General features: G+C 57.9%; 168 protein-coding genes and 2 riboswitches (2 of these 170 running past the window's edge). Of the genes, 79 read left to right on the plus strand and 89 right to left on the minus strand.

Going from position 1 to position 230,686, the window contains the following annotated elements:
• Both V8J88_RS11505 and dacB read right to left on the minus strand, forming a co-directional pair.
• Positions 1-1,853, minus strand: partial view of a tetratricopeptide repeat protein gene (locus V8J88_RS11505; protein ID WP_338849674.1) — the 5' portion only. The gene continues 763 nt to the left of window position 1, outside the view; 1,853 of the gene's 2,616 nt are visible here — the first part of the coding sequence; it begins with the start codon at positions 1,851-1,853; the stop codon falls past the left edge of the window.
• A gap of 241 nt (positions 1,854-2,094) precedes the next feature.
• The gene (dacB, locus tag V8J88_RS11510; protein ID WP_338849675.1) at positions 2,095-3,705 is read right to left on the minus strand and encodes a D-alanyl-D-alanine carboxypeptidase/D-alanyl-D-alanine-endopeptidase; all 1,611 of its coding nucleotides are present in this window, start codon (positions 3,703-3,705) and stop codon (positions 2,095-2,097) included.
• A gap of 74 nt (positions 3,706-3,779) precedes the next feature.
• Here dacB and V8J88_RS11515 point away from each other — a divergent pair, with 74 nt between their 5' ends.
• Positions 3,780-4,547 carry an SDR family oxidoreductase gene (locus V8J88_RS11515; protein ID WP_338849676.1) on the plus strand — a complete coding sequence of 256 codons (768 nt, stop codon included), beginning with the start codon at positions 3,780-3,782 and terminating at the stop codon, positions 4,545-4,547.
• Position 4,548: 1 nt separating this feature from the next.
• Positions 4,549-5,037 carry a MarR family transcriptional regulator gene (locus tag V8J88_RS11520; protein ID WP_338849677.1) on the plus strand — a complete coding sequence of 163 codons (489 nt, stop codon included), beginning with the start codon at positions 4,549-4,551 and terminating at the stop codon, positions 5,035-5,037.
• A 97-nt stretch (positions 5,038-5,134) separates the two neighbouring features.
• On the opposite strand, the gene cobU is transcribed toward V8J88_RS11520, so the two are convergent.
• From cobU to V8J88_RS11560, 8 genes are all read right to left on the minus strand, one after another.
• The gene (cobU, locus tag V8J88_RS11525; RefSeq protein WP_338849678.1) at positions 5,135-5,722 is read right to left on the minus strand and encodes a bifunctional adenosylcobinamide kinase/adenosylcobinamide-phosphate guanylyltransferase; all 588 of its coding nucleotides are present in this window, start codon (positions 5,720-5,722) and stop codon (positions 5,135-5,137) included.
• Positions 5,715-7,007 (minus strand): cobyrinate a,c-diamide synthase, encoded by a 1,293-nt coding sequence (locus V8J88_RS11530; protein WP_338849679.1) that lies wholly within the window; start codon positions 7,005-7,007, stop codon positions 5,715-5,717. The genes cobU and V8J88_RS11530 overlap by 8 nt, the downstream gene beginning before the upstream one ends.
• A complete protein-coding gene (gene cobO, locus V8J88_RS11535; RefSeq protein WP_338849680.1) occupies positions 7,004-7,654 on the minus strand; it encodes a cob(I)yrinic acid a,c-diamide adenosyltransferase in 651 nt (216 codons plus the stop codon). The genes V8J88_RS11530 and cobO overlap by 4 nt, the downstream gene beginning before the upstream one ends.
• Before the next feature lie 21 nt (positions 7,655-7,675).
• Positions 7,676-8,446: an ABC transporter ATP-binding protein gene (locus tag V8J88_RS11540; protein WP_338849681.1), complete on the minus strand. Its 771-nt coding sequence runs from the start codon at positions 8,444-8,446 to the stop codon at positions 7,676-7,678.
• Positions 8,443-9,567, minus strand: coding sequence for an iron ABC transporter permease (locus V8J88_RS11545; RefSeq protein ID WP_338849682.1), 1,125 nt, complete (start codon positions 9,565-9,567; stop codon positions 8,443-8,445). The genes V8J88_RS11540 and V8J88_RS11545 overlap by 4 nt, the downstream gene beginning before the upstream one ends.
• 26 nt (positions 9,568-9,593) lie before the next feature.
• Positions 9,594-11,471, minus strand: coding sequence for a TonB-dependent receptor (locus V8J88_RS11550; RefSeq protein ID WP_338849683.1), 1,878 nt, complete (start codon positions 11,469-11,471; stop codon positions 9,594-9,596).
• 62 nt (positions 11,472-11,533) lie between these two features.
• A riboswitch (cobalamin riboswitch) is annotated at positions 11,534-11,768 on the minus strand.
• 52 nt (positions 11,769-11,820) lie between these two features.
• The gene (locus V8J88_RS11555) at positions 11,821-13,335 is read right to left on the minus strand and encodes a radical SAM protein (protein ID WP_338849684.1); all 1,515 of its coding nucleotides are present in this window, start codon (positions 13,333-13,335) and stop codon (positions 11,821-11,823) included.
• 2 nt (positions 13,336-13,337) lie between these two features.
• Positions 13,338-14,111 carry a prolipoprotein diacylglyceryl transferase family protein gene (locus tag V8J88_RS11560; protein ID WP_338849685.1) on the minus strand — a complete coding sequence of 258 codons (774 nt, stop codon included), beginning with the start codon at positions 14,109-14,111 and terminating at the stop codon, positions 13,338-13,340.
• 56 nt (positions 14,112-14,167) lie between these two features.
• Here V8J88_RS11560 and V8J88_RS11565 point away from each other — a divergent pair, with 56 nt between their 5' ends.
• Positions 14,168-14,431, plus strand: coding sequence for a hypothetical protein (locus V8J88_RS11565; RefSeq protein WP_338849686.1), 264 nt, complete (start codon positions 14,168-14,170; stop codon positions 14,429-14,431).
• Positions 14,432-14,522: 91 nt separating this feature from the next.
• Here the strand turns inward: V8J88_RS11565 and V8J88_RS11570 are convergent, their stop codons facing one another.
• The 3 genes from V8J88_RS11570 to V8J88_RS11580 form a co-directional block, all read right to left on the minus strand.
• On the minus strand, positions 14,523-16,433 hold the full coding sequence (locus tag V8J88_RS11570) for an MFS transporter (protein ID WP_338849687.1): 1,911 nt from the start codon (positions 16,431-16,433) through the stop codon (positions 14,523-14,525).
• 162 nt (positions 16,434-16,595) lie between these two features.
• Entirely contained in the window at positions 16,596-17,609 is a 1,014-nt protein-coding gene (locus tag V8J88_RS11575) for an FAD-dependent oxidoreductase (RefSeq protein WP_338849688.1), read from the minus strand.
• A gap of 80 nt (positions 17,610-17,689) precedes the next feature.
• Positions 17,690-18,142 carry a CBS domain-containing protein gene (locus tag V8J88_RS11580; RefSeq protein WP_338849689.1) on the minus strand — a complete coding sequence of 151 codons (453 nt, stop codon included), beginning with the start codon at positions 18,140-18,142 and terminating at the stop codon, positions 17,690-17,692.
• A gap of 231 nt (positions 18,143-18,373) precedes the next feature.
• On the opposite strand from V8J88_RS11580, the gene V8J88_RS11585 reads away from it, so the two are divergent.
• Positions 18,374-19,666, plus strand: coding sequence for an O-acetylhomoserine aminocarboxypropyltransferase (locus V8J88_RS11585; RefSeq protein ID WP_338849690.1), 1,293 nt, complete (start codon positions 18,374-18,376; stop codon positions 19,664-19,666).
• A gap of 8 nt (positions 19,667-19,674) precedes the next feature.
• On the plus strand, positions 19,675-20,505 hold the full coding sequence (locus V8J88_RS11590; RefSeq protein WP_338849691.1) for an alpha/beta hydrolase: 831 nt from the start codon (positions 19,675-19,677) through the stop codon (positions 20,503-20,505).
• 24 nt (positions 20,506-20,529) lie between these two features.
• Here V8J88_RS11590 and V8J88_RS11595 read toward each other — a convergent pair whose 3' ends face one another.
• The 5 genes from V8J88_RS11595 to V8J88_RS11615 form a co-directional block, all read right to left on the minus strand.
• Entirely contained in the window at positions 20,530-21,510 is a 981-nt protein-coding gene (locus V8J88_RS11595; RefSeq protein WP_338849692.1) for a magnesium and cobalt transport protein CorA, read from the minus strand.
• A 133-nt stretch (positions 21,511-21,643) separates the two neighbouring features.
• Positions 21,644-23,944, minus strand: a complete 2,301-nt coding sequence (locus V8J88_RS11600; RefSeq protein WP_338849693.1) for an isoamylase — start codon at positions 23,942-23,944, stop codon at positions 21,644-21,646.
• Between the two features lie 197 nt (positions 23,945-24,141).
• A complete protein-coding gene (gene rtcA, locus V8J88_RS11605) occupies positions 24,142-25,161 on the minus strand; it encodes an RNA 3'-terminal phosphate cyclase (protein ID WP_338849694.1) in 1,020 nt (339 codons plus the stop codon).
• A gap of 9 nt (positions 25,162-25,170) precedes the next feature.
• Positions 25,171-26,397 (minus strand): RtcB family protein, encoded by a 1,227-nt coding sequence (locus V8J88_RS11610; RefSeq protein ID WP_338849695.1) that lies wholly within the window; start codon positions 26,395-26,397, stop codon positions 25,171-25,173.
• A 1,655-nt stretch (positions 26,398-28,052) separates the two neighbouring features.
• The gene (locus V8J88_RS11615) at positions 28,053-29,603 is read right to left on the minus strand and encodes an RNA-binding protein (protein WP_338849696.1); all 1,551 of its coding nucleotides are present in this window, start codon (positions 29,601-29,603) and stop codon (positions 28,053-28,055) included.
• A 199-nt stretch (positions 29,604-29,802) separates the two neighbouring features.
• Between V8J88_RS11615 and rtcR the strand changes: the two genes are divergently transcribed.
• The 3 genes from rtcR to V8J88_RS11630 all read left to right on the plus strand — a co-directional run bounded on the left by rtcR (position 29,803) and on the right by V8J88_RS11630 (position 32,516).
• Positions 29,803-31,410, plus strand: coding sequence for an RNA repair transcriptional activator RtcR (gene rtcR / locus V8J88_RS11620; protein ID WP_338849697.1), 1,608 nt, complete (start codon positions 29,803-29,805; stop codon positions 31,408-31,410).
• A gap of 348 nt (positions 31,411-31,758) precedes the next feature.
• Positions 31,759-32,232: a hypothetical protein gene (locus V8J88_RS11625; RefSeq protein WP_338849698.1), complete on the plus strand. Its 474-nt coding sequence runs from the start codon at positions 31,759-31,761 to the stop codon at positions 32,230-32,232.
• On the plus strand, positions 32,229-32,516 hold the full coding sequence (locus V8J88_RS11630) for a type II toxin-antitoxin system RelE/ParE family toxin (protein ID WP_338849699.1): 288 nt from the start codon (positions 32,229-32,231) through the stop codon (positions 32,514-32,516). Before V8J88_RS11625 ends, V8J88_RS11630 begins: the two co-directional genes overlap by 4 nt.
• A gap of 40 nt (positions 32,517-32,556) precedes the next feature.
• On the opposite strand, the gene V8J88_RS11635 is transcribed toward V8J88_RS11630, so the two are convergent.
• From V8J88_RS11635 to V8J88_RS11645, 3 genes are read right to left on the minus strand one after another with little or no spacing between them, the layout of a single operon-like run.
• Positions 32,557-33,021 carry a hypothetical protein gene (locus V8J88_RS11635; protein ID WP_338849700.1) on the minus strand — a complete coding sequence of 155 codons (465 nt, stop codon included), beginning with the start codon at positions 33,019-33,021 and terminating at the stop codon, positions 32,557-32,559.
• A 39-nt stretch (positions 33,022-33,060) separates the two neighbouring features.
• Positions 33,061-33,999 carry an AraC family transcriptional regulator gene (locus tag V8J88_RS11640; RefSeq protein WP_338849701.1) on the minus strand — a complete coding sequence of 313 codons (939 nt, stop codon included), beginning with the start codon at positions 33,997-33,999 and terminating at the stop codon, positions 33,061-33,063.
• Positions 33,996-35,030 carry an alpha/beta hydrolase-fold protein gene (locus V8J88_RS11645; protein WP_338849702.1) on the minus strand — a complete coding sequence of 345 codons (1,035 nt, stop codon included), beginning with the start codon at positions 35,028-35,030 and terminating at the stop codon, positions 33,996-33,998. The genes V8J88_RS11640 and V8J88_RS11645 overlap by 4 nt, the downstream gene beginning before the upstream one ends.
• Before the next feature lie 451 nt (positions 35,031-35,481).
• Between V8J88_RS11645 and V8J88_RS11650 the strand changes: the two genes are divergently transcribed.
• The 6 genes from V8J88_RS11650 to V8J88_RS11675 all read left to right on the plus strand — a co-directional run bounded on the left by V8J88_RS11650 (position 35,482) and on the right by V8J88_RS11675 (position 43,926).
• Entirely contained in the window at positions 35,482-37,362 is a 1,881-nt protein-coding gene (locus tag V8J88_RS11650) for a carbohydrate-binding module family 20 domain-containing protein (RefSeq protein WP_338849703.1), read from the plus strand.
• Between the two features lie 119 nt (positions 37,363-37,481).
• Entirely contained in the window at positions 37,482-37,934 is a 453-nt protein-coding gene (locus tag V8J88_RS11655) for a pullulanase-associated domain-containing protein (protein WP_338849704.1), read from the plus strand.
• 100 nt (positions 37,935-38,034) lie between these two features.
• A complete protein-coding gene (gene pulA, locus V8J88_RS11660) occupies positions 38,035-41,100 on the plus strand; it encodes a pullulanase-type alpha-1,6-glucosidase (RefSeq protein ID WP_338849705.1) in 3,066 nt (1,021 codons plus the stop codon).
• A gap of 217 nt (positions 41,101-41,317) precedes the next feature.
• On the plus strand, positions 41,318-42,070 hold the full coding sequence (locus V8J88_RS11665; RefSeq protein WP_338849706.1) for a fibro-slime domain-containing protein: 753 nt from the start codon (positions 41,318-41,320) through the stop codon (positions 42,068-42,070).
• A 403-nt stretch (positions 42,071-42,473) separates the two neighbouring features.
• Positions 42,474-43,475 carry a M35 family metallo-endopeptidase gene (locus tag V8J88_RS11670; protein WP_338849707.1) on the plus strand — a complete coding sequence of 334 codons (1,002 nt, stop codon included), beginning with the start codon at positions 42,474-42,476 and terminating at the stop codon, positions 43,473-43,475.
• Between the two features lie 4 nt (positions 43,476-43,479).
• Positions 43,480-43,926: a hypothetical protein gene (locus V8J88_RS11675; RefSeq protein WP_338849708.1), complete on the plus strand. Its 447-nt coding sequence runs from the start codon at positions 43,480-43,482 to the stop codon at positions 43,924-43,926.
• A gap of 273 nt (positions 43,927-44,199) precedes the next feature.
• Here V8J88_RS11675 and V8J88_RS11680 read toward each other — a convergent pair whose 3' ends face one another.
• From V8J88_RS11680 to V8J88_RS11710, 7 genes are all read right to left on the minus strand, one after another.
• Positions 44,200-44,877 (minus strand): hypothetical protein, encoded by a 678-nt coding sequence (locus V8J88_RS11680; protein ID WP_338849709.1) that lies wholly within the window; start codon positions 44,875-44,877, stop codon positions 44,200-44,202.
• Positions 44,874-45,296 carry a hypothetical protein gene (locus V8J88_RS11685; RefSeq protein WP_338849710.1) on the minus strand — a complete coding sequence of 141 codons (423 nt, stop codon included), beginning with the start codon at positions 45,294-45,296 and terminating at the stop codon, positions 44,874-44,876. Before V8J88_RS11685 ends, V8J88_RS11680 begins: the two co-directional genes overlap by 4 nt.
• Positions 45,297-46,364: a hypothetical protein gene (locus V8J88_RS11690; protein WP_338849711.1), complete on the minus strand. Its 1,068-nt coding sequence runs from the start codon at positions 46,362-46,364 to the stop codon at positions 45,297-45,299. It abuts the gene before it with no gap.
• A gap of 103 nt (positions 46,365-46,467) precedes the next feature.
• A complete protein-coding gene (locus V8J88_RS11695; protein WP_338849712.1) occupies positions 46,468-46,806 on the minus strand; it encodes a P-II family nitrogen regulator in 339 nt (112 codons plus the stop codon).
• A 48-nt stretch (positions 46,807-46,854) separates the two neighbouring features.
• Positions 46,855-48,522: an NAD+ synthase gene (locus V8J88_RS11700; protein ID WP_338849713.1), complete on the minus strand. Its 1,668-nt coding sequence runs from the start codon at positions 48,520-48,522 to the stop codon at positions 46,855-46,857.
• Complete coding sequence (locus V8J88_RS11705) at positions 48,522-49,844, minus strand: homoserine dehydrogenase (RefSeq protein ID WP_338849714.1); 1,323 nt, start codon at positions 49,842-49,844, stop codon at positions 48,522-48,524. Before V8J88_RS11705 ends, V8J88_RS11700 begins: the two co-directional genes overlap by 1 nt.
• Before the next feature lie 206 nt (positions 49,845-50,050).
• A complete protein-coding gene (locus tag V8J88_RS11710; protein ID WP_338849715.1) occupies positions 50,051-51,280 on the minus strand; it encodes a pyridoxal phosphate-dependent aminotransferase in 1,230 nt (409 codons plus the stop codon).
• Positions 51,281-51,550: 270 nt separating this feature from the next.
• Between V8J88_RS11710 and V8J88_RS11715 the strand changes: the two genes are divergently transcribed.
• The 10 genes from V8J88_RS11715 (at position 51,551) to V8J88_RS11760 (ending at position 61,686) form a co-directional block, all read left to right on the plus strand.
• Positions 51,551-51,919: an Mth938-like domain-containing protein gene (locus V8J88_RS11715; protein WP_338849716.1), complete on the plus strand. Its 369-nt coding sequence runs from the start codon at positions 51,551-51,553 to the stop codon at positions 51,917-51,919.
• A 31-nt stretch (positions 51,920-51,950) separates the two neighbouring features.
• Positions 51,951-53,651 (plus strand): glycosyltransferase family 39 protein, encoded by a 1,701-nt coding sequence (locus V8J88_RS11720; protein ID WP_338849717.1) that lies wholly within the window; start codon positions 51,951-51,953, stop codon positions 53,649-53,651.
• A 2-nt stretch (positions 53,652-53,653) separates the two neighbouring features.
• Complete coding sequence (locus V8J88_RS11725) at positions 53,654-54,025, plus strand: EamA family transporter (RefSeq protein ID WP_338849718.1); 372 nt, start codon at positions 53,654-53,656, stop codon at positions 54,023-54,025.
• 11 nt (positions 54,026-54,036) lie between these two features.
• On the plus strand, positions 54,037-55,173 hold the full coding sequence (locus V8J88_RS11730; RefSeq protein ID WP_338849720.1) for a DegT/DnrJ/EryC1/StrS aminotransferase family protein: 1,137 nt from the start codon (positions 54,037-54,039) through the stop codon (positions 55,171-55,173).
• An 8-nt stretch (positions 55,174-55,181) separates the two neighbouring features.
• Positions 55,182-56,183 carry a glycosyltransferase gene (locus V8J88_RS11735; RefSeq protein WP_338849721.1) on the plus strand — a complete coding sequence of 334 codons (1,002 nt, stop codon included), beginning with the start codon at positions 55,182-55,184 and terminating at the stop codon, positions 56,181-56,183.
• Positions 56,180-57,148 (plus strand): formyltransferase, encoded by a 969-nt coding sequence (locus V8J88_RS11740; RefSeq protein ID WP_338849722.1) that lies wholly within the window; start codon positions 56,180-56,182, stop codon positions 57,146-57,148. The genes V8J88_RS11735 and V8J88_RS11740 overlap by 4 nt, the downstream gene beginning before the upstream one ends.
• 49 nt (positions 57,149-57,197) lie before the next feature.
• Positions 57,198-58,223: a bifunctional UDP-4-keto-pentose/UDP-xylose synthase gene (locus V8J88_RS11745; protein WP_338849724.1), complete on the plus strand. Its 1,026-nt coding sequence runs from the start codon at positions 57,198-57,200 to the stop codon at positions 58,221-58,223.
• A 2-nt stretch (positions 58,224-58,225) separates the two neighbouring features.
• Positions 58,226-59,185, plus strand: a complete 960-nt coding sequence (locus tag V8J88_RS11750; protein WP_338849725.1) for a xylanase — start codon at positions 58,226-58,228, stop codon at positions 59,183-59,185.
• Between the two features lie 135 nt (positions 59,186-59,320).
• Positions 59,321-59,770 carry a peroxiredoxin gene (locus V8J88_RS11755; protein ID WP_338849874.1) on the plus strand — a complete coding sequence of 150 codons (450 nt, stop codon included), beginning with the start codon at positions 59,321-59,323 and terminating at the stop codon, positions 59,768-59,770.
• A gap of 89 nt (positions 59,771-59,859) precedes the next feature.
• Positions 59,860-61,686 carry a PhoH family protein gene (locus V8J88_RS11760; protein ID WP_338849726.1) on the plus strand — a complete coding sequence of 609 codons (1,827 nt, stop codon included), beginning with the start codon at positions 59,860-59,862 and terminating at the stop codon, positions 61,684-61,686.
• Between the two features lie 162 nt (positions 61,687-61,848).
• Here V8J88_RS11760 and V8J88_RS11765 read toward each other — a convergent pair whose 3' ends face one another.
• The 6 genes from V8J88_RS11765 to V8J88_RS11790 form a co-directional block, all read right to left on the minus strand.
• A complete protein-coding gene (locus V8J88_RS11765; RefSeq protein WP_338849727.1) occupies positions 61,849-62,772 on the minus strand; it encodes a FecR family protein in 924 nt (307 codons plus the stop codon).
• Between the two features lie 10 nt (positions 62,773-62,782).
• Positions 62,783-69,274 carry a filamentous hemagglutinin N-terminal domain-containing protein gene (locus V8J88_RS11770; RefSeq protein ID WP_338849728.1) on the minus strand — a complete coding sequence of 2,164 codons (6,492 nt, stop codon included), beginning with the start codon at positions 69,272-69,274 and terminating at the stop codon, positions 62,783-62,785.
• 164 nt (positions 69,275-69,438) lie between these two features.
• Positions 69,439-71,082, minus strand: a complete 1,644-nt coding sequence (locus tag V8J88_RS11775; protein ID WP_338849729.1) for a ShlB/FhaC/HecB family hemolysin secretion/activation protein — start codon at positions 71,080-71,082, stop codon at positions 69,439-69,441.
• A 92-nt stretch (positions 71,083-71,174) separates the two neighbouring features.
• Complete coding sequence (locus tag V8J88_RS11780) at positions 71,175-71,327, minus strand: hypothetical protein (protein WP_338849730.1); 153 nt, start codon at positions 71,325-71,327, stop codon at positions 71,175-71,177.
• Positions 71,314-73,581 (minus strand): adenylate/guanylate cyclase domain-containing protein, encoded by a 2,268-nt coding sequence (locus V8J88_RS11785; protein ID WP_338849731.1) that lies wholly within the window; start codon positions 73,579-73,581, stop codon positions 71,314-71,316. Before V8J88_RS11785 ends, V8J88_RS11780 begins: the two co-directional genes overlap by 14 nt.
• Positions 73,578-75,245 carry an HD domain-containing phosphohydrolase gene (locus V8J88_RS11790; RefSeq protein ID WP_338849732.1) on the minus strand — a complete coding sequence of 556 codons (1,668 nt, stop codon included), beginning with the start codon at positions 75,243-75,245 and terminating at the stop codon, positions 73,578-73,580. Before V8J88_RS11790 ends, V8J88_RS11785 begins: the two co-directional genes overlap by 4 nt.
• 332 nt (positions 75,246-75,577) lie before the next feature.
• On the opposite strand from V8J88_RS11790, the gene V8J88_RS11795 reads away from it, so the two are divergent.
• From V8J88_RS11795 to V8J88_RS11805, 3 genes are all read left to right on the plus strand, one after another.
• Positions 75,578-76,465, plus strand: coding sequence for an MBL fold metallo-hydrolase (locus V8J88_RS11795; protein WP_338849733.1), 888 nt, complete (start codon positions 75,578-75,580; stop codon positions 76,463-76,465).
• Between the two features lie 33 nt (positions 76,466-76,498).
• The gene (locus V8J88_RS11800) at positions 76,499-78,850 is read left to right on the plus strand and encodes a GspE/PulE family protein (RefSeq protein ID WP_338849734.1); all 2,352 of its coding nucleotides are present in this window, start codon (positions 76,499-76,501) and stop codon (positions 78,848-78,850) included.
• 222 nt (positions 78,851-79,072) lie between these two features.
• Positions 79,073-79,705 carry a hypothetical protein gene (locus tag V8J88_RS11805; protein ID WP_338849735.1) on the plus strand — a complete coding sequence of 211 codons (633 nt, stop codon included), beginning with the start codon at positions 79,073-79,075 and terminating at the stop codon, positions 79,703-79,705.
• On the opposite strand, the gene V8J88_RS11810 is transcribed toward V8J88_RS11805, so the two are convergent.
• A complete protein-coding gene (locus V8J88_RS11810; RefSeq protein ID WP_338849736.1) occupies positions 79,702-80,649 on the minus strand; it encodes a LysR substrate-binding domain-containing protein in 948 nt (315 codons plus the stop codon). The two genes, V8J88_RS11805 and V8J88_RS11810, sit on opposite strands and share 4 nt — an antisense overlap.
• Positions 80,650-80,768: 119 nt before the next feature.
• Here V8J88_RS11810 and V8J88_RS11815 point away from each other — a divergent pair, with 119 nt between their 5' ends.
• Positions 80,769-81,776, plus strand: a complete 1,008-nt coding sequence (locus V8J88_RS11815; RefSeq protein WP_338849737.1) for a DUF1338 domain-containing protein — start codon at positions 80,769-80,771, stop codon at positions 81,774-81,776.
• A gap of 18 nt (positions 81,777-81,794) precedes the next feature.
• Complete coding sequence (locus tag V8J88_RS11820) at positions 81,795-83,210, plus strand: FAD-binding oxidoreductase (protein WP_338849738.1); 1,416 nt, start codon at positions 81,795-81,797, stop codon at positions 83,208-83,210.
• A gap of 89 nt (positions 83,211-83,299) precedes the next feature.
• Here the strand turns inward: V8J88_RS11820 and V8J88_RS11825 are convergent, their stop codons facing one another.
• The 8 genes from V8J88_RS11825 to rpsF form a co-directional block, all read right to left on the minus strand.
• The gene (locus tag V8J88_RS11825) at positions 83,300-85,108 is read right to left on the minus strand and encodes a DUF885 domain-containing protein (protein WP_338849739.1); all 1,809 of its coding nucleotides are present in this window, start codon (positions 85,106-85,108) and stop codon (positions 83,300-83,302) included.
• 209 nt (positions 85,109-85,317) lie between these two features.
• The gene (locus V8J88_RS11830; RefSeq protein WP_338849740.1) at positions 85,318-86,328 is read right to left on the minus strand and encodes an inorganic phosphate transporter; all 1,011 of its coding nucleotides are present in this window, start codon (positions 86,326-86,328) and stop codon (positions 85,318-85,320) included.
• An 18-nt stretch (positions 86,329-86,346) separates the two neighbouring features.
• Positions 86,347-86,973 (minus strand): DUF47 domain-containing protein, encoded by a 627-nt coding sequence (locus V8J88_RS11835; RefSeq protein WP_338849741.1) that lies wholly within the window; start codon positions 86,971-86,973, stop codon positions 86,347-86,349.
• A gap of 74 nt (positions 86,974-87,047) precedes the next feature.
• On the minus strand, positions 87,048-88,433 hold the full coding sequence (locus V8J88_RS11840; RefSeq protein ID WP_338849875.1) for a replicative DNA helicase: 1,386 nt from the start codon (positions 88,431-88,433) through the stop codon (positions 87,048-87,050).
• 176 nt (positions 88,434-88,609) lie between these two features.
• Complete coding sequence (gene rplI, locus V8J88_RS11845; protein WP_338849742.1) at positions 88,610-89,062, minus strand: 50S ribosomal protein L9; 453 nt, start codon at positions 89,060-89,062, stop codon at positions 88,610-88,612.
• 24 nt (positions 89,063-89,086) lie between these two features.
• A complete protein-coding gene (gene rpsR / locus V8J88_RS11850) occupies positions 89,087-89,377 on the minus strand; it encodes a 30S ribosomal protein S18 (protein WP_338849743.1) in 291 nt (96 codons plus the stop codon).
• A gap of 35 nt (positions 89,378-89,412) precedes the next feature.
• Positions 89,413-89,697, minus strand: a complete 285-nt coding sequence (gene priB, locus V8J88_RS11855; protein WP_338849744.1) for a primosomal replication protein N — start codon at positions 89,695-89,697, stop codon at positions 89,413-89,415.
• Between the two features lie 12 nt (positions 89,698-89,709).
• Entirely contained in the window at positions 89,710-90,075 is a 366-nt protein-coding gene (rpsF, locus tag V8J88_RS11860) for a 30S ribosomal protein S6 (RefSeq protein ID WP_338849745.1), read from the minus strand.
• Positions 90,076-90,469: 394 nt separating this feature from the next.
• Here rpsF and lexA point away from each other — a divergent pair, with 394 nt between their 5' ends.
• A complete protein-coding gene (gene lexA, locus V8J88_RS11865; protein WP_338849746.1) occupies positions 90,470-91,183 on the plus strand; it encodes a transcriptional repressor LexA in 714 nt (237 codons plus the stop codon).
• 142 nt (positions 91,184-91,325) lie between these two features.
• Here lexA and V8J88_RS11870 read toward each other — a convergent pair whose 3' ends face one another.
• The 17 genes from V8J88_RS11870 to pstS form a co-directional block, all read right to left on the minus strand.
• A complete protein-coding gene (locus V8J88_RS11870; protein WP_338849747.1) occupies positions 91,326-94,706 on the minus strand; it encodes an AMP-binding protein in 3,381 nt (1,126 codons plus the stop codon).
• Positions 94,707-94,716: 10 nt separating this feature from the next.
• A complete protein-coding gene (locus V8J88_RS11875; RefSeq protein ID WP_338849748.1) occupies positions 94,717-95,847 on the minus strand; it encodes a hypothetical protein in 1,131 nt (376 codons plus the stop codon).
• A 269-nt stretch (positions 95,848-96,116) separates the two neighbouring features.
• On the minus strand, positions 96,117-97,547 hold the full coding sequence (locus tag V8J88_RS11880; RefSeq protein ID WP_338849749.1) for a methyltransferase domain-containing protein: 1,431 nt from the start codon (positions 97,545-97,547) through the stop codon (positions 96,117-96,119).
• 9 nt (positions 97,548-97,556) lie between these two features.
• The gene (locus V8J88_RS11885) at positions 97,557-98,756 is read right to left on the minus strand and encodes a glycosyltransferase (RefSeq protein WP_338849750.1); all 1,200 of its coding nucleotides are present in this window, start codon (positions 98,754-98,756) and stop codon (positions 97,557-97,559) included.
• Complete coding sequence (locus V8J88_RS11890; RefSeq protein ID WP_338849751.1) at positions 98,753-99,463, minus strand: methyltransferase domain-containing protein; 711 nt, start codon at positions 99,461-99,463, stop codon at positions 98,753-98,755. Before V8J88_RS11890 ends, V8J88_RS11885 begins: the two co-directional genes overlap by 4 nt.
• Positions 99,460-101,874 carry a glycosyltransferase family 2 protein gene (locus V8J88_RS11895; protein ID WP_338849752.1) on the minus strand — a complete coding sequence of 805 codons (2,415 nt, stop codon included), beginning with the start codon at positions 101,872-101,874 and terminating at the stop codon, positions 99,460-99,462. The genes V8J88_RS11890 and V8J88_RS11895 overlap by 4 nt, the downstream gene beginning before the upstream one ends.
• A complete protein-coding gene (locus tag V8J88_RS11900) occupies positions 101,871-103,973 on the minus strand; it encodes a glycosyltransferase (RefSeq protein ID WP_338849753.1) in 2,103 nt (700 codons plus the stop codon). The genes V8J88_RS11895 and V8J88_RS11900 overlap by 4 nt, the downstream gene beginning before the upstream one ends.
• Before the next feature lie 247 nt (positions 103,974-104,220).
• Complete coding sequence (locus V8J88_RS11905; RefSeq protein WP_338849754.1) at positions 104,221-105,264, minus strand: DUF4214 domain-containing protein; 1,044 nt, start codon at positions 105,262-105,264, stop codon at positions 104,221-104,223.
• Positions 105,265-105,349: 85 nt separating this feature from the next.
• Positions 105,350-106,261 (minus strand): hypothetical protein, encoded by a 912-nt coding sequence (locus tag V8J88_RS11910; protein ID WP_338849755.1) that lies wholly within the window; start codon positions 106,259-106,261, stop codon positions 105,350-105,352.
• A 351-nt stretch (positions 106,262-106,612) separates the two neighbouring features.
• Positions 106,613-107,551, minus strand: a complete 939-nt coding sequence (locus tag V8J88_RS11915) for a patatin-like phospholipase family protein (RefSeq protein ID WP_338849756.1) — start codon at positions 107,549-107,551, stop codon at positions 106,613-106,615.
• An 88-nt stretch (positions 107,552-107,639) separates the two neighbouring features.
• Positions 107,640-108,953: a phosphate regulon sensor histidine kinase PhoR gene (gene phoR / locus V8J88_RS11920; RefSeq protein ID WP_338849757.1), complete on the minus strand. Its 1,314-nt coding sequence runs from the start codon at positions 108,951-108,953 to the stop codon at positions 107,640-107,642.
• A 7-nt stretch (positions 108,954-108,960) separates the two neighbouring features.
• Positions 108,961-109,650 (minus strand): phosphate regulon transcriptional regulator PhoB, encoded by a 690-nt coding sequence (gene phoB, locus V8J88_RS11925; RefSeq protein WP_338849758.1) that lies wholly within the window; start codon positions 109,648-109,650, stop codon positions 108,961-108,963.
• A 73-nt stretch (positions 109,651-109,723) separates the two neighbouring features.
• Entirely contained in the window at positions 109,724-110,446 is a 723-nt protein-coding gene (gene phoU / locus V8J88_RS11930; protein ID WP_338849759.1) for a phosphate signaling complex protein PhoU, read from the minus strand.
• A 28-nt stretch (positions 110,447-110,474) separates the two neighbouring features.
• Complete coding sequence (pstB, locus tag V8J88_RS11935) at positions 110,475-111,257, minus strand: phosphate ABC transporter ATP-binding protein PstB (RefSeq protein WP_338849760.1); 783 nt, start codon at positions 111,255-111,257, stop codon at positions 110,475-110,477.
• Positions 111,258-111,270: 13 nt separating this feature from the next.
• Positions 111,271-112,137 (minus strand): phosphate ABC transporter permease PstA, encoded by an 867-nt coding sequence (gene pstA / locus V8J88_RS11940; RefSeq protein ID WP_338849761.1) that lies wholly within the window; start codon positions 112,135-112,137, stop codon positions 111,271-111,273.
• Positions 112,134-113,078: a phosphate ABC transporter permease subunit PstC gene (gene pstC / locus V8J88_RS11945; RefSeq protein ID WP_338849876.1), complete on the minus strand. Its 945-nt coding sequence runs from the start codon at positions 113,076-113,078 to the stop codon at positions 112,134-112,136. Before pstC ends, pstA begins: the two co-directional genes overlap by 4 nt.
• Positions 113,079-113,249: 171 nt before the next feature.
• Positions 113,250-114,293 (minus strand): phosphate ABC transporter substrate-binding protein PstS, encoded by a 1,044-nt coding sequence (gene pstS / locus V8J88_RS11950; protein WP_338849762.1) that lies wholly within the window; start codon positions 114,291-114,293, stop codon positions 113,250-113,252.
• A 610-nt stretch (positions 114,294-114,903) separates the two neighbouring features.
• Here pstS and ppk1 point away from each other — a divergent pair.
• From ppk1 to V8J88_RS11970, 4 genes are all read left to right on the plus strand, one after another.
• Positions 114,904-116,976, plus strand: a complete 2,073-nt coding sequence (ppk1, locus tag V8J88_RS11955; protein ID WP_338849763.1) for a polyphosphate kinase 1 — start codon at positions 114,904-114,906, stop codon at positions 116,974-116,976.
• A 15-nt stretch (positions 116,977-116,991) separates the two neighbouring features.
• Entirely contained in the window at positions 116,992-117,459 is a 468-nt protein-coding gene (locus V8J88_RS11960) for a histidine phosphatase family protein (RefSeq protein ID WP_338849764.1), read from the plus strand.
• A 960-nt stretch (positions 117,460-118,419) separates the two neighbouring features.
• The gene (locus V8J88_RS11965) at positions 118,420-120,303 is read left to right on the plus strand and encodes a tetratricopeptide repeat protein (protein WP_338849765.1); all 1,884 of its coding nucleotides are present in this window, start codon (positions 118,420-118,422) and stop codon (positions 120,301-120,303) included.
• 83 nt (positions 120,304-120,386) lie between these two features.
• On the plus strand, positions 120,387-125,867 hold the full coding sequence (locus V8J88_RS11970; RefSeq protein ID WP_338849766.1) for a CHAT domain-containing protein: 5,481 nt from the start codon (positions 120,387-120,389) through the stop codon (positions 125,865-125,867).
• Here the strand turns inward: V8J88_RS11970 and V8J88_RS11975 are convergent, their stop codons facing one another.
• From V8J88_RS11975 to nirB, 5 genes are all read right to left on the minus strand, one after another.
• Positions 125,868-126,974 carry a glycosyltransferase family 1 protein gene (locus V8J88_RS11975; RefSeq protein ID WP_338849767.1) on the minus strand — a complete coding sequence of 369 codons (1,107 nt, stop codon included), beginning with the start codon at positions 126,972-126,974 and terminating at the stop codon, positions 125,868-125,870. It lies immediately after the preceding gene.
• 11 nt (positions 126,975-126,985) lie between these two features.
• Positions 126,986-127,759 carry a GNAT family N-acyltransferase gene (locus tag V8J88_RS11980; protein WP_338849768.1) on the minus strand — a complete coding sequence of 258 codons (774 nt, stop codon included), beginning with the start codon at positions 127,757-127,759 and terminating at the stop codon, positions 126,986-126,988.
• 158 nt (positions 127,760-127,917) lie between these two features.
• Complete coding sequence (locus tag V8J88_RS11985) at positions 127,918-130,740, minus strand: molybdopterin-dependent oxidoreductase (protein ID WP_338849769.1); 2,823 nt, start codon at positions 130,738-130,740, stop codon at positions 127,918-127,920.
• Positions 130,741-130,760: 20 nt separating this feature from the next.
• A complete protein-coding gene (gene nirD / locus V8J88_RS11990; protein ID WP_338849770.1) occupies positions 130,761-131,165 on the minus strand; it encodes a nitrite reductase small subunit NirD in 405 nt (134 codons plus the stop codon).
• Entirely contained in the window at positions 131,149-133,605 is a 2,457-nt protein-coding gene (gene nirB / locus V8J88_RS11995) for a nitrite reductase large subunit NirB (protein WP_338849771.1), read from the minus strand. Before nirB ends, nirD begins: the two co-directional genes overlap by 17 nt.
• A 342-nt stretch (positions 133,606-133,947) precedes the next feature.
• Here nirB and V8J88_RS12000 point away from each other — a divergent pair, with 342 nt between their 5' ends.
• From V8J88_RS12000 to parC, 6 genes are all read left to right on the plus strand, one after another.
• A complete protein-coding gene (locus V8J88_RS12000) occupies positions 133,948-135,171 on the plus strand; it encodes a nitrate/nitrite transporter (RefSeq protein WP_338849772.1) in 1,224 nt (407 codons plus the stop codon).
• 10 nt (positions 135,172-135,181) lie between these two features.
• Positions 135,182-136,876, plus strand: coding sequence for a bifunctional protein-serine/threonine kinase/phosphatase (locus V8J88_RS12005; protein ID WP_338849773.1), 1,695 nt, complete (start codon positions 135,182-135,184; stop codon positions 136,874-136,876).
• Positions 136,877-137,190: 314 nt separating this feature from the next.
• Positions 137,191-139,191: a DNA topoisomerase IV subunit B gene (locus V8J88_RS12010; RefSeq protein ID WP_338849774.1), complete on the plus strand. Its 2,001-nt coding sequence runs from the start codon at positions 137,191-137,193 to the stop codon at positions 139,189-139,191.
• A 55-nt stretch (positions 139,192-139,246) separates the two neighbouring features.
• Complete coding sequence (locus V8J88_RS12015) at positions 139,247-140,956, plus strand: molecular chaperone HscC (protein WP_338849776.1); 1,710 nt, start codon at positions 139,247-139,249, stop codon at positions 140,954-140,956.
• Entirely contained in the window at positions 140,956-142,767 is a 1,812-nt protein-coding gene (locus V8J88_RS12020) for a J domain-containing protein (protein WP_338849777.1), read from the plus strand. The genes V8J88_RS12015 and V8J88_RS12020 overlap by 1 nt, the downstream gene beginning before the upstream one ends.
• Positions 142,768-142,772: 5 nt before the next feature.
• Positions 142,773-145,094 (plus strand): DNA topoisomerase IV subunit A, encoded by a 2,322-nt coding sequence (parC, locus tag V8J88_RS12025; protein WP_338849778.1) that lies wholly within the window; start codon positions 142,773-142,775, stop codon positions 145,092-145,094.
• A 172-nt stretch (positions 145,095-145,266) separates the two neighbouring features.
• Here the strand turns inward: parC and V8J88_RS12030 are convergent, their stop codons facing one another.
• On the minus strand, positions 145,267-145,917 hold the full coding sequence (locus V8J88_RS12030; RefSeq protein ID WP_338849779.1) for a hypothetical protein: 651 nt from the start codon (positions 145,915-145,917) through the stop codon (positions 145,267-145,269).
• 527 nt (positions 145,918-146,444) lie between these two features.
• Positions 146,445-147,608, minus strand: coding sequence for a peroxidase, FMP-type (locus V8J88_RS12035; RefSeq protein WP_338849780.1), 1,164 nt, complete (start codon positions 147,606-147,608; stop codon positions 146,445-146,447).
• Between the two features lie 477 nt (positions 147,609-148,085).
• Here V8J88_RS12035 and V8J88_RS12040 point away from each other — a divergent pair, with 477 nt between their 5' ends.
• From V8J88_RS12040 to mmsB, 6 genes are all read left to right on the plus strand, one after another.
• On the plus strand, positions 148,086-148,859 hold the full coding sequence (locus tag V8J88_RS12040; protein ID WP_338849781.1) for a PEP-CTERM sorting domain-containing protein: 774 nt from the start codon (positions 148,086-148,088) through the stop codon (positions 148,857-148,859).
• A gap of 259 nt (positions 148,860-149,118) precedes the next feature.
• A riboswitch (cobalamin riboswitch) is annotated at positions 149,119-149,319 on the plus strand.
• Positions 149,320-149,602: 283 nt separating this feature from the next.
• The gene (locus V8J88_RS12045) at positions 149,603-151,165 is read left to right on the plus strand and encodes a CoA-acylating methylmalonate-semialdehyde dehydrogenase (protein WP_338849782.1); all 1,563 of its coding nucleotides are present in this window, start codon (positions 149,603-149,605) and stop codon (positions 151,163-151,165) included.
• Positions 151,166-151,168: 3 nt separating this feature from the next.
• Positions 151,169-152,329 carry an acyl-CoA dehydrogenase family protein gene (locus tag V8J88_RS12050; protein ID WP_338849783.1) on the plus strand — a complete coding sequence of 387 codons (1,161 nt, stop codon included), beginning with the start codon at positions 151,169-151,171 and terminating at the stop codon, positions 152,327-152,329.
• Positions 152,329-153,156 (plus strand): enoyl-CoA hydratase, encoded by an 828-nt coding sequence (locus V8J88_RS12055; protein WP_338849784.1) that lies wholly within the window; start codon positions 152,329-152,331, stop codon positions 153,154-153,156. Before V8J88_RS12050 ends, V8J88_RS12055 begins: the two co-directional genes overlap by 1 nt.
• Complete coding sequence (locus V8J88_RS12060) at positions 153,153-154,292, plus strand: enoyl-CoA hydratase/isomerase family protein (protein ID WP_338849785.1); 1,140 nt, start codon at positions 153,153-153,155, stop codon at positions 154,290-154,292. The genes V8J88_RS12055 and V8J88_RS12060 overlap by 4 nt, the downstream gene beginning before the upstream one ends.
• Position 154,293: 1 nt before the next feature.
• Positions 154,294-155,196 carry a 3-hydroxyisobutyrate dehydrogenase gene (gene mmsB, locus V8J88_RS12065; RefSeq protein WP_338849877.1) on the plus strand — a complete coding sequence of 301 codons (903 nt, stop codon included), beginning with the start codon at positions 154,294-154,296 and terminating at the stop codon, positions 155,194-155,196.
• A gap of 354 nt (positions 155,197-155,550) precedes the next feature.
• Here mmsB and V8J88_RS12070 read toward each other — a convergent pair whose 3' ends face one another.
• The 5 genes from V8J88_RS12070 to V8J88_RS12090 form a co-directional block, all read right to left on the minus strand.
• Positions 155,551-156,720, minus strand: coding sequence for a hypothetical protein (locus tag V8J88_RS12070; RefSeq protein WP_338849786.1), 1,170 nt, complete (start codon positions 156,718-156,720; stop codon positions 155,551-155,553).
• A complete protein-coding gene (locus tag V8J88_RS12075; RefSeq protein WP_338849787.1) occupies positions 156,717-157,289 on the minus strand; it encodes a hypothetical protein in 573 nt (190 codons plus the stop codon). Before V8J88_RS12075 ends, V8J88_RS12070 begins: the two co-directional genes overlap by 4 nt.
• 45 nt (positions 157,290-157,334) lie before the next feature.
• Entirely contained in the window at positions 157,335-158,378 is a 1,044-nt protein-coding gene (locus V8J88_RS12080) for a hypothetical protein (protein WP_338849788.1), read from the minus strand.
• Positions 158,379-158,771: 393 nt separating this feature from the next.
• The gene (locus V8J88_RS12085) at positions 158,772-159,083 is read right to left on the minus strand and encodes a hypothetical protein (protein WP_338849789.1); all 312 of its coding nucleotides are present in this window, start codon (positions 159,081-159,083) and stop codon (positions 158,772-158,774) included.
• 89 nt (positions 159,084-159,172) lie between these two features.
• Positions 159,173-159,730: a helix-turn-helix transcriptional regulator gene (locus V8J88_RS12090; RefSeq protein ID WP_338849791.1), complete on the minus strand. Its 558-nt coding sequence runs from the start codon at positions 159,728-159,730 to the stop codon at positions 159,173-159,175.
• Between the two features lie 335 nt (positions 159,731-160,065).
• Here V8J88_RS12090 and V8J88_RS12095 point away from each other — a divergent pair, with 335 nt between their 5' ends.
• The 18 genes from V8J88_RS12095 (at position 160,066) to V8J88_RS12180 (ending at position 171,800) form a co-directional block, all read left to right on the plus strand.
• Positions 160,066-160,653 carry an AHH domain-containing protein gene (locus V8J88_RS12095; protein WP_338849792.1) on the plus strand — a complete coding sequence of 196 codons (588 nt, stop codon included), beginning with the start codon at positions 160,066-160,068 and terminating at the stop codon, positions 160,651-160,653.
• A gap of 7 nt (positions 160,654-160,660) precedes the next feature.
• The gene (locus V8J88_RS12100) at positions 160,661-161,212 is read left to right on the plus strand and encodes a hypothetical protein (protein WP_338849793.1); all 552 of its coding nucleotides are present in this window, start codon (positions 160,661-160,663) and stop codon (positions 161,210-161,212) included.
• 346 nt (positions 161,213-161,558) lie between these two features.
• Positions 161,559-161,951, plus strand: coding sequence for a Tox-REase-5 domain-containing protein (locus tag V8J88_RS12105; RefSeq protein WP_338849794.1), 393 nt, complete (start codon positions 161,559-161,561; stop codon positions 161,949-161,951).
• Between the two features lies 1 nt (position 161,952).
• On the plus strand, positions 161,953-162,711 hold the full coding sequence (locus tag V8J88_RS12110) for an Imm52 family immunity protein (protein ID WP_338849795.1): 759 nt from the start codon (positions 161,953-161,955) through the stop codon (positions 162,709-162,711).
• A gap of 144 nt (positions 162,712-162,855) precedes the next feature.
• Complete coding sequence (locus V8J88_RS12115; protein WP_338849796.1) at positions 162,856-164,223, plus strand: DUF6861 domain-containing protein; 1,368 nt, start codon at positions 162,856-162,858, stop codon at positions 164,221-164,223.
• 3 nt (positions 164,224-164,226) lie between these two features.
• A complete protein-coding gene (locus V8J88_RS12120) occupies positions 164,227-164,994 on the plus strand; it encodes an Imm52 family immunity protein (protein ID WP_338849797.1) in 768 nt (255 codons plus the stop codon).
• A 190-nt stretch (positions 164,995-165,184) separates the two neighbouring features.
• On the plus strand, positions 165,185-165,505 hold the full coding sequence (locus tag V8J88_RS12125; RefSeq protein ID WP_338845586.1) for a hypothetical protein: 321 nt from the start codon (positions 165,185-165,187) through the stop codon (positions 165,503-165,505).
• Positions 165,502-165,846: an IS66 family insertion sequence element accessory protein TnpB gene (gene tnpB, locus V8J88_RS12130; RefSeq protein ID WP_338845587.1), complete on the plus strand. Its 345-nt coding sequence runs from the start codon at positions 165,502-165,504 to the stop codon at positions 165,844-165,846. The genes V8J88_RS12125 and tnpB overlap by 4 nt, the downstream gene beginning before the upstream one ends.
• A 118-nt stretch (positions 165,847-165,964) precedes the next feature.
• Positions 165,965-167,608, plus strand: a complete 1,644-nt coding sequence (locus tag V8J88_RS12135; RefSeq protein WP_338845588.1) for an IS66 family transposase — start codon at positions 165,965-165,967, stop codon at positions 167,606-167,608.
• A complete protein-coding gene (locus tag V8J88_RS12140; RefSeq protein WP_338849799.1) occupies positions 167,571-168,110 on the plus strand; it encodes an AHH domain-containing protein in 540 nt (179 codons plus the stop codon). The genes V8J88_RS12135 and V8J88_RS12140 overlap by 38 nt, the downstream gene beginning before the upstream one ends.
• A gap of 13 nt (positions 168,111-168,123) precedes the next feature.
• Positions 168,124-168,675: a DUF1629 domain-containing protein gene (locus V8J88_RS12145; RefSeq protein ID WP_338849800.1), complete on the plus strand. Its 552-nt coding sequence runs from the start codon at positions 168,124-168,126 to the stop codon at positions 168,673-168,675.
• Entirely contained in the window at positions 168,675-169,004 is a 330-nt protein-coding gene (locus V8J88_RS12150) for an AHH domain-containing protein (RefSeq protein WP_338849801.1), read from the plus strand. Before V8J88_RS12145 ends, V8J88_RS12150 begins: the two co-directional genes overlap by 1 nt.
• Before the next feature lie 7 nt (positions 169,005-169,011).
• The gene (locus tag V8J88_RS12155) at positions 169,012-169,563 is read left to right on the plus strand and encodes a hypothetical protein (RefSeq protein WP_338849803.1); all 552 of its coding nucleotides are present in this window, start codon (positions 169,012-169,014) and stop codon (positions 169,561-169,563) included.
• Between the two features lie 20 nt (positions 169,564-169,583).
• Positions 169,584-170,045: a DUF6861 domain-containing protein gene (locus tag V8J88_RS12160; RefSeq protein WP_338849878.1), complete on the plus strand. Its 462-nt coding sequence runs from the start codon at positions 169,584-169,586 to the stop codon at positions 170,043-170,045.
• Positions 170,046-170,122: 77 nt separating this feature from the next.
• Positions 170,123-170,455 carry a Tox-REase-5 domain-containing protein gene (locus V8J88_RS12165; RefSeq protein WP_338849804.1) on the plus strand — a complete coding sequence of 111 codons (333 nt, stop codon included), beginning with the start codon at positions 170,123-170,125 and terminating at the stop codon, positions 170,453-170,455.
• A 7-nt stretch (positions 170,456-170,462) separates the two neighbouring features.
• Complete coding sequence (locus tag V8J88_RS12170; protein WP_338849806.1) at positions 170,463-171,215, plus strand: Imm52 family immunity protein; 753 nt, start codon at positions 170,463-170,465, stop codon at positions 171,213-171,215.
• 96 nt (positions 171,216-171,311) lie between these two features.
• Complete coding sequence (locus V8J88_RS12175) at positions 171,312-171,596, plus strand: hypothetical protein (RefSeq protein WP_338849807.1); 285 nt, start codon at positions 171,312-171,314, stop codon at positions 171,594-171,596.
• A gap of 45 nt (positions 171,597-171,641) precedes the next feature.
• Positions 171,642-171,800, plus strand: coding sequence for a hypothetical protein (locus tag V8J88_RS12180; protein WP_338849808.1), 159 nt, complete (start codon positions 171,642-171,644; stop codon positions 171,798-171,800).
• A gap of 137 nt (positions 171,801-171,937) precedes the next feature.
• Here the strand turns inward: V8J88_RS12180 and V8J88_RS12185 are convergent, their stop codons facing one another.
• The 14 genes from V8J88_RS12185 to tsaB form a co-directional block, all read right to left on the minus strand.
• Positions 171,938-172,246, minus strand: coding sequence for a hypothetical protein (locus tag V8J88_RS12185; RefSeq protein WP_338849809.1), 309 nt, complete (start codon positions 172,244-172,246; stop codon positions 171,938-171,940).
• 6 nt (positions 172,247-172,252) lie between these two features.
• Positions 172,253-173,014: a hypothetical protein gene (locus tag V8J88_RS12190; RefSeq protein WP_338849998.1), complete on the minus strand. Its 762-nt coding sequence runs from the start codon at positions 173,012-173,014 to the stop codon at positions 172,253-172,255.
• Entirely contained in the window at positions 172,956-173,735 is a 780-nt protein-coding gene (locus tag V8J88_RS12195) for a DUF2135 domain-containing protein (RefSeq protein WP_338849810.1), read from the minus strand. Before V8J88_RS12195 ends, V8J88_RS12190 begins: the two co-directional genes overlap by 59 nt.
• Positions 173,736-173,741: 6 nt before the next feature.
• Positions 173,742-174,509: a DUF2135 domain-containing protein gene (locus V8J88_RS12200; protein WP_338849811.1), complete on the minus strand. Its 768-nt coding sequence runs from the start codon at positions 174,507-174,509 to the stop codon at positions 173,742-173,744.
• Between the two features lies 1 nt (position 174,510).
• Complete coding sequence (locus tag V8J88_RS12205; protein ID WP_338849813.1) at positions 174,511-176,211, minus strand: DUF2300 domain-containing protein; 1,701 nt, start codon at positions 176,209-176,211, stop codon at positions 174,511-174,513.
• A gap of 221 nt (positions 176,212-176,432) precedes the next feature.
• Positions 176,433-181,013 carry an alpha-2-macroglobulin gene (locus tag V8J88_RS12210; protein WP_338849814.1) on the minus strand — a complete coding sequence of 1,527 codons (4,581 nt, stop codon included), beginning with the start codon at positions 181,011-181,013 and terminating at the stop codon, positions 176,433-176,435.
• A gap of 12 nt (positions 181,014-181,025) precedes the next feature.
• The gene (locus V8J88_RS12215; protein WP_338849815.1) at positions 181,026-181,745 is read right to left on the minus strand and encodes a DUF1175 family protein; all 720 of its coding nucleotides are present in this window, start codon (positions 181,743-181,745) and stop codon (positions 181,026-181,028) included.
• Positions 181,746-181,747: 2 nt separating this feature from the next.
• Positions 181,748-183,409, minus strand: a complete 1,662-nt coding sequence (locus tag V8J88_RS12220) for a DUF2138 family protein (RefSeq protein WP_338849816.1) — start codon at positions 183,407-183,409, stop codon at positions 181,748-181,750.
• Positions 183,410-183,784: 375 nt separating this feature from the next.
• Positions 183,785-184,420, minus strand: a complete 636-nt coding sequence (locus V8J88_RS12225; protein WP_338849817.1) for a hypothetical protein — start codon at positions 184,418-184,420, stop codon at positions 183,785-183,787.
• Between the two features lie 135 nt (positions 184,421-184,555).
• Complete coding sequence (locus V8J88_RS12230) at positions 184,556-185,173, minus strand: hypothetical protein (protein ID WP_338849818.1); 618 nt, start codon at positions 185,171-185,173, stop codon at positions 184,556-184,558.
• 453 nt (positions 185,174-185,626) lie between these two features.
• Entirely contained in the window at positions 185,627-186,706 is a 1,080-nt protein-coding gene (locus tag V8J88_RS12235; RefSeq protein WP_338849820.1) for a DUF1853 family protein, read from the minus strand.
• Positions 186,703-187,710, minus strand: coding sequence for a uracil-DNA glycosylase (locus V8J88_RS12240; protein ID WP_338849821.1), 1,008 nt, complete (start codon positions 187,708-187,710; stop codon positions 186,703-186,705). The genes V8J88_RS12235 and V8J88_RS12240 overlap by 4 nt, the downstream gene beginning before the upstream one ends.
• 22 nt (positions 187,711-187,732) lie before the next feature.
• Positions 187,733-188,200 (minus strand): ribosomal protein S18-alanine N-acetyltransferase, encoded by a 468-nt coding sequence (gene rimI / locus V8J88_RS12245; RefSeq protein ID WP_338849823.1) that lies wholly within the window; start codon positions 188,198-188,200, stop codon positions 187,733-187,735.
• Positions 188,193-188,903 carry a tRNA (adenosine(37)-N6)-threonylcarbamoyltransferase complex dimerization subunit type 1 TsaB gene (gene tsaB / locus V8J88_RS12250; protein ID WP_338849824.1) on the minus strand — a complete coding sequence of 237 codons (711 nt, stop codon included), beginning with the start codon at positions 188,901-188,903 and terminating at the stop codon, positions 188,193-188,195. Before tsaB ends, rimI begins: the two co-directional genes overlap by 8 nt.
• Before the next feature lie 106 nt (positions 188,904-189,009).
• Between tsaB and V8J88_RS12255 the strand changes: the two genes are divergently transcribed.
• The gene (locus V8J88_RS12255) at positions 189,010-189,420 is read left to right on the plus strand and encodes a thioredoxin domain-containing protein (RefSeq protein WP_338844415.1); all 411 of its coding nucleotides are present in this window, start codon (positions 189,010-189,012) and stop codon (positions 189,418-189,420) included.
• 122 nt (positions 189,421-189,542) lie between these two features.
• Positions 189,543-192,623, plus strand: coding sequence for a PAS domain S-box protein (locus tag V8J88_RS12260; RefSeq protein WP_338844416.1), 3,081 nt, complete (start codon positions 189,543-189,545; stop codon positions 192,621-192,623).
• Positions 192,624-192,784: 161 nt separating this feature from the next.
• Here the strand turns inward: V8J88_RS12260 and nadC are convergent, their stop codons facing one another.
• Both nadC and nadA read right to left on the minus strand, forming a co-directional pair.
• Positions 192,785-193,654: a carboxylating nicotinate-nucleotide diphosphorylase gene (gene nadC, locus V8J88_RS12265; protein ID WP_338844417.1), complete on the minus strand. Its 870-nt coding sequence runs from the start codon at positions 193,652-193,654 to the stop codon at positions 192,785-192,787.
• The gene (gene nadA / locus V8J88_RS12270; protein WP_338844418.1) at positions 193,651-194,796 is read right to left on the minus strand and encodes a quinolinate synthase NadA; all 1,146 of its coding nucleotides are present in this window, start codon (positions 194,794-194,796) and stop codon (positions 193,651-193,653) included. The genes nadC and nadA overlap by 4 nt, the downstream gene beginning before the upstream one ends.
• A 301-nt stretch (positions 194,797-195,097) precedes the next feature.
• Here nadA and V8J88_RS12275 point away from each other — a divergent pair, with 301 nt between their 5' ends.
• The gene (locus V8J88_RS12275; protein ID WP_338844419.1) at positions 195,098-195,664 is read left to right on the plus strand and encodes a hypothetical protein; all 567 of its coding nucleotides are present in this window, start codon (positions 195,098-195,100) and stop codon (positions 195,662-195,664) included.
• A gap of 5 nt (positions 195,665-195,669) precedes the next feature.
• Here the strand turns inward: V8J88_RS12275 and V8J88_RS12280 are convergent, their stop codons facing one another.
• Positions 195,670-196,170 carry a cache domain-containing protein gene (locus V8J88_RS12280; protein WP_338844420.1) on the minus strand — a complete coding sequence of 167 codons (501 nt, stop codon included), beginning with the start codon at positions 196,168-196,170 and terminating at the stop codon, positions 195,670-195,672.
• Positions 196,171-196,308: 138 nt separating this feature from the next.
• On the opposite strand from V8J88_RS12280, the gene V8J88_RS12285 reads away from it, so the two are divergent.
• The 12 genes from V8J88_RS12285 to V8J88_RS12340 form a co-directional block, all read left to right on the plus strand.
• Positions 196,309-200,289 carry a two-component regulator propeller domain-containing protein gene (locus tag V8J88_RS12285; protein ID WP_338844421.1) on the plus strand — a complete coding sequence of 1,327 codons (3,981 nt, stop codon included), beginning with the start codon at positions 196,309-196,311 and terminating at the stop codon, positions 200,287-200,289.
• A 6-nt stretch (positions 200,290-200,295) separates the two neighbouring features.
• Entirely contained in the window at positions 200,296-201,534 is a 1,239-nt protein-coding gene (locus tag V8J88_RS12290) for a diguanylate cyclase (RefSeq protein WP_338844422.1), read from the plus strand.
• Positions 201,531-202,754, plus strand: coding sequence for a diguanylate cyclase (locus V8J88_RS12295; protein WP_338844423.1), 1,224 nt, complete (start codon positions 201,531-201,533; stop codon positions 202,752-202,754). The genes V8J88_RS12290 and V8J88_RS12295 overlap by 4 nt, the downstream gene beginning before the upstream one ends.
• A gap of 1,041 nt (positions 202,755-203,795) precedes the next feature.
• Complete coding sequence (locus V8J88_RS12300; protein WP_338844424.1) at positions 203,796-215,261, plus strand: amino acid adenylation domain-containing protein; 11,466 nt, start codon at positions 203,796-203,798, stop codon at positions 215,259-215,261.
• On the plus strand, positions 215,258-218,572 hold the full coding sequence (locus V8J88_RS12305) for an amino acid adenylation domain-containing protein (protein ID WP_338844425.1): 3,315 nt from the start codon (positions 215,258-215,260) through the stop codon (positions 218,570-218,572). Before V8J88_RS12300 ends, V8J88_RS12305 begins: the two co-directional genes overlap by 4 nt.
• A 2-nt stretch (positions 218,573-218,574) precedes the next feature.
• Positions 218,575-223,080: an amino acid adenylation domain-containing protein gene (locus V8J88_RS12310; RefSeq protein WP_338844427.1), complete on the plus strand. Its 4,506-nt coding sequence runs from the start codon at positions 218,575-218,577 to the stop codon at positions 223,078-223,080.
• Positions 223,077-224,405: an MFS transporter gene (locus tag V8J88_RS12315; protein ID WP_338844428.1), complete on the plus strand. Its 1,329-nt coding sequence runs from the start codon at positions 223,077-223,079 to the stop codon at positions 224,403-224,405. The genes V8J88_RS12310 and V8J88_RS12315 overlap by 4 nt, the downstream gene beginning before the upstream one ends.
• 185 nt (positions 224,406-224,590) lie before the next feature.
• Positions 224,591-225,322 carry a DUF6875 domain-containing protein gene (locus V8J88_RS12320; RefSeq protein ID WP_338849879.1) on the plus strand — a complete coding sequence of 244 codons (732 nt, stop codon included), beginning with the start codon at positions 224,591-224,593 and terminating at the stop codon, positions 225,320-225,322.
• Positions 225,319-226,671, plus strand: coding sequence for an FAD-dependent monooxygenase (locus tag V8J88_RS12325; RefSeq protein ID WP_338844429.1), 1,353 nt, complete (start codon positions 225,319-225,321; stop codon positions 226,669-226,671). Before V8J88_RS12320 ends, V8J88_RS12325 begins: the two co-directional genes overlap by 4 nt.
• Entirely contained in the window at positions 226,671-228,164 is a 1,494-nt protein-coding gene (locus tag V8J88_RS12330; protein ID WP_338844430.1) for a glycosyltransferase family 87 protein, read from the plus strand. The genes V8J88_RS12325 and V8J88_RS12330 overlap by 1 nt, the downstream gene beginning before the upstream one ends.
• A gap of 57 nt (positions 228,165-228,221) precedes the next feature.
• Entirely contained in the window at positions 228,222-230,525 is a 2,304-nt protein-coding gene (locus V8J88_RS12335) for a DUF5916 domain-containing protein (protein WP_338844431.1), read from the plus strand.
• A gap of 31 nt (positions 230,526-230,556) precedes the next feature.
• Positions 230,557-230,686, plus strand: the 5' end (the start) of a protein-coding gene (locus tag V8J88_RS12340) for a lysylphosphatidylglycerol synthase transmembrane domain-containing protein (RefSeq protein WP_338844432.1). Its footprint extends 812 nt past the window's final position; only the first 130 of its 942 coding nucleotides appear in the window; its start codon is at positions 230,557-230,559; the stop codon falls past the right edge of the window.

Genomic DNA, 230,686 nt, shown 5'->3' on the forward strand with positions numbered 1-230,686 from the left:
AGATCGCGCTGCCACGCTGTATTAGCCGCATCGCGCTGGGCCAGCTTTTCTCTGATCCGCAGGCTCTGCTTAAAGCGGCCCAAAGCCGCTGACCGATCACCTTGCACTTGCAAGATTTCGCCGATTTTCTGCAAGCTCACACTCAGATCGCGCTGCCACAGGGTATTAGCCGCATCGCGCTGGGCCAGCTTTTCTCTGATCTCCAGGCTGCGCGTAAAACTGCCCAAGGCCGCTGACAAATCGCCTTGCGCTTGCTGGACATTGCCGATTCTTTCCAAACTCAGACTCAGCTCGCGCTGCCACGCGGTATTGCCCGCATCACGCTGCGCCAGCTTTTCGCTGATCTGCAAGCTCTGCTTAAAACTGTCCAAGGCCGCTGACAGATCGCCTTGCGTTTGCAAGATATCGCCGATTTTATGCAAGCTCACACTCAGATCGCGCTGCCACTCGCTATTGCCCGCATCACGCCGGGCCAGCTTTTCTCTGATCTGTAAGCCCTGCTTATAACTGCCCAAGGCCGCTGACAAATCGCCTTGCGCTTGCAAGATGTCCCCGACTTTATTCAAACTCACACTCAGATCGCGCTGCCACTGAGTATTGCCGGCGTCGCGCTGCGCCAGCTTTTCGATGATCTGCAAGCCACGTTTAAAACTGCCCAAAGCCGCTGACAAATCGCCTTGTTCTTGCAAGATATCGCCGATTTTAATCAAACTCACACTCAGATCGCGCTGCCATTCGGTATTAGCGGCATCGCGCTGCACCAGCTTTTCGATGATCTGCAGGCTGCGCGTAAAACTGCCCAAGGCGGCTGACAAATCGCCTTGCGCTTGCAAGATGTCCCCGACTTTATTCAAACTCACACTCAGATCGCGCTGCCACTGAGTATTGCCGGCGTCGCGCTGCGCCAGCTTTTCGCTAATCTGCAGGCTCTGCTTAAAACTGCCCAAGGCCGCTGACAGATCGCCTTGCGTTTGCAAAATCTCGCCTATTCTGTCCAAACTCACACTCAGCTCGCGCTGCCACGCGGTATTGTCCGCATCGCGTTGCGCCAGTTTTTCGATGATCTGCAAGCTCTGCTGAAAACTGCCTAAAGCCGCTGACAAATCGCCTTGCGCTTGCAAGATGTCGCCGACATGACTCAATAAAGAAGCCCGTGTGTTGTCTTGCCAATCTTGTGAAAGGGCGGCGTCACTTTGCAATAATTGCTGCGCTTTTGTATAGGCCAGCATGGCCTGCGTCAATTGCCCGGCTTTTTTTTCCAGCCGCCCCAATTGCCACCAATCCCATACGCTGGCGCCGGCTAAGGTGCTCACCCGCCTCATTGCCGCCAGGGCGCGTGTACTATCTTTGCAGCTCCACAAGGCGGCGGCCTGTCTTTCTTTTTCTTGCAATAGCACGCCCAGCGATTGCTTTTCCTGGCGCAAAACGGCGGCCTCCTGCTCAAGTGCTTCTGCGATTGGCGCCACATCGCCTGCGCGCAAGGCTTGCAGCCGGCGCCTGTCTTCCTGGCTGGCTTTAGGGGCCTGGGCTTTTTCAATAACGTCTAAAGCAGCTTGCGCACGCGCGCGCTCAAAGTCTTCTCGCAAATACATATTATTCACGAGCAATTCCATTTGCCTGTCCTGCTCATTGCTCAAGGCTTCCAACACCCCGGCAACTGCTGGATCGCGCTGCTTGATTGCGCTTAGCATTTGTTTTAAGGCGACGCCAGCATGCGCACTTTCTGCTGGGGGACGTTGCCCGTAAGCCAAGTATTTGGTTCTGGCTTGGTCTATGTTTGGCGTCACTGCAAAACTATTGCCCGCCAACATCATCAGCGCGCACATCATCGGCGTCAGCTTATTTCCCTTCATCCTGCCCTCACTTTTTCTTCATTACCTTTGAAGCGCTGCTGCGTCATCCTTGCACTGCTACAGATTGCCCAGCTGTTTTTTTGGATTGCATACGCAAGCAAGCCCCTCCTCCATTGCAAGACAAACGGCTCGCAAAATCTGTCCTCATCCGCGCCGCATAGTTGCTGCGCTGGTCTGACTGTTTGTTCAATTCTTTCGCATTTTTCCATTCATGCTTTGCGCACCCGGGGTGCGCAGGCGCTTAGCCATTCACCTGCACCCACTCAATCACTTTATCCAGCAGCGCGCGCCCGCTTTCGGGGTTGCTGTGGTTGACGAAGGCGGCCAGGGCGTAGCGCCGGCCGGATTGCGCCAGCACATAGCCGGCCACGCTGCGCACGTCTTTGAGGGTGCCGGTTTTGATGTGGGCCTGTCCCTGGGCCGGGCTTTGCAAGAGGCGGCGGCGCATGGTGCCGTCCACCCCCACCAGCGGCATGCTGGCGATGAATTCCGGCATGTGCGGCGCGCGCCAGGCCAGTTGCAGCACGCGCACCATGCCGGCGGGGGAAATCCGTTCGCGGCGCGACAGGCCGGAGCCGTTGTCCAGCACCAGTTCCGGCAGGTCCACGCCCTTGGCTTGCAGATGGGCGCGGATGCGTTGATCCGCCGCTTCCAGACTGGCCTTGCCATCCACCACGCCCAGGCGCAAATACAGCATGCGCGCCATCACATTATTGCTGTATTTATTGATGTCGCGCACCAGCAGGGCCAGCGGCGGCGAGGCCCATTCCAGCAAGAGATTGGCGTCCGGCGGCACGCTGGCGTTGTCGTAGCTGACGGCGAAGCGGCTGCCGGGGTTGACCTGGCGCCAGAGGCTGGCCAGCACCCCGGCGGCATAGGGATTGGCGCTGTGCGCATGCGCTTGCACATCGCGCGCACGCACGCCGCATGAGGCCGGATAGCTGCCGTCAAACAGGACGCGCACGCCTTTGCCCTCTTCCTGGCGCTCAAAACGCAGGCCAATCGCTTCCTGCCAATCGTCGCAGGCGGCGTTGGAGAGCGGCAGTGTGGCGAAATGCAAGTCCGGCAGCGCCGGTTGTGCGCTCACGCGCGCGCTTTGGCTGGCCGGGTCGGGATTGAAATACAGGCGCAGGCTTTTGAAATTGAATAAGAGCGCATCCGGCGCCACGTTATAGGGCTTGATGCTGGCGCCATCAAAATCTTCCAGCGCTGTTTGCGGCCACAGACTGCGGTCAAACAGGATGCGGCCCTGCACATCCTGCACCCCCTGGGCGCGTAATTCATGCAGCATTTGCCACAGGTTTTCTTGCGCCAGCCTGGGGTCTAAGCCGCCTTGCAGGTATACATCGCCCTGCCACACGCCATGTTGCAATTCGCCCACGCCATAAATGCGGGTTGTGGCTTGCCATTGCGGGCCGAATTCGGCCAGGGCGGCATGCGTGGTCAGCAGTTTCATGACGGAGGCCGGATTCATGCTTTGCCGGGCATTGAACTCCAGCAGCCAGGCGGATTCGCGCTGTTCTTTGCCGGCCTTTTCTGTCTTGTTGGCCTTGTTGCGTTTAGCGCCCCTGGGCGCTGTGCTGACGTCGGCGCCGACGGCTTGCACCGCGAGGCCGAAGGCTTGCGGCGGCAGGCCGGAGGCGGCTAAGGCTTGCGCCAGTTCCGTCGGCATGCCGGATGCGCGCGCGATGCGGGCGGCGCGCTTGCCGGCTGCCGCTTTGCCGGCGCTGGCCGCCTTGGCCGTCTTGGCGGACTTGGCCCCGGCCTCAGTCTGCCCGCCCTTGGCCCAGGCGGGGGCCAGACTGAGCAAAATAATCAGGGAAGCATGGCAAACAGTGGGTAAAATTCGCATCTCGATATCCGGCGGCAGTGGGGATGTGTGATTGTCGCACGCGCCTGCGCCGCCACAGCTTTTTGGAGCATGAAATGCGATTGCAAGGAAAAACCGCCATAGTCACCGGCGCAGCACAGGGCATCGGCCTGGCCTGCGCACAACGTTTGCTTGCCGAGGGCGCGCAAGTGATGTTGAGCGATATCAAGGCTGAAGGCGCGCAAGTGGCGCAGGAATTGGGGCAAAAGGCGGCCTTTTTCGCCGCCGATGTCAGCGACAAGGCCCAGGCGGATGGCTTGATCGCGGCCACCCTGGCGCGCTTTGGCGCAGTTGACATTCTGGTGAATAACGCCGGCGTGACGCATGCTTGCGATTTTCTTGATTTGCAGGAAGAGGATTTTGACCGGGTCTTGCGCATCAATCTGAAATCCATGTTTTTATGCGGCCAGGCGGCGGCGCGTGCGATGGTGAAGGCCGGGCGCGGCGGCGCCATTATCAATATGTCCAGCGCGAATGGGGTGCTGGCGATTCCCAATCAAGTGCCGTATGTGGTGTCCAAGGGCGGCATTAATCAATTAACCAAGGTGATGTCGGTCGGTCTGGCGGCGCACGGCATCCGCGTCAATGGCGTGGGGCCGGGCACGATTTTGACGGAACTGGCGAAAAAAGCGGTGCTGGCCTCGGAAGACGCGCGGCGCACGATTTTGTCGCGCACGCCCCTGGGCCGCTGCGGCGAGCCGGAAGAAGTCGCCTCGGTGGTGGCGTTTTTAGCTTCTGACGATGCGTCTTATATGAGCGGGCAGACGCTATACCCGGATGGCGGGCGGCTGGCCTTGAATTACACAGTCGCGGTGAAAGACTGACATGCAAGACGCGGCGCATGATATTGATGAAGCGGAATGGCTGAAGCTGGAAAACCAGTTTTGCTTCATGCTGTATTCCACCAGCCATGCTTTAACGCGCGCCTATGGCCCGCTGCTGCAGGCGCTGGAGTTAACTTATCCGCAATATCTGGCGATGCTGGTGTTGTGGGAACAGGATGGCATCAGCGTTAAACAGCTCGGGCAAAAACTTTTGCTCGATTCCGGCACCCTGACCCCGCTTTTGAAACGGCTGGAAGCGGCGGGTTGGCTCAAGCGGGTGCGCAGTGCGCACGATGAGCGCTTAGTTGAAATCCGCCTGACCGAAGCCGGGCGCGATTTGCGTGTACGGGCGCGCCAGTTGCCGGAGCAAATCCTGTGCTTGAGCAAGATGCCGCTGCCGCAGTTAGGTGAGATGCGTGAGCAGCTGCGCGTCTTGCGCCAGCATTTGCTGGAACACAATGCGCAACAAGCCGGGCAGGACGAGGACTGAAGCGGGGCAGCAAGGGCGCATCAACTTTTGATTGCGGGCCAGCATTGCTTGCCGCTGCCTGTGCTGGCGCTTGCAGCAACAAAGAAAGGCAGCGCCATCAGTCAGCCTGCCTGTGCCCGGCGCCCTTCAAACACTGCGGCAAACCGGCCACCACCCAATACACTTGCGCGCAGTGCGCCGCCAGCGCTTGGTGCAGGCGGCCGGCTTCATCGACAAAGCAGCGCGCCAGCGCTGACAGCGGGGTGATGCCCATGCCGACTTCATTACTAACCAGTATCACGCGGGCTTGCATCTGTCCGAGTTGATCCAGCAAGGCGGCGCGTTGTTGCAGATAGCGCGCCGGCAGGCGCCAGGGCGCGCTGTCGTCTTGCATGCCGTCAGCCAGCAGCGCATTGCTGAGCCACAGGGTGAGGCAGTCGAGCAAAATCACTTTATGCGCCTGATTGTGTTGTTGCAGCGCTGCGGCCAGCAGGAGCGGCTCTTCATGCAGGCGCCAGCGGGCGTCGCGTTGCGTCTGGTGGTGCGCGATTCTGGCTTGCATTTCACTGTCCAAGCCTTGCGCGGTGGCCAGATAAATCAATTCCGTTTGCGGCCCGGCCAGCGCTTCGGCGCGGTTTTGCGCAAAGCCGCTTTTGCCGCTGCGCGCGCCGCCTAACACCAGGGTGCAGTGGGGCCAGTCAGACATGGCCGACGCCAAACAGGGCCGCTGTGGCGGCGGGATTGGAGGCGAACCAGGGATGGAACCAGGAGGCGCGCAAGCTGCCTGCCTGGTAGAGCGCGGCGCCGGTCTGCTGCTGTGGATGGGTCTGGCAATGGGCGATGGCGGGCGCTGCGGATTCGATTTGCGAAAAATGGAATACATGGCCGCGCAATTCACCCTGTGCGCTGGCCCAGGCTTGCGGCCCCAGGCCGGCGATGCGGCTTTGCACGCGCACTTGCGCCGGCAAGATCCCGGCCATGGCGTGCGCCTGCCCTGCCCCATCCAGCAGACTGTCACATAACATCATCATGCCGCCGCATTCGGCCCAGATGGCGACCCCGGCCTGGTGTGCGGCGCGTATGCCTTGCATAAAATGCTGCGCCCGGCTTAAGGCGGCGGCGTGCAATTCCGGGTAGCCGCCGGGCAGCCAGATTGCATCCGCCGGCGGCGGGGCCTGATCTGCCAGCGGCGAGAAAAAGCGCAGTTGCGCGCCCATGGCTTGCAACAGGGCCAGGTTCTGTGGATACAAAAAACAGCTGGCGGCGTCGCGCGCGACTGCGATGGTGCGCCCGGCCAGCAGCGCGGGCGGCGGCGCGGGCGGCGCATCCGGCCAGGCGCGCTGAGCGCGCGCCAGCAAGGCCGGCCAGGCCGGCGTCAGCTGCAGACTGTCAGCCGCGCGTTGCAGCAGGCCGCGCACATCTTCTTGCTCTTGCGGCGTGACTAAGCCCAGATGGCGCTCCGGCATCGCCTGCGCTTGCGGCGGCAGCCAGCCGGCCAGCAGGCAATTGCGCAAGCTGGCGCCAATTAAATCAGCGTGAAAAGCGCTGCCGACGCGGTTGGCCAGCAAGCCGCATACGTCCAGCCCGCCATAGCTTTGCAAGCCATGGGCGATGGCGCCGGCGGTTTGCGCTAAGGCGGCGCAATCGATCACCAGCAAGACCGGCAAGTCGAGCGCGCGCGCCAGGTCGGCCGCGCTGGGCTGGCCGTCATATAAACCCATCACGGCTTCAATCAACACCAGATCATGGCTGGCGGCGGCTTGCGCCAGGGCGGCGCGGCAAGCTGCTGCGCCCATCACCCACAGATCCAGCATGCCCACCTCGACCCCGGCGGCCTGTTGCAAAATCATGGGGTCGATGAAATCTGTGCCGACTTTAAACAGCGCCACGCGCTGCCCTTGTGCGCGGGCGTGCAGGGCGAGCGCGGCGCAGCTGGTGGTTTTGCCCTGGCCGGAGGCCAGCGCGGCCAGCATCAGTACGGCGGCGCTCAAAATTCCACCCCGGCTTGCGCTGCAATCCCTTGCGCGAAGGCATGTTTGAGCGGCTGCATCTCGGTCACGGTGTCGGCGATGGCGATTAATTCCGGCAGCGCGCCGCGCCCGGTCACCACCACATGCTGGGAGGCGGGACGGGCTTGCAGATCCGCCAGCACTTGCGCTAAATCCAGATAATGGTATTTGAGCGCGATATTGAGTTCATCCAGCACCACCAAGGCGATCTGCGGATTTTGCAAGAGACGGCGCGCGACTTGCCAGGCGGCCTGGGCTTTTTCCACATCGCGCGCGCGGTCTTGCGTTTCCCAGGTGTAGCCTTCGCCCATCACATGAAATTCGACCAGTTCGGGAAAACGGCGTAAAAACACTTCTTCGCCGGTGGGGTGGGCGCCTTTGATGAATTGCACCACGCCGGACTGCATTTCATGCCCCATGGCGCGCAGCACCATGCCAAAAGCGCTCGAACTTTTGCCCTTGCCATTGCCGCTGTGCACCAGCAAAACGCCGCGCCGCTCTTGCGCGCGGGCAATCGATTCATCCACCAATTGCTTTTTGCGCTGCATGCGCAGGCGATGGCGTTGTTCCAACTGTTCTTGCTGATCTTCCTTGCCAGCTTCCGGGGCCGGCGTTTGGGCTTGATTCATCGTCTGTTTTCCTGAAGTGCGTTAAAGCGGCAAAAATACGCGCCGTCCCAGGTGTTCACATTCGGCCAGCGGGTAGCCCAGACAGTCGCCGATGATATCGACTTGCATCACCTGGGCGCAGGGGCCGGCCTGCCAGCGTCCATCGCCATACAGCAGCAAGACGTGGCTGGCGCAGCGCAGGGCGAGATTGATGTCATGTCCCACCATCACGACTGCGCGCTGCTGCGCGCGGCACAAGCGGGCTAAGGTGTCGGTGACGGACATTTGATGCGCCAGATCGAGCGCGGCGGCCGGCTCGTCGAGTAAGAGCAGCGGTGTGTCTTGCGCCAGCAAGGCGGCAATCGCCACGCGTTGCCGTTCGCCGCCGGACAGGCTGCGCACATCGCGCGCGGCCAAGTGTTCGACTTCCATTTGCGCCAGCGCCTGCAGGGCCTGGCTGTGATCTTCGGCTTGCCACCAGGCATCGGTCTGCCAGGGGTGGCGCGCGCTTTGCACGGCTTGCAGCACGCTGTAGCCAAAGGGGTCATTGCGGCTTTGCGGCAAAAAGGCGCGCTGGCGCGCCAGCTCCAGCAGAGGCCATTGCGCAAGGTTTTTGCCGCGTATCGCAATCTGTCCCTGATCCGGGCAGGCGATGCCGGCCAGGCAGCGCATCAAGCTGCTTTTGCCGGCCCCGTTGCGGCCTAAAATCGCCCAGCATTCGCCGGCTTCGACCTGCCAATCCAGGTCTTGCCACAGGCAGCGGCCGGCGATGCTCATGCGCAAGGCGTCCACCTGCAATAAGGGAGGATTCATGACCTGCCCCGGCGCCACAAGCGCAGTTGATGTAATTGCAGCAAAAACAGCGGCGCGCCGACCAGGGCGGTAATCACGCCGACCGGTAATTGCTGTGGCGCGATGATGCTGCGCGCCATGGTGTCGGCTAACACCAGAAACACGCCGCCGACCAGCGAGGCAGCCGGCAGCAACAGGCGGTGATCCGGGCCTAAGGCGAAGCGACAGGCATGCGGCACGATCAGGCCGACAAAGCCGATGCTGCCGGCGTTGGCGACGGCGCTGGCGGTCAGGGCGGCCGCGCCAAAAAACAATTGCACGCGCAAACGCGCAATCGGCACGCCCATGGTGGCGGCGTTTTCGGCATGAATCGCCATCAGATTGATGGCGTTGGCGCGCGTCATGGCAAACAGCGCCACGCCAATCCAGGCCAGCCAGGCCAGGCCGGTGCTTTGGCTGCCGGCCAAATCGCCAATCATCCAAAACACCATACTGCGCAAGCGCCCTTCCGGCGCGATGGAGAGAATCAGACTGACTCCGGCCATGCAGGCGGCGGATAAGATCACGCCGGTCAACAGCAGCACCGAGCCGCCTTCGCTGTTGATGCCATAGCGCAAATCACGCCGCGCCAGCAAGTACAGCAAGGCGGCGCTGGCGGCGGCGCCGATGAAGGCGCAGACATCAATCATCCAGGCGGCGGCGAAAAACAGCATGGCGCTCAAGGCGCCCAGCGCGGCGCCGCCGGAAATCCCCAGCACATAAGGATCAGCCAGCGGATTGCGCAGCAAGGCTTGCATCAAGACCCCGGCCAAGGCCAGCGCGGCGCCGGTGACAAAGGCGCTGGCGGCGCGCGTGATGCGCAATTCCAGCAAGCTGGCGTGCATATCATCTTGCCCCAGGCGCCAGGCATGCAGGGCTTGCGGCAGATCGGCCAGCGGGATGGGGATGGAGCCGATCAGGGCGGCGGCGATGAAGCTCAGCAGGCAGGCCGCCAGCAAGTAAATCAGCAAGCGGCGCAGACGCGCGTGCGTCGCATCGCCCGCCATCGCGGGTGCGGACTGACGCACGGCGCGCACGCCAGCCGGCGCAGCGTCGTGCGCGGGGGCGCCTGGCTCCTTGGACAGCATCGGCCCCCCTTTCATGGTTTCGCCTTCAAACGCGGCAGATCTCAGAATTGATCATAGCGCAGGCTCAGCACAAAGCGCGACGGGGACGCATTGAAGCCATTCGCCAATTCATAGGCTTTGTTGGCGACATTGTTCCAGCGCGCTTGCACTTCCCAACCGCGCGCAATCTGCCGCGCGGCATACAGATTCCACACGCCGTAGCCGGCCAGCGGGGTGTTGTTGGCCACATCGTCGTAGCGGCGGTCGGCAAACACGGTTTCCACCCCGGCCTTCCAGCCCTCCGCCGCCCAATCCAGACCGAGCGAGCCATGCTGTTTGGCGCGGCGCGGCAAGCGTTTGCCGCTGCTGTCGTCTTTTGCGTCCTGCCAGTCATAGTTGCCGCGCAAGGTGAAGGCGCCGGCGAGCGGCATGCTGCCGCCGATCGATAAGCCGGTGATCACGGCGCGGTTCAGGTTGTAGGCGCAGCCGTAGGGATGGGTGGCTTTTTCCACCGGGCACACCGGCGCATACACGATCAGATTGTCGATTTTGTTGCGGAACAGGGCCGCTTGCAGACGGCTGGCGCCGGCCTGGTATTGCAGACCGAATTCCAGATTGCGCCCTTTTTCCGCCTGATTGCCTTCTAAGCCAAAGCCGGGGTAGTACAGCTCATTGAAGGTGGGTGCGCGAAAGCTCATGCCATAGCTGGCCGTGGCTTGCCAGCCGGGGCTGAATTTATAGCCGGCGGCCAAGGCCCCGGTGGTTTGATTGCCATTGGTGGAAATGCGGTCGTGGCGCATGGAGGCGGTGGCCAGCCAGACATCGCGCTTGACTTGCCAGGCGCCGGCAAAGGATGTGGTTTTGCGGTTGCGCTCCAAAGACTTGCTGGAGCTGCCCAGCTCCTCTTTGCGGTGTTCCAGCGTCAGCTGCAGATTGTCCGGGCCGAATTCGATGTCGTTTTGCCAGCTGTATTGGGTTTGCGTGGTTTCGTAGCGCGACAAGCCATACGAGGCGTCGGAGAAGCCGCGATCATTGGCAATCGAGAAACGCAACATGCTTTGCCAATTCGGCGCGAATTTATCGCGCGAATACACCGACCAGGTTTCCAGGCTGGTGACATCGCGGTCATCGTAGCCGGCCCCGCTGTCAAACTGCGAATTCTGCCGGCTGCGCAACAGGCTTGTGCCGAGTTCGTGGTCTTTGGCCCATTTCCAGCCCAGTTGTGCGGAAAAACTGTCGCGCGCATAGCCGTCTTCATCCGGGTCAAAGCTGAATTTGTTTTTACGGTTGGTGGCGTTTTGTCCAGTCTCTTCTTCATGCACGGCGTTGAGAGCGTAGCGCACGCCGCGTTCGCCGCCGGTCGAGCCGGACAGGCCGAGTTCATATTTGCGCAAGCCGCGATTACCCACGCTGACGCCCACTTGCGGCTCTAAAAATTTGCTGCCCTGCTTGGTGAAGATTTGCACCACGCCGCCCATGGCGTCCGCGCCATACAGGCTGCTCAAAGGGCCGTATACAATTTCAATCCGCTCAATTTGTGACAAGGGAATCGCCTGCCAGGTGGCGCCGCCGTTGCTGGCCGAGCCGATGCGCACGCCATCCACCAGCACAATGCTTTGCGCATTCGCCGTGCCGCGCATGAAGACTGAGCTGTAGTTGGCCGGGCCGCCATTGCTGCTGAGTTCAAAACCGCGTTTTTTTTGCAAAAATTCAGACAGAGAATTGACCCCGGAAGCCTGGATTTCAGCTTGATGGATCACTTGATGATCAATTAAAAGATCGCTGGCCGGAGTGGCTTTGCGGGTGGCGGTAACCAGCACTTCTTGCGTTTGCGCAGCCGCCTGGGCCGGGCTGACGCAAAACAGGCTGGCGGTGGCCAGGGCGAGCGAAGAAATAGCCGGGAACTGGCGCGCTGCGCCTTGTTTGCCGTAAGGATTCATTGTGTCTGTCTCAAGAAATTCCCCGGCATTTTTCCCCGCAATGCCGGATCATCAAAAGCGACTTGCGCTTTCACCTGTGTGGCCGGTATCCGGGCTGACAAGTCGTTTGTCTCCTCTTCCCATGCGGCCGGCAGGGTTTCCCACCAGCTGGCACAGTGAGCTTGAGACACGTTTCAGAAGCATCTGAACTTGCCTACCGTTGCGGGGGCAGCATGCCTTGCGCTTTCTCTGCGCTGACATTTCCCGTTTAACGGCTTCCATGAACTGGTCGCGCGCACCAACACTGCCGGGATTATACCTTGCAGGCTGGATAAATTGCATTGCAGCTACATTTTCAGGACATGAGAATTCACATGTTTGAGCCAATTTGCCGCGCCCGCACCAGCGGCGCGGCAAAACCCAGGCTTCTGGCCTGATGCAAGGTGCGCAGCTCGCTTTTGATCTGTTGCAAAATATGCTCACGCCCGGGGCGGTAGAAGATATTCCAGGCTTCAAACGGAATCATCTTGCCATCCGGCTGCACCATATGCACACAGGATTTTTTCAGGGCGCGGATATCGAGTGAATGCGCATCCATAAACTGCACAATCAAGATGCGGAACACGTTTTGATAACTCAGCGCCTGCGGTGCGGCGACTTTGGGCAGGCAGCACAGCATTTCCGACAGGCAGGAGGCTTGCGATTCGGGCGAGTGGTTGGTGGAAAACAGTTTGAACAAAGCCTGTTTCATCTGCGGATCGCGCTCAAACACTATCGTGCTTTTATCGCCGGCCAAGAGGGTGTCGGCGTCAATAAAACGGGTCAGCGGTACGACCTGATCCGCCATTTTCAAGCCATACGCCATCGCCAGGGTGTCGGGATTGCATGGCACCGGCAACACATCTTCTTTGCTGAACACGCTTGATTGTTCGCCGATTTTGCGCCGGATTTCAGACACGGTTAAGCGGTGGTTTTTATGTTCATATTGCTCAACCCGGCCAGCATCCTGAATCGGTTGCAGGGTCACGCCGCGCACGCAGGGCTGGGCCATGGCGAAATCGAGCAGCGCGCCGATTTCATCATCATTCACGCCTTTTTTGAGCGTCATCACCAGGGTGGTGGAGAGCTGTAAATCATTTAAGCGCTGCAGCGCCTGATTGCGGATGCGGCGCAAATCGGCGCCGCGCAATTCTTTCAAGGCGCTTTCTTTGAAACTGTCGAATTGCAGATAAATTTCCAGGCCAGGCCCGTATTCAGCCAGGCGGCGCGCAAACGCTTCATCCTGGGCGATTTTGATACCATTGGTATTCACCATCACATGCTTGATCGGACGTTTTTTACATTCGTCCAGAATGGCGAAAAAATCCGGATGCAAGGTCGGCTCGCCGCCGGAAATCTGCAAGACATCCGGTTCGCCCTCATTCCTGACCAGGGCGTCGAGCATATCGATGACTTGCGCCAGGCTGCGGCTGCTGCTGCGATGGGTGCCGGATTCTGCATAGCAGACCGGACAATTCAAATTGCATTGATCGGTGATTTCCAGCACGGTCAGGCAGGAATGCTGCATATGATCCGGGCATAAGCCGCAGTCATACGGGCAGCCATATTCCATTTTGCCGGAAAAGTATTGCGGCATTTCCGGCGCTTTGACATACACTTCGCGGCACAGGCGGTAATACTCGGCGTCATCCGCAATCAAGACCCGTTCCACGCCATGCACCGGACACCATTTGTCCATATACACATGCTGGTCTTTGATGACGATTTTCGCTTCCACCTGGCGCAAACAACTGCTGCAGACGCTGCTTGTGGTGTCGTAAAACAGCCAGGGGCGGTTTTTACGTTCTGTGCCGCTGTGGGCTGGCGTTTGCTTGCTTGCATCCATCTTCATCTTCCTTGCAAAATCCGGGGGTGGCGCCAGGCTTGCCATTGTTTGAGCAAACCCGGCAGATACAGGGCCAGCGCGAGCAGGCAAACCCATTGGATGCCGGACAGCCCGAAAGGATAGACATAGGGTATCGGCTTGATGCCGTCCACCGCCACGCGCCAACATAAATATGCAGTCAAAAACAATTTAAACAGCAGGCCGTTTTGACTGGCCAGGCGCGCCCGCTGAGATTGCAAGACAAACCAGAGCAGGCTTAAAAAACCAATCTCATACAGCTGCGTGGGGTGGCGCGGCTGACCATCGCCAAAATCCACCGCCCAGGGCAGATTGCCGGGCAGTCCATACGTGCCGTCATGCAAACCGGCCAGAAAGCAGCCAATGCGGCCGATGATGATGCCAAGCAAAAGCGGGAAGACAAATAAATCGCCGGTCGATTCACGCTGGCCGATGAGTTTTTTGCTGATTTCCACCCCGAGCAAGCCGCCCAGCAAACCGCCGACAATCGACTGGCCCATAAACCAGTTGCGCGGATCGCCTATTTTCTGCGGAATCAAGTGCGCATATTCAATCCAGAACACCAGCTTATTGCCCAGCGCCGCGCCGGCGATGCAGCCGACCACAATCGCAAAATTGCCCGGCGCCAGTAAAGCGCCCTGCCCGCGCTGCCGCTTTTGATAACGGTAATATTGCATGCCGGCCAAAATCCCGGCCCATTCCAAAAGGTAATGGATCAGGTTGGCGTGGAATGCGTCAAAATTCGGGCCTGCGATCATATGAATTCCTGTGTTGTTTCATTGCGCGCTGCTTCAGGCGCAAGGCACAGGCTGGCTTGCAGCGCAATGACTTACCCGGCGCCCGACAGCGGCGCATCATCAAAGACGCCGCATGGGTGAATGCGCAGCAGCAAACGCTAGTTTTTCTTCCTGATGACGCGCACCAGCCAATACAGCCCAGCCGCGCAAGCGATGCCCGCCGCGCCCATGCCAAAGATGGCGGGATCCAAAGTGGCCTGGCCACTCATTGCGACACTCAGATAAAGCCCGCACAGCCCGCAGATGCCAAAGCCGGCCATCAGGATGCACAAGAAAAATAATAAGACGCCACGCCAAAATTGATTCATTGCCAGACCTGTTTTTCGCTGATGCCGGAGCGGGACGCAGCGCCCGCTCCGGCGGATTGCTGCATTATTTCCATTCGCCGCGCAAAGCCAGCACCTGTTCGCGCAAGCCTTCCGGCGTCACCTGCTGCGGCGCTTGCGGCGCGCCGACCACCAGCTCCAAACGTGACAGCAAGCCGCGTTTGAAGGAGCGTTGCAGGGGGTTGCCATCGCTGCGCGTGAGCAGGCTGCCCCACAGACCGCGCAAAGCCATGGGAATCACCGGAACCGGGCTGCGCTCGACAATCTTGCGCACCCCGCCTTTGAATTCATTCACATCGCCGGTGGTGGTCAAGCGCCCTTCCGGGAAAATGCAGACCAATTCGCCTTCGCGCAAGGCGTGCGCAATCTCGTCATAGGCTTTTTCCATGGTCTGCTGATCTTCCTTGGCCGGCGCGATAGGAATCGCTTTCACCGCCAGAAACACCCAGCCCAGCACCGGGGTTTTGAAAATCCGGTGATCCATCACAAAGCGGATCGGGCGCGGACTGGAGGCCAGGATCACCAGCGCATCCACATACGACACATGATTGCACACCAGCACCGCCGGGCCATCTTCCGGGATCTGCTCAACGCCGATGCACTTCACGCGATGGATGGTTTTAAGCAAGAGCCAGGCGACGAAGCGCATCAAAAATTCCGGCACCAGGGTGAAGATGTACACAGCCACCACGGCATTCATCAAGGCCGTGGCCAGAAAGATTTGCGGCAGCGTGAAATGTAATTTCAGCATCACAATCGCACAGCCGGTGGCGACCACCATAAAAGCGGCGTTCATGATATTCATGCCGGCGATGGTGCGCGATAAATGCGCTTTGTCGCAGCGGGTTTGGATCAGGGCAAACAGGGGCACGATGTAAAAACCGCCGAAAATGCCGATCAGCATGCAATCCGCCAAAATCCGCCAGGCCCCGCTTTGTTGCACGAATTGGGCGGCATCGACTTGCGCCAGATTGCTGTGATAACCATTGGCGGCAAAGAATAAATCCACGCCGAACACGGTCAGACCGATGCTGCCAAACGGCACCAGGCCGATTTCCACCTTATGCCCGGAGAGTTTTTCACATAACAGCGAACCGGCCCCGACGCCAATCGAAAACACCCCCAGCAGCAAGACAAACACCTGTTCATTGCCATGCAAAAAGACTTTGGCGAAATCGGGAAACTGCGCCAGCACAATCGCGCCATAAAACCAAAACCAGGAATTGCCCAGCAGGGATAAAAACACGGCGCGGTTTTGCCGGGAAAAAGACAGATTGCGCCAGGTTTCAGTAAACGGGTTGTAGTTAATCTTCAAGTCCGGCGCAGCGGCGGGTGAAACCGGAATCGCGCGGCTGGTGCCCCAGCCCAGCACGGCTAACAGCAAAGCGCCGCCGGCAATCAATTCAATCCCGATGCCGGCCTTGGTGACTAACATCGCGCCCAGAATCTGGCCTAATAAAATGCCGACAAAGGTGCCCATTTCAATCACCCCATTGCCGCCGGTTAATTCGCGCTCGTGCAAATGTTGCGGCAGATAGGCGTATTTGACCGGGCCGAACAAGGTGGAATGGACGCCCATCAAAAACACACACACCAGCAGAATCGGCAGATTTTTTGTCAGCCAGCCGGCCCCGGCCAACAGCATGATGCCGATTTCCAGCATTTTGATGAAACGCGTCAGCGCAGCCTTGTCGTATTTTTCAGCAAACTGGCCGGCGGTGGCGGAAAACAGCACGAAGGGGGCGATGAACAGGCCGGGAATCAGATTGGCGAGCGTGCCGGAATCCATGTTGCTCCAGGCCGCGCCCTGGTAGGTGAGTGCGGTAATGAGGGCGGTCTTGAACACATTATCGTTCAGCGCGCCTAGAAACTGGGTCCAGAAAAATGGCGCAAAACGGCGCTGCCCCAGTAATTGGAATTGACCGCTGGTTTCTGGCGGCAAATTTTCGCGACTCATAGTTCTATCCGTAATCAATATGAACGGGGGTATTGTAGTGCAAGCAAGCTGCTTATCCCGGGCAAAAAGAATGGCATCGGATTGTAATACTGAAAAATTTCAGAATCATAATCAGATGCCAAACGCCTTGCAAAAACAGATTTTCCAGCTTCAACGGCAGGCTTAGTCTTGCGGCATGCTCTGCATGATTTGCTGCGCCAGACGGCGCCCGCTCAACCAGGCGTTTTCCACCCTGCCCTCGCCCTCCAGTCCGGCGGCGAACCAGTCGCCACACAGGCCAATGCGCAGATTGGCATCCCACAGACAATCGCCGGCCATCGGTTGCACCGCCTGTGCAAACGGCCAGCGCAAGGCTTGCGCATACACCGGTTGCACCTGACTGCCGGTGGCCTCATGAAAGGCCTTGAGCAATTTATCGCGCACGCGCGGCAAATCGTCTTGCAAATGCTCCTGGCTCCAAGCCAGTGCGGCATGCGCCACCCAGCGCTCGCCGGGGCGGTGGCCGGGTTTGGAATTGTCATGCGCAATAAAAGCTAAACGCGATTGTTCGATAAACGCGCCGTCGTAGCCCAGATCCAGCGCTTGCGCAAACGCCAGTTCAAGCGTGAAACACGGCGCCAGATGCACGCTGGCCGCCTGCGCCGCCAGCTGCGGCGCGACATCGTGCAATAAGGGCGCGGCCTGTTCCGGCGGCATGGCTAAAATCACCGCGTCAAACGGGCCGGCATGGGCTGGAATCGCCACCGTATCGGCTTGCACCGCCAACAGCCATTTGGCATTGCCCCAGGTTTGCAAGCCTGTCACAGTTTGCGCTGTGGCCAGGGGCAGACCCTGGGCCAGATTGGCGCACAAGGCGCCCATGCCGGGTCGCGCCACATAGCGCACCGCACTGCGCGCCGGCGTCAGCGCGCGGCCATTGACCAGACGCACAATGCGCGCTTGCCAGGCGTCGATCCAGGCTTCTTTTTTCCACTGCGTGATTTCGCGTTTGAACTCTTCTGAACTGGCGCTGAAAAACTGCACGCCGTCGTCAAAGCCGCCAAACTCGGTTTCATGCGTGGCCATGCGGCCCGCCGGGTTTTCCGCTTTTTCGATCAAGGTGACACGATGGGAAGCGCTGAGCGCGCGTGCTGCAGACAGGCCGGCCAAACCGGCCCCGATGATAGCCAGATGCATCGATTACTCCTGGTTGGGGACATCGAAAAGCACAGAAAAAAAGGGCCGCGCAAAACTGCGCAGCCCTTTGCATTCATCCATCAATTTTCTTCATCCGCGCCAGCCGGCCAATCACGGATATAGGCTTTGAGCATGCGGTTTTCAAAGCTTTGCGCTTCCAGCACGGCTTTGGCCACGTCATAAAATGAAATCACGCCCATCAAGGTGCGCGCATTCATGACCGGGACATAACGGGCATGCTTTTCCAGCATGATGCGGCGCACTTCATTGACTTCCGTGTCCGGGGTGACGGTGATCGGGTGATCATCCATATGCCGGCGCACAGTGCCATCGCCCAAGGCGCCGCCATTTTGACGCAAGGCGCGTATCACTTCACGGAAGGTCAGCATGCCGACCAGTTCGCCGAATTCCATCACCACCAGCGAGCCGATATCGTGCCCGTCCATGGTGTCCACCGCATCCTTGATGGGGGTTTCAGGCTTCACCGTAAACAGGATATTGCCCTTGACTTCGAGTATTTCCGAGACTTTCATAGCGATCCTTTTTTGTAGCCTGTCTTGACAGCGGAAAAACGCTGATATCCTGAATGGACTGTAGCCTAAGCCGGGCAAAAAATCCACCGCAACGCGCGTGTTTGCGAGTTTTTTGGCAAGCTTTGTGTTTCATGCAATTCTTTAAACAAGCATACGCCGGCAAACATGGCCGTTTCAGAAACAGTGTTAACATGGCCTTTTGCCATCGGAGCGAAGTCTATGAAATCGGCCATGTCTGCAGGATTCGACACGCTCGCGCTGCATGCCGGCAGCGCGGTCGATTCCGCCACCGGGGCGCGCGCCACCCCGATTTACTTCACCACCTCGTTTTGCTTTGACGATGCGGCGCATGCGGCTTCCCTGTTTAATATGGAACGCGCCGGCCATGTGTATTCGCGCTTATCCAACCCCACCAACGCCACCCTGGAAGAAAAAATCGCCGCGCTGGAATGCGGCATCGGCGCGCTGGCCTGCGCCAGCGGCCAGGCCGCGCTGTTTTTAGCCATCTGCACCATTGCGCCAGCCGGCAGCCATATTCTGGCCTCGCGCTCCTTGTATGGCGGCTCGCATAATCTGCTGGCCTACACCCTGCCGCGCTTTGGCATTCAAACCAGTTTTGTCGATATGCGCGATGTGGCGGCGGTGGAGGCGGCGATCCGTCCCGAAACCCGGCTCCTGTTTGGCGAGAGCATAGGCAACCCGATGTTGGACGTATTGAATATTCCCGCCATCGCCGCGATTGCCCATGCGCATGCGCTGCCCTTGCTGGTGGACGCCACCCTGGCCACGCCCTGGTTGCAACAGCCGCTGCAACTGGGGGCGGATCTGGTGTTGCATTCAGCCAGCAAATATTTATGCGGCCACGGCACTGCGATCGGCGGCCTGCTGGTGGATGGCGGCCAGTTTGACTGGCAGGCGGCGCATGCGCAGCACGGCCATTTCGCCGAGCTGTGCCAGCCATATGCCGGTTTTCATGATGTGGTGTTTTGCGAAGAATCAGCGCTGGCCGCGTTTTTATTGCGCGCGCGGCGCGAAGGCTTGCGCGACTTCGGCGCTTGTTTGAGTCCGCATAATGCGTTTGCGATTTTGCAAGGGGTGGAAACCTTGAGCCTGCGCATGCAAAGGCATGTGGAAAATACGCGCGCCCTGCTGGCCATGCTGGCGCAACATCCGGCAGTCGCGGCCCTGCACCACCCGGAACTGCCGGGCCACCCCGACGCCGCGCTGGCGCAACAGCTGTTGCCGCGCGGCGGCGGTGCGGTGATCAGCGTAGAAGTGAAAGGCGGCAAAGCGGCGGCGCAGAAAATGATTGAACATTTGCGCCTGTTTTCGCATCTGGCGAATGTGGGCGACGCCAAATCGCTGGCGCTGCACCCGGCCTCCACCACCCATGCGCGCATGCGGGAAGAAGATTTGCAAGCGGCGGGAATTGCGCCTGGCATGGTGCGGCTCTCAATCGGCCTGGAAGATGCGGCGGATTTACAGGAAGATCTGAACCGCGCCTTAAAACTGTCACAGAAATGAGGATGGCGATGGAGTTCACATTGCAACATGGCGCAGCCTGGGCCTACACCGGGGGCAAGCCGTTTGACCCGGCGCAGCCGGTTTGTGTGTTTATTCATGGCGCGCAAAATGACCATTCGGTATGGGCTTTGCAGAGCCGTTTTTTTGCACATCAGGGTTTTGCCGTGCTGGCCCCGGATCTGCCCGCGCATGGACGCGGCAGCGGCATGGCTTTGCACAGTATTGAAGCGCTGGCCGATTGGCTGCTGGCTTTGCTGCAGGCGGCGCAAATCAAACAAGCGCATTTGATCGGCCACAGCATGGGCAGCCTGATCGCGCTGGAAGCGGCGGCGCGCTCGCCCGTTGTCACGCGCCTGTCCCTGGTGGGAACCGCATTTCCGATGCAAGTCGCGCCGGCCCTGTTGCAGACCGCGCAAAGCGATCAAATGGCGGCGCTGGCGATGGTCAATCCCTGGGCCTATGCCAGCCATGCGCCCAAACCCTCCTGTCCCGGCCCCGGGTTTTATGCGCCCGGCATGGGCTTGGCTTTAAAACAGCGCGTGGCGCGCGTCAGCGCCGCACGCACGCCCGCCGGCAGCAATCTGTTTTATCTGGATTTTTGCGCTTGCAATGCCTATGCCAACGGACTGCAAGCGGCGCACACCCTGGCCGCGCGCGCGACGCCGGTGCAATTTGTGATTGCGCGCCAGGACATGATGACGCCGGAAAAAGCCACCCACAGCCTGCGCGCCGCCCTGCCCGCCGCCCGCCTCGACTACATCAGCCCGGCGGGACACGATATGATGGCCGAGCAGCCGGAACAAGTGCGCCGCGCGCTGTGGGAATTCGCCAGTACCTAAAGAAAGCACGCAAAGCCCTTGCCCTTATAACCAGCCGACTTTTTTGAAGCGCCAGTACAAATAGCCGCACACCGTGACCATCCAGGTCAAGGCCAGCGGATAGCCGAAGTGCCAGCTGAGTTCCGGCATATGCTTGAAATTCATGCCCCAGATGCCGGCAAACGCGGTGGCAACCGCGAAGATGGCGGCCCAGGCGGCCAGACGTTTATTCACTTCGCCCTCATCAATCGCCACCAGGGACAGATTGACTTGAATCGCGGTGACGATGGTGTCGCGGATGGTGTCGAGAGTGGCTGAGATGCGTTGCAAATGGTCGGCCACGTCACGGAAATATTCCTGCGAACTGGCGCAAATCGCCGGCACGCGCCCGCCATACAGGCGCGAAACCGCTTCCAGCAGCGGCAGCACGGCATGCCGCAGTTGCATCACTTTGCGCTTTAGCTGATACAAACGCTGAATCGAGACACGCTCGCCGCCGGGTGTGAAAATCGCTTCCTCAATCGTTTCCAACTCCGCTTCAAACGCATTCACCAGAGGGAAATAACGGTCCACCACAGCGTCCAGCAAGGCGTACAGGACGAAGGCGGCGCCATGCGCCAGCAGATGGGGTTCGCGCTCGCAGCGCGCGCGCACGTCGGCAAACCCGACTTCCGAATGGTTGCGCACTGAGAGCACATAATTCGGGCCGACAAACACATCCACTTCGCCAATCCGCAAGCCTGCCCCTTGAACCGTGCTGTGCTCGGCTTCCACCGTCTTGACCACCGCAAACAGCGAGTCGCCGTATTCTTCAATCTTGGCGCGCTGATTGCCGCGCTGGGCATCTTCCAGCGCCAGCGGATGCAGGCCGAATTCTTCTTGCATCTTGGCCAGCTCGGCGCTGCTGGCGTCTTTCAAAGCAACCCAGACAAAGCAATCCGGCTGTTCCAGATAATCGCTGATTTCTTCCACGGTGATATCAGACAAACGCTGGCCCCGGCTGTAAGCGACGCAATTAATCAGCATCTTGTTTCTCCCTGCATACAAAATAAACCTGCGACAGTGTACGCCGGCTTGCCGCCATATTCATGCTTTGCTTATCTGTGCCGCCGCGCCAGTGCGCCAGGCCGCCGCCAAACATGCCGGCGGCCTGGCCGGCTTATTTGGCGATCAGCAACAGCACCGAGCGTCCATGCACGCCGTACACCGTGCCGCCGGGGCCGATATAGCTTTCGGCGCCAGCCGGCGTCATGCTGTTATCCCCCTCATTCCAGGGCGCAGTATCGCCGACCCGGTACCAGGCCTTGCCCTGGCGCGGTGCGGGCAAGGTGAAATTCACCTTATCCTGCCAGCCGTTATAAGCGACATAGATATCGTTGTCATCAAATTCACTGCCGTCAATGCGCCAGCTCATGGCGCGGTTATTCGGGTCATTGAAATACGCCGCATCCATGATTTGCCCATCGGGTCTGAACCAGGCCAGCTGCGCCAGGCCATTGCCATTATTATCCGCCGCCGAATAAAAATTCTGCGGGCGCAGGGCTGGATGCGCTTTGCGGAAGGCAATCACGCGTTTGGCAAAGGTATGGAATTGGCTTTGTTGCACACTCCAATTGGCTGACAGCCAATTGGCCGCATTGTCCAGATTGTAGGGATTGTTATTGCATTGCAGGCTGCGCAGATATTCATCGCCGCCATTGAGCATCGGACGCCCCGCCGCCAGCATGGTCAAGAGCAGGCCATTGCGCGCCGCTTTGCGTTGATCCGCTGCAATTCCACCCTGGTCCCAGCTGTTGTTATGGTCTTCCCCGCCATCCGAAGCGCCATATGGCCAGGGCTGGTTATTGCTCTTTTGATTGCAGGCGTACAGATCCTTGAGTGTGAAACCATCATGCGCGGTGATGAAATTCACCGAATGCCAGGGTTTGCGCCCGCTGCTTTGATACAAGTCGGCAGAGCCGGCGATGCGGCTGGCGATTTGTCCCGGTGTAATGGGCGCAATGCCCATTTTGTTTTGGCTCTGGCGCAGCACATCGCGGAATTGGCCATTCCACTCCCCCCAGGCGGCAGGAAAACCGCCCACCTGGTAAGAATTGCCGCCAATCGCCCACGGTTCGGCAATCAAATCCAAACCGGCGCCGCCAGTTGCCGGGCGCACAGTGAATTCGCGCGTGATGCGGTTTAAGGCATTGTTGCTGTCATTTTTATCGAAATGAAAGCAGCCGGATTCGCAGCTATTGCCAAGCACGGAAGCCAGATCAAAGCGGAAGCCATCCACCCCCAGCGTATTGCTCCAGTAGGCCAGCGAATCGATGATCAGATTTTGCGCAATCGGATTTTTGCTGTTGAAATTGCCGCCCACGCCGGTGTTATCGATGGTCGATTGCTTATCCGCGCTCAAGGTGTAGTAAGTCGGATTATCCAGCCCGCGATACGAATAAATGCCGTAGGTGTTGGCGTCGCCCGCGTTCCATGGCCCTTCTTCGCTGGTGTGGTTGTACACCACATCAACATAGACTTTGATACCGGCATCATGGAAGGCTTTCACCATCTCGCGGAATTCGGCGGTCGGCCCGCCCGGCGCTTTATTGCAGGCGTAACGGCGATCCGGCGCGAAGAAATTGGTGGTCATATAGCCCCAATAATTATCCCGCAGCCCGTTGTTTGGATCGACCTCGATGCCGTCGTTATCGGTTTCTTGCAGCGGCAGAAATTCCACCGCCGTCACCCCCAGCGCAGCCAGGCTGGCGGCTTTTTGCCCCGCGCCCTTGTAGGTGCCGCGACAGGCGGCGGGAATCGCGGGATCATTCATGGTCAGGCCGCGCACATGAACTTCATAAATAATGTCGTCTTTCGCTGCGCGGGTGGGTTTCACACCGGTGGAATTGCTGATATTGCCCAGCACAATTCCTTTTGGCGCACGCGGCGCGCTGTCTAACAAACGGTATTTGGGGCCGCTGCCATACACGCTGTTGTCAAAGGCGGCATTGGCCGGATTCTGGTCATGCGAGAGTTCCAAAGCATACGGGTCGATCAAGAGTTTGTTCGGATTGAAGCGATTGCCCTGCGCATCCACATCCGCGATGAAACCGGCTGCCGAACCTTTGCTCCAGCCGCTGCTGTACACCCAGTTCGGCCCCCACGCGCGATAGCCGTAAAACACCGTGCCGCTGATGCCGGCGCTTTTCAGGGCGGCCACCGGCACGCTTACGCTCCAGACATTGTTGGCGTCGCGCGTTAAGACATAACGCGCTTTTTCGGTTGCGCCCTGGGCCTGGGCGTAGAGCCAGACTTCGATGCGGGTGGCGCGGCTGGAAAAGAGGCGGAATTGGATATTGCTGGCGGCAGCGTCGTATTTGGCGCCCAGATTCATGCTGTTAATCGCGGCCGGCGTCGGCATGGCGGCAGCCAGCGCCAAGCCGCACAAGGCCGCGCGGGCGGCTGTGAGCAGATTCATCATTGTCTCCTGATGGTAATTGACTTGTTTTTGCGCACCATTGCAGTGCAGTTTTGTTCAAAGCGATTTGGATTTTAAACTGTTATTGCCATGATGGCACACATTTGCGCAAAAACAGTGCACGCAAGAGATAAGTGAGGTGTGAAACGTGAACAAACAAAACCCCGCTTGCCGGACAAACGGCAGCGGGGTTGGCGCATTCAGGCGGGAAAAACCTGGCACAGATAGCGCTTGTCATCAGGCGTGAAACTGAACTGCACCGGCAAAAACCGGCTGATCACCTCAGCATTGGTCTTGCTGTGAGCGGACACCATATCGCAGCTGAAGGCGCCGCCGCCCGCCAGGGCCAGCGGCAACATCAATTGATCGGCCAGATACTCGCTCACCGCCGCCTGGCTGATGCACCAGCGGCGCGCATCCTGCAAGACTTTTTGCGCCACCTGTTCAGACGATAACTGCTTTTCGCCCAGCGCGGAAAACACTTCAGTGGTGTTGGCATGCTGCAAGGTCAGCAGCAAAATATTGCCCGGCCCTTCCTCTTGCGACAAGCTGCGCGCATGCAATTGCTGCGGCTGCCAATTCATGCCTTTGCGCAGGGTTTCCAACTCACGTTCGGCAATCGTCAGCGGCAAGGCGGCGCAGATTGCTTCGGCCCAGCCTTGCACACGGGGGCCTGGTTCCAGCCATTCGCGCGGCGCAAGCTGGCTGCAGGGTTGAATATCGGCGTGCAAGACGCCGCCGCCGGCAGGGTAAAAACCATAGCGGCTGGCATGCGCCTGCACCTGCGCGCCCATTTCTGCCAAACGTGGCAAAAAAGCCTGCTGTAAAAATTCCAGGGGCGGCGCCATGCCATTGTGGGTGCCGCCGCTGATGCAAAGTTGCGAAGGCGCATCGGCAAACAAGAGCGCAGGCAAGACCGTTTGCAACACCAGCACAGCGCTGCCGGCACTGCCGATGGCCCATTGGTATGCGCCGCCGCGCACACGGCCCGGATAAAATTCCAATTCCGACGCCCCCAGCGCTAAGGGGCTGGTGCGCGCGGAACACACTTCAGCGGCGGCTTGCACCGCCACCAGATGCTGGCGCAATAAACCCGGTTTGCTGCGCCCGGCGCGGATATTGCGGATGCGAAACGGGGTTTGCGTCACCATCGCCAAGGCCAGGGCGCTGCGCAAAATCTGCCCGCCGCCCTCGCCTTGCGAACCATCCAATTCAATCATTTCTTTTCCTTATCCTTTGACGCAAACGATTTGCTTTAAGGTATGCACCACTTCCACCAGATCGCGCTGCGCTTCCATGACGGCGTCAATATCCTTGTACGCCATGGGAATTTCATCAATCACATCCGCGTCTTTACGGCATTCCACGCCCTCGGTCGCCTTGCGCTGATCTTCTTCTGTAAAACGGCGCTTGGCTTCGGTGCGGCTCATCACGCGCCCTGCGCCATGGCTGCAGCTGTTAAAGCTGTCCGGGTTGCCTTTACCGCGCACGATATAGCTTTTCGCCCCCATCGAACCCGGGATAATACCCAATTCGCCCTCACGCGCCGAAACTGCGCCTTTACGCGTGACCATCACATTTTTACCGAAGTGATGTTCGCGCTGCACATAGTTGTGGTGGCAGTTAATCGCTTCCACATGGGTTTCAAACGGCTTGGTGATGACTTTACGCACGGCGGCGATCAAGTGCTGCATCATCACTTCGCGGTTCAAGCGCGCAAATTGCTGCGCCCAGGACACAGCGGCCACATATTGATCGTAGTGCTCCGTCCCTTCCGGCAGGTAAGCCAGATCCTGATCCGGCAGATTAATGAAGTGGCGGCGCATATCCTGTTTCGCCAATTCAATAAAGTGCGTCCCGATCACATTTCCCACGCCGCGCGAACCGGAGTGCAGCATAAACCAAACCATGTTTTCTTCATCCAGACAGATTTCGATGAAGTGGTTACCGCCGCCCAAGGTTCCCAGGTGCTTGTAGTTGTTTGATTTTTGCAAACGCGGTGTGGTTTCACACAATTTCTCAAACCCCGGCTGCAATTGCGCCCAGGCGTCTTGCGTGGCTTGCGGCGGATTTTCCCATGCGCCTTTATCGCGCCCACGTCCCTTGGGTGACATACCATGCGGCACAGCCTGTTCAATCGCGCTGCGCAAAGGGCCGAGATTATCCGGCAGATCATTTGCATGCAGCGTGGTTTTGGCAGCCATCATGCCGCATCCGATATCCACCCCCACCGCAGCCGGAATAATCGCGCCCAGGGTCGGGATCACGCTGCCGATGGTGGCGCCAATCCCGGTATGCACATCCGGCATCACCGCCACATGTTTATAAATGAAAGGCATGCGCGCTGCATTGCTGAGCTGCTTTTTCGCGGTATCGTCCACCGGCACGCCCTTCGTCCACATCTTGACATGCACGCCGCCATCCACATTCATCACATCGTAGTTTTCGTTTTTCATGATCATTCCGTTTTTATCAGCAAACCGGCATTGTTTTACCGGCGTAAAAGTGGCGACAATATCGCTGAAATATTAAACATGCGTTCATGCCAATGAACCTCTTTGGCGGGAATCGAACCCGCTTATCATGCCCCTTGTAATTTCAGCAGCATTCGCCGTCAAACATTCGCCCAGTTTTGCGCCGGGCGCCCGCGCCGCTGTTTGGCCTGCCGTCAAGACAAGGAGTGTACAGATTTCTTTGGATGTAATCCGTAACGCATTCCTGGCGGCTGACCAAATCCGCTTGATTAAATGGTGGCGACAATTTTGTGGGAAACATCATCCGCATTTGCGGGGGTGATTTTTGTAATCACCGTAAAAATGTAGTTTCCCAGGCATTCGCCGAAAATCATGCACCCGGTTTTGCGCCGGATGCCCGCGCTGCTTTTTCAGCTGCCAACAGGACAAGAAGGGTACAGATTGCTTAAGATGTAATCTGTGGCGCATTCCTGGTGGCCGGCCAAATCTGCTTGAAATCTGACGACAAAATTGATGAAACTGTTGCATGCCTTCGACCGCTTGGCTACGGGGGCGTTGCCGCCCCGATGGGATTCGAACCCATGATCCGGCTTGAGACCGGATGTGTATTTTCATCTGCATTCGTCAAAACTCTGCTCCTCAGTACTGCTGACGCCGGAGCCGGCGCTTGTTTGACTGCTTCCAATGACAAATCATATACAGACAGTGCATTCCCATAATGTAATCTGTACGGCATTCATCAGATTCAGCCAAACCTTGCAAAAGGTGGCGACAAAAGTCGAAGAAAAGTTTCTATGGTGTCCAACCACTGGACTACAGTGGCGCAAACCACCGGCGGGAATCGAACCCGCGTCCTCCAACGTTTATGTATTTTCTTCTGCATTCGCCAAAAATCTGCACCCTGTTTTTAATGCGCCGGGGCCTGCGCCGCTGTTTGACCTGCCGCAAGGACAAGATTGATACAGATTGCTTTTTGGATGTAATCTGCATCGCATTCCTGACTGCCTGCCAAAACTGCCAAACAAGAGGCGACAATATTCAGTGAAATCTTCCCTTGCCACAAGTGCGGCGCGGGGCGGGAATCGAACCCGCTTTATCCGATGTAATTTCACTGGCATTCGCCTAAAACTGCTGTGCTGCTGGCGCCTGAGCGGGCGCCCGCGTCGCTGTTTGACCTGCCGCCAGGACAAGATTGATACAGATTGGTTTTTGGATGTAATCTGCATCGCATTCCTGACTGCCTGCCAAATTTACAAAAAAGCGGCGACAAAGTTCGAAGAAAACGGTGCTCTGACCTCTGAGCTACGGCGGCCCTGATTGCCGCCGGCAGGATTTGAACCTGCGACCTCCCAATTAGAAGTTGTAGTTTCTCCGGCATTCGCCAAACTTCACCCTGATTTTGCGCCGGGTGCGCGCTGTTTTGACGCTGACATGACAAAGTGCGTACAGATGTATCACTGGAAAAATGTAATCCGTACTGCATTCATGCCAAACGTCAAACCTTTAAAAAGGTGGCGACAAGATTTGCGAAATCAAACTCATGGTTTGGAGACTATGTAATTTCGCATGCATTCGCCAAAAAACTTGCTCCTCATCCTGCCGCAAACAGCCTTGCAAGCCTGTTTGCGGCAGATGGATTACAAGGCAATCGCCTCAATTTCCCCCACCCAGTGCGCCGCCCCCATCTGGCCGGCAGTGAAGCTGGCGATCAATTTGAATACGTCGTCAGAAAACCCGCCGATATTCAAAATATCTTTCGCTTCCGCCGCCTGCGTGGTGGCGTTGGGCGTGATGTCGATACACACCAGTTTGGCGGCCGGATTGCGCTTTTTGAACTCAGTCCATTCACGCATCATGCCGGTCGAATTATGGCCCCGCACATCGACCCAGGATTCATTGTCCGAGACATAAATCACCAGATCCGCCTGCGCTTTCTCACGGTTCAACTGCGCCAGCGGTGCGCTGCAATTAGTGCCGCCGCCCGGCGTATTGGCCAGTTTTTGCGCATTCGTCATGACCGAATCACGCGGATTCAAATCAATCTGGCGCACTTCTTCGGCAAACGGAATCACCCGCGCCTGACGGTTGCTGCGCAGCAGCGCGGCCGACATCAAACCCGCCACATCAATACAGCGTACCTTGCTGGCCACCGCACGATAACCCGAAACGGATGAATGCATCGAGCCTGAAATATCCGGGCAAACCACCACCCGTCCTTCAAACTGCGGCACATTCAAGAGCGCGATTTCCATCGCATCTTGCAGCGCCTCGCGCACCTCGCCCGGCACATTGCCATCAGCCATCACATACGCCGCCAGCAACTGGTATGGAAACACGCGCGCTTTGGCGATGGCCTGAGGATCACGCAGCTTATCGGCAATGATTTGCGTCATCCCTTCGACTTGAAACACGCCATGCCTCGCAAAAGTGTTCAGATTCATACGCACCATTTGCCATCCGCCCTGGCGCGCTACCGCCGCCCATTCATTCGCCCCCATATTGAGCGAGGTCAGCATCTGAAACGGCACTTGCGGAATCGACTCACGCTGACCTTGTTTGTACAGCTCGAAAGCGCGCAGGGCCGGCGGCAAGGCTTCGATTTGAAACGGGCGTCCAATCAACCAGGCGAAAAAAGCTTCACGCCAGGCTTCGGTCGGCTTCGGATGCACCATCTTCACCACATCCGCCAATGAAGGCGCATTGCCCACCGCCGCCGACAGCAGCGCCTGTTCGCTGGCGGTATTCAACCATTGCTGCACCAGTTTTTTCGGACGTGTTCCAAGCGATTTGCGGCCAGTCGCGCCGGAGCGCAGGATTTGCACAAAATTGCGCAGCATCTTGCCGTTATCAATCACACGGGCAAACACCGGTTTCAGTTGTTCCGCGCTGCGCGCAGCCAGCACGGCGGTCAGCAAAGCCGGCATGTCCTTCATATACCCGCGTTCACGGCAGTAAATCGCAGTGCGGGCGATATAGCCGGCATCCAGGTTTTCACACAAAGCCAGCACATCGCTTAATTGGGTTTGCGCATCAGCGTAAAACGTGTCACCCAGGCAGCCGGTCATGGCGAATTGCGCCAGCTGGTGTTTATCAGACAGCTTGTAAGCCGGGGCCTGTTCATGGTTTTTGCTCATGACCGCATTGATCACGGCCTGCTTCGCGCTTTGGAACAAGGTGGTGTTTGCCATTTTCATTTCCTTTATTTTTTGCTTGTGCCTTACCTATAGCAAAGGGTGTGCCAGGGCATGCCAGGAATTGAAAATTTCCTCATAACATATTGATTTAAAACATGTTTTTATAAAATTCAGGAATTTTCGAGAAAATAGGATGCATGCAATGAATCTGATATAGTTATCTTATAAGATAAATTTTTATCCCAAAAAAATCATGAAAAAACAGGTCGTCTTAGGTTTTCTCGGCTCGCAACTGGATTTGGGCGGCGATGCCAAGCGCTGGGAGCGCTGGCGCCCCACGGTGTCCTTGGCGCAGCAAGCGGATTTGATGGTGGCGCGCTTTGAGATTCTTTATAGCAGCCGCTTTGCCAAACTCATGCAGCAGGTGACACAGGATATTCATCTGCAATCGCCGCACAGCGAAGTACGCGGGCACTTGCTCGAACTTGCCGATCCCTGGGATTTTGAAGAGGTGTACGCAGCGTTATATGACTTCGCCAAAAGTTATCCCTTTGACACCGAGCGCGAAGAGTATTTGATCCACATCACCACCGGCACCCATGTGTCGCAAATTTGCCTGTTCCTGATGGCGGAAGCGCATTTCATTCCCGCCAAGCTGCTGCAAACCTCACCGTCCAGAAGAAAGAATCCGCACAATATTGGCGAATACACGGTGATTGATCTGGATCTGTCCCGCTACAATCAGTTGGCGCAACGTTTTTCAGAAGAGCACAAACAGGGCGCGCAGTTTTTAAAGTCCGGCATCGCCACCCGCAATCCGCATTTCAACCGCATCATTGACGAAATTGAACAAGTCGCGGCCAATTCCAAAGCGCCCATGTTGCTCATGGGGCCGACCGGGGCCGGCAAATCGTTTTTAGCGCGCCGCGTGTATGAATTGAAGAAAGCGCGCCATCAGATCAGCGGGCGTTTTGTGGAAATCAACTGCGCCACCCTGCACGGCGACGGGGCCGGCTCGACCCTGTTTGGCCATGTCAAAGGCGCGTTCACCGGCGCCATGCAGCAGCGCGCCGGCCTGCTGATGAGCGCGCACAAAGGTTTATTGTTTTTGGATGAAATCGGCGAACTCGGCTTGGATGAGCAAGCCATGCTGCTCAAGGCGATAGAAGAAAAGCGCTTCAACCCGGTGGGCGGCGATGAGGAAGTGCAAAGCGATTTCCAACTCATTGCCGGCACGAATCGCGATCTGGCGCTGGAGGTGACGCGCGGGCGCTTCCGCGAAGATCTGTTTGCGCGCATTAATTTATGGACCTATGAATTACCGGGCTTAGCCGGGCGGCCGGAAGACCTGGAGCCGAATCTGGACTATATGCTGGGCCTGCACGGGCGCGAAATGGGCAGCCTGGTGCGCTTTAATAAAGAAGCGCGCGATATGTATTTGCGTTTTGCGGTTTCCCCTCTGGCGTTGTGGAGCGGCAATTTCCGCGATCTGGGCGCCAGCGTGACGCGCATGGCGACCCTGGCGCAAAGCGGCCGCATCACTGAAGCGGTGGCGGCGCAGGAAATTGCGCGCCTGCAGCGCCAATGGCGCCACCAGCAGGCCGGCGCCGCGCGCACACAGGAAGTGGATTTGGCGGATTATCTGAGCGCAGAGCAATTGGCGCAGTTGGATCAATTTGATGCGATTCAATTGCAAGGCGTGCTGGCAGTCTGCCGCAGCGCGCTCAGCTTATCCGACGCCGGTCGCAGATTATTCGCCGCCTCGCGCGCCGGCAAAGCGCGTCCAAATGACGCCGACCGTTTGAAAAAATATCTGGCGCGCTTTGATTTAAGTTGGCAGGACGTGCATCCGGCGGCCTGAAAATGTGCAGAAAAACATTGCGCATGCAGACATTCTGCATGCAAAGCTTGGCGCAATCGTTATGCAGGACAGTCCCGCTGACCATATCAACCCCAAAAAAGGAGACGTATCATGAAAAAAGCATTGATCGCTGCATTTTTGTCAGGCGCCGCCCTGTTGCCGCAAGCCCAGGCGCAAGTGCAGGACGCGCCGCAGGTGGAGTGGTGTCCGGGCCAATGCCGCTGATCAAGCGCCGCATGATATGAAAAACGCCGCAGCTTGCGGCGTTTTTTTACTTCAAGGAAGATTGCAGATTGCAGGTTTTATGTTAAATTTACAAGAGATTAACGTAAAGCAAGAGGCAATCCCATGCAAACCCTGAGCCTGGAACAATTCCGCACCGCCGTTGCCGCTGGCGGCGTCGCCAGCGTCTCACTGCAAGCGATAGATGGCGAATTTTTTGTCCGCATCCACACCTGCAATAATACCCAAGCCCTATTAGCCCATGCACGCAGCAATTCTCCACGCGGATTTCCCAACCCCCTGCCCGCCATCACTCTCTTGCACAAACTTGGCGTAACGGTTGGCGAATTTGATATCTCGCAGTGGAATCCTGAACAAAAACCTTTGGCGCGCAAACGCCCGGACAGGCAGCGCGCCATGCAAGCCGCCCAAGCCGCGCTCGAACATGATCAATGGTTCCGCGCCCAGGTGGCGCAAGCCTTGCAGGAGGCAGATGCGCCTGATGCAGAATGGATCAGCGAACAAGACGCGCAAACGGCATGGGAAAACAAACGCCAGCAGTTTGCGCGCCAGCTTGATGATGCTGGCGCTGCAGCATGAAGCTGGTCTGGCTGGGCCGCGCTTTACGCGAGCGCGACTCTCAGCTTGACTACATCGCCCAACATAAGCCTCGCGCCGCCATTGCCCAAGGTGAGCGGATACAAAAGCAAGTGCAAGACTTATGCGCATACCCCGAACTGGGCCGCCCGGGTCGGGTGCATGGCACGCGCGAACTGCTCATCAACGGCACACCCTTTATTCTGGTGTATCGCATCAACCCGGCTGCCGGGCGGATTGAGATATTGCGACTCTTACATGGTGCGCAGCAGTGGCCGCCGGTCTGAATTCCTGCGCTTGCGCGCAAAGCGCAGGGGCAGAGCACATCTATGACTGCCAATTACCATCCTCAAAAATATTCGGACCTCGATACAGGATAGTGATGTCGGAGAAGGTGATGTCATTCCGATAGATCACTTCACGCACCCAGCTGCCATGGCTGATGGGATTATCTTCGACATGCGCATGATCATTAAAGGCAAACACCAGACAATGGCTGGCGCTGTCCCGGTACAATTCATTCTCAAAAAAAAGTAAGGTAAACGCATCATTCGGGCTGAAACACTGACTGACCGGATTCAAATATATCCCGTTCTTTCCGCCTGGCCGTGTAGCATTGATGCGCATTGCGCCATTAATCGCCGCATAACCCGCAGCCGAAGTCACATGAATATAAATCGGCTTACCATTCCATATGCCTGCATTCAAACGCGTATCCAACAAGGAGTCGCGGCCTCCCGTAGGTTTCCATCCCGGCATGATTTTTGCTCCCGATTGATAGTAAAACCTCATTTTCTCCGTCAATGCAAAAAAATGCAATTACGACCCATTTCAGCTTGAAGAAGATAGCAAAGGCAGACAATATTCCAGCACCGGCGCCGCTTCAAACGGCGCCTGTTCAGGCGCAAACAGACACAGACCAGGGACAGGCGCCAATTGGCAATTGCTGCGCGGCAGCCAGGCGCCGAAAATGTATTGCATAGTGTATTCCCAGGCCGGGCCGGCCCCTTTGTGCTGAAACACCGCCTGCCAGCCGGCGGGACGATCCACGCAAGCCATGCCGGACGGCAAGCGGCCAAGCGCGTTGACCGGCGCGCCCAGCCAGACTTGCAACTGGCATGCCGTATCGCTCATAGCCAGCAATTCCAAGATCAGGCACACACGCGTATCAGAACGGTGCGGAATCTCCTCCAGCCGGCTGCGCCATTCGCGCCAGCACGGCGCCAGCATTGCCAACAAATCCACCCCGGCGCCCTGCAATTGCAAACGGCGGGTAAAACCGACAATCTGCTGCGCAGGCTGATAGCGCAAATCCGGCTCCAGCTGCAAATTTTCATTCAAATGCTGCAAATAATCCTGACCGATTTGCGCTTTGAAACGCGGCAGCAAGGCTTGCTCGGTTACGCCCTGGCCTTGACGCCAGGCGCGCGGGGTGCAACCGGCCCATGCCCGGAAGGCGCGCGTAAATGCCTCATTGGAATCAAAGCCTGCGCACAACGCAATCTCCAAAACGCTGCGCCGGCTGTGCAACAAGCTGTGCGCGGCCTGACTCAAGCGGCGCTGCCGGATGTAGGTTTTCACGGTTTCGCCAAGACAGGCGTGAAACACGCGCTGAAAATGCCACTGGGACAGACCGGAAACCACAGCCAGCTCCGCCATTGGCAGCGCCTCATGCAAATGGGCTTCGATGTGTTCGATCACAGCCTGCATGCGCTGCAAGAGCGGCGGCAGCTGCAAATTGGCGCGGCTTAAGCCATCAGCATCCATCATGACCCGGCGCGGCTGGCAAAAAACTGCCCGGCTTGCAGCAAGATGGCGCGCGTTGCGCCCATCCAATCATGCCAGGTATGACCGCCGGCAAAACGGCGCCAGGGCGCTTGCAAACCATTTTCCTGCAAAATTTCCAACAAGCGCGCATTGCGCGGCGCGACATAATCTTGTGCGCCGCAATACAGTTGCAAGTCGAAGGGCAAGCCGCCCTGCGGCGCATGCGCCGCCAGCCAGGCCGGCAAATCATGCGCTAATTGCTGCAGCCAGTTTTGCGAAAAAAAACACGAGAGCGCTAAGACCTGGCCGAATTGGCCGGGCGCGGCAAGCGCCAACGCGAGCGCGTGCACATCATATTGCGCCATCCCGGCCAGCACAGATTGCCCGGGGGACAGGGCCGCGCCGCACTCCGCCAGCCAGGCCGGCGCCTCCTGTAAAAACCAGGCTTGCCAGGCGGCTTGGCGGCTGTGTTCCACCACACAGGGCAAGGCCAGCATACACGGCGGCAGCATCGCTTGGCGCATCAAATTGGCGGCGAATTGCGCAATCCGGCCATTCGCGCGCCATTGATTGGACTGCATGCGGTAGCCGTGCAGTAAAAACAAAACCGGCAGCGCGCCATGCGCACCCGCAGGGCGCCAGAGTTCCATGCTGGCCCCCGGCAAATGGCGGCTGGGACAAGACAGGGTTTGCCATGCGCCATAGTCGCACCCGGCGTACTCGCTCCAATCGCCCTGCCCCAACAGCAAGCAGGATTGCTGCCCGCCCAAACCATCGGCCACACTCAAAGCGCAAGCCGGATCACAGATTAAGCACCCGTCGCAGACAAATTTGTAAAGCCACTGGCCGGGGCGCAAATGCAGACTGATGCGCCACACCCCGTCCGCGCCGCGCTGCATGGGCAGCGGCGCACTTAACCAGTGCGTCATTTCCCCCACCAAGGCGACCGCCTGCGCAGTTGGCGCATACAGAGAAAATTGCGCCGGCAACAAGCTGCCATTGAGCGCGGCGTGCGTGTGTAAAAGCTGGAACATGGGATTTGGGTGGTGGTGGCTGCGCCATCATACACTGCCCCGCGACACCATTCAAACCGCTTTGAACAGCATTTTTTCAGATGCCGGCTCAAGCGTGCAAAAAGATGGCACGGAACTTGCAAATGAAGCCAGAAGAAGCGCTGCATGAGTCTGCTGCGCCAAGATGGGAGGATATTGCACAGAAACAGTGCAAAACTTGTCATTCCTGTATTTTTTCGTCTCATCTTTACAACTCACTTCCATTAAGTGCCAACGCAAGCGCTTGCATTGGCATGTCTTTGCGCACAAAAAATCAAATTTTCCACCAAGTTCTGTGCTAACTTGCCTGCGCTGATCGCGTTTGCCTTGCTAAAACGTTATCTGCGCGGGCGAGAGTATGTCTATACAACAACAGCCAAGCGCCCGCCGCCCCGCACACCATTCCCAAACACAAGAAAGAGGAAGAATAGAAATGAGACAAGCAAAACAGGTAATTTCCGCCGGCGCAAAATTCAAAGCGCTTTGGGCTGCACTTTTGGGCGCAGGCGTCTGTCTGGCCATGCCGGCGCAGGCGGCATTCAATTCCAATCAAACCTCGGTGCAAATGTTCCATTGGAAATGGAAAGACATTGCGCGCGAATGCAGCAACTTCTTAGGCCCGAAAGGTTTTGGCGCGGTGCAAATCTCGCCGCCCACCTCGGCCTTCAAAGGCACGGCCTGGTGGGATATGTATCAGCCGGTGGACTTCACCAACTTCACCAGCAAAATGGGGAATGAAGCCGAGTTGCAAGCGATGATCAACACCTGTCACAACGCCGGGGTGCGGGTGTATGTGGATGTGGTGGGCAATCATTTGGCCGCCGGCAGCGGGGTTTCCACCGCCGGCTTTGCTTTCAATGCCGCCACCTTCACCTACCCGCGTTTCAGCGCCAGTGATTTTCATCCGGCTTGCGATATCGCCGATGGCGACTACGGCTCGCCCGGCAACCGCAATGCGGTGATGAATTGCCGTTTGGTGAAATTGCCCGATTTGAAGACTGAATCGGCCTATGTGCGCACCGAATTGGTGAATTATCTGAAAAAATTGCTGGCCATGGGGGTGGATGGTTTCCGCTTTGACGCCGCCAAACATATGCATCCCTCGGATGTGCAAGCGCTGGTGGCGGCAATTCCCAAGACCAGCAATGCCGGCGAGGCATTATGGATCACGCAGGAAGTGATTCCAGACGGCAATGTGGTGCGCAGCGAATACTTTCCGGCTGGCACATTAAATGAATTCCAATTCCCCTACGCCGTCAAAGGTCTGTTCCGCAATGTGTACGGCTTGACCCTGTCGCAAGTGCGGACAGTAATGGGCACGCCCGGCAACTGGGGCGGAACCTGGGGCTTTATTGATTCATCCAAAGCCACGGTGTTTGTCAACAACTGGGATACCGAGCGCAATGGTTCTTCGCTCACCACCTCGAATAAATCCGAACCTGCGAATGACAGCAATGGCAATAAACGCTATGACCTGGCGAATATTTTCATGCTCAGCTGGCCATATGGGCATGCGCAATTGCATTCCGGTTTCAATTTCACCCACCACGACCAGGATGCGCCGACGGCCAGCCCGTTTGATGCAAATGGCAATCCGCTCATCAATCAAGCCTGGGACTTTGTGCACCGCTGGAGCAATCTGGCGAATATGGTCAAGTTCCGCTCTTACACGGCAGGAACCGGGGTGGATATGTTTGTCACCGGCAACCAAAACCAAATCGCCTATGCACGCGGGGCCAAGGGTTATGTGGCGCTGAATAATGATGCGGCGAATTGGAGCTTGAGCGCAGCCACCATGCTGCCAGCCGGGGTGTATTGCAATGTCGTAAACGGCGTGGCGAATGCGGCGAAAACCGCTTGCAGCGGCGACAGCGTGGTGGTGGATGCGAATGGCCGCATTAACGTCACTGTACCGGGACACGCCTCCGGCAAGACCCCGGCCATCGCGCTGTATGCCGAGCAGAAAGTCAACGCCACCACCTGCAATCCGGTGCAAGTCAAATTCCGCGTCGCCAACGCCAACACGGTATGGGGACAGAATGTGTACGTCGCAGGAAACCGCGCCGAACTGGGCAACTGGACGCCGACCTCGGCCAATCTGCTGACGATTGAAGGCAGCGGCGCGAATGCGCCCTGGTCGAAAGTGATTGCCTTGCCGGCCAATACGGCTGTGCAATTCAAGTTCATGAAGAGCGGCGGCGGGGTGGCGAATGTGTGGGAACGCGACCAGGCCACGACCAGCAAAAACCGTGAATTCAAAACTGGCGCTTGCGGCAGCAGCATGACGCTGGACGTGGGCAGCTTCCAGTTTTAAGCAAATGGGGCGGCGCTGATCGCAGTTTGGCGCCGCCGCCAGCCCTTACAATATGGCCCGGATCAAACACCGGGCCATGCGGCCCGCCACTCACCCTGTTTTATGGAGCAACGATAGCAATGCGCATCATCACAAGTCTTTTGCTGGCCGCCTGCCTGCTGCCGGGCGCAGCCAGCGCATCTGCCGCAGCATCAGCCGCCGCATCTGCCGCCGCGTCTGCCGCCGCCAAGCTGAGTCCGCCGCCGGCCAACACGGTGCGCGTGCACTACAAGCGCAGCAATGGCGATCAACAGCGATGGGGCGTGTACGCCTGGGAAGGGCCGCAGCAGCCCAGCAAGAAATGGATTGCCGACCGCTTTTTATTCAGCACGCCCGGCCCCTGGGGACATTATGTTGATATTCCCTTAGCCTCTGGCAAGACTGAATTCCGCTTCTTAGTCTCCAGCGATGGCGGGCATAAAAACTGCGGCGACGATCAATATCTGCCGCTGCCGCCAGACATCGCCAAGCGCGGGGTGGAAATCTGGATTCCGCAAGCCAGCTGCACGATTCACCCGCAACAACCCGAATAAACGCGGCGCCCGCGCGGGCGCTGCGCCCCTGACGCCGGGCAACCGGCATCCCTGCTCCTGGCTGCGCACAGCCGGCTGTTTGATCCTGGAAGGCAATATCATGTCAATCGCATTACTTTTTCGCAGTATGCGCTTATCGCTCTTGAGCGGTATGGCGTTCACGCTGGCGGCTTGCTCGCCCGGCATTCAAGAGACGGCGCAAACGCCAAACACCCCGCCCGCCGCCGCACTGGCCGCCGGCAAATTGCGGGTGCACTTTCATCGCATACAAAATGATGAAGATAAATGGGGCGTGTTTTCCTGGGAGGGGCCGCAAACCCCATCCAAGGAATGGATTAAAGACCGCTTCATGTTTTCCGGCAGTGACAGCTTCGGGCGCTATGTCGATATCAGCGCAGACGCGGCCAAGGGCGCACTCAAATTCCTGGTGACTGATGGCGACGGCAATAAAAATTGCGGCAGCGATCAAAGCGTGAATTTTGCCGCCGATCTGGGGCAAAAAGGGCAGGAAATCTGGCTGGTGGAAGGCTCGTGCGAAGTGCACAGCAAGGCGCCGGCGATTTCCGCCGCCAATTTCAGCAACGCCAATGCGCACTGGCTGGATCTGCAGACTTTCGCCTGGCCAGGCGCGCCGACCGGCGCCAGCTACCGCCTGTATTATGCGGCGCAAGGCGGCATCCGCGCCGAGGGCGACAGCATCAAGGGGGCGGATGGCGAAATCAATTTAAGTCCGGCAGCCTCCTTAAACAGCGCACTGCAAAGCCGCTTCCCGCATCTGAAAAACGCCACCGCCCTGACATGGAGCGCTGCAGATGCGGCGCGCGCCAAAACCATGCTCAAGGGACAAGTCGTGCTAGCCCAATGGAATGCGGCCAAGCTGGTGCAAGCCACTTCCTTGCAAACGGCGAATGTATTGGATGCGCTGTACGCCAGCGCAGCGCAGCAGCAGCAACTGGGCATCAGCTTTGACGCCCAGCGCCGCCCTACTCTGCGCCTGTGGGCGCCAAGCGCCAAAGCGGTCAGCCTGAATCTCTACGCCAGCTCCGGCTCTGAAGAAAAACGCACGCTGGCGCTGCAGGAAGATCCCGCCAGCGGCATCTGGTCTGTCACACTTGACGACGCCGGTTTGAATAACCGCGCTTTTTACACCTACAGCGTGCAAGTCTTTTCGCGCTGGGCTGAAAACAAGGTGGTGACGAATGAAGTGACAGATCCTTATTCCTTGTCTGTCAACGCCAACAGCCGGCGCAGCTTCCTGGCCGATCTGGATGCGGCCGCCAGCAAACCGGCCGGATGGGATAATCACGCTCTGCCCGGCCCCCTGGCGGCAGTGGATCAGGCGGTGTATGAATTGCATATCCGGGATTTTTCGATTCACGACACATCCGTGCCGGCAGACAAACGCGGCAAATATCTGGCTTTCACTGAGAGCAACAGCAATGGCATGCGGCATCTGACGCAATTGCAGGCCGCCGGTTTGAGCCATGTGCATCTCTTGCCGGCGTTTGATATCGGCACCGTGGATGAAGTCAATTGCAGCACGCCGGCGGTGAGTTTCGCCGGGGCCGATTCGAGCCAGCCGCAAGCCAGCATTGCCGCCAGCGCCGACAAAGATTGTTTCAACTGGGGCTATGACCCGCTGCATTACAGCGCGCCGGAAGGCTCTTACGCCAGCAATGCGCAAGACGGCTTGACGCGCATCAAGGAATTCCGCGCCATGGTGCAAGCCTTGCATGGCAGCGGACTGCGGGTGGCGATGGACGTGGTGTACAACCACACCCACGCCTCCGGCCAGGCGGCGCAATCGGTGCTGGATAAAATTGTCCCGGCTTATTATCAGCGCTTAAATGCAAATGGCGGCATCTTGACCGATTCCTGCTGTTCCGACACCGCGAGCGAACACGCAATGATGGAAAAGCTGATGCTCGATTCGGTGCAACTCTGGCGCCAGCATTATCAGGTGGACGCCTTCCGCTTTGATTTGATGGGTTTCCATTCCCTGGCGACCATGCAGAAAGTCAAACGCCAACTGGAAGCCGACCCGGCGCGCGCTTCGTATGTCTATGGCGAAGCCTGGAATTTTGGCGCGGCAGGCAATGACGCGCGCTTTGTGCAAGCGCGTCAGGCGAATATGTTTGGCAGCGGCATCGGCTCCTTTAATGACCGGCTGCGCGACGCCTTGCGCGGCGGCGGTTGCTGCGATGGCGGCGAAGCGCTGCTCAGTCAACAGGGTTTTGCGAATGGCGCGGCATATGACAACAATGGCAAGAGCACGCAAAGCCAGGATGATTTGCTGCGCCTGGCCGATCTGGTGCGGGTGGGCCTGGCCGGCACGCTGCGCGATTACAGCTTTATCAATCGCAAAGGCGAATTGAAAAAGAGCAGCGAAATCGACTATGCCGGCATGGCGGCAGGCTATAGCGCCGATCCGGGCGAAACGATTAACTACGCCGAAGCACATGATAATCAAACCCTGTTTGACATCAACGCCTTCAAACTGCCGCAAAACACCCCCTTGGCTGAGCGCGTGCGCGCGCAAAATCTGGCCACTGCGGTGGTGCTCTTATCGCAGGGCGTGCCGTTTATCCATGCCGGCCAGGAAATTTTGCGCTCCAAATCTTTAGAGCGTGACAGCTTCAATGCCGGTGATTGGTTCAACAAGCTTGATTTCAGCTATGCCGATAATAATTTTGGCGTCGGCCTGCCTTCTGCCGAAAAGAACCGCGACAACTGGGAATTGATGCGGCCGATTTTGAACAATGCCCTGATCAAACCTGACCAGGCGGCGATTTTGTTTGCCAAAGAGCAGGCCCTGACCATGCTCAAAATCCGCCAGGACAGCCGCCTGTTCCGTCTGCAAAGCGGGGCTGAAGTGCAACAACGTCTGCGCTTTTTGAACACCGGGCCGCAACAAGCCGCCGGCTTGATTTTGATGCAAATCGACGGGCGCGGCTTGGCTGGCGCCAAGTACAGCAGCGTATTGGTGGCGATCAATGCCGACAAGCAAAGCAAGCGTCTGCCAGCAGCGGAGTTAAAGGGTAAAACCCTGCGCCTGCATCCGCTGCAGCAGGCCGGCGCAGATGCAGTGGTCAAGCAAGCTGCATTTGAGAGCGCCAGCGGGGTTTTGGATATACCGGGGCGGACGGTGGCGGTGTTTGTGGAATAGTTTCCAGATAGAAAATATTTTACCTGGAATATATTTAATCCAAGGCAACAGTGAAGTTTAATATGCCTTGCCACAGCAACAGGCGCCTTTTGAGGCGCCTGTCATTATCTGTAATTGCAAGAAATTGTTGCATATTGTTATAATGCGCCGTCTTTAGCATTTTCCTGTGGAAATTTGCACACAAGATACTCATCCCACCTCTACAAGAAAGCAAACAATGAAAAAAATTCTCTTGGCCAGCATCCTGGCATTTGCAGCGCAAGCGCAAGCCGCCACCACCACCTTGACCGGCACGGTGATTGATCACACCCCGAACAATCCGGATTTTGAAGGCGGCATCAGCGGCCTGGTGACCGGCCTGGTGAGCGACACCCTGGTTGGCAACAGCCCGACCCTGGCCGCCAACTGGACGCCGGGCCGTGGCGCGATCACCAGCCGCGATTCCTTCGCCCAATGGTTTGCCCCGGCTGACCGCAGCCGCTCCGGCAATCTGAGCCTGACCCTGAACGACAATGGCAACGGCATCTACACCTACAGCAACAACAGCTTCTTCCCGATTGACAACCAATATCTGGGCAATCAGGGCCGTTCGCACAACTACCACTTCACCTATCAAATCCACGCCACCTTCGGCTGGGACCCGAGCAAGCCGAACCAGGTGTTCACCTTCACCGGCGACGATGACGTGTGGGTGTATTTCGACAAGCGCCTGGGCATCGACCTGGGCGGCGTGCACGGCGCGGCTACGCAATCGGTGAATCTGAACCAATTCATGGCCGGTAAAGCCGCTGGCAATTACTCTTTTGATTTCTTCTTTGCAGAGCGTCACACCACGCAATCGAATCTGATGATTTCGACCACGCTGAACCTGCAAACCCCGCCGGTGCCGGAACCGGAAACCTATGCCATGATGGTGGCGGGTTTGGCTGGCCTGGGTTTTATGGCGCGTCGTCGTAAGCAAAAGGCTTAAGGCGCAGCGCCAGCATCGGGCAAGACTTGATGCAGCAAGCGGAACAAGCGGCGCTGATGCGCCGCTTGTTTCATTTTAAATTGTGACTGTTTAGCCTTCATAAGGATGGAGGAAGCAGATTCCGTTCGCCCTGAGCCTGTCGAAGGGCATGGTTGGTCATGGAAAACCGTGGTTCGACAAGCTCACCACGAACGGCAAAACCATGGTTCGACAAGCTCGGCACAATGAAGCTGCAACCCGCTTGGGATATAAACCGACTTGTTAGCGCAGTGGCTGAATAAATACTTTAAATTTTCCATAATGGAATTTTCCAAGTGGAAACTTGTATTATTTTGTTATTAAAATCTCTGCCACTTCAACATTATTGATAAAATTCATGCTCAACATCTCATCTGGAGTCAGCATGGATCTGTTCACTGAAGTCCATAAAAAAAACTATGAAGTTATAAAGAAAGACAGCTTCCCGGAAAAATGGAAGCAATACCATATCAAATTCAAAATTGGTATAAGAAGTGATGCTCCATCGAAAAATTCCGGCCAAATATTTGATATATTCCGCCAAACCATCAGAAAAGAATCCAGCCAACAATCCAAAAAGAAGAATGACCTGCTTTTGACCTATGCCGAATCCAGCGCCATTGATTTTCAGCAAGCAGCCGCCCTTTATAAATCTCTGCTTCATTTCTACCAAGTCCGAAAGAAAGGAAATCAAACCATATGGGTGATGGATTTCCCGAAAAGATATACTGCCTGGACTTTTGATTTATATGAAGGAAAGCGAAAAGATGAAATTAAATCCCTCTTGGCAGAGGATGAGGAAGTTTTTGGCCCATCCAATAGAAAAACAATGTCAGATGCACTGCAACTTTCTCGTAAATGGGCATTAGATGCCTGCCATAAATTAAGCTCTCCAAGCATTGCAACAAAAGAGATAGTGAAACGATGGTTTCATTCCGGTAGCCCATCTGAAGCGTCATTGCAAGAAACAATCACAACACTTTTGCAAGGCTTCAAGAATATTGCAAGACTTTGTAATAGCGGTGACATTATTTTTTCTGACCGTCCTCACCTGCGCGCAAAAGGCACAATGAGTGATGTTATTGCATCAGTAAATCAAGATGACGTATTACCCGTAATTTATATCTATGAGGCATTTATGGAATACGGGAAACGTAATAAGGCAGGAAAAATTCCTCAACTCTGGTTTTGCTCTTTAACAATCATCCATGAGTTATCTCATCGAGTTGTCAAAACTGACGACAAACGCTATGATTATAGTGGATTAAAGCCAGGCCCCTCGTTTAGCGATGCAAATGCGCTTATCAATGCAGACAGTTGGGCATACTTCGCAACAGATCTGGCAGGAATGCTAACCAAAGGCACATTAGAATCAGTTCTATTTTAAAGAAATGAAAACAATACAAACTTATTTAATGGCATTCCTGTGCATTGTTGCACATGAGACTAATGCACAAGAAGCAAAACAACCCCAATCTGGAGAAAAACCCATGACACAAGAATCATTCAAACGCCGCCCTCCCGTAAAGCTCAATAGCTTACGCGCCAACGGGATTATCTATAGTGAATTGCGCAATGGCTTGGATCGTGGATTTCAACAACCAGGGGGAATCATCCAAGCAATTGATGAGAAAAGCGGGAATGAATTATGGCTGCAACAGGTTTATCAAACTGCGTACACAAATGAGGAACGGGATGTGCAAGATGTTTACATCAAAAAAATGGAATTTGGCCCTCAAAACAATAGCATTTTGATTACAACCGAACGGTATCAAAAATATAAGCTAGACCTAATCACAAAATCCGTGGAAATATTAAACAAGGACTTAAAACAATAAATTTCACTTAGTAGGTGCAACTGAATACATTGTAGTAGGCATTGCACCACAAAATAATTTTCTCAATTGGTAGTTACATTAAAAAGTATCTACATCCAAAATTTAAAAACCAAAAGCCACAAATGAAAATTCAAGGTGATATTAAACCACCATATTTTTATATGTCTATTTTCTAAAAAAGTTCGATTTCATGTTGAAAACCCAGCCATTACCCCTTTTTCAACACTCCGATAAGGTAATAAAAATTTCATTCATTCTCAGAAGGAAAAAACATCATTCGCTAATCGATTCTCTCACTTTTTGGTATTTTTTTGCACTTCTCCCACTTTTATCCTCTGGCAAATGGTATAAACAAATTCCTCGATGACGGATTTTCATCATAACTCCCGATGAATTATCTTTATGTTCTGAAAAAAATGCAAATAGTTTCTTACGCTCATCCTCCAAAATCTCAACACCATCCTTATCAAATAACATATTACGCCACTGGCCCAGATATTTAGATGCATCCTGTTTTTTTATGTAAATTAGAATTCCTCTCTGGTTATATTCTACAGAGTTATTTCGGTATCTTGTTGTAAGTTGCAAAAAAGCTTCATTAATATTATCAATCTGATTAAATATTTTTGCCTCCCCACACCAGCTCCATTCGCTTTTCGAATGTTCAACAAAAAGATCAATATTCCCTCCATTTTTATGGCCATGGCGTGCGTTATAACCAATTTGCTGCAACAGAGTAGCAATGCTATATGTCAATTTATCTTCATCATCGTTAATATAATATTGAGGATTTCTCTCTAATTTATCAATTGCTTCATCCATGCTTTCATAAAGCAGATCAATAAACTCCTCATACGTCGTTACACTATCTCTTTTAAAAGCCCTAATCGTATTTGGCATATGATTAGAGATTTTTTCAATCGACAACTTATCTCCCGACTCAAAATTCATACCCCCTCCCGAAAAATATTTTTTGCATGCTTTGATGGATAGTAATAAACAAATATTTTTGAATAAATACTTTCGTCAAATGAATGCGTTATTGGGTTAATTTTTCCATGAAAAACATCATGCACTTGTTGTTCATCCAATTCAAATACAACATCACCATCGGGGTCAATATATTCATAACCAATGCACAACAATTTAATCCAATCTCCAGAAAAAAAATTCAGTACATTCATTACCACATTCACATCTTCTATATTATTTTTCTTTGCAATAAAAACAAATTCAGAAAATGGCAAAAAAGAATTAGAAATATTATCTTTTATGTAATTCAAAAAAGGAACCCCCAGAGCAGCCTCAGGCCTCTCTTTCCAGGTTTCAGAAAACCGCCCTGAAATCGAATCCACATTATCTGAAGGCATTTACAAAATCCCTTCGAGGGCATTTATTATCTCAAATTGGCCAAGCTGACTTATCGATGTTATTTCAAAACAATATAATTCTCTTCTTCCACTTAAATTCTTTATCGAAGAAGTCAATGACAAATCAACCTTTCGATTAAACTGCATTCCCTCCTCGAATACAACTGAAATTTCATAAGGCATAATCTTATTATCGACAGCCTGAGCACCTCCTTCATGAAATTTCTCCTCACGCAAATCCTCTTTATGCTTTGTCATTCTTTCATGCTTAATTGAGCCATCAAGTGTTCTGAACTTAAGCTCCAAAATTTTTCCAAATTTTTTATTCATATAAATTTCATTAATAGCACCAAATACATTTTCTGGTTCAGTCTTTCCAATATTAGCAATTTCTTTTGAATGAAAGCTTAGAGAATTCCATATTTTCACTGGAAACTCGTCATTATCGTCTCCATGACTTCTCTCAGGGTAATCCTGCAAAAGTTCAATCCGATTCCTTGACCTCCTAATATTAACGATATCATATGCCTGAAAATATACTTTCTTGTACGTTTTTAATGTATCAAAATCACCAAATTTCATTCTTACTTCATTGTCCAATTCACCGTATTCATATTCCACACTATCTTTATAAGAACGAATAGAGCAAAAAACAAGAGAAAAATCTTTTCCCTCCTTAATTACATCGACCAAAACAGGTTTTACTGTTTCGTGCTTATTGTGCAAGATTGGAAGAGGATAAGAATCAGTAAAAATTGATTTTTCCGCAACCAATAAATTACTTGCCCTGCAGATCTCATCAATCGTTTTCTCATTTAGAGAATAAATCCATATTCGTTTCTTCCCAGCTAATATGTTTTGCATGAAAATCATATTCATTTTATCAACCACATTAAAATTAGAAGAGTTTTCCTTCAAAAATTTCTCAAATTCCTCCCAAGATCTTCCAAATTTTGCTGAGCAAACAGTTCCAAGCTCCTTCTTTAACTCATTGAAATTCACACGTCGCTCTTTTAATGCATTCATAAAATCCAAAGCTGCATTTTTTCTACTTATTTCTTTTTTCATATTCCCCTCTCAAAATTCGCTTAAATAAAATCAATCTTACATTAATTATGCACCTTCTTTTTGGAGGGATATCTCTTGAAAACATGCCCTCCATTTACACCAATCACACCGCCTCCGCCCCCGTCTCCCCGGTACGAATCCGGATCACCTGTTCCACATTTTGCACAAAAATCTTGCCGTCGCCGATTTTGCCGGTGCGGGCGGCTTTGATGATGGCGTCCACCACGGCGTCGCACATACTGTCATCAATCACGACTTCGATTTTCACCTTGGGCAGGAAATCGACTACATATTCCGCGCCGCGATACAGCTCGGTATGGCCTTTTTGCCGGCCAAAACCTTTGACTTCGGTCACGGTCAGGCCGGTGACATTCAATTCCGCCAGCGCTTCGCGCACTTCATCCAGTTTGAAGGGTTTGACAATGGCTGTGACTTGTTTCATTTTGCAATTCCTTAAAAAACCGCCGCACAATATGCGGCGGTATATAGATTAATCAGCGTAACGCTGCGTCACCGGGTAGCGCCAGTCGCGCCCGAAACCACGGTGAGTGATGCGGATGCCGATCGGCGCCTGGCGGCGTTTGTATTCATTGATGCGGATCAAGCGGGTCACGCGCGCCACATCCGCTTGCGTATATCCGGCGGCGATGATCTCGGCTTGCGAACGGTTTTCTTCCATAAACATTTGCATGATCGCATCCAGCACTTCATATGGCGGCAAGGAATCCTGATCGGTTTGATTCGGGCGCAATTCTGCGCTGGGGGCGCGCGTTAAAATCCGCTCAGGAATCACCTGCCCTTGCGCATTGCGCCAGGCGCACACGCGGTACACCAGGGTTTTGGCCAAATCTTTGATCACGGCAAAGCCGCCCGCCATATCGCCATACAGGGTGCAATAACCAACCGCCATTTCACTCTTATTGCCGGTGGTCAGCACAATGCTGCCGAATTTATTGGAAAGCGCCATTAACAGCGTGCCGCGTATGCGCGCCTGAATGTTTTCTTCGGTGGTGTCTTCTTTGCGGCCGGCAAACAGCGGCCCCAGCATGCCAGTGTAGATCTCCATGGCGTTTGCTATCGCAATTTCATCGTATTGCACGCCCAGGGTTTGCACCATTTCGCGCGAATCCAGCAGGGAAATTTCGGCGGTATAGGGGGATGGCATCATGACCGCGCGCACTTTGCCGGCGCCCAGCGCATCCACCGCCACCGCCAGCGTCAGGGCCGAATCAACGCCGCCGGAGAGGCCGATGATGGCGCCGGGAAAGCCGTTTTTGCCAACATAGTCGCGCACCCCGCACACCAGGGCTTGATACACCTGGGCTTCCACGGCCAGGTCCGGGGCCACGCTTTGCGGCGGGATGTGCGGTGCGGGATGCGGCTGGCCGACCGCGCTGGCCGGGGCCTCAAAGCGCACCAGCAGTTGGCCAGACTCAAATTGCGCCATGCGCGCCTTGACCTCGCCTTGCGCATCCAGCACAAATGAACCGCCGTCAAACACCAGTTCATCCTGTCCGCCCACCAGATTCACATACACCAGCGGCAAGCCGAGACTGGAAACATGTTCGCGCATCACCTGATAGCGCAAGTCTTGCTTATTCATGTGAAACGGCGAGCCGTTCGGCGCCAGCAGCACTTGCGCGCCGGCGGCGCGCGCGGCTGCCGGCGGGCCGGCAAACCAGCTGTCTTCACAAATATTCACGCCAAAGCGCATGCCTTTGACTTCAAACACCAGCGGCACATGGCCGGCGTCAAAATAGCGCTTTTCATCAAACACCGCATTATTCGGCAATTCCTGCTTGCAATACACGCCCAGCAAATGCCCTTCATGCAAGACCGAGACGGCGTTATACAGCTTGCCATCGCGCGCCAGGGGGTGGCCGACCAGCAGATGCAGGCCGCGTAATGCGCCGCACTGCTGCATTAATTCCTGCAGCTGGGCGGCGCAGGCGGCGATGAAGCCGGGACGCAATAACAGATCTTCCGGCGGATAGCCGGCCAGCGACAGCTCGGGCGTCACCAGAATATCCGCGCCGGCGGCATGCGCCTGCTCAGCTTGCTGGCGGATCAAGGCAGCATTCGCCGCCAAGGCCCCGACTGTGCTGTTGATTTGCGCTAAGGCCACTTGCACCGTGGCGGCTTGCTGCATTGCACCCATCAGTTCAATTCCTCCATGCGGATGCGGGTCACGGCGCCCAGCACGGTGGGTAAGCTTTGCATGCGCTCAATCGCCGCCAGCACATGTTTTTCGCGTGTCAAATGGGTCAGGATAATGATGTCGGTCTGGCTTTCGCCATCGCCCGGCTCTTTTTGCAGCATGGCGTCAATCGAGATATCGCCATCGGCCAGAATGCGGGTGATGTCGGCCAGCACGCCGGGCTGGTCTTTGACGCGCATGCGCAGATAGTAGCTGGTGCAAACTTCGCTCATCGGCACAATCTGGATATCGCTCATGGCGTCGGGCTGGAAGGCCAGATGCGGCACGCGGTGTTCCGGATCGGCGGTGGCTAAGCGGGTGATGTCAACCAGGTCGGCAATCACCGCCGAAGCGGTCGGCTCGGAACCTGCGCCTTTGCCATAGTAAAGTGTGGCGCCAACGGCGTCGCCCTGCACCAGCACGGCATTCATGGCCCCTTCGACATTCGCGATTAAGCGCTTGGCCGGAATCAGGGTCGGGTGCACGCGCAATTCAATCGCTTCCGCGCCCTGGTTTTGCACGCGCTTGGCGATGCCCAGCAGTTTGATGCGATAACCCAGCTGCTCGGCAAAGGCGATATCGCAGGATTGCAAACGGGTGATGCCTTCGACATAGGCTTTGTCAAATTGCACCGGAATGCCAAACGCAATCGCCGCCATCAGCGTGGCTTTGTGGGCGGCGTCCACGCCTTCGATATCAAAAGTCGGGTCGGCTTCGGCATAGCCCAGTTCCTGCGCCTGTTTTAAGACGCTGCCAAAGTCCAGACCTTTGTCGCGCATTTCAGAAAGAATGAAATTGGTGGTGCCATTGATGATGCCGGCCACCCATTGGATGCGGTTGGCGGTCAAGCCTTCGCGCAGCGCCTTGATGATGGGAATGCCGCCGGCCACCGCCGCTTCAAACGCGACCATCACGCCTTTATCTTGCGCGGCGCGGAAGATTTCATTGCCATGTGTGGCCAGCAGGGCTTTATTTGCCGTGACCACATGCTTGCCATTGGCGATTGCGGCCAGCACCAATTCTTTCGCAATGCCATAGCCGCCGATGAGTTCAATCACGATATCGATTTCGGGATCGTTGACCACTTGCCAGGCGTCCGCCACCACACGGCAGCGGCCTTGGGTAATTTCTGTTGCGCGCGTGGTGTTCAAGTCGGCCACCATTGCAATCTCAATCCCGCGCCCGGCGCGGCGCCGGATTTCTTCCTGGTTGCGATGCAGTACATTAAAGGTGCCGGTACCCACGGTACCGATGCCAAGCAGGCCGACTTTTACAGGTTTCATAAGCAATCAGTTCTCAAGTTGGATTCATCGTCCCCGCCACTTTACAGCGGGGTGGAAAGTTGATTGTAGCTGTGCGCCCGTTTGCTGGCAAACGGGCGCGGCAGGGTTGGCCTTCACCCGGGCCTCGATGCGCAGATCAGCATAGCGCGCGTGGCGCAACGGTTTGGCGCGGGCCGTTGCGCCATCCGCAGCGGCCTGCTTGCGGCTTAAGCCGTGCCGTGGCGTTTGCGGTAGTTATGTAAAAAGCGCGCGATACGGCCAAAAGCTTCGCTCAAATCATCGGTATTGGGTAAAAACACCACGCGGAAATGATCCGGCGCCACCCAGTTAAAGCCGGTGCCCTGCACGATCAGAATCTTTTCCTCGGCCAGCAATTCATAGGCGAATTCCTGGTCATCGCGGATCGGATAAATGCGCGGATCGAGCCGTGGGAACATATACAGCGCGGCCTTGGGTTTGACGCAGCTCACGCCCGGAATCTCGGTGAGCAGCTTGTGCGCCAGATCGCGCTGGCGCAGCAGGCGCCCGCCGGGGCCGACCAGATCTTCAATGCTCTGACGCCCGCCCAGCGCGGTTTGAATCGCAAACTGGCCCGGCGCATTCGCACACAAGCGCATCGAGGCCAGCATATTCAAGCCCTCGATATAGTCTTTGGCGTGGCGCTTTTCACCCGATACCACCATCCAGCCGGAACGGTAGCCGCAGGAACGGTAGTTTTTGGATAAGCCATTGAAGGTGATACACAGCACATCCGCAGCCAGCGACGCAATCGAGGTGTGTTGATGTCCGTCGTACAGGGTTTTGTCGTAGATTTCGTCGGCGAAAATCAGCAATTGATGCTGGCGCGCGACTTCGATGATTTGCAGCAGCAATTCGGTCGGATACAAGGCCCCGGTCGGATTGTTTGGATTGATGATGACAATCGCACGGGTATTGCTGGAGATTTTCTTTTTGATGTCTTCAATGTCCGGGTACCAGTCAGCCTGCTCATCGCAGACATAGTGCACCGGCCGCCCGCCGGACAGGCTGACCGCCGCCGTCCACAGCGGATAATCGGGGGCTGGCACCAGCACCTCGTCGCCGCTGTCCAAGAGCGCGTTCATGCTCATCACGATCAACTCAGAGACGCCATTGCCGATATACACATCGTCAATATCCACTCCTTCAATCCGCTTGCTCTGACAATATTGCACCACCGCCTTGCGCGGCGCGAACATGCCTTTGGAATCGGTATAACCGGCGGCATGCGGCAGATTGAGAATCATATCGTGCACAATTTCATCCGGCGGCTCAAAGCCGAACACTGCCAGATTGCCGATATTGAGTTTGATGATGCGGTGCCCCTCGTCTTCCATCTGGCGGGCTTTATCCAAAACCGGGCCGCGAATGTCGTAACAGACCTGGGCCAGCTTGCTCGATTTTTGTATGGTGCGCAAAATATCCTCTTCGTTTGCTTTGTTTTTTGCCCTGCGGCAGAGATTTTCAAAATCCCTGCCACGCATATCTTTTGACCGCAAGCGCTTTCCGTCACGCTTGCCCTGACGATGGTTTTGCCTAAAAACGGCTACAATTGCACGTTTTTGGCGTCGGGGCGGCGTAAATTTCCTGCCTGGAAAGCTTGAGTTTGCCTCATTTATAGCATGAATTCCGCTGCAATTTGGCGCGCCTGTGTGCGCTGCAGCAAGATTTTTTGACCGCAACCACCTATGAAATTGCATCAGACTGCCAGCAGCCATTATCAGACCGTGACCGGCTACGATGAGCTGGGCGTGCACATCAATGGCCAGCGCTATGCGCACAGCCTGCTGGTATTGCCGGAAATCGCGCCGGTGGCCTGGGCCGGCCCCAGTTTTGAAGCGCTGTGTGAAGACGATTTCGCCAGAATTGCCGCGCATCAGCCGGATCTGGTGATTTTAGGCACCGGCGCGCGCCAGCGTTTTATTCATCCGCGTTTGAGCGCTGCGCTGGCGGCGCAGCGCATCGGGGTCGAATGCATGGACAGCAAGGCGGCCTGCCGCACCTATAACATTTTGATGACTGAGGGCCGCAAAGTCGCCCTTGCTCTGATTCTCTGATTCTGTTTTTCTGATTTTTGCGGGATAGCCGATGCATTTGCAACAAATCACGCCACACAGTGCGCAAGCGCCGCACACCCCGCGTCACTGGCTGTGGGCGCTGTTGATCGTGTTTACCGTCGCCTGGTTCGCCATGCTTGATGCGCGCACCCTGGCCCCGACCGACGAGGGGCGCTACGCCGAAATGGCGCGCGAAATGTTAGTCACCGGCGATTGGGTCACGCCGCGCTTGAATGGCATCAAATATTTTTACAAGCCGCCGCTGCAAACCTGGATGAACGCCGCCACCTTCGCCGCTTTTGGTCTGGGTGAATGGCAGGCGCGCTTCTGGACCGGTTTGTGCGGCTATGCCGGCATTCTCTTAACCTTTTTAGCCGGGGCGCGGGTGTATGGGCAGCGCACCGGTCTGATCGCGGCGGCGATCCTGGCGGCTTGCTTCTGGTGGGCCGGGATGGGCCATATCAACACCCTGGACATGGGTTTATCCGGCCTGATGACGCTCTCTTTGATGGCGCTCTTGATTGCCCAGCGCGAAGGCGCCAGCGAGCGCGAACGCATGCGTTATATGCTGCTGTGCTGGGCCGGCATGGCCGGCGCCACCATGTCCAAAGGCTTGATCGGGATTGTTTTGCCCGGCGCCGTGCTGGTGTTGTACACCTTGATCACCCGCGACTGGGCGTTGTGGGGCCGGCTGTATCTGGGACGCGGCCTGCTGCTGTTTTTCGCCCTGTGCGCGCCCTGGTTTATTCTGGTTTCACTGCGCAACCCGGAATTTCCGCATTATTTCTTCATTCACGAACACTTTGAGCGCTTTTTGACCAAGGTGCACCAGCGCTACGGCCCCTGGTATTACTTCATCCCGCTGCTGATCATCGGCCTGCTGCCCTGGCTGGCGCTGTTGCCGGCGGCCTTGCGCGCAGGCTTCAAGCGCGACCCCGGGCGCTTTCAACCGCGCTTGATGCTGCTGATCTGGGGCGTATTCATTTTCTTCTTCTTCAGCTATTCCAGCTCCAAGCTGCCGTCTTATATTCTGCCGATTTTCCCGGCCCTGGCGCTGCTCCTGGCGCTGGCGGCGCAAGAAGCCAAACGCAGCCATTTGCTGGCCATGGCCGGCCTGCCGCTGTTGCTGGCCCTGATCGGCATGCCGTTTATCTCACGCATTCCGGAGCTGAATAAAATTCCAGCCGAAGCCGCAATCTACGCCGCCTTCGTGCCTTGGACCTGGGCCGCGCTGATCTGCCTGGGCGCCGGCGCCTTGCTGGCCATGCTGTGGCTGCTGAAAGACAGTCCGCGCATGCGCGAGCGCGCTGTGCTGGTGTTGGCGGTGGCCGGTTTTGCCTGGGGCCAATTGATGGTGCAAGGATCGGAGGCCGGCGGGCGTCACCGCGCAGGCATGGAAATCATTCCCGCCATGCAAGCCCAGCTGCGCCCGGAAATGAAGCTGTATGCCTTTGGCCTGTACGAACAATGCATCCCGTTTTATTTGCGCCGCACCATGGTGCAAGTCGAGCACAAAGATGAATTGGCGTTCGGCTTGAGCCAGGAGCCGCATTTATGGATTCCACATCGCGAAGCGTTTTTCAAGATCTGGCGCGAAGGCCCGCCGGCCATGATGCTGGCGCGCCCGGATGTGGCGCGCGCCTTGAAAGAACAGGGTTTGCCGCTGTGGACGGTGGCGGCGGACACCCGCCGCGTGGCCTTGATGAACCGCCCGCTGCCGGGCAAGGAATAAGCATGACGCTCTCAACCTTTGGCTTTATTTTCACCGGCATTTTATTAAACGCCATCGCCCAGCTGCTGCTCAAAGCCGGCACGCGCGCGGTGGGCGCAATTCATTTAAACGCCGACAACTGGCTGCAAACCGGCCTCACCTTGGCCACCCAATTGCCGATTATCGGCGGCTTGGCCTGCTATGTGCTGTCGGTGGTGGTGTGGATCATCGGCTTATCGCGCGTCGATGTCACCATCGCCTACCCCATGCTGTCGCTGGGCTATGTGGTAAACGCGGTGGGCGCGGTCTGGCTGTTGGGCGAACATCTTTCATGGCAGCGCATGCTGGCCATTTTCATTATTTTATGCGGGGTCGCCTTGTTGGCCCGCAGTTGAGGAGCACCGCTATGACATCTGAAACCCTGCCGGTTTTGCCGTTTTCCCGGCCCCATATCAGCGAAGAAGCGATTGCCGCCGTCGGCGCGGTATTGCGTTCAGGCTGGATCACCAGTGGCCCTAAAACCCAGGCTTTTGAAGCCGCCTTGTCTGAATGGTGCGGCGGGCGTCCGGTGCGCTGCTTCAATTCCGGCACCTGCACCATGGAAATCGCCTTGCGCATCGCCGGCATCGGGCCGGGCGATGAAGTGATCACCACCCCGATCAGCTGGGTCGCGACAGCAAATGTGATTCTGGAAGTCGGCGCCACCCCGGTGTTTGTCGATATTGATCCGCGCAGCCGTAATCTGGATTTAGACCAGGTCGAAGCCGCCATCACGCCGCGCACCAAGGCTCTGCTGCCGGTGTATCTGGCCGGCTTGCCGGTGGATATGGGCCGTTTGTACGATATCGCCCGGCGCCACCAGCTGCGCGTGGTGGAAGACGCGGCGCAAGCGCTCGGCTCACATTGGGACGGTCAGCATATTGGCGCTATCGGCGATATGGTTTCTTTCAGCTTCCAGGCCAATAAAAATCTCACCACCGCTGAAGGCGGCTGCCTGGTGTTAAACAATGCCGAAGAAGCCAGGCTGGCGGAAAAATACCGTCTGCAAGGCGTCACGCGCGGCGGCTATGATCAGATTGATTGCGATGTGCTGGGCGGCAAATACAATATGACTGATGTGGCGGCGGTGATCGGCCTGGATCAAATCGGCCAGCTCGACGCCATCAACGCCCACCGCGCCCGTCTGGCGCAACATTATTACGACTGCTTTGGCGCGGATTTCACTGAAAAAACCGGGGCCGTCTTGCCGCTGCCGGCGTTTGGCCAGAGCAATTGGCATTTATTCCAGCTCGAATTGCCATCCCATATTGAACGCGCCGCCTTCATGCAACGCATGCTGGACGAATTCAAGATTTTCCTGGGCTTTCATTACGCTCCCATCCATTTGTTCAGCCTGTACCGGGCGCGCGGCTTTCACGCCGGCATGTTCCCGCACGCTGAGCGCTACGGGCGGCAAAATGTCAGCCTGCCGATGTTCAACACCCTGGACACTGCCGGCGTGGAGCGCACCGTGGCCGCGATCAAGCAGATTTTGTGTGCATGAAAGGCGGCATGATGTCTGAAAGCATGAACACCGGCTTAGCTTTATCGGTGGTAATTCCGGTCTATAACGAAGAAGCCGGCCTGGACAAGCTGTTTGCGCGCTTGTATCCGGCGCTGGACGCCTTGCAAATCACGTATGAAATTCTGTTTGTCAACGATGGCAGCCGCGACCGTTCGCCGCAAATCCTGGCCGATCAGTTCCGCGCCCGCCCCGATGTCACGCGGGTGGTGCTGTTAAGCGGTAATTTCGGCCAGCATATGGCGATTTTGTCCGGCTTTGCCGCCGCCCGTGGCGATGTGGTGGTGACGCTGGACGCGGACTTGCAAAACCCGCCGGAAGAAATCGGCAATCTGCTGGCCAAGATGCGCGAGGGACATGATTATGTCGGTTCAATCCGGCGCAAGCGGCACGATGTGATGTGGCGCACCATGGCGTCGCGCGCGATGAACCGGCTGCGCGAAAAAATCACCCGCATCAAAATCACCGACCAGGGCAATATGCTGCGCGCGTATGGCCGCAATGTGGTGAACTTGATCAATCAGTGCGGCGAAGTCAACACCTTTGTGCCGGCCTTGGCCTACAGTTTTGCGCGCAACCCGGCGGAAATCGTGGTCGAACACGAAGAGCGCGCCGCCGGCGAATCCAAGTACTCGCTGTACAGCCTGATCCGCCTCAATTTCGACTTGATGACCGGCTTTTCGCTGATGCCGCTGCAAGTCTTTTCCATGCTCGGCATGCTCTTAGCCGCAGGCTCAGCCGCACTCTTTGTGCTGCTCTTGATCCGCCGCTTTGTGCTGGGCGCGGAAGCGGAAGGCTTATTCACCCTGTTCGCCCTGACCTTCTTTTTCATGGGCGTGATTTTGTTTGGCATCGGCCTGGTGGGCGAGTATGTGGGACGCATCTACATGCAAGTGCGGGCGCGCCCGCGCTATGTGGTGCAAACCATTTTGCAGCAAGACTCGACCGAAGAGGATGTCGTCCCGCAACCCGGACAAAGGAGGCGCGCATGACGCCGCAGAACACGCCACGCTACCGCCGCGCGGTGGTGTTTGCCTATCACAATGTCGGCCTGCGCTGCCTGCAAGTGCTGCTGGCGCAAGGCGTCGAAGTGCTGCTGGTGGTGACACACCAGGACGATCCGCGCGAAAACCGCTGGTTTGGCTCCGTCGCCGCGCTGTGCGCTGAGCGCGGCCTGCCCTGCATCATGCCGGACAAACCGGATCAAGCCTTGTATGAACAGGTGGCGGCGCTCGCGCCGGACATGATTTTCAGCTTTTATTACCGCCATATGCTGGCCCCGGAATTACTGGCCTTGGCCCCCGGCGGAGCCTGGAATATGCATGGCTCGCTGCTGCCCAAATACCGTGGCCGCGTGCCGGTGAATTGGGCCGTGCTGCATGGCGAAACCGAAACCGGCATGAGCTTGCACGCGATGCACGCGAAGCCCGACGCCGGCCCCTTGGCAGGACAGGTCAGCGTGCCGATTCTGCCGGATGACACCGCGTTTGAAGTGTTTGGCAAACTGACTGTGGCGGCGGAACAATTGCTGTGGCGTGAATTGCCCTATCTGTGCGCAGGCAGCCCGCGTTTGTGCGACAACCCGATTGCGCAAGGCAGTTATTTCGGCGGCCGCACCCCGGAAATGGGACGCATTGATTGGCGTTTGCCGGCGCAAGCGGTGTACAACCTGCACCGCGCGGTGGCGCCGCCCTACCCTGGCGCGTTTTGTCAGCTGGGGCCGCAGCGCCTGATTCTGCAAAGCGCCCGCCTGCTGCCGCCAAGTCAGGCGCAACACCCCGAGCTGTGTCAATACCTGAGCTGCGGCCTGCATGTGCGCGCCAACCAGATTTACGGCGTATGCGGCGATGGCGGCGCGCTGCTGATTCACAGCTTGCATGATGCGCAAGGCGCTGCAGTCAGCGCAGCGCAATTGGCGGCCTGGCTGGTGCATTACCCGCAAGGCCCCGTGGATTAAACAGCGTCCCCCTTTCATCACAGAATTTAACCAGAGTAGAAAGCGAACTATGAAAAAAATACTGATCCTGGGCATCAATGGTTTCATCGGCCACCACCTGGCCGAACGCATTTTGCAAGACACTGACTGGGTGATCCACAGCATGGATATCAATGCTGACCGGATTGGGCATTTGCTTGGCAACCCCGAATACAAAAACCGCCTGCACTTTTTTGAAGGCGATATCACCATCCATAAAGAATGGATGGAATATCACGTCAAAAAATGCGATGTGATTTTGCCGCTGGTGGCCATCGCCACCCCATCCACCTATGTGCAACAGCCTTTGCGCGTGTTTGAACTCGATTTTGAAGCCAATCTGCCGATCGTGCGCTGGGCCGCGCAATATGGCAAACACCTGGTCTTCCCTTCCACCTCGGAAGTGTACGGCATGTGCCATGACGAGGAATTTGACCCGGACAGCTCGGAATTGATTTGCGGCCCGATCAACAAACCGCGCTGGATTTACTCCTGCGCCAAGCAATTGATGGATCGCGTGATCTGGGGTTATGGCATGGAAGGCTTGAAATTCACCCTGTTCCGTCCCTTCAACTGGATCGGCTCCGGGCTGGACACCATCCACAGTGCAAAACAGGGTTCTGCGCGCGTGGTCAGCCAGTTTTATGGCCACATCCTGCGCGGCGAACCGATCCAATTGGTCGGCGGCGGCGTGCAAAAACGCGCCTTCACCCACGTCGATGACGGCATCGCCGCGCTGATGAAAATCATCGCCAATGAAAACGGCGTGGCCAACGGCAAAATCTACAACATCGGCAACCCCGGCAATAACCACTCGATCCGCACGCTGGCGCAAATGATGCTGGATCTGGCCAAGCAATATCCGGGGCTGGCGCAAAACGCCGCCAAGGTGCAATTACAAGAGACCAGCGCCGACGCCTACTACGGCAAGGGCTATCAAGACGTGCAAAACCGGGTGCCGAAGATCAGCAACACTTGCGAAGAACTGAATTGGCAGCCGCAAGTCAGCATGGAGCAAGCCTTGAAACGCATTTTTGACACTTACCAGGCGCTGTAAGCATGCCCAAACTGGTATTGAAAATCGATGTGGATACCTGGCGCGGCACGCAGGAAGGCGTGCCGGCCTTGATGCGCATGCTGCAACGCCAGCGCGCCGGGGCCAGTTTTTTATTTTCGCTCGGCCCGGACCATACCGGCTGGGCCATGAAACGCGCCTTGCGTCCGGGATTTTTTTCCAAAGTCTCGCGCACCTCGGTGCTTGAACACTACGGCCTGAAAACCCTGATGTACGGCGTCTTGCTGCCGGGGCCGGACATCGGCGCCGGCAGCCGCGATATTTTGCGCGAAGTCTATCGCAGCGGCTTTGAATGCGGCATCCATTGCTGGGATCATGTGCGCTGGCAAGACAATGTGCGGCGCAAAGATGAAGCCTGGACGCGCAAACAAATGGATTTGGCGCGCGCGCGTTTCGCCGAGATTTTTTTACGCGAAGCGCACACCCACGGCGCCGCCGGCTGGCAAATGAACAGCCATGCGCTGGCGCTGGAAGACGAGGCCGGCATGCGTTACGCCTCGGACAGCCGGGCCAGATTGCGCGAAGACGGCTGGCTGGCAGACCCGGCAGCCGGGCCGCACCGCTTAATCGCCGATGGCCGCCGCCTGTCTTGCGTCCAGCTGCCCACCACCCTGCCCACGCTGGATGAATTGCTGGGGGTGGAAATGCCGGACGGGGCTGGCGGCGCCGTCTTGCTTACGCCGGAAAATATCGCCGCCTGGATCTTGCGCCTGACCGCGCCCGGCGCACAGTACCGCGACCATGTGTACACCCTGCACGCCGAACTGGAGGGGCAGAAATTATCCGGCGTCTTCTTGCAATTATTGCAAGGATGGCAAGAGCAGGGCTATCATCTGACCAGCATGCGCGAGCTGTATGAACAGGTGGCGGATCAGGCTTTGCCGGAGCAAGCGCTGCAATGGGGTGAATTGCCGGGCCGTTCCGGTGAAATGCTGCTGGCCTGAAGCAGGGAATCGCGCCATTTACGCGCAAAATCGCGAAAGCGGCGCCATTCCCGGCTACAATTTGCTTAGCTGATTTTGCCGGCTCGCCAGCCGGCTTCACTATCCAAGGAGAACTGTGTGGCTGACAGCCCGAGTATGCCCAAGCTGCCCGATTTCAGCGCCGCGATCACAGGCGAACCCGCCACCTTCCGCCCGGCTGACTTGAACGGGGACAAGCTTATTCTGTATTTCTACCCGAAAGACAATACCCCGGGTTGCACCACGGAAGCCATGCAATTCCGCGACTTGCATGCGCAATTCCAGGCCGCCGGCTGCCGCATCATCGGCGTCAGCCGCGACAGCCTGCGCTCACACGAGGGTTTCCGCAAAAAACTGGAGCTGCCGTTTCATCTGATTTCAGATCCGGATGAAAGCCTGTGCCTGCAGTTTGGCGTGATGAAACTGAAAAAAATGTATGGCAAAGAAGTGCGCGGCATAGAACGCTCCACTTTTTTGTTCGGCCCGGATGGCGTCTTACTGCGTGAATGGCGCGGCGTGCGCGTGCCTGGCCATGTGGAAGAAGTTTTGCAAGCCGCGCAGGCTTAACGCGCCTGACAGCCGCACGCACGCTTGCGGCTTGACCGGCTTTTCAATCAACCGGCGCGTCAGTCGCGCCGCATCGTATCGAGGTTCGCATGCCCTTGCCAAAAATGCCCTCCAAGCCCGCCAGCGTGCTTGATCCCACTGAATATGGCGCCGTTGCGCCGGCAAAGCGCAAGGCTGATAAAACTGCGGCAAAGCCCGCCGCCAAGGCTGGCAAAAATGCCGCGCCAAGCGTAAAAAACACCGCCGCGCCCAAGGCGCAAACCGCACAGCCGGCGCCGGTGAGCAGCGCGGCCCCGGCCCCGCAAAAAGCCGCCACGCCGCGCAAGCGCAGCAGCAGTCCGGCCGCGACAGAAAAACCGCAAGCCGCGCCAGCGGCAAGCCCGATAGCCGCACCGGCGCAACTGAGTGCGCCGGAAAGCACGCCGGCGCCGACCAAGCGCAGCGCGGTATCGCGCCGTCATGCGCCGGGCGTGCAAAAATCCGCGCCCAGCCGCGCCGCCGACAAATCCGGCCAAAGCAAGCTGTTTGTGCTCGACACCAATGTCTTGATGCACGACCCCACTTCCCTGTTCCGCTTTGAGGAACATGATGTGTACCTGCCCATGATCACGCTGGAAGAGCTGGATGATCATAAAAAAGGCATGTCAGAAGTGGCGCGCAATGCGCGCCAAGTCTCGCGCACGCTGGACGCCCTGATTGGCGGCGTCAGTGAAGAAGCGATTGAATCGGGCTTGCCGCTGTCCAAGCTGGGCAATAAAGACGCCAAGGGCCGTTTATTCTTCCAAACCCGCTTGAAAGTGGATCAGACCCCGCTCGGCCTGCCAGCCGGCAAGGCGGATAATCAGATTCTGTCCGTGGTGCGCGCGCTGGAAGGCGATTTTCCGGGACGTGCGATTGTGCTGGTGTCAAAAGACATCAATATGCGCATTAAAGCGCGCGCACTGGGCTTGCCGGCGGAAGATTATTTCAACGACCACGTACTGGAAGACACCGATCTGCTGTATTCCGGGATTGTCGCCCTGCCTGAGGATTTCTGGGCCAAACATGGCAAGAATATGGAGTCCTGGAGCAAGAATGAGAATGGCGCGGCAGCCACCTGGTACCGCGTCAGCGGGCCGCTGATTCCGTCTCTGCAAGTCAATCAATTTGCTTATCTGGAGCCGAAAAATGGCGAAGCGCCATTACAGGTGCAGATCAAGAAATTGAATGGCAAAACCGCAGAACTGAAAACCCTGCGCGATTTTTCGCACACCAAGAACAATGTCTGGGGCATCACCGCGCGCAACCGCGAACAAAATTTCGCGCTCAATCTGCTGATGGACCCGGAATGCGATTTTGTCAGCCTGTTAGGTCAAGCCGGCACCGGTAAAACCTTGCTGGCCCTGGCCGCCGGCCTGTCCCAGGTGCTGGATGTCAAGCGCTACAATGAAATCATCGTCACCCGCGTCACCGTGCCGGTGGGCGAAGACATCGGTTTTCTGCCGGGTACGGAAGAAGAAAAAATGTCACCCTGGATGGGCGCATTTGACGACAATCTGGAAGTGTTGAACCGGGGCGACGCCGAAGGCGGCGACTTTGGCCGCCACACCAGTAATGATTTTCTGCGCTCCAAGATCAAAATCAAGTCGCTCAACTTCATGCGCGGCCGCACCTTTGTCAACAAGTTTGTGATCATTGACGAGGCGCAAAACTTAACGCCCAAGCAAATCAAAACCCTGATCACGCGCGCAGGTCCGGGCACCAAGATTGTCTGCCTGGGCAATATCGCACAGATTGACACGCCCTATCTGACCGAAGGTTCAAGCGGCCTGACCTATGTGGTGGACCGCTTCAAAGGCTGGGAACATGGCGGCCACGTCACCCTGGCGCGCGGCGAACGCTCACGCTTGGCGGATTATGCGAGCGATGTGTTGTGATGCTTGCTGAAAAGCGTTTTTCTGATTGAAAAAATCCCCGCCAAGTGCGGGGATTTTTTTCGGGCAGACGCCTGCATGCGGCAGAAAGAATCTCTCGGCGCAGCTGCATGGACTAAAAGAAAAAGGCTGCGCACGGCAGCCTTTTTCATGCAATGTGCAAGATCAGCGCACTTCGCAGTTCACGTCCTTTTTTTGCTCCGTATTTCTGGCGCCGGGGGCGGTGCTGGCGTTAAATCCGGGCGGCGGGTTGAATTGGATGCCAGGGTTTTGCGGCACAATCACCGGGGCTTGCACCACGCTGCCGGAAAAGCCGAATTGACCGGCGGCGAATTGCTGCACGCCGCCGCGATTGCTGAGCTGAATCAAGCCGTCGATCACATGCACATACAAACCGGGGCTAAGACCGCTGCCGCCATTGCCTGGGTTGATTTGCGCTAACTGCAGCGGAGTGCGCTCTGGAACCGGGCCTTGCCAGTCCAGGCTGGCGATCTGGTATTGCACCGCCAGCGGCTGCACGCCGGGGCCGCCATAATTGTCGTAGGCGGAACCGGACACCCCCAGCGCTGCACGATCCGCCGGACTGAGCCAGGCCACACTGGCGGCTTGCCAGGCGGCCAAGGCCGGGTCCTGCTGCACATCTTCCGGCGCCACATAATCGGCAATGAAGGTGGTGCCGCGAATGCCAATAGTGGCGGTGGGCGTATTCAAGCTGTAGCGCTCTTTATTGCGCTTGCCCAGCAAACCGGTGATCGAGCGCAAACCGCCTTTGATCAGGGACAATACTGCGCTGTCTTCCTGTGGCCGGGTTTCGTCATACACAAAATTGTTGACGCGAAACTGCGAGTTCGGCTTCAGAGTGACTTCGCTATTGTCCACAAACTTGATGCGGGCATAGGTGTTCTTTTCGCTGATCAGGGTGTCGCCCTGCTCAACTTCAGAACGGTTGGTCAGGATTTTGACGCTGCCGTCCACTTTCTGCGCCAACAGCGGGCCGCTGACGTTGAGCACGGTGCCCACCACCTGCGCCGCCAGCGCTTGTCCGATGCCGGCCAGCCACAGGCCGCACAGGACGGCAGACAAGCGCATGCTGCGCGCCTTAGTTGCAATAGAGTTTTCTGGCTGGTTCATCTTTTTTCGCTCCGCTGTCTTTGTTGGCAGACTTGTCGTCTTCCTTCTTCGGCTCTTCCTTCTTGCCCTCATCCTTCTTGGCTTCTTCCTTCTTCTCGCTGGCCGGCGCTTCGGCAGGTCTGCTATCGCTCTGCCGGCTTTCGCTGGAAGCAGCGTTGCCGCTGTTGTTGCCGCTGTTGTTGCTGCTGCCGCTGCCGCTGTTGCCGGTATTGGCGCTGCTGCCGCTGTTGCTGGCGGCAGTGTTGTCAGTGGCCGGTGCTGCGGCGGGGGCGGAAGACGGTCTTCTCACCTGCAGCTGGCTGGCAAACACGGTCGGCGCTTCCATCGGCGAGGTGGTGTTGACGGTGCTGGTGTTGATGATCTGCACTGTCGATTCAACCGCATTCACCACCGGGCTGCTGCTGCCGCTGCCTGAGCCGGATTGGCTCGGCGGCAACACCACAACGCAACCCGGACGGGTCGAATCAGCACGGCAATCAGCCAGACTTGGCAAGACTGCACTGCAGCCGGCCTGGGCCGGATTGTTAATGCAGGAATTCAAACTCGGCAAAATCGCGCTACAGCCCGGCGTGCCGGGTGCGGAGATACAGGTCGCCAAGTTCGGCAACACCACGCTGCAACCTGGCGTGGCCGGCGCGGCGATACAAACCGCCAGACGCGGCAGGACGGCAAGACATCCCGCTGTGGATGGGGCGGCGATACAGGTAGCCAGGTTGGGCAAAATCACACTGCAACCTGGCGTGGTCGGGCTGTCAACGCAGTCGGCAAAGCGCGGCAACACGGCGACGCAACCCGGCGTGGCCGGATCCTGGATACAACGCGCCAGGGTCGGCAGCAAGGCGCTGCAACCCGGGGTCGAAGGACGTTCCACACATTGCGCAATGGTCGGCAAGACCACAGCGCAACCCGGGGTCGAAGGCTGGATCAAACATTGCGTCAGGCTGGGCAGAACTGCGCTGCAACCCGGCGTGGCTGGCGCGGCGATACAGGATGCCAGACTTGGCAGCACCACCGAGCAGCCAGGCGTGGTCGGGCTGGCGATGCAGTCCGCCAGACGCGGCAACACTGCGCTACAGCCAACCTGGGCCGGATTATTGATACAGGAAGTCAGACTCGGCAGCACCGCGCTGCAACCCGGCGTTGCAGGTGCTGCAGTACAGGTGGCTATGCTGGGCAGCACCACGCCGCAACCCGGAGTCGAAGGCGCGGCGATACAGCTGGCCAGGCTTGGCAAGACTGCCGTACAACCCGGTGCGGACGGGGTCGCGATACAAGTCGCCAGCGTCGGCAATACGACCGAACAACCAGGCGTGGTCGGCGTGGCGATACAGTCAGCCAAACGTGGCAACACCACCGAACAACCGGCCTGCGCCGGATTGCTGATACAGGCGGTCAAGCTGGGCAGAATCGCACTGCAACCCGGCGTCGTCGGTGCAGCGGTACAGGTGGCAATGTTTGGCAACACCACGCTACAACCCGGGGTCGAAGGCGCGGCGACACAGCTGGCCAGACTTGGCAGAACTGCCGTGCAACCCGGTGCGGACGGGGTCGCGATACAAGTTGCCAGCGTCGGCAAGACCACCGAGCAACCCGGGGTGGTCGGCGTGGCGATACAGTCAGCCAGACGCGGCAGCACCACGCTGCAGCCCGGAGTGGCCGGATTGCTGATACAAGTGCTCAAACTCGGCAGCACCACGCTGCAACCCGGCAAGGATGGATTGGCGATGCAATCATTCAAGCTCGGTTGCGGGGCCGGATTTTGATTCGGTTGCTGGGTGACCGGACCGCTGGCGCTGATTGCGCCATTGATCACAATCGAGTCGCCGGCGCGCAGGAGCAGGCTGCCAGCGCTGGAATTGACCGAGCCTTGCGCGGTGACGATTAATTTATCGCTGACACTGCCGCTGGCGCCTGCTTCCAGGCTGATATTGCCGCCTGCATTGATGCTGGAATTCACGGTCAGCGGGCTGCGCGCAATGATATTGATGGGGCCTGTGCCTGAATCAATCGGATGATTGATCGTAATGGCGCCGGTGTTATCAATATTAATTGCGCCGTTATTGGTGGCGATGCCTGCAACCGTGCTCATCCCCATCACAACGCTGCCGGTTGTGAGCGGGCTGAAATTGCGCAGGCTGAAATCGCCGCCTTGCGTGCGGCCGATGATGGCGCCGATTTGATTACTCTCGTTTAAGGTGATCGAACCGCTTGCATCCTGGCTGCCGGCCATGGCCAGCAAGGTTTGTGCGGTGATCGGCGCACTTTGACTGATCGAACCACCGGCAAACAAGCCCAGTTTGGCCGGCACGGTTAAGGCGCTGGCCACGGTCAGGTTGCCGGTCGGGCTGGCTTCGGTGCTGCCTTCGCCAAAGGCAACGATGCCGGCCACCCAATCCGCTGCGCTGTTGGCGTTCAGCACTTGATTGGCGTTGGCGGTTTTACTGCGCCATTTCACAGTGCCGGTGGATGGGTGCGCGGTGAAGGTCGGGCGCGCTGCGCTGAAGTTCACGGCGTCGGCTTTGAGCGTAACGCTGTCGCTGCTGCTGCTGCCGATTTGCGAAGTGGTTCCGGCTGTGCTGATTTGCCCGCCGACCGAATCTGCAATCAGATCGATATTATTGCCGCTCAGTTGCACCCCGCCGCTGCTGCTGCCCAATTGCAGGTTCGGCCCGCTTAAGCTGATCTGCCCGGCGCCGGCATTGATATTGTGTTTAACTTTCAGCAGACCACCGCTGTTGCTGATGGTCACATCGCCATTGCCGCTGCTGATGCCGGCGCCATCAGCGCCAATCTGCAATTCGCCGCCGCTGTTCTGCATTTGCACATTACCGTTGGCTTGCGCCAGGAAAGCGCCAACCTGGTTATTCGCGTTCAGGTGCACCGAATTGCCGCTCTCCACTTTCAACGCGCCGGCGCCGGTGATTGAGGCGTCATTATCTTGTCCGACGCTGACCGGGCTGCGTAATTGAATCGCATTCGCCACATTGGCCGGACCGGCGTATGAAATGCCATGCCAGCCATTCACGGTTGAAACCCGCAAACCGGTCAGGGTTTTATAGGCGAAAATATCGGTGCTGTCTGTGCCCAGGGCTTTGCCGGCCACGGCCATCACCGCATTATCTTCCGGCAACACCACGCATTTGGCTTCCGCATACAAAGCTTTGCCGGTCAAAAAGCCCAGGTTTGATTGCATCAATGTGCCATCCGATCTGAGCGAAATAACGCCATTCGGATTTTGCCCATCATACGCATTGCCATCATGCTGAACATTGATGCCGGAGATGCCCTCTACCGTGCCGACATCAAGATTATGGGTGGAACGGAAGGTGAAGTTGCGGTTCTGGTGGCTGTTGTCGCCGGCGATCCCGGCGATTTGCTCGACATTGTTGGCGGCGCCCAGATCGATATTGTCACGCGCGATGGCCAACAGATTGCTTGCGCTGATGGTGTTGCTGGGGCCTTGCGCAATTTCACCGCCGCTCGCCAAAATCAGGGTCGGGATAGTGGTGGAAACCGGGCCGACCACTTGAATATCGCCGGACTGGGTTTCATTGAGCGCGCTGCCCAGGCGCAGTTTGGCGGCGCTGAGTGAGGCGATTTCTTCCTGCGCCAGTTCCATGGTGTTGGCGGCGGAATCGACGCCCATGGTGGCGCCAAGATTGATTTTCCAGCCGGTTTGGCGCGGGTTGATCAAAATCGCGCCGCTGCCGGCCGAGATGGAATTAGGCGCGCCGACCAGATTCATGCGGTCGGCTTTCAAAAGAATATTGCCGGCATTGATGCTGGAGGTGCTGGTGGCGTTGATGATATTGTCCGCTTCAATGCGCAAGTTCTGCGGCGCTTTGAGCGGGCCTTGCAGATACACATCGCCGCCCACGCCGGACTCCAGGCGCAGCGCGCCAGCAAAGCCGCCGCCGGTTAAATCCAGGCCGCCGAGCGTCACACCCAGGCTGCCATTCCAGCCCAACGCCTTGCCGCCCAAAGCAATGCCGCCGGTGGTGTGGATTTTTTTCAAATCGTCTTCGCTTATACCCATTTGACCTGCGGTGCTGACCGCGGCAACGCCGACCTGCATGGCGGTGTTTACGCCTTTCGGAATGATGCGCACCACGCCGCTGCCGGCATTCACCGCGCCGGGGGCGCCATTGATGCTGAGCGCATCGGCGTTGAAGACGATTTGCGCATTTGCGCCATTCGTGCTGACGCTGCCGGTGCTGGCCAGATTGATGGCGCCGCCGGCGCCTAAAACCACCGATGCGTGATTGCGGCCCATCGTCAACGGCTGATTCACTTGCACGCTGCCGCCTAACATCTGCAATCCGTCCACATTGCTGAGAGTGACTGCAGCGTCCACGGTTTGCACGCCATCGCTGTTCAGAATCAGGGTGGGCGCGCTGATGCGGTTGATTTCCGCCGCGCTCAATTCCAGCTCGGCGCCGCCGCGCGTATCGCGGATCGCCACATTCCGATTGCTGTCCCATGGTTTGATGCGCACCGAACCCAGGCCGCTGTAGTTGATCGCACCAGTCGCGCCCAAAGACAGCTTGTCGCTGCGCAATTCGAGTGAGGCGTTATTGTTGGGGCCGTTGGCGTTGAGGCTGGCCCCTGTGCCAAAGGAAATTTCGCCATTATTTGATTTGGCTTCCAGGCTCATATGGCCGTCGCCGCTGTTGAGCGCCACCCCGTTGCCGAGTGCGATATTCAAGCCGCCCAGCGCCAGATTGCCATTGTTGCTGTTGATGTTGCCCTGCAGATCGATATCGCCCTTGGCGGCCAGGGTGATGGCGCCGCCTGCGCTGGTCAATTTGCCGGTGCGGATCACAGCGTCATAGCCGGCAGGGCCGGAAGCATGCAAGTTGATTGTGCCTGTGCCCTGGGTCAGCAATTCAAAACCGGCGCCATTGCTCGCTGTGGTTAAATCAATCCCCAGCTGGCCGCTGTTGCTGTCGCCGGACAGATTGCGCGTGCGCAAGGTGATGTTGGTGTTTGGCGTCAAGGTCAGCGGGGAAGCGAAATTGCCGCTGGTGTGGATGTAGTCGCCGGCTTCGAGCAGGATATTTGAGCCGGCTGACAAGCCCTGCAGCTCGGATTGATATACCACTGAGGGGCCGGTGTCGTCGCCATTCACCACGCCGTCGCCACTGCCGCCATTAAAGACGTCATTGCCGTCTGAGCCGCCATCTGCCGTGCCGGCGGCAATTTGAATAATGGCAGGATCAAGCAGCACCGTGCCTTTGCCCTTGCCGCCTTTGGTATTGACCTTGGCGCGAAAATCCAGCTTCTGCTTGCCGGAAGTTTCGACAAAACCGCCTGTGCCGGCCAGGGTTGACGCACCTTGCGCGCCCTGGGCTGAAATTTCGCCATACGCCTGGGTGTAGCGGTCTGACCAGACGATAATGCGACCGCCATCGCCCTGGCTGGCGGCGTCGGCGCGCAAGCTGGACTGTTTGCCGAGGAAGGCGTATTCGGCGTTTTGCACTGCCTGATTCTTGCCTTGATAGTCGCCGCCAAACAGAATCGTGCCGCCGCCTGTGGCGCCGCTGGCGTCAACTTTGGCATTGCCATTGGCCGCCACGCGCCGCCCTAAAATCTGAATCTCGCCGCCCTTGCCTTGCACGCTGGTGGCGCTGGTCAGACTGCCGGCTTCCAGCAATGTGTCGCGGCTGGCTTTTAACACCACTTTGCCATTTTCACCCAGCACTGCGCTGTCGGCGTTGACCACGCCGCGCTGGTTGACCAGGGCGCCGTAAATGCCAATCCGGCCACCCTGGGAAATCATCTGCCCCAGATTGATCGCCGCATTTTCCGGCGCGCTGATATTGACTTGCAAGGCCGGGTTTTGCGCGTCCACCAGCTGAATGCTGTGGCCTGCGGCCAGCACCACCTCGCCTTGCGGGCTTTGTATCAAACCGTGGTTGCTGACATTGGGCGCCAATAAAAAGACCTGGCCGCCGGATGGCGTGTTGATCACGCCGTGATGCTCAATTTTGCCGGCGTTGGCGGCGCCTTCAAATTTGCGCCGCCCGTTCAAGAAGTCCTGATCACTGATATTCAGGGTGGACGCGACCAGTCCATGCACATCGACTTTGGCGTTTTGTCCGAACAGGATGCCGTTTTGATTGATCAGGAACACTTTGCCGTTGGATTGCAAAGCCCCCAGGATGCGCGAGGGATCCTGCCCTTGCACCCGATTGAGTACGCTGCTGTTTGGCCCTGGCTGGACAAAACGCGTGAGTTCATTCGGGTTGATGGAGAAGCTTTGCCAGTTGATGATGGTTCCATTGCTGTTGACAATGGTCATCACATTACCCTGGCTGTTGATATTCGCTGATCCCGCGACGACTTGCGGGTTTTGCGGATTGGCCTGCAAAGTCTGCAGGGGAAGCAGCGCCGTGCTGCCAAGAAGGATTGCCAAAACATACGGCAAAGGGCGCGGTATGCAGCGCAAATATGTATTCATAATTCCCTCATCGACGCCGGCTGCATCAGCATGCTCCGGCTGTTATCCGGCGCCAGGGTCAAACGCCCCGACGGCCTTTGTTTCAGCATAGAACGCGCATTTTGCAAATAGCAAGGTTTTTTTGCCCGGCGGCATGGCGCAGCCGCCGAACTGCTTATGCCGCCTTAATAACTCAAATTAATCTTGAAGTGCATCATATGTTTTGACTTACCGGCAATCTTGCCATCGTCAATCACGCGCCCGACATCCATTTGCGCTGAGAGGCTGCGCCCAAGCAAGACGCGCCAGCCAAGGCCAAGCGAGGAAATGGTAGCGTGGCCTTGTTCCCCCGGCTGGGTCTGATTGCGCGCCAGATACGCCAAGTCATGGAAAAACACCAAGCGGCATTGCATTGCCGCGCCGCCTGCGGAGGTGCAGATATTGGGTGAATACACTTCCGTATTCACTTGCATACCGTAGTCGTTGGATAGCTCCCGTTCAGCAAACCCGCGCACAGATGTTGCGCCGCCGGCGCCGAATTGTTCGCCCGGTATCAGCACATCTCTGGTGTATTGCGCATTCGCGCTGAAGCGGAATTGCCAGTCTTTGGCCAGACTGCGCGAATAATTGGCGTTCAAGCGCAAGATGGTGAAGCGCGGATTGGCGCCCGCACGCACGGCTTGCAGATCGCTATCGCGCCCGTTTTTGCCGCCCGGAATATTTTTCAAGAGGGTCGCACCCAGGCTTAATTCACCACTGCTCAAAGTGCGATTGGCGCTCAAGCTGATCGACAGCGGATGAATCGTGACATCTTCGCCCAGCTGATATTCGCCCAGGCTCACATTATTGATAAAAGCTTTGTAGTCCAGGCCATAACTCAGGCGTGGCTCCCAGTCGCCGCGCCGCGCCAGGCTTTGGTTATAGCGCAAGCCGAATACCCGTCCCTTGCCGGAAACCGCAAGCATGCCGGTGGGAGAGCCTGCAACATTGGTGCCAAACGCAATCAGCCCGGAATCAACATCGGAATACGATGCGAAGATGTCCAGCGAATCGCCCAGGTTGTAGAGTGGAATGTGATAGCCCAGACCATACACCCCGACCCGGCTCGGATGTTCGGTGGTGGTGGTGTATTGCAAGCTGCCGACATGGTCCAGTCCCCATAAATTGGCGTGCTGCATGGTCAGTCCCAGATGGGTTTTGCCGCTCGATTTGCTACCGGTGTTGGCCAGACTGGCGCCCAGCTTCCAGGGACGCTCATCGGCCACTTTGAGCAAGGCGTTGACTTCCTCATCTTTGTCCCCGCTTTCGAGTTGCAGGGTGACTTTTTTGGCCGGGTTTTCATTCGCCATGCGCAGGCTGGCGGATACCTGTTTGATGTTTGGCGTCTCCCCCTCTTTCAGGCCGGGCACGCTGCGGCGGATATTTTCGGTGGCGAACACACTGTTGCCATCCACCGTCACCTTGCCGATGCGCATCTGCACCACCCGCAGTTTGACCACGCCCTGGTTTAATTCCTGTTCCGGTAATTCCACCTGCACCGTGTTAAAGCCGCGCTGATGATATATTTTTTCCAGCGCTTCCAAGGCGCGCTGCACATCGCCGAAGTCGCGCGAGCGGCCGGTGTAAGGCGCGACGGCGGCTTGCACCACATCCTCCGGCAACAGGGTGTTGCCGGAAACAGCAAAGCTGCTGATGTCAAAGCGGATGATGGGCGGTGCTTCAAGACCGGTGGTGGCGGATTTGACCGGCGCCTGTTGCGCCAGTGCGGCATGAAATGGCAAAGCGCTGATTGCCAGCAAAATGCCGATACGGATGGGATGTTGTCTCATAATCTTGGGTCCCGTTGCCAGGCCAGGCCTGTTGGTTTCAAGTACGCTTGTTGGCGCTATTTCCATATTTTCCAGCTTAGCAGGCTTTGCCGTCATGCATTTTCATGAAAAGCGCGGATAAATCCGCCTTGCAGCGCTTGCCCGCCATGCTTTGGGCGTTTTTTTACAACACTCACCAGTTCCGGTTTGCAATATTTCCTTTTTGCAATGCCCGCGCATTGTATTGCATTTTTATTTTGTTTCAAACTTTGTCACACCATCCCAATCCGGCCCGGGCGGGTGCTGCCGGTAGTAGGCGATGCGTTTTTTGTGCAACCAGTACAGCACGCATTTCGGATCACGCTGCAATAATTCATCCAGCACTTCATCAGCCTGATCCCATTTTTGTTTCAAAATCAATTCATAGGCATAGTGCCAGCGATCGATGCGCTGACGCACTTTGGCGTCCACTTGCGCGCTCAATCCTATCGGCTCATAAATCGGCACCGGTTCATTCTTGCCCTTGACGCGCACGCAATCCAGTTGCCGGTACACAAACTCCGGCGCGGCCTGTTTGGTGGCTTCGCCGACAATCAAGCCGACGCCATAGGTTTTGGTGATGCCTTCCAGACGAGAGCCGAGATTGACCGCATCGCCCATCACGGTATAAGCGCGGCGGATGCGCGAGCCCATGTCGCCCACATGCATCTGGCCGGTATTCAAACCAATGCCGATTTTCAATTCAGGCAGGCCACGGGCGGTGAATTCCTGGTTCAAGCGCTCGGCGGAAGCCAGCATGGTGAGCGCGCTGCTGACGGCGCGGCTGGCGTGATCCTGCAGGCTGATCGGCGCGCCCCAAAACGCCATCACCGCGTCGCCGATGTATTTATCGAGCGTGCCGCGATTGCCGCGTATGTCTTCGGACATCGCCGTCAGATAGGTATTGATGTATTCGCGCAAGACTTTCGGGGTCAGGCTTTCAGAAATGGTGGTGAAACCGCGCACATCGACAAACAGCACGGTCAGCTCCATGCTGGCGCCTTCCATATTGTATTCTTGCGGATGTTCCGCCATTTCCGCCACCAATTCCGGGGCCACATATTCGCCAAACAGATTGACGATGGCTTTGCGGTTGCGGAATTCCATGACATAGCCCAGCACCACATTGAGCACAAATAAGAACAGGATTAAGAGCAAGGCGGCGGCCATGTGCAGCACATGGTTGGCTTTGTAATCCAGCCACAGATTCACCCCGACCACCACCAGCGCACACAGCAGGGACAGGCCAACGGCGCGCAATGGCGACAACACCGGCAGCGCCAGTGAAAGGGTTAAGCCGATCACCAGCACAAACACCAGTTCCAGCCCGTCGGCGTAATCGGGCCGCCATTTAAAACTGTTTTCCTGGAAAGATTTGATCATATTCGCATGCACTTCGACCCCGGGATATTCGCTGCTGACCGGGGTGGCGCGCAAATCTTTCAGGCCGACTGCCGTGGTGCCGACCAGCATGATGGTTCCCTGCAATTCCTGCAAAGGAATGGTTTTGCGGATCACGTCCACCGCTGAGACATAGCGGAAGGCGCCGCCGTCCGGGCCGCCTTTGCCACGGAATTGAATCCGCGTTTTCAGGCTTTCGCCAATTGGAATGCGCACTGTTTTGCCGGGCGAGTAAATGCGGATGGCCTCAATCAAGCCGCCCTGGCGGCGCTGCGATTCGGTGAGCGAGTCGATATTTTTTCTCAGCTCAGGTTTGACTGCCGTGGCCCCCATCGCCACGCTGGCTGTAGCCAAGCCGAGCGAGGTGTAATAGCCCTCCCCCACCCGCGCTAACAGGATGGCGTTGCGCAATACGCCGTCCGGGTCAATGTCGGCGTTGATAAAACCGCCGGAGTGGGCGGCCTGCATCAGTCGTGGCAAGACCCCTTCATAGCCCTTAAAAACTTTGGCGTCCATCGCCCGCCCATTCAAATCCTCGTCGGTATAAGCCGGTCGCGGAATCATGCCTTTGCTCTCGCCCATGCTCAAAAAATACCCCAGCACCACCGGCTTGCCCTGCATGGCTTTGACCACCAAACCATCGTAGTCCAGCTTTTCTTTCAAGGATTCGATCTGCGCGCTAAAACCGGGCACGTCTTTGAATTGTTGTTGCGCCAGATTTTGCAGCACGCCATAGCCGGAGCTGGTGTCGGCTTCGGAAAACATCACGTCGAAGCCGATTGCTTTGGCGCCATAGTGGCCGGTGGCGGCAGTAATCAAATCGGCGACATGGTTGCGGCTCCAGGGAAAGCGGCCTATTTCCGCAATGCTTTTTTCGTCGATATCGACGATCACAATGCTCTTATCAAGTTCCGGCTTTTCCAACTGCAAGCGCAAATCCACCAGATAGGTATCAATCCGGTCCACGATCTGGGCCGGAAGCACGCCGGCGATTTGCAAACTGGCCAGCACAATCAAGACTAAGCCTATGCCCCAGCGCAGCATGTATTTGCTGGCGTTTTTCATGAACCACTGCTTCATGCCTGCCCCCCTTCCTGCGGCCGCACCGGATAGCCGGGTATGCGCGCCTCGTCCACTTCGTCAATCTGCGACGGGTCCATGAATTTTTCAGCAAAGCGCATATACACTTTGTCGCGAATAAAGACTTCAAACAAATCCGGGTCAATATGCCCGTTGAGACAGAACTTGCCGAGGATGTGCAGGGATTCGGACAAGGTTTTTCCTTTTTTATACGGGCGGTCTGCTGCCGTCAAGGCTTCAAAGATATCCGCAATCGCCATCAGTCGCGCCTGCACCGACATCTGTTCGCGCTTGAGGCCGCGCGGATAGCCGCGCCCATCCATGCGCTCATGATGGCCGCCGGCATATTCCGGCACATTTTTCAGATGACGCGGCCAGGGCAGCGATTCAAGCATGCGGATGGTCAGCACGATGTGGTCATTGATGATCTGGCGCTCCGCCGGGGTCAAGGTGCCAAACGGAATCGCCAGATTTTCCGCCTCTTCCTGGTTGAGGAAATTCTGCGCCAAGCCATCCGGGCCGATCCAGCGCCGTGCCGCGATTGCATTCACGCGCGCGATGTCTTCTTTTTTCATGCTCTCGCTGCCGATATTGGCAAAGCGGCAGAAGTCACGCTCTTCCTGCAGAACCTGCAATTGCTGCGCCAATTCAGCTTCAATCTGCTGCAAGCGCGCGCTGCGTTCGGCTGGCGGCAAGTCCTGCGCCGCCAGTTTTTGCTCTAAGGCGGCAATGGTGGCGTCGCGCTTGAGCACTTCAAACCGGGTGTCAATCACGGCAATGCGGTCGAAGATGGTTTGCAGCTTGGTCGATTTATCCACCACATGCACCGGGGTGGTGATTTTGCCGCAATCATGCAGCAGGCCGGCCAGCCACAATTCGCGCCGGTCGCGCGCATTCATGCTGAAATCTGCCAGCGGCCCGCTCTTGCATTCGTGCGCCGCCTCGGCCAGCATCATGGTCAGTTCCGGCACCAACTGGCAATGTTTGCCGGTGTAGGGTGATTTCGCGTCAATCCCGATATTGATCATATTCACCAGCGCTTCAAACAGCTTTTCCAGCTGCTGCATCAAAAGCTGATTGGTGATCGCAATTGCGGCTTGCGAGCTGAGCGCTTCGATAAAGCGCTGGTCTGTCTCAGAAAAAGCGCACACCTCGCCGCTGTGCGGGTCTGAGGCATTAATCAATTGCAAGACGCCGATCAACTCGCCCTCATGGTCTTGCATCGGCACGGTGAGGAAGGATTGCGAGTGGTAATTGAATTTGGCGTCGAAGTTGCGCATGCCGGAAAAATTGAACACGTCCGCGCGGTAAATATCGCGGATATTGATCGACAGGCCAAAATTGGCGGCATACGCGGCAACTGAGCTTAAAGTCTTGTTGCCATATTGATCAAACAGCGGAATCGGCGGAATCTCAATCGGCGCGCCCGACACCCCGCCCTGGTACATGCCCAGGGTGTCGTTAATGGAAATATGAAAGCAGAGGAAGCGTTTGTCGTCAGAAATGCGGTACAGGGTGCCGCCATCGGCGCGCGTCATGGCTTTCGCCACACGCAAGATATGTTCGAGCAAAACCGGCATATCACGGTTTTTGCTCAACTCGACGCTCAGTTCGGTCAGTTGGTCCAGACGCGCAGCAATTTCGCTTTGATTCAATTCTTCCATGACGGCGCATTCTCCCGCTTGCAGGGCATAAACTGGGCAGGGACAAAGAAGGTCGGCAGTCGCATTGGGCCGGTTTTTCGCTAGTGTAGTGGGATTGCCCGGCTTGCGGCAAAACTTTTTCCAAAAACTTTCCCCGTGGAAATTTTTAAAAGAAAAAAGCTTTGTTTTGTTGCAGCCATGCACAAAAAAGCATGCGCCGCGCCGCTGGCATGGAAAGCACTGTGTATATAATGAATGTCAAATCATGCCGCCTGGTCTGTGTACGTCCCCGGGCAAAGGTGTTTGGCGCAGCAGTTCATGCCCCGCACTGCGGGCCACAGGGAGTCAAGCCTATGAAATTCAAGTTTTGGGGAGTGCGCGGTTCGATTCCATCGCCAGGTCCCAGGACCGTGCGCTTTGGCGGCAACACCACCTGCATCGAAGTGCGCACGGACGCAGGCGAGTTATTGATTCTGGATGCCGGCACCGGCATTTTTCAACTGGCGCAAAGTCTGCCCAAGAGCGGCGTGAATGCGCATATCTTCATCTCGCACAGTCATTGGGATCATATCCACGGCCTGCCCTTTTTCACCCCGCTGTTTTTCCCCGGCAACCGGGTGCGCCTGCATGGCGGCACTGACGCGCGCACCGGCAGCGGCATCCGCGAAGTGATGCAGGTGCAATTGCAATACGCTTTCTTTCCGGTGTTAGAGAGTGAAATGGCGGCGGCGATTGAGTATGAACCCTTGCGCACCGGCCAGCGTTTTCAAGTCAACGACGCCTGTGTGCGCAATGTGCAAATGAATCACCCGGTCTTGAATCTGGGTTATCGCATTGATTGTCAGGGCAAGTCTTTGTTTTTCACCGGCGACCATGAGCCTTTCTATAATTTGCAAGCGCCCGGCAGCCCGGCCTGGAGCAAGCTGGAGCATGAAAACGCGGCGCGCATGGCGGAGATTCTGGATTGCATGCGCGGGGTCGATGCGCTGATTGTGGATTGCACTTACACTGAAGAGGAATATCAACGCGATAAGCTGCAATGGGGACATGGCACTTTTGATTCCGCGTTCGCAATGGCGCATGCGGCTGGTGCAAAAACGCTATTTTGCACCCACCATGAACCGACCCGCAGCGATGAGGAATTATGTCAGGCCTTTGATGAGGCTTGCGCGCGCAATCTGCCCGGCATGCCCGGCTTGCAGGCCGTGTTGGCGTATGAGGGTCTGGAAGTCACATTATGAGCAGTTCACTGCTTGCGTATAACAGGATGGAATATGAATGATATGGAAGCAGCCGCAGCGCGTGAGGTGGAAGAACGGCTGGCCTTTTTCAAGCAGTTACAGGCGGTCACCAACAAAATCCACGCCACCAACAATATTGATGAAATGATGCTGGAGCTGCCGGCAGAGTTATGTGATTTGTTTCAATCTGACCGTTTCACGTTGTATGCGGTGGCGGAAGACCGTAAATCAATTGTCTCCAAAGTCAAAACGGGTTTGAATTCTTTCAAGGATTTGCGCCTGCCTATCGACATCCAGAGTATCGCCGGTTATTGCGCCTTATATCGCAATATCATCAATATCCGCGATGTGTATGACGAGGCGGAATTGCATTCTTATTCGCCGCAATTGCATTTTCAGCAAGGCGTGGATCAGCGCACCGGATATCGCACCAAACAAATGCTGGTGGCGCCGATGGTGGAGGCGCAAAGCAAGGAATTGCTGGGCGTGGTGCAATTCATCAACAGTCGCGATAATGAACCGTTTTCCGATTTCACCACCGAGGGCGTCAAGCAACTCACCGAAACGCTGGCGATTGCCCTGCACCAGCGCTTAAAGCCGCAAGTCATCCGCACCAAGTTTGACGGTTTGGTCAGCGATGGCGTGATCTCCGCGCCGGAATTGGAACTGGCTTTGCGCGCTGCGCGCCGTAAAAACGCGGATATTGAAGAAACCCTGGTCAAGGAATTCCAGGTGCCGCTGGCGGCGATCGGCCAATCCATGTCGAAATTTTTCCGCATTCCCTATGATCCCTTCAAGCCGGAGCGGGTCAAGCCGCTGGATTTGCTGAAAAACCTCAAGCAACAGTATTGCGAACAAAGCCAATGGGTGCCGGTGGAAGAAAATAAGGACGGCATCATTGTCGTTTCGCCCGATCCCGAGCGCATCATCAATCAAAAAATCGTCAACCAGATTTTTCCCAAGTCGCGCGTCTTTTACAGCGTGACCACGGTTGCCGAATTCAAAAAAACGCTGGAACTGTTTTATGGCGGCGGGACTGACAGCGGCGATTCGGTGGATGAAATCCTGTCTGATTTGTCAGAAGAGGAAGAAGGCGAAAGCGGCGGCTCGGTGGAAGTCTCGGAAGCGGTGGAAAATGAGCTGACCAAGCTGATCAATAAAATCATCACCGACGCCTACCGCCAGGGGGTATCGGATATCCATATCGAACCCTTGCCGGGCAAAGGCAAGGTGGGGGTGCGTTTCCGCAAAGACGGCTCGCTGGTGCCGTATATTGAAATTCCGGCCAGCTATCGCAATGCCCTGGTGGCGCGCGTCAAGATTATGTGCGATCTCGACATTTCCGAGCGCCGCAAGCCGCAGGACGGCAAGATCAAGTTCAAAAAATTCGGCCCGCTGGATATTGAGTTGCGCGTGGCCACCATTCCCTCCGCCGGCGGGGTGGAAGATATTGTGATGCGGATCCTGGCTGCGGGTGAGCCGATTCCGCTCGATAAACTCGGGGTGCTGCCGTTTAATCTGACGCGCCTGAAAGCGACGATTGAAAAACCGTATGGCCTGTTTTTCGTGTGCGGGCCGACCGGCTCCGGTAAAACCACCACCCTGCACTCGGTGCTGAATTATTTAAATACGCCCGACACCAAGATCTGGACTGCGGAAGATCCGGTGGAAATCACGCAAAAAGGTCTGCGCCAGGTGCAAGTCAATCGCAAGGCCGGGCTGGATTTCGCCACTGTGATGCGGGCCTTTTTGCGCGCCGACCCGGACGTGATCATGGTTGGCGAAATGCGCGACAAGGAAACCGTGTCGATGGGGATTGAAGCCTCGCTCACCGGCCATCTGGTGTTCGCCACCCTGCACACCAACAGCGCGCCGGAGTCGATTGTGCGTTTGCTCGACATGGGGATGGATCCATTTAACTTTGCCGATGCGCTGTTAGGCATTCTGGCGCAGCGTCTGGCCAAGCGTTTATGCGGCAATTGCAAAAAAGCTTATCAGCCGGATGAGTTGGAAATGCAGCAATTGATGGATGAATATTGCACGGAATTGATGAACACCTCACCCTTTATCGCCGACGCCGAAGCGGCGCGCGCCACTGTGCTGGATGGCTGGCGCGAGCGTTACGCCAAAGATGGGAAATTCACCCTGTATCGCGCGACCGGCTGCGAGCAATGCAATGGCGGTTATAAGGGACGGGTCGGCTTGCATGAATTGATGTTGGGCACGGACCGTGTCAAAGCCCTGCTGCAAACCCATGCGCGGGTGGCGCAACTGCTCGCCGCCGCGCTGGAGGACGGCATGCTGACCCTGAAAATGGATGGGATTGAAAAAATCCTGTCCGGGATTACAGATATCAAACAAGTGCGGGCGGTGTGTATTAAATAAGCTGTGCGCTGGCAGCCACTGCGCTGCCGCGCGCCCGCACTTTTCCGCAAGGCGGCGCCGCAGCAAGTATCCGGCGCGATAAATATCCCACAGACAACACACTACCATTCAATCGCAAATTTATAACAAAAAGTATTTAAGATATATCCTTTTTTGGGTTAGACTGTGGCGGCTGTCTGACAGCGCGTCCCTCATTTCAACCGCCTTCATAAAGAGACAATCATGCACAAAAAAACAGCCGTGTTCGCCGCGCTGGCGCTTTTGCCAGCCGCTTTTTCCGCCCATGCCGCGCTCGTCACCTGGGAAGCCAGTGGCCGCATTTCCGATGTCACCGGCTATACCGAATTCCAAAGCGGCGATACGTTCAATGTGCGCTGGTCGTTTGACAGCGATGCTGCAGTACTGAGCACAAACAACAATCGTTACACCCTGGATCCATCCGCACTGCGCATCAGCTACCGGATCGGAGCCAATTTCAGCGGCCAGCTGAACTATCAGTCCAACCGGGGCGGTTTCTTTTATCTGCGCGACAATCAAATTGCCCCGGGCAAAGGGCCGGATGCGCCGCTGATTGACGGCCTGACTTTTGGCTTGAACGATGCGCGCTTCCCGACCGGGATGGCGCTCATTATGCGCTGGCATGATACGAATGTGATTCAAAATCAGCGTATCCCGCTGCTGCCGCCAGCGCTGACGGATATGGAAGCCAACTCATTCCAGGGCGGCGATGGTGCGGATTACAACTTTGTCGGGCAATTCAACCACATCGCCGCCGTGCCGGAAGCGCAAACCTGGGCCATGCTGGGCGCCGGTCTGTTTGCGCTGGGCGCACTGGCGCGCCGGCGCCGCGCTTAATTCTGTGCAGCGGCAGGCGGCGTTTGCATCGCCGCCTGATGCATTTTGGCCTGCGTCAACAGCCAGGCGCGAAATGCGCTGAAGGCCGGATGGCTGGCGCGCTCCGGCGGATAAGCCAGCCAATAGCCAGTTTGCCCCGGCAGACTGTGCGGCATAATCTGCAACAGGCTGCCTAAGGCCAATTGCCGGTGCGCCATATATTTCGGCGCCAGCGCTGCGCCCAAACCGGCGCTGGCGGCTTCGATCAGCATGGAAAATAATTCATGTTTGGCCCCGGCCATGGCTTCCACATCATGCGGACTGCCGTGCAACTCAAACCAGTGACGCCAATCTTCCGCCCGGCTTTGTAAATGCAACAACGGCAGGCGCATCATATCTTCCACCACAATGCCCTGGGTTTTGCCCAGACATTCGCGCAGCAGCGCCGGACTGCACAAAGGCACCGCAGCATCTTCCTCCAGCAGCCAGTCGCCCTGCGCGCCGGGCCAGGGCGCTTTGCCGGAATGGATGGCGGCATGAAAACGGCTGTCGGCAAATAAAAAAGCGCCGGTATTGGATGACAGATTGACCTGGATCTCAGGATGTTCGCGCTTGAACCCGGCCAGGCGCGGTATCAGCCATTGCGTGGCAAAGGTGGGAATCACCGCCAGCTCAAGCGCGCCGCCGCCATGGTTGCCCATCAATTCCAGCGTGTCACGTTCGATTTTCTCAAGATGTATCGAAATGCGCGCCGCATATTCGCGCCCGGCCTCGGTCAAAACAACGCGTTTTTTGACGCGGGCAAACAGCGCAAAACCGAGAAATTCTTCTAAGTTGGCCACTTGACGACAGACTGCGCTCTGGGTCAAAGCCATTTCATCCGCCGCACGCGTGAAGCTTTCACTGCGGGCGCAGGCTTCAAAAATCTGCAAAGCGGTGAAACTGGGGATTTTTCGTCTAGTCATTCCAAAAACTCACTAAATCCTGAATTTATTTCGTTTGTGCAATTTTTGCATGCGCTTCAGAATATGTCTATCAGATGCAGCACACAGCATACAGACTAACGAACTCAGCAGGAGCCAAGATGAACGCAAATATTCAAGCCTTAGTCACCCGTCAAATCGGCGCACAAGCTGCACAAGACTTGTTGCAATTGATGCATATGCCGACCAGTCTGGATGTTTGCGCGGATGGCCGCGTCTCGCGCGCCGAACTGGCGCAGGCAATGAATATGGTGCTGTTTGATGGCATTTTGGCGCGCGTGCCGACTGGCCGCGCTTACACCCTGGATGTGGCGGCGCGCGGCGGTAAGGTGATGTTTGACCACGGCGCCCTGCGCACCGTGCGCTGGTTTGGCATCGGCCAATTGCCGCCGGGCGAAGCCGCCTTCACCCGTATTTTGAAGCCGCTCGGTTTCCGTCTGAATGGCGTGTTCCCGCTGGATCGTCTGGGCATGACTGGCCGCTCCTACGCCCACATCGACGACCCGGAACAAATTTCCCAGTTCTTTGTTTCGGAATTGCACCCGGAGCGTTTTTCCAAAGAATTCCAGCAAACCGTCGAGCGCGTGCTGTCCACCTCGATCGATCCGCTGACCCCGGCTGCCGTCTCGCAGCTGAATGAATTGGAGCGCGATGGCTTCATCAGCTTAGAGCAGGCGCATCAATTGCTGCCGGTGCTGGTGTCCTGTTTTGCGCGTCAGCACAGCGCCCCCGCACTGGCCGACTACGAAGTATTATTGAAGGAATCGGCGGAAATGGCCTGGATCGCCACCGAAGGCAATCAATTCAACCATGCCACCGACCGCGTTGCAGATGTGTTTGCGCTGGCGGAAGAACAAAAGGCGATGGGCCGCCCGATGAAGCCGAATGTGGAAGTATCGGCATCTGGCCGCATCCGTCAGACCGCGTTCAAGGCCGATACCGTGAAACGTGAATTCATCGATGCGCAAGGCCATATCGTGACGCGTGAAGTGCCGGGTTCTTTCTATGAATTCATCACCCGCGATACGCAAGCCGATGGCAAGCTGGACCTGGGTTTTGACGCTGGCAACGCCACCGGCATCTTTAAAATGACGGCTAACGCATCGTAATCAGGCAAGGAGAACAGGATGCAAGAACAAGTCTTGGCGCAATTGGCGGCGGTGCTGGGCGAACGCGGCATCCTGAGCAGCGCAGAAGATTGTGCGCGCTATGTCACCGGCGCGCGTTATGGCCAGGGCCGCACCTTGGCGGTATTGCGCCCGGACAGCCATGAGCAGGTGCAGCAAATCGCCGCCATCTGCGCGCAGCACAGCATGCCGCTGGTGCTGCAGGGCGCGAATACCGGCCTGGTGGCCGCCGCCACTCCAGACGCTTCCGGGCGGATTGCTGTGCTGTCCCTGGAACGCCTGAAATCGCATATCGAGATTGATCTGGATAACCGCTCAGTCACGGTTGACGCCGGCGTCAGCTTGCAAGATTTGAACGATGCGCTGGAGCCGCATGGCCTGTGCTTCCCGATCGACCTGGGGGCCAATCCCAGCATCGGCGGCATGATCGCCGCCAATACCGGCGGCGCGCGCCTGATCAAATATGGCGATGTGCGCCACAATCTGCTCGGTTTGCGCGCAGTCTTACTTGATCCGCCGGGCGCGGAATTGGATTTACTGGCCGGCTTGCGCAAAAACAATACCGGGCCGGATTTGAAGCAATTATTTGTCGGCTCTTCCGGCGCCTATGGCGTGATCACGCGCGCCGTGCTGCAAGTGCACCGCCTGCCGCGCCAGAGCGCGACCGCGCTGGTGATTCCGCGCGACCAGGATGCGGTGCTGGAAATTTTGCGTGTGCTGGAGCGTGATTGCGGCGAATTTTTGAGTGCGTTTGAAGGCATGTCCGGCGCTGCGATGCAGGCGGTAGCGCGGCATATTCCTGATCTTGGCAATCCTTTTGCGCCGGAAGCGCTGCCGGAATATGCGGTCTTGATTGAGTTGACTTCGACTTCCGATCCGGCCAGCGGCATCGAGGTCGAAACCCTGTTGATGAATGCGCTGGAAAATCTGTTTGGCGACGCGGTGCAAAATGCAGTGGTCGGACGCGGCAAGGATTTGTGGCGCATCCGTCATGCGATTTCGGAATCCATCCGCCATGAAGGCAAGTTGATTGCCTTTGATATCGCCATGGTGCGCAGCGCCCTGCCCGCTTTCCGCGCGCGCGCGCTGGATTTGCTGGCACAACGCTTCCCATACATCAAAGCGTTTGATTTCGGCCACTGGGCCGATGGCGGCTGCCATTTCAATCTGGCCTGGCCGGCAGATGCCGCTGTCGCTTACGATGCCGCGATTGTGGAGCAGATCCGCACCGCGCTGTATGACCTGGTGGTGTATGAGTTTGGCGGCAGCTTTTCCGCTGAACATGGGGTTGGCCCCTACAATCAGCAGTACTATCAGCGCTACGTCAGCCAAAACGCAAAACAGCTGGCGGGGAAAATCCAAAGCATGCTCGATCCGCAAGGCTTATTGGGCTTGACCCGTTTCGGCGCGCAATAATGCCGTTTTAAAACACCGGCGCCGCTGAACAAAACGGCGCCGCTTAGCTTTCGCAGGAATAAAATCGGCAACAGCGGCTTGGCGCACACTCAGTTGGCGGCGCGCTGTAATTCACTTTGCATCCAGGCGTCAACTTGCTGCTGCAATACATTCAGCGGCAACGCGCCATCACGCAACACCACTTCATGAAATTGCGCCAGACTGAAACGCGCGCCCAGCTTCTGCCCGGCCTGGCGGCGCAATTCCATGATTTTCAACGCGCCCATCTTATAACTCAGCGCCTGTCCCGGCCACGCCATGTAGCGCTCAGTCGAGCGCGCCGCGCCGCTTGCGCTGCTGCCCTGGGTTTTCATCAGATAGTCTATGGTTTGCTCACGGCTCCAACCCTTGCCATGCAAGCCGGTATCCACCACCAGGCGCACCGCGCGCACCAGATCCATACGCAAATGCCCGGCGTAGGCGACAGGATCGGCATATAAACCCATTTCATGCCCCAGCGTTTCGGCATACAAAGCCCAGCCTTCGATATAGGCGTTGCTGCCGCCAAACTTGCGAAAACGCGGCGCTTGCATTTCAGCCTGGCGCGCGATCTGGAAATGGTGGCCGGGCAAGCCCTCATGTAAAAACAGAGAATGCATGCCCAGCACCCGGTATTCGGCCGGATCATTGATCACGGCCCAGAAAATGCCGGGGCGCGAACCATCATCCGCCGGCCCGGTGTAATGGTCGGATGCGGTGGCGCGCGAGAGTTCCGGCTCGGCCTGGATTTGCAACCCTGCCTTGGGACGGCTCAGGAATAATTTGGTGAGTTCCGGTTCGACTTTTTGCAAAATCGCCTGATAGCCGGCCAGCACTTCTTGCTCAGTCTTGAACGGTTTGCTGCCGGCTTGCTGATCCAAATAGACAAACAAACCGGCCGGCTCGCCGGAATAGCCCAGTTTGGCCCCAAGCTTGCGCAATTCGCCCTGGATGCGCGCCACTTCCTGCAAGCCGAGTTGATGGATCTGCGCATAGTCCAGATCCGTGTTAGTTTGGTTTTTCACCAGTGCGGCATACCAGGCCCGTCCCTGTGGCAGACTGTGCCAGCCGGCTTGGCGGCGCGCTTTGGGCAGATATTCATCGCGCAAAAAAGTGTGCAGACGGCGCAAGGCCGGCAACAGGTTTTGCCTGATCTCGGTTTGATACGCGCTGCGCAGGCGGGTTTTATCCGCGTCTGAAAAATCCGCCGGGAAACGGCGCAAAGGCGCACTGAAATCACTATTGTCCAGAGTCGCTTTGGCCAGGGTCTCGATTTGCGGCAGCAGCGATGTGATCAGGGCCTGGTGCGAAACGACATTACGGCGCATACCTTCGCGCATATTCGCCATGGCTTGTGCAATCCAGCCGGACAGGCCGCGCACGCGCTGCAGATACGCCTCATAGTGCGCCAGCGTTTTTAAAGGTTGCGATGCGTCGCCGCTGCCAAAGCCGGCAATCGTTACCGGCATGGCATCCATCTGCACCAAGGGCATCAGATGTTCCGGAAACGGCGCCAGGGCCAGCGCGCTTTGCAATTCATGCTGCAGCAGCGTGTGCGTGAGCTTGTCTTCAGCGGATAAATCGCGCAGCGGGATGGTTTGCAATTGCGCCTGCATGGCGCGCAAATCTTTGAACCAGCGCTCGCGGGCGGCAGGCGCCAGGGATGGCAGCAAATGATCATGGCGGTTGTCGCCAAACTGGGTCGCCATCACCGGATCCCAGCGCACCAGGGCTTCGTAATACGCATCGCCAAGCTGCTGCAAGGTTTGTGCAGCCGATACGGCTGGCGCGAGCGCTGGCGCTATGGCCGCCGGCTGCGCCAGCGCTGGCAGTGGAGAGAAAGTAAGACTCAAGGCAAGGGCGAGCAGGTGGCGTTTCATGAAAAATCCGGAAAAAGAAAGCTGGATTGGCTTTGAAGCACAAGCGCAGAAAACGTTCCGCGCGCAATCTGTCCCGTCCAACTCATGGCGTGCGGCCATACGCTTGCTGGCGGCAAGTCAGGTTTCTCAGCCGGCGCTTGGCTGAAAGTAAAACAGCCTGCAAGCGGATTGCGCCGCTTGCAGGCTGCTTGGCATACGCTTGAAGCGGATCAGAACAGCTTGGTGCCAATCCACCAGAAAATCGCCGCCACGAAGGCTGAAGCCGGAATGGTGAAAATCCAGGCCCACACAATATTCCCTGCCACGCCCCAGCGCACCGCGCTGGCTTTTTGCGAGGAACCCACGCCGACAATTGCGCCGGTGATGGTGTGGGTGGTGGAAACCGGAATCCCCAAGGCGGTGGCCAGGAACAGGGTAATCGCGCCGCCGGTTTCGGCGCAGAAGCCGCCGACCGGTTTGAGCTTGGTGATTTTCTGTCCCATGGTTTTGACAATGCGCCAGCCGCCAAACAAGGTGCCCAGGCCGATCGCCGCGTAGCAGCTGACAATCACCCACGTCGGCGGCGCTTTATCTGCGCTGGTCGAGACGCCGGCGAAAATCAAGAGCATCCAGATAATGCCCATGGTTTTTTGCGCGTCATTGCCGCCATGTCCCAGACTGTAGAGCGAGGCCGAGACCAGCTGCAGACGGCGGAACCATTTATCGACCCTGCGCGGCGAGGTGCGCACACATAGCCAGGCCACCAGCACCATCATCAGCGAACCGAAGATAAAGCCCAGCATCGGCGACAGCACAATAAAGCTGATGGTTTTGATCAGGCCGCCGGAGATCAGCGCGTCGGTGCCGGATTTGGCCACCGCCGCACCGACCAGGCCGCCGATCAGCGCATGCGAGGAGGAAGACGGGATGCCGTAATACCAGGTCACCACATTCCAGGTGATCGCCCCGACCAGGGCGCCGAATATCACATAATGATCCACCACCGAAGGCTCAATCGTGCCCTTGCCGATGGTGCTGGCGACTTTCAAATGAAACACCGCAATCGCGATGAAATTGAAAAACGCCGCCAGCGCCACCGCCTGCTGCGGCTTTAACACGCCGGTCGAAACCACGGTGGCGATGGCATTCGCCGCATCGTGGAAACCATTCATGAAGTCAAACAGCAGCGCTAAGAGAATCAGGCCGCCCAGCACATAAATGCTGATTTGCAGAGTTTGCATGGGATATCTCTTCGCGGTTTATGCGTTTTCCAGCACGATGCCTTCGATGATCTTGGCCACGTCTTCGCAGCGGTCTGTCACCGTTTCCAGAATTTCATAGATCGCTTTGAGCTTGATCAGGTTTTTCACGTCCGGCTCATCGCGGAACAGCTTGGACATGGCGGCGCGCATCACATGGTCGGCCTTGGATTCGAGGCCGTCGATTTCTTCGCAAATCTTCATGATTTCGCGCGCATTATCCAAATCCTGGATCAAACGCACCGCGCCCTGCACTTTTTGCACGCATTCCAGGCACAGCTCGGACAGGCGCACCGCTTCCGGCGTGATTGCTTTGATGTCGTACAGAGAAATGGTTTGCGCCGCGTCTTCCATCAAATCCAGAATGTCATCCATGCGCGTGATCAGTTTGTGGATGTCTTCACGGTCCAAGGGGGTGATGAAAGTTTTGTGCAGCAGCTCGATGGTTTCGGTGGTCACCTTGTCGGCTTGCTGTTCGATTTGCTCGATCGCGTGCACACGGATATCGAGATCATCAAAGTTGCGCATCAGGGACAGCATTTCCTGTGCGCCCTTCAAGCAAAATTCAGCGTGTTGATTGAACAGGTCAAAAAACTTGCCCTCGGTGGGCATTAATCGTCCAAACATGTTTTTCTCTCAGAAAGTTAGCGCATGCTGCGCATTCAAAGAAGGATGGGTCCGGTAATCGTTATCCGCCGGGCTTATTCGTTGTCGAACACCGCATTCGGCCCGGCATAATTATCAAACTTGGTGAATTCACCCAAAAAGGCCAGCCGCACTGCGCCAATCGGGCCATTCCGTTGCTTGCCGATGATGATTTCGGCAGTGCCCTTGTCCGGCGAATCCGGGTTATACACCTGGTCGCGGTAAATGAACAGGATCACGTCCGCATCCTGCTCAATAGCGCCCGATTCACGCAAGTCGGACATGACCGGGCGTTTGTTCGGACGTTGTTCCAATGAGCGGTTGAGCTGCGACAGCGCAATCACTGGACAATGCAATTCTTTCGCCAGCCCTTTCAAGCCGCGCGAAATTTCAGAAATTTCCGCCGCGCGATTATCCCCCGGCGAACTGACGGTCATCAACTGCAAATAGTCAACGATGATCAAACCGAGTTTGCCGCATTGGCGCGAGAGGCGGCGCGAACGGGCCCGCAATTCAATCGGATTCAAGGCCGGCGTTTCATCAATGTAAAACTGGCACTCATTCATCTTTTGAATCGCGTAGGTCAAACGCGGCCAGTCTTCATCAACCAATTTACCTGTGCGCAAACGGCCTTGATCGAGCTTGCCGACCGAACCCAGCATACGCATGGCAAGCTGGGCGCCGCCCATTTCCATGGAAAACACCGCCACCGGCAAACCGGAATCAATCGCCACGTTTTCACCGATATTGATCGAAAACGCGGTCTTACCCATGGAAGGACGCCCCGCCACAATCACCAGATCGCCGGCCTGCAAACCCGAGGTCATGCGGTCGAGATCGATAAAGCCGGTCGGCACGCCGGTGATTTCACTGCTGCTGTCGCGGTTGTACAGCTCATCAATGCGCTCCACCACCTGGGTCAACAGTGGTTGAATCGCGACAAAGCCCTTGGCCCCGCGCGAGCCTTCTTCGGCGATGGCGAAAATCTTGGATTCAGCCTCGTCCAGCATCTGCTTGACTTCCTTGCCTTGCGGATTCAAGGCATTGGAGGCGATTTCATCGGCCACCGTGACCAGTTTGCGCAAGATGCCGCGATCGCGCACGATTTCGGCATAGCGCCGGATGTTGGCGGCAGACGGGGTGTTTTGCGAGAGTGCGTTCAGATAAGCCAGGCCGCCCACTTCATCCGCCTTGCCCAGTGTGGTCAAGGCTTCATAGACGGTGATCACGTCAGCCGGTTTGCTGGCGTTGATCAGTTTCACCAGCGTCTCGAAAATGACGCGATGATCGTAACGGTAAAAGTCTTCCGCCCGGATAAAATCGGCAATCCGATCCCAGGCGGCATTATCCAGCAGCAAACCACCCAGCACCGATTGCTCGGCTTCAATTGAATGGGGTGGGATGCGCAAGGCTTCGATTTGCGGATCTGCGGCGGCGTTCATGGCGCGCATTATACCTGTTTCCCTGTGCGGCTTAACATATGTTACCTGCAGGAATCAAAAAATTAGAGGGAAATGTCACACTCTTGTCACAATCATCAGGTATGAACGCCTGCGTTTGGACAAAAAAATGCCGGGTGCGAAAACCCGGCATTTTTCATGCGCCGTAGCGCCTGCGATTAAGCGTGCTCGCCCAACACAGACACGGTGACATCAACCACCACGTCGGTATGCAAAGCAACCGACACGCCGTGATCGCCCACCACTTTCAGCGGGCCATTCGGCATACGCACTTGCGCCTTGGCCAGCGGGAAACCCTGCTTGGACAGTGCGTCAGCGATGTCGTGGTTGGTGACAGAACCGAACAGACGGCCATCCACGCCGGCTTTCTGCGTGATTTGCACGGTCAGACCGGACAGTTTATTGCCTTGCTCTTGTGCAGCAGCCAGCGTAGCGGCGGCGGCTTTTTCCAGCTCAGCGCGGCGGGCTTCAAATTCAGCCACGGCGGCTTCAGTCGCACGGCGGGCTTTCTTCTGCGGGATCAGGAAGTTGCGCGCGTAACCATCTTTGACGCGCACCACATCGCCCAGATTGCCCAGATTAATGACTTTTTCCAACAAAATGATTTGCATGTTTTTCTCCAGGATGCCTTGAAATTACGCCGTATGCAGGTCGGTGTACGGCAGCAAGGCCAGATAACGGGCGCGTTTGATCGCGGTGTCAACCTGACGCTGATACAGCGCCTTGGTGCCGGTCAGGCGGGCCGGCATGATTTTGCCGTTTTCCTGGATGAAGTCCTTCAGGGTGTCGATGTCTTTGTAGTCCACCGATTCCACATGCGCCGCAGTAAAGCGGCAGAACTTCTTACGCTTGAACAGCGGATTTTGCTGTTTGCGCTTTTCCTTCAACTTCATCTTGTTTTTGTCAAACTTCTTACCGAATGCCATGATGAGGCTCCTGTGTCTTTGCTGTGCCTGAAGATTCAGGCGATGTCCATGATATGCATGACCAGACTTTTACCCTGGCGGTGCTTTTTCGCCATGAAGCCGTGAAACAGATAACTGCGCTCCATTGACAAATCCGCCAGTCTTTGCGCCAGTGCGCCGACCGCCTGACAAGTCACTTCGATTTCGACTCTGCGCTCAATCCCGGCTTCGATTTGCGCGCCGCTGTGAAACAGCGTCGCATTCACAATCGGGATGCCGGCCGGCGTATAACGCATTGCTTCGCGCTCGATAATCGCGGCTTGCAGGGAAAAACGGTTCACTGCGAATTAAAGTCAGGCTGCCTGTGCTTCGTTACGATGGCTTTTAGCGTCATCGCGCTGCACCGATTTCATCATCGGCGACGGTGCGGTTTCGGCTTTTTTCATCTTCACGGTGAGGTGACGCAGCACGGCGTCATTGAACTTGAACGCGGTTTCCAGTTCGACCAGGGTGTCATGGTCGCACTCGATGTTCATGCAGATATAGTGCGCTTTCGGCAGTTTTTGGATCGGGTAAGCCAGTTGACGGCGGCCCCAATCTTCCACGCGGTGGATCACGCCGCTGCGGCTGGTGACGGTGGACTTGTAACGCTCGATCATGGCGGGCACTTGCTCGCTTTGATCGGGGTGTACGATAAATACGATTTCATAATGACGCATGCAAACTCCTTATGGACAGTTTGAGGAAACGCCCACCCCGGCGTCAACGCGGGTGTGGGAAGAAAAGCCCGAGACTATACCGGATCAGATCCGGCTTGACAAGGCTTATACGCATTTTCGGCCTGGAAAATCTGCGGCGGCGGGCTGTTTCTCGCGATCATGCGCTGTACTGCAGCAATTTTTAGTGGATTTGCGCAGATTCTGCTTGCATTTTGCATTCAAGCTGTACAAAAATACAGACTGTTTATATGCACAGCAAAGCGCATCCCGGCTGTCTGCCGCCAATGGCAGCGCCGGGCCGCTGTGTGCAATGACGGGGCGTTGGATGCGATGCAGTCAAGCGCGTCCGGCAAGTGCGGTTTGCGCCGCGCAGCCATCTCACTGGGGAAAGAATATGTTAAAACTGACAGCACGCCAACAGCAAATCCTGGATTTGATCCGGCAGGCGATTGAAAACACCGGCTTTCCGCCGACACGCGCGGAAATCGCGGCGGAATTGGGCTTCCGTTCCGCCAATGCGGCGGAAGAACATTTACAAGCGCTGGCGCGCAAAGGCGCGATCGACATCGCCCCCGGCACCTCACGCGGCATCCGCCTGCGCAATATGGGCGTTCTGCCCGGCACCGGCCCGGCCGCCATTTCCGACACCATCAAAGAACACAGCGCCAGAAGCGCGCCATCCTCCCCTGCCCTCCCTGTGGCCGCCTTAGCGGCGCCGCATCTGCTGGCGCTGCCGCTGGTGGGCCGGGTCGCGGCAGGCGCGCCGATTCTGGCGCAGGAACATGTGGAAACCACTTTCAATGTCGATCCTTCGCTGTTTTCCGCCAAGCCGGATTATTTACTGAAGGTGCGCGGCTTATCGATGAAGGATATCGGCATTCTGGAAGGCGATTTGCTGGCGGTGAAAAAAGTGGACAGCGCACGCAACGGTCAGATCGTGGTGGCGCGCATCGGCGAAGAAGTCACGGTCAAGCGCTATCAGCGCAGCGGCAATGTGATTGAACTGCTGCCGGAAAACCCGGATTTCAAACCGATCCGGGTCGCGGCTGACAGTGAAGAATTTGCGCTGGAAGGCTTGGCGGTGGGTTTATTGCGAAGCTGGCATTAATGCAAAACGCGGCAGAAAAGCCGCGTTTTGCATAAGTGCCGCGCCCGCATCAAGTTGGCGCCATGGCGCAGCGGTCTGATTCAAAGCAAGCCCGTGATTTGCGGACTTGCTTGAATCAGACGATTCCAGCCTTCACAAGCCCCTAATCCTGCATCGCAAACGAAGGATCAAAGCAAGTGCGCACCAAATGCCGTGCATGGCGCGCGACGTGCTCGATGGTTTCAAAGGAAAGCCAGGAACCGGTCGCCCACAGATGACGCTGCCCTTGCAAGCCCTCAATTTCACGCATCGTGTTCACCACGTTTTCGCGCAAATGCGGGAAATACGTCCAGTGCCTGTACACGCCAAACTCGGTGATTTCCCCGCCCATGCGCTGCACTTGCGCGCGCAACTCCTCACGCATAGCGGCTTCATCCAGCCATTGCAGATTGGCGCCGCCCGCATCTGCACTGAACATGCAGGCAATATACCAACCCTTGTGTTGATGGCAGGATTGCAATAACAAGGTTTTACCCAGGCTGCTCATATGGTGCGGATAAACCACCATGCCTTCCTGCAGCAAGCCGGTGGCGCGGAAGCCATACACCACATAGCCAAAGTATTGGAAGCGATCAAGATATGGCGCAAATGCCTCATCAGGATGCAACACGCCTTGCAATTGATCCGGCGGCAAATCAAGCAGGATTTCATCAAACTCGCGCCACTCGCCTTGCACGCGCAGCTCGGCATGCGCCGCGCCGCCGCGCACTTGCTCCACCCGGGTATTGCGCAGGATTTTCACGCCCCAATCCTGCTCCAGATGTTGCGCCAGCTTGCGCCACAGGCTGCGATTGCCGTCTTTGAAATAGCAAATATTGCCGAGCAAACCAATCACATCAAAATAAGCCAGGGTGTAAGCCGCAGAAATGCTGTGATCCAAGCCGTAACCCATGGCATTCCAATCAATGTAATACATGGGGTGCGGGCTGCGCAGGCGTTGCGTTTTCATGAAGTCGAGCATGCTGATATCGTGCGCAGGGTCAATCATGCTGGGGAATGGCAGGCGCAGATTGGCCTGCAGGCGTCCGGCTTTCAAAAAGTTTTGGAACCAGGGGCGCGCGGTGCGGCGCAATGGCGGCTCTTCAAAACCATATTCCTCGTCCCAAAAGCGCAATACCGATTCCATATTCTCCACTGGACAGCCCAATTCATGCGCCAATTCCATAATCAGATCATAGGTATCGGTCATGACGTTTTGCCCCAGCTCGATGTGTTCGCCATCGGCGGTGGTGTGGGTCAGGACTTTGCCGCCGACTTCGCTGTCGGCTTCAAAGATGGTGATGTCGCGGTAGCCGCAGCGCGCCATCTCCAGCGCCGCCACCAGCGCGCCAACGCCGCCGCCAACCATGGCGACGCGGGTGGAGGCCGGAGCCATGGAGCGGTGCGCGGGGCGGAAATCCATCGCCGTTTCGGCTTCAATCGGCGCTTCTTCACCCATGAATTCGATTTGCAAGCTCTCTAATATGCGCGCCGCTGCGCCGCCCAGGGTGGGATGTTGCACAAACAGGCTGTTATTCAAGCCGGCTTGCAAGCGCTCTTCCAGCGACATTAAAATTTCCGCCGCCGCCACCGAATCCAGCCCGGCGTCTGGCAAAAAGTCACGCGCGCCAAAGCCTGATAAGTCGCCGCTCATCTTGCTTTGCGCATGCTGGCGCACAAATTCCACCATCCAGCCTAAGCGATCTTCCAACGGCAAGTCGCGCAAGGTGGCGCGCACATCCAGATCGGCCAAGGCCAGGTGCGAGTCGGCCAGACGCACTTGATTGACTTGCAGCAACTCAAATTGCTGGCCCAGATAAGCTTGCCGGTTGGCGGCGCGCTGGATTTTGCCGCTGGTGGTTTTACGCAAGGTTTTCGGGGCTACCAGGCCGACCGTGGCTTGCAATTGCCAGACTTCGCCGATGCGGTATTTCAGCGTCTGCAAAATCTCATCCAGATTATCATGTTCGGGGTCATTGACTTCAGCTAACAACACCAAGTCTTCTGTGCCCTGCCCTGGCACAGCAAATGCGACCACCCCCCCGGCGCGAATGCCGGGATGACAGCGCCGCACCGATTCTTCGATATCTTCCGGGTGCATATTGCGGCCACGGATGATGACCAGGTCTTTTAACCGTCCGGTGATGTAGAGCTGGCCTTCATGCATGAAGCCGATATCGCCGGTGCGCAGCCAGTAGCCAGTATGGCCTTGCAATTGGGCTTGGAAAAATTCGCGGCTGAGTTCCGGCTGTCCTTCATAACCATCCGCCACGCTATCCGATTGCACCCAGATTTCGCCGGCATTGCGTTCGGGCAAAGCTTGATTCTCTCCGTGCGCGACGATGGCGAGTTTGACATCGGCGCGCGGGCTGCCACACGCAAACAGTTCCAGCTCGCCATGCGCATCATCAATCCGCGCATAGCGCCGCTCGACCAGGGTGGCGCGGTCGATTCTGATGCGTCCCCGCCCATAAATCGTGACGCCGACCGCGTGTTCGGCCAGGCCATAAGCCGGACAAAAGGCCGCCGCATCGAGCTTGCTGGCGGCAAATTCGCGCATAAAGTTATCCATGCTTTCCGGCACGATGGGTTCTGCCGCATTCATGAAGACTTTCAGGCTGCGCAAGTCCCAGTTTTTACGCTGCTCCGGGGTGGTTTTGCGCACCGCCAGCTCATAGCCGAAATTGGGCGAGGCGGTATGCGTGGCGCGCACATTGTGCAACATATCAAACCAGGCGGCGGGACGCTTTAAAAACGCCAGCGGCGACATAAACCACAGGCAACCGCGCCCGCGCAAAACGGCGGTAATGCCGCTGATCAAACCCAGATCGTGGTATTGCGGCACCCACATCGCCAGGCGCGAATCCTCTTCAATCCCCAGCAGATCGGCGTTCAAGTCGAGCTGATGCATCAGATTGCGGTGGGTAATGCGCACCCCTTTGGGAATCGAGGTCGAGCCGGAGGTGAATTGTAAAATCGCCACATCATCAGCCTGCGCCTCATACGCCTGCAATTTACGCGAGCCAAACCAGGACAAGCCTTGCGTGACATACCATGGCAATTCCGGCCAACGCGCATTGCTGCCGCTGAACATGTCTTTAGCGCTGCTCATGCGCGCCGCCCAGCGGTAGGCGCGGTTGGTCAGCATGGCCTTGGCCTTGGATTGCTGCGCCACCTTGTTTAAGCGCAATAAATCATTTTGCGGCCGCGCCACATTCGGCGGATAGACCGGCGCGGCGATGATGCCGGCTAACAGGCAGGCGGCATACGCTTCGACAAATTCCATCGAGGGCGGATAAATCAGCAGCGCGACATCGCCGCGCTGCAACCCGCAACCTTCCACCAGATAATTCGCCAGTCTTTCGATGCGCTCGACCAATTGCGCTGCGCTGCGGTGTTCGACTTCGCGCCCCATTTCATCGACAAATACGAACAGGGTGCGCTGCGGATCACGCGCACAGATCTCATACAAGCCGTGCAGGATGTGTGAGGGAGACGGTTGCATGGCGCACTCCTTATGCGCACTTGATCATACGCCCCCATTCGACCGTGACGCCAGGCCCGAATGCAAGGTAGATCAATTCCGGATGCTGAATCGATTGCAATAAATCGTGCAGCACAAACAGCATTGCAGCGGAACCCAGATTGCCGGTTTCGCGCAAGGTGGTATAAGACGCCGCCAGACAGTCATCGGCAAAACCGCGCTCCAGAAATACGCCGTTCATGCCTTCCAGAATATTCGGCCCGCCCGGGTGCACTGCCAAGGCAGGCTTGCCATGCTGGCGCCAGTTCAGCATGTCATCAAGCAAGCCTTTACCGCGCATTTCACGGAAGTAGCGCGCCAATGCTTTGCCGACATCCGGACTTAAAAACATCTTGGTCGCATTCGAGCCGTTTTCATAATCCGGGGTCAGACCAAGCAAATGGCGCGAATCCGGCACCAGGGACATGCCGGCTTGTTCAAAGCGCCAGCGGCCCGGCCCGGAGCCGATCACTACCGCGCCGGCCCCGTCGGAAAACAGGGCGGAAGAAACCAGGCTGGACATATCAGTTTCGGTGATGTTGTACTGCACCGAGGCCAATTCCACCGCCACCACCAGCACCGAGCCGGCTTCGCCGCCGCGCACGATGTCGCGCGCAGTGCGCATGCAACTGGCGCCGCAGAAACAGCCATTGATATTGATTTCGATTTTGCGTGTGTCTTCTGACAAGCCGAGCGCATCGATGATGGCGACTGCAATCCCCGGTTCAGCCCAGCCGGTGGTGCTGGTGGTGACCACATGGGTAATCTCTGAAGCCGGGCCACCCCAGTCAGCCATGGCGGCGCGCGCGGCTTTGATGGCTAACTGCGGCGCATGCTCATGCCAGAATTTGGCGCGCACATGGTAAGGCGGGTCGAAATCGTAGGGGGTGAAAATGTCTTCAATCGCCGGATCACGATCTTCCGGCGCGACCCAACAGGGGTTGATCGAGTGCCGCACATTGATGCGGGAATTACCGACAAAGCGTTTAATCGATTCACGCGTTTCACGGCTCTGGCCGTGGCGCGCGCGCATTTCCTGATCAACTTCGGTAAAACGCTGCGTGTCAACGCGGGCCGGCAGGGCGATGCCGGAACCTTGCAAGGAAGCTTGCGCATATGCCATAGAGCACCTGTTTGAATTGGGTTGAGATAACCCGCAAACCCGGCGCTGCCGCATTTTGATGACTGCATACGCCGGGTTTTGGGGCGATGTCGTTCAAGCAGCGGGAGTATGGACACAGTGTTTTTGTTGTCAATTGGAAATAAAGTGAAAATTTTCCTTTCACATACATGCAAATTGATATCTATATAGCAATTTTTGTATTCGTCTGCGACCCTGTTTTTTTGTAAAGCAGGGTCGCATGCCAAGCCAGTCGCTGGCGCCCTTTTCTATCAGGGGTGCTCTTTTACGCCATAGGGTGCGATGCCAAATGGCCCGTACATAGAGGCAGGATCGTTGCCGCCATAGATGCTGATTTGCCGCAACAGGTCCTCGCGCGTCGCATCTGCAGGCGCATCCAGACTGATTTCCCAGCCCAGCATGGGGTGATCAAGTTTGAAATACTGTTGCACATCGACGCGCGTGCGCTGGCGGAAATTGTCGATCAGAACAGATTGCTGGCCGATGCGGATTTGCACATAGCGCGGCAGGCGGCCCTCATCATTCACGGCCCAGCCGGACAGCCAGATGCGGCCATCAGCCAGCCTTAAATGATCCCAATGCCCGCGCACGCCGGTAAATGGCAGTTGCGGCAAGAGTCGCACCACGCAGGTCTGGTCTTGGTTGGCGGCGGCTGCCTGTGCCGCTAAAAGCTGGCGCCAGCTGTGCGCCATTTGCTGTGCATCTATCTGCGGCGCCATGCCAACGCCAGGGTGGTAAGCCATGATCTGCACAGGGCAATACCCGGCTTGTTGCAAAGCCTCGCGCAAGGCGGCGTGATATTCCAAAGGCAAAAAAGCATCCAGCGCAAAATCCTGGCCTTGCGCCTGTTGCAACCAATACGCCAACAGACGCGGCAATAAGCCTTGCGTCAGCACACGGCGCATGGCGGCGTCGAGTTGGGCTGGATTGAAATCCTGACGCACCGCTTGCGCCAGCTGCACATCGGCGGCGTCGCCCTGCTCTGCCGCCAGGGCCAGCATACTCTGGTCGCCGGAAATCAGGCAGCATTGCTGTTGCGCAAACAAGGCGCGGCTGATGGTGCTTTTGCCGCTGCCGGGAATTTGCAACATCAGCCAGGCAAATGGCAAACGGCGGCGCAGGTGGAACACATGGCGCGGGATCGGATCGCCGGCTTGCGCCACGCTAGGCCCGACTTCTTTCCAGACCCAGGGTGCGAAAGTCTGGTGGATTTGGCCCCAGGTCGGATACAGACAAACATCGCGCGAGCGCGCCACTTCCTGCCATTGTGCGTGCTCGCCCGCCGCCACGCCGATTTCCAACACCAGCACGCCGCCGGGGCTTAAGGCCGACATCAGGCGCGTAATCAGCTCCGTCTGGTCGGTGGCGTAATGCAGGGAGGAAGTGAGCAGGATCAGATCAAATTCGCCGGGCGGCAATTGCTCCCAGCTTTGCACGATAAATTGCAGGCCGGGATAGCTTGAGGCCGGAAAACGTTGCCGGGCGCGTGCAATAAAATCGGGGTTGATGTCGATTCCGATCACTTCGCGCGCGCCGGCATACTGCGCATAGGCGGAAAAATAGCCTTCATTACAACCCAGATCCAGCACCCGGGCGCCGCTCAGCGCTGGCAGACGCAAGGCTTGCAATTTAGCCTGGCTGTCTGAATCGCCAGCCTGGCCGGGAAAACTCTGGTATGCCATATCTTGTCCTTACAGTTGCGCCAGTAAATCGAGCTGGCGTTGCAAACACCAATCGTGTTCAATTCTTTGCAAAAATTTGGCCTGACGCGCCACCGGCGGCCTTGCCAGCTCTTCACAAATCGCCTCGGCAAAGCCTTTGTGATCAAAAAAGCCGACCGTGCGCACGCCCAGTTCCTCGGCAAATTCAAGCACCGGCTGGGTGGCGGAGGCGATCAGCGGCGCGCCTGAAATCGCAGTTTCCAAAAACGACCAGGACAATACAAACGGTGTGGTCCAATAGGCATGCACTTTGCTCACTTGCAACAAGTCAAGATACGTGCCGTATGGCACTTTGCCGACAAAATGGACGCGGCTTAAATCAATCCCCTCGCCCACTTCGCGCAACATATGTTCGCGCCAGGTCAGATTGCCGGGCAAGCGCGCGCCGTAGCTGACATCGTCGCCGCCCACCACCACCACGCGCGCTTTTTTGCGCTTTTTGAGAATGTGCGGCAGGCTGCGCATGAAAATATGAAAGCCGCGCACCGCTTCCAGATTGCGCGCCACATAGGTCAAAATTTCCGCGCCGGGGCCGAATTCCTGCAACTGCCCTTCGCGTCCAAGACGGATGCGGGCGTCTGCGCGCGGTTGCAAGCGATCGCTGCGGATGCCGTCATGAATCACAGAAATCTTGTTGTGGGCCCAGGCCGGATACGTGCTTTTTTGCCACTCGGTCGGCGAAATCGCTGCGTCGGCAATATCCAAGGCATGCAGATTGGCGTTATTTTTCAGGCGCAATATGCATTGTTTATCAAAGGTCATTTGCGGCAATTCAGGGTCAAAGCCGACATCCCGCCCTTCCATGCCGTAGAAAAATTCGCAATACATCACGACTTTGGCGCGCGGAAAAACGTCTTTGAGAAACAGCGGTTCGCCCCAGCCGGGATGCGCCACAATAATGTCAGGCGTAAAACCGCTGTGCTTGAGCTGCATGGCTTTGGCGGCGCATGCTTCGCCGCGCAACACCTTGCTTTCCATGTCTTGCAACATCGGATGCACTTGCTCAGCCGGACGGCGCAGCAGATTGTAATGATGGACTTCAACCTTGGCCGGGGCCGGGTTTTTATTCATCGCCAGCGCCACTACGCGATTGCCGGGCCGCTCCGCCAAGGCTTGAGAAAGATGGACAAACTGGCCAGGGAAATTCTGGTGGATAAATAAATAATTCATGCTGAAACTTTAGCTAATTCATCGAAAATGGCCGGGTCAATATCCGGCATCGTCGCCAGGGCCCATAAATCCCAGCGCTTACCTTCAATCACGCGCACCTCGTCAAAGCCGGCTTCGGCCAGCGCCTGTCCCAGGGTGTCGGCAGTGAAGCCGCAACGGTGCGCCATGTACACCTTGCCTGCCGCCAGTGAATCCTGATGGCCAAACAACATATCAATCGGGCGGATCGGGCCGCAGGGCGCTTCATACAAGGTGTTTTCCAGATTACCGGACAGAATCTGGCGCGCAATCGCGCGCAGATCCGGCAAGGTGATCAAGGCAAAGCCATCGCTTTTCAAAACGCGCCGGAATTCAGCCAGCGCCAGCGGCACTTGATAGGCTTCCAGATGCTCCAGATTGTGCGATGACCAAACCGCATCGACGCAAGCGTCTTGCACCACGGATAAATCGGTGATGCTGGCCACCACATCCGGCTCCACCGCCGGGTCAATGTCCAGACGCACTTCGCGCCATTGCGGATTTCTGAAGCAGGCCGGCAGGCGCTCCGGCGCCGCGCGTCCGCAACCGACATGCAAGACATAGCGCAACTCAGCCGTGCTGCTGGAATGCGCATGCGGATCGAGCGCAAGGCCGGATTCAAGATAAGGACTGGGGAGGCTGTGAGAAACCGGGATGTCCAGTTCTGCCGGATTGGCGGGATGCATCATGTCTCCTTCAGATCGTATGTCAAACGGGCCGGCCAGGCGTCCAGCGCGGGGCGCAGCAAGCGTGCGCGCGGCGGCAGCGCCAGCCCGGAAAAAGATGGGGCCTGGGCCTCAAGATTGAGCGCCGGATGATAGGCCGGATCGCTTTGCAGCGCTGCGCCCCAGCGTTGGCGCAGGGCGTAAATTTCGCGCCGCGCGCGGGCTTTTTTCTGCATGCTGTCTTCATGTCCCCGGGTTGCGGATTCGGCGTGCAAGAGACAAGCTTGCGCCGTCCACAACACCGCCCCGCCCTGCTGCCGCAGGCGCAAACACAGATCGACATCATTAAAAGCGACCGGGAAAGCCTGCTCATCAAAGCCGCCGAGCGCCTCAAACGCGCTGCGCCGCACCAGCATGCAGGCGGCGGTGACGCAGCTGACGCGGCAATCCAGCTGATTGCGGCCAAAGGCGCCGGGTTCGGTTTCATGCCAGCAATTGCCGTAGTGGCCGGCGACATCAGCCACGCCGAGCAACACGCCGCCATGCTGCACCATGCCATTGGGCCAGAGCAATTTGGCGCCGACCGCAGCCACGCCGGGCAGGCGCAGGCGTTGCTGCATGGCGTCCAGCCATCCGGGGTGCAGGGCTTGCACATCATTATTTAAAAACAGCAGACTGTCGCCGCGCGCGGCAGCGGCGGCTTGATTATTGATGCGGGAAAAATTAAACGCGCCCGGACAGGAAATGATGCGCACCCCCTGCTTGCGCCAGGCGGCAAAGGCTTGCAGCGTTTCCGGCTCGCGGCTGTCATTGTCGGCAATCAGAATTTCATAGGGCGCCTGATTGGCGTATTGGCGCAGGCTGTCCAGGCAGCTCTGCAGCAAGGACAAGGCGTCGCGCGTGGGGATAATGATGGAAATCAATTCCGCCGCCGCAACTTTGGGCCAATGCAAGCTGCGCATCGCATACCAATCGCCATCGCTCTCCACAATCCGGCGCGGCGGCAACACCGAATCCGGCGCCAATGCGGCAATCTGTTGCAAGCTGCGCAAACGCGCGCCCGGCGTATGCTGCTGCAAGATGGCTTGTGCGGCCCCGGCGCGGGCGATTCTTTCTTCTCGTGGCAGCGGGCGCTGCATGCGGTACAGCACATGCGGCCAATGCGCGATATTGTCTTGCGCGGCCGCCAGACAGCGCCAGCTCCAGGCCGGCAAGGCAGTCCAATCAGCCAGTTTTTCCAATTTGCCGGCCTGCGCCAAGGCCAGCGCGGCGCGGCACATCAGACCTTCCAGCGCCATATCGCTGGCCAGGGCATAGTCCAGATTCCAGGCCGGTTTCAACCAGGCTTGCCAATCCGCACCCTGCGCATGTTCACTGTCGGCATATACCGCATCGGCCTGACTCAGGCACAGCGCCTGCCATAATTGCAGGCATGCCGCCGGACGTAAGCTGTCGCCGGCGCGCAGGCACAACATGGCTTGCGCCTGCGCCAAATCTTGCAACAGGTCGGGTTTGGCGGCATGCTTGGCGCGCAGCTTTTGCGGCTCTGGCGACAGGCGCCGCCAGCCTTCCTCATCCAAGCGCCAGATAATGCAAGTGACGCCGCTTTGCGCCAGACTGTGCAAACTGCTCTGCCAATCGGCTTGCGCCGGGCCATACAGCACGACCACGATGGCGGCGGGGGCGGCGGCGGGCAACAAATCGCTGCGCGCGCCCCAATCCCAGTCGCTGCGCCAGTCCGCATAGGCCGGCCAGCCCAGGCTGTGCGGCGCATAGCGCTGATATTGCTGCAGCAAGGCTTGCATGCTCTGCTCTCCTTGCGGCGGCGGCGCGTACAGGCAAACATCGAGCGGACTGCCGGGCAATTCTTCGCCGTCCGCTGTCTGCACCCGCACCCGGTGCAAGCCGCCATCGGCCAAACTGGCCGGCAAATCAAGCACGAAACCATGGTGTCCCAGTTTCAAACCTCGCATCGCAGGATGCCAGCTGTCCGCCTTGCCCTGCGCCAGCAAACGCTGGCCTTGCCAGGCTTGCACTTGCACAATGCGGTCGGGGTAATGCGGGTCGCGCGCCCATCCCAGCAAACGCAGGCCGCCATCCGAAAACACCAATTGCCGCCAACCGCTCTGAGCGGCTTGCACTTGCTTGAGCGGCCAGGGCCGGCCCAGCATCGGGCCGCCATTGGCGACGCGTAATTGCAAATCGCCGCTGCTTTGCATAAAGCGCGACAGATCCAGCACAAAACCATGACACTCGTCGGCCTGACCGCAATCCGGCAAGCCCGGATGATGGCAATCCGCCAGCAGGATTTGCACCAGCTCGCCATCCAGCAACACTTCCAGCGTGACGCGTTGCTGCGGTTGCGCGCAATTCACGGCCCAGCCATACAACAGGCCGTCGGCGCATGCTTCAATGTCTCCGCGCCACGCGCTCATGCGGCGCGCTCCTTTTTGCGGCGCCTGCTTGGGGCGATTTTCAGCGCTTGTAAGATTTGCAGCGCACTGTGTTGTGGTGCGGGACACAATACTTCACCGTCCCAATCCGGCATGGCGCCATGCAAGGCGGGCGCAGCCGGGGCCGGCGCATGCAGGAGCGCGTGACAATTCAGTAAGCGCATGCAGTCGGCGGGTTTGAGCAGACTGCTGTGGGCTTGCGGCGGCAGGATCAAGGCCACCCCACTGCGCCACAGGTTTTCTTCGGCTTCGCCAAACACCAGCAGGCGCCATTCCGGATAAGCGCCCAGCGCGTGCGCCAAGGCCAAAACTTGCGCCTCCCATTGCACTTCATGCGGCCTGAGCCATACCGCCAGCCAGCGCAAAGAGCTGGCCCCGGCTGGCGCTATGGCGCCATGGGCGCGCCCGGCCTGCTGTATCTGCGCTTGCAACCAGTCATTCGCTTGCGGCCAGGCTTGCAGCGCGTCAAATAATGCCTGACGCACCGTGCTCAAGGGGTCATGACGCAAGAAACGCCGCCACTCGTTCCAGTAATCCGGCCAGCGGCCCTGCAAGGCCAGTTTGTTTTGCCGCACCCGAACGCTTTTTTCAATCCCGAAAGAAACCCCGCCGGCATGCGCCACAAAGGCGCGCGGACACAGCATGATGCGCCAGCCGGCGCGCCGCGCGCGCATGCACCAATCCACTTCTTCACCATAACCGCGCTGCAATAAGCTGCCATCCAAGCCGCCCACATCCAGAATCGCTTCCTGTTTATACATGATGCAAAAACCGCAGGCTGCAGGCAGGGGGTAAAGGGTGTCGGGCAGGCTGGCGGCGGCTTGCTGCAGTGCATCCAATTGCGCCGCATCAGGCTCGGCCACGCTGTGCGCCAGCCAGGGGAAGCTGCTGATCTCGCCATTATTAGACCAGGGCGTGACCGCGCCGATATCGCCAGCGCTGTGCAAACTCTGACGCAGGCGCAATAAGGCGTCGCCAGCGACGCGCGTATCGGCATTGAGCATCAGCACATCGCCAAGCTCTGCACCGTATTCTTCCTGCATGGTTTGCAAGGCGCGATTGACGTTTTCCAGAAAACCCAGATTGCGCGGATTGTGCAGCAGGCGGATACGGCAGGCCGTGGCTTCCTGCTGCAAATATGCGTGCAGCCCGGCTTCATGCACCGCATCGGCGGCGATCCAGATTGAAAAGCTGGCCGCCGCCAGCGGCGCGCAGGCGTACAAGGATTCCAGACAGGCGCGCACCTGCTCCACGCCGGCATGCACCGGCAGTAAAATGCGCAAGGGACGTTTAAACATTTTGCTGCGCGGCCCCAGCGCTGCTTTGGCGGCGCGGCGCTTTTTATCCGGCCCCTGCATGACGCCCGGCAGCAAGGGGGCAAAGGCCAGCGGCGAGCCGGACAGGCTTTGCCCGGCCAGATTCAGCGCATACACCGGATCACCCGGCGGCAAGGCTGACAGCGGGATCCGGATCTGCCCATCTTGCGGCCAAGCCACTTCCATGCTCTGCGTGTGATTTTGTATGCGCAAGGGGGGTAAGCAATAGCCATCTTGCAAAATGCTGGCGCGGGCATGCAGCACATCGCCTTCGCGCCAGCAAACGGCTGCATAAGATTGCCCAAGTTTGCGCAAGAGTTGCAAGTGCGCTTGGGCGGCGTTGGCGCGCATGGCTTGCGGCAAGCAGCACAGCAAAAGGCGGCGCGCCTCGTCCTGTTGTCCTGCGCCAGCCAATTGCTCTGCGCAAGCCAGTTGTAAATCGGGAAAATCGGGTTCGGCGGCAAAGGCTTTGCGCCAAGCCTCAAGTTGTAATGCCGGCCAATGTGCTTGCAGAATACGGGCGCGCAAGATGGCGGCAAGGCCCAAAGAAGGCAAGCGGCGGCACACGGTTTCACTCAGCACCAAGGCATACGCTGCATCGCCCTGGGCAAACGCCTGCAAGGCCTGCTGCAATAAGGCTTCATCGCGCTGGGTATCGCTGCACAAACGGCGCGTCCAAGCAGAAGCGCTCTGCGCTTCACTGCCTTTGCCCGCCTGTGTCAGCTTGGAATGGCTGGCGCCATCCGGATTGGCTGTACTTTTCAAAGGCTATCACTCAGTTGCGGGAAAACTGCCGCGCTTGACGCGGCCCGGCTATGCGGCGTCCACACTGTGAGCAGACTGGCTGCGATAGATGCGCACAACATCTGCAATGCTGGAAGACAAGGCCGCTGAAACACTTGCAAAATAAACATATCGCAAAAAAAGCAAAGCCACATGCGCAGCTGCGCATGTGGTTTTGTTCTTACGCTGAAAAACCAGCCACCCTGCAATTGCCAGGATGGCCGATTGATCAGATGATGCCGGAAACGATGGAGACGTTACCGATAACCTGCGCTTCAGTGTGGATCGTGCCGGCAATATTCTGGGCGCCGAGTTGCGAGAACTGAACGATGAGGTCAGCACGCGTCGATCCATTGGCCAAAGCATCCGTCCAGTAAGCAATACCGGAAGCTTCACCATCACGGCCAAAGGTGTTTTGATACAGACCATTGACGAAGTCGGTGTTGGACAACGCAGCCTTGGCAGCAAACTCAGCCGATGCGGTAAAGGCAGAAGCGATTTGCTTGAGCGTTGCGCCGCCGCGACCGAGATCGAACCAGTAGTCCAGACCGCCAGCATCGGCAGTACGGCCAAACGCGGTTTCGTACAGGGTGGAAATAGCCGCTTCCACGGAATCCTTGGCGAATACCAGGGCCTTGCCGCCATCGAGCTGCACGTACTGGATCTTGCTGATATCGGTCACTTTGGTAGTGGTCTTATCAGTCACCACAGCATGGCCGTTGTTCACGGTCACAGTGTAGTTGGTAGCGCTGCCGCCCAGCTTGACCACCGCATAATCGCCGGAACCGCCGGTAATTGTGCTGTTGCCCAAGCCAGCCTGCACCGTATCCACGCCGGAGCCGGTAGTAACTGAGGAATCACCCGAACCCAGAATAATCTGAGTATTGCGCGCGTCAGCAACGATGATCTTGTCGTTACCGGCGGTGCCGACCACGATACGGTCAACTTTACCCGGATCGCTGGCAGGCACGCTCACGCCATCGTTCAGGGTGGCGATCACACCGCCCTTGCCCTGGAAGATCACCACAGGCGCATTCGTCGGCGGCTTGATGGTGGTCGGCGCGGTGTCCGAAGACGGGATGTACACCACTTCCGTGCCGGATGCCACGGTCACATTACCGCTTGCATCAGGTTCAGCTGTGGTGATGGTGACTTTGTCATCGCCGGTCTTGGTTGTTAAATTCAAAATCTTACTGATCGTATCGTCAGTAAAGATTACCGGTGACGCATTTTTCAGAGCATCTGAAACTACTGTTGTGTCTGAATCATACATAGCAAAACTCTCCTATTGGACTGTTACGCTGGGGCCAAAAAGGCGGGCATCATGCAGACTGCTTGTTGTATAACAAACCGCTGCATCATGCCTGCCTGGACTTTGCTGATCTGCTGCCAGCTTTTTTGCTTTCCTTCGCTTCTGTGACGCCCTCCCTGGCCGCTTTGCCACGGTACACCCGGGTCTTGGCGGTGTCATTCCAGGGATTGCGCTTTGCTCCCGCAGCGACTGTTTTAAGACAAATCGCAGTCAAGTGTTCCATGCCGCTCGGCCCACCCAGCGGCATGCCGGACTCAACCGGCACCTGAAACCCGCCAGAAAACGTCGCCATACCATCCAATTGGTATGCCGAAGCCTGTGGGCCTATCAGTGTAAACGTGACTTCTGTGATCCGGCGCGCTTCTCCGCGCGTGCCGCAAAATCCGCCTGTGTGCACCACCGGGGTGGCGCCATATCCTTCGATTGAAACGTTGTAGGCCAAATCGACGCCTTCCGGCTTGTCCGGCCACATCAACTGAAAGCCTTCCAGGCGCAGACCATCGTCCGGCTTGCCCAAAATCTGGCCTTCCGCCGCCACCACATCGCCTTCGCGTTCGATATGGCCGATGATGCTGATGCCGTGCGGCCCGATTTCTATCGGGCGCGGCGGGCTGGTCAGGGTGGAAGCGGCTGGCGCGCCTGGCGCAGCCTGAGGCAATGCAGCCGCACCGCCAGCGTCAAGGCCGATGCGGTCAACCCGCAGTTCAACGCTGTTTGTCAGTGGGGTGGCGGAGATGGCGGTCACGAGCAGTTCCGCCGGCGCATGCTGAATCAGCATGACGATGCAGTCGGCGCCATTGCGCAGCAAACTGCCATGAGTATTCGGGGTGGCGAGCATTTCAATTTGCGCAAGGCAATTCGGCCCGCGCGTTACAGAAAGGCTGACGCCTTCAGTCTTGGGGTGGCGCAGCACATACAGACCTGGCTGCAAATTGACAATTGAGCTGGAGATTTCCATTTTCCTCTTTTCGCTTATCAAACCCGGGACAGTCACTTTTTTACGCTCCGTCCCTGTTTTCACATTTTTGCGGCGCGGATGCATTTGCATTTCGGGCGCCGGCTCACTTTTCCGGGTTTGCTGCACTGCAGTTAGCATAGCGCTTTTTTTCAGCCCTATGCAAGGATTATAGGCAATAAGGGCGAATTTCAAGCTGATTTTCAACGCCTCATCCATGCATTTCTGTGGATAACTTTCCAGAGAAAAATACGGGACCGGAGTGAAATGCCGCAGCTTGCGCCGCCCCCTGCGTCCCGTTGCCAAAGCCCACCACAGTAAAGCTCAACAGGGCGCATGATACGCCGCTTTTGCTTACTGTTCGCGCATTTGCTTCAATTTCTGTTTCAACTGTGGCATTACTGCAAACGCTGCCTGCTCTCCTGCCAAAATCGCCTGATTGCGTGAGGCGAAATCACTGCCTTTCATGGTTCCCAAGGCGGGTTGAATCACAATGTCGGCCTCTTTCAGCTCATGGTGATTCAAACGCTTGCCCATGATGGCGAAGGTCTGCAACAGGATATCAAGTGAGCTGTTGGCGCTTTGCGCTTCCGGCTGCGAGGATATATTCACCGCGATCACCAGATCCGCCCCCATTTCACGGGCGTGACGCACCGGCACCGGGGCCACCAAGCCGCCGTCCACATACGATTTTTCGCCGATTTTCACAGGTTGAAACACTGAGGGTACGGAGGAGGATGCGCGCACCGCCATGCCGGTGTTGCCGCGCCGGAATAAGACCGGATCGCCGTTATGCAAATCGGTGGCGACGGCGCCAAACGGGATTTTCATCTTTTCCAGCGGTTGTTCTTTGACCGCCTTATTTATATAGGTTTGCAGCGCTTCGCCTTTGAGCACGCCGCTGGCCTTGGCAAACAGCGGCACGGTCCAGTCAGTGATGCCGGCCTCGTCCATTTCCAGCGCCATTTTTTGCAAGGCGAAGCCATTATTGCCGGCGGCGTACAGTGCGCCGACCACGCTGCCGGCGCTGGTGCCGACCACCACGTCCGGCACAATGCCCTGCTGTTCCAATACTTTGATAACGCCGATATGGGCAAAGCCGCGCGCTGCGCCACCGCCCAGGGCCAGGCCGATTTTGACTTTTTTGATTTGCTTTAGCGCCGCCGGCGTTTGCACAGGCGCCTGCACCGGGGCTTCAGTGGTCTTGCATGCGGAAAGGGAGAGCGCGATGCCGGCCAACAGACTCAAACTGATGCGCTTGCTGAAACGGCGGCGGGAAAGGCAGGAATCCATGCGAAACGCTTATCAAAACAGAAAGGCGGCAGTATATCCCAGATTATCTGCACTTACCAGCCGCCCGGATTTCACAAACTGTCCCGCATTACTCAGTTGCCCCATCCTGCCATAGTGCAGCCACATCAAAGCGGGCGGCAAATGTGGAGCCGCGCCCGGGTTCTGAGGTAATCTGCAATTGGCCATGATGGCGCAACAGTACGTGTTTGACGATGGCCAAGCCCAGGCCGGTGCCTTGCGAATCGCGTGAGCGTCCTTTATCAACCCGGTAAAAGCGCTCCGTCAAACGCGGGATATGTTTGTATTCGATGCCAATGCCGCTATCCTGCACCGCAAAGCAGGCCCCTGCCCCGTCGCGCGTCCAGCGCAATACAATCTGCCCGCCGTCCTGGGTGTAGCGCACCGCATTTGAGGCCAGATTGCCAAACGCGCTGTGCAATTCTTCCAGACTGCCGCACAAGTCCGGGGCCGCCGCATCGTACTCCAGGCTGATTTGATGCCGCCCTTGCGACAGAGCTTGCGCATCTTGCAAGAGTTGTTGACAGAGCGCGCTCATTTGCACGCGCTCAGAGCGCGGCGTATGTTCGACAGATTCCAGGCGCGACAAGGTGAGCATATCGGCCACCAGGTTTTGCATGCGGTTGGCCTGTTCTGTCATTAATTTCAGATGCGCCAGGCGCACGTTTTCATCCAGATCCGGTTGCGCCAGAGCGATTTCCAAAAAGCCCACAATCACCGTCAGCGGGGTGCGCAATTCATGGGAGGCGTTGGCGATAAAATCGCGCCGCACGCGTTCAATCCGGTCGAGTTCGGTAATGTCGTGCGTGACCAGAATCTGACGCCGGTTTTCAAACGGAATCACATGCACCACCAGGCGGCGTTCGCGCTGACTGAGCATTAAGGGTTGTTCGTAACGCCCCAGTACGATGTAATCAATGAAATCCGGATGACGCACCAGATTGGTGACGCGCATGCCGGCGTCACGTTCATATTGCAGCCCCAGATGTTGCTCCGCCGCCGGATTGCACCACTCCAGAAACAGCACATCGTCCATAATCGCCACGCCATCCGGCAGCAGATACATGGCCTGGCGGAAGCGCGCCAGCCATTCCGACAACTCGGCCTGATTGCGTTCGTCGTCGCGGCGCAGGCGGTATAAGCGGGCAAAAATGCCGGTCCATGCGCCCCAGCCATCCGGCAATTTGGCGGAGGCCGGTTCATCCAGCCAGGACGAGAGTTGGCGCAGGTAGTGCAGTTGCAGGGCAATCGCGCCCAGCGCCAGCAGCAAGGCGCAGACAAAAAAAGCGGTGCGGCCCCAAAAATAGCCGCACGCCAGCGCTGCCAGCAAAGCGCCTAAAGCGCGAATCGCCACCGGCGCCCAAAACACGACTCTAGGATTCATTGATGCCTTATTTCTCGGACAGCATATAGCCCATGCTGCGCACGGTTTTGATCAAATGCTCGCAATCTTTGAGCGCTTTGCGCAGGCGCAAAACATGCACATCCACGGTGCGCTCTTCAATCACCACATGGTCGCCCCAGACTTTATCGAGCAGCTGGCTGCGCGAGAATACGCGCTCCGGGTTGGCCATGAAGAATTTGAGCAGTTTGTATTCGGCGTGGCCGATATCGATTTTCTGCTCGTCCATCAAGACCTTACAGGCCACCGGGTCAAGCGTGACGCGGCCCACTTGCAACACATTTTGCGCATGCTCCGGGGCTTTGCGGCGCAGCAGCGCGCGCACCCGCGCCTGCAATTCACGCGGACTGAAGGGTTTGGTGACGTAATCATCCGCGCCGCCGTTCAAGCCTGCGATTTTATCTTCTTCCATGCTCTTGGCTGTGAGCATGATGACCGGAATATCATTAAATTGACGGTCAGCGCGGACTTTGGAGAGCAGGCGCAAACCGGATTGATCGGGCAGCATCCAATCCAGCAAAATCAATTGCGGTTTGCGGCGTTGCAAATATTCCCAGGCATCGTTTGCATTGTGCACTGCGCTGGTGTGCCAGCCGGCATCTTTCAAAGAAAAACTGATCAATTCGACAATCGCCGCCTCATCTTCGACGATCAGAATATTGGTTTTATCCACAGCCATGATGTCAGCCCACAGTTTGGTACAGGAATGTTAGCAGGAAGATGCCGCGCCGGCGCCGGCGCGGCAAAACGCATCAGGCAGACTGGCTGTCGGCTGTCTTGCCCAGGCGGGTTGCGGCGTAGTCGGTATGGCGCACATCTTTGCCCTCGACCACGTAAATCACATACTCAGCGATGTTTTTGGCATGGTCGCCGATGCGCTCTAAGGATTTGGCCACCCACATGGTGTCCAGCGCGGCGGAAATCGTGCGCGGATCTTCCATCATATACGTCACCATGCTGCGCATGATGCCGCGATACTCATGGTCGATTTCATCATCCATCGCAATCAGGCGCACTGCCGCTTGCGCATCGAGCCGGGCGAAAGCGTCCAGCGCGTCATGCAACATGGTCGCCGCATTCGCCGCCACCATACGCACAATCGCAAAATGATTAATCAGATTGCCATTATTGCGGGTGGTCAAATCTTTTGCGGTGCGTGCGATTTTGCTGGCTTCATCGCCGATGCGCTCTAAATCCTTGATCATCTTGATGGTCGCCATCACCGCGCGCAAGTCATTCGCCGCCGGCTGACGTTTGACGATCAAATTGCTGCACGCCTCATCAAGTTGCACTTCGAGCTGATTGACCTGGGCATCCGCCTTGATGGCGGCGTCGGCGCGCTCCAGATTGCCGCTGCGAAACGCGGTGGTGGCGTCGAGCAGCTGGGTTTCCACCATGCCGCCCATGAGCAGCACGCGCGAGCGTATCGATTCCAGATCCAGGTCGTATTGTTTGGAGGAGTGTTCTCCCATCATGATCTTGCTTCTCCTGTGAGGGCAGGCTTTAGCCAAAGCGCCCGGTAATATAGTCTTCAGTTTCTTTTTTTGCCGGATGCATGAAAATCTGATCCGTTTCACCAAACTCGATCAACTTGCCCAGATACATAAATGCAGTGTAGTCCGAGCAGCGCGCCGCCTGCTGCATATTGTGGGTGACGATGGCGATGGTGTATTCCTGCTTCAATTCATGAATCAGTTCTTCAATCTTGACCGTGGAAATCGGGTCCAGCGCCGAGGTCGGTTCGTCTAATAACAGCACTTCCGGCTTGACCGCCACCCCGCGCGCGATGCACAAACGCTGCTGCTGGCCGCCGGACAGCGATAAGCCGCTTTTATTGAGCTTATCTTTGACTTCGCCCCACAGCGCAGCTTTTTTCAGCGCCCATTCCACCCGCTCATCCATTTCACCCTTGGACAGGTTTTCATACAGGCGCACGCCGAAAGCGATGTTGTCATACACCGACATCGGGAACGGCGTCGGCTTTTGGAACACCATGCCGATCTTGGCGCGCAGCATATTCACGTCCTGACGGCTGTCGAGAATATTCGCGCCCTGATACAGAATGCTGCCTTCGGCTGTTTGCCCCGGATACAGGTCATACATACGGTTGAAGGTGCGCAGCAGGGTCGATTTGCCGCAGCCGGAGGGGCCGATGAAGGCCGTCACCTTGCGCTCAAAGATCTGCATATTGATATCGTGCAGACTTTGGGTTTTACCGTAGAAAAAGTTCAGTTTCGATACATCCAGCGTCACATTCTGCGCTGTGGTTTGGCTTGCGTGGGTCATTGCGAATCCAGGCTTAATGTTGGTTCTTTTGTGAAAACAGACTGCGCGAGAGGATGTTCAATCCCAACACGCTCAAGGTGATCAAGAGAGCGCCGCCCCAGGCCAATTGGCGCCAATTATCAAACGGGCTCATGGCGAACTGGAAAATCACATTCGGCAAGTTGGCCATTGGTTGGCTCATATCCCAGCTCATGAACTGGTTATTCAAGGCGGTGAATAAAAGCGGCGCGGTTTCGCCGGAAATGCGCGCCACCGCCAGCAAGACGCCAGTGACCACGCCAGCCTTCACGGCACGCAGGCGCACCATCAGGCTCACCTTCCAATGCGGCGCGCCCAAGGCATACGCGGCTTCCAGCAAAGCGGTCGGCACCAGGCGCAACATATTTTCCGTGGTGCGCACAATCACCGGCATCGCAATCAGAGAAATCGCCATACTGCCGGCCCAGCCGGCGAAGTTGCCGACTTTCACCACATACACGCCATACACAAACAGGCCGATCACGATCGACGGGGCCGAGAGCATGATATCGGTGACGAAACGGGTGAGTTTGCCAAACCAGCTGCGGTCGCCATACTCAGCCAGATAGATGCCGGCCAAAATCCCGATCGGGGTCGTGACCAGGGTGGCTAAACCGACCATCATCAAACTGCCGACAATCGCGTTTTTCAAACCGCCGCCCTCACTGCCCGGGGCCGGCGTGGTTTCGGTGAAAGTGGCCAGGGTGATCCCGGCGGCGCCTTTGATAAACAGGGTGGCTAAAATCCACAGCAAAAAGGTGAGGCCGAACACCATCGCCAACACCGAAAAGGCAATGCCGATCTTATGCCAGACCAGGCGGCGGCGGTACACCGGATTATCCGAACGTGCAGTCAGACTCATTTCACACCTTCATTTTTTGACATGCGCACCAGCATCAGCTTGGCGATGGAGAGCACAGCCAGGGTAATCAAGAACAGAATCAAACCCAGCGCGGTCAAGGCGGCCACATGTTCAGGCGATTGGGCTTCTGCAAATTCATTGGCCAGGGTGGATGCGATTGTATTCCCCGGCGCAAACAAGGAGGTGGCGAGTTTGTGCGCATTGCCGATCACAAACGTGACCGCCATGGTTTCACCCAGGGCGCGCCCGAGACCCAGCATGATGCCGCCCACCACGCCATTGCGGGTATAAGGCAGCACGACTTTATACACCACTTCCCAGCGCGTGCAGCCCAGACCGTAAGCCGATTCTTTCAAGACTGGCGGCACCACTTCAAACACATCGCGCATCACCGAGGCGATAAAGGGAATAATCATCACGGCCAGAATAATGCCGGCGGTCAGCATGCCGATGCCCATCATCGGGCCAGTGAACAATTGCCCGATCACAGGCACTTGTCCGAGGCTGTTTTTCAAAGCCGGCTGCACATATTCCGCAAACAGCGGGGCAAACACAAACATCCCCCACATACCATAAATAATCGAAGGCACAGCGGCCAACAACTCAACCGCAACGCCCAGTGAGCGGCGCAGCCAGCTGGGGCAGATTTCGGTTAAAAACAAGGCAATGCCGAAACTGGTGGGCACTGCGATCAGGAGCGCGATGGCGGAAGAAATCAGGGTGCCGACAATCGGAATCAAGGCGCCGTATTGCTCTTGCACCGGGTCCCATTCAGCCGACCAGATAAAGCCTATGCCGAACTTTTGAAAAGCCGGGGCCGCCCCCATCATCAGCGAAGCCAGAATGCCCAGCAACACCAGCAAAACGGAAAAGGCAAACAGGAGCGTGAATTTGTGGAAAACAAAATCCTGCCAACGCTGTTTGCGCACCACAGCCTGCATTTGCTGTGCGCTTAAAGTGCTGCGATTTGCATTCCTGTCAGGCGCGGCAGCCGGCGCCAGTGCTGCGGGAACTTGGGAAACGTTCATTGGGAATATCAGACGATGCTACATCAGACGAAAAAGGGAAGATCAGGCGCCAACCGCGCGCGCCTGATCATGCACAACTGCGGATTATTGCCAAACCGCTTTGCCGGCGGCGTCTTTGATATTCGCCTTCCAGCTGTCTTGCACCAGCTTCACCACATCAGCCGGCATGGACACATATTCAAGCTCAGTGGCTTGCTTGCCGCCATTTTTGAAAGCCCAGTCGAAGAATTTCAACACTTCACGGCCCTTGGCGCCATCGGCTTGCGCCTTGTGCATCAGGATGAAGGAAGCGCCGGTCATCGGCCAGGAAGATTTGCCCGGCTGGTCGGTCAAGACCACCGCCATGCCCGGGGTCTTGGCCCAGTCAGCGCCGGCGGCGGCGGCTTTGAAGGTTTCATCATCCGGCTGCACCCATTGGCCATCACGGTTCTTCATCTGGGTGAATTGCATTTTGTTTTTCTTGGCGTAAGCGTATTCCACATAGCCAATCGAACCACGGATGCGCTGCACGTTTGCGGCCACGCCTTCATTGCCCTTGCCGCCCACGCCCACCGGCCATTTGATGGCGGTGCCGGAACCGACTTTGGACTTGAAATCCGGGCTGACTTTGGACAGGTAATCGGAGAACAGGAAAGTCGTGCCGGAACCGTCAGCGCGGTGCACCACAGTGATATCGTCACCCGGCAGCTTGACGCCCGGATTCAAACCGGTGATTTCCGCCGCATTCCATTTGGTGATCTTGCCCAGATAGATATCCGCCACCACCTGACCGGTCAGCTTCAACTGACCGCCAGTGAGGCCTTCCAGATTCACCACCGGCACCACGCCGCCCATCACCGCCGGGAATTGCACCAGGCCATCCGCAGCCAGATCTTCCGCCTTCAAAGGCATGTCCGATGCGCCGAAATCCACGGTTTTGGCCTTGATCTGTTTAATGCCGCCGCCGGAACCGATGGACTGATAATTCAAGCCCACGCCGCTTGCGGCTTTATAGCTTTCCGCCCATTTGGCGTAAATCGGATACGGGAAAGTTGCGCCCGCACCGGTAATATCCGCTGCAGCGGCCCCTGAGGAGATGACCAGAGCGGCGCCTGCCACAAAACTGCTGAAATAATTGATGAGTCGCATAAAAATCCTTGTCTGAGGTAAGCAGCGCTGTCTTACACTGCGCTGCATATGCTGGCGACGGGGGCAATCTGCTTGCGCCTGCCGTCTGCTGCGCACTGTAAGCAGGGAATATGACAGCAATATGACAGCTTGAAATATTTCACCACGGCAAGCCTGGCGCATAGACAAACTGGCAAGAAAAGTGGCAAAAACGCAGCGCAAATACAAAATACGCCACGCTTTGCACAGCCCTGAACATCTATTGCCACACAGCAAGCCAACTTGCCGCAGACAATCATTTTCCGCAAAAGTCATATCGCAAAAGCATCATGTCATCCTGTAAATGACAGATTAATGACAAAAAACCGCCGTAAAACAGAATTATGACAAGCCGGCCACTTAGCGCTTGCGCAACAAATATGCGCCAAATCTTGCCGGATTGGCGCGTCATCTTCCTGTCATAAACTTGCTCTACCGTATCATTGCTGCAGGGGGTAGAATCAGAACGCCTGATCTTGCCGGCATGCCTTGCCAACGCTGCAGGTGCGTCCCGGGAAACTGGCCGGCAAACGCTGCCGGCCAGCCGTCGGCGCCTGCTCCTGCGCGGCAATCACAAAGAAAGATACGCCATATGAATCTCCCACTCGACAGTAATGATAAACGTGAATTTCTTGACCGTGAATTATCCCTGTTAGCCTTCAACCGGCGGGTGTTGGCGCAGGCGCAGGATGTCAACCTGCCCCTGCTCGAACGCCTGCGTTTTTTATGCATCGTCAGCAGCAATCTGGATGAATTCTTTGAAGTGCGCGTCGCCAGTTTGTTAGCGCGCGGCAATGGCAGCGGGCACCATATTTCAGAGCGCCCCGATTTTGAAGCCACCTTAGACCGCGTCAGCCTGGAATGTCATCAATTAGTCGCCGAGCAATATGCGGTGCTGAATGCAGAGCTGCTGCCGGAATTGGCCCGGCAAGGCATACGCCTGCTGCGCAATTCCGACCGCAATGATGCGCAAAGAGCCTGGGTGCGCAGCTACTTTGAACGCGAAGTGCGCCCGCTGCTGACCCCCATCGGCTTAGACCCCTCTCACCCCTTCCCGCAAGTGGTGAATAAGAGCTTGAATTTCATCGTCGCCCTGGGCGGCAAAGACGCCTTCGGACGCGGCACCGGGATTGCGATTGTGAAAGCGCCGCGCGTTTTACCGCGCATCATCCGCCTGCCGGATGAACTCTCGCCCAACGGCGCCTCCTTCTGCCTGCTGTCTTCCGTGATCCACGCCCACATCGCCGAGCTGTTCGCCGGGCGTGAAGTGATCGCCTATTCACAATTCCGCGTCACCCGCGACAGCGATATGTGGGTGGATGAGGAAGAAGTGAAAAACCTGCGCCAGGCCTTGAAAGGCGAGCTGCAAGGCCGCCAGTTTGGCGCGGCGGTGCGGCTGGAAGTGGCGATGAATTGCCCGCCGCAGCTATCCGACTTCCTGTTAGACCAGTTCCAGCTTGATCCCAGCCGCCTGTATGCGGTAAGCGGCCCTGTGAATCTGGCGCGGCTGTCGGAATTGGTGGATCAGGTGCGCCAACCGGCCCTGCGCTTTGCCCCCTTCACCCCCGGTCTGGCGAGCGCGCATGGGCAAGACCTGTTTGCCGCCATACGCCATCAAGACATCTTGCTGCACCACCCTTTCCAAAGTTTTTCCACCGTGGTCGATTTCATCAATGAAGCGGCAAACGACCCGGATGTGGTGGCGATCAAGCAAACCATTTACCGCACCGGCATGAATTCGCAATTAATGGAAGCCTTAATCCGCGCCGTGCATATGGGCAAGGAAGTGCTGGCGGTGGTTGAACTCAAGGCGCGCTTTGATGAAGAAGCGAATATCAACTGGGCCGACCGTCTGGAACATGCCGGCGCGCAAGTGGTGTATGGCGTGGTGGGCTTGAAAACCCATGCCAAGCTGGCCCTGGTGATCCGGCGCGAAGAACAGCAATTGCGCTATTACGCCCACCTTGGCACCGGCAACTACCACCCCACCACCACCCGCTTTTACACTGACTTCGGCATGCTTACCGCCAAGCGCGAACTGGGGCAGGAAGTCAATGAAGTCTTTATTCACCTGGCCAGCCTGACCAAGCCGAAAAAATTCAACCACCTCTGGTTAGCGCCATTCAATTTACAAAGCGAGATCATCAAAGCCATCCGCAATGAGGCGCGGCTGGCGCGCGCTGGCAAACCGGCCCACATCATCGCCAAAATGAATGCCCTGGTGGATGAATCTGTGATCCGCGCGCTGTACGGCGCCTCGCGCGATGGCGTGAAAATTGATTTGATCATCCGTGGCGCCTGCAGCCTGCGCCCCGGTGTGCGCGGCTTATCGGAAAACATCCGGGTGCGCTCGATTGTCGGGCGTTTCTTGGAGCACAGCCGCATCTACTATTTCCGCAACGATTTAAAACACGATATGTATCTGGCCAGCGCGGACTGGATGAGCCGCAATCTGTTCCGCCGCATCGAAGTGGCCTTCCCGGTGCTGGACAAAAATCTCAAACGGCGCGTCTTGAATGAAGGCTTGATGCCCTATCTGAAAGACAATTACAACGCCTGGGAACTCGACAGCGACGGGCGCTACCATCGCAAAAAGCCGCGCGGCAAGCGTGCCCCGTTTTCCGCCCACCATCATTTAATGAATATGCTGGGCCAATTAGGCTGAACAAGAGAGGAAGGAATGGAGTTGATTTTATGGCGCCATGCGCATGCCATCGATGGCGGCCCTGACTTAGCCGATCTGGAGCGCCCGCTCTCGCCCAAAGGGGTCAAGCAAGCCGCGCGCATGGCCCAATGGCTTGACGCCAGACTGCCGGAGAATTGCAAAATCTTAGTCAGCCCGGCCAAGCGCACCCTGCAAACCGTGGCGCCCTTGATGCGCAAATATAAAGTGCTGCCGGAACTGGGGCCTGAAGCCAACCCGCTGCACCTGCTGGAAGCCGCCAACTGGCCCAACAGCCGCGAATGCGTGTTGATCGTCGGCCACCAACCCACCCTGGGCCGCCTGATTGCGACCCTGGTGCAAGGGCAGGATCAAGAGTTTGAATTACGCAAAGGCTATATCTGCTGGATCAGCCAGCGCGAACGCGAAGGCAAGCTGCAAACCTGGATCAAAGCCTTGCTGGGCGCGGAGATGTGCGCCAAGTGAGCGCGCGATGGAAAACTGCATCAATTTATTGACCGGCTGCGGCTTGACAGCGTGAGGATCGGGGCCTGAATAGACAAGACGAAAGGTGACTATTCAGCCGAATTCCAGCCATCACGGCAGGCCGGGTTAAGCGTAGCGCTGACCCGGCTCCGACAACGGCGGATCAATAAAGGGATAGACAGACGGGCCGCAGACCTTCAAATACGGTGACTATTCAGTCGCCGCAATGCCAAACCTTGCAACCATACGCCTTGAGCCTGTCGAAGGGCATGGCTGATCATGGAAAACCGTGGTTCAACAAGCTCCACACAATGAAGCTGCACCCCGCTTGGCATACAAGACCGAATTGTTAGCGCAGCGGCTGAATAGGTACGGGAAAAGTCCCCGGAATAGATACCTTGGGGGCAGAATAGTCACTATTAAAGAATATAAAAACAGAAAAATTAATTGCTGAATACATGTTCAATATTTGAAATATTTTTTGCCGCAATTCATTTTTGAAATAGCCATGCAAAAAACGTAAATCAGCATATATTCTGCCATTTATTTTTCCATGCGGAAAATCACTTGATAAAAAAGTAATGGAATTGTGGCATGATTATCCCCTGAAATCCGCAATGATTGATATTTTCAAGCCGCTGTCAAGCCAATTTCCAAATTTTTTTTCATAAAACCTCCGCAAACGCCCAAGTTTGCGCAACAATACATCATCAACGCCCGAACTGTGCCGCTTTTTTTCCGATGACAGCCAGGAACAGTTGCAAACTGTACCCATCGATCAAAGCAGCACAGTAGCCGGCGCGCACCACAACCCGCGTGCGCCGGCTGGCGGCTTGCTTGCAGCGCTGAAACGCTTGCAGCCGGTAAATAAGAGGAAACCGGAGAAAACAGGGTGCGCTATTGTTTTCTGCTGTGTTGCCACAGGCGCGGGTTGCGCCAACGCACGATGACGAGGCGGATATGGTCATACGCAATAATGTGGTGGCTTTGCGTAATTTATTTGCGCAACATGCCAGGGTGGCCCTGGTGGCGGATGGCGTCACCGAAGTCGAGCAATATCAATTAGCGCAGTTATATGCGCAGACGTATCGACAGAATTACAGCCAGGTATTATGGCTGGACGCCAGCAGCCGTCCATTATTCCGCCTGTCCTGTCAGCAGCAATGCGTCAAACTCGGCTTGGCGGTGCAACATGATCCCGAACAGGAATTGCAACACTGGATCAATCAACATGCGCAGTTGCTGCTGATTGTGGAACATGTCAGCGATCCGCAACTGTTATCCGGTTTGCAAGACCGCGCCAATCATTTTCTGTTTTGCTCCAATCTGCCCAGCTGGCCCAGCCAAACGCTGGACGCCGGCCTGATGCGTCTGCATGAAAACCAGACCATCGCGCCGGATAATGACCGCCTCGCTTGCGCGCTGGCGCACAACAGCCAGGCATTGCAATTGGCGCAGGCTTGGCTGCAATCACGCCGGCAACAGGGTTTGTCGGAAAGCGAGGCGCGCAACGCCTGTCTGCAAGCGCTCAAAGGCGTGGCCAAACTCAATCCGCGCGCGCCGGCGCATGAAGGCAGCCGCATTCCGCGCGCCCTGCGGCATGCCTATTTACTGAATTTATCCGCGCTGTCTGCCGGCGCCCGTCATTTGCTGGGCATTTTCGCCTGGTTTGGCCCGCAAGCCCTGCCCTGGCAATTCTTTTTGCAAGGCGACCAGAGCGCCAGCTGGCAAGCCAGGGTGCAGGAATTGATCAATCTGCAGTTCTGTCAGGCCGGGGGGCTTGCCAATCCAGAAGGCGGGATCTGGCCGACGCTGGAGTTTTCGCCTTCCATCCAATATCTGCAGCGCGCCCTGGGCGACCCGAATGACGCTTTTTGCGCGCAACAAACCATTCAGGATGTGCTCTCCAGCGCCAAACTGCCAAAAGCGCTGCTGCCGCTGTTCGCCAGCCATCTCGAATACCTGCTGGCGCAGCAAAAACACAGCCCGGATCAGGCTGCGCTCTTATTGCAATTGCTGGAACAGCATTACCAGCATCAGTTGCATGAGAGCGAAGTCTTATTGCGCCGCATTCTGGCTTTGCGCACCGAAAACCGCAGCCCGGACGCCGAAGCGCTGGATTGCCAGAATCTGCTGGCGCAAAACCTGAAAACCCAGGGCCGGCTGGATGAGGCGCAGCAACTCCTCTTTTCCGCACTCTCGATGGCGCGTCAGCACTTAGGCGAAAGCGCGCCGCAAACCTCGATTTATCTGAATAATCTGGCGCGCCTGTTCGCCCTGCGCGGCCAGCATCTGGCGGCGATTGAGCTGGAACAGCAGGCGCTGTCAATTTTGCGCCGCGCCTTAGGCGACGCCCATCCGCAAGTGCTGGCGGTGATGCACAATCTGGCGCACTCATTAAGTCAGGTGCCGGCCACGCCGGAAGTGGAAGCGCTGTTGCAGGAATTGGTGCAAATCCATCTGCGTCTGTTTGGCGAATGCGACTGGCGCACGCAAGCCATGATGGATTTGCTGGCCGGCAATCTGTTTGCGCAAAACAAACTCAAACAAGCCGCTTCCTGGCTGGAAAAAGTGCATGCGGTGCGCAAATCGCTGTTCGGCGCGCGCCATGTCGAAACCACGATCGCCGCCTATGATTTGATGTGCATCTGGTGTGAACTGGAAAACGCAGGCGCGGCCAGCCAGGTTTTTCACGACAGTCTGGCCTGGCTCTTGACCACGCCATTAAACCGGGTATGCGAACAGCAAGCCCAAATCGCCCAATTACTGCAAGATTTTTTACCTTATGTGAATGGTGCGGCGCATGAAGCATTCACCATGCCAGCCTCCACCCTGTTACACTGATGCAGGCGGCGCTTGCCGCCTGTTGTCTGCCCTGCCCATCCCGGCCGCATCTACGGCCCAGTCTGCTTACCCCTATTGAAAAAATGAGCCAAATCACATTCCGCTTTGCCGGTGAATTCGATATATCCCCCTCATTCGACGCCTTGCAGGCAGGTTGCGGCATTGAAGTTCAAGCCAGCTCCAGCCATCGGCTGTCACAACACCGCAGCGCCAGCAATACCCAGGAAATCGCCCTCAGGCCGGATGATGCGGTATGCGTCCGCCTGCAAGACGGGGTGGAATGGTGGATGCGCGCCGAAGAAGCGGCGCAATTGATGCACACCGGCCAGCCGCAGGAGATGCAGGCCAAACAGGAGAGCCTGGTGTGCGAGCTGGATGTGACGCGCGCCGCGCCGCGCAAAAGCCGTGGCGAAGTGCAAATCAAGGCCTTGGACAGTCTGCGTTTTGATTTAAAAGAAAGCAGCGCGCGCAATCTGGCCGGCTGGGTCGAGTTGCGCAATCTGAGTCTGCGCAAAGCCGGTTTATTCCAATTGGATCTGGGCGCAAATGATCCGGTGTTGCAGGAAACGATTGCGCCGGCAGTCCAGGATGGCGGGCCGATTCTGCTGTTTATCCACGGCACCGCCTCCTCCACCGCCGGCAGTTTCGCCGGTTTATGGCAAGGCGATGTCGCCGCCCCTGCTGCGCATGTGCTGCACGCCCGCTACGGCGCGCGCTGCCTGGCCTGGGAATATCTGTCAATCACACGCGGGCCGATTGAAAACACGCTGGCGCTGGCCAAAGCCTTGCCGGACGGCGCGGAATTGCATGTGGTCAGCCACTCGCAAGGCGGGCTTTTGGGCGAACTGCTCTGTCTGGCGCAAGCGCAAGCGCTGCCGCCTGATGCCGCCAGCCTGTTTGCGCGCGACCGCAATATCGCCACCAACTGGGGTTGGCAGCCGTTGGACAGTGTGGCAAACGGCTATCAGCAACAATGGCGCGATTTGCAGGAATTATTCCAGGTTTTGCAGCAAAAACGCCTGCGCATTACGCGCTTTGTGCGCGTGGCCTGCCCTGCCCTGGGCACCACCCTGGCCTCGGGCCGGCTGGACCGCTGGCTGTCAGTGATTCGCAGCGTCGCCTTGCTCGGCATGCAAAATCTGTTTGCCGACAATTTGCTGGCGTTCTTGCTGGCCGTCATCAAAGAGCGCACCGATCCGCGCACCCTGCCGGGTACCGAAGCGATGATGCCAGGCTCGGCCCTGCAACGCCTGCTCAATCATCCGGCCATGCACAGCCAGTCCGATCTGGCGGTAATCGCCGGCGATATTGAAAATGCGAGCGGTTTTGCATGGCTGGCGATGATGTTAAGCGACCGCTTTTTTGCCAGCCGCCACGATCTGGTGGTCAATACCGGCTCAATGTACGGCGGCATGCGGCGCCCGGCCGGCACAGCGCGCGCGCTGTTTGACGCCGGGCGCGAAGTGAATCATTTCAACTATTTCAAAAACCCGCGCACGGTGCGCGGTTTATTAGCCGCATTGCAACGCGATGATGTGCTGTGGCAGCAATTCACGCCCATCATGGAAGAGCAACGCGAAGCCCCGGTGCGCGGCGTGGCCCCGGCCGCGCTTGATGGCAAACGCCCGGTCTTGCTTTTGATCCCGGGCTTGATGGCGAGCCACTTGCAATCGCGCAATAACCGGGTTTGGCTGGATATGGTGCAATTGGCCGGCGGCGGCATGGGCGATTTACGCATGGACGCGCCCGATGTCAAAGCCGGCGAAGCCTTGGCGACATACTATGGCGACTTTATCAACTTCATGCAAAACAGCCATGAAGTGCTGGTCTGGCCGTATGACTGGCGTCTGGCGCAAGCTGAAAATGCACGCTTGCTGCATGAATATCTCAAACCGCTGGCTCCGCAGCTCAAACAAAGCGGGCAAGCCCTGCGCATCTTCGCCCACTCGCTGGGCGGGATGGTGGTGCGCCAGTTATCCGCGCTCTACAGCCCTTTGTGGAATGAATTAAACGACCTGCCAGGCTTCCGCCTGATCATGCTGGGCACGCCCAACCTCGGCTCATACCAATCGGTGCGCATGATCGTCGGCCAGCACCAATTGCCGGGCTGGCTGGGTTTATTGGATCTGAGCCACGACACCGAAGAAATCCAGCGCATCATCAACCAATACGCCAGCAGCACCGATTTGCTGCCGATGCGCGACAACCAATACGACTTCACCGATCCGGCCACTTGGGAACAGCTGCGGCGCGAGAGCGGCGGCAACTGGCCGCTGCCTGAGCCGGAATGCCTGGCGCGCGCACGCAAAACCCGCGAAGCCTTGGCGCGTGCGCGGCTGAACCCGGCCAACACCATCTATCTGGCCGGGCAGGACAGCCACACCCCTTACGCCATGGCGCTGGAAAAAAGCGACAGCCTGTTTGGCGGCAATACGCAGGAAATCGTGTTTTACTCGACCGCGCGCGGCGATGGCACAGTGCCTTGGGATTTAGGCATGCTGCCCGGCATTCCGGCCTACTATGTGCCGGATGTGGGACACGACCAGCTCTTGAATTGCGCACAATTCTTCCCTGCTTATCTGGAATTGGCGCGTGAAGGCAAAACCCGCGTGCTATTGAGTGAAGAGCCGCAAACCCGCAGCGCAGAGCACACCGGGCCGCGCGAAAAGATTGCGCCGGATCACATGCACTATCAAGCCACCTTAGACAATTTCGGCGGCAGCTCAGGCCGCGTGAAGCGGCGCCAAGCCGCCAACCTCAAAACGCAAAAAATCAGCGTCAACGTGCGCCACGGCGATCTGGCCTACGCCTTGTATCCGGTAGTGGTCGGGCACTATCAGGGCGACACCATTGTCAGCGCGGAAAGCAGTCTGGATCAGAAATTGGACGGCGCATTGCGCGAGCGCCTGCGCATGGGCGTGTACCCGGGGCGCTGCAACACCTGGCATGCGTTTATCGCACCGGCGCCGCAGATGCGGCCCGGCGGCGCGCTGGTGGTGGGGCTGGGCAAGGTCGGCGAATTGAGCGTGGGCACGCTGGAAGCCGGCTTGTCTTCCGCGCTGGTCGATTTCGCCTTGCAAGCGGCGAATTTGCAAGCGCGCCAGCTCTTGCCCAAAGAAGAGCAATTATTTGAAGTCCAGCAAGGCGTGACCCAAACCGCGCTTTCCTTCCTGCTGATCGGCACCGGCGCGGGCGGCATTTCGGTGCAGGATTCGGTCAGCGTGATCTTGCGCAGCGTGAAAAAAGCCAACCAGCGCTTAGCCGCCGGCAGACCGCAAAAAAGCCGCATCGCCAAAATTGAAATCGTCGAACTGTTCCACGATGTCGCCTTAAGCGCGGCGGACGCCTTGCACAGCGTCATGCTGGACCCGGAATTGCGCGCTGAATTTCAATGGAATGAAGCGCAGGTGATCGATAGCGGCAGCGGCTATTACCGGGCGCGTTATGAAGAGGCGCAAAGCTGGTGGCAGCGCACGGAAATCAGCTTTGACGCCAAGCGCCAGGAATTGCGCTATGTGGCCCTGACCAAACGCGCGCGCGCTGAACAATCCTTAATCGCCGGACAGATGCAATTGGCGCGCCAATTTGTGCGCGAAGCGACACATGGCAGCGCACGCAATCAGGAAATTTCGCGCACCCTGTTTGAAATGCTGATCCCCAACCGGCTCAAAGAATTCGCGCCTGACCGCCAGGATCTGGTGCTGGTGCTGGATGAGGAAAGCGCCTGGTTCCCCTGGGAAATGATGGAAGACCGCTGGAACGGCGCTGAGGCCGAACCGCCGGCAGTGGCCGCCGGCCTGATCCGGCAATTGAAAACGGTGGATTTCCGCAGTCAGGTGTCCGACGGCGCAAGCCGGCGCGCGCTGGTGGTGGGCAATCCGGCGAATTGCCGTTTAAATGGCAAAGCGCTGACCGACCTGCCCGGCGCGCGCAATGAAGCGCAGCGCGTCGCCTCCCTCTTCAATAAGCGGCGCGGGATTGATGTCGAACATAAAATCGACTGCAATGCGCAAGACATCATGATTGCGCTGCACGCCGACGCCTACCGCATTTTGCATCTGGCCGGACACGGGGTGCATGAATTCGCCATCAGCCACAGCGCGCAAGGCGATTGCGAAAGCTGTCTGCAACCGCTGCCGGCGCAAAACAGCACACTCTCCGGCATGGTGATCGGCGATGGAATTTTGCTTACCGCCGCAGATATTGAGCAAATGCGCCATGTGCCGGATCTGGTGTTTATCAACTGCTGCCATCTGGGACAAACCACAGGCCGCAAGCTGGAACACAATGGACTGGCGGCGAATCTGGCGGCGCAGTTCATCCGCATGGGGGTGCGCGCCGTGGTGGCCGCCGGCTGGGAAGTGGATGACAGCGCGGCTTGCGCCTTCGCCGAGCGTTTTTATGACGCCATGCTCGACGGCGAGCCGTTCGGCCAGGCGGTGAAACTGGCGCGCAAGCATATTCACACCAATTTCCCGCAAGTCAACACCTGGGGCGCGTATCAGTGTTATGGCGATCCGGATTTCCGTTTGCGCGCCGATGACAATTTAAGCCGTCGCCAGCATGTCCCGGATTTTCTTTCGCCGCAGGAAATGAAGCTGGAATTGGATAATCTGGGCCAGCGCGCCCGCTTCGGCCATGCGCAAGCGCGCCATGTCGATGCCGTGCTCAAGCGCATCCCGCCGGGACTGGAAGAAAACTGGCTCAAACGCGCCGATATCGCCACCGCGCTTGGCCTGGCCTGGGGCGAATTGCAGAACTTCGCGAAAGCGCTGGACATGCTGGAACAAGCCCTGGCGGCGGACAGCGCCACCTTGCCGGTGAGCGCGCTGGAGCAGCGCGCCAATTTCAAGGCGCGCCTGGCGTTGCAGCAATTTAATCAAGCCTGCGCCAACAATGCGGACAATCTGGAAGATGTGCGCCTGCAGAGCCTGGAAAAACTGGCGACAGCGGAAGCGGAATTGACGCGTTTGCTCGATTTCGGCCCGACCATGGAGCGCTATGTGATGCTGGCCTCAACCGCCAAGCGGCGCGCCCTGGTGTGCGCGGCGGCGAGTGAACGCGAAGCCTTGCTGCAAACCATGCGCAGCTATTACGCCAAAGCCCAAGTCGAGGGACAAGCGCGCAAGCTGTCCTCACAACATCCAACGCTGTGCCTGTTGATGCTGGATGTTTTAATGGCGCCGGAACTGCCTTTGCCACAAAGCGAAGTGCGGCGCATCGCCGCCAGTTGCGATGAAATTTACAACCGGGAAAAAGAAAGCAACCGCAGCGCGCCGGACTTCTGGGCCGCCAGCGCACTGCCGCAAAGCTTGTTGATCAAATCGCTGGCGAACGGACAATTGCCAAAACACTGCGAGCAAATCATCAAAGCCTTGCAACTGGCGCGCCAGCCGGGGGCCAGCCGGCGCGAGATGGCCTCCTTGCAAGACAATCTGCAATTTCTCAAAGAAATCTGGGATTGGCGCAACGACCAATTGCAACGCAATGATGAAGCCTTGCGCGCCGAGCAAAACGCGCTGGAAAAAATCTGTGAGTGTGTCGCCGCGATGCTCGACGCCTGATCAGATGCGCGACTGCAGCGCGACCGGTATGGCCGGCGCGCGCGCAGACTGGGATTGGCGCGGCGGGCAGTGTTGCAAAAACTGCGTCACCGTCGCCTCCCAGCCGAATTGCAGGGCATGGGCGCGCACTTGCGCGCGCGGCAAATCCAGTGCAGACAGGGCGGCTTGCCTTAAATCCATATCCAGCATGCCGGACACGCCCTGCTGCACCACATCCAGCGGCCCTGCGACCGGAAAGGCGGCCACCGGCACGCCGCACGCCATCGCTTCCAACATCACCAGGCCCAGCGTGTCGGTTTGACTGGGAAACACAAACACATCAGCGCAATTAAGCCAGGCCGGCAATTCATGATGTGCGCGCATACCGACAAAGCGCACTTGCGGAAAACGCTGTTCCAATTGCGCGCGCGCCGGGCCATCGCCGACCACCCATTTGCGGCCCGGCAGATCGAGCGACAAAAAAGCCGGCAGATTTTTTTCCGCCGCCACCCGCCCGACATACATAAAGACCGGATCATGTCCCTTGCCACAGCCGCTGTCCTGCACGATATGGCAGCAGGCGCGGCGTCCGACTTCATCCGGGCTGAATAAAGCGGTATCCACGCCGCGTCCCCACAAACAGAGATTGGCGAAGCCGCGCGCCTGCAAAACCTGGCGCATCCTTTCGCTGCTGACCAAGACCGCTTGCGCCGGGCCGTGAAACCAGCGCAGCCAGCGGTAAGTCAGGGCCAGCGGCACGCGCGCGCGCTGCCATAAATATTCCGGAAAACGGGTATGGTATGCGGTGCTGAACTGCAGCCGGTTTTGCAAACAATAGCGGCGCGCCGCCAAACCCAGCGGGCCTTCGGTGGCGATATGGATCAGATCCGGGGCGAACGTCTGCAAGCTCTGCTCCACGCGCGCGCTGGCATGCAAGGCTAAGGGCACGTCGGAAAAACCCGGCCAGCAAATGCTTTTCATGCCCTGCGGGCCGATGACTTCCACCTCATGCCCGCGCTGTTGCAAGCCTTTGCAGGTGGCTTGCAATGTCATCACCACGCCGTTTACCGCCGGCGCCCAGGTGTCTGTCACCAGCGCAATGCGCATTTTGTGCTGCGGCAAAGCCATCGCGGCCTCCCTTACAGTGCGCCGAAATGGCGGGCGTAACGCGCATCCAGATTGCGCAGCGGCAAAAGCATGAGTAAATCGGCGCAATCAAAATCAGGGTCCCAGGCCGGTTCGCCGCAGACCCAGGTTTGCGCCCGCAGATAGCCTTTAAGCAGGGGCGGCACATGCACTTTATGCTGCGCATTCGGGTGCAAATGTTCGTGCGGAAACGGCAGATGCGGTTTGACGCGGTATTCCGGCGGGGCCATATTCTGCGCTTGCAAGCTGCGGTACACCGCCGCCGCGTTCATACCGCCATCGGCCAGACTGATGCTGGCGCAGCCGACCAGAAATTCCGCCTGTTGCCGCCGCATATATTCCGACATACCCTGCCACAGCAGCATCAAAACCGAACCGCCGCGATAATCCGGATGGATGCAGGCGCGCCCGGCTTCCACCATGCGCGGTTTTAAATGGGACAGGCGGCTGATATCGAATTCATTTTCAGAATACATGCGGCCGAATTGACGCGCGCGCGCCGGCGACAGCAAACGATAGGCGCCGACCACTTCCAGCGTTTGATTGTCGCGCACCAGCAAATGATCGCACCAGGGGTCAAACTCATCAGCATCCAGGCCTTCCGGATTTTGCAAATTCACCAGCCCCATTTCCTGCACAAAACTGCGGTAACGCAGGCTTTGCGCTTCGCGCACTTCACCTGCATCCTGCGCCAAGGAAAGTGACAGACGAGGCGTGTTTTTATTTTCCTGTTTACTGCTCAAACCCCGGGTATCGAAGACTTGCATGCTGTATCCTCCAGCCATTGGTTGACAATGGCTGTGAGCGTAAGTCGGCAATGCTGCAAGCACATGACAGACTGATGAAGGAAGCATGACATTGCAGCACGCAGGATAGGCCCCGGTTGTGAATCAAACCGCGTCAAGCGCCGGCTTATCGCATCGCTTCAAGCCGCCGCCTTGCTGCGCGGCCCCAGCATGCGCTTGATCTGCGGCACACAAGAGCCGCATGCCGTGCCGCATTGCAATTGCGCTTGCGCATGCGCCAGACAGGCGGCCTGATCCATATCCGGCGGACAGGCCGAAAACAGCGTTTCCAATTGCGCTTGACTGACTTGCATGCACTGGCACACCATGGGCGCGGCAGGCGCTGGCTGCCCGCCAGGGGCTTGCGGCCCCAGCAGACGCCAGGCCGGCATCGGCGCGTCTTGCCGGCCGCGCAAAATCGGCCACAGCCAGTCAGCCGCCGCACAATCGCCCAGCAAGGCTGCCGCCTGCAGGCGCGGCCCAGCCAACTTCACCAGCCGCGCCTGACCGCGCGCCGGATCGGCGTAGCGCAAGATATCGCCCTCCAGCAAACCAAACAGCGCCAGCAAATCCTGCACACTGCCCCAGGCCGGGGCGCTGGCGGCGCCCGCCCACAGACGCACGCCGGCGCCGCAACCTGTGGCGTGCGCCTCAGCAGCGCTGCCAGCACTGCCAGCACTGCCAAACAGTGAACAAGCGGCGTAATCAAAGCGCGCCAGCCAGGGGCGCACAGCCGCCAGCAGCGCGGGCGCATCCGCATCCCAGGCAAAAATCTGCATACGCCAGGGCAAATCCACCGTTTCCAATTGCACCGCCGCATGTTTTAAGGCCGGCTGGCGCGACACCGGATCATGCGCCGCCAGACTCAAGGTATTCACGCCATACACTGGCGCGCCATTGCGCTGGCGTCCGCCCAGATATTCCGCGCCCCAATGCATGGGCAAAAACAGCTGGCCGCTGCGCACCTCATCGCTGGCTTGCAAGGGCAAGATCAGATTGCCGCGCCGGCTCGCCACGCGCACCAATTGCCCATCCTGCCAGCCGCGCCGCGCCATATCCGCGCGCGCCATCTGCAAACACGCCTGTTCGACATGACCAAACATGGCCGGCAACAAACCGCTGCGGCTCATGCCATGCCATTGATCGCGCAGGCGCCCGGTGTTCAAGAGAAAAGGATAATGCGCGTCGCAGCGCTCCGGCAGCGCCGCTTGAGTGAGTGCAATAAAGCGCGCGCGCCCGTCAGCATGGGCAAAGCGGCCATCTTGATACAAGCGCGCTTGCGCCTGTCCCGGCGCCGGGCAAGGCCATTGCTGCGGGGCCTGCTCCAGGCTGGCGTAAGTCAAACCGCTGATGTCCAGATCGCGCCCGGCGCACAGCGCTTGATGTTCGCGCCAGATCGCCTCCCCGGAATCAAACGCAAACAGCGGCGGCAAAGCAGGTTTCAACAATTGCTGCAGGCGGCGTCCGACTTCACACACAATCCGCCAATCCGCCAGCGCCTGTCCCGGGGCCGGGATGGCCGCATGCACGCGGCTGATGCGGCGTTCAGAATTGGTCAAGGTGCCCTCTTTTTCGCCCCAGGCGGCAGCCGGCAAGACCAGATCGGCATATTCCAGCGTGGCGACATCGGCCATGGCTTCTTGCACCACCACAAACGGCGTTGTTTGCAATGCCTGGCGCAAGCGGTTTTGATCGGGGATGGAATGGGCCGGATTGGTGCAGGCGATCCACAGCATCTTGAGCTGGCCGGCGGCGGCGGCGTCAAACATTTGCAGCGCCGTCAAGCCTGGCTGGCGCGGCAGATCCTGCGCCGCCAGCCCCCAGTGTGCGGCGATTTGCGCCATCTCTTCATGATTGCCCAGATTGCGGTGACCGCTGGCCAGATTCGCCATCGCGCCCACTTCGCGCCCGCCCATCGCATTCGGCTGCCCGGTGAGTGAAAACGGGCCGGCTCCCGGCTTGCCTATCTGTCCCAGCGCCAGGTGCAAATTGATAATCGCGCTGTTATTCGCCACCCCCTGCACCGATTGATTCACGCCCTGGCAATACAGGGACAGCACACGTTTATCCTGCAAAGCGGCCTGGCCGATCCAGCGCGCGGCTTGCAACAAATCATCCTGCGCAATACCGCAGCGCTGCGCCACCAGCGCCGGAGTGCAGTCGCGCAGCTGTTCACGCAAGGCGGCAAAGCCGCTGGTGTGCTGTGCAATAAAGGCTTGATCCAGCCAGCCCTCCCAGCAACACAGATGCAAAATGCCGTTTAACAGGGTGATATCGCTGCCGGGCAAGAGCGCCAGATGCAAATCGGCCTCGGCTGCGGTATCGCTGCGGCGCGGATCGATCACAATCACCTTCATCTCAGGACGCGCGGCGCGCGCCGCTTCCAGGCGGCGATACAAAACCGGGTGCGCCCAGGCCGGATTGGCCCCGATGATGACGACCACATCAGCCAACTCAAGATCGGCGTAGCTGCAGGGCGGCGCATCCGCGCCCAGGCTTTGCTTATAGCCGGCCACGGCAGAGGACATGCACAGGCGCGAGTTGGAATCGATATTGTTTGTCCCCAATAAGGCTTTCGCCAGTTTATTGAAGACATAATAATCTTCCGTCAGCAATTGCCCGGAGACATACAGGCCAAACGCATCCGCGCCATGCACGCGCCAAATCTGCGCCATGCGCTCTGTCATGATCTGATACGCCTGCTCCCATGAAATCTCTTGCAAGGGCGCGCCGCGTGCGGGACGCAACAGCGGCGTGTGCAAGCGGCGCGCGCCCTGCGCCGCCTGACTGACAGCGGCCAGGCTGGCGCCTTTGCCGCACAGCCGGCCAAAATTGGCCGGGTGCGCAGGGTCGCCGCGCACCTCCAGAATGCGGCGGCCATCGCTTTTCAGCAGCACGCCGCAACCTGTGCCGCAATACGGGCAGGCGCTTTTGATTTCTTTGATCTGGCCGGCTGCTTCCATACGCCACTCCCCTGCTTGATTCACATACTGTAAATACGCAGCGGCATGCTGCGCGCGGCCCCGTGTTGCGGGCATGCCATCTTGTGCGCCGCACTGGCCGCCGCGCGCCAGCTGTGCGCATCCACATAGACCTGGCCGGCCATCAATTTCAGCGCCACCACCGGCGTGCAGCCGACATCCGGCGCATGCGCCTGGCCGCTTTTCAGATCAATCTGCCAATTATGCAAGGGACAGGAAACCGAATCAGCGAAAACCATGCCTTGCGACAAGGGGCCGCCCTGGTGCGGACAACGGTCAAGCAGGGCATACACCTGATCGTCAGCCGTGCGAAACAGCGCCAAGGGCGGTAAGTCTGCATATTCGACCACGCGCGCGCCCTGCAGCGGGATGTGTTCCAGGCTGCCCACTTCAAGCCAGTTTTGCATATTCCACCTCCGTCCCTTGCAAGGAATTAAATTGCCGTAAATCGACCCCGGCCTGCTCCGGTTGCAACCAGGGATCGGCCGCCCCTTCCAACGCATACAGCAGGCGCGCGTACAAGGCGGCGCGATTGGCCGCGTCCTGCACCACTTGCTGCTTGATGAATTCCAGCCCGACGCGCGCCAGATAATGCACGGTGCGCTCCAGATACCAGCCCTGCTCGCGATAAAGTTGCAAGAAAGCGCCGCTGTATTCCATCACTTCCTGCGCGCTTTTGACCTTGACCAGCAGTTGCGCGACTTCGGTTTTGATGCCGCCATTGCCGCCGATATAAATTTCCCAGCCCGAATCCACCCCCACCACCCCGACATCTTTAATGCCGGCCTCGGCGCAATTGCGCGGACAGCCGGAAACCGCCAGCTTGACCTTGTGCGGGGCCGACATCAAATTCAGGGTGTGTTCGAGTTGCTGCCCCATGGCGGTGGAATCTTGCGTGCCAAAGCGGCACCATTCGCTGCCGACACAGGTTTTGACGGTGCGCAAGCCCTTGGCGTAGGCCGCGCCGGAAGGCATATCCAGCGCCTGCCAGACTGCCGGCAAATCCGCCTTGCGCACGCCAAGCAAATCAATGCGCTGCCCGCCTGTCACTTTCACCGCCGGGATCTGGAATTGGTCAACCACATCGGCGATTTTGCGCAGCTGCGCGCTGGACGTCATGCCGCCCCACATACGCGGCACCACCGAATAGCGCCCGTCTTTTTGGATATTTGCATGCGCGCGCTCATTGATGGCGCGCGATTGCGGATCATCTTTGGCCTCATGCGGCCAGCTCGAAATCAGGTAATAGTTCAAAGCCGGGCGACAGGTGGCGCAGCCGCTGGGCGTGCTCCAGCCCAGCGTTTGCATGACTTGTGACAGACTCAATAACTTCTGCTGGACAATCGCCTCACGCACCTCGCCATGGCCCAGACTGGTGCAGCCGCACAGACTCTTGCGTTTCGGCGCCGCAGCTGACTGCCCCAGCGTGGCGCACAGAATATTTTGCACCAGCCCGCTGCACGAACCGCAGGAAGCGGATGCCTTGCTGTGCTTGCGCACTTCTTCCAGGCTGTGCAAGCCGCGCTGCTTGATCACCTCCACAATCTGGCCTTTGCACACGCCATTGCAGCCGCACACCTCGGCTTGATCGGGCATCGCGGCGGCAGCGGCAATCGGATCAGCCTGGCCGCCTTGGGCCTGGCCGGCCTGCTCGCCAAACATCAGATAGGGACGCACATCGGCGATTGGCGCCTGTTCTTTCATCAAGCGCAAATACCAGGCCGCATCGGCAGTATCGCCATACAGACAGGCCCCCACCAGGCGCTCATCGCGCAACACCAGACGCTTATACACGCCGGCTGCGGCGTCGCGCAAAATAATTTCCTCGCTGCCTTCGCCGCCCATGAAGTCGCCAGCGGAAAACAAATCCACGCCTGTCACTTTCAAGCGGGTTGAAAGCTGCACGGCGGCAAAAGCGCCATCCTGATCCGCCAGATGGCGCGCACACACCTTGGCCATATCGTACAGCGGGGCGACTAAGCCATATGCTGTGCCGCGATGATTGGCGCACTCGCCCACCGCATAAATATCCGGGTCGCTGGTCTGCAAAACATCATTCACCACCACCCCGCGCGCGCATTCCAGCCCGGCGCTTTTGGCCAAGGCTTCGTCAGGACGGATGCCAACCGCCATCACCACCAATTGCGCCGCCACTTCTTCGCCATCGGCAAAGCGCAGCGCACGCACACGCCCATCTTCATCGCCGAGCAAGGCGGCGGATTGGCGTTTGAGCAAAAAGCGGATGCCGCGCTGCTCCAGTTCCGCTTGCAACAGGCGCGCGGCGTCGGCGTCGAGCTGGCGCTCCATTAACCAATCCGGCAAATGCACCACGCTGACCTCCATGCCGCGATTACGCAAACCGTTGGCCGCTTCCAAGCCCAGCAAACCGCCGCCAATCACCACCGCCTGCTTGTATTGCGCGGCGGCGGCAATCATGCGCTCAGTGTCAGCGATATCGCGATACGCCTGCACCCCTGACAAATCGGCGCCCGGCAGCGGCAGCATGAACGCTTGTGAGCCAGTCGCCAAAATCAATTTGTCATACGGGGTGACACGTCCCTGTTCGTCAATCACATGCTTGGCGTGGCGTGCAATCTGCTGCACTTTGCAGCCGGTGTGCAGGGTCAAACCATGCTGCTTGTACCAGTCCCAATCGTTGATGATGATTTCATCGAGGGATTTTTCACCGGCTAACACCGGCGAGAGTTGAATCCGGTTGTAATTCGGGTGCGGCTCGGCGCCAAACACTGTGATCTCATAGCGATCCGGCGCCAGCGCCAATAATTCTTCCAGGGTGCGCACCCCGGCCATGCCATTCCCCACCAATACCAGTTTTTGCTTTTGCATACCAGCCTCCACACTGAGTGACGCCAAGCCTGCTTGCAAAAACCGGGCCAGACCGGATTTCAGCCGCTAACAGATTGATTTTCTTTACATTTTTATGCAGCAACAAAACCCGCCGGCAGCCGCGCGCACTGCAAACGGGCGCCCCATAACCAGACCAGTGCGTCCCGGCTTGTTTTTAGTGCAACGCACCATAAACAGGCAAAACAAGCCCGCCAGCCTGCGTTTTCCCAAGGAATGCCGCCAGATGCCGTTCACTGTGCAGCGCAACAAAAATCTATCCAGACCGGGACATGGCACAGCAATTGCATAACTGAGCGCAGTTTTGACCCACTGGAGAACGATATGAGCAGTCCTGCATCGACAAGTTTTTGGCGCGCCGGGCATCTGCCGACGCTGTTTGCCGCATTCTTTTACTTCGATTTGAGCTTCATGGTTTGGGTATTGCTGGGGCCTTTAGCGGTCTTGATCGCCAAAGATCTGGCGCTCGATCCGGCGCAAAAAGGGTTGATGGTGGCCACCCCGCTGCTGGCCGGCGCATTATTGCGTCTGGTGATGGGCTTGCTGGTGGATCGTCTGCAACCGAAAAAAGCCGGCATCATCGGCCAGCTGATTGTGATCGCCGCCATGTTCTGGGCCTGGCAATCGGATATGCGCTCGTTTCACAATCTCTTGATTCTGGGCGGTTTGCTGGGCGTGGCCGGGGCCTCGTTTGCGGTGGCTCTGCCGATGGCCTCGCGCTGGTATCCGCCGCAACACCAGGGTAAGGCTCTGGGCATTGCCGGGGCCGGCAATTCCGGCACCGTGTTCGCCGCCCTGTTCGCGCCGGCGCTGGGGCTGGCCTGGGGTTGGCAAAATGTGTTCGGCTGGTGCTTAATCCCCTTGGGCTTAGCGCTGCTGGTGTTTATCTTCATGGCCAAGGATGCGCCGGACGCGCCGCCGCCCAAACCGCTGTCCGCCTATTTGAGCGTTTTGCGCGAAAACGACGCCTGGTGGTTTATGTTTTTCTACAGCGTCACCTTTGGCGGCTTTTCCGGGCTGGCCAGTTCGCTGACGATTTATTTCAATGGCCAATATGGCTTAGCCCCGGTGACAGCAGGCTATTTCACCGCCGCCTGCGTCTTCGCCGGCTCCCTGGTGCGCCCGCTGGGCGGCTGGCTGGCCGACCGTCATGGCGGCATCCGCACCCTGGGTGTGATGTATATGATTGCCGCCTGCGCCCTGTTTTTGGTCAGCTTCGGTTTGCCGCAAGCCAGCCAAGCCCTGTTATGCTTTGTGCTGGCGATGTTAGCGCTGGGCGCGGGCAATGGCGCGGTGTTCCAATTGGCGCCGCAGCGCTTCCGTCAGGAGATCGGGATCATTACCGGCCTGGTCGGCATGGCGGGCGGGATCGGCGGCTTTTATCTGGCCTCCAGCCTGGGCTGGTCGCGCCAATTAAGCGGCAGCTATCAAGTCGGCTTCATCATTTTCGCCCTGCTGGCCGTGTTCGCCCTGTTTGGTTTGTCCCTGGTGAAACAGCGCTGGCGCACCACCTGGGGCAGCAGCGCGGTGACGAACGCCAGAATTTAAAGGAGCAGGCATGCAATTACAACTGGCGGCAGGCTTTTCCACGGAATGCGGGCCACGCAAGGCCAACGAAGATTTCGTTGGCATGGTGACGCCGCTGCCGCCGGTCTGCGCCAGCAAGGGGGTGTTGGCGGCCCTGGCCGATGGCGTCGGCGGCCACGCCGGCGGCCGTCAGGCGGCGGAGTACACGGTGCGCGGTCTGCTCACTGATTACTACGCCACCTCCGACACCTGGAGCGTGCAACACGCTTTGGACAAAGTGATTCAAGCGCTCAATCAATGGCTGCAGCATCAGGGCAGCCAGAATGCGGAATTGAGCGGTATGGCCTGCACCCTGAGCTGCCTGTGTCTGCGCGCACGCAGCTATCATTTTGCGCATGTCGGCGACAGCCGGATTTATCTCTTGCGCGGCGAAACTCTAAGCTGTTTAACCCAAGACCATGTGTGGGAACAGCCGCATATGCGGCATGTGCTGTCACGCGCCATCGGCCTTGACCGGCGCATTTTGATCGACCACGGCCATGGCGATTTGCAGCAGGGCGACACCTTCATCCTGGTCAGCGATGGCGTGTGGGGCGCGCTGCCGCCCTATGTCTGGCTGGACTTGCCGCAACTGCAGGGCATCAGCGGCGATGCGCAAGCGCAGGCGGCGGCGCAAGCCTTGACCGCCGCCGCCCTGGCCGCCGGCGGGCGCGATAACGCCAGCGCGATTGTGCTGTGCGTGCAAAGCCTGGGCGCGCCGGACTTGCAGGAAAGCGTCAGCCGCCTGCAATGGCTGCCGCCGCCGCCCGTGCTGCAAATTGGCGAGACAATTGACGGCATGCAAGTGCTGGCCTGTTTGCAACACAGCGCGCACAGCCTGGTGTATCAGGTGCAGGATGGGGCCGGACGGCTGCTGGTCTTAAAAACCCTGCCAGAAGCCGCCGCCAACGCCGCCGCGCGCCAGGCGCTGGCGCAAGAAGAATGGCTGGCGCGGCGCGTGGTGGCGCGCTTCTTCCCGCAAGTGATCGACGCCCCGGAGCGCCATTGGCTGTACTGGCTGTGCACCTGGCATGCCGGGCGCAGCCTGCAGCAATGGCAGGATGAGGGGCGGCACTGGACGATTCCTGAAATGTTGCGGCTGGCGATCTTAGGCACGCGCGCGCTCGGCGCCTTGCACCGGCGCGGGATTACCCATTGCGATATCAAGCCGGACAATTTGCATCTGGGCGAGGATGGCGAATTGCGCATTCTGGATTTGGGCATTGCGCTGTGTGAAGCGATGCCCGCCGGGGCGGCGCCGCAAGAACGTCCGGCCGGCACGCCCAGCTATCTGGCCCCGGAAATGTTCGCCGGCGCCACCCATGGCCGGCAAAGCGATCTCTATGCCTTTGGCGTGACCCTGTATTACTTGCTGACGCGGCATTACCCGTATGGCGAAGTCGAAGCCTTCCAGCGCCCGCAATTCGGCGCGCCGACTGCGCCGGCGCGCTACCGGCCCGAGATTCCCGTTTGGCTGGAGCATGTGATCTTAAAAGCCGTGGCGGCAGACCCGGCGGCGCGCTTTGAGACGGCGGAAGAATTGCTGTTGGCGCTCGAAGGCGGCGCCGCCCACCCCCTGCCCGCCCCGCGCGCCCTGCCCTTGCTCAAACGCGCCCCGCTGGCGTTTTGGCAAGCGCTGGCCTTGGCGGCGATTGTGTTGAATTTGTATTTGTTGTGGCGTGGCTGAATGAGGCTTTTGCCCATTCAACTTTGAAAATCCAAAAAATACATGACAAATGCATGATATCTCCACAGCAGCATTGCCGGACATCGGCATCGTGCGCAGATTTGAGATTGCCAAGGGTTGCGCTCAAAGCCTGGCATGCACTTTTTTCCGGCAAATCCGCTTTACAGCACACCTCTGTATAAAAATACAGTTAAAATCTTGCCTGATCCTTTTCCCCGCCTGCGCATTTGTTTGCACGCGTTTGGCGGATCGGCGGCAGTTTGTTTAGAATGCCGTCTTTCTTGCCCCGGGATGGGCATTGACGAATGGCAAGCATGGCTACCAAAAAAACCACCACGACCGACTATAGTGAAGCCTCAATCAAGGTGCTCAAGGGTTTGGAACCCGTCAAGCAGCGCCCTGGTATGTACACCCGCACGGAAAATCCGCTGCATATTATTCAAGAAGTGATCGACAATGCTTCCGATGAAGCCTTGGGCGGTCATTGCAAACATATTCAAGTCACGCTGCACGCGGATGGCGCGCTCAGCGTGGAAGACGATGGGCGCGGGATTCCGGTCGGCCTGCACCCGGAGGAAGGCGTGCCCACCGTGGAAATCGTGTTCACCCGGCTGCACGCCGGCGGTAAATTCGATAAGGGTTCCGGCGGCGCATATGCCTTTTCCGGCGGTCTGCACGGGGTCGGCGTGTCGGTCACGAATGCGCTTTCCTCGCGTTTGGAAATCATGGTCTGGCGCAAGGATGAGGCCGGCAACGGCTTGCACCAGATCGCGTTTGCGCATGGCGATGTGGTCAGCCCGCTGCAATCCCAGCCGGCCCCGCGCGATGGCAAAAAATCCGGCACCCGCGTCACCGTCTGGCCGGACGCCAAATATTTTGACTCTGCTGTAATCCCGCTGGCTGAATTGCAGCGCCTCTTGCGCAGCAAAGCAGTCTTGCTGCCGGGCGTGAAAGTCAGCCTGATCAATCAAAAAAGCGGCGACACCCAAAGCTGGCAATACGACCAAGGCTTGCGCGGCTATCTGCAGGAAGAATTGGCGCAGCATGGCAACAGCCAGCTTTTGATTCCCCTGTTTGAAGGCGAGCAATACGCCAATGCCGACGCCGAAGGCTTCGCCGAGGGCGAAGGCGCGGCCTGGGTGGTGGCCTGGACTGAAGATGGCGGCGTGGTGCGCGAGTCGTATGTGAATCTGATCCCGACGCCAAATGGCGGCACCCATGAATCAGGCTTGCGCGAAGGTTTGTTCGGCGCGGTGAAAAGCTTTGTCGAATTGCATTCGCTCTTGCCCAAGGGCGTCAAGCTGCTGCCGGAAGATGTGTTTGCGCGCACCTCCTTTGTGCTCTCGGCCAAGGTGCTCGATCCGCAATTCCAGGGCCAGATCAAGGAAAAACTCAATTCGCGCGATGCGGTGCGCTTAGTCTCCACCTGCTGCCGTCCGCAGCTCGAATTATGGCTCAATCAGCATGTGGAATATGGCAAAAAGCTGGCTGAGTTGGCGATCCGCCAGGCGCAAAGCCGCATGCGCAGCCTGCAAAAAGTCGAAAAGAAAAAATCCTCCGGGGTGGCGGTGTTGCCGGGCAAGCTGACTGATTGCGAATCTTCAGATATCTCGCGCAATGAATTATTCCTGGTCGAGGGCGATTCCGCCGGCGGTTCGGCCAAGATGGGGCGCGATAAAGAATTCCAGGCGATTTTGCCCCTGCGCGGCAAAGTCTTGAATTCCTGGGAAACCGAGCGCGAGCGCCTGTTTGCGAATAATGAAATCCACGATATCGCGGTGGCCATCGGGGTCGATCCGCATGGGCCGCAGGATGAAATCGATTTGTCCGGCCTGCGCTACGGCAAAATTTGCATCCTCTCTGATGCGGACGTGGACGGCTCGCATATCCAAGTGCTGCTCTTGACCCTGTTTTTCCGCCATTTCCCGCAATTGATTGCGCGCGGCAATATCTGGGTGGCGCGCCCGCCGCTGTACCGGGTGGATGCGCCGGCGCGCGGCAAAAAACCGATTCAAAAACTGTACGCGCTGGATGATGGCGAATTGACCGCAATTGAAGACAAATTGCGCAAAGACGGTTTAAAAGAAGGCAGTTGGAGCATTTCCCGCTTCAAAGGCCTGGGTGAAATGAATGCTGAACAGCTGTGGGAAACCACCATGAACCCGGACACGCGCCGCCTCTTGCCGGTGGCTTTAGGGGAATTCGGTTTTGACGCTTCGATGGCGCGCTTCAATATGTTAATGGGCAAGGGCGAGTCGCAAGCGCGCCGCTCCTGGCTGGAAGAGCACGGCGACGAAGTGGAAGCGGATATTTGATGCGGCGGCGCGGCCATGGCATACAATGCCTGCATCACCGCTTGAGGATTGAGCAATGATTATTGGAATCGACCTGGGAACCACCAACAGCCTGTGCGCGTATTGGCGCGACGGCAAAGCCCACATCATCCCGAATGCGCTGGGCGAATCACTCACACCATCAGTGGTCGGGCTGGATGATGATGGCTCGATTCTGGTCGGGCGCGCCGCGCGCGAGCGCTTGCAAACCCACCCCGAACGCACCACCGCGCTGTTTAAGCGCTATATGGGCAGCGAGCGCAAAGTCATGCTGGGCGACAAAGAATTCCGCCCGGAAGAACTGTCATCCATGGTCTTGCGCGCCTTGAAAGAAGACGCGGAACACGCCCTGGGGGAAACCGTCACTGAAGCCATCATCACTGTGCCGGCCTATTTTTCCGACGCGCAACGCAAAGCCACCAAAATCGCCGGGCAATTGGCCGGTTTGAAGGTCGAACGCCTGTTAAATGAACCGACCGCAGCCGCCCTGGCCTATGGCATTCACGAAGCCGGCAATGAAGCCAAGTTTTTAGTGTTTGACTTTGGCGGCGGCACTTTTGACGTCTCCATTTTGGAATTATTTGACGGCGTGATGGAAGTGCGCGCCTCAGCCGGCGACAATTTTTTAGGCGGCGAAGATTTTGTCAGCCTGATGTACGATCAATTTTTGCAGCAAAGCGGTTTGCAAGCGGCCCTGGGCGGTAAAACACTGGCCCCGCGCCAGGTGCAGCGCCTGCGCGATGAGGCCGAGCGCGTCAAGCGCCTGCTCTCGCAGCAAACCCAGGCTGTGATGCAGATCCAGCATGAAGAAACGGAATACCGCTGGGAAGTGACGGAAGACGCGCTCACGCAATTGGCCGAACCGCTGTTGCAGCGCTTGCGCAGCCCGGTTGAGCGCGCCTTGCGCGACGCCACCATCCGCGCCTCAGAACTTGATTCGGTGGTGTTGGCCGGCGGCGCCACGCGCATGCCGATTGTGCGCAAGCTGGTCTCGCGCATGTTTGGCCGCTTCCCGGCCACCGGCTTGAACCCGGATGAGGCGATTGCGCTGGGCGCGGCGATTCAGGGCGGCTTGAAAATGCGCGATGCGGCCCTGGAAGAAGTGGTGATGACCGATGTTGCGCCCTACTCGCTGGGAATTGCGATTGCACGCCAGGTAGGGCCTAATCAATATGACGGCGGCCATTATCTGCCGATTATCGAGCGCAATTCCACGGTGCCGGTGTCGCGCATTGAAAATATCACCACTATCCGCGATTTTCAGCGGGAATTGAATGTCGCGATTTACCAGGGCGAATCGCGCCTGGTGAAAGACAATGTCTATCTGGGCAAAATTGATTTCCCGGTGCCGCAGAAAAAAGCCGGTGAAATCTCCATTGATATCCGTTTCACCTACGATATTTCCGGCGTGCTCGAAGTCGAAGCCACGGTCAAAGAGACCAATGAAAAGTACAAGGTCCTGATCACTGAAAACGCCGGCGTGATGTCGCAAGAGGAAATGGAAAAGCGCATGCAGGAATTGGCGCATCTGAAAATCCACCCGCGCGACCAGATGGAAAACCGCACCCTGATCGCGCATGCCGACCGTCTCTATGAACAGTCCCTGGGTGATGTGCGCAATTTTTTAGCGCAAGCCATCGCCCAATTTCAAAGCGTGCTGGAGAGCCAGGATGAGAACCAGATCCGCCATGCGCGCAGCCGCTTGCGCGAGCTGCTGGAACAAATCGAGAACGAAAGCTTTTTGTGATGGAATGGCATGAGGATGCGGTTTGGCCTGAACTCGGGATTGCCGCCACGTCAGACGAAAAAGCCATCAAGCGGGCGTATGCCAAACGCTTGAAACAAACCCGCCCGGAAGACGATGCGCAGGGCTTTCAAAACTTGCGCGACGCCTATGAACGCGCATTGCGGATTGCCGCCTGGGCGCGCAGTCTGGAGGACGAAAGCCCGGCGCAGGCAGACAATCGCGAGCCGCTGCTGACGCAGCAGCCGGAAGCCGCCGCCAGCGCACCTGAAACCGCCGCGCCAAATCAGGAAATTCTGCTCCCCTCGGCAGCGCAAAGCGCGCCGCCGCCCACCCTGGAATTGGATGAAGACGTATTGCAGGCCGCGCGCTTGCAGCTCAGTCCGATTGAAATGGCGCAAAAGCTGTGGCAGGAATTCGTCGTGCAGCATGATATTTTGCAGCCGCAAGCCTTGGCGCGCATGATGCAGCATGAGGAATTGCTCAATCTGGAAGTGCGCGACGCATTTGAATTCATCTGCGCCCAATATTGCTCAGCGCGCGAAGCTGACGCCGCGATGCGCAAAACCATTGTCGAATATTTTGACTGGCCGCACGATAATCTGCATTTGCGCCGCATGAACCCGGAAATCGCCCATCTTGCGCTGGAATGGTATTACGCCGACCGTGGCATGGCCGAATTGCAGGCCGCACGCAGCGGACATGCGCAACTCAATTTACTGATGGCCGATAAAGTCGATAAAAAAGACTTGAAACGCCTGTTTTCACGCAAATTCACCGAGGCCATGCGCGAGGCGATTCAAACCCTGGATTGGCGCTTCGCCGAAACCCAGCGCCTGCATTTGCATGAGCCGGTGCTGCAAACCTGGCGCGAACATGCTTTCGCCAAGCGTTATTTCTCCAACACCCTGGGCTGGTCTTGCCTGGCCGGCTTTTTGCTGTTTTTCTTCATGCTCGACCCGCTGTTGCAACTGGTCGATTGGCTGGGCTGGCAGGCGCACCAAGGTGTGGCCGTTTTTCTGCATTTGCTGCTGTCACAGGCGCTGTGCATAGGCGGCGCAGCCTGGCTGACGATACGCCCGCCGGCCTGGCTGCAACGCCAAAGCGAGCGCATCGCCAATTTGACTGAAGTGCCGCGCAAAGTCTGGCGCTTTGATGCGCGCTGGCAAACCGCCTGGCTGCCCCTGCTGCTGTTCACCCCGCTGCTGCACCTGCTGCCATTCAATACCGTGGCCAGCCAGGAAACCTATCTGCTGCTGGCCGGGATATGGCTGCTGGCCACGATTTTTTTCAACAGCGCATTTTTCTCCTGGCAAGCCTGGTTGCTGTGCTTAGCCTTGACGATTCCTTTTATCGGCCTGTTTCACGCCATGAACCGCGCTGGCATATCGTCCTGGGGGATTTTTATGCTCAGCATCAGCTACAGCGCGCTGATGCTGCGCGGCGGGGTCAGCTTTTTGCAAATGCTGGAATGGCCGCAACAAACCATTTTACGCTGCCGGATTATCTGGCTTACCCTGTTTGCCTGCGCAAGCCTGGGCTTGCTCAGCGATGTTTTTGAGGCCCACGGCGTTTTATTATGGCCGCTGGCGGCCTGCGGTCTGATGTTATGCCGCTTGCAAATGACGAACAAAGCCGCCGGCTTTGCGCTGGTGCTGATGCTGGTGTGCGCCCGTCTGTACGCCGATTTGCTGAAGGATTTTCAGCCCTTCATGAGCAAGGATGGCAGGGCCATCATGACTGCTTGTTTTTTGTTCGCCTGCCAATTGCTGGTGAATCTCTTCACCGCCCCCGATTCCAACGATAATCAGTAAAACACATGTCCCAACAAGCCAATTTGTTCGATGTACTGGAAGAACCGGCTGCGCCGGATGAAACCTTAACCCTGGCCAGCTTTGCCGAACGCGCCTATCTCGATTACGCGATTTCGGTGGTCAAAGGACGCGCCCTGCCCGCTGTGTGCGACGGGCAAAAACCGGTGCAGCGGCGCATTTTGTACGCCATGCACGAACTCGGTTTGCAAGCCAGCGCCAAACCGCGCAAATCGGCTGCGGTGGTTGGCGATGTGCTGGGCAAGCTGCATCCGCATGGCGACCAGTCGGTATATGACGCCTTAGTGCGCATGGCGCAGGATTTCAGCTTGCGCTATCCCCTGATCGACGGCCAGGGCAATTTCGGTTCGCGCGATGGCGACGGCGCGGCGGCGATGCGCTACACCGAAGCACGCCTGACCAAAATTTCCAGTCTGCTGTTAGATGAGATTGACGAAGACACAGTCAATTTCATCCCGAATTACGATGGCTCATCAAAAGAGCCGGAATATCTGCCGGCGCGCCTGCCTATGCTGCTCTTGAATGGCGCCTCGGGCATTGCAGTCGGCATGGCCACAGAAATCCCTTCGCATAATCTGAGCGAAGTGGCGCAGGCGGCAGTGGCCTTGATCCGCAATGAAGCGATGAGCCATGCCGAGCTGATGCAAATCATACCGGGGCCGGATTTCCCGGGCGGCGGTCAGATCATCACGCCGGCCAGCCAGATCAGCGATATTTATGAAGCCGGGCGCGGCAGTTTAAAAGTGCGCGCGCGCTGGAAAATTGAAGAAATGGCGCGCGGCCAGTGGCAGGCGGTGGTGTATGAATTGCCGCCGGGCGTCTCAGCGGCCAGGGTGGCGGAAGAAATCGAGGAAATCACCAACCCCAAGATCAAGCTGGGCAAAAAAGCGCTCACGCCGGAGCAAATCAATCTCAAGCAAAGCATGCTGGCGCTGTTGGATGGCATCCGCGATGAATCCGGGCGCAATGCGCCGGTGCGCCTGGTGTTAGAGCCGAAATCGAAAAATGTCGATCAGCAGGAATTCATGCAAACCATGCTGGCTCACACCTCGCTGGAAACCAGCGCCTCGATCAATCTGGTGATGATAGGCAATGATGAGCGCCCGCAGCAAAAAGGCTTGCTGGCGATTTTGCGCGAATGGATCGCCTTCCGCTTCCAGACCGTGACGCGGCGCAGCCAGTACCGCTTGAAAAAAGTCAGCGACCGGATTCATATTCTGGAAGGTCGGCAACAGGTTTTGCTGAATATTGATGAAGTCATCCGCATCATCCGCAACGCCGATGATCCGAAGGCCGATTTGATGCGCGCCTTCTCGCTCAGCGCAGTGCAGGCCGAAGATATTCTGGAAATCCGCCTGCGCCAGTTGGCCAAGCTGGAAGCGATCAAAATCGAACAGGAATTGGCCGAATTGCGCGGCCAACAGCAGGATTTGCAAGAGATTTTGGACAATCCGGCCAGCTTGAAAAAGCTCCTGATCAAAGAAATCGAGCAAGACAAAAAACAGTTTGGCGATGCGCGCCGCAGCCTGATCGAAGAAGCGCAACGCGCGGTGGCGGAAACCAAGGTTGTCGATGAACCGGTGACGGTGGTGATTTCACAAAAAGGCTGGGTGCGCGCGCGCAATGGCGTTGGCCACGACCCGTCCCAATTCACATTCAAAGCCGGCGACGGCCTGTACGGCGCATTCGCCTGCCGCACCGTGGACACGCTGCTGGCGTTTGGCAGCAATGGCAAGGTGTACAGCGTGCCGGTTTCGCTTTTGCCGGGCGCGCGCGGCGATGGCGTGCCTGTCACCAGCTTGATTGAATTGGCCCCCGGCAGCCGCATCCTGCATTATTTCGCCGGCCAGGGCGAGACCCGTTTGCTGCTGGCCGCCAGCAATGGCTATGGCTTCATCTGCCGCGCGCAAGACATGCAAAGCCGGCAAAAAGCCGGCAAATCCTTCATCACGCTCGATGAAGGCGACGCCATGTTGCCGCCGCAGGTGGTGCAGGAACAAGACAGCCAGCTGGCCTGTCTCTCGGAACAGGGACGGATTTTGCTGTTCCCGCTGGCGGATGTGAAAACGCTCTCCGGCGGCGGACGCGGCACGATGTTGCAGAGTCTGCAGGAAAAAGAAAGCCTGCTGGCCGCCCTGCCGACAGGCACACGCGGCGTCAAAGCCGCCGGCACAGCGCGCGGCGGCAAACCGCAAGAAGCCCTGCTGGCCAATTCCGCCTTAACCCCGCACCAGGGCAAACGCGGCGGCAAGGGACGGGCATTGGAAGGCACCACGCTCAAGCCGGATCGCTTGATTGCAGAGTATTGAAGCCGGCGGCAGAACGCGCGGCATGGCGGCATGGCTGCGTCACCGCGCGGGTTGCGGCATTGTTTGTTGCCCGGAATGCGCCGCAAAATCACGGCCCGGCAAGCGCAACGCCTGCGCTTGCCGGAACAGGCGTTTAATTTATCTGGCTTTGTGCGTGTTGAGCATGGCTTGATCAATTCGGCTTACGGCCATGCGCCAGGGAATCGAGTTGAAAAAGGGCTTGCGCCGGTTCAATCGGTTTTATCGTCATACGCCAGAATTTATCAGCTTTGAATTGCAGGGCGCCGGGCGCTGGTTGGATGCCACAAGCATTCGCAATCTGCAACAGCCATGCGCCATCTTTAGCTTCTTCGGCCTGAATCCGGCTCATGCAAGCGTCTTCAGAGCTGCCCTCAAGTTCCGGCAAATTTTTATTGCGCATCATTGCTTGAATTTCCCGCACATCTCTTTGCAGATACACAAACATGGCTTGACTCTGGCCATGCGGGCCGGTTTCCAGTGGCATGCCGTATTTTTCAAAATGCAACCAGAACAGAACCAGCAAAGGATCAACTGCAAACAGTTTTTGCAATGTTGCGGCATCGGCTTTGGTATGCAGCATGCGCACAGGAGCCCGCCCGGTATTTTCTGCAGGCTTGGGAGCCGGCAAAGCCGCATTCAGTTTGGCGACTTTTTCACGCATTTCCGCCAGGCTTGCCACCTTGAATGCCCGCCTTTGCTCATCGCTAATGCTTTCATCGACTGGCGCCAATTCCCACTTAGCTTGTTCACCTTTTTGAACATAATTGGTGGCATACCACTGCGGGCGGCCTTGCACCAGCATAAGTCTGTCCCAAGTAGCGGCGTACAACGCAAGTAAATCTGGATCATCGGGCTTGAGTGTCAATCCTTGTTTGCAAAGCGCCAAGGCTGTCCGAAAATTTCCGGCCCCGCCACCATGCTGAAATATGGTTGCAGCATGAAAGTAGTCGCGCGCAGTTTGCAAGACCCCGGATTGGCGCCACTTTTCCACTTGAATTAAGCGGGCGCGGTCACGCTTATGCAAGGCAGGCCAATCGATCTGCTGCGCACTGCGTTCAGCTTGATCATGTGAATACAGTGATGCCAAACCTGGATGCACATCTTTGGCGTGACAAACCACAGAAAAACACATGCCTGCCAACAAAATGGGAGCAATTTCTATTTTCATACTGGCGACTCTTCAAAAAGTCTGTTTTGCTGACTTTTCAGCCTAATTCAGGCCAAACAACGCTGAAGCTTGCCGAAGCACCGCTTTTTTGCCGTTCGTGCTGAGCTTGTCGAAGCACGGCTTGATCGTCCCCCAGCCCAGCCGAACGGCGCGTCAAAAACTCATGCCTTCTTGCGCAAAGTATTGACCTGAATATGCGGCCAGCGCGTGGTCTGGCCGTTTGAGCCGAACATGAATTCAAAGAAAATGATCTGCTCATATTGCAGCTGTAAAATTTCCTGGCCGTCTTCGACCACGGTTTCCAGCCACATATTCAGCGTCATCTCAGTCACATTCGCGAATTTCTGCACGAACGGGGTATTCATCACCCCGCCCTGCGGCCCGCCGTCGTGGCGGCTGCTCAATTGAATCAGGGTGTATTTGCTGATGTTCTGATCTTTGATCGCATCGCGCAGGCGCAAGTCGGGACGCACAGAGTACGGGTAGTGCGGATCGGCCACAATGCGCTGGAAATATGTCAGATTGCCATCCGGGTCTGTCACCGGCAGCGATTTATCAAAAGCCCAGGCCGGGGCTGGCTGATCCAGATTCAGCGGGCCATCCTGCGGTTTAGGCAGGAAGGACTCGGCCCCCATACTGGGTGAAATCGCCAGCGGCGAAGCGGCCAGATTCGGCCCGTTGGCAATCTGCAATTGGGGCCAGGAAGCGACAAACGGCAATGTCCAGCAATCTGTCCCGGTGGGATACGGCGGTTTGCCCGGCACATCTTCGGCAAAGCTGCCGGTCAGCATGATGGATGTGCCATGCGGAATCGTACCGCTGCGCGCGATGGCATATGGCGGGACAAAATTCGGCCCATTTGCACCCGCGCCGATGGCGATACCGGGATAGCCATTGTCCTCCAGCACCGACTCCTCATCCGCCGGATGGTTGTACATTTGATTGAGCCACAAATACATGCCGGCTTCTTCATGAATTCCGACGCCATCGCTGACGCGCTGAATGCTTTGGCGGTATTCCAGCGCGCCGATGAATTGCTCATTCGTACCACCGCGATTGCGCACCCCGCCCGCTACCGGCGTAAAGGTCAGCTCTTCGGTGTAGTCATCGCACAAAAAATGAAAGATGCCAAAAATGGTTTCGGAATTCGTACCGGGCGATGGCATGCAGGTGGTGTGCATACCCCAGCCAGTATTCTTTTTCTCAGGATTGACATTGACCCAAGTGCCAATGAGCTGCTGCAAAATGCCGTAATTGGCCGGTTCAGACAGAACCGCATCGGTATAGGCAGGATAAGGTGGTGTGGGGAAAGTCGGAATTGACATGCTTGACCTCTTTTTGCAAAAGAACATCATGAATGGCGTGCAATATCCGTTTTGGCCTGACCACAAGCTGCGCCGGCTTGTTTCACAAAACGGGACGGACGTGATAATGCAGCCAGAGAGATCAGTGATTGCGACTGCAAAATCAGCATAGCGATACGCGTCTGCAGATTTTCCGCTCCGATCCGCTGAGTCCACCTGGCTGCCTGGCGTCAGAAGGCCACCAGTATGCGCTGTTTGTCCCGGCTTGCGTCACGCCATGCCGCAAATTTGTTTTTTCCAGACGCAATCTTGCAGCCAGGAAAATAGCCTTGACCAAGACGCTGAAATGGCCATTCTTGAAAAACTCAACCATAGATACAATGACAACAAAATTATAGAAATCATGCATAATGCATATGTCAGATAAAATGAATGACATCCCAACACATCAAACAGCCAAACAGGCGCAGTGCACCGCGTCACACACAAAGGTTCAATATGAAAATGCGTTTTCTTTGCTTCGCTTTACTCGCCTGCGTCACGCAAGCACAAGCCGCCACAGTTTTGTATTCCCAGAATTTTGAAGCGCCAACCGGCTATATCCCCTCCACTTATTACCATGATCTGTCTTCCGCTCCGGTCAACAGCCTGTATGGCAACCAGCCGGCAGGCTTTACGTTCAATCACACTTATACAGTGGAAACCCTGCACATCAGCGGCGGCCGTGCGTTTGGCAATGGCTATCAAGACCCGCAGCACAAGGGCGGCAACTATGCCCTGGGTATGCTGGAGAGCGTGCAGGATGACCGGCTCGGCTTGAATTTCAATGTGGCCGGCCACAAGTTTTTGAATTTCCGTCTGGATGTGTCACGTATCGGCCTGTCCGGCGGCAATGGCCCGTTTGCGAATGATGCGCCGAAATTCCGCTTCAGCCTGTTTGACAATCCTCTGGGACAGGCCACCATCAATGGCAATGGCGTCCTGCTGTCCAGCCTGACCATGGAAGGCGCGAATTCGGCGCACAATGGCGTATTCAATTGGACAAATCTGGTAGCCGCGCTGGACGCCAGCCGCGCCAGCAATGGCAATGTGACGCTGCAAATTGATTTGATCCGTGGCGGCTATGCGGCCATGGATAACTTTGTAATCGCCGCCTCGGATAATTCCGGCGAAGTGCCGCAAATTCCCGAAGCCGAAACCTGGGCCATGCTGTTGGCTGGTCTGGGCGGACTGGGTTTGCTGGCGCGTCGCCGCCAAGCACTGATTGCATAAAGTCACCCGCCACGCGCCAGCTTGCATTGGCGCGTTTTTATCGCCTGCAAAACCTTGCCAAAAAACGGGCGCGCATCAGTCGTTCCCGGCGATTTACTTTACACCAATAATCCACACAAGCATGCCAGGCGGGGGGGAATGCCCGCCATCTGAAAGCCTCGCCATCAGGCAATACAGCTGACTTCCTGTGCCATAAAAAACGGCAAATATGCGCTGAAACGCGTGACATGTGACGTTTACGTAAACGTCAAATCCTGTGTTATTCTGAAAAAGAACAGGTGCGCCGGACAAGTTCTTGTCCGGTGTTAAACGGGAAAGAGGTGCGCTTCGCCTAAGCCTCTGCTGCCTCCGCAACGGTAAGTGAGTGCGGTGACATCATCCACGCCACTGGCGCTAAGCCGGGAAGGCGATGTCACAAAACTTGCAAGCCCGGATACCGGCCTGTTTTACCAGCCTGCGCGGCTTGCCGTGCGGGAGATTGGCTGGCTGCCGGCATTGCCGGCGTGCGGTCTGTCTGGTTCTGGTCTGGTCAGGTGCGGAAGGCGCCTGACGGATGCATACACATCCAAGCGGTCGGACATCACTTTCATGCAGCTGTGCAGCGGCGGTTTTGCCCTGCGCGCCGTATCTGTCACGCCTGGCGTCCTGCATGGGGCCGGCTGGCGGATTGCCGCATGCGTTTGATTGTCCGGGACATACAGACAACGCCGCCATAAAACGCGGCTTTCATCCGGGAATTTTTGATGAGCACCTCACAGCACACGAACGCCGCATTGCCGGCGGACACTTGCATTTTTAACAAAACAGACCAGGGCGCGCCACGCGTGCCGCTCTTGATCGGCGGCGCCTTTATCGCCTCGCAGGGACAGGAACTGCACGCCGTGCGCAACCCGGCGACGCAGGAAATCCTGGCCTATACGCCGTTCGCCACGGCAGAGGAAGTCGAGCGCGCGCTGCAAACGGCCAGCAAGGCTTACCAAACCTGGCGCCATACTTCTTTGCAAGTGCGCAGCGGCATCTTCTGGCGCTATCAGCAATTAATCCGCGACAACATGGAACAGCTCGCCGCCCTGCTCTGCCGCGAACAAGGCAAAACCCTGGCCGATGCGCACGGCGATATCCAGCGCGGTCTGGAAGTGGTTGAGCAAGCGGCAAATATCGGGCACTGGCAGATGGGGGCGATAGCGCAAAATATCGCCGGCGGCGTCGATACCCATACCCATCTGTCGCCGATCGGGGTGTGCGTCGGCATCACGCCGTTTAACTTCCCGGCCATGATTCCGCTGTGGATGTTTCCACTGGCGATTGCCTGCGGCAATACCTTTGTGCTCAAGCCTTCTGAACAAGATCCGCTGGTGACGATGCGCTTGTGTGAACTGGCCATGCAAGCCGGGCTGCCGCCGGGGGTCTTGAATGTGGTGCATGGCGGGGCCGAGGTGGTGCGACAGCTCTGCAATCATGCGCTGGTGGCGGCGGTGTCTTTTGTCGGCTCCAGTCGGGTGGGACAGATTGTGCACCGCGAAGCGAGCCTGGCCGGAAAACGGGTGCAGTGCATGATGGGCGCGAAAAACCATGCGGTCTTGCTGCCGGATGCGGTGTGCGAGGCCAGCTTGAATCAAATCGTCGGGGCCGCTTTCGGCGCCGCCGGCCAGCGTTGCATGGCCTTGTCGGTCTTACTGACTGTCGGCGCGGCGCGCGACTGGTTGCCGCTGTTGGTCGAGAAAGCGCGCCAATTGCGTCTCAACGCCGGGCATGAAGCGGGAGCCGATCTGGGGCCGTTGATCACGCCGCAGGCGCGCGACCGCGTCTGTCAGCTGATTGCGCGCGGCCAGGCGCAAGGCGCGCGGCTCTTGCTGGATGGCCGCAGCGCGAGCGCGCCCGGCTACGCGCAAGGCAATTTTGTCGGGCCGACCATTCTGGCGGATGTCAGCTGCGAGATGGCGGTGTACCAGGAAGAGATTTTCGGCCCGGTTTTGTGCGTGATGCAGCTCGATACCCTGGAGCAGGCCATCGCTATCATCAACGCCAACCCGCATGGCAACGGGGTGGCGCTGTTTACCCAATCCGGCGCGGCGGCGCGCCAATTCCAGCATGAGGTGGAGGTGGGACAGATCGGCGTGAATGTGCCGATTCCGGTGCCAAGTCCCCTGTTTTCTTTCACCGGTTCACGCGCCTCCAAGCTGGGCGACCTGGGCCCCTATGGCCCGCAGGCGATTGCGTTTTACACGCAAACCAAAACCATCACCACACGCTGGCTGCATGCCACCCAAACGGCCCCCGCCAACACCACTATCGGTCTGGGGTGAGCGATGGATTTTGATTTGACCGAAGAACAGCGCGCTTTTTGCCAGAGTGCGCGCGCTTTTGCGCAACAGGCGCTGGCCCCGTATGCGGCGCAATGGGATCAGCAGGGACATGTGCCGCGCCAGGTCTTGCAACAGGCCGGCGAACTTGGCTTTTGCGGCTTGTATTTACCCGAACAACTGGGCGGCATGCAAGCCAGCCGCCTGGATGGCTGCCTGATTTTTGAAGAGCTGGCGAAAGCCTGTCCCGCCACTGCGGCCTGGCTGGCGATTCACAATATGGCGGCGGCGCTGACCGCGCATGCGCCCGGCCCCTTTGCACGCGATCTGGCCCCGGCCCTGGCCAGCGGCGCCAAGCTGGCGTCGTTTTGTCTGACCGAAGCCGGGGCCGGCTCAGACGCGGCGGCGCTGGCCACGCGCGCGCGCCCGGATGGGGCCGGCTGGCGCTTGGATGGCGGCAAAGTGTTTATTTCCGGCGCCGGAATCAGCGATGTGCTGGTGGTGTTTGCGCGCAGCGATATGCAAGCCAGCGGGCGGCGCGGAATTTCCGCCTTCGCGCTGGATGCGCATGCGCCCGGCGTCAGCTATGGCCGGGCGGAAGATAAGCTGGGCTGGCGCGCGCAACCCACGCGCAGCATTCATTTTGACGGCGTGCGCTTGCATGCCGGGCAACTGCTGGGTGCGGCGGGTGAAGGTTTTGGCCTGGCCATGCGCAGTCTGGACGGCGGCCGCCTGAATATCGCCGCCTGCTCGCTGGGCGGCGCGCAAGCCGCCTTGCAACTGGCGCAGCAATATGTGCTGCAAAGGCGGCAATTCTCCCGTCCCCTGTCTGAGTTCCAGGCCTTGCAATTCAAGCTGGCCGATATGCAAACCCAGTTGGTGGCGGCGCGCCAAATGGTGCGCCTGGCCGCCGTGCGTCTGGACGCCGGGCGCGCCGACGCCAGCGTGTATTGCGCCATGGCCAAGCGCCTGGCGACAGACGCCGGCTATGCGATTTGCAATGAAGCGCTGCAAATCCATGGCGGCAATGGCTTGACTGCCGAATATCCCCTGGAACGTCTGCTGCGCGATTTGCGCACCCATCAAATCGTTGAAGGCGCGAATGAAATCATGCGCGTCATCATCGCCCGCCATATTTTGCAAGAAACCACATTGGAGATGGATTGATGCATTGCCCTGTATTTCATCCCGCGCTGCAACTGCAGATTGAAGCTGAGTGCGCGCTGCTGCAACTGGCCAACCCGCCAGCCAATACCTTCACCCTGGATGCCTTGCGCGCCCTGCCCGCTTTATTGCAATGGCTGTCTGCGCAAAGTGCGGTGGATGTCTTGATTATTCATGGCGCCGGCGGGAAATTTTTCAGCGCCGGCGCCGAATTGCGCAGCTTTGCGCATGAAGATGCCGCGCAGGCGCGCGCCGCCGGGGCGGCGATGGCGCAAGCGTTTAACGCCGCCTTCAGCGCGCTGGCCGGGTATCGCGGCTTAAGCATTGCCGCCATCAATGGCTACGCCATGGGCGGCGGACTGGAATGCGCGCTGGCATGCGATGTACGCATCGTCGAAGAACATGCCCAACTCGCGCTGCCGGAGGCGGCAGTCGGTCTGCTGCCTTGCGCCGGCGGCACCCAGCTGCTGCCCTGGCTGGTGGGAGAAGCCTGGGCCAAGCGCATGATTTTGCTGGGCGAGCGGATTGACGCCGGGTGCGCGGAGCAAATCGGCTTAGCGCAACGCTGCGCGCGCGGCGCCGCGCTGCAGACGGCACGCGAGTTGGCGGCGCAAGCGCGGCGCCAAAGCCCGGATGCGCGCGCGGCCTGCAAGCGTTTGATCCATGGCGCGCGCAAGGGCTGGCTGGCGGGCCAATTGGCGCAGGAACAAGCCGCATTTCTGGCCCTGTTTGACGGCGTGAATCAGGCCGAAGGGGTGCAGGCGTTTTTACAAAAACGCAGTCCGCAATGGGAATACACGGCGCAGCAAACGCGACAGGAGGCGGCATGAACGGCCTGCACGCAGAAGTGATGGCAGGCGCGCATGGCGCCATCGGCGTGCTGACCCTGCAACGCCCGCACAGCTTGCATGCGCTGGATGTGGCGCTGGTGGATGCGCTGTTTGCGCAACTGCAAGACTGGCAGACCGATGCGCGGATTGCCGCCGTGTTTTTGCAAGCGCAAGGGGACAAAGCATTTTGCGCGGGTGGCGATTTGCATGGCTTGTATGACGCCATGCGCGCACATCACGCCAGCGCACAGGCCGCCGACGCCTGCGCCAACCAGGCTGCGCTCAACTTTTTCAGCCATGAATACCGGCTTGATTATCTGCTCCACCGCTATCGCAAACCCTTGCTGTGCTGGGGCAATGGCCTGGTGTTGGGCGGCGGCCTGGGTTTATTGGCCGGAGCGGCGTTTCGTGTGGTGACAGAGCACAGTAAGCTGGCGATGCCGGAGGCGGCGATTGGTTTGTTCCCGGATGTCGGAGCCAGCTGGTTTTTGGCGCGCATCCCGCGCCGCCTGGGGCGTTTTCTGGCCATCAGCGGCGCACAATTGCAGGCCGATGACATCTGCGCCGCCGGCCTGGCCGATTACCGTCTGCCGCATCAGCTGCGCAGCCGGGTGCTGGAAAGCATGATCATGCAAACCTGGACTGCGGATGCCGCGCACAACCATGGCGTGCTGGCGCGCCTCTTGCACACTGTCAGCATGCAAGATGGCTTGCCGGCCCAGCCCGGCCCCTTGCAAATTCATGCGTCCCGCTTACAGCTGCTGTGCCAGCTGGGCAATGCGCAGGAGGCGGCGCAAGCCTTGCTGGAATGGGATGAGGCCGACGCCTGGCTGCGCTGCGCGCAAGACTATGTACGCAGCGCCTGCCCGGCCATGCTGGAGCTGGCCTGGCGCATCCAGGACGCGGCCCGTCACCTGTCCCTGGCGGCGGCGCTGCGCTTGGAATTGGGCGTCGCGCTGCGCTGCGCGCAAGGGCCGGATTTTGTGGAAGGCATACGCGCCTTGTTGATTGATAAAGATCGCCAGCCGCAATGGCGTTTGCCAAGCGCGGCCATGGCCGACTGGCTCCAGCCACTATGGCCGGCAGCACAACATCCCTTACATGATTTGGAGCAGATAGATGAATGCACCGTATGAAATCCGCAAACTGGCGTTTATCGGCTTAGGGCAAATGGGTTTGCCGATGGCGCGCAATCTGTGCCGCGCCGGTTTTGCCGTGCAAGCGTATGACCACAACCCTGCCGCCGGAGCAGAGTTGGCGGCGCTCGGCGCCGCGCTGGCGCCGACTGCCGCCGCCGCGCTGGAAGGCGTGCAAGCTGTGATCAGCATGCTGCCGGACAATCAAGCCGTACACAGCCTGTATCTGGGGACAGATGGCATATTGCCCTTATTGCCTGCCGGCAGCCTGATTTTGGAATGCAGCACGATTGCGCCGCAACTGGCGCGCCAGATTGCCCAGGCGGCGCAGGCGCGCGGGGTGACGATGCTGGACGCACCGGTGTCGGGCGGTGTGGCCGGGGCCGCCGCCGCCACCTTGTCTTTCATGGTTGGCGGCGACGCTGCCAGCCTGGCGCGCGCCGCACCGCTGCTGGCGGCGATGGGGCGGCATACTTTTCACGCCGGCCCCCATGGCGCAGGACAAACCGCCAAACTCTGCAACAACCATTTGCTGGCGATTTTGATGGCCGGCACGGCGGAAGCCTTGGCGCTGGGGGTGGCGAATGGTTTGCAAGCCGATGTCTTATCGCAAATCATGAGCCAAAGTTCGGGCCGCAACTGGGTGTTGGAAGGCTATAACCCCTGGCCGGGTGTGATGCCGCAAGCCCCGGCGGCGCGCGGCTACAGCGGCGGTTTCGCCAGCGCTTTGATGCTGAAAGATTTGCGCCTGGCCGCGCAACTCGAACAGCCCAGCCCGACGCCACTGGGCAGCGCCGCCATGGCCCTGTATCAGATGCATTGCCAAACGGGGGCGGGAAAGCTGGATTTTTCCAGTGTGCTGCAACGATTTGCGCAAGCGGCTGGTAACACGGATGTGAATTGATGTGGCGCGGGGCGCCGTCTCGCTGCAAGGATGGCGCCCGGAGAAATGGCAAGCAACATTTTCCGCATCGCGCAGAGCATTACTGCTGACCTCCTGCGCGCAAAGTCGGCGCAGCAGATTGCACCATTTCAGCCTGCACCATCTCATTTTGGCGCTGCCATGCCCGCCTTTGGCTGCGCCGCAAGTCCTTCAAGCGATCTTTGACTATTGTTGCTGATTTCAATCGAGTCTGACCCCATTGATTCCAATCGAGTCTGACCCCATTGATTCTTTGGCAGCGCCGCAAGTCCTTCAAGCGATCTTTGACTATTGTTGTTGATTTCAATCGAGTCTGACCCCATTGATTCTTGCAGACTACGCAGCCAATAACAAGCTGCCATCCGACAACAACGCCGCCAACGCTTGCGCCCGCTGCGCAGGGGTTTCCAGTGGATAGCAGAGCGTCCATCCAGCGCAGATATGGCGCAAAGTATGCCCAAGGGCATGCATTTCCACCTTGCTAAGCTCAGCCCCGCTACGCGCCAACAACAGGCGCGGGCAAGCATGGCGCAGCACAAGCAGCACGCTCCCCGGTTGCTGCCCTGCATGAAAATGACAGACCATGCCAAGCGCAGCACGCTCCAGTAAGGCAGCATACAGCTGCGCAAACTGACCGTGATGAGACACATCTTCTGTCGCCAGCACCAGTAAAAACGCCTCAGCTTGTAAAGTCTCAAGCTGCGCTTCAATCATGCGCTGGCATGTCTGCGCCGGTGCTTGCCGCACATCCAGTAAAAACCAGTGCTGCTTTTGACAGCCGGCTGACGAAGCATGCCAGCTTTCCTCGCAAAAATTATGCATCAGCCCAAGCGCCCGCCAATGCGCCCGCTCAGATGCTTGCGCAGAAAACAGCGATTGCTGCACGCCCGCCGCATGCAAAACACCAAATAAATCAACTGCGCATCGCCGCAGATGACATACCGCATCCTGCTGGCAAAGTGCGGCAAGCAAATCCGCCAAACCAGCCGGCAACACCGTCTGTCGCGCTGGCGCCTGGGTGGCGCGCACCCAGGCGCGCCATGCGTGCAAGGTATCAGTCTGAGACAAATCACACGCCATCAAAGCATTCAGCAAACGCCGCAACAACAACGGTTCCAGCACCTGGTCCGGCCATGCTCCAGCGCTGAAACACGGCGCCAGTAAATCCGGAAACGCTGCTTCCAATTGCTGTAAAGCAGACGGCAAAAAAGTCGGCTGACGCTCCCTCAGCGCATGCGAAAACATCGTGCTGACATGCCAAGCTTGACCCGCACATCGCATCACCCCCGGCGTGAAAGCTTGCAGATTACGCCATTGCTGCAAGTCGGGATGCGCGCCAAAACGCGCGGCCCGCCACTGTAACCACCCTTGCGCCAGATAATGCGACAACTGCAATGGTAAGAGCGCTTGCGCAGCGGCCTGCCAACCCACACGGCGACGCAGCGTGGCGCCCGCTTGCAACACCGCATCCGGCAAAGCAAAAAGGACAGGATCAATGCATTTCATTGCCCAGCCTCCTCCAATAAATCCTGAATCATCTGTTCATACGTCTGCCAAGCCTTGGCTTGCGCGGCGGCGCAATCCGATCTGGCCTGCGCCGCCGCCGTCAAAATCATGGCCTGACGTTCAGGCGCAGGCAGGGGCATGCACAGTGCATCCAAAGCATGTACCCGCAATTGCGCAATATCGCTTTGATATGCCTGGTGCTGCAATTGCGCCTGTGCCTGTGGCGTATTCACATACCAGCACAGATACTGCGGCAGCAAGCGCGCCGGATCGCGCACCCGCACCCGCATCAAAGGCGACACGCACACCGTCGGCATCGTCAACTGCGGCACACAGCGCATCGTCAGCCTTTGCCCGCGCCCGCGTAAAACCAGATCGCAAGCAGGATCCAATAAATTGGCATGCGGCATGTTTTTCGCCAAAACGCATGGTAAAGCCTGCCAAGCATTCTCATCATGCATATCTTGCATGCGCACCAGACAGACATTCCCCTGCGGGTGCGTAATGATGCGGCTGCGCATGGTGACGCCGCAACGCACTTCCAGGCAATCCGCCAAATTTACAATCATCGCCCCCTCCTGTGCCTTAACGAAAAGAGTCATCACCAGACCGGCTCAGCCTGCCACCCGCAAACGTGGTTTGGGGCCGCGATCCGGGCACACCAAATCATAAAAAGCCTGCGCCAACACTTCGCGTTCCGCCTTGGCATAGTCGGCCAGCATGCCAAGCGCGGGCAGCAGGCAAGCCGGCAAGGCATCAGCCCCAAGTTGCAACAGCTTGCGCATGTGCTGCGCCTCGGTTTGCAACTCGTTCAAGCTGTCGCGATACAGCGCTGTGCTGTTGCTTTGGAAATCATAGGCTTGCAACATATCGCGCCACTGCTGGCGCATGCTGCGCAAACGCTGTGCGGTTTTATACCGGTGCGCTTTGAGTTGTTCATGCACCGCGTGTTGTTGGCGCTGGCTGCTTTGCTCAATCTGCAGCAAGCGCGCCTGCAGCGCGTTGGCGTGCTGTAAATGGGTGCGCTGGCTGGCCTGGTGGCTGGCTTCAAGCAGCGCGATTTTGTCCATGGTTTGGCGCTGATGTTCGGCAAAGCGCTGCTCCCAGGCGCGCATCTGCTGCGCATGCTGCTGGCGTAAATTGGCGATTTCCTGATCGCGTATCGCCAAGGCGCGCTGGTGCGCGCTGTCCAATTGCGCCTGGTTGCTGGCCTGCTGCAGCAATTGTTGTTGCAAGAGGTCGGCGCGGTTGGCGCGGGTAATGAAGTCGTTCGCCCAGCGAAAGCAGGCGGGCGCACGATACGCGAGTAAAAACAGGCAACAGAAACCCGCCAGGTAATTGCCCGGCAATTCCCCTTGCACCAACATGGCGACCACAAAGATATTGCCAGCGACAAACAAAGCAGCAATCCGCCCATATTGCGCCCAGCCCATGTTGGGTAAATGCACAGACGCAGCGGGAAACAGGCGCCGACGGCTGAATACTTGCAGGGGCCAGGCGATGTTCGGCCAGCGGTAGGGGATATAACCGTCTTTGAGCGGAAAATAAGAAATGCGAATCAGGAAATAAATGAATAAATTATAAAAAACAATCTGGATGAGTAAATATTGATATTGCCATTTATAGAATGACGTTTCGAGCAGATAGTTCCAGTGCATGAATGTAAACCACATAACTCGGAACAGATTGTACACAATCACATCTTGCACTATAGGAACTTCTCTCCACTTTCTTAATGAAAGCAGCAAAATAATGGGGAGTATGGTATTAATTAAAAAATATGCGTTATCAGAGATAAGAATTTTATATTTCCGTATTTCTGCAAGAAATAAAAATTCCACAAACAAGAAAAGCCAAAGCACGACGCGGCCCACAATTTCAATTGAAATTTCTTCTCGGAAATTGTTTTCAGAATTATTCATTCACCCATCCTCCTCAGATAGTAAATGAAGTCTCCCCTGCGGTGTTGATTTCCTAGCACAGCATTGCAGTGTGCATTGAAACCACAGGGGCAGCGCTCCAGGTGGAGGGCTTGAAATTGTGCAGTTACATTAACGTGGCGGAGGGGGCCATCCAGTATCGAGGTCAGTTTTCCAAATGCCGGGGAACGAACCGCCAATATTACTTTCTGCGGTTGATTTGATGCTGACTGTATCAGATTCAATAGAAACAAAGCGAGGTGGTGGTGGTGGCCCCACCTCCAACCCTTCGGTACCAGAGATAAAGAGCAGCGATGCGTCAGCGCGAACTTCTGAGCTTGACATGAAGCTGTCCGCGCCTGTTGCTGCATCAGCGCCAAGTAAAGAAAGGTCACAAGGCAGCGTCGCCGCGCTTGCATCCACCAACAGTAAAAGGTCCAGCATGGCAAACTCCTGAGGGCGAGTGGCAAAGTCCTCAGTATACGCAGCACTGCAGCTGGAAAACAAGCGCCCCACTGGCGCAGCGTCGCCATTTACGCCACCTCTTGCCGCATCTTGGGCGTGCTGAGCTGAGCCACCCAGGCCGCGCGCTGCGCCGGACTGGCGTGCAACAAAGCGTGCAACACGCCATCCGCGTGGGCATCCACTTGCGCCAGTTGCTGACACAAGCCCGTTAATAATTCACGCTGTTCGTCTTGCGCCAGCCCCAACACCCAGGCCTGCATGCAAAACACCTGCAAAGCATTGCGCACTGCAGGCACGCGCAGCCAGGAATAATCGGCTTGCAGATCGTCGAGCAACTGCGCCGCCAGCAACACTTGTTGCGGCACATCCGGCAAACTGCGTTCCGGTTTGCGCAACATACTGCCTTCGCCCGTCAACAACCAATGCACATCCACGCCCAGTTTGGCCACCCGCGCAATCTGCAGCGCGCCGGGTTCGGTGCCGCGTTCATAACGTTGCCAAATCGAGCGCGAACACCCCACCCGATCCGCCATGGCCGCCTGCGACAAACCAAAAAACTCCCGCATCGCCACCATGCGTTGACAAAACGCGCTGATGCTATCCCCCGCCAAATCCCGTTTACTCATGATCTTGCTTCCCGCTGTGTTAATGTGAGGAATTGTAAGAGAAATGCAGCAAAAGTATCGCCATAAATTGCAAAAAGTGCGCGAACAGCAGCACATTTGCAACAGTTTATATGTGTGCACTCCATCCCGATCTAAGCTAAGGTCCGAGGCGCCGCGCGGCGCATGTCAGACATAACGAACGCGCTAAATTCCTCTTTCCATAATTGAAATTTCCATGAAGAAATGATGTTACAAATGTTAACATTTCTCGCGCAATAACCAGCCTTCGTGCGACGCTTCTGACTTCCCGTGCACAGTTCTGTTGCACATACTTCCGACACCTATTTGGAATCCCTATGCCAAAAGATCAGACGACGACTGAAGAAATTTATGCAAAAGCCCTGCCAAATCAGCAGGAACTGACCTTGGCGGCAAACCGCCTGTGCAAGACAGACAATCCGTATGAAGTGCGCAATCAGCTCATTTTGCAAGAGAAGAAGCGACAAATTCTCTACAAAAACGGCGTCACCCTGCCAGCCAAAGCAGAGCAACTGCAACAGGAGGCCGCACGCAAACTGCGCCACGCCCGCAAGCTTGCCGCCAACATGCACCGCGCCGATCCCAACTTACAACGCCACCCCGACGCCGACGCGCATCACATCGTAGCGGCGCAAGATGTGCGCGCCGAACTATCCCGATTGATTATGTTCAATGAAGGCGTGGGTATTAATGACTTTGCAAATGGCTGCTACACCAAACGCAAGAAAACCAGCAAAGTGCCGCATTTGCCAAATTCCTTGCCGCATGAGAATATTCATACGGATGTTTATCATTTCGCTGTATACCAACGCCTTCTTGAAATAGTTGGCACTGGGGCTGACGAATGCAGGGCTGCTTTACAGAAAATTGCAGCCAAAATTGTTGCAGGTATTTTTCCATATTGAGGCTCATATGATATACGAACTAAGATGTGCTGACTTGAATAGCTTTGCACCTTTAGTACCAAGCCCAGGTCAAAACTTATTGAATGTCAAATTATTTTTTGATGGAAAGCCTTTGCAATGGCCGATACTTCCCAAAGTGCAAAAATATTATGATAAAAAGAGGAAAATTCAAAAAGATCGGGCAGATATTGGAATTTTTATTCCTGGCTCAATCACACTTACCAATAAAGCATATATTGCTTTATCTGATTTCCTCAAGCAATTTGGCGAACTGGTTCAATTAGAGTGCGAAAATGGAGAAGCTTGGCTTTATAATGTAACTAATCTGATTGCATGTGTTGATTTCGAGAAGTCAGAAAAATCCGGGAATATAATCCGAATAGAAAATTTTTATGAAGATAATATTCCGAATACGCCCGCAATATTCAAAGATGTGCATACTGTAAGAACCAGAATCTATTTAAATGTAGAGGCAAAGATGATTTTGGAAAAACTGCAAATGGAACATTCCTTGACAGGTTTGGATATCAGGCAGGCTGGCATATCAGAATTTTACTGATTGCCATCTTTTTCTGCCTGCGTACTGGTTTCGGACCGCGAATTATGCAGCAGTGGTCCGAATCATAAGATCGAAAAGCAAAAAATTCTAAAAAATACTCTCTTCTTTGCGCAATGGCTCAGCCAGCACGGCGCCGCCGCCAGCCGCCATCCCTTGCTGCAAGTCAAACCGCCAGCGCACGCCCACGCCAGCAGCGGCCCGAAACCCGCAGGCAGCGCAGCCGCGCCCGGCCCTTTCGCCCGCCCGGCAGTGTCTGGGCCGCCAGCCACCCCGCGCGCCAACGCTAACATCCAAACCCGCCGCCGCGCCTATACCAAGCCGCCCGCCGCTGACGGCAGCGCAAAGCTTGATCGGCCAAAGCCAAGGCGGCCCCGGCGTCTGGCAAGCGGCGCCGCTGCGCGCCAAGGGTGTGGAATATCAGGAATTGGTGACCGGCGTGGAGCGTGGGGTAGAATATGCAGTTGAGCACCCTGGCGTGCCCAGCGGCAAGGTGCTGTTTGATGGGTATGATCCGGTGCGCAAGGTTTTGATCGATGCGAAGGATTGGCGGAAATACCCACCCCTTGAAGAAATTTTCTGGCATGCAAATGTCGTTGCAGATGCTCAAAAGCAATTGATTGCCGCTGGCAAAACAAAGGTCGAGTGGCTTTTTAGCACCAAAGAAGCAAAAGATGCCGTAGAAGAACTGTTGGCATCGAATGGCTTGGATTCAATTACATGCATATTTATGAAAAATTAAAATGAAGAAAATAATCCTCACTCTTTTCTGGCCTGAAGAAAAGATAAGTTTTTCAGATCATGTCGATAAAACAACATCTTTTTTGCAGAAAATATCTGCGTACAGCCCACTTTTTAACAATCTTTTTTTAGTCAATGGAGATTCAAAAAAAGAGACAACGACGCCACTTGCAAAATTAAAGGAGAAAATTGCCGAGCATGCAATTAGGTTGGATAGAAATTATACAAACTTAGATCCAAACGGAAAAATTCAGGATCAATCATATTGCAAAATGGGATTCGTAACCCATTTAACCTCAAGCCAACCTAGAAACGATGTTTCAATCATTATCACGGAAGGTGGATATGAAGAAGGATTTATCAATAACTGCGTGAGCATAACACTTTCTGAAAACTGCCTTTTGGAATTTTCTGGATCAGAGGTTAGACTAAGAAATTGGATAGTTGATCTTATACTGTTGAACATTTCCCATTGGAAAGCATGCAAAGCGAAGATTTTCAATTTCCAATTCAGCAAAATATTAAGCGGTTCCAAAGTTAGCGATATAGGTTGGATAAGTTTTTTTAAACATATCTCTTTGGAAGAAATCCCCGCCAAATCCGAGTTGCTCGGCATGGGCATCACCTGGGAAGCCGTGCCGCAGGGCGGAACCTTATTCATGCTGGATCAGGAAATGGTTTCGGCTGACAATCCTGAACACGTGGCGCGCGGCAAGTTGTTGCGGGCGCGGCTGATGGAACATGGTTGGATTGAGAATTAAGCGCCCCTGACTGCCGCGCTTGTTTGCGTTTTCTGATGGAAATTATTTATTTATAAGCATAAGTCAACACACAGCAAAGGAAATGCTACACTGCCGCACTTCCCGTGTGACAAGCGCTGTTCTGCGCATTCTTTGCCGACACCCATGCAACAAGACCCCCTTTTCGCCATCTGGCAGCGCGGCGTGCAAGCATTTTTATATGACTTGCAGCGTGTGCGCCTGCCTTCCTGGCCAGAATTACAGCGCGCCTGCCGCTTGGCCAGCGGCGACAGCGCTTTCGGCATGACGCGCGACGCCTGTGGGGCGATTGCGCGCGGGCAGCGCGTCATGCAAGCCTTGGAACAGGCCAACGCCATGTATCAGGAGCGCATGCACAACGCGCTCGGCCAGTTTCACATCGCCAGCTTGCTCCCGCTGCTGGAAAAACTGTGCAAGGAATTGGCTTTATATCTGGGCGGCGGCGCGGCTTTGGGCGCGCTGCTGGGTGGCGCTGCGGGTGCGCTTGCCGCAGGTGTAGGCGCGGCGCCCGGCGCCGCCGCCGGCGCCGTGCTGGGCACGCAAATTGGCGCCTTTCTGCTCAATCTGGTCGGCATCGCCGAGGTGGCGCAGTATCTGGTGCACACCATGCCGCAAGTGCTGCAGTCTTACAAACTTGGTTTTTGGGACGCTTGGGGGCCGATGCCGCACACAGATCGGATGGCCTTGGGAAAAGTCAGCACGCTGCGCGCCAGCCAGCACTTTGCTGAGGGGCATATGCTGTTTACCCTGGCTTTGCTGAGCGCCTTGCTGGCCTGGTTCACCCGTGGCAAAGGCGAAGCGCAAGCCATGCTGGCCAGCGTGCGCGCCGCGCCTGCGCTGGGCGAGCGCTTTGCGCAATGGCTCAGCCAACACGGCGCCGCCGCCAGCCGCCACCCATTGCTGCAAGTCAAACCACCGGTGCACGCCCACGCCAGCAGCGGCCCGAAACCCGCAGGCAGCACAGCCGCGCCCGGCCCTTTCGCCCGGCCGGCAGTGTCTGGGCCGCCAGCCAGCCCGCCACCCCGCGCGCCAGCGCCAACATCCAAACCCGCCACCGCGCCTATACCAAGCCGCCCGCCGCTGACGGCAGCGCAAAGCTTGATCGGCCAAAGCCAAGGCGGCCCCGGCGTCTGGCAAGCGGCGCCGCTGCGCGCCAAGGGTGTGGAATATCAGGAATTGGTGACCGGCGTGGAGCGTGGGGTAGAATATGCAGTTGAGCACCCTGGCGTGCCCAGCGGCAAGGTGCTGTTTGATGGGTATGATCCGGTGCGCAAGGTTTTGATCGATGCGAAGGATTGGGAGAAGTTTCCGCCTCTGGATGCTGAGTTTTGGTATGCAAAAACTCGAAACGACGCCAAAAAACAAATAGAAGCAGCAAGAGGAATGCCGATTGAATGGCATTTCAGCACGCTTTCGGCAAAAAATGCTGTGCGCGACCTGTTAAATGAATATGAAATTAAAGGCATACGTCTATTAGTAAGTGGAAAGGAATAAGAAATGAGACGTGTCATACTTGGAGCCTATTGGAATGAGTCATACATTTCTTTTGGTGAATTTGCGGCTAATATCCAGAAAATGCTAAGCGCATTAAGAGAATTTGATAATACATTTTCTCACTTTTGTCACATCGCCAAAGGAAAAGATGTAACACATCCTATTGCCGAAAATTTTTCAAACTTGATGCAAATCTTGCGAGTGTCTTCCAGTGCGGATGATAAGATTTTCACCGAAGTTGATGAGAATAACATGATCAGCGATAATGCAAAAAGCATATTTGGATTTGATGAAGCCTTTAACACTGGAAAGAAATTAAAAGATGGGGGAATTAATATTTCTTTTTCCGATGGGAATCATGGGAAATTTTTCAGAAAAAATAGCTTCCTCATTAACTTTCCAAACACAAGAAAAGCTGATGATAATACTATTCATCTCATGAAGATAAAACTAAAAAATCTGGCATTGCTAAGTATTTCTATGTGCAAACCTGATTCCTTGCGTGCAGGTGATCAGGATTTTGCCTATAAAATTTCTGAAGAGGACATCACCGCAATTAATTGGCTCACCTACCTCGCCCACCTCCCCCCCGAGCAAATCCCCGCCAAATCCGAGCTGCTGGGCATGGGAATTACCTGGGAAGCCGTACCGCAAGGCGGTACTTTATTCATGCTTGATCAGGAAATGGTTTCGGCTGACAATCCCGAGCACGTCGCACGCGGCAAATTATTGCGGGCGCGGCTGATGGAGCATGGCTGGATTGAAAACTGAGATGCAAGCGCATTCACTTTCTGGCAGTTTTAGCCCTGCCAAATCAGCAGGAACTGACCTTGGCGGCAAACCGCCTGTGCAAGACAGACAATCCGTATGAAGTGCGCAATCAGCGTAAGCGCCCAACAGCCCCATCTCCCCAGCCCATAAAAACCAGCGCATGCTATGCCCATCAAAAAGGAGGCATAGGATGCACAGCAAATCACGCAAACAACGCAGGGAAGAATGGCTCGCGCACGTAAGGGCATGGCGCTTGAGCGGGCAAACGCAAACCGCATATTCCCGTCAGCATGAAATCAATCTGCCGGTCCTGCAATATTGGATCAAACGCAGCCGCACGACAGCAGAGCACAGCGCGCCGCTAACGCTGGTCGCCACGCAAGCGCCAGCCGACGTCATGCCGGCTTCCCCCGCTGGCCATCTCACCCTCGAAAGCGGAGTGCAGCGCCTGCATATTCCGCTGCATGTCACGCCGCAATGGCTGGCCGCATTACTGCGGGAGTTGGCATGAGTTGGCCGCAGCCTGGGCAAATTTGGCTGGTGCAAGAGGCGATTGATATGCGCGCCGGCATCGACAGTCTGGCCGCCCGTATTCAACACACCTTGGGACGCACGCCCAGCGACGGCGCGGCGTATGTGTTTCGCAATCGGCGCGCAAACCGTCTCAAGGCGCTGGTGTTTGACGCCAGCGGCATTTGGCTGTGTCAACGCCGTTTGCATCAAGGCGGCTTCACCTGGCCCGAAGCTGACGCACAACTTTTTATACTCAATCCTGCGCAATGGGAATGGCTTTGCAAAGGCGTCGATTGGCGCCGTTTGAGCGCGGATCGCATCCCGGATTGGCTGTATTAAAGCGCATTTTTGCAGCCATCGCATGGGCGCTTTCTCAAGCAGGAAAACACATGAAAAAAACCGCAAAAATCATGCCGTTTGCACAGAGCAATACACCGGCAAATGCTACACTTAGCGCATGGATTTCACTGCGCAAAAACACCGCTTGCAACACGCCGAAGGCATCCCGTCCCCGCTGCGGGAAGAGCTGCTGGCGCTGCTTGAGCAAGCCGCGCACGTCGAGCAAAATGCGTCCGCATTCGCGCAACGCGCCGCGCACGCCGAGCAAAAAGTCACATTGCTCGCACAGCAAGCCGCGCACGCAGAACGGCACGCTGCGCAACTGCAACAGCACAACGAAAGACTCCAGCAAGAAGTCGCGTATTTGCGCCGCATGCGTTACGGCGTCAAGAGCGAGCGGGTGGTGGATAGCCATCAGCGCAGCTTGTTCGAGGAAGACATTGAAGCCGACCTTGAAGCTGCGCAAGTCGAGTTGGATAAACTCGCGGCTGCGTCCCGGCAAGCCAAGCCGGCCAAGCAAAGGCGTCCCGGACGCCTGCCGTTGGCGGCGCACTTGCCGCGCGAAGACGTGTTGCACGAGCCGGCCAGTTACGACTGCCCGGAATGCGGCAAAGCGATGCGCAAAATTGGTGAAGATGTCACCGAAAAATTATCGGTGCAGCCCGCTGTGTTCAGCGTCAAGCGCCACCGCTATCCGAAATACGCCTGTCACGCTTGCCAAGCCATTCATCAAGCGCCAAGTGCGCCCTCGATTATTGACGGTGGCGGCGTCGAACACGATGTGCTGGCCTGGCTGGCGGTGGCGAAATACATCGATCATCTGCCGCTGTATCGCCTGGAACAGATCGGCGCACGCCATGAGGTTGCCTTGTCGCGCACCAAGCTGGCGCAGTGGGTGGGGCGTTTGGGCGTGGCGCTGGCGCCGCTGGCTGATCGCTTGGCCGAATTGCTGCGCCAGCGGCAATGCTTGCATGCCGATGAAACGCCGGTGGCGCAATTGGCGCCGAAGACGGGTAAAACCGAGCGCGGTTATCAATGGGTGTATCGCAGCAATGATCTGGAGCCGGGGCCGCGCATTGTGGTGTACGACTATCAGCCTTCGCGGAAGGGACAGCATGCGCGCAACATGCTGGATGGTTGGCGTGGCTATCTGATGGTGGATGCGTACTCCGGCTATGATGCCTTGTTTACTGGCGGCGTGGTGGAGCTGGGCTGCATGGCGCATGCGCGACGAAAATTCTTTGATTTGCATGCGACGCAGCCAACGCCGATCACGACCGAAGCCTTATTCCGCTTTGGCCAGCTGTACGAAATTGAGCGCGAAGCCAAGGAGATGAGCATCGAAGACCGCGCGGCCTTGCGACGACGAAAGAGCATACCATTGTTGACGGAGTTCGAGGCGTGGCTCACAGAAATCGGGGCCAGGGCGTCACCGTCCTCCGGCTTGCAAAAAGCGGTCATGTACACCATCAGCCGTTGGGCTTCGCGGGTGCGTTATGCGCACAGCGGCGATTTGCCGATTGACAATAATCCGGCAGAAAACGCCTTGCGCCCGATCGCTATCGGACGTAAGAATTGGCTGTTTTACGGCACCGAGCGCGCCGGCCACCGCGCATCAAGCATTATGTCTTTACTGACAACTGCCAAACTCAATGGCCTGGAACCGTATGCCTGGCTACTGGATACCCTCAATAAATTACCCACTTGGCCTACCAGCAGACTGGATGAGTTATTGCCGCTCGCGCCACTGCCTCAAGTTTGAAGGGGGGGCGTGGGCGCGTTGGGCGGTTACCAATCAGCTCATTTTGCAAGAGAAGAAGCGACAAATTCTCTACAAAAACGGCGTCACCCTGCCAGCCAAAGCAGAACAACTGCAACAGGAGGCCGCACGCAAACTGCGCCACGCCCGCAAGCTTGCCGCCAACATGCACCGCGCCGATCCCAACTTACAACGCCACCCCGACGCCGACGCGCATCACATCGTAGCGGCGCAAGATGTGCGCGCCGAACTATCCCGATTGATTATGTTCAATGAAGGCGTGGGTATTAATGACTTTGCAAATGGCTGCTACACCAAACGCAAGAAAACCAGCAAAGTGCCGCATTTGCCAAATTCCTTGCCGCATGAGAATATTCATACGGATATCTATCATACCGCTGTGTATTTCAGATTGAGCTTTACAGTAAATAAAGGTAGCGATAGTTGCCGCGAAGTTTTAAAGGCTATTGGAAAAATGATTGTTAACGGAACTTTTTCATATTAAAAAGGAGAAAATTATGATTTATCAAATAAAGTGCGGAAATTTAAATAATTTTTCTATGTGGGTTCTAGATAATAATGCTGGCATGACAATACATGATTTTATCCTTGAAGGAAAAGCGATACAGTGGAACAAACCTCCAAGGGTAGTGCCATTTTTCGACAAAAAGCGTAAGAAGCAAAAGGATGTTGCGGATTTTGCATTTTTTCTTCACGGTGGCATTGCCTTGTCTGAAAAAGCATATGATGCAATACACGACTTTTTATTGTCATTCGGAGAATTAATTCAACTGGATACAGAAGATAAGAAAGTATGGCTGTACAACGTAACTACTCTTATTGATTGTGTTGATTATAAAAATTCTGAAAAATTTCTTGATCAAGTAATACGTGAAAAATTCTATTTTTCAAATGTACCTGATGCTCCATGTATTTTCAAAGATACTCTGACAGCAAAGTCAAGAATATATTTAAATGAGGCTGCCAAGGTGGTGGTAGAAAAAATTGTTGATAGCAATAATTTAACAGGCTGCCATATTGAGGAAGCAGGATTGTCTGATATGTATTGATGCCATTTCGCACCCACTTATATTGCCACTCCGACGCACATCACATCGTAGCGGCGCAAGATGTGCGCGCCGAACTATCCCGATTGATTATGTTCAATAAAGGCGTGGGTATTAATGACTTTGCAAATGGCTGCTACACCAAACGCAAGAAAACCAGCAAAGTGCCGCATTTGCCAAATTCCTTGCCGCATGAGAATATTCATACGGATGTTTATCACATGAATGTTTACAATTTACTCCGAACGTCCAAAAATAAAGGTCCCGACGCGGTAAGAGAAACACTTACATTAATTGCTGTGCGAATTATGAGCGGCACATTTCCTTATTGAGGTAATAATGATCTACGAATTAAAATGTGGCGATGTCAACAACTTCGCAACGATGGTTTTCTCGCGTGAAACAGAGATATTGGATGAATATCTTGATTTGAATGGAGAAAAAATTAACTGGAAGACCCCGCCTGTTATTGAAAAGTATTTTGACAAGAGAAGAAAAAAACAAAAAGAGCGAGCCGACATAGGCTTGCTTATTCCTGGTACAGTTATTCTTTCTCAAAAGGCGCATGGAGTTCTGGCTGAATATCTAGGGAACTTTGGCGAACTCATCCAGCTTGCGTGTAAAGATGGTGATGCATGGCTTTACAATGTACAAACCATTATTCAGTGCGTTGATTACGACAAGTCCGAGAAGCTGCATGGTTCTGTTATTCAAGAAGCTTTCTTTGAGGATAATATTCCAAGTAAGCCTTGCATATTCAAAGATAAGCACACAGCAAATAACAGAATTTATCTGAATCATGCTGCAAAACAAGACTTAGTGAATATTTTCCAAGATGCAAATATAACTGGCTGGGCTATTCAACCGGCTGGCCTATCAATTTTTTACTGATAGCATGCATTCTGGTCGGCATCGCCGAGGTGGCGCAGTATCTGGTGCACACCATGCCGCAAGTGCTGCAGTCTTACAAACTTGGTTTTTGGGACGCTTGGGGGCCGATGCCGCACACAGATCGGATGGCCTTGGGAAAAGTCAGCACGCTGCGCGCCAGCCAGCACTTTGCTGAGGGGCATATGCTGTTTACCCTGGCTTTGCTGAGCGCCTTGCTGGCCTGGTTCACCCGTGGCAAGGGCGAACGCTTTGCGCAATGGCTCAGCCAGCACGGCGCCGCCGCCACCGCCATCCCTTGCTGCAAGTCAAACCACCCGCGCACGCCCACGCCAGCAGCGGCCCGAAACCCGCAGGCAGCGCAGCCGCGCCCGGCCCTTTCGCCCGGCCGGCAGTGTCTGGGCCGCCAGCCAGCCCGCCACCCCGCGCGCCAGCGCCAACATCCAAACCCGCCACCGCGCCTATACCAAGCCGCCCGCCGCTGACGGCAGCGCAAAGCCTGATCGGCCAAAGCCAAGGCGGCCCCGGCGTCTGGCAAGCGGCGCCGCTGCGCGCCAAGGGTGTGGAATATCAGGAATTGGTGACCGGCGTGGAGCGTGGGGTAGAATATGCAGTTGAGCACCCTGGCGTGCCCAGCGGCAAGGTGCTGTTTGATGGGTATGATCCGGTGCGCAAGGTGTTGCTGGATGCGAAGGATTGGGAGAAGTTTCCGCCTCTGGATGCGAGCTTTTGGAACAAGAGTGTATTGGAATCAGCCGTAAAGCAAATTGCATCGGCACGTGGAACGAAAACCGAATGGCATTTCTCAACTGAACAGGCAAAGCAAGCGGTGAGCGACTTCTTACGCGAAAATGGAAAATATGAGATCAAATGCATCTTCAACCCAAAGATTTAATGAGGACATGATGAATGATCTGATGATCGGATTTTATTGGCAGTCTCGCATGCTTAGCCTTTTGGATGCGGCTCAAGCAGTACATGTGTTCCAGAAATTATTGGAGAAGCAAATACCACATGGTAACAAAATTTCTTTTCAATCTACAACTCTCGATAAACAAAGTCAAAGCGATGACTGGATCAGTGAATTCTGTACGCACACGATATCAGATCAACATAGATACTCAAGCTATGAAGCAAATGGGAAGCCAACATCACACGCAAATTCACCACTAGGATTCTCATTTCATCTTAGTAATTCAGAAAAACGTAATACTGGCCTCCACCTGATTGGGACAATCGGCGCGTATGACGAATTCACTAAAAATAGCGTAACAGTCAAGATATGCAAAGATATTTGTTCGGAAATTATAAAATCATCCCCTTTATTTCAGGTGGTCAAGAAAACACTCTTATTTGGCATAACGCATTGGAATGTTAGTTTAGGGAAAATCTTTTCACTTAAGCTATCAGATGCAATCGACGATGATAATTTTACTGCCATCGGCTGGCTCACCTATTTAGCCCACCTCCCCCCCGAGCAAATCCCCGCCAAATCCGAGTTGTTGGGCATGGGCATTACCTGGGAAGCCGTGCCGCAGGGCGGAACCTTATTCATGCTCGATCAGGAAATGGTTTCGGCTGACAACCCCGAACACGTTGCGCGCGGCAAATTATTGCGGGCGCGGCTGATGGAGCATGGCTGGATTGAAAACTGAGATGCAAGCGCATTCACTTTCTGGCAGTTTTAGCCCTGCCAAATCAGCAGGAACTGACCTTGGCGGCAAACCGCCTGTGCAAGACAGACAATCCGTATGAAGGATCAATGGGGTCAGACTGGATTGATTTCTCAACTCGCCCAGCCGGATAGCCTGAACTTCTTCATCGAGACGTTGAAATATGGACGAGGGAGAATAGCACAGCATTGGCGGAATGATTTGCGCCTGGCCGCGCAACTCGAACAGCCCAGTCCGACGCCACTGGGCAGCGCCGCCATGGCCCTGTATCAGATGCATTGCCAGACGGGGGCGGGAAAGCTGGATTTTTCCAGTGTGCTGCAACGATTTGCGCAAGCGGCTGGTAACACGGATGTGAATTGATGTGGCGCGGGGCGCCGTCTCGCTGCAAGGATGGCGCCCGGCGAAATGGCAAGCAACATTTTCCGCATCGCGCAGAGCATTACTGCTGACCTCCTGCGCGCAAAGTCGGCGCAGCAGATTGCACCATTTCAGCCTGCACCATCTCATTTTGACGCTGCCATGCCCGCCTTTGGCAGCGCCGCAAGTCCTTCAAGCGATCTTTGACTATTGTTGTTGATTTCAATCGAGTCTGACCCCATTGATTAGACCCCATTGATTTTTGTTTCAATCGAGTCTGACCCCATTGATTTTTGATTTCATTATTTTTTCCGTTTTTTGATCTGAATTTGTTTGAACAGGCGCTAATCTTCCAGTTTGATCAGGCGTCCGAAAATACTGTTGGCGCTGATCCAGCCATTGATCTTGCCCCGGTTATTGCCGATTTGAAAGCGGCCGCCTTGTATCGCTTTGATCAAATGCAGATACTCGACCCCATGCACTTTGCACAGCACGATATCATCCACGCCCAGCGCGCCAGGCTCGGCCGGGGCGACGGTGCAGAGCTGGCCGGATTTGATTTTTGGCATCATCGAATGCCCGCGCGGGCGGAAGGAAACGGTTTCGCCGCGCTTGAGTTTTTCAATATAGTGCGCCGCCCACCCCATACCCATGCCGTCCTAACCCGCAGCCGGGATTTTGCGCAGAATCTGTTGAATCTCGCCCTGGCAAACAAGGCCTAAGCGCGCATATTCTGCCGGGCTGTCGATCTGCTCCTGTTCGGCTTCCGCTTTATCCAATTCGGCTTGCAGGCGCGGCATCCAGACTTCATTGAGTTCACGCTGCAAAGCGGCCTGCCCTGTGCCGCGCTGGAAATACAGGGCTTGCTTGCCCAGGCGCGTGCTCAATAATTGGCGCATCACTTGCGCCACGCGCGGCAGGTGGCGGCGGTATGCTTCGACATGGCGCAATTCATGCGCCAGCACTTCTTTCCAGGCGCAGGAATCGGGCGTGAGTTCGCGCGCCAGATAGATGATGGCGGGCGGATAGTCCATGCGCAGTTCGAGTTGCACGCCATAGCATTCACTTTGCAGATATTCGCGCCCGCGCAAAAACATTTGTATCAGCGAATTGCCCTGCATGCGGGTGAGGCCCAGCACATGCTGCTTTTTACCGTTCTTTTCAAGCGCCTGGGCCTGCTCGCCTTGATGCATTTGCGCCAGGGTGCGTATGTCGGCCTGGTGGGAGATCTGATATTGCAAGGGTTGCTCGAAGATGCGCACCTCATGGCTGATGCGCTTGCATTCTTCTTCAAAGCTGGCCGCACAAACCGGCCCTGCGTAGCAAATGGCGCCGGCGAATAAGAGCGCGACAAGGCCGCGCTCACCAGATGAAGGCAGTGATTTTTTGCAGATCGCCGATTTTACGGATGGGCGCCACATAGTGCATACGCTTTTCGCGTCCTGTGTTTTCATGCAGCACCAAGGTCACATTGGCTGTGATAATCGGCGCTTTGCGGTTGATATCATTGAAATGATAACCGGCATTGCCCAAATTGCCCCAATAATTCAAATACACCTGATACAAGCCGCGCTTAGGCGCTGTGGTGGAAAACATTTCCGGCCCGGCCCCATCGACAGAATCCAAATCCATGCCGCCGCCGCCCTCAAGCTGTGGCCGCGCCCAGAAGGCGTGCTGGCCATCCGGGGTGATCACATGTAAATCAATTTCGGCCTGCGGTTCATCCCAATCCAATATGATGCGTATGGCGGCTTGCTGGCGGTTGGCCTTGGCTTCATAAAACTGCATGCGGTAAGTCTGCTGTTTGCTGCGGATCTCAATACTGTTGGAGCCGGCGCCAAAGGCATAGGGCCGCACAAAGCGCCCATCTTTATCGGTATACAGCGGCATCGGATTGCCATTGATCACAATCAGCGGTGTGCGTCCCTGCCGCCCAAGCTCTTGCAAGCGGCCCTGAATCAGGGTGCGCCCATCCTGGCGCCCGCGATCAATCGGCGAATACGGGTAAGCGTAGCCGCTGCCCTGCCGATCCGCCTGCGCCTCTTCATAGCGCCAGCCGCCAGCCGGGTTGTCCAGCGCCACGCCGCTCTGCGCCAAGACGGCGCTGCTATACAACAAGCACAGGCAGGCAAGCGTTTTCATATGGCGTCAGAAATAAAATGATTTCACCAGCACCAAGTCGCCCGGTTTGCGCAAGGGCACGCGGAAATTTTGCTGCTTTTCATTCACTGTGTTTTCATGCGTCACCAGGCTGATGCTGGCGCTGGTGAGTTCGCCCTTGTCTTTGCCGGCGCCCCAGTAATACACAAATACATGGTACAGGCCGCGCGGCGGGGTAGGATTGGCGTAGATTTCCGGGCCAAAGCCGGTGGTCACGTCCACATCCAAGGCGCCGCCATTGGCGGCTGTGCGGCCAGCCCAGAATACATGCTGGCCATCGGGCGAGACCACATGCAAATCCAGATCATTGTCGCCGGTATCCCAGGACATCACCACGCGCAAACGGGCTTGCAATTTATTCTCGCGTCCGTCGTAAAACTGCACCCGGCTGCGCTTGCCGCCATCGCGCACTTCGATGCTGTTAGAACCGCGTCCGAATGCATACGGGCGGCTGAAGGCGCCGTCATCGCCCACCAGCAAGGGCATGGCCACGCCATTCACCACCAGGGTGGCCGGTTTGCCCTGTTTTTTCCATTGCGCGATGCGGCCTTTGATCAAATGGCGCGCGGCGTTTCCGCTGCTGTTCACGCTGGATGCCGGGTACTGCACTTGCTGGGCAAAACCGCTATCGTTTTCCTGATGAAAACGCCAGCCGCCAGCCGGCGCTTCTATTTCCAGCGCCCATGCTGAGAATGTGGCGAAGCCAAGACCAAGGCCGATTCCGGCTGACAGCGCGAGGCGCGATTGCTTTTTCATATCACAGTCCTTCCACCAATTCACGCGCCTTGTGTTCCAGCCAGGCTTCATCCACCCCGCGCGGGTGGCGCTTGAAAGCCAGATGCAAGTATTCATGCGCAATATTCAATTTATCTTCCAATCCCTGGCCGCTGCGCACATACATGCGCATGCTGCGCTGATCGGAATACGGGTTGCCATAATCCAGCAGACAGATGTGCGGCGCCGCCGGCAAATCCTCAAAACCTGTCTCAGTTTGCAAACGGCTGCGCCAGCGCGGCAGCTTTTGCGCCAGCCAGGCTTCGCTTTGGCTTAAGCGCTCGCAGGCTTTGGCGCCGTGCACGCTGGCCAGTTGCGCTTGCGGCCAGACGTGCCGCAGAATGCGGGTGAAATCCCAGCCGGCGCGCGCCTGTTGCTGCGCCAGCCGCCAGGACATCACGCCGGGGCGTGCGGCATCCAGGTGATATTGCACCGCTGCGCCGTCGAGCAATAAGCCATCGGTAAACCAGGCCGCCTGCAAGGCCGCATGAGCCGGACGCGCCGCCAAGACGCGCTGATGGCGGGTGTCGTCGGCGATGCTGCGGCAGCCGCCATGAAACTGGCCGTTTTGCCACAAATAACTGCGCGCCGCCACCGCCAGCGCATAGGCGGCGGCAGCCTGTCCCGCTTGCGCGCCCTGCCCTTCGCGCTCGACCACACGGGCGACATAATCGTTCAAGGCCATGCGTCCATGAATTTGCCAGCGTCCCTGTTTTTGCAGCAAGTGCAGCGGCGACTCAAGCCGGATTTGCAATTGCTTGCCATGTTCAAAATGCAGTTGGTATTCGCCCTGCAGCGGGCCGCTGGCGGCCGCTCTCCAGGCGCCGTCTTTGCGCTGCAGCACCTGGCGCAAGGGATAGCGTTTGTAAAAATGCACGTCCACGCATTCTTCCCCTTTGTAGGAAGCGCTGTGACGGATCTCAGGCAGGCGCATCGCCTGCTGCCAGACTTGGGTAAAGGCTGCGCTGTAGGCTGGCAAAAAATGCTGGCTGCTGCCAGGGCCGCCCAGCCAAAACAGGCTGCCATCGGGCAAAAAACCCATCGCCCCGCTGATGCGCCGGTGTTTGTCTTGCGGATCGCGCCAGGTCCAGGTTTTCAGGCGCGGCGCGCTGCCGCTGACTGGCAGCAATTCGCGCGCGGTGCCGTGCAGGCTGACGTCGAGCAAGCCCTGGCGCAAATCATCGCGCCAGGCGGGCGGCAATTTGGCCATCAGGCGTAACAATTCCTCTGGGGAGATGTTGAGCGCGGCTTGCTGAAGACCGCGTTTGGCGGGCAGCGTCAAGAGCCAGTGCGGCGCATCGGCAAGCGCCTGCTGCCAGAATTGGCGCCAGTCTTGCGCTGTGATTTGCCAGCGCGCCGGCTCAAAATACAAGCCGCAGGAACGCGCCAGAGCGGCCTGCCTTTGTATGCTTTGTCCGCTTTCACAGCAATAGGCTTCCTGCTCCAGGTCGCGGCCCTGGCATTGGTAGGGATTTTCAGCGATTTTTTGCTGCTGCAAATAGAGATAGCTGAAAATTTTCCATAAGCTGCCCAGCGGCGCTTGTCGCCAATAGTCTTGTGTCGCCGGCCCCGCTTCACGCGCCTCCTGTTTGCGCAATTCCCAGTAACTTTGCGCGCCATCGGGGCTTTGCATGATGAGCAAGGCCGGCGGCGCAGCAAGGCGGGCGGATGGCGCGGCGGCCACGGGTTTTGCGCAGGCTGGGTTGCAAACCCAGCCGACAGCGGCGGCAAACATCAAGCATTGGAGCGGGCGAAAATATGCGCCATAAGCCGCATGCGTGGCCGATGGCGCCGGACGCCGGGTTTGCCCTTGCTCAACCCAGCCTGCGATTTGTGACCGGGGCGCGAAACGCGGCCAAGGCATGCGCTGTATGTTCTTCAATCTCAACATCGCCCCGGCCCGCCTTATTGCACGTCCATCTTGTCCCAGGCCACGGCGGCCTCATAGGCTTTCTTTTCCGGCTGATACATGCGCCAGGCGCGCGCTGGCGGCAGGCGGTATTTACCCGGCTGCGAAAAGCGCAGTAAATGGCGGCGCACTTCGCGTCCCTGCAATTGCTCAAACGGCAGTGCGTAGCCGGCGGCCAGCACCTGATGGCGGGCGCGCTCCAAGCCTTGTAATTCATTTTCCTTGCGCACATTAATGCCCCAGGTCGAGCTTTCCACCGCCGCCCCCGGCGGCAGCGGAATTTCGGCTAACACATGTTGATGCGCGCTGCCCGATTCAAGCTCGATTTCATCCAAATACAGCTCATTGGTTTTGAGCACTGTACCCGGTTTGAGCAAGACCAGACGGAAACTGGCCCCTTCCGATGAGGGCGGCGGCGGCGCGCTGGCGGCCTGTTTGCCTGTCTTTTCCTGGCCTGGCTTGGGCGCTTCCACCTTGCTTTTATCGGATTCCAGACGATAGATGCGGCGCGTGAATTTGAGCGGCAAACCGCTCGCTTCGGCGGCGCTGGAATCGTATTGCACCTGCGCCACCAAACCGGCTTTGGCGCCCTCTATCTTCAGCTGCGCCGGCAGGCTTTGTCCCTCCGGCAGGCTGTAGTAGGTATGCCCCAGATTGCTGGTCTTGGCTTGCCATGGCGCGCCCAGTTTGGCGGCGGCGCCAGACTCGCTCAGCTTATTGCCCATGCTTTGCTGCAGCCACACCAGGCTGATGGCGCGGTCAATCGTCGGGCTTTGCACACTGCTGGCGGCCAGCAATTTTTCCGCCGCATCCGGCCCGGCCTGGCGCAGCCAGACCAATAAAGCCTGGCTTAAAGGCAGATTGGCTTTGCGCAGCAACTCGCTTTGTTCCGCGCCAAAGCTGGCCGCCGGCGTGACTTTGGACAATATGCCCAGCGCCAGCGCTCGTTGCAGCGCGCCCTCGCCCTGTCCCATCAGCAAACTGTCTTGCGCAGAAGCTTGCGCGGGGCCGGCTTTGGCTTGCAAGGATTTCGCCAGATTCGCCGCCACGCCCTCTACCGGCAAGCCGATTTCCTTCATCATCCACAGCATCAAGGCCTGTTGCTGCAGCGGCGCTTTGACGCCGTGCTCGGCGTACAGCTTGGGCAGATTGCTGAAGTGGCCTTCTGGCAGATTCAATTTCAAGACCTGGGCCGCGCGCCAATCGGCGTAATAGGCGTAAGTGGTGACAAAGGGGTCAGCCTCGCCCTGCCCGCCCCACCAGCTGAAGACCGCATTCGGCCCGGCCATTTGCGCTAAGCGCAGGCGCTGGGTGTGCAGGATTTGCTGTAAGCGCGGGGCGATTTTCGCGTGTTGCGGCGCGGCCGATTGCAAGGCCAGGGTCAGCGGAATCAAGCGGCTGGCGGTTTGCTCGACACAGCCATATGGATATTCGATCAGATTCTCCATCACGCGCGCAAACTGGTCTTGCGCATTGCTGGCGAAAAACACGCTGACATTCGCCGCATCCGGCGGCAAGCTCAGCGCAACTTCCCCCGCGTCTGCGCTGAGGCTGACCGCACGCGGACTGCGCCAAGCCTGCGGCAAGAGTTTGAAGCCGGTTTGGAACAGATCCACGCTTTGTCCGTTTTGCAGCAGGCGCATGGTGAGCGGCTGACTGCGATTGATGCTGGCCAGCTCGACGCTGTGGAAATTGATGCCGGGCTTCAAATTCACGCTTTGCTTTTTCTCAAAGCCGGCGCCATTGATGTGCAAATCGAGTTTTTGCTCTTGCCGGGTCTGGTTAAAGAGCGCCAGTGCGGCTTGCGGCGCATCGCCCTGGCGCATCCAATCCGGGCTGGTCCATTTCACGTAAAACGCTTTATCTGAACGCAGCCAGCTTGATTTCTGTCCCACCACCCCGGCCTCATTCATGGCGCGCGCGGTGATGCGCCAGCGCGTGAGCGAATCCGGCATGGTGAAGCTGACGGCGGCGCGGCCATTGGCATCGGTTTTCAGATTGCCATCCCAGAAGGCGGTGTCCACCTCGTCGCGGCGCGGACGCTCCAGCACTTTGACATTGCGCTCATTGACTTCGCTGCGGCGCGGGACTTCGCCGTTTTTACTGATCGCCAGATCGTAGGTGACGAAGTTCAAGCTGACGCTGGTGCGCACATTGTTGCGGCGCGGATGATAGAAAAAGTCAAAGATATCCGGCGCGATTTCCGGCTGCAGCACGTAAATCATTTCATCCACCACGCCCAGCGAGAGATTGGCGGCGACCTGTTTGCCGGCTACGCTGGTTTGCACTTCCAGCGTCACCTTTTCACCCGGTTGATAGACTTCCTTGGCGTAGCGCAGCGCGATATCAACTTTGGGAATCGCCACGCGCAAGCCGGCGTTTTCAAATAAAAACTGGCCGTTTTTGACATACGCCACGGAGAAGGTCATATTCGGTCCGTATTCCGCTTTCACCGGAATATGCGCGCGGTATTGGCGCGCGCCGATTTTTTGCATGCGCACCCAGGCTTCGCCCTGCGCCATCAGCGCCACCGCTTCCACTTTATCGCGCTCCATCGTCAAGAGCGCCTGACTGACTTCTTCCGGGAAGGTGATCAAGGCTTGCGCGGTTTCACCGGGTTGGAAGTGATCTTTATTGAATACAATTTCCAGCGTGCCGGGCGAGGCCTGCATGCCATCGCCCGCCACCCAGTGCGTGGTGGCGCCGAGCACATTGCCCTCTTCATCGAGTGCGCTGACGGTGTAAGAACCGCTTTGCGCGAAGGCGATGTCAAATTGCGCGCCGTTAATCCTGCCTTCGGTTTTTTCGCGGTTTTCCAGCTTAATCGCCTGCCAGCGCTGCGGTTTGCCGCCATTGGCTTGCTGTGCGCCCTGGGCCTGCAGCGTGAAACGCACGTTTTGCTGCGGTTGGCTGATTTGCTCGGAGGCGCGCATTTGGTAAGCGTTGGCGGCGCGCTCGATCAGAATTTCGCGTGACAGTTTGACGCGATACGCCGCGCCATCGCTGGCGAAGGCGGTGATGATATAGCGGCTGGGTTCCTTGGCCGGCGGCAGATCCAGCTCGACCATGCCCTTGCTATCGCTTTCATATTCCTCTGCTTTGAGCTTGAGCGGAAATTGGCCGGAATAGGTCAAATCGCCTTCCACCATGGTCAGCTGCTGAGCGCGCAAGCTGAGTTGCACTTTGGCGTTGGCCACCGGCTTGCCGTCGGGATAGCGCAATTGCAATTTGGCGCGCACCGCCTGCCCGGTTTTATAGCCGTTTTTTTCCGCCAGCAAATTGATCTCAAAATGCGGTTTTTGATATTGCGCCACGCGAAACGCGGCCAAATACAGCTGGTCTTGATAGCGCATGCGCAATTCATAGCCGCCCACCGCCGCGTTATCCGGCAGGCGTAAGCTGCTGTCCACGCCATCGCTGGACGAGAGTTGCAATTTCTGGCTGGCCACCGGCATGCCATTCGGGTCTATCACTTGCAATTCCAAGGCGCCGGCAGTGGCGGCTTTGGATTGCATGGCTTGCAAAAACTGGCGCGCAAAGACTTTCACAAACACCGTGTCGCCGGGACGGTACAAGGGACGGTCGGTGGTGGCGTACACCTTGGTGTCGTAAATTTCGCTGTCGTAATAAAAGTTTTCTGAGATAAACACGCCGCCTTGCGCATCTTGCCCGAAGACATAGGTTTTTTCCGGGTTGTCGCGCTGCAGATCAGCCACCCCGCGCGCATCGGTCACCCCGCTTTGCAAGACGCCGGCCCCGTCTGTCCAGACAATTTGCGTGCCCGGCACAGCGGCCCCGCTGCTGCGGCGCACGCTCCACACCAGCATTTGCCGCGCCGCGCTCTTGGTCACGGCAATCGAGTCTGACACAAACAGCAAGGTGACGGCGCGATGGCTGCCGGCCATGCCTTCCACCACATACAGACCCGGTGCGCGCTTGCCCAGCGGGATCATGATATTGCCATTGCCGGCGGCCAGATTGCTGTTGCTGCCTTCGAGCTTCAAGTCTTTGGGCGGGGCAATCGTTTTGGCGTTATGCACCGGATAGCGGAAGCTGTCTTGCAGTTCGAGGCCGGGTATCGGTTTGAATTGATTCGGGTGGCTGAATTGGCTGGCGCCGCCATAGTTTTTCGGCGTTTGCAGGCGCGGCTCTTCCTTGGTGACTTGTTTGCGGCTGTCAGCTGAAAACAGGCTCTGCCAGGCCATGCGCGATTTTTTAAACCAGCTGTCCCACAAATAAGTGCTGGCATTGCCCAAGCCCTCGCTGCCCGGATTCGGCTGCACATCAATGCGGTGCAGATTTTTTTGCGCTTTCAAAAATTCCAGCGGCTTGGGCACGCGGTAGATGCGCAGATCCAGCCCGCCATAATTTTCCAGCGGATACATGTCTGTGGTTTCAAAGCGCACCAAGGCGTTTTCACTGCTGCCATAACTGGCGTCAGTCAAAAGAAAAAACGGGCCGCCGTTGGCCGGGTTGTAATAACTTGGCTCCAGGGTTTTGGGGGCGGCTTGCAGCACTGAGCTGCAGCACAGCAAAAACAGCAGGAAAATTTGAGTCAGACGCTTGATGTTCATCATCTTGCTCGCACCTTAAGTAGCGGAAAGAAATTGCAGGCGGTACACGCCGGCGAAATTCGGATTGTCCGGCGCGGGACGCCAGCGCGTGTCTTGCCAGGACAGCAGTTTGCGCAGGGGGACGCTGCGCAAACCGTCATCCTTGGCGCGCGCCTGGTTGCCGCTGCCTGTATTGCTGCCGGTGTGGTAAGCCAGATAGCCATCCATCCACACCATTAAATGCTGGGCGTCGCCCTGGTCGTATAAAAACAGATCGGCTAATTGCGCGCGGCGCCAGTCGCGCCCGGCAAACACGGTGTTTTCCTGCACCAATTCGAGCGCTCCGACCCAGGACGATTGGCGGCCATCGGCTAAGCGCCATTGGTGGCGCAAAGCGGCCTGCTGCATGCTGAGCTGTGGATCGGGCGGCAGTTTTTCTTGCAGCAAACCATTGGCGCGGCGCCAGGCGGCGTCATGGCTGCGCAGGCTTTCCGCCACGGCAAAGCGCACCAGGCCGGCGCAATCGCGCTGCTGCCAGCGCGGATTGGCTTGCTTGAATTGGCTTTGGATGATTTTCGCCATCCACAAGCGCACAATGCGCGATTGGGTTTGATCCAATTGCATGCCCGGCGGCAGCGCTGCGCTGCGCTGCGAAGGCAGATGGCGCGGGATCAGCGCATGCGCCGGACTGAGCGCGCCGGCGATCAAGCCGGCTGCCAGCAGGCGGCGCCGGCGCATCAAAAAACTGGCTGGCATGCTCACTCCCGGCCCTTGCTGACCGCGTGCCACTCGACCGGCAACCAGGCTTTTTCATCCTTGCCCGGCAGGCGTGAGAGTTGCAAACGCCAGGATGGATATTTTTTCAAGGCGTCCAGCTTGGGCCATAAATGGGTTTTGGCCTGCATCAAAAACAATTCCTCGCCCGGGGTGTCGAGCACTTGCAGGGTTTCATTGCGCATCATCTGCGCCAGCTTGGGCGAAGACAGCCAGACCAGGGTTTTGCTGTTTTTCGGCAGCACATCGCGCAGATTGGGATAACGTTTGGCCTGGGTTTGCAAGGCCAATTGCACCAATTTCACATCGGGTGAAAAGGCAATGAAATCGCCCTGTTGCGCCAATGCGGGTTGATACACGGTTTCTTCGCCTTCTGTGTTTTTCTTGTCTTTGCCTTTGGCTTTGGCCTGGGCCGCCATGCCGAATGGGGCGCTGACTTCATGCTGCCACAGATGGCCGCCGTCTTTGGTTTTATCGCCTTGCGCTTGTTGCGCGCCGCGTATCATCCAGCGGAATAATTGTTCCAAAAACAAGGGATCGGGTTTGCTGCCGGGCTTGGTGTGGGCCAGGATCAGCGGGGTATGCAAATTCGATTGCGCATACCAGCAAATCGCCGCCGGGCCATCGAATTGTTTCAGCAAGGCCGCCACTTTTTCCGAGGGCAAGGGGCCAAGCACGCGGTTGCCCATCTGCCAATCCACCGGCAGCAAGGCGCAGGCCGCCGGGTCCATCGGCGCGGCTTGCCATAACACGGCGTCGTTCAGGGATTCCGGCGGCAATTGTTTGCCATCCAACAAGACCGCGCTGCTCCATTTGCCCTGGCGGTCAAATTCAAAGCGCAAGGCTTGCATGCCGGCAAAGAAATGCTGGTAGCCAAAAGACATGAAGTTGGCGTCCATAATCAAAACGTGCCGCGCCGCCTTCTCATTCTTGGCGCCGGCCTTGTATTGAAAATAGTCGGCGTAGCGTTGCTGCCCCGCCGCATCTTTGCCCAGCAATTGCTTGAGCAGGGTTTCGCCATCTTCGCGCAAGCCTTGTTCCTCATCAAACAGCAGCTCCGGACTGGACGCCAGCAGGATGCGCTCGCCATGGCTGGCCACAACAAAGGTGCGTTGATTGCTGATATTCAGCGCCAGCAGCTCCACTTCATCGCCATCAATACTGATCTGTCCCAGGCTGCTTAACTGCGTATCGGAAGCGGCGATTTTGGCGGCTTGTTCTATCGCTTTGGACAAGGTATTGCGTTTCACCACCGCCAGATAATGGCGCAGCGCGCCGCGCTGATCGCGCCACAAGGCGACTTCCGCCGCTTCATTCAACGCCGCTTCGAGCAAGCGGTCTTCCCATTTCATATTGTGCTCGTAGGCGATGCGGCGGATTGCGCCGGACATGCTCAAGCGCTCGTCATGCGTTTCGTAGTAATTCACCAGATCTTCAGTCAGCACATCGCGCGCCAAGGGGACTTTGAGCAAATCGCGCGGCAGCTGCGCCAGGCTGTCGGTTTTGATCCAGGCGTCGGGCTGGGATAAATTGATCTCCAGCGCGCCGACTTTGCCGCCAAACGGCAGGCGCGCCTTGGCCAGCCAGACCAGACCGAACACTGCCAAGATGACCAGCCCGCCAGCGAAGAGTTTTTTCTTGTTCATGGTTGCATGGGAAGAAAGACATGGGCAAAGGGAAATCCTTTGCATGCATTATTTTTGCATGTCCGGAAGGCGCACCTGAAGGCGGAGATGAAATTTTGTGTAAGGCTTGCAACAGGGTGGATGCGGCTGGCATGATGCAGCGCCGTCCTGATCTGCGGCCAACAATTGGCCGGCAGGATGCATGGCGCTGCGCATGTCTTGTGCTGGCCGGGTGCGGCTTGCGTCAGTGGTGATGTTTTGAGAAGATCGGGCGCATGCGCGCTGGACATTCGGCCAGGCGCTCATCTGCAGCAGTCTGCAATGCGGGGGACTGTTCTCCATCTCTGCGCCAGGCGTCGGGTGCAATTGCGCTGGCGCAGAATCGGGCGTTGCGCTTTATGCGCCGAAACGCGCACCCAGCGCAGGCAGTGTGGGTTTCAATTCAAAATTGATTTCCGCCTCGGAGCGCGCCAGCATGGCAAACGAATCTTTATGGTAATGCCCCAGGGTCATATAAATAAATCCAAAGCGGTAATCCACGATCAGCCGGCATTCAACATGCATTCCATCGCCGCAGGTGTATTCAAGAAACTGGCCGTTAGTGCCGCTTCCTTTCTGCTTTTGATTATTGGGCAAACCGCCAAAGGCAATCGCCATTCCGCCAATTGCCGGCGCGCTCAAGCCGCTGGTGCTGACGCCGCCATCATCTTTAAATGGCAGATAGCCATTTTCATTTTGGTGAAAGGAGCGCACTGAGCAAGTCGATTGCCCCAGCGCATAACTGGGCGCGAGCGCGGAAGGCAGCTTCATTGCCTTGCGCAGATTGCGCAGCAGCGCATAGGTCTCCGGCTTATCTTCCAGACAATCGTCATGAAAAATCGGCACCGCCCGTTCCGCATGGGAAACATCCTGAAACTGCAGCTTGCCCATGAAATGAGCGGCGCCACAGGCATTGAAAAATTTTCGATTCGCGACGGTGAATTTGCCGCCATCTGAACCGCTATCGACTTCGCTGACCGGATTGAAGGCCATGTTGTGATCTCCTGTGCAAAGAGTGTGGAATTTCCAGCGCCTGCATTGCGCCGGCGGAAAGATGCAAGATGCGGCGGAAACATGGCAGCTGCGGGGGCGCGGCTTGCGTCCCTGCCGCTGCCATCAATCCGGCCTTCAGTATTGATTCAGATCAGTATTCAGCGCCAGGATCTGGTCATACAAATTCACCACATTCGGCGCTTTATGGGAATTGTGGTACAGATGGGAGCGCATTTCCAATGGGGCCCAGGCCGGGCCTGGGCCAACTTGACCGCCATCGGCCAATTGGGTATGTGCGTATTCCGCCGTCAAGGCTTGCACCGTGACATAGGAAGCTTGCGTATGCTGATTGCCATTGAGCAGGGATTTCACATAGCGCTCAACCAGCGTGGAACGGGCGCATTCAGAGGTCAGCAAAATAATCAGCGAGCGCGCGCCATGATTGCCGGCCAGTGCATTTTGACTCAGTGCTGTGCTGATGGCGGGTAAAGAGATCAAGCCGGGCCAAATGTGGTTATACGCAAAATTGATAAAATTGCCCCCAGCATCTGTCACATGGGTAACCTCAAAGTTGTCCCGGTTCATGCGAATGGAACCAAACACATTGCCATAGCTGCCATATTGCATATCCCAGACGTTATTGGCCGGGTTGGCGGTAATCCCTATGCCAGGCGGCGGCGCAGCTCCGGTGCGATGCCATGCGCGCATGGCGGCGATGATTGCATCGAATTCATTGACATCTTCACTGATCATGACATCCTCAATTTGAAATAAAAGACACTGGGCAGATTGATGCAATCTGCAAATTGACAGGCGAAGCAGACAAGCTTGGTTTTGCTGCGGCGGCTTGCCGCAATGAAGATCGTATGTACATCAATTTTTCAATTCACATCATGCAAACGATCTGATTCACAAGCACTTGATGATAACATCAATCATCTTATGTCAGAAAATAATGCACTCTTGATACATACCGCAAGCGGATTTTTTACCTCCCCGCTGCGCCTCGCCAGCATGGCAGTTGCAGCGCTGATGCGGCGGAGGGCAGCGCTGTTCATGAGCCGATGAAATTGCCGCGCATTTCTCGCGGGGGGCGCGGAAAAATTCTGTTTGGCGCAGTTTTACACTGCATTTTCTGTAGGTTGTGGCTCTTTACGCTTCATTAGCGGCTAACCGCCCCCCCTGGCATATGACCGCGCGCACTTATCAGCCAGCACCCCGCTCGCCGGCCCTGGCGCGCAACAACCAATCATCCGGGGCCACAAACACCCTGGCGCATTCGCGCCACACGCCATCCGCGCCGGGCTGCATGGCGGCCATTAATTGCGGCATAGCCTGCTGGGCAAATTGCTGCGCCAACTCTCCCGCCCAGGCGTGGCAAGGGCGGGCTTGATCTGCATGCTGCGGCGCCAGCCAGGCCGGGGCCAGCCAGCGCAGGCGCGGCAAGAGTCGCCAATGCGGCGCGCCCAGGCTGGCGTCCAGCATAGCCCAATCGGATAAGCGGCACCACCAGCCACGGCAATGTGCGGGCGACAAACCTGTGCTTTGACACAGCGCAGTCAGCTCCTGGCGCCCTGAAAAATCTTCCACATCCGCCACGCGCCAGGGGTAAAACAGCCAGCCTTTGACATACGCTTGCGCGGCTTGCAAGGGCAAGGCCAATTGCGCGGCCCCAAGCTGACCCAGGCCGAGTTGGCGCTGCAAAATTTTGCGCATCTTGGCCCCCAGGCTGTCGGCCAGATTCGGCCCCAGGAAATAATCGGGCGCGGCGGCCCCGTTTTGCAAGGGCGCGTATAAATAAAACTTGGTCGCCAATTCCCAATGCAAGAGCGTGTCAGCGCTGGCGTACAGCAGAAAATCAAATTCCCCCACCGTGCGCCAACCGCCTTGCGGCAACTGGCTGCGCACCTGCACACCCTGGGCTTGCAATTGGCCGCTGGCGGCGAGATAAAAACCAAGCAGTTTTTCGGCCTGACGGCCCAGACGGGTTTGCTGCGGCAGGCTGGTTTGCAGGGCGTCCCAGGCTTGTTGCAAGAGCTGCGGCGCGCTGTGGCTGAGCAATGCCTGACGCCAGGCCGGCAAGGTGGCCGGCGCGGGGGCCTGCGAGGGCCAGCGCGCTAAGCGGCCTTGCCAGGCAGGCGCTGCGGCGTCCAGCAAATCCGGCGCGAATAAAAGCCAGGCCAGCGCTGGCCACGGCTCTTCCAACAGCAAAGCGGGGGAACTGAACCAGCGCTGATAAAAATCAGCCTGCCAGCTGCGAATCGCACAGGCAGGCGGCGCGCTCATGCCGGCTCCGGGCGCGCCATTTGCTGCGTGGCCAGGCACAGATCGGCCCAGGCCTTGGCTTTTTCAGTCGGGCTGCGCAAGAGATAAGCCGGGTGGTATGTGGCCACCAGCGGAATGCTGCCGCCCTGCCCGCTCAGCGTAAATTGGTGCACGCGCGCGCGCAAGCCGGAGACTGGGGTTTGCGCATCCAGTTGCAAGAGTGAAATCGCGGCGGTTTTGCCCAGCGCCAACATGACGCGCGGTTGCAGCAAGCTGATTTGCCTTTGCAAAAAAGGACGGCAGGCGGCGGCTTCAAATTCGGTCGGCGCACGATCATTGCCGCGCGCATCAGTGGGCCGGCATTTGACAATATTGGCGATATACACATTGCGCCCGCGCGCCAATTGCAATGCGGCCAGCATATTGTCGAGCAGTTTGCCGGATTTGCCGACAAAGGGTTCGCCCAGCGCATCCTCGGTGCGGCCCGGGCCTTCGCCCACCAGCAACCATTGCGCCTGGCGGTCGCCGACGCCGAACACGGCCTGGGTGCGCCCCTTGCCCAAGGGACAGGCGCGGCAGGTGCGCACGGCTTGTTCCAGTTGCAGCCAATCCATTTGCGCAATCGCCTGCGCACGCTGATCTGTTTCCGGCGCAGCGCTGGACGGGGCCGGCGCGCTGAGGGCCGGCGCGGCCGGTGTGGCCGGCGCGGCGGGGCCATCATCCCAGGCGCTGGCCTGGGCCGCTTGCGCGGGAGCGGCAAGCGCAGACGGCGCCGCAGATGGCACGGGGGCGGGCCGCGCGGCCGCTTCCGGCGGCGCAGCGGGTGTGCGCACAGCAGGCGCAGGAGCAGGGTTCAGGGCAGTCGCCGGGGCCGCCACCTGCGCCAGGCCGGCTTCAGTCGCCAGCGCTGGCGGCGGCGCTGTCTCAGGCTGCTGCGCGCGGCTGCGCAGGCGCCAGAATACCGGCACACCGATCTCACGCAAGATTGCGCTTTGTCCGCCACTGAAATCCTGCACCCCTGTCATGCCAGCCCCATTTCCTGTAACATCAATCAAAATTCAAGCGCAACACCAGCGCATCTTCGCGCCCCTGTTGCGCTGGATAATAGCCCTTGCGCAGGCCGATTTGCACAAACCCCATACGCTCATACAATGCGCGCGCGCGCTGATTGCCGGGGCGCACTTCGAGCAACATCGATTGCATGCCGCCAGCGCGCGCCATGCCGATGGCGCGCTGCAAGATGCACCGGGCCAGACCGCGTCTTTGCAAATCCGGGCGCACCGCGATATTCAATAAATGCACCTCGTCCACCACATCCATACAAATGCTGTAACCGGCCACGGCGCCATTTTCTTCGCACAGCAGCCAGGCGTGATAGCCATGCGCCAGCGAATCGCGGAAATTGGCGGCGCTCCAGGGATAGACGTAGGCCGCCTGTTCCAGCGCCGCCACTTCCGCCACATCCTGCGCCTGCATAATGCGCCAGGCGAAGCCGGCCGGCAGCGCGTCATTCATGTGCGCCTCCGCTGTGCGCTTTGGCGGCGCGCTCGGCGCTGGTTTGCGCGACTTTATTGCGTAAATACAAAGGTTGCGCATCGGCGGGGGCCACGCCCAGGCCGGCTTGCAATTGGCGCAATCCGAGTTGCGCGATTTGCTGCGCATGTGGCCGCTGCACCGCGCTTACGCGCTGGCAGGCGGCCAGTTGCGGCAAGTCCTGCGCCGGATTGCCGCAGTAATACAGAGCGGCGGCGGGTTGCGGCATGACTTGCACCGGGTCGCTCAAGGCCGGCGCCGCCACTTCCAGCCAGTCTTGCCCCTGGCGGCGGTATTGCGCCCAATACACTTGCTCCATGCGGGCGTCCAGCAAGCACAGGAGATCTGCATGCGGGGGCGCATCAAGCGCGCTCCAGGCGGCTTGCGCCAGGGCTTGCAGGGTAACCACCGGCAACAGCGGCAGCTTATGGGCAAACCCCATGCCTTGCGCCAGCGCGCAGGCGCTGCGCACTCCGGTGAATGAACCGGGGCCGGCGCCAAAAGCGATGCCGCTTAAGCTGGCAAAGTCCAGGCCGGCTTCGCGCATCACTTCTTGCACCATCGGCAAGATGGTGAGGGAATGGTTTTGCACGCCTTCGCTGGCGCGCATCAGGCAGCCGTGGGGCGTGAGTAAGGCGACTGAGGCGGTCTCAGTCGAGGTTTCGAGGGCTAAAATAGTGTGCATGGCGTTATTTTACCTTGCCCCGGGGCGAGGCCGCCACGCGCTTGCTGTGGCATGGCGCGAGCCGCGTTAGAATGCCCTGGATTTTTTGCAAAATTTGATCACGATCATGCCGGCATATACGCTTAATTCTGATACCCGGCGCCAGTTGGCGCAAACCCTGCAGCCCACGCGCTGGCTGGTGTGCGCCCTGTGCGCTGAATGGTGCTTGACCTGTAAAGCCTATGCCGCGCCGTTCGCCGCGCTGGCGCAGCGCTTTCCAGAGGTTGATTTCATCTGGGCCGATATTGAGGATGAGTCCGATTTTTTGCAAGATCCTGAAATTGACAACTTCCCCACCCTGTTGATTCAGCGCGGCGCACAGACGCTGTTTTTCGGCGTCACCCTGCCGGAAAGCGCAATCGCCGCGCGTTTGCTGGAAAATCTGCAGGCCATGAGTGAAGAGGAGCGCGCCGCGCAGGCGCTGCCCGATGCGCTGAATATATTTCAATTGCTGCAAGAATCAGAAGCAAAAAGCTGACAAGTCCGCACGCCGGCTGCGCCAAACCCACAAGCAGGGGCAGGAAGCGGCGCAACGGACTTTTGCCGGGAGCCGATTCCGGGCACAATAGACGCGCCAGCAGCAAAGCAAGGGAGAGCAAAGTGTCGAACCACGCGCCGGACCACCCAGCATTGCGTGTTTCAGCCGTCACTGCGCCACGCAGCCGCACCGGCCAGCATGGTGCTTTCGCCTATTTGTATTTACTGTATCTGTTTGCGGTTTTACTCACGCTCGGGGTCTGGCTCGGCGTCTGGCTGCAATTGCGCAACGAAACCGCGAATGCGGATGAGGATGGGCGGCTGCAAGCACAACTGGCGGTGCGCGATTTCGCCGCATATTGCAAGCTGCAATTGCAAAACGCCGACCATGCCGCCGCATTGTTTCAGGCGCTGCAAGGCGCGCAGGAACAGGCGCTCAGGCTGGATGGCTTCTGGCTCAACCGCGATCCCTTGCACACTGTCTTGAATTTTGAGCAGGCGCATTTGCGCCTCTACCATGCGCGCGGCCATTTGCTGCAACAATTCCCGGCGCAGACCGTGGAAAGCGCCCTCCCCCCTCAGTTGTTGAAAGCCTTTGCCGAGAAGCAGGCGCAGCAGCGCATCGGGCCGCGCCGCAGCGATGGCGCGCATTGGCAAATTCATTTCCTGCGCCGTTTGCAAAATGCCTCCGGGGTCTTCTCCGGCGTATTGCAAATCGGCGTCGATCCCTTTGATCTGCTCGATGAATACGCGCCGCAAGCGCCGGCGGTCAGCCTGATGCTGCGCAATATGGACAGCGGCGCGATTATCACCCGCCATCCGCAACAAACCCTGATCGAAACCGATTGGACTTTGCAAGCCCGGCCTGAAGGCGGCGCGCGCCTGCTGCGCAAAGGCGAAAACCCGGCTGCGGCCCCCACCGCCTATTTCGCGGTGCAGGATTTGCCCGGCTTCGGGGTGCAGGCGATCGCCGCGCTGCCGCGCAATTTCACGCAGCGCTACCAGCAAGCGCGCCGCCTGTATCTGGCTTTCGCCGCCTTTTTCACACTCTTGATCGGCGGCGCGGTGGCGCGCTTGCATTGGCAAACCCGGCGCATTCAGGCCAGCGAACGCGCAGCGCTGGAGGCGCAAAGCGTGCTCAGTGCGGCGGCGGAAGGTTCGCTGGATGCCTTTTACATCTTGCAGGCGGTGCGCAACGGGGCTGGCGAGGTGATCGACTTCACCATCGAGCATGTGAATCAGCGCGGGGCGCATTTGCTGGGAATGCCGGTGCAGGCGCTCAAAGGCGAGCGCTTGTGCGCGCTGCTGCCTGGCTTTAAAAAACTGGGCTATTTTGCCCAATATGTGCAGGTGCTGGAAAGCGGACAGACGCTGGAACAGGAATTTGAATTGCGCATCAAGCAAGTCAAGGCGCGCTGGCTGCATCATCAAATCGTCACCACCGGCAATGGGGTGGCGATCACAGTGCGCGACATCAGCCAGCGCAAAGAAGCAGAACAGGAGTTGCGCAACAACCGCAATTTTCTGCGCTCGCTGGTGGACAATCTGCCGGTGCTGGTGGCGGTGGCGCAAGTGCATGCCGGCGCGCAACGCTGCAGCCTGGGCAAATTGCTGGTATGGAATAAATATGCCGAGCAAATCAGCCGCGTCAGCGCGCAAGAAATGCTGGGCCAGGATCTGTCTTCAGAGCAAGCGCAACTCAATCCGGCGATAACGCGCATCATTGACCGTTTGAATGCCCTGTTGCAAGCCGGCGTTGCGGCGGAATTGACCCTGGAAGAGGAAATTCTGCACAGCGATGGCCGCATCAGCTATTTGCATTTGCTGGCCCTGTTTATTGATGACGAGCAGGGCAAACCTGAGTATTTGATGTGCATTGGCGAAGACATCAGCCTGCGCCGCCGCCATGAGCACGCATTGCGCGCCAGCCAGGCCGAATTGGCGGCAGTAAACGACGCCTCGCCGCTGGGGCTGGTGCGCGCCGATGCAAACGCCAGCTGCACCTATGTGAATAAAACATTTGAATTGATTTCCGGCCTCACGCGCGAGCAGGCGCTGGGCAATGGCTGGCTGCAGGCGGTGCATACGGATGACCGGCCGATGATAGAAAAAGCCTTGCAAAGCCTGCGCCACAATCAGGAATGGCGTCAGGGCGTCTTCCGCTTTGTGCATCAGGATGGGCGGCTGGTGTGGGCTTCTGTGAAAATCGCCGCCATCGTACTGGATGCGCGGATTGCCGGCTATGTCGGCAGCGTTGACGACATCACGCAAAGGCGTGAAGCGGAAATCGCCCTGATCGAAAGCGAAGCGCGTTTGCGCACCATCACCAACACCATGCCGGCCATGCTGGCTTACGTTGATGCGCAGGAGCATTACCGCTTCTGGAATCTGGCGTATGAGCGCGAAATCGGCATCGATATGCACAATTGCGAAGGCAAGCCGGTGCTTGAGGTGGTAGGCCCCAAGCGTTACGCGATTGTGTCGCCATATATCAAGCGCGCGCTGGCCGGCGAGACGGTGCAATATGAGGACGATGTCAGCACGCACGGCAAATTCCGCATGCTGGAATGCACCTATATTCCACAGCTGGCGCAAGATGGCAAAACGGTGTTGGGTTTTCATGTGATGCGGCATGACATCACGGCCAAAAAACTGGAAGAAATGCGTTTATTGCAATTAGCGCAACTGGATGTGCTGACCGGCCTGTCCAACCGCGCAGGATTTATGCAAAAACTGCGCGACGCCATGGCCAAGTCGCGTCAAAGCGGCGCATTAATGGCCTTGATGTTTATGGATATCGATTATTTCAAAGCGGTGAATGACACCCATGGCCATCGCGCCGGCGATTTGCTGCTGGCTGCGTTTGCCGAAAGACTGCGCCACAGCCTGCGCGCCAGCGACAGCATTGCACGCCTGGGCGGCGATGAATTCACGGTCTTGATGGAAAGCCCGGTGCGGGTGGCGGATGCGCAAATGATTGCGGAAAAAATCGTGCAGGTGATGCGCCAGCCGTTTACTTTGGACAAACTCGAACTGAAAATCTCCACCAGTCTGGGCCTGGCCTGGTTCCATGGCGGCGAGCTGACTGCGGATGCCTTGCTCAATCAGGCCGATATGATGCTGTATCAGGCCAAACGCAATGGCCGCGACACCTGGCGCATGCATGAGGCGCCGCAAATGGATGTGGAGAGCGGACATTCATAAGGACGCTGTTTGCCCGGTTTGTACGGCATTGCGCTGCGGCTGGCTTATATTGAGTCCGGCGCAAAGCGCGGCAGGGCGACAGGCGCAAGCGCTTGTGCGCCCCCTGCGGGCGGGTGGGCTGCTTTCATTCAGCGCCGCCAGCCTGTAAAACGGCGCTGGCCTCAGCCGTGCACAATCCGCATCGAGTAATCCACCGCCCGCACATCCTTGGTCAAGCCGCCGATCGAAATACGATCCACCCCGGTTTCAGCGATCGCCCGCACCGTGTCCAGATTGACCCCTCCGGAAGCCTCCAGCAAGGCGCGCGACTGGTTCATTTTGACAGCGGCGCGCATCGTTTCCTGGTCAAAATTATCCAGCAATACCGAGGTGGCGCCCGCCTCCAGCGCTTCTTGCAGCTGGGCCAGATCTTCGACTTCGATTTGCACCGGCGCACCGGATTTCAACTGCTCCGCCGCCATCAAAGACGCCGCCACCCCGCCCGCAGCGGCGATATGGTTTTCTTTGATCAAAATGCCATCATACAAACCAAGCCGCTGGTTTTGCCCGCCGCCCACGCGCACCGCGTATTTTTGCGCCAGCCGCAAACCCGGCAGGGTTTTGCGGGTGTCCAGAATCGCCGCGCGCGTGCCCTTGATCGCTTCCACATAGCGCCGCGTGGCGGTGGCCACGCCGGATAAGAGTTGCAGGAAGTTCAATGCAGAGCGCTCAGCAGTCAGCAGGCAACGGGCCGGGCCGTCGATGGTGCAGACCACGCTGTCGGCTTGCATCCAATCGCCTTCGGCATAATTCCAATGCACCTCGCTCTTGGCCCCCAGGACGCGAAACACCCCTTCAAACCAGGGCGCGCCACACAATACCGCATCCTCGCGCACAATCACGCGCGCCTGCACCACCTTGCCCTGCGGCGCCAGCATGCCGGTTAAATCGCCCGTGCCGACATCTTCCTGCAGGGCTGCTTGCAAATTCGCCTCAAACGCGGCGGCCAAGGCCGGATCAAACGGCGCAAAACGGTTTTTCAAAGTGCTCATGCCGGCCCCACTCCTTTGAATAATGCAGCCTCGGCGGCCAGATCCGGCCCGGGCTTGACTTTGGCTTTATGCGCGGCAGCGAAGTCCAGCATGCGCGTGATGCTGTGCACCGCTTGCGCGCCGATGGCCGGATCGACTTCAATCCGGTTATTTTCATTTTCCAGCACGGCAGCCAGATTGCGCAAGCCGTTCATCGCCATCCAGGGACAGTGTGCGCAACTTTTACAAGTCGCGCTGTTGCCGGCGGTCGGCGCTTCGATAAACAATTTGCCCGGCGCGGCCTGGCGCATTTTGTGCAAAATGCCATTGTCGGTGGCGACAATGAATTCGCGCGCCTCCATGGTCTGCGCCGCCTTGATCATTTGCGATGTCGAGCCGACCACATCGGCTTGCGCCACCACCGCCGCCGGCGACTCCGGATGCACCAGAATTTTGGCCTGCGGATGCTCTTTCTTGAGCAAATCCAGCTCAATCCCCTTGAACTCATCATGCACTAAGCAGGAACCCTGCCACAGCAGCATATCGGCCCCGGTCTGCTTCTGGATGTAGGAACCCAGATGTTTATCCGGCGCCCACAGGATTTTTTTGCCCTGCGCGTGCAAGTGCGCGACGATTTCCAGACCGATGGAAGACGTCACCATCCAATCCGCGCGCGCTTTCACCGCCGCGCTGGTGTTGGCGTACACCACCACGGTGCGATCCGGGTGGGCGTCGCAAAAGGCGGTGAATTCATCCGCCGGACAGCCCAGATCGAGCGAACAGGTGGCGTCCAGATCCGGCATCAGCACGGTTTTGTCAGGACTTAAGATTTTTGCAGTTTCACCCATGAAACGCACCCCCGCCACCACCAGGGTCTTGGCCGGATGGTCGCGCCCGAAGCGCGCCATTTCAAGTGAATCCGAAACGCAGCCGCCGGTTTCCTCGGCCAGATCCTGCAAAGCCGGGTCAACATAGTAATGCGCCACCAGCACCGCCTGTTTTTCCTGCAACAGGCGGCGGATTTTCTGTTTCAATTCCTGCGCCTCTTGCGCGCTTGGCGTTTCGGGTGCGCGGGCCCAGGCGTTCGCCACGCAGCTGGCGCCGGTTTCGGCCTGCATCAGCGCCTTTTCATATTCAATGGTTTTAATTGCTGGCTCATTCATGGTTCTTGCTCGCTTGGCTCAGGTTTGCCGTAGAGGCGTTGCCATTGCATCATTTTTTGCATTTTTACACTATCGGCTGATGCTTCGGGCTACAATGCTGCGCGCCATCTGCATCGATGGCGCATGGCTGAGAGTTTACCCGATTCCTTCCGCTTTCCCATGTTCAAGATGCGCCGATGCGCAAGTAAGCTGAACCGGCTTGGCCGCAGCTGGAGTTCTGGAGACGGCAGGAAGCTGGCCGCGCGCGACGGTTTTCGCGCTTGCACTTGTTATTTGCGCCGCAAGCGTTCAAGATTGGATCATGGAAACGAATGCAATTTTTGATAAGAGCGACAAAGGGCGGGAAGAGATCGTCACCCGCCAGCATCGCCTTGCGCCGCGTTTGCGCAGTCTGCTGGTGTTGGTGGATGGACGCAAAAACGCCGCCGAAATTTTGCAGCAAGTGGCAGGGCTTGGTTTGAATCAAGCCAGTCTGGATGAATTATACGAAGCCGGCTTTATCGAGCCGGCAGCCGGCGCCAGCGCCCTGCCGCCACCCCTGCCCTCGCCCAGTCTCGCCCCGCAAGCCCAACACATCGCCCCCCCCGCGCCCAAACCGGAAAGCGCCGCGCCGGAAGGCTTGATCGGCGCCGAACAATTGCTGGCGCTGCAAAGTTTTCTCAGCACCACCATCAAAAACACACTGGGTTTGCGCGGCTTCACCTTGCAGCTCAAGGCTGAGCGCGCCGCCAGCCTGCAGGATTTCCGCGAATTGCGCAAAACCTATATCGACGCCATCACCAAGTCCAAGGGAAAGGAGATGGCGCAGGCGCTGGCGGATAAATTTGATGTGCTGCTGAAACAGGCTGCGGCTTCAATCCGCGTATAAAGCCTTCAGGGCGTACCCGATTGCGTCGCCTTGTACGCGCCGCAGCCGATAAAAATATCGTCCACCCGTTCGATATAGCTGGTTTTGATTTCCTGCGCCTTGGTCAGCGGATGCGGCCATTTATAATCGACCCAGCCGGCCCCTTGCGGGCTGTTGGCCAATTCAATAAATGCGCGGATGATCAATTTGCCATCCGCATCACGCATATCCAGCACATTTTTTCCCAACATCTTCGGATTATTGCCATGCACCAGCTGGATGCCGTCGCCTTTGAGATGGAAGGCGAACAGATATAAATCGCCTTTCACAAAAGCCCCTTGCGGATCATTAAAGCGCGCGAACGCTTTTTCCTTGCCATGTTCACGGTAATAGCTGATGGCGCGCTTGACCATGGCCTTCGCCTGCTCGGGTGTGCTGCGCACTGCTTGCGCACTGGCGTGAGGCAGCATGCAACTAAACAGCAAGGCGATGCAATACAAGCGCCATGCGGTAAAAGGGAATGACATAAACGCTCCGGCAGATTTGATGCGGAAAATATAGCAGAAGCAGAATGCCGCTTTGTCGTGCCGGGCATAATTTTTTTACTTTCCTTGTCTGAGCAAAGCGCTTGAAAGGGAGTAAATCCGATACACTGAATACCTCACATGACCGGCCAGCACCTGACGATGCGCTACATCCGACGCCTGCACCTTATCGCCAGTATCATGCTGCTTGCGCTATGCCTGCATACGCGGGCGGATGTTATTCGCACTCTGCGCTTTGAACTCTTGCAAATTGATGCGGCGCTGGCGACTGAAACGGTGACAGCGATTACCCAGGATCGCTACGGTTTTATCTGGCTGGGCTCAGAAAACGGATTGCGCCGTTACGACGGCTTTCAGATCAAACACTATAAAGCGCAAAAAAACACCCCCGGTCATTTGCAAAATCATTGGATCAATGTTTTGCAAGTCGATCATGACGGCGTATTGTGGGTCGGCACGCGCGGCGGCCTGCACCGCTACAATCCCAACAGCGACACTTTTACTCTGTTACAACCGCCAAATCCAGGCCTGCGCAGCAAAGGCCATTTGCAAATCAATGCGATTTTGCCGGAGTTTGGCAAAGGTTTGTGGCTGGGCACCGGCGATGGCTTGCAATATCTGGATATTTTGAGCGGCAATTTTCGCAGCTTCGCCCACCAGCCCGGGCAGTTGAACGGCCCCTCCGATAACCAGATCCACGCCCTGGCGTATGACCGCGAAGGCGGCATCTGGATCGGCAGCAATGCCGGCCTGGATCGCTACTTGCCGCAAATCAATCAATTTCAGCATTACAGCATGCTGCGCAACGCCCAGGACGACCCCAAACGCAATCAGGTGCATGCCCTGAGTTTGGACCAGAATAATGTCTTGTGGATAGGCGCAATTGGCGGTCTGGAAGCCTGGCAACTGAGAAATGGCGAGCCGCAGCGGCGCCGTTTTGGTCAGGCCGAAGGATTACCGGCAGGCTGGATCACTTCCCTGTTGCAAGACGCCCAGGGATCTATGTGGATAGGCAGTTTTGAAGGCTTATATCTGTGGGACAGCAAAGAAAAACACTTCCACCCATACCGCAATCTGCCAGACGATCCGCTCAGTCTGCCTGATAACCGCATCGCCAGCCTGTTTCAGGATCGCCAGGGGGTGTTATGGGTCAGCCCATGGTTCTCCGGAGTGGCGCGCAGCGATCTGGCCAGCGGCGGGTTTACCAGCCACAGTAAAAGCGCATTTCTGCCACAGGGCCTCAAAGACAATAATGTCACCGCAATCACTCGCGATATTGCGGGTGGAACCTGGTTAGGCGGAGGCGCAGGCCTGCATCAGATAAACGGTTCCGGCATATTCCGCCATCTGCCTTTGCCAGCCGGCAATGATGAAGACGCGGCGCGCAAAGTGAATGACATCAAATGCCAGCCCGGCCCCCTGTGCTGGATCGCCAGCGGCGATGGTTTGCTCAGCTTCAACCCCGCCACTATGCAATTTTCCAAACGCATGCGGCCAGGCGCCAATGAAGAGCAAAACTTCATCCGCAAAGTCTTGCCGCAAAACGATGGTCAGATCTGGCTGGGCACACGCGGCGGCTTGCTGCGTTACGATCCGCTTAAAGATAAAAAAGAACTTTTCACGCACCATCCGGGGCAAGCCGGCTCACTCTCTGACAATCTGGTGCGCGATTTATTGCGCGACAGCCAGGGCCGCCTGTGGGTCGGCACATTTGATGGTCTGAATCTGTTTTTACCGAATGAAAACCGGTTTATCCATTTCAAACATGAAGCCGCCGATCCCTTCAGTCTGGCCAATAATCACATCACGTTTTTGCTGGAAGACAAGCGTGGCCGCATCTGGGTCGGCAATGACGCCGGCGTGCAGCGTATGGAATTCAGCAGCAGCGGCAAGCCCTTGTTCCGCAAGCTCAGCCTCAACATGCCGCGCAAAGCCGCCTACGCCATGTTGGAAGACAAGGATGGCCATTTCTGGATCAGTCATGAGCATGGCGTGGCGCGCTTGAATCAGGTCAGTGACAATTACCAGAATTACACAGCGGCAGATGGATTGAGCCGGGGCAGCTTCAGCCTTGGCGCAGCGCTGGCGGGGCCGGACGGCGTGTTTTATTTTGGCAGTGAAAGCGGCGGCCTGACCGAATTTTTGCCCGGCATGATACGCAAAAACCCGCATCCGCCCCAGGTCGTGATCACAGCGGTGCATGTCAATCAACAGCTGCTGCAACAAGGCAATGAAAAAGCCGGCCTGCAGCTCAATGAAGCACCCTATCAAACGCGCCATCTGCGCCTGAGCAGCAACCATGTGCAGCTGGCGCTGGAATTTTCCGCCTTGCATTTCGCCAATCCCGCCGCCAACCGTTACACCTATATTCTGCAGGGATACGAGCGCGACTGGCGCAATACTGACGCAAAAAACCGGCGCGCCGAGTATGCCAATCTGCCCGCCGGCGAATACACCTTCATTGTGCGCGCGGCGAATAAAGACGGCTTATGGGAAGACAGCGGCGCCAGCATGCGCATCACCGTGCGTCCGCCGCTGTGGCGCAGCTGGTGGTTTTTGCTCAGTCTGGGCACATTGTGCATCCTGCTGGCGCTGGCGATCTACCGCCGGCGCATGAACAGCTTTGCACGCCAGCGCCGCGAGCTGGAGCAGCAGGTGGAAATCCGCACTGCGGAAGTGATTCAGCAAAAACAATTGGTGGAGCGGCAAAAGCGCGAAACCGAACTTAAAAATGATTTGCTGCACCAGCAAAAATATGAGCTGGAAAGAGAAAAAGAAAACGTCGAACTGGCGCATCACAATTTATCGGTGCTGAGTGAAATCGGGCGTGAAATCACCGCCACGCTGGATCGCAACGCCATCATGCAAAGCGCCTACACCCATATTCAAGGGCTGTTGGACGCCACCGCCTTCGCCATCTATCTGTTAGACCAGGACAAGGGCAGACTGGTGCTGCATTTCCAGGTCGCACCGCCCGGTTTGCAACTCGATGAGCAAATCGCCAGTGATGATTTGCTCTCCAGCGCAGCGCGCGCCTTGCGCGAGCAGCGCGAAATCACACTAGACTTGCAGGAATGCGAAGCCTGCGGGCAAATGCAATCGCAAATGTATGCTCCACTGTCCACCGGCAAGCAGCATTTGGGCGTGATGAGCATCCTCTCGCGCCTGCCGCACGCCTACAATGCGCGCGAGCAACTCATCTTCCGCACCTTGTGCGCCTATGTTGCGATTGCGCTGGAAAACGCCGGCGCCTTTGAAAAACTGGAAGATGCGCTGCAAACCCTGCGCACCACCCAATTGCAGATGGTGCAACAGGAAAAAATGGCTTCGCTCGGCACCCTGACCGCCGGGGTGGCGCATGAAATCAACAACCCGGCCAATTTCGCCCACGTCGGCGCGCAGGCTCTGGCGCTGGATCTGGAGCGCTTCCGCCATTTTCTGCTGGAGTTAGCCGGCGCAGATGCTGAGCAGGAAGTGTTGCAAAGCCTGAATCAGCGCATTGATCAACTTTCCAAGCAGATCGGCACCATTATCGAAGGCACCACCCGCATCAAAAATCTGGTGCTGGACTTGCGCACCTTTTCGCGGCTGGACCAGGCCAGCAAGAAGAGCGTGGCGATCGGCGACAGCCTGCTGTCCACCGTCAACCTGGTACGCACCGAATATGCGCAAAGCACGGAAATCCAATGCCGGCTTGAAGCCAATCCGGTGCTCGAATGCTTCCCGGCGGAACTCAATCAAGTGTTTATGAACCTGATTGTCAACGCCTGTCAGGCGATTCAAGCCAAACAACGCCGGCAACCGACGCCGGGACGCGGGCATTTACGCATCGCCAGCCGGATTGCCGGCGGCTGGCTGGAAATTGATTTTGAAGACGATGGTGAGGGAATTCCGCCACAAGTCATGGCGCATATCTTTGAACCTTTCTACACTACAAAGAACGTGGGCGAAGGCACCGGCCTGGGTTTATCGATCTCCTTTGGCATTATCGAAAAACATCAGGGCAATATTTCGGTGCGCTCGACCCCGGGGTCGGGCAGTTGCTTCACGCTACGCCTGCCATTGGCCGGTTCGGAATCTGGCGCAGTTACAAAAGGATAGAACAGCATGGCCTTATTTAAACGGGAAAAATTGCAGCAATTGCAAGAAATGCAGAGCAAAAGCGCCGATCTTCCGCTCATCCTGCTGGTGGATGACGAAGATGCGAATTTGCGCGTGATGCGCCAGATACTGGAACAGGATTATCAATTGATCTGCCACAACAGCGCCGCACAGGCGCTGCAATGGCTGCAAAACCAAGTCGATTTGCGCAATCTGGCGGTGATCATCAGCGATCAGCGCATGCCAGGCATGAGCGGGGTCGATTTTTTACAGCAAAGCATCGCCCTGGCCCCGGATGCCAACCGCATCATCGTCACCGGCTTTTCCGATATCGGCGCGATTATCGACTCCATCAACCGGGCCGAAATCTACCGCTACATTGTGAAGCCGTTTGACACCCAGGACTTTCAAATGACGGTCAAGCGCACCGTCGAAACCTGGCAGATGCGCTGCCAGCTCAAACGCTTTCAACAAGAGCTGGAGGAAAAGGTGGCGCTGCGCACGGCCGAGCTGGCGCAAAAAAATCTGGAATTGGAACGCACCAACCGCGCCTTGCAGGAAGCCAGCCTGACCGACCCGCTGACCGGATTGCGCAACCGCCGTTTCCTGCTGCAACAAATGGACGCTGACGCCGCCATCATCCTGCGCCGCCATGAGGAATGCATCAAACTGCAGCAAACGCCGCCGGCGGACGCCGATCTGGTGTTTTTCATGGTCGATCTGGATCACTTCAAACAGGTCAACGATGTGTATGGCCACGCCGCCGGCGACAGCGTGCTGGTGCAGATGCGCGAGCGCTTGCAGCAAGTGTTCCGCGAATCGGATTATCTGGTGCGCTGGGGCGGCGAGGAATTTCTGGTGGTGGCGCGCGCCACCCGGCGCAGCGACGCGGCGCAGCTGGCCGAACGCATGTGCGAAACCATCGCAAATCAGGATTTTCATTTACAAGACGGCTTGCGCATCCGCAAAACCTGCTCCGTCGGCTTTGCCTGCCTGCCCTTCCTGCTGCGCCACCCGCAACACTTCACCTGGGCCCAGGTGGCAGACCTGGCGGATCAGGCGCTGTATATGGCCAAACGGCGTGGCCGCAATACCTGGGTTGGCCTGTATGAAGACCGGGTGCGGCCTGAACCGGATTTATTTCAGCGACTGCAAGGCGACATCGAACACGCCATCGCCAGCGGCCTGCTGCAATCTGTACAACGTCAAACCACGCCTGCTCAGGAAGAAGGAGAGATGCAATGAGCCTGTTCGACGCCGCCCGCCTGCCCGTCACGCAATCCGATGCGAGCGCGCCTGTTGCCGCACGCCGCAGGATTTTGCTGATAGATGACGAAGACGCCAATTTGCGCGCCATGCAAAGCGTGTTGCAGGATGAATATGAGATTTTGTGCGCCCATGATGGCGCGCAGGCCTTGGCGCTGCTGCAGGAATTGCCGGCGCAACATCCGGTCGCGGTGATCATCAGCGACCAGCGCATGCCGCATTGCAGCGGGGTGGAAGTGCTGCGCCAGAGCCAGCGCATCACGCCGCACACAATCCGCATCATCGTCTCCGGCTATTCCGATCTGGACGCCATCATCGCCTCAATCAACCGCGCCGAAGTCTGGAAATTCATCAGCAAGCCGTTTGACGCACGCCAATTGCAAGACACCGTGCGGCAAGCGATCAGCCTGTTTGAACAAAGCTTGCAGCAGATCAGCCATTACCAGGATTTGCAATCGCAAATTCAGGCCCAGGGCGAAGAATTGACGCGCAAGCAGGAAGAATTGGAGCAGGCCCGGCAGCGCCTGGCTGAACTCGATATCAGCGACGCCCTGACCGGCTTGCGCAACCGCCGTTTTTTACAGCAGCGCATAGAGGCAGACCTGTCTGTCACGCTGCGCCGGCATGAGGAATGGCTGCGGCGCGGCAAGCCGGGCCGCCTGCTGGACGTGGATCTGGTGTTTTTCCATCTGCGCCTGGAGGGCATGCAAAACCTGGTGCAGCAATACGGCGCGGCAGCCGGCGATGCGGTCTTGCAGCAAATGCGCCAGCGCCTGCAACAAGTGTTTCGCGAATCGGATTACCTGATGCGCTGGGACGATACCGAATTCCTCTGCCTGGCGCGCGCCACCAACCGCAGCGACGCCGGGGTGCTGGCTGAACGCATCCGGCATGCCGTCAGCAGCCAGCGCTTTGCCCTGCAGCAGGGGCAAAGTGTGAGCATGAGCAGCGCAATCGGCTTCGCCGCCTGGCCGTTTATTGAAGACCTGCCGCGCGCGCTCAGCTGGGAACAAACCGTACAGCTGGCGCAACAAGCCGGCGCGCTGGCGCTGGCGCATGGTGAAAATGCCTGGGCCGGTTTATATGCGCTTGAAAACGCCGGCGATGCGGCGATCCTCCAGGCGCTGCACGAAGCAAGCGCGCTGGCGCATTGCGGACAACTGCAGCTGGTGTACAGCATCGCCGCATCGGAACGCTGATACTGGAAATCAGGCCCTGCTTACAGGGTGACATACTTCAATTACCTTATATTTCCCCTCGGCAACATAATCACTTTTTTACACTGTGCTGCACTGTCCCAACCGTGCAGCACGCCGTAACAAAAATTGCACCGCAACCCGAACCAAAGCAGTTGAAATAAAATAGATATTTAAAAATATATTTGTCCAAAAAAATCTTAACTTTCTCATTCTTTTCGCGCAAATCTAAAAGCGGGAATTCTTTCATTTCAAAATAAAACATGCATATATCTTTTAAAAAGATATATGCAATTACACAAAGTAAACATTTTGTTTCTAATTTTTCCAGCGTGAAACATATTGACAGAACACGCCAACAGGAATATAAAGTCATCGGTTGTTTTTATTGATATCCAATAAAAACAGCGGCAGTCAAAGCAGCACAAAATAAATGGAGATAGTTGTTCGCAGATTCAGGCATATAAACTCCGCCTGGATTCCCCCTGCACGCAACAAACAGCCAGCCGAACCCGGATCAACAGGAAAAGACCTTGCCGCCCTGCGCATGCAAGCCGGCTCAGGTCATGCCTGCTATGTTCAGCCAGCCCAGATACTAGACACAAGCTTATGATAACAATAGAAAATCGCCCATCCTTTACCGCAGTCCCTGGCGACTGCGCATTACGGATACCAGACTGCGCGCCATATGCCGGCAGCAGGCATATTCACGCGATACGTTTCAGCCAAACTTTATAAGCGGCTTAAGCGAAAAGCTGAATTTCCATTCTGTTAATTGCAGCGTCCAATCAGCGAATTCCGGTGCTTTTCCTCAAATCTCCTTCATTTATTTGAATGAGATCTGATTTCCCGTATTCAGTTTGATTCAGACCATTGCATTAGATATCTGCGCCTTTTTAAAAGTGCCGCAGTGGCGTAACTCGTCCAAACAAAGTAACGCCATTTATTTTTTGCGCAATTGAATGGCGGCATTCTCCGCACAGTTAAACCAGGTGTATTCCAGGCTGGAATGCTTTGAATCCTTTTTGTCAGATAAAACATAAGATGAACCAGCAACCCGCTCTGCCATCTTGCATCACTGCAGCAATTGATGGCCCGCAATTGGCAATCCCGGCGCTCAGCCTGCACCGCCTGTTTTTACAACGCGCAGAAGGCAATCCCGATGCGCCCGCCTTATTGGATGGGGCGGCGCAATGCAGTTATGGGCAATTGCAGCAAAAAGTACTCAGTCTGGCCCACGCGCTGCGCGCGCAAGGGGCCGGGCCGGGGCAAAGGGTGGCGGTATGCGCGTTGCGCGGCATGGATTTGATCAGCGCCTTGCTGGCGGTGCTGGCCACCGGCGCCGCCTATGTGCCGCTGGACCCGGAATGGCCGCAAGAGCGCTTGCAATGGATTTTGCAAGACAGCCAGGCGCAAATTCTGTTATGCGCCGGACTGGATTGCGCACAGCCGCACAGCCTGCCGCAAAAACTCTTGCAAGCGCATGCCTGCCGCCTGTTTGACTTGGGCGCATTTGACTGGGCTGCAGCAAACAGCGCCGCCCTGCCGGCTGTCAACGCACAAGACAGCGCCTATCTGATCTACACCTCCGGCTCGACCGGACGCCCGAAAGGGGTCGAAATCACACATGGCAATGCGGTCAACTTCATCGTATGGGCGCAACACGCCTTCCCCACCCTGGCGCAGGAATGCACAGCCTTCGTCACATCAGTCAATTTCGATCTCTCGATCTTTGAAATTTTCGCCCCGCTGGCCGCGGGCGGACGGGTGCGCATCTTCGCCAATGCGATTGCGCTGGCCGATGGCGCGCACGATGTCAGCCTGCTCAACACCGTTCCCTCGGCGCTGGCGGCTCTATTGGAGCTGGGCGCGCTGCCGCCAGCAGTGCACAACGTCAATCTGGCCGGCGAACCGCTCAAAGCGCAGCTGGCGCAACGCCTGTTTGCCGAAACCCCGGTGCGCACCCTGTGCAATCTGTATGGCCCGAGCGAAACCACGACCTACTCCACCTGGGTCAAGATGGAGCGTACTCAAGGCTTTGCGCCGCACATCGGCCAACCCATCGCCAACACCCGGATTTACCTGTTGGACGAAGCGCGCCAGCCGGTGGCGCCGGGCCAGATCGGCGAAATCTGGATTGGCGGCGCAGGCGTGGCGCGCGGCTACTTCGGCCAGCCCGCGCTGAGCAGCGAGCGCTTTGTGGCCGATCCGCAGCAAGCCGGCGCGCAAATCTATAAAACCGGCGACCGTGGCCGCATCCTGCCTGATGGCAATCTGGAATATCTGGGGCGCAATGACTTTCAGCTCAAAATCCGGGGCTTTCGCATAGAGCCGGGTGAAATCGAAGCGCGCATTGCTGAATTGCCGCAGATTCGCGAAGTGGCGGTGGACGCCTGCCCGGATGCAGCAGGAGAAATGCGGCTGGCCGCCTGGTATTCCCTGCGCAACGGGGCCGCAGCGCCGAGCCAGGCCGCATTGCGCGCCCACTTGCAAGACAAATTGCCGCACTGGATGCAACCATCCGCCTGGCTGTGCCTGGCTGCGCTGCCGCAAACCCCGAATGGCAAGCTGGACCGCAAAGCACTGCCGCCGCCCGACTTCAAACAAGTCATGCAAGGCAGCCAGGCCCGTGGCCCGCGCGAGGAATTGCTGGCGGCGATTGTGTGCGCATGCCTGCGCCTGCCGGCCATCACACGCGAAGCCAATCTGTTTACGCTCGGCATGCACTCGCTGCAAGCGCTGCAAGTGCTGGGCAAGATCTGGCGCGCCTGCGGCGTCAAACTGCAGCCGGCGGACATACAAACGGCGCCCAGCATTGCAGAATTGGCAAACCTGCTGGAACAGCGCGCAGCGCATGCCGCCGCCACGCCGCCCGCGCTGCAAGCCAATCTGGCGCGCCAGCCCGGCCAGCCGCTGCACGCCCCGGCCACCCCGGAGCAGCAACGCCTGTTTTTCATTCAACAGATGCAAACCGGCAGTCAGGCATATCACCTGAGCCTGGGTTTTGCACTGCAAGGCGCGCTCGATGTGGCGGCGCTGGAGCGGGCTTATGCGCAATTGCAAACGCGGCACGCCAGCTTGCGCACCGTGTTTGCGCTGCATGATGGCGCCGTGCAACAAATCATTCTGCCGCAAGGCGCTGCCAGCCTGCGCCAGCACGATTTGCGCGAGCTGCCGGCAGCGCAACGCCAAGCGCAGGCCGCACAACTGGCGCAAGCCAGCGCCGCCGCCGCTTACGATCTGGGGCAAGGGCCTTTAGTCCGCCTGTTATTGCTGCGCCTGGATCACAGCGCATGGGAATTACATCTGCAACAACACCACATCATTTCCGATGGCTGGTCACAGCAGCTGTTATTGCAAGATCTGGCGGCGTTTTATCAAGCCGCACTGAGCGGCGCCGCGCCCGCGCTCAACCCCGCGCCGCTGGATATGGCTGACTATGCCTGCTGGCGCGCGCAGCAGGACAGCAGCGCCGGCCTGGCCTATTGGCGCCAGACGTTGGAAGGTGCGCCGGCCCTGCTCGACATGCCGCTCGACTTCCCGCGCCCGGCGCAACAGGATCACCAGGGCGCCAGCCTGCCGCTGCAATTCGACGCCGCCCTGGTGGCCGCACTGCAAACCCGCGCCGAAAGCCAGGGACTGACCCTGTACATGCTCTTGCTGGCGGCCTGGGCCGCGCTGCTGGCGCGCTATTCCGGGCAGGATGAAGTGGTGATCGGCGCACCCGCCGCCAACCGCGCCTTGCCCGAACTGGAACAGATCAGCGGCTTTTTCGCCAACACCATCGCCCTGCGCATCAGCCTGCAAGACGATCCCACCTTCGCCGCCCTGCTGCAACACTGCCGCAGCCAATTGTGGGGCGCGCTGGCGCATCAGGACGTGCCGTTTGACAGCGTGGTGCAAGCGCTGCGCCCGCTGCGCAGTCTGGCGTATAACCCGCTGTTCCAAACCATGCTCTCGCTTAACAGCAGCGCTGAGGCCAGCCTGCCGCCGCTGCCTGGCCTCAGCAGCCGCGCCCTGCCGCCCTGCGCCAGCGCGGCGATGTTTGACTTGTCCCTGCATCTGGAGCAGGACGGGGCCGGCATCCATGGCGAATTGAGTTACGCCAGCGCACTCTTCAAACCCGGGAGCGCGGCGCGCCTGGCCCACTCGTTTAGCGTCTTGCTGCGCGCCATGGCGCAAGCCGAAACGGCCCTGCTGCGCATCTCCGCCCTGCCGCTGCTCGATCAAGCCGCGCGCCAAGAAGTCTTGTATGACTTTAATCAAACCAGTCTGGCGTTCCCGCAGCAAGCCTGTCTGCACCACTTATTTGAAGCCAGCGTGGCGCGCCAGCCGCAGGCGATTGCGCTCTTGCATCAAACACAAAGCTACAGCTATGAAACCCTCAACCGCATGGCCAACCGCGTCGCCCATGCTCTGCTGGCGCTGGGTATTCAGGCTGATACGCGGATTGCGCTGTGCTGTCCGCGCACCCCGCACTTAGCCGCCGCCCTGCTGGGGATTTTGAAAGCCGGGGCCGCCTATGTGCCGCTGGATATCGACTATCCGCCGCAACGCCTGGCGCATATGCTGACGGACAGTCAGACGCGCGCCTTGCTGCATGCCGGCGCCCTGCCCGCCGCGCTGGAACAGGAATTCAGCCCTGCGCTGAACACTCTGCCGCGCATTGACTTACTCGCCCTGCTGGAAGAAGCAAGCGTCCCGGCGCAAGAACACAATCCGGCCCTGCCGCTTGACGCCAGCCAGCTGGCTTACATCATCTACACCTCCGGCTCCACCGGCAAATCCAAGGGGGTGGCGATTGAACACCGGCAGGCGGTGAATTTTGTCAGCTGGAGCCGGCAAGCCTTCCCGCATCTGGGACAGGAAACCGTGCTGTTTGCGACATCCATCAATTTTGATCTGTCCATTTTTGAATTTTTCGCCACCCTGGCCGCCGGTGGCCGTGTGCGCCTGTTGCGCAATGCGCTCGACATCGCCAGCGCAGGCCAGGACGGCACTCTGATTAACAGCGTCCCCTCAGCGCTGGCCGCGCTGGCCGATATCGATGGCATTCCACCCGGCGTGCACACCATCAACCTGGCCGGCGAACCCTTGAAACAAGCCCTGGTGCAACGCATGTTCGCCAGCAGCCGGGTGCAGCGCATTTGCAATCTGTACGGCCCGAGCGAAACCACGACCTATTCCACCTGGTGTGAAATGGATCGCGCCAGCGGCTTTGTCAGCCATATCGGCAAACCGCTGGCGAATACCCAAATCTATATTCTGGACAGCCAAATGCAGCCGGCCCCGGTCGGCGTGGTCGGCGAGATGTGGATTGGCGGCGACGGGGTTGCGCGCGGCTATCTGCTGCGTCCCGATTTGAGCGCCGAGCGCTTCCTGGACAATCCTTTCGCGCCTGGCCGTCTGTATAAAACCGGCGACCTGGGACGCTGGCGCGCCGATGGCAATCTGGATTATCTGGGACGCAATGATTTCCAGGTCAAGATTCGCGGCTTCCGCATTGAGCCGGGCGAAATCGAAGCGCGTCTGGCCGAGCTGCCGCAGGTGCGTGACGCGGTGGTGCTGGCGCGCGCAGATGCGCCAGGCGATATGCGTCTGGTGGCGTATCTGACCGCCGCCAGCGGCCAGCAACTTGAGGCGGCGGCCTGCCGCGCCCATCTGGCCGCCCATCTGCCGGAATTCATGCTGCCCTCCGCCTTTGTGCTGCTCGATACCCTGCCTTTGACGCCAAATGGCAAGCTGGATCGGAAAGCGCTGCCGGCGCCGGATTATGCGCAACTCGCCGCCCGCAGCCAAGACGCGCCGCCGCAAGGTGAAATCGAAAACGCGCTGGCGCAGATTTTTTGCCGCGTGCTGCAGCTGCCGCAAATCAGCCGCCACGCCAGTTTCTTTGAACTGGGCGGACATTCTCTGCTGGCCTTGCAATTGCTCAATCAAATCGGGCGCGCCTTTGGCCTGAGTTTGAACGTGCGCCAGCTATTTGAAGCGCCCAGCGTAGCGCAACTGGCCCAGCTGCTGCCCGGCGCGCGGGCATCCCTGCCGCCGCTGCAAGCCGTGCCGCGCCAGCCCGGTCAAGCCCTGCACGCGCCCGCCACCGCAGAACAGCAACGCCTGTTTTTCATTCAACAGATGCAAACCGGCAGTCAGGCATATCACCTGAGCCTGGGTTTTGCACTGCAAGGCGCGCTCGATGTGGCGGCGCTGGAGCGGGCTTATGCGCAATTGCAAACGCGGCACGCCAGCTTGCGCACCGTGTTTGCGCTGCATGATGGCGCCGTGCAACAAATCATTCTGCCGCAAGGCGCTGCCAGCCTGCGCCAGCACGATTTGCGCGAGCTGCCGGCAGCGCAACGCCAGGCTCAGGCCGCACAACTGGCGCAAGCCAGCGCCGCCGCCGCTTACGATCTGGGGCAAGGGCCTTTAGTCCGCCTGTTATTGCTGCGCCTGGATCACAGCGCATGGGAATTACATCTGCAACAACACCACATCATTTCCGATGGCTGGTCACAGCAGCTGTTATTGCAAGATCTGGCGGCGTTTTATCAAGCCGCACTGAGCGGCGCCGCCCCCGCGCTCAACCCCGCGCCGCTGGATATGGCTGACTATGCCTGCTGGCGCGCGCAGCAGGACAGCAGCGCCGGCCTGGCCTATTGGCGCCAGACGCTGGAAGGAGCGCCGGCCCTGCTCGACATGCCGCTCGACTTCCCGCGCCCGGCGCAACAGGATCACCAGGGCGCCAGCCTGCCGCTGCAATTCGACGCCGCCCTGGTGGCCGCACTGCAAACCCGCGCCGAAAGCCAGGGACTGACCCTGTACATGCTCTTGCTGGCGGCCTGGGCCGCGCTGCTGGCGCGCTATTCCGGGCAGGATGAAGTGGTGATCGGTGCGCCCGCCGCCAACCGCGCCTTGCCCGAACTGGAACAGATCAGCGGCTTTTTCGCCAACACCATCGCCCTGCGCATCAGCCTGCAAGACGATCCCACCTTCGCCGCCCTGCTGCAACACTGCCGCAGCCAATTGTGGGGCGCGCTGGCGCATCAGGACGTGCCGTTTGACAGCGTGGTGCAAGCGCTGCGCCCGCTGCGCAGTCTGGCGTATAACCCGCTGTTCCAAACCATGCTCTCGCTTAACAGCAGCGCTGAGGCCAGCCTGCCGCCGCTGCCTGGCCTCAGCAGCCGCGCCCTGCCGCCCTGCGCCAGCGCGGCGATGTTTGACTTGTCCCTGCACCTGGAGCAGGACGGGGCCGGCATCCATGGCGAATTGAGTTACGCCAGCGCACTCTTCAAACCCGAGAGCGCGGCGCGCCTGGCCCATTCGTTTAGCGTCTTGCTGCGCGCCATGGCGCAAGCCGAAACGGCCCTGCTGCGCATCTCCGCCCTGCCGCTGCTCGATCAAGCCGCGCGCCAAGAAGTCTTGTATGACTTTAATCAAACCAGTCTGGCGTTCCCGCAGCAAGCCTGTCTGCACCACTTATTTGAAGCCAGCGTGGCGCGCCAGCCGCAGGCGATTGCGCTCTTGCATCAAACACAAAGCTACAGCTATGAAACCCTCAACCGCATGGCCAACCGCGTCGCCCATGCTCTGCTGGCGCTGGGTATTCAGGCTGATACGCGGATTGCGCTGTGCTGTCCGCGCACCCCGCACTTAGCCGCCGCCCTGCTGGGAATTTTGAAAGCCGGGGCCGCCTATGTGCCGCTGGATATCGACTATCCGCCGCAACGCCTGGCGCATATGCTGGCGGACAGTCAGGCGCGCGCCTTGCTGCATGCCGGCGCCCTGCCCGCCGCGCTGGAACAGGAATTCAGCCCTGCGCTGAACACTCTGCCGCGCATTGACTTACTCGCTCTGCTGGAACAAGCAAGCGTCCCGGCGCAAGAACACAATCCGGCCCTGCCGCTTGACGCCAGCCAGCTGGCTTACATCATCTACACCTCCGGCTCCACCGGCAAATCCAAGGGGGTGGCGATTGAACACCGGCAGGCGGTGAATTTTGTCAGCTGGAGCCGGCAAGCCTTCCCGCATCTGGGACAGGAAACCGTGCTGTTTGCGACATCCATCAATTTTGATCTGTCCATTTTTGAATTTTTCGCCACCCTGGCCGCCGGTGGCCGTGTGCGCCTGTTGCGCAATGCGCTCGACATCGCCAGCGCAGGCCAGGATGGCACCCTGATTAACAGCGTCCCCTCAGCGCTGGCCGCGCTGGCCGATATCGATGGCATTCCACCCGGCGTGCACACCATCAACCTGGCCGGCGAACCCTTGAAACAAGCTCTGGTGCAACGCCTGTTCGCCAGCAGCCGGGTTCAGCGCATTTGCAATCTGTACGGCCCGAGCGAAACCACGACCTATTCCACCTGGTGTGAAATGGATCGCGCCAGCGGCTTTGTCAGCCATATCGGCAAACCGCTGGCGAATACCCAAATCTATATTCTGGACAGCCAAATGCAGCCGGCCCCGGTCGGCGTGGTCGGCGAGATGTGGATTGGCGGCGACGGGGTTGCGCGCGGCTATCTGCTGCGTCCCGATTTGAGCGCCGAGCGCTTCCTGGACAATCCTTTCGCGCCTGGCCGTCTGTATAAAACCGGCGACCTGGGACGCTGGCGCGCCGATGGCAATCTGGATTATCTGGGACGCAATGATTTCCAGGTCAAGATTCGCGGCTTCCGCATTGAGCCGGGCGAAATCGAAGCGCGTCTGGCCGAGCTGCCGCAGGTGCGTGACGCGGTGGTGCTGGCGCGCGCAGATGCGCCAGGCGATATGCGTCTGGTGGCGTATCTGACCGCCGCCAGCGGCCAGCAACTTGAGGCGGCGGCCTGCCGCGCCCATCTGGCCGCCCATCTGCCGGAATTCATGCTGCCCTCCGCCTTTGTGCTGCTCGATACCCTGCCTTTGACGCCAAATGGCAAGCTGGATCGGAAAGCGCTGCCGGCGCCGGATTATGCGCAACTCGCCGCCCGCAGCCAAGACGCGCCGCCGCAAGGTGAAATCGAAAACGCGCTGGCGCAGATTTTTTGCCGCGTGCTGCAGCTGCCGCAAATCAGCCGCCACGCCAGTTTCTTTGAACTGGGCGGGCATTCTCTGCTGGCCTTGCAATTGCTCAATCAGCTCAAGCAATACGGCCTGTCTGTCACGCTGCGCGAATTATTCGCCGCGCCCGACGTGGCGCAGTTAGCCCGGCTGGCGCAAAGCAATCGCGTCAGCCAAACCGCGGCAGCGCTGGCGCCGCTCAAGCGCCTGGGACGCCAGCGCGCGCCGGCCAGCGCCGCCCAGCAACGCTTGTGGTTTATGCATCAATTGCAAGGCGACAGCCTGGCGTATCACCTGCCGCTGTGCTTCAGCCTGCAGGGCGCGCTGGATGTGGCGGCCTTGCAAAGCGCCTGTGACACTCTGTGCGCGCGGCATGAGATTTTGCGCACCACTTTTATGGAACAGGATGGGCGCGCCTGGCAAGTGGCGCAGCCCGCTGGCGCAGCCGATTTTACCTGCCTGACGGTGAGCGCAGACAGCCTGAGCGGGGCCGCAGCAGAGGCCGATACGCTGCTGGCGCAATTGTGCCGGCAAAGTTTTGATTTGGAACGCGGCCCCTTGCTGCGCTTTTGCCTGCTGCAATTGGACGCGCAACACTGGCGTTTTCTGATTTTGCAACATCACATCATCAGCGATGGCTGGTCATTCGGCTTACTGTTGCAAGAATTGGATCAACTCTACCGCGCGGCTATTCAGGGCGCGCCGGCGGCATTGCCGGCCCCGGCGCTGCAATTTTCCGACTATGCGCACTGGCTGGAGCAAGCGCCGCAGCAGGCTGCGCAGCAAGCCGCGCTGGCCTTCTGGCGCGAACGTCTGGCCGGCGCGCCGCCGCAGCTGGAATTGCCGGGCGACTTCCCGCGCCCGCCCTACAGCACACACCGCGCCGGGACACATGCGCTGACATTTGACGCTGCCTTGCTGGCGCAGCTGCAGGAATGCGCGCAAAGCCATCAGCTGACTCTGTATATGCTGCTGCTGGCGGCCTGGGCTTTGCTGTTGGCGCGCAGTGCGAATCAGGATTGTGTGGTGATCGGCAGTCCGAGCGCTAACCGGCCACTGGCGGACATGGCGGCGCTGCCGGGCTTTTTCGCCAACACCCTGGCGTTGCCGGTGCGCATTGCGCCGCACGCCAGTCTGGCCGCGTATCTGCAAGCCACACGCGAATTGGTGTTGGCGGCGCAAGACGCCCAGCTGGCCCCGTTTGATCTGGTGGTGGAAGCGCTGCGCCCGGAGCGCAGTCTGGCCCTGAATCCGATTTTCCAGGCTGCGCTGGCCTGGAATAATACGGCGCAACACAATCAATTCAGCCTGGGCGGGCTGGCCTTGCACAGCTGCCCCGCGCCGCAGCTGGATACGCCGTTTGACATCCTGCTGAATATCGAACACAGCGCCAACCGCCTGCAAGCGGAAATCTTGTATTCAGCCGAGCTGTTCAGCGCCGCGCGCATCGACGATCTGGCGCAAAGTCTGCACGCCCTGCTGCAAGCGATTTGCGCGCCGCAGGCGGCTGACTGTTCTGTGCTGCGTTTGAATATGCTGTCCGACGCGCAGCTGGAGCGCATCCACAAGCGCTTCAACCCGGCCCCGCAGGCGCTGCCGCCGTTGAGCGTGTTGGATCTGGCGGCGCAGCAAGCCGCCGCCGCCCCGGCGGCGATTGCGCTTAGCGACGACAGCACGCAAACCCTGAGCCGCGCCGCACTGCAACAGCGCGCCAATCAGCTGGCGCATTATCTGCTGCACGCCGGCCTGGGACGGGGACAGGTGGCCGCCATTTGTCTGGAGCGCAGCTTCGATTCCGTGATTGCGATGCTGGCGGTGCTCAAAACCGGGGCTGCGTATCTGCCGCTTGATCCAAGCCACCCGCCGCAACGCATCGCCGATCTGTGCCAGGATGCGCAAGTGCAACTCGCCTTGTGCACAGCGGCGACGCAAAGCGCGCTGCCGTCCGGCCTGCGCTGTGTGGCGCTGGATCAGATCGAAAGCGGGCTGGCCGCGCAAGACAGCAGCGCACCGCAAATCACGCTGCAGGCGCAGGACTTGGCCTGCCTGTTTTACACCTCCGGCTCCAGCGGCAAACCCAAAGGCGTGATGGTCGAACATGGCAATCTGCTGCGTCTGGTGTATCACAATCCATTTGCGCCACTGACACAGGATGATTGCATTTCGCACTGCGCAAATATTGCGTTTGACGCCGCCAGCTGGGAAGTCTGGGGCGGCTTGAGCGCCGGCGCGCGCATTCACATCATCAAAACCGGGCAGATGCTGGACGCCGACAGCCTGCGTGCGCAAATCACTGCAGGCGGCATCAGCGCGCTCTGGCTGACCGTCGGCTTATTCAATGCGCTCGCGCTGGAATTGGGCGAATGCCTGCGCCAATTGCGCTATGTGCTGGTGGGCGGCGATGTGTTGGATGTGCAAAGAATCGCCGCCGTTTTGCGCCACCCGCACCGCCCGCAACAGCTGATCAGCTGCTACGGCCCGACCGAGACCACCACCTTCGCCACCACCTGGCCAATTCAGGAAGCGGACTTACAGCGTTGCAGCATTCCACTGGGCCACCCGATCGCCAACACCAGCGTGTGGGTGGTGGATGGCGAGGGACAGTTGCAAGCGCCTGGCGTGGTGGGCGAATTATTGATCGGCGGCGCGGGCGTCGCGCGCGCCTATCTGAAGCGGCCTGATTTGACGCAGGAGCGCTTTATTGCCGACCATTTCAGCGGTCAGCCCGGCGCGCGGCTGTACCGCAGCGGTGATTTGGGACGCTGGCTGCCGGATGGCCGGCTGGAATTCGCCGGACGCAATGATGCGCAAGTCAAAATCCGGGGTTTTCGCATTGAACTGGGCGAAATCGAAGCCCGCCTGAGCAGCCATGCCGCCGTGCAAAGCTGCACTGTGCTGGCCTTGGAAGACGCAGTGCGCGGCAAATATCTGGCCGCCTACTGGGTCGCCCAGCCGGGCCAGCGCGCCAGCGCTGCGGAATTGCGTCACGCCCTGGCGCAGCAATTGCCGGACTATATGACGCCGGCGATTTTCATGGAATTGGCGGCCCTGCCCCTGAATGCGAATGGCAAGCTGGATAAACGCGCCTTGCCGCCGCCCCGCCTCACCCTGGAAGCGGGACAGGATGAGGCGCCGATTGGCGAACTGGAGCAAACCTTGTGCCAAATCTGGAGCGAATTGCTGCGCATTCCAGAAGCCGGGCGCAATGCCAATTTCTTTGAACTGGGCGGGCATTCGCTGCTGGCCACCCGGCTCGCTTCGCGCCTGCGCCAACTGTATGACCTGCCGCATGTCCTGCCCTGGATTTTCGCGGCGCCGACGCCAGCGGCGATGGCGCAAAAAATTGATGAACACAATCTGCAACACACCGACGCCGATACTCTGCAAGCCCTCCTTGACCAACTTGAAAGCATGAGCGATGAAGACGCAAGCGCCACCCTGGCGCACGCCATGCCCAGCCTTGAAAGCCAACCATCATGAGCGATTTAAACGCCCGCCTCGCCAACCTGTCACCGGAAAAACGCGCACTCTTAATGCAACAGCTGGCGCGCCAGGCCGGCGCCAAACCCAAGCACGAGATTGTGGCGCGCGTGCGCCCGGAGCGGATTCCAGCCTCTTTTGCCCAGCAAAGGCTGTGGATTATGGATCAGTTGGATGAAAATTCTTCAACCTACAATGTGCCGGACGCGGTCTGGCTTAGCGGTGAGTTGCAAATTGATGCGCTGCAAGCGGCTTTAAGCGAACTGCTGCGCCGCCATGAAGTGCTGCGCACCGTCATCAAACACGATGAACAAGGCCCGTTTCAAGCGATTGAAGCGGCGCGGCCCTATGTGTTGGCGCAGCATGATTTGCGCAGCGCTGATCTGGAACAGGCGCGCGCACAAGCCTTAACTCTGGTCAAGCAGGCTGCGCGGCTGCCGTTCAAACTCGACAGCGGCCCGCTGTTTCGCGCCGCCTTATACCAGGTCGATACGCGGCAATGGCTGTTTTTCCTGAATGCCCATCACATCGTGATTGATGGCTGGTCATACAGCATTGTGTATGACGAACTGTTCGCGCTGTACCAGGCGTTTTCGCAAGGGCTGCCCAATCCGCTGCCGGAGCCGACCCTGCAATACGCCGATTACACCCTGTGGCAACACGAGTATCTGGCGCCGCAGGGGCCGGTGCTGCAAACCCAGCTGAATTACTGGAAAGACAAGCTCAGCGGCAATTTGCCGGTGCTGGAACTGCCGAATGACTTCCCGCGTCCGCCGCGTCCGACTTTTATCGGCGACAGCGTGCGCTACCGTTTCGATGGCGCAGTCTGGCGCCAGCTGCAGCAATTCGCACAACACGAGGGCGTCACCCCCTTCATGCTGTTCGCCGCCCTGCTCTCCGTGATGCTGACGCGCCATGCAGCGCAGGAAGAATTGGTGTTGGGCATGGGGGTGGCCAACCGCCACCGTCTGGAAGTGGAAAAATTGTGCGGCTTTTTCGTCAACACCCTGCCGCTGCGGATTGATTTGTCGGCCAATCCGGGCCTGCGTGAATTGCTCGCGGCAGTCAAGCGCGACACCCTGGACGCCTATTCGCACCAGGATTTGCCGCTCGAACGCCTGCTCAAAGAATTGGATCTGGAACGCAATATGAGCCATGCGCCGCTGTTCCAATCCATGCTGTTCTTCCAGAATCTGCCGACGCTGGATCTGGAATTGCCGGGCCTGCATGTCAATCCGGTCAAGGATTTGAACGCCGGCGTGGCGCGCACGGATCTGACTTTCTTTGCGCTGGAAATCGATGGCACGCTGGAGTTGTACATTGAATTCGCCACCGATCTGTTCACCCGCCAGACGGTGCTGGCGATGGCGCAACGTCTGCAAGCCCTGGCGCGCGCCGCGCTTGAACAGCCGGAACAGCCGGTGATGTTGCTCGATATGCTGCCCGAGCACGAGCGCGAACGCTTAAGCCACAGCTGGAATGAAACCCGCCACCATGGTCTGGAACAGGGTTTGACGCATGAATTATTCCTGCGCCAGGCGCAAGCCACGCCCGACGCCTGCGCCGTGGTGTGCCAGGACAAGCGCCTGACGTATCGCGAATTGCAAGCGCGCGCGCTGCAAATCGCCAGCGCGCTGCAAGGCGCCGGCGCGCAAGCCGGCGAGATGATCGGAATTTATCTGCCGCGCAGCGCCGATATGCTGGCCGCCGCATTGGGCGTCATGATCGCCGGTTGCGCCTATGTGCCGATGGACCCGGCCTTCCCCGCCGAACGCCTGGGTTTTATGCAAGAAGACGCCGGTTTGCGTCACATTGTCAGCAATCTGGCCTTGCGCGCCAGCATGCCGGGACAGGCGAAAGCCGTCTTGCTGGAAGAGTGCCAGGGGTTGCCGGCGCCGCGCGCGGTTGACTGTACGCCACAGGATTGCGCCTATGTGATCTTCACCTCCGGCTCCACCGGACGCCCGAAAGGCGTGCAGGCGCCGCACAGCGCGGTGGTGAATTTCCTGCGCAGCATGGCGCAGCAACCCGGTTTGCAGGCGCAAGACCGCTTATGCGCCGTCACCACGCTGTCATTTGATATTGCGGTGCTGGAATTATTTTTGCCCTTAAGCGTCGGCGCCTGCGTGGTGCTGGCCGGGGCTGATGTGACGGGCGACGGCCAAGCCCTGGCCGCGCTGCTGGAAGCGGAAGATTGCACGGTGATGCAAGCCACCCCGGCCACCTGGCGCATGCTGCTGGCCGCCGGCTGGCGTCCGCATCCCGGCTTGCGCATGCTGTGTGGCGGCGAAGCGATGCCGGCGGATCTGGCGCACACCCTGCTGCAAGGCGGGGCTGCGCTGTGGAATATGTACGGGCCGACTGAAACCACGGTCTGGTCTGCCTGCAGCCGCTTGCAGCCGGATGCGCCGATCAACGCTGGCCGCCCGATCGCCAACACCACGCTGTATGTGGTCGATAAGCATATGCAACTCTGTCCCATCGGCGTGCCGGGAGAATTATTGATCGGCGGCGCCGGCGTCACCCTGGGTTATTTGCACCGGCCTGAATTGACCGCTGAAAAATTCATTCCCGATCATTTCAGCGCCCAAGGCGCCGGACGGCTGTACCGCACCGGCGATCTGGCGCGCTGGCGGCATGACGGCAATCTGGAAATCATGGGCCGGCTCGACCATCAAATCAAGCTGCGCGGTTATCGCATCGAACTGGGCGAAATTGAAGCGGTGTTGCAGGAAGTGGCCGGGGTGCGCCAGGCAGTGGCGCTGTGCCGTGAGGATCAGCCCGGCAATCCCTGTATCGTCGCCTATCTGGTGGGGACGCAGGCGCTGCCGCAAGAAGCGTTGCGCGCTGCGCTGGCCAAGCGTTTGCCGGAATACATGCTGCCGGCGCATATCGTGCAACTTGAAGCGCTGCCGCTGACGCCCAACGGCAAAATCGACCGCCGCGCCCTGCCCGCCCCGCTGCTGCAAGTCAGCCACGGCAAGCCGGCCAATGCGCAGGAAGAAACGTTATGCGCCATCTTCGCCGAATTGCTCGGCCTGCCCGCAGTCGGCGTGGACGACGATTTCTTCCGCATGGGCGGGCACTCACTCTCAGCAACCCAGGCGATTGCGCGCATCAATCAAAGTTTTGGCGCGCAGCTCGGCTTGCGCGCCCTGTTTGAGGCCGCCACCCCGGCCAAAATGGCGGCCCTGCTGTTGCAACAGCAAGTCGCCAGCGTCGATGCCGCCGCGCTGGCCGACATGCTGTCCCAGCTCGAAGGCCTGTCTGAAGATGAAATCGCAGCCATGCTGGCTGCTGAAAGCGCTTGATCATGAACCAGGATTTGCAACAACGACTGTCCCGTTTAACACCGCAGCAACTGGCTTTGCTGCAACAAAAGCTGGCCAAAGGCGGGGCCGCGCCGGCAGCCCCGGCAGACCCCGCCGCCGACTGGATTGCGGCCCATCCGCTGGCTGACGGGGTGCGCATTGAACAAGCTCCGCAACAGCAGCGCCTGTGGTTTTACGAACGCATGCAAGCGCAGGCCGGCGCCTATCATCTGTACCAGATTTTGCAGCTGCATGGCGCGCTCGATGTGGCCGCCTTACAAGGTGCGCTGCAGGACATGGCGCAACGGCACGACGCCTTGCGTTTAGCCTTTACGGAAGAAGATGGCCGCCCCCTGGTGTGGCGTGCGGCGCAAGTGACGATCGGTTTGCAGGAATTTGATTTGCGCCAGCTCGCGCCCTCAGTGCAACAGGCGCGCGCTTTGCAAATGGCGCAAGAAGCCAGCCGGATTCCCTTTGATCTGTCACAACCGGGCTTAATGCGCGCGCAATTGCTGACGCTTGGCGCACAAGAATTTGTGCTGATCCTGGTGTTTCATCACATCGTGCTGGATGGCTGGGCGCTGAATCTGTATGTGCAGGAATTTTTCGCCTGCTATCACGCCCGCCAGCAAGGCCGGCAAGCGGATTTGCCGCCCGCCGGCATGGCCTATTCCGATTGGCTGCACTGGCAAAGCAGCGCTGCGCAACAAGCACAGCGGCAAGAGCAGACCGCCTGGTGGTTGCAAACCTTGCAAGGCTGTCCGGCTTATCTGAGCTTGCCGTTTGATCAGGCCCCGGCGCGCGAGTCGCGCATGCGCGGCGCCCGGCATAACTTTACGCTGGAGGCGTCTCTGCAAAGCAAATTGCAGGAATTCGCGAACGCGCATGGACTGACCATGTTCATGCTGTATTCCAGCGCCTTTGCGCTGTTGCTCGCGCGCCTGTGCGGGCAGCAGGATGTGGTGCTGGGCACGCCGCTGGCCAATCGCGATCAAGCGCGCCAGCAAAGCATGCTGGGCATGCTGGCGAATACCCTGGCCTTGCGTTTTCAAATGGAAGACGATCCCGACTGCCTGACCTTCCTGGCGCGCGCCAAAGCGCATTTCCTGGAAGCATGGCAACGCGGCGCGGCCCCGCTGGAAGAGATTGTGGATGGCCTGCGGCCAGAGCGGATTGCCGGCCGCGCCCCGCTGGTGCAAGCGCTGTTCGTCATCAGTCCGCCAGCCTCGGGGCAGCGCAATGAGGACGGCATGCGGATTACCACCATCAATCCGGGCATGCATGTGGCGCGCTTTGAACTCACCCTCAGTATGGAATCTGGCGCACAAGGCTGGCTGTGCGCGTTTGACTACGATATCGATCTGTTTGACGGCGCCAGCATCGAACGCATGGCGCAGCAATGGCAAACCCTGTTGCACAGCATGCTGGCGCAGCCGGATTGCGCAATTTCGCGCCTGCCTCTGCTGCCGCCTGAGCAGCAAACTGCGTTGCTGGCGCTGGGCGATGGCGGGCCGGCGCTGGACGGGCCGGCGCAATGTCTGCATGAATTGCTGCCGCAGGCGGCGGCCCGCACGCCGCAGGCGATTGCGCTGGTGGATGGCGCACGCAGCTGGACTTACGCCAGGCTGTATGCCGAGGTGCGCACGCTGGCGGCGCATCTGCAAGCCGCCGGCGGCGCGCCGCAGCAGCGCATCGCCTTTATCGCCGACCGCAGCGCGGAAGCGGTGTTGGCGCTGCTGGCGATTGGCGCGGTGGGCGCCGCCTATGTGCCGCTGGATGGCAGCCTGCCGGCGCAACGTTTGCAATTCATGCTGGAAGATAGCGGCGCCAGCCTGCTGTTGCACAATCAGGCCGGAGCCGCCAGCGCCGCCGCCACTGGCGTGGCGCTGCTGTCGATTGAAAACGCGCTGCGCAGTGCGCCAGCCTGCGATTACCAGGCCCCGCCGCTGGCCGCCGGATCTTGCGCGTATGTGATTTACACCTCCGGCTCCAGCGGCCAGCCCAAGGGCGTGATGTTAAGCCATGCCCAGGTGATGAATCTGGTGCGCGGCTTTGCGGCCCGCCATCCTTTCGCCAACCAGCGCCTGCTGATGATTCCGCCGCTGATGTTTGACGCCTCGGTGGGCGATCTGTTTCCCGTCATCGCCAGCAGCGCGACGCTGGTTTTGCACCCGGCCCCGCAAACCTTAAACGCAGCCGCCTTGCAAGCGTTCTGCCAGCAACAGCAAGTGACGGCGATTGACGCGCCGGCGGCTTTGTGGCGGCGCTGGACCGACGATTTAGCCGCCCTGCCCGCGCCGCGTCTGCCCGGTTTGCAATTGCTGATGTTTGGCGGCGAAGCGGTCTCGCTGGAACTGGTGCAGCGCTTTGCCGCCCTGACCGGACAGCGGGTATTGCTGGCGAATCATTATGGCCCGACGGAAGCGGCGGTGTGCGCCACCATGCAAAGCACGGTGGACGGGGCCGGGCTGCCGGCGGGCGAATTGTCCATCGGCACGCCGCTGCCAGGGGTGCGGATTTATATTCTGGATGCGCATGGCCAGCTGGTGCCGCAAGGCGCTGTGGGCGAATTGTGCATCGCCGGCGCCGGCGTGGCGCTGGGTTATCTTGGCTTGCCGGAACAAAATGCGCAGCGTTTTTGCGCCGATCCCTTCACGCCCGGCGCGCGCATGTACAAAAGCGGCGACCTGGCGCGCTTTAGCAGCGCGGGCCGGCTGCACTTCATCGGGCGGCGCGATCATCAAGTCAAATTGCGCGGTTTTCGCATTGAGCTGGGTGAAATCGAGCATGCGGCAAACAGCTGCGCCGGGGTGCAGGCGGCAATCGCCGGGGTTTGCGAGATCAAACCGGGCGACCAGCGTTTGGCGCTGTGGTATGTCGGCGCGCCGGCGCAAAACGAGTTGCGCAGCGAGTTGGCGCAACGTTTGCCGCAAGCCATGCTGCCTGCGCTGTTTTTGCAAATGGCTGCGCTGCCCCTGACGAATAACGGCAAAATCGACCGCCGCGCCCTGCCGCAACCGGGCGCCGACAGTCTGCCGCCGCGCAGCCTGCTGGCCCCGGCCAGCGCCGCCGAAGCGGATTTGCTCGCGATCTGGCGCGATTTGCTGAATCTGCAGGAAATCAGCTGCGATGATGATTTTTTCGCCATCGGCGGCGATTCGCTGATGACCTTGCCGCTGGCGGCCAGGATCCGCCAGCATTTCGCCATCGAATTTCCGGTGGCGCGCATTTTCAGCGCTTCCAGCATTGTCCGCATGGCGCAGGAAATCCAGGCCATCGCCAGCGGTGAGGCGCAAGATGCCGGCTTTCACACCCCCATCGTGCTGGAGCAGGATATCGATCCCGCCCAAGCGCAGCCGGCGCGCAGCGGCCAGGCCGCACGCCGCGCCCTGGTCAGCGGCGCCACCGGCTTTCTTGGAGCCTGGCTGGTGCGCCGTCTGCTGGATGACAGCGCTTTGCAGATTCAATGTCTGGTGCGTGCGGAAAACCCGGAAAAAGGCTTGCAACGCATCATCGCCAATTTGCAAAGTTACGACTTGTGGCGCGCCGACAGGGCGCAGCAGGATGCGGCGCGGCTGGAAATCATCGCCGGCGATTTGAGCCTGCCCATGCTGGGCTTGTCTGATGCAAGCTTCAGCCGCCTGGCGCAGGAATGCGATTTGATTTTCCATAACGGCGGCCAGGTCAACTTCCTCGCGCCTTATGAGCATATGGCGGCGGCGAATGTGGAAGGCACGCGCGCCATTCTCCGCTTAGCCTGCAGCGGGCATATCAAACCCTTGCACTTTGTCTCCACCCTCGGGGTGTATTTCAATCAGCATTATTTGTCAGACAGCGTGCGCGAAAACAGCGCGCCGCCGCTGCAGGCGCCGCAGGCTGGCGGCTATAACCAGAGCAAATGGGCGGCGGAAAGTCTGGTGTTGCAAGCGCGCGCACGCGGCTTGCCATGTGCGATTCACCGCCCGGCGCGCATCACCGGCGACAGCGTCAGCGGGGCCGCGAATGCCAGCGATTATTTCAGCGCCTGGATCAAAGGTTGCCTGCAATTGGGCATGCTGCCGGTGGAGGAAAACGACAGCTTTGACATGATTCCGGTCGATTTTGTGGCCGGCGCGATTGTCGGCATGGCCTTGCAGGGCAAGGGCTTGGCGCAGGGACAGGAAGGTGGCGGCAATTGGCATTATTACAATGCGCAACGGCTGCCGGTGAGCCAAGCCGCGCACGCCCTGCAGCAAGCCGGCTATCAACTGCCGCACGCCAGCTATGCCGAATGGCGGCTGGCCCTGCAAAGCGCGCCGCGCAGCAATCCGCTGGCGGTGTTTGCCGCACTGTACCCGGAAACGCCGGATCTGCGCGAACCGGAATTCGATTGCCGCACCACCTTTGCGCTATGCGCTGAACTCGGTTTGCACTGCCCGCCGGCGGATGCGCCGCTGTTCCTGCGCACATTGCGCTTTTTACAATCCCATGGCGCACTGCCGCACACAGCACAGGAGCAAACGGCATGAATACTCTGGCCGGCTTACGTAATTTCTTACTCATCTGGAGCGGCCAGCTGGTTTCCAGCGTCGGCTCGCGCCTGTCTTCATTCGCGCTCGGCATCTGGGTCTTAAAAACCACTGGCTCCACCTCAAAATTCGCCCTGATTTTTGTCTGCATGGCGATTCCGGCGGTGCTCCTGTCGCCCTTTGCCGGGGCCTTGGTTGACCGCTGGGACAGACGCAAAACCATGATGCTGTGCGATCTGAGTTGCAGCGTGCTGATGTTGGGGCAGGCCGCCTTGCTGGCGGCCGGCGCGCTCGAACTCTGGCATATCTATCTGGGTGCGGCGCTGGCGGCGTTAGCCAACGCGTTTCATGCGCCGGCCTATCTGGCCTCGGTGCCGCTGCTGGCCAGCAATGAGCAATTAACGCGCGCAAATGGTTTGATTCAAACCACCGAAGCGGTGGCGATGATCGCCGGCCCCCTGCTGGCCGGGGTGCTGGTGAGCATGATGAGCGTGCAAGGCGTGCTCTTGATCGACGGTTTGACATTCCTGGCCGCTGTCTTCGCGCTGTCGATGGCGCGGGTGCCGCGTCCGCCGGCGGCGCCGCAGCCGGCAGACAGCCTGTATCGCGAAGCCGCCGCCGGATTTGCCTATGTGCGGCAACAGCGCGGCCTGCTTGGCCTGCTCGGGGTGTTCGGCGTGAGCAATTTCCTGTTCGCCATCGCCAGCATCCTGATCACGCCATTGGTGCTCTCGTTCGCCACGGAAATCCAATTGGGCGAGCAATTCGCCATCGGCGGCGCCGGCCTGTTCCTGGGCGGCTTGTTTATGACCATCAGCGGCGGCTTCAAACAGCGGGCGCGCGCCGCCCTGGCGTTTTACTGCATCGCCGGGCTGGCCCTGGCGCTGCACGGCGTGGCGGCCAATTTCTGGCTGGTGTGCGGCATGGGCTTTGTGTTCTTTTTGACCTTGCCGATCATCAACGCTTCGTTCGCCTCGGTCTGGCAGAGCAAAATCGCGCCGCACATGCTGGGGCGCTGCTTTGCGATTCAACGCGTGTTATCCGAATCCGCCATGCCGGTCGGCTATGTGCTGGCCGGGCCGCTGGCGGAAAACTGGTTTGACCCCATGCTCCAACCCGGCGGCGCGCTGGCCGCTTCGGTCGGCGCCGTGATCGGCGTCGGGGCCGGGCGCGGCGTCGGCCTGATTTTCATCGTGCTGGGACTGGCGATGTTGCTCACCGCCATGCTCGCGCTGGCGCAACCGGCGATCCGCTCGGTGGATCAACTGCCCGACCAGGCGCCGCCGGATGATGCGGCAGACAGCGCCCGCGCCAGTCCGGCATAAACCATTGCAGTGACAGACAAAACGCAGACAACACACACAAAGCCGCCGCAAAAAAACCATGCCGGCGCAAAAGCAAGAAGCTGGAATATATTCCTCGGGAGCATGACATGACACACCACAATCAAACACCAGAAGGGGCCCCCCGCTGCCCTCACGCCGCAGGTCTTGGCGAACCTGCCTTGCCGATGCCGCGTTTGCTGCGCATATCAGAAGTCTTGCGCAACTATGCGGCGACGCATCCGATGGCGTGCATCGCCGACTGGGTGCACAACTACCTGGCCAAAGCGCATCCTGAACTGGGCCGCAAAGGCCCGGTCTGCCCCTTTGTGCCGATTTCACTGGAACTCGATACGATCTGGATGGCGGAAATTCCGCACAACAAACCGGATCTGCACGCAATCAGCGATGTGATTTTGCGTTATCGCGATCTGTTCCTGGAATCGGAGCCGGTGAGCGGCGCGGATATGCTGAACAAGGCCTTCCTGGTGGTGTTTCCCAATCTTGGCCCGGAAGGAGCCTCGATTGTGGATGAGGTGCAATACCATCTGAAACGGCATTTTGTCGAAAAAGGCATGATGCTGGGCGAATTCCACGCCAGCAACCAAAGCCCCGGCTTGCGCAATCCTGATTTCCGCCCCCTGCGCAGCCCGATTCCCATGCTGGCGATGCGCTATATGGTCGATTCCGACCTGCCGTTTCTGGCGCGCGAAGACTATCCGCCGGAATTGCGCACCGCCTATCTGCGCACCTATCTGGCGCGTCTGGGCAGCGATTTAAGCCCGGCCAAATTTGATGAAGCGATGAACGCCGTGATTGAGGCGGAAATTGAAAAACGTTTGCGCCAGGGCAAACCTTTGTCGAATTGGTATTGCAGCCGCTGCCAGGCATCACAGGAAAAACAGGGAGTGCCGGCATGAGCGCGCTGCATCAGGAAAAGCAAAACGGCGCGCGCATCGCGATTGTCGGCGGCGGGCTGGCCGGTTCGCTGCTGGCCCTCGCACTCGCGCAAAAGGGACATGCGGTGGATGTCTATGAACGGCGGCCCGATCCGCGCCGGCAGGAGCTGGCGGCAGGCCGCTCGATCAATCTGGGCTTATCCAAGCGCGGCATGCAGGGGCTGGCGATGGTCGGCTTGCTCGAAACCGTATTGCAAAAGGCGGTGGTGATGAGCGGGCGCGTGATCCATGCGCCGGACGGCGCGACCCGCTATCAGCCATATGGCAAAAACAGCAATGAGGTCTTGCATTCGATCGACCGGAATGAATTGAACCTGCTGTTGCTGGAAAAAGCGCTGGAACATCCGAATCTGCGCCTGTTTTTTGAACACAAGCTGGAACGGGTGGATAAGGCGCGCCAGACTTTGTATTTTGAACATGCCGGCAAACAGGTTGTGGTGCAACCCTTGTGGGTGGTCGGCGCGGATGGCGCGTTTTCCACCATGCGCCGCGAATTGCAATACGGCGAGCGGGCCGATTTCCACCAGGAATATCTGGAATGGGGCTATAAGGAATTGACGCTGGCGGCCAAGCCCGACGGCACATCCGTGATTGAAAAAACCGCCTTGCATGTGTGGCCGCGCAGCCATTGCCTGTTTGTCTCGCACCCGAACCGGGACAGCTCACACACCCTGACCCTGTTTTTGCCGCATGAGGGCAAAGACAGCTTCGCCACGGTGCAAACGCGCGAAGATGTGGCGCAGCTGGTGCAAAAATACTTCCCCGACCTGGCCCCGATGCTGCCCAATCTGCAAGAGCAATGGATGCAACACCCGACCGGGGCCTTGCTCACCATCCGCAGCGCCCCATGGCGCTATGGAGATTGGGCGGTGCTGGTGGGCGACGCCTGCCATGCGGTGTATCCCTTCTTCGGCCAGGGCATGAATTCCGCGTTTGAGGATTGCTGCACCCTGATGCAAACGCTGCAAGAACACGGCTTCGCAGCGGCCCCGGCGTTTGCCGCGTATGAGGAAAAACGCCGCCGCCACACCGATGCGCTGTGCGAATTATCCAAACGCAACTTCATTGAGCTGCGTCAGACCGTGCAATCGCCCTGGTTCTTGCTGCGCAAGAAAGTCGATCTGCTGTTAAACCGCATCATGCCCTCCAGCTGGCTGCCGCTGTACACCATGATTGCGCACACCACCATGCCGTATGCCGATGCATGGGACAAAGCCAAACGCCAAGACCGGCTCTTGAACGCCACCGCCATCGGCCTGGGCGGCATCGGTTTATGGCTGACTCTTTATCTGACCCTGGGAGCACGTTAATGCAAAGTATGACTTTAAGCGCGGGCCTTGCCGCCGCACGCGAACGGATGGTGTTGGGCGGCTTGCTGGCCTGCTTTCTGGCCATTTTGAGCGTGGTTTTTTTAAATGTCTGGCTGGCCAAGCCTGCGCTGTGGACTTTGCTGGCGGCGTTGCCGGCGCTGGCCGCCAGCCCGGCGCTGGCGCGCCGCCTGTCGCCCGGGCTGGACGGCCTGGCCTTGCGTCATCCGCTGCTGTCCATGTTGTGGTTGCTGATTGCGATTGCGCTGATGCTGCGCTTTGCCGGTCTGGCGCTGTATATGAGCAATCCCGATCTGCCGCAAGGCTCGGTGTTCTGGTTTGATGATTTTTATATCAATCACAGCTGTTTTTCAGCGTATTGGAAAGCCGATCAGCTGGCCCAGTCGAATACCGCCAATATTTATCTGCTGACGCCGTATGAGGGCATGGAGGGACGCTTCAAACTCGATGAATTTCTGTATCCGCCGCAATTTCTGCTGCTGCCGCGCGCCCTGTCCTGGCTTGGTCTGAACTTTTTGCAAATGCGCGCGCTCTGGTTTGTGCTCGACGCCTTGCTGCTGGCCGGCGTCATGCTGGCGCTGTGCGCCTGGATCGGCGGCGCCGTTGGCCGCCGGCTTGGCTTGCTGTTGCCGCTGCTGTGGCTGGGCTTTCCGATTCTGATCACGCTGCAAACCGGCAATTACCAGGTGCAGGCGCTGGCCTTGGCCGTGCTGGCGATGATACTGTTTGAGCGCAATCGCAATCTGAGCGGCGGCGCGCTGATGGCGCTGGCTTTGTTCAAAATCTTCCCCGGCATTTTATGTCTGGTGCTGTTGCTGCAAAAACGCTGGCGCGCAGTCGGCGCAACCATCGCCTTTTCCCTGCTGTATCTGGGGGCCGGCGCGCTGATCATCGGCAGCCAGCACTATCAAACCTTCCTCGGCTATCAAATGCCGCGCATGTCCAGCGCAGAACACTGGGCCTGGCTGATGTTGGACGGCTTGGAAGGGGTGGTGGCGATCAACCATTCCGTGCCGGCCCTGCTGCTCAAAGCGCGCATTTTGTTTGGCTGGAAAGACATCGGCATGGCGCATGTGGCGCAGCTGGCCTGGCTGTGGAGTCTGGCCGTGATTGCGCTGGGGGCCGTGGCCGGCTGGCGCTTGCGCCACGCCGATTTGCCGCGCAGTCAGACTGCCGCGCTGTGGATCAGCCTGTTGGCCCTGGGCGCGCTGCGCAGCGCCTTCGTGCCGGATGATTACGCCATGGTTCCCATGATCTGGCTGTGGGGCATCAGCGCTGCCGTGTATTGGGGGCCGCAGGCGGGCCGCAACGCCTTGCTGATCCTGCTTTGGCTGGCCTGCGCCACCGTGCTGCCCTTCGCCCGGTTTGATCCGGCCCAGAGCGGCGTTCTGATGCTGGTCTCTACTCTGTGTCAATTCATCACACTGTCCCTGTGTTTGTGGTCAGTGTGTTATCGTCGCGCCCACCAGGCGTAAAACAATTATTCAGCCTGCGGGCCGCACTGCGGCCCCGTATTTTTAAGAAAGAAAACCATGCAACGCAAAACCCTGAGCATCTTGCAAGCCGCGCTGGCGCTGGCCTTGCCGGCTTTGGCCGGCGCCAGCCTGGCCCAAACCACCGCCGCCCCGGCCGCCCCGGCCAGCGCGCCTGCCGCTGACAGCGACAACAGCAAACTGCGCTTGAAGATCCCGCGCGCCGCCAAAGCGCCGGTATTGGCGGACTATATCGGCAAACTGCCGGCTGAACCGGGTCTGGAAGTCAAGGATTTCCGCCAGAATGAGCCGGGCGACGGCCTGCCGGCGGCAAATGACACCCGGGTCTATCTTTCGTATGACGATGAACACCTGTATGCGGTGTATATCTGCAAGGACGATCCGCGCCAGATCCGCGCGCGCATCGCCAAGCGTGAAGATTTATTCGGCGACGATGCGGTGATTCTGGATATTGACACCTTCCACGATAAACAGCGCAGCTACCGCTTTTATATCAATCCCTATGGCGTGCAATTGGATGGCAAATACACCGAAGGCCAGGGGCTGGATTTGAATTTCGACACGCAGTGGAAATCCGATGGCCGCATCACCGATGACGGCTATGTGGTGAGCGTGGCGATTCCCTTCAAGAGTCTGCGCTTTGCGCGCGGGGCCAGCCAGGATTGGGGGATTTCCTTTGGCCGCATCACCGCGCGCCTGAATGAATTCGCCTACTGGCCGTATATCACCAAGCGCAAAGAAGGCTTTGTCTCGCAATTCGCCTCGCTCGACATCCCCTCGACTGTCTCGCCGGGCCGCAATATCCAGCTGATTCCCTACATCAGCCAGCGCAGCAGCAAACTGTTGAACCCGGATTACAATCCGCCCGCCGATCCGTCTCAACCGGGAAATTCGTATTTTGAGCGGCAAAATAAGACCCGCGCCGGGCTGGACGCCAAATTTGTGCTGGCCGATGCGTTTGCCGTCGATTTGACCTACAACCCGGATTTCAGCGAAGTCGAAAGCGATGAGCCGCAAGTGGTGATCAATCAGCGCTATGAATCGCTGTTCCCGGAAAAACGTCCCTTCTTCCTGGAAAACGCCGGCTTTTTCAATTCGCCCAAATCACTGTTTTTCTCGCGCCGCATTTCCGACCCGAAACTGGGCGCACGCATCACCGGACGCACAGGCCCCTGGTCAATCGGAGCCCTGGTGATTGACGACAACGGCCCGGGCCGCCAGCTGATGCCCGGCGCCAAAGACTATGGCAAAAAAGCCCATATCGCAGTTGGCCGCGTACAACGCGATTTCGCCGATGATTCCAACGCCGGTTTGCTGCTGACCCGACGCAGCATGGGCGATAACAACAACACCGTGGCGAGCGCCGATGTGCGTTACAAAATCAATCAAAACTGGGTCTTCAGCGCACAAGGCGCGCGCAGCGAAACCGAGGGCAATCACTTAAGCGGAAAGATCAATGGCCATCTGCTGTTTTTGGATTTGACCCGCTCGGATCGCGATTTCAATTACAACGCGCAATATCTGGACATTTCCAGAGACTTTGACACCGCGCTGTCGTATTTGCCGCGCACCAGCATCAAACAAATCAACCAGACCGCCAGCTATGCCTGGTTCTGGGAAAACCAGCCCTTCCTGCGCAGCGTCACCCCCTCATGGAATATGAGTATGACGCAAGAAGGCGAACGCCTGCAGGACTGGAACAGCAAGCTGGGCCTGAGCGTGAGCGGCGCGCGCGCCACCAATTTCGAGCTGTACCGCCTGGACGGACGCGAAAACTTCTTTGGCGAGACCTTCTTCAAACATGGCTGGCTGGCCTCGGCCAACACCGAGTGGCTGGACTGGCTGACCGCCTCCGTCAGCATAGGCCGCAATGATGTCCTGAACTATGCCTGGAAGGGCAACGCCAACAGCATGCTGGGGCTGGAACACAGCTACACCATGTCGCTGAAAATCACCCCGCATCCGCAATGGCGTCTGGAGCAAGCCTTGTATTGGAATGACTTGCGCACCAAGGATGGCCGCGACGAAGCGATTTACCGGCAACTCTTAGCGCGCACCAAACTGAGCTACCAGCACAGCCGTTTCGCCGCCGTGCGCTTGATCATGGACTACAGCAATTTGCAGGCCAACCCGGCGCACAGCCTGTACCCCAGCGGCAAACGCTTGAACACCGATCTGCAATACAGCTATATTCTGAGCCCGGGCACCACGCTGTATGTCGGCTATACCGACATCGCGCAAAGCCAGCGTCTGGAAAATGGCCGGCTGCAAGCCACCCCGAATCTGGATCTGCACACCGGGCGCCAGGCGTATGTGAAGTTCAGCTATCTGTTCCAGTACTGATGATGCGCGTCAGATCAAAGCGGAGCGCCGCATGAAAGCCCGTCATCTCCTGACGTATGGCGCAGTCGCCGCATTCGCCCTGTGGTGCGCGGCGGCGCTGCGCGCCGATCTGGCGCAAATCTCATTCGCCCCGCTGTTGGCCGCGCCCGGCCTGCTGCTTG

Source organism: Massilia sp. W12, assembly GCF_037300705.1.
GTDB lineage: Bacteria > Pseudomonadota > Gammaproteobacteria > Burkholderiales > Burkholderiaceae_D > JACPVY01.

Coding starts and splice junctions, on each gene's coding strand:
- dacB (WP_338849675.1), bottom strand. CDS start 3,705: ATGCGAATTTTACCCACTGTTTGCCATGCTTCCCTGATTATTTTGCTC.
- V8J88_RS11515 (WP_338849676.1), top strand. CDS start 3,780: ATGCGATTGCAAGGAAAAACCGCCATAGTCACCGGCGCAGCACAGGGC.
- V8J88_RS11520 (WP_338849677.1), top strand. CDS start 4,549: ATGCAAGACGCGGCGCATGATATTGATGAAGCGGAATGGCTGAAGCTG.
- cobU (WP_338849678.1), bottom strand. CDS start 5,722: ATGTCTGACTGGCCCCACTGCACCCTGGTGTTAGGCGGCGCGCGCAGC.
- cobO (WP_338849680.1), bottom strand. CDS start 7,654: ATGAATCAAGCCCAAACGCCGGCCCCGGAAGCTGGCAAGGAAGATCAG.
- V8J88_RS11540 (WP_338849681.1), bottom strand. CDS start 8,446: ATGAATCCTCCCTTATTGCAGGTGGACGCCTTGCGCATGAGCATCGCC.
- V8J88_RS11545 (WP_338849682.1), bottom strand. CDS start 9,567: ATGAAAGGGGGGCCGATGCTGTCCAAGGAGCCAGGCGCCCCCGCGCAC.
- V8J88_RS11550 (WP_338849683.1), bottom strand. CDS start 11,471: ATGAATCCTTACGGCAAACAAGGCGCAGCGCGCCAGTTCCCGGCTATT.
- V8J88_RS11555 (WP_338849684.1), bottom strand. CDS start 13,335: ATGGATGCAAGCAAGCAAACGCCAGCCCACAGCGGCACAGAACGTAAA.
- V8J88_RS11560 (WP_338849685.1), bottom strand. CDS start 14,111: ATGATCGCAGGCCCGAATTTTGACGCATTCCACGCCAACCTGATCCAT.
- V8J88_RS11570 (WP_338849687.1), bottom strand. CDS start 16,433: ATGAGTCGCGAAAATTTGCCGCCAGAAACCAGCGGTCAATTCCAATTA.
- V8J88_RS11575 (WP_338849688.1), bottom strand. CDS start 17,609: ATGCATCTGGCTATCATCGGGGCCGGTTTGGCCGGCCTGTCTGCAGCA.
- V8J88_RS11580 (WP_338849689.1), bottom strand. CDS start 18,142: ATGAAAGTCTCGGAAATACTCGAAGTCAAGGGCAATATCCTGTTTACG.
- V8J88_RS11585 (WP_338849690.1), top strand. CDS start 18,374: ATGTCTGCAGGATTCGACACGCTCGCGCTGCATGCCGGCAGCGCGGTC.
- V8J88_RS11590 (WP_338849691.1), top strand. CDS start 19,675: ATGGAGTTCACATTGCAACATGGCGCAGCCTGGGCCTACACCGGGGGC.
- V8J88_RS11595 (WP_338849692.1), bottom strand. CDS start 21,510: ATGCTGATTAATTGCGTCGCTTACAGCCGGGGCCAGCGTTTGTCTGAT.
- V8J88_RS11600 (WP_338849693.1), bottom strand. CDS start 23,944: ATGATGAATCTGCTCACAGCCGCCCGCGCGGCCTTGTGCGGCTTGGCG.
- rtcA (WP_338849694.1), bottom strand. CDS start 25,161: ATGATTGAATTGGATGGTTCGCAAGGCGAGGGCGGCGGGCAGATTTTG.
- V8J88_RS11610 (WP_338849695.1), bottom strand. CDS start 26,397: ATGAAAAACGAAAACTACGATGTGATGAATGTGGATGGCGGCGTGCAT.
- V8J88_RS11615 (WP_338849696.1), bottom strand. CDS start 29,603: ATGGCAAACACCACCTTGTTCCAAAGCGCGAAGCAGGCCGTGATCAAT.
- rtcR (WP_338849697.1), top strand. CDS start 29,803: ATGAAAAAACAGGTCGTCTTAGGTTTTCTCGGCTCGCAACTGGATTTG.
- V8J88_RS11625 (WP_338849698.1), top strand. CDS start 31,759: ATGCAAACCCTGAGCCTGGAACAATTCCGCACCGCCGTTGCCGCTGGC.
- V8J88_RS11630 (WP_338849699.1), top strand. CDS start 32,229: ATGAAGCTGGTCTGGCTGGGCCGCGCTTTACGCGAGCGCGACTCTCAG.
- V8J88_RS11635 (WP_338849700.1), bottom strand. CDS start 33,021: ATGAGGTTTTACTATCAATCGGGAGCAAAAATCATGCCGGGATGGAAA.
- V8J88_RS11640 (WP_338849701.1), bottom strand. CDS start 33,999: ATGATGGATGCTGATGGCTTAAGCCGCGCCAATTTGCAGCTGCCGCCG.
- V8J88_RS11645 (WP_338849702.1), bottom strand. CDS start 35,030: ATGTTCCAGCTTTTACACACGCACGCCGCGCTCAATGGCAGCTTGTTG.
- V8J88_RS11650 (WP_338849703.1), top strand. CDS start 35,482: ATGAGACAAGCAAAACAGGTAATTTCCGCCGGCGCAAAATTCAAAGCG.
- V8J88_RS11655 (WP_338849704.1), top strand. CDS start 37,482: ATGCGCATCATCACAAGTCTTTTGCTGGCCGCCTGCCTGCTGCCGGGC.
- pulA (WP_338849705.1), top strand. CDS start 38,035: ATGTCAATCGCATTACTTTTTCGCAGTATGCGCTTATCGCTCTTGAGC.
- V8J88_RS11665 (WP_338849706.1), top strand. CDS start 41,318: ATGAAAAAAATTCTCTTGGCCAGCATCCTGGCATTTGCAGCGCAAGCG.
- V8J88_RS11670 (WP_338849707.1), top strand. CDS start 42,474: ATGGATCTGTTCACTGAAGTCCATAAAAAAAACTATGAAGTTATAAAG.
- V8J88_RS11675 (WP_338849708.1), top strand. CDS start 43,480: ATGAAAACAATACAAACTTATTTAATGGCATTCCTGTGCATTGTTGCA.
- V8J88_RS11680 (WP_338849709.1), bottom strand. CDS start 44,877: ATGAATTTTGAGTCGGGAGATAAGTTGTCGATTGAAAAAATCTCTAAT.
- V8J88_RS11685 (WP_338849710.1), bottom strand. CDS start 45,296: ATGCCTTCAGATAATGTGGATTCGATTTCAGGGCGGTTTTCTGAAACC.
- V8J88_RS11690 (WP_338849711.1), bottom strand. CDS start 46,364: ATGAAAAAAGAAATAAGTAGAAAAAATGCAGCTTTGGATTTTATGAAT.
- V8J88_RS11695 (WP_338849712.1), bottom strand. CDS start 46,806: ATGAAACAAGTCACAGCCATTGTCAAACCCTTCAAACTGGATGAAGTG.
- V8J88_RS11700 (WP_338849713.1), bottom strand. CDS start 48,522: ATGGGTGCAATGCAGCAAGCCGCCACGGTGCAAGTGGCCTTAGCGCAA.
- V8J88_RS11705 (WP_338849714.1), bottom strand. CDS start 49,844: ATGAAACCTGTAAAAGTCGGCCTGCTTGGCATCGGTACCGTGGGTACC.
- V8J88_RS11715 (WP_338849716.1), top strand. CDS start 51,551: ATGAAATTGCATCAGACTGCCAGCAGCCATTATCAGACCGTGACCGGC.
- V8J88_RS11720 (WP_338849717.1), top strand. CDS start 51,951: ATGCATTTGCAACAAATCACGCCACACAGTGCGCAAGCGCCGCACACC.
- V8J88_RS11725 (WP_338849718.1), top strand. CDS start 53,654: ATGACGCTCTCAACCTTTGGCTTTATTTTCACCGGCATTTTATTAAAC.
- V8J88_RS11730 (WP_338849720.1), top strand. CDS start 54,037: ATGACATCTGAAACCCTGCCGGTTTTGCCGTTTTCCCGGCCCCATATC.
- V8J88_RS11735 (WP_338849721.1), top strand. CDS start 55,182: ATGATGTCTGAAAGCATGAACACCGGCTTAGCTTTATCGGTGGTAATT.
- V8J88_RS11740 (WP_338849722.1), top strand. CDS start 56,180: ATGACGCCGCAGAACACGCCACGCTACCGCCGCGCGGTGGTGTTTGCC.
- V8J88_RS11745 (WP_338849724.1), top strand. CDS start 57,198: ATGAAAAAAATACTGATCCTGGGCATCAATGGTTTCATCGGCCACCAC.
- V8J88_RS11750 (WP_338849725.1), top strand. CDS start 58,226: ATGCCCAAACTGGTATTGAAAATCGATGTGGATACCTGGCGCGGCACG.
- V8J88_RS11755 (WP_338849874.1), top strand. CDS start 59,321: ATGCCCAAGCTGCCCGATTTCAGCGCCGCGATCACAGGCGAACCCGCC.
- V8J88_RS11760 (WP_338849726.1), top strand. CDS start 59,860: ATGCCCTTGCCAAAAATGCCCTCCAAGCCCGCCAGCGTGCTTGATCCC.
- V8J88_RS11765 (WP_338849727.1), bottom strand. CDS start 62,772: ATGCGCTTGTCTGCCGTCCTGTGCGGCCTGTGGCTGGCCGGCATCGGA.
- V8J88_RS11770 (WP_338849728.1), bottom strand. CDS start 69,274: ATGAATACATATTTGCGCTGCATACCGCGCCCTTTGCCGTATGTTTTG.
- V8J88_RS11775 (WP_338849729.1), bottom strand. CDS start 71,082: ATGAGACAACATCCCATCCGTATCGGCATTTTGCTGGCAATCAGCGCT.
- V8J88_RS11785 (WP_338849731.1), bottom strand. CDS start 73,581: ATGAAGCAGTGGTTCATGAAAAACGCCAGCAAATACATGCTGCGCTGG.
- V8J88_RS11790 (WP_338849732.1), bottom strand. CDS start 75,245: ATGGAAGAATTGAATCAAAGCGAAATTGCTGCGCGTCTGGACCAACTG.
- V8J88_RS11795 (WP_338849733.1), top strand. CDS start 75,578: ATGAAATTCAAGTTTTGGGGAGTGCGCGGTTCGATTCCATCGCCAGGT.
- V8J88_RS11800 (WP_338849734.1), top strand. CDS start 76,499: ATGAATGATATGGAAGCAGCCGCAGCGCGTGAGGTGGAAGAACGGCTG.
- V8J88_RS11805 (WP_338849735.1), top strand. CDS start 79,073: ATGCACAAAAAAACAGCCGTGTTCGCCGCGCTGGCGCTTTTGCCAGCC.
- V8J88_RS11810 (WP_338849736.1), bottom strand. CDS start 80,649: ATGACTAGACGAAAAATCCCCAGTTTCACCGCTTTGCAGATTTTTGAA.
- V8J88_RS11815 (WP_338849737.1), top strand. CDS start 80,769: ATGAACGCAAATATTCAAGCCTTAGTCACCCGTCAAATCGGCGCACAA.
- V8J88_RS11820 (WP_338849738.1), top strand. CDS start 81,795: ATGCAAGAACAAGTCTTGGCGCAATTGGCGGCGGTGCTGGGCGAACGC.
- V8J88_RS11825 (WP_338849739.1), bottom strand. CDS start 85,108: ATGAAACGCCACCTGCTCGCCCTTGCCTTGAGTCTTACTTTCTCTCCA.
- V8J88_RS11830 (WP_338849740.1), bottom strand. CDS start 86,328: ATGCAAACTCTGCAAATCAGCATTTATGTGCTGGGCGGCCTGATTCTC.
- V8J88_RS11835 (WP_338849741.1), bottom strand. CDS start 86,973: ATGTTTGGACGATTAATGCCCACCGAGGGCAAGTTTTTTGACCTGTTC.
- V8J88_RS11840 (WP_338849875.1), bottom strand. CDS start 88,433: ATGAACGCCGCCGCAGATCCGCAAATCGAAGCCTTGCGCATCCCACCC.
- rplI (WP_338849742.1), bottom strand. CDS start 89,062: ATGCAAATCATTTTGTTGGAAAAAGTCATTAATCTGGGCAATCTGGGC.
- rpsR (WP_338849743.1), bottom strand. CDS start 89,377: ATGGCATTCGGTAAGAAGTTTGACAAAAACAAGATGAAGTTGAAGGAA.
- rpsF (WP_338849745.1), bottom strand. CDS start 90,075: ATGCGTCATTATGAAATCGTATTTATCGTACACCCCGATCAAAGCGAG.
- lexA (WP_338849746.1), top strand. CDS start 90,470: ATGTTAAAACTGACAGCACGCCAACAGCAAATCCTGGATTTGATCCGG.
- V8J88_RS11870 (WP_338849747.1), bottom strand. CDS start 94,706: ATGCAACCGTCTCCCTCACACATCCTGCACGGCTTGTATGAGATCTGT.
- V8J88_RS11875 (WP_338849748.1), bottom strand. CDS start 95,847: ATGGCATATGCGCAAGCTTCCTTGCAAGGTTCCGGCATCGCCCTGCCG.
- V8J88_RS11880 (WP_338849749.1), bottom strand. CDS start 97,547: ATGGCATACCAGAGTTTTCCCGGCCAGGCTGGCGATTCAGACAGCCAG.
- V8J88_RS11885 (WP_338849750.1), bottom strand. CDS start 98,756: ATGAATTATTTATTTATCCACCAGAATTTCCCTGGCCAGTTTGTCCAT.
- V8J88_RS11890 (WP_338849751.1), bottom strand. CDS start 99,463: ATGATGCATCCCGCCAATCCGGCAGAACTGGACATCCCGGTTTCTCAC.
- V8J88_RS11895 (WP_338849752.1), bottom strand. CDS start 101,874: ATGAGCGCGTGGCGCGGAGACATTGAAGCATGCGCCGACGGCCTGTTG.
- V8J88_RS11905 (WP_338849754.1), bottom strand. CDS start 105,264: ATGTATGATTCAGACACAACAGTAGTTTCAGATGCTCTGAAAAATGCG.
- V8J88_RS11910 (WP_338849755.1), bottom strand. CDS start 106,261: ATGGAAATCTCCAGCTCAATTGTCAATTTGCAGCCAGGTCTGTATGTG.
- V8J88_RS11915 (WP_338849756.1), bottom strand. CDS start 107,551: ATGGATTCCTGCCTTTCCCGCCGCCGTTTCAGCAAGCGCATCAGTTTG.
- phoR (WP_338849757.1), bottom strand. CDS start 108,953: ATGAATCCTAGAGTCGTGTTTTGGGCGCCGGTGGCGATTCGCGCTTTA.
- phoB (WP_338849758.1), bottom strand. CDS start 109,650: ATGGCTGTGGATAAAACCAATATTCTGATCGTCGAAGATGAGGCGGCG.
- phoU (WP_338849759.1), bottom strand. CDS start 110,446: ATGATGGGAGAACACTCCTCCAAACAATACGACCTGGATCTGGAATCG.
- pstB (WP_338849760.1), bottom strand. CDS start 111,257: ATGACCCACGCAAGCCAAACCACAGCGCAGAATGTGACGCTGGATGTA.
- pstA (WP_338849761.1), bottom strand. CDS start 112,137: ATGAGTCTGACTGCACGTTCGGATAATCCGGTGTACCGCCGCCGCCTG.
- pstC (WP_338849876.1), bottom strand. CDS start 113,078: ATGCAGGCTGTGGTGCGCAAACAGCGTTGGCAGGATTTTGTTTTCCAC.
- pstS (WP_338849762.1), bottom strand. CDS start 114,293: ATGCGACTCATCAATTATTTCAGCAGTTTTGTGGCAGGCGCCGCTCTG.
- ppk1 (WP_338849763.1), top strand. CDS start 114,904: ATGAATCTCCCACTCGACAGTAATGATAAACGTGAATTTCTTGACCGT.
- V8J88_RS11960 (WP_338849764.1), top strand. CDS start 116,992: ATGGAGTTGATTTTATGGCGCCATGCGCATGCCATCGATGGCGGCCCT.
- V8J88_RS11965 (WP_338849765.1), top strand. CDS start 118,420: ATGGTCATACGCAATAATGTGGTGGCTTTGCGTAATTTATTTGCGCAA.
- V8J88_RS11970 (WP_338849766.1), top strand. CDS start 120,387: ATGAGCCAAATCACATTCCGCTTTGCCGGTGAATTCGATATATCCCCC.
- V8J88_RS11975 (WP_338849767.1), bottom strand. CDS start 126,974: ATGGCTTTGCCGCAGCACAAAATGCGCATTGCGCTGGTGACAGACACC.
- V8J88_RS11980 (WP_338849768.1), bottom strand. CDS start 127,759: ATGCAAGTCTTCGATACCCGGGGTTTGAGCAGTAAACAGGAAAATAAA.
- V8J88_RS11985 (WP_338849769.1), bottom strand. CDS start 130,740: ATGGAAGCAGCCGGCCAGATCAAAGAAATCAAAAGCGCCTGCCCGTAT.
- nirD (WP_338849770.1), bottom strand. CDS start 131,165: ATGCAAAACTGGCTTGAAGTGGGCAGCCTGGAACACATCCCGCTGCAG.
- nirB (WP_338849771.1), bottom strand. CDS start 133,605: ATGCAAAAGCAAAAACTGGTATTGGTGGGGAATGGCATGGCCGGGGTG.
- V8J88_RS12000 (WP_338849772.1), top strand. CDS start 133,948: ATGAGCAGTCCTGCATCGACAAGTTTTTGGCGCGCCGGGCATCTGCCG.
- V8J88_RS12005 (WP_338849773.1), top strand. CDS start 135,182: ATGCAATTACAACTGGCGGCAGGCTTTTCCACGGAATGCGGGCCACGC.
- V8J88_RS12010 (WP_338849774.1), top strand. CDS start 137,191: ATGGCTACCAAAAAAACCACCACGACCGACTATAGTGAAGCCTCAATC.
- V8J88_RS12015 (WP_338849776.1), top strand. CDS start 139,247: ATGATTATTGGAATCGACCTGGGAACCACCAACAGCCTGTGCGCGTAT.
- V8J88_RS12020 (WP_338849777.1), top strand. CDS start 140,956: ATGGAATGGCATGAGGATGCGGTTTGGCCTGAACTCGGGATTGCCGCC.
- parC (WP_338849778.1), top strand. CDS start 142,773: ATGTCCCAACAAGCCAATTTGTTCGATGTACTGGAAGAACCGGCTGCG.
- V8J88_RS12030 (WP_338849779.1), bottom strand. CDS start 145,917: ATGCTGGTGCAAGGCCGCCCGCAGTGGTATGCCACCAATTATGTTCAA.
- V8J88_RS12035 (WP_338849780.1), bottom strand. CDS start 147,608: ATGTCAATTCCGACTTTCCCCACACCACCTTATCCTGCCTATACCGAT.
- V8J88_RS12040 (WP_338849781.1), top strand. CDS start 148,086: ATGAAAATGCGTTTTCTTTGCTTCGCTTTACTCGCCTGCGTCACGCAA.
- V8J88_RS12045 (WP_338849782.1), top strand. CDS start 149,603: ATGAGCACCTCACAGCACACGAACGCCGCATTGCCGGCGGACACTTGC.
- V8J88_RS12050 (WP_338849783.1), top strand. CDS start 151,169: ATGGATTTTGATTTGACCGAAGAACAGCGCGCTTTTTGCCAGAGTGCG.
- V8J88_RS12055 (WP_338849784.1), top strand. CDS start 152,329: ATGCATTGCCCTGTATTTCATCCCGCGCTGCAACTGCAGATTGAAGCT.
- V8J88_RS12060 (WP_338849785.1), top strand. CDS start 153,153: ATGAACGGCCTGCACGCAGAAGTGATGGCAGGCGCGCATGGCGCCATC.
- V8J88_RS12070 (WP_338849786.1), bottom strand. CDS start 156,720: ATGAAATGCATTGATCCTGTCCTTTTTGCTTTGCCGGATGCGGTGTTG.
- V8J88_RS12075 (WP_338849787.1), bottom strand. CDS start 157,289: ATGATTGTAAATTTGGCGGATTGCCTGGAAGTGCGTTGCGGCGTCACC.
- V8J88_RS12080 (WP_338849788.1), bottom strand. CDS start 158,378: ATGCACTGGAACTATCTGCTCGAAACGTCATTCTATAAATGGCAATAT.
- V8J88_RS12085 (WP_338849789.1), bottom strand. CDS start 159,083: ATGCTGGACCTTTTACTGTTGGTGGATGCAAGCGCGGCGACGCTGCCT.
- V8J88_RS12090 (WP_338849791.1), bottom strand. CDS start 159,730: ATGAGTAAACGGGATTTGGCGGGGGATAGCATCAGCGCGTTTTGTCAA.
- V8J88_RS12095 (WP_338849792.1), top strand. CDS start 160,066: ATGCCAAAAGATCAGACGACGACTGAAGAAATTTATGCAAAAGCCCTG.
- V8J88_RS12100 (WP_338849793.1), top strand. CDS start 160,661: ATGATATACGAACTAAGATGTGCTGACTTGAATAGCTTTGCACCTTTA.
- V8J88_RS12110 (WP_338849795.1), top strand. CDS start 161,953: ATGAAGAAAATAATCCTCACTCTTTTCTGGCCTGAAGAAAAGATAAGT.
- V8J88_RS12115 (WP_338849796.1), top strand. CDS start 162,856: ATGCAACAAGACCCCCTTTTCGCCATCTGGCAGCGCGGCGTGCAAGCA.
- V8J88_RS12120 (WP_338849797.1), top strand. CDS start 164,227: ATGAGACGTGTCATACTTGGAGCCTATTGGAATGAGTCATACATTTCT.
- V8J88_RS12125 (WP_338845586.1), top strand. CDS start 165,185: ATGCACAGCAAATCACGCAAACAACGCAGGGAAGAATGGCTCGCGCAC.
- tnpB (WP_338845587.1), top strand. CDS start 165,502: ATGAGTTGGCCGCAGCCTGGGCAAATTTGGCTGGTGCAAGAGGCGATT.
- V8J88_RS12135 (WP_338845588.1), top strand. CDS start 165,965: ATGGATTTCACTGCGCAAAAACACCGCTTGCAACACGCCGAAGGCATC.
- V8J88_RS12140 (WP_338849799.1), top strand. CDS start 167,571: ATGAGTTATTGCCGCTCGCGCCACTGCCTCAAGTTTGAAGGGGGGGCG.
- V8J88_RS12145 (WP_338849800.1), top strand. CDS start 168,124: ATGATTTATCAAATAAAGTGCGGAAATTTAAATAATTTTTCTATGTGG.
- V8J88_RS12150 (WP_338849801.1), top strand. CDS start 168,675: ATGCCATTTCGCACCCACTTATATTGCCACTCCGACGCACATCACATC.
- V8J88_RS12155 (WP_338849803.1), top strand. CDS start 169,012: ATGATCTACGAATTAAAATGTGGCGATGTCAACAACTTCGCAACGATG.
- V8J88_RS12170 (WP_338849806.1), top strand. CDS start 170,463: ATGATGAATGATCTGATGATCGGATTTTATTGGCAGTCTCGCATGCTT.
- V8J88_RS12175 (WP_338849807.1), top strand. CDS start 171,312: ATGAAGGATCAATGGGGTCAGACTGGATTGATTTCTCAACTCGCCCAG.
- V8J88_RS12180 (WP_338849808.1), top strand. CDS start 171,642: ATGGCAAGCAACATTTTCCGCATCGCGCAGAGCATTACTGCTGACCTC.
- V8J88_RS12185 (WP_338849809.1), bottom strand. CDS start 172,246: ATGGGTATGGGGTGGGCGGCGCACTATATTGAAAAACTCAAGCGCGGC.
- V8J88_RS12190 (WP_338849998.1), bottom strand. CDS start 173,014: ATGTGGCGCCCATCCGTAAAATCGGCGATCTGCAAAAAATCACTGCCT.
- V8J88_RS12195 (WP_338849810.1), bottom strand. CDS start 173,735: ATGAAAACGCTTGCCTGCCTGTGCTTGTTGTATAGCAGCGCCGTCTTG.
- V8J88_RS12200 (WP_338849811.1), bottom strand. CDS start 174,509: ATGAAAAAGCAATCGCGCCTCGCGCTGTCAGCCGGAATCGGCCTTGGT.
- V8J88_RS12210 (WP_338849814.1), bottom strand. CDS start 181,013: ATGATGAACATCAAGCGTCTGACTCAAATTTTCCTGCTGTTTTTGCTG.
- V8J88_RS12215 (WP_338849815.1), bottom strand. CDS start 181,745: ATGCCAGCCAGTTTTTTGATGCGCCGGCGCCGCCTGCTGGCAGCCGGC.
- V8J88_RS12220 (WP_338849816.1), bottom strand. CDS start 183,409: ATGAACAAGAAAAAACTCTTCGCTGGCGGGCTGGTCATCTTGGCAGTG.
- V8J88_RS12225 (WP_338849817.1), bottom strand. CDS start 184,420: ATGGCCTTCAATCCGGTCAGCGAAGTCGATAGCGGTTCAGATGGCGGC.
- V8J88_RS12230 (WP_338849818.1), bottom strand. CDS start 185,173: ATGATCAGTGAAGATGTCAATGAATTCGATGCAATCATCGCCGCCATG.
- V8J88_RS12235 (WP_338849820.1), bottom strand. CDS start 186,706: ATGAGCGCGCCGCCTGCCTGTGCGATTCGCAGCTGGCAGGCTGATTTT.
- V8J88_RS12240 (WP_338849821.1), bottom strand. CDS start 187,710: ATGACAGGGGTGCAGGATTTCAGTGGCGGACAAAGCGCAATCTTGCGT.
- rimI (WP_338849823.1), bottom strand. CDS start 188,200: ATGAATGACGCGCTGCCGGCCGGCTTCGCCTGGCGCATTATGCAGGCG.
- tsaB (WP_338849824.1), bottom strand. CDS start 188,903: ATGCACACTATTTTAGCCCTCGAAACCTCGACTGAGACCGCCTCAGTC.
- V8J88_RS12255 (WP_338844415.1), top strand. CDS start 189,010: ATGCCGGCATATACGCTTAATTCTGATACCCGGCGCCAGTTGGCGCAA.
- nadC (WP_338844417.1), bottom strand. CDS start 193,654: ATGAGCACTTTGAAAAACCGTTTTGCGCCGTTTGATCCGGCCTTGGCC.
- nadA (WP_338844418.1), bottom strand. CDS start 194,796: ATGAATGAGCCAGCAATTAAAACCATTGAATATGAAAAGGCGCTGATG.
- V8J88_RS12275 (WP_338844419.1), top strand. CDS start 195,098: ATGGAAACGAATGCAATTTTTGATAAGAGCGACAAAGGGCGGGAAGAG.
- V8J88_RS12280 (WP_338844420.1), bottom strand. CDS start 196,170: ATGTCATTCCCTTTTACCGCATGGCGCTTGTATTGCATCGCCTTGCTG.
- V8J88_RS12285 (WP_338844421.1), top strand. CDS start 196,309: ATGACCGGCCAGCACCTGACGATGCGCTACATCCGACGCCTGCACCTT.
- V8J88_RS12290 (WP_338844422.1), top strand. CDS start 200,296: ATGGCCTTATTTAAACGGGAAAAATTGCAGCAATTGCAAGAAATGCAG.
- V8J88_RS12295 (WP_338844423.1), top strand. CDS start 201,531: ATGAGCCTGTTCGACGCCGCCCGCCTGCCCGTCACGCAATCCGATGCG.
- V8J88_RS12300 (WP_338844424.1), top strand. CDS start 203,796: ATGAACCAGCAACCCGCTCTGCCATCTTGCATCACTGCAGCAATTGAT.
- V8J88_RS12305 (WP_338844425.1), top strand. CDS start 215,258: ATGAGCGATTTAAACGCCCGCCTCGCCAACCTGTCACCGGAAAAACGC.
- V8J88_RS12310 (WP_338844427.1), top strand. CDS start 218,575: ATGAACCAGGATTTGCAACAACGACTGTCCCGTTTAACACCGCAGCAA.
- V8J88_RS12315 (WP_338844428.1), top strand. CDS start 223,077: ATGAATACTCTGGCCGGCTTACGTAATTTCTTACTCATCTGGAGCGGC.
- V8J88_RS12320 (WP_338849879.1), top strand. CDS start 224,591: ATGCCGCGTTTGCTGCGCATATCAGAAGTCTTGCGCAACTATGCGGCG.
- V8J88_RS12325 (WP_338844429.1), top strand. CDS start 225,319: ATGAGCGCGCTGCATCAGGAAAAGCAAAACGGCGCGCGCATCGCGATT.
- V8J88_RS12330 (WP_338844430.1), top strand. CDS start 226,671: ATGCAAAGTATGACTTTAAGCGCGGGCCTTGCCGCCGCACGCGAACGG.
- V8J88_RS12335 (WP_338844431.1), top strand. CDS start 228,222: ATGCAACGCAAAACCCTGAGCATCTTGCAAGCCGCGCTGGCGCTGGCC.